Source organism: Vibrio sp. zbq_1 (assembly GCF_043102935.1).
Lineage (GTDB): Bacteria > Pseudomonadota > Gammaproteobacteria > Enterobacterales > Vibrionaceae > Vibrio > Vibrio parahaemolyticus.
Window position 1 is genome coordinate 288,358 of record NZ_JBICJH010000015.1, and the last position, 230,686, is coordinate 519,043.

The 230,686-nt window shown below is 46.8% G+C and carries 204 protein-coding genes and 2 pseudogenes (2 of these 206 running past the window's edge); 111 read left to right on the forward strand and 95 right to left on the reverse strand.

Going from position 1 to position 230,686, the window contains the following annotated elements:
• The 9 genes from malT to ACF8CV_RS09295 form a co-directional block, all read left to right on the forward strand.
• Positions 1 to 443, forward strand: the end of a protein-coding gene (gene malT, locus ACF8CV_RS09255) for an HTH-type transcriptional regulator MalT (protein WP_153646067.1). It extends 2,266 nt beyond the left edge of the window; 443 of the gene's 2,709 nt are visible here — the last part of the coding sequence; the start codon falls outside the window, past its left edge; the stop codon is at positions 441 to 443.
• A 591-nt stretch (positions 444 to 1,034) separates the two neighbouring features.
• A complete protein-coding gene (locus tag ACF8CV_RS09260) occupies positions 1,035 to 1,952 on the forward strand; it encodes a DUF368 domain-containing protein (protein ID WP_005458367.1) in 918 nt (305 codons plus the stop codon).
• 245 nt (positions 1,953 to 2,197) lie between these two features.
• Positions 2,198 to 2,623 (forward strand): hypothetical protein, encoded by a 426-nt coding sequence (locus ACF8CV_RS09265; RefSeq protein WP_017447187.1) that lies wholly within the window; start codon positions 2,198 to 2,200, stop codon positions 2,621 to 2,623.
• 9 nt (positions 2,624 to 2,632) lie between these two features.
• On the forward strand, positions 2,633 to 3,247 hold the full coding sequence (locus ACF8CV_RS09270) for an SCO family protein (RefSeq protein ID WP_005458304.1): 615 nt from the start codon (positions 2,633 to 2,635) through the stop codon (positions 3,245 to 3,247).
• The gene (locus tag ACF8CV_RS09275; protein WP_005458360.1) at positions 3,237 to 3,698 is read left to right on the forward strand and encodes a copper chaperone PCu(A)C; all 462 of its coding nucleotides are present in this window, start codon (positions 3,237 to 3,239) and stop codon (positions 3,696 to 3,698) included. Before ACF8CV_RS09270 ends, ACF8CV_RS09275 begins: the two co-directional genes overlap by 11 nt.
• 176 nt (positions 3,699 to 3,874) lie before the next feature.
• Entirely contained in the window at positions 3,875 to 4,171 is a 297-nt protein-coding gene (locus tag ACF8CV_RS09280; RefSeq protein ID WP_025510665.1) for a glucose PTS transporter subunit EIIB, read from the forward strand.
• Between the two features lie 313 nt (positions 4,172 to 4,484).
• Positions 4,485 to 5,561 carry a ribosome small subunit-dependent GTPase A gene (rsgA, locus tag ACF8CV_RS09285; RefSeq protein WP_065779244.1) on the forward strand — a complete coding sequence of 359 codons (1,077 nt, stop codon included), beginning with the start codon at positions 4,485 to 4,487 and terminating at the stop codon, positions 5,559 to 5,561.
• Between the two features lie 355 nt (positions 5,562 to 5,916).
• Positions 5,917 to 7,134 (forward strand): serine/threonine transporter SstT, encoded by a 1,218-nt coding sequence (sstT, locus tag ACF8CV_RS09290; protein ID WP_005458382.1) that lies wholly within the window; start codon positions 5,917 to 5,919, stop codon positions 7,132 to 7,134.
• 229 nt (positions 7,135 to 7,363) lie between these two features.
• Complete coding sequence (locus tag ACF8CV_RS09295; RefSeq protein WP_005499979.1) at positions 7,364 to 7,858, forward strand: type IV pilin; 495 nt, start codon at positions 7,364 to 7,366, stop codon at positions 7,856 to 7,858.
• A 49-nt stretch (positions 7,859 to 7,907) separates the two neighbouring features.
• Here the strand turns inward: ACF8CV_RS09295 and pdxY are convergent, their stop codons facing one another.
• From pdxY to ACF8CV_RS09325, 6 genes are all read right to left on the reverse strand, one after another.
• Positions 7,908 to 8,777, reverse strand: a complete 870-nt coding sequence (gene pdxY, locus ACF8CV_RS09300) for a pyridoxal kinase PdxY (protein ID WP_005499985.1) — start codon at positions 8,775 to 8,777, stop codon at positions 7,908 to 7,910.
• Between the two features lie 101 nt (positions 8,778 to 8,878).
• Positions 8,879 to 9,067: an AbrB/MazE/SpoVT family DNA-binding domain-containing protein gene (locus ACF8CV_RS09305; protein WP_005458312.1), complete on the reverse strand. Its 189-nt coding sequence runs from the start codon at positions 9,065 to 9,067 to the stop codon at positions 8,879 to 8,881.
• A gap of 147 nt (positions 9,068 to 9,214) precedes the next feature.
• Entirely contained in the window at positions 9,215 to 10,525 is a 1,311-nt protein-coding gene (gene potE, locus ACF8CV_RS09310; RefSeq protein ID WP_005374814.1) for a putrescine-ornithine antiporter, read from the reverse strand.
• Between the two features lie 61 nt (positions 10,526 to 10,586).
• Positions 10,587 to 12,767 (reverse strand): ornithine decarboxylase SpeF, encoded by a 2,181-nt coding sequence (speF, locus tag ACF8CV_RS09315; RefSeq protein WP_011106546.1) that lies wholly within the window; start codon positions 12,765 to 12,767, stop codon positions 10,587 to 10,589.
• A 410-nt stretch (positions 12,768 to 13,177) separates the two neighbouring features.
• Complete coding sequence (locus ACF8CV_RS09320; RefSeq protein ID WP_005458369.1) at positions 13,178 to 13,624, reverse strand: helix-turn-helix transcriptional regulator; 447 nt, start codon at positions 13,622 to 13,624, stop codon at positions 13,178 to 13,180.
• A 697-nt stretch (positions 13,625 to 14,321) separates the two neighbouring features.
• The gene (locus ACF8CV_RS09325) at positions 14,322 to 15,518 is read right to left on the reverse strand and encodes a tetratricopeptide repeat protein (protein ID WP_392416716.1); all 1,197 of its coding nucleotides are present in this window, start codon (positions 15,516 to 15,518) and stop codon (positions 14,322 to 14,324) included.
• Between the two features lie 543 nt (positions 15,519 to 16,061).
• Here ACF8CV_RS09325 and pulA point away from each other — a divergent pair.
• Entirely contained in the window at positions 16,062 to 20,051 is a 3,990-nt protein-coding gene (pulA, locus tag ACF8CV_RS09330; RefSeq protein WP_138938108.1) for a pullulanase-type alpha-1,6-glucosidase, read from the forward strand.
• A gap of 113 nt (positions 20,052 to 20,164) precedes the next feature.
• Here the strand turns inward: pulA and ACF8CV_RS09335 are convergent, their stop codons facing one another.
• The 5 genes from ACF8CV_RS09335 to lamB form a co-directional block, all read right to left on the reverse strand.
• A complete protein-coding gene (locus ACF8CV_RS09335; protein ID WP_138938109.1) occupies positions 20,165 to 21,781 on the reverse strand; it encodes an endonuclease in 1,617 nt (538 codons plus the stop codon).
• A gap of 331 nt (positions 21,782 to 22,112) precedes the next feature.
• Positions 22,113 to 23,726: an alpha-amylase family glycosyl hydrolase gene (locus ACF8CV_RS09340; RefSeq protein ID WP_029832063.1), complete on the reverse strand. Its 1,614-nt coding sequence runs from the start codon at positions 23,724 to 23,726 to the stop codon at positions 22,113 to 22,115.
• A 120-nt stretch (positions 23,727 to 23,846) separates the two neighbouring features.
• Positions 23,847 to 24,365 (reverse strand): glycosidase, encoded by a 519-nt coding sequence (locus ACF8CV_RS09345; RefSeq protein ID WP_228070022.1) that lies wholly within the window; start codon positions 24,363 to 24,365, stop codon positions 23,847 to 23,849.
• Positions 24,366 to 24,528: 163 nt separating this feature from the next.
• Entirely contained in the window at positions 24,529 to 25,359 is an 831-nt protein-coding gene (locus ACF8CV_RS09350; protein ID WP_097371050.1) for a MalM family protein, read from the reverse strand.
• Between the two features lie 156 nt (positions 25,360 to 25,515).
• Positions 25,516 to 26,697, reverse strand: a complete 1,182-nt coding sequence (gene lamB / locus ACF8CV_RS09355; RefSeq protein WP_029831441.1) for a maltoporin LamB — start codon at positions 26,695 to 26,697, stop codon at positions 25,516 to 25,518.
• 444 nt (positions 26,698 to 27,141) lie between these two features.
• Between lamB and glgX the strand changes: the two genes are divergently transcribed.
• The 3 genes from glgX to ACF8CV_RS09370 all read left to right on the forward strand — a co-directional run bounded on the left by glgX (position 27,142) and on the right by ACF8CV_RS09370 (position 31,226).
• Positions 27,142 to 29,133: a glycogen debranching protein GlgX gene (gene glgX / locus ACF8CV_RS09360; protein WP_025506352.1), complete on the forward strand. Its 1,992-nt coding sequence runs from the start codon at positions 27,142 to 27,144 to the stop codon at positions 29,131 to 29,133.
• A gap of 243 nt (positions 29,134 to 29,376) precedes the next feature.
• A complete protein-coding gene (locus ACF8CV_RS09365) occupies positions 29,377 to 30,021 on the forward strand; it encodes a recombinase family protein (protein WP_005458375.1) in 645 nt (214 codons plus the stop codon).
• Complete coding sequence (locus ACF8CV_RS09370) at positions 30,018 to 31,226, forward strand: multidrug effflux MFS transporter (RefSeq protein WP_005458342.1); 1,209 nt, start codon at positions 30,018 to 30,020, stop codon at positions 31,224 to 31,226. The genes ACF8CV_RS09365 and ACF8CV_RS09370 overlap by 4 nt, the downstream gene beginning before the upstream one ends.
• Positions 31,227 to 31,306: 80 nt before the next feature.
• On the opposite strand, the gene ACF8CV_RS09375 is transcribed toward ACF8CV_RS09370, so the two are convergent.
• Positions 31,307 to 33,034 (reverse strand): hypothetical protein, encoded by a 1,728-nt coding sequence (locus tag ACF8CV_RS09375; RefSeq protein ID WP_138938110.1) that lies wholly within the window; start codon positions 33,032 to 33,034, stop codon positions 31,307 to 31,309.
• Between the two features lie 473 nt (positions 33,035 to 33,507).
• Here ACF8CV_RS09375 and ACF8CV_RS09380 point away from each other — a divergent pair, with 473 nt between their 5' ends.
• Positions 33,508 to 34,461: a M23 family metallopeptidase gene (locus ACF8CV_RS09380; RefSeq protein ID WP_005455166.1), complete on the forward strand. Its 954-nt coding sequence runs from the start codon at positions 33,508 to 33,510 to the stop codon at positions 34,459 to 34,461.
• Positions 34,365 to 34,817: a polymer-forming cytoskeletal protein gene (locus tag ACF8CV_RS09385; RefSeq protein WP_020838276.1), complete on the forward strand. Its 453-nt coding sequence runs from the start codon at positions 34,365 to 34,367 to the stop codon at positions 34,815 to 34,817. Before ACF8CV_RS09380 ends, ACF8CV_RS09385 begins: the two co-directional genes overlap by 97 nt.
• A gap of 57 nt (positions 34,818 to 34,874) precedes the next feature.
• Here the strand turns inward: ACF8CV_RS09385 and ACF8CV_RS09390 are convergent, their stop codons facing one another.
• Positions 34,875 to 37,622, reverse strand: coding sequence for a pitrilysin family protein (locus ACF8CV_RS09390; RefSeq protein WP_138938111.1), 2,748 nt, complete (start codon positions 37,620 to 37,622; stop codon positions 34,875 to 34,877).
• A gap of 416 nt (positions 37,623 to 38,038) precedes the next feature.
• On the opposite strand from ACF8CV_RS09390, the gene ACF8CV_RS09395 reads away from it, so the two are divergent.
• Positions 38,039 to 39,925, forward strand: a complete 1,887-nt coding sequence (locus tag ACF8CV_RS09395; protein WP_138938112.1) for a methyl-accepting chemotaxis protein — start codon at positions 38,039 to 38,041, stop codon at positions 39,923 to 39,925.
• Positions 39,926 to 40,041: 116 nt separating this feature from the next.
• Here ACF8CV_RS09395 and fecE read toward each other — a convergent pair whose 3' ends face one another.
• From fecE to ACF8CV_RS09425, 6 genes are all read right to left on the reverse strand, one after another.
• Positions 40,042 to 40,806, reverse strand: a complete 765-nt coding sequence (fecE, locus tag ACF8CV_RS09400; RefSeq protein WP_138938113.1) for a Fe(3+) dicitrate ABC transporter ATP-binding protein FecE — start codon at positions 40,804 to 40,806, stop codon at positions 40,042 to 40,044.
• Positions 40,807 to 40,808: 2 nt separating this feature from the next.
• The gene (locus tag ACF8CV_RS09405; protein ID WP_131169595.1) at positions 40,809 to 41,780 is read right to left on the reverse strand and encodes an iron ABC transporter permease; all 972 of its coding nucleotides are present in this window, start codon (positions 41,778 to 41,780) and stop codon (positions 40,809 to 40,811) included.
• Complete coding sequence (locus ACF8CV_RS09410) at positions 41,777 to 42,736, reverse strand: FecCD family ABC transporter permease (protein ID WP_392416821.1); 960 nt, start codon at positions 42,734 to 42,736, stop codon at positions 41,777 to 41,779. Before ACF8CV_RS09410 ends, ACF8CV_RS09405 begins: the two co-directional genes overlap by 4 nt.
• Before the next feature lie 80 nt (positions 42,737 to 42,816).
• Positions 42,817 to 43,740: a Fe(3+) dicitrate ABC transporter substrate-binding protein FecB gene (locus ACF8CV_RS09415; protein ID WP_138938115.1), complete on the reverse strand. Its 924-nt coding sequence runs from the start codon at positions 43,738 to 43,740 to the stop codon at positions 42,817 to 42,819.
• Between the two features lie 101 nt (positions 43,741 to 43,841).
• Positions 43,842 to 45,980 carry a TonB-dependent siderophore vibrioferrin receptor PvuA gene (gene pvuA, locus ACF8CV_RS09420; protein WP_015313673.1) on the reverse strand — a complete coding sequence of 713 codons (2,139 nt, stop codon included), beginning with the start codon at positions 45,978 to 45,980 and terminating at the stop codon, positions 43,842 to 43,844.
• Positions 45,981 to 46,102: 122 nt separating this feature from the next.
• On the reverse strand, positions 46,103 to 48,139 hold the full coding sequence (locus tag ACF8CV_RS09425; RefSeq protein WP_005477483.1) for a TonB-dependent siderophore receptor: 2,037 nt from the start codon (positions 48,137 to 48,139) through the stop codon (positions 46,103 to 46,105).
• A gap of 247 nt (positions 48,140 to 48,386) precedes the next feature.
• Between ACF8CV_RS09425 and ACF8CV_RS09430 the strand changes: the two genes are divergently transcribed.
• Genes ACF8CV_RS09430 through ACF8CV_RS09450 form a run of 5 tightly spaced genes read left to right on the forward strand, consistent with a single transcriptional unit; the run spans position 48,387 to position 55,635 of the window.
• A complete protein-coding gene (locus tag ACF8CV_RS09430; protein ID WP_208871064.1) occupies positions 48,387 to 49,598 on the forward strand; it encodes an acetyl-CoA carboxylase biotin carboxylase subunit family protein in 1,212 nt (403 codons plus the stop codon).
• On the forward strand, positions 49,595 to 51,427 hold the full coding sequence (locus tag ACF8CV_RS09435) for an IucA/IucC family protein (RefSeq protein WP_208871063.1): 1,833 nt from the start codon (positions 49,595 to 49,597) through the stop codon (positions 51,425 to 51,427). The genes ACF8CV_RS09430 and ACF8CV_RS09435 overlap by 4 nt, the downstream gene beginning before the upstream one ends.
• Positions 51,428 to 51,433: 6 nt before the next feature.
• A complete protein-coding gene (locus tag ACF8CV_RS09440; protein ID WP_208871062.1) occupies positions 51,434 to 52,639 on the forward strand; it encodes an MFS transporter in 1,206 nt (401 codons plus the stop codon).
• Complete coding sequence (locus tag ACF8CV_RS09445) at positions 52,611 to 54,440, forward strand: IucA/IucC family siderophore biosynthesis protein (protein WP_208871061.1); 1,830 nt, start codon at positions 52,611 to 52,613, stop codon at positions 54,438 to 54,440. Before ACF8CV_RS09440 ends, ACF8CV_RS09445 begins: the two co-directional genes overlap by 29 nt.
• On the forward strand, positions 54,433 to 55,635 hold the full coding sequence (locus tag ACF8CV_RS09450) for a type III PLP-dependent enzyme (RefSeq protein WP_138938121.1): 1,203 nt from the start codon (positions 54,433 to 54,435) through the stop codon (positions 55,633 to 55,635). The genes ACF8CV_RS09445 and ACF8CV_RS09450 overlap by 8 nt, the downstream gene beginning before the upstream one ends.
• Before the next feature lie 73 nt (positions 55,636 to 55,708).
• Here the strand turns inward: ACF8CV_RS09450 and ACF8CV_RS09455 are convergent, their stop codons facing one another.
• The 3 genes from ACF8CV_RS09455 to ACF8CV_RS09465 are packed head-to-tail and all read right to left on the reverse strand — an operon-like array spanning position 55,709 to position 59,083.
• Positions 55,709 to 56,953, reverse strand: a complete 1,245-nt coding sequence (locus tag ACF8CV_RS09455) for an ABC transporter substrate-binding protein (RefSeq protein ID WP_025790533.1) — start codon at positions 56,951 to 56,953, stop codon at positions 55,709 to 55,711.
• Positions 56,950 to 58,386 (reverse strand): ATP-binding protein, encoded by a 1,437-nt coding sequence (locus ACF8CV_RS09460; RefSeq protein ID WP_138938122.1) that lies wholly within the window; start codon positions 58,384 to 58,386, stop codon positions 56,950 to 56,952. The genes ACF8CV_RS09455 and ACF8CV_RS09460 overlap by 4 nt, the downstream gene beginning before the upstream one ends.
• Positions 58,376 to 59,083: a response regulator gene (locus ACF8CV_RS09465; RefSeq protein WP_025524572.1), complete on the reverse strand. Its 708-nt coding sequence runs from the start codon at positions 59,081 to 59,083 to the stop codon at positions 58,376 to 58,378. The genes ACF8CV_RS09460 and ACF8CV_RS09465 overlap by 11 nt, the downstream gene beginning before the upstream one ends.
• A 265-nt stretch (positions 59,084 to 59,348) precedes the next feature.
• Here ACF8CV_RS09465 and ptsG point away from each other — a divergent pair, with 265 nt between their 5' ends.
• The gene (gene ptsG, locus ACF8CV_RS09470; protein ID WP_017447155.1) at positions 59,349 to 60,791 is read left to right on the forward strand and encodes a glucose-specific PTS transporter subunit IIBC; all 1,443 of its coding nucleotides are present in this window, start codon (positions 59,349 to 59,351) and stop codon (positions 60,789 to 60,791) included.
• A gap of 94 nt (positions 60,792 to 60,885) precedes the next feature.
• Here ptsG and ACF8CV_RS09475 read toward each other — a convergent pair whose 3' ends face one another.
• A complete protein-coding gene (locus ACF8CV_RS09475) occupies positions 60,886 to 61,332 on the reverse strand; it encodes a DUF302 domain-containing protein (RefSeq protein WP_005383492.1) in 447 nt (148 codons plus the stop codon).
• A 227-nt stretch (positions 61,333 to 61,559) separates the two neighbouring features.
• On the opposite strand from ACF8CV_RS09475, the gene ACF8CV_RS09480 reads away from it, so the two are divergent.
• A complete protein-coding gene (locus ACF8CV_RS09480) occupies positions 61,560 to 63,551 on the forward strand; it encodes a U32 family peptidase (protein WP_208871060.1) in 1,992 nt (663 codons plus the stop codon).
• Between the two features lie 93 nt (positions 63,552 to 63,644).
• Here ACF8CV_RS09480 and araH read toward each other — a convergent pair whose 3' ends face one another.
• The 3 genes from araH to ACF8CV_RS09495 are packed head-to-tail and all read right to left on the reverse strand — an operon-like array spanning position 63,645 to position 67,221.
• Positions 63,645 to 64,634 carry an L-arabinose ABC transporter permease AraH gene (araH, locus tag ACF8CV_RS09485; protein ID WP_005477508.1) on the reverse strand — a complete coding sequence of 330 codons (990 nt, stop codon included), beginning with the start codon at positions 64,632 to 64,634 and terminating at the stop codon, positions 63,645 to 63,647.
• A gap of 14 nt (positions 64,635 to 64,648) precedes the next feature.
• Positions 64,649 to 66,163, reverse strand: a complete 1,515-nt coding sequence (araG, locus tag ACF8CV_RS09490) for an L-arabinose ABC transporter ATP-binding protein AraG (RefSeq protein WP_005460653.1) — start codon at positions 66,161 to 66,163, stop codon at positions 64,649 to 64,651.
• 56 nt (positions 66,164 to 66,219) lie between these two features.
• A complete protein-coding gene (locus ACF8CV_RS09495; RefSeq protein ID WP_021822101.1) occupies positions 66,220 to 67,221 on the reverse strand; it encodes an arabinose ABC transporter substrate-binding protein in 1,002 nt (333 codons plus the stop codon).
• A 371-nt stretch (positions 67,222 to 67,592) separates the two neighbouring features.
• On the opposite strand from ACF8CV_RS09495, the gene ACF8CV_RS09500 reads away from it, so the two are divergent.
• From ACF8CV_RS09500 to ACF8CV_RS09530, 7 genes are all read left to right on the forward strand, one after another.
• Positions 67,593 to 69,296 (forward strand): ribulokinase, encoded by a 1,704-nt coding sequence (locus ACF8CV_RS09500; RefSeq protein WP_005460432.1) that lies wholly within the window; start codon positions 67,593 to 67,595, stop codon positions 69,294 to 69,296.
• A complete protein-coding gene (locus tag ACF8CV_RS09505) occupies positions 69,289 to 70,029 on the forward strand; it encodes an L-ribulose-5-phosphate 4-epimerase (RefSeq protein WP_015313687.1) in 741 nt (246 codons plus the stop codon). Before ACF8CV_RS09500 ends, ACF8CV_RS09505 begins: the two co-directional genes overlap by 8 nt.
• A gap of 9 nt (positions 70,030 to 70,038) precedes the next feature.
• Positions 70,039 to 71,532, forward strand: coding sequence for an L-arabinose isomerase (gene araA / locus ACF8CV_RS09510; protein WP_024700877.1), 1,494 nt, complete (start codon positions 70,039 to 70,041; stop codon positions 71,530 to 71,532).
• 46 nt (positions 71,533 to 71,578) lie between these two features.
• The gene (locus tag ACF8CV_RS09515; protein ID WP_005500066.1) at positions 71,579 to 72,097 is read left to right on the forward strand and encodes a hypothetical protein; all 519 of its coding nucleotides are present in this window, start codon (positions 71,579 to 71,581) and stop codon (positions 72,095 to 72,097) included.
• A gap of 56 nt (positions 72,098 to 72,153) precedes the next feature.
• Positions 72,154 to 72,993 carry an arabinose operon transcriptional regulator AraC gene (gene araC / locus ACF8CV_RS09520; protein ID WP_015313689.1) on the forward strand — a complete coding sequence of 280 codons (840 nt, stop codon included), beginning with the start codon at positions 72,154 to 72,156 and terminating at the stop codon, positions 72,991 to 72,993.
• A 70-nt stretch (positions 72,994 to 73,063) separates the two neighbouring features.
• Complete coding sequence (locus ACF8CV_RS09525; RefSeq protein ID WP_005460424.1) at positions 73,064 to 73,309, forward strand: DUF3297 family protein; 246 nt, start codon at positions 73,064 to 73,066, stop codon at positions 73,307 to 73,309.
• Between the two features lie 276 nt (positions 73,310 to 73,585).
• Entirely contained in the window at positions 73,586 to 74,683 is a 1,098-nt protein-coding gene (locus ACF8CV_RS09530) for a YdcF family protein (RefSeq protein WP_208871059.1), read from the forward strand.
• A 77-nt stretch (positions 74,684 to 74,760) separates the two neighbouring features.
• Here ACF8CV_RS09530 and ACF8CV_RS09535 read toward each other — a convergent pair whose 3' ends face one another.
• The gene (locus tag ACF8CV_RS09535) at positions 74,761 to 75,183 is read right to left on the reverse strand and encodes an organic hydroperoxide resistance protein (RefSeq protein WP_015313691.1); all 423 of its coding nucleotides are present in this window, start codon (positions 75,181 to 75,183) and stop codon (positions 74,761 to 74,763) included.
• A gap of 125 nt (positions 75,184 to 75,308) precedes the next feature.
• Here ACF8CV_RS09535 and ACF8CV_RS09540 point away from each other — a divergent pair, with 125 nt between their 5' ends.
• From ACF8CV_RS09540 to ACF8CV_RS09555, 4 genes are all read left to right on the forward strand, one after another.
• Positions 75,309 to 75,767, forward strand: a complete 459-nt coding sequence (locus tag ACF8CV_RS09540; protein WP_193273804.1) for a MarR family winged helix-turn-helix transcriptional regulator — start codon at positions 75,309 to 75,311, stop codon at positions 75,765 to 75,767.
• Between the two features lie 273 nt (positions 75,768 to 76,040).
• Positions 76,041 to 76,598: an alkyl hydroperoxide reductase subunit C gene (ahpC, locus tag ACF8CV_RS09545; RefSeq protein WP_005395542.1), complete on the forward strand. Its 558-nt coding sequence runs from the start codon at positions 76,041 to 76,043 to the stop codon at positions 76,596 to 76,598.
• A gap of 157 nt (positions 76,599 to 76,755) precedes the next feature.
• Positions 76,756 to 78,324, forward strand: a complete 1,569-nt coding sequence (gene ahpF / locus ACF8CV_RS09550; protein WP_208871058.1) for an alkyl hydroperoxide reductase subunit F — start codon at positions 76,756 to 76,758, stop codon at positions 78,322 to 78,324.
• Positions 78,325 to 78,656: 332 nt separating this feature from the next.
• Positions 78,657 to 79,076, forward strand: a complete 420-nt coding sequence (locus tag ACF8CV_RS09555) for a VOC family protein (RefSeq protein WP_005484664.1) — start codon at positions 78,657 to 78,659, stop codon at positions 79,074 to 79,076.
• A 76-nt stretch (positions 79,077 to 79,152) separates the two neighbouring features.
• Here ACF8CV_RS09555 and ACF8CV_RS09560 read toward each other — a convergent pair whose 3' ends face one another.
• Complete coding sequence (locus ACF8CV_RS09560; protein ID WP_005484808.1) at positions 79,153 to 79,692, reverse strand: CAP domain-containing protein; 540 nt, start codon at positions 79,690 to 79,692, stop codon at positions 79,153 to 79,155.
• A gap of 127 nt (positions 79,693 to 79,819) precedes the next feature.
• Positions 79,820 to 80,776, reverse strand: coding sequence for a LysR family transcriptional regulator (locus tag ACF8CV_RS09565; RefSeq protein ID WP_138938130.1), 957 nt, complete (start codon positions 80,774 to 80,776; stop codon positions 79,820 to 79,822).
• Between the two features lie 126 nt (positions 80,777 to 80,902).
• Here ACF8CV_RS09565 and ACF8CV_RS09570 point away from each other — a divergent pair, with 126 nt between their 5' ends.
• From ACF8CV_RS09570 to ACF8CV_RS09585, 4 genes are all read left to right on the forward strand, one after another.
• Positions 80,903 to 81,589 (forward strand): DJ-1/PfpI family protein, encoded by a 687-nt coding sequence (locus ACF8CV_RS09570; protein ID WP_069502869.1) that lies wholly within the window; start codon positions 80,903 to 80,905, stop codon positions 81,587 to 81,589.
• An 84-nt stretch (positions 81,590 to 81,673) separates the two neighbouring features.
• On the forward strand, positions 81,674 to 82,159 hold the full coding sequence (locus ACF8CV_RS09575) for a sigma-70 family RNA polymerase sigma factor (RefSeq protein WP_029809358.1): 486 nt from the start codon (positions 81,674 to 81,676) through the stop codon (positions 82,157 to 82,159).
• A gap of 200 nt (positions 82,160 to 82,359) precedes the next feature.
• Positions 82,360 to 83,055, forward strand: a complete 696-nt coding sequence (locus ACF8CV_RS09580) for a VC0807 family protein (RefSeq protein WP_005477491.1) — start codon at positions 82,360 to 82,362, stop codon at positions 83,053 to 83,055.
• 269 nt (positions 83,056 to 83,324) lie between these two features.
• On the forward strand, positions 83,325 to 84,410 hold the full coding sequence (locus ACF8CV_RS09585; protein ID WP_069493251.1) for a methyl-accepting chemotaxis protein: 1,086 nt from the start codon (positions 83,325 to 83,327) through the stop codon (positions 84,408 to 84,410).
• Positions 84,411 to 84,431: 21 nt separating this feature from the next.
• Here the strand turns inward: ACF8CV_RS09585 and ACF8CV_RS09590 are convergent, their stop codons facing one another.
• Positions 84,432 to 85,364, reverse strand: coding sequence for a LysR substrate-binding domain-containing protein (locus tag ACF8CV_RS09590; RefSeq protein WP_005460398.1), 933 nt, complete (start codon positions 85,362 to 85,364; stop codon positions 84,432 to 84,434).
• Between the two features lie 115 nt (positions 85,365 to 85,479).
• On the opposite strand from ACF8CV_RS09590, the gene ACF8CV_RS09595 reads away from it, so the two are divergent.
• Complete coding sequence (locus ACF8CV_RS09595) at positions 85,480 to 86,793, forward strand: 6-phospho-beta-glucosidase (RefSeq protein ID WP_138938132.1); 1,314 nt, start codon at positions 85,480 to 85,482, stop codon at positions 86,791 to 86,793.
• A gap of 48 nt (positions 86,794 to 86,841) precedes the next feature.
• Here ACF8CV_RS09595 and ACF8CV_RS09600 read toward each other — a convergent pair whose 3' ends face one another.
• Positions 86,842 to 87,834 (reverse strand): zinc-dependent alcohol dehydrogenase family protein, encoded by a 993-nt coding sequence (locus ACF8CV_RS09600; RefSeq protein ID WP_138938133.1) that lies wholly within the window; start codon positions 87,832 to 87,834, stop codon positions 86,842 to 86,844.
• A gap of 88 nt (positions 87,835 to 87,922) precedes the next feature.
• On the reverse strand, positions 87,923 to 88,738 hold the full coding sequence (locus tag ACF8CV_RS09605; RefSeq protein ID WP_025507538.1) for a helix-turn-helix transcriptional regulator: 816 nt from the start codon (positions 88,736 to 88,738) through the stop codon (positions 87,923 to 87,925).
• 111 nt (positions 88,739 to 88,849) lie between these two features.
• Between ACF8CV_RS09605 and ACF8CV_RS09610 the strand changes: the two genes are divergently transcribed.
• Positions 88,850 to 89,542 carry an MOSC domain-containing protein gene (locus tag ACF8CV_RS09610; RefSeq protein WP_138938134.1) on the forward strand — a complete coding sequence of 231 codons (693 nt, stop codon included), beginning with the start codon at positions 88,850 to 88,852 and terminating at the stop codon, positions 89,540 to 89,542.
• Positions 89,543 to 89,608: 66 nt separating this feature from the next.
• Here the strand turns inward: ACF8CV_RS09610 and ACF8CV_RS09615 are convergent, their stop codons facing one another.
• The 4 genes from ACF8CV_RS09615 to ACF8CV_RS09630 form a co-directional block, all read right to left on the reverse strand.
• Positions 89,609 to 90,847, reverse strand: coding sequence for a DEAD/DEAH box helicase (locus ACF8CV_RS09615; protein WP_138938135.1), 1,239 nt, complete (start codon positions 90,845 to 90,847; stop codon positions 89,609 to 89,611).
• 207 nt (positions 90,848 to 91,054) lie between these two features.
• Positions 91,055 to 92,242, reverse strand: coding sequence for a mannonate dehydratase (uxuA, locus tag ACF8CV_RS09620; protein WP_138938136.1), 1,188 nt, complete (start codon positions 92,240 to 92,242; stop codon positions 91,055 to 91,057).
• A 129-nt stretch (positions 92,243 to 92,371) separates the two neighbouring features.
• Positions 92,372 to 93,163, reverse strand: a complete 792-nt coding sequence (locus tag ACF8CV_RS09625; RefSeq protein ID WP_005461367.1) for an FCD domain-containing protein — start codon at positions 93,161 to 93,163, stop codon at positions 92,372 to 92,374.
• Positions 93,164 to 93,270: 107 nt separating this feature from the next.
• Positions 93,271 to 94,254, reverse strand: a complete 984-nt coding sequence (locus ACF8CV_RS09630; protein ID WP_005449968.1) for a TRAP transporter substrate-binding protein — start codon at positions 94,252 to 94,254, stop codon at positions 93,271 to 93,273.
• A gap of 321 nt (positions 94,255 to 94,575) precedes the next feature.
• Between ACF8CV_RS09630 and ACF8CV_RS09635 the strand changes: the two genes are divergently transcribed.
• The 7 genes from ACF8CV_RS09635 to ACF8CV_RS09665 all read left to right on the forward strand — a co-directional run bounded on the left by ACF8CV_RS09635 (position 94,576) and on the right by ACF8CV_RS09665 (position 101,610).
• Complete coding sequence (locus ACF8CV_RS09635) at positions 94,576 to 95,091, forward strand: TRAP transporter small permease (RefSeq protein WP_005461368.1); 516 nt, start codon at positions 94,576 to 94,578, stop codon at positions 95,089 to 95,091.
• Positions 95,092 to 95,102: 11 nt separating this feature from the next.
• On the forward strand, positions 95,103 to 96,404 hold the full coding sequence (locus tag ACF8CV_RS09640) for a TRAP transporter large permease (protein ID WP_005461370.1): 1,302 nt from the start codon (positions 95,103 to 95,105) through the stop codon (positions 96,402 to 96,404).
• Between the two features lie 51 nt (positions 96,405 to 96,455).
• A complete protein-coding gene (locus ACF8CV_RS09645; RefSeq protein WP_138938137.1) occupies positions 96,456 to 97,919 on the forward strand; it encodes a fructuronate reductase in 1,464 nt (487 codons plus the stop codon).
• A gap of 12 nt (positions 97,920 to 97,931) precedes the next feature.
• Positions 97,932 to 99,344: a glucuronate isomerase gene (uxaC, locus tag ACF8CV_RS09650; RefSeq protein WP_069522787.1), complete on the forward strand. Its 1,413-nt coding sequence runs from the start codon at positions 97,932 to 97,934 to the stop codon at positions 99,342 to 99,344.
• A 3-nt stretch (positions 99,345 to 99,347) separates the two neighbouring features.
• Entirely contained in the window at positions 99,348 to 100,325 is a 978-nt protein-coding gene (locus ACF8CV_RS09655; RefSeq protein ID WP_047725322.1) for a sugar kinase, read from the forward strand.
• A 9-nt stretch (positions 100,326 to 100,334) separates the two neighbouring features.
• A complete protein-coding gene (locus tag ACF8CV_RS09660) occupies positions 100,335 to 100,964 on the forward strand; it encodes a bifunctional 4-hydroxy-2-oxoglutarate aldolase/2-dehydro-3-deoxy-phosphogluconate aldolase (RefSeq protein WP_047725321.1) in 630 nt (209 codons plus the stop codon).
• A gap of 94 nt (positions 100,965 to 101,058) precedes the next feature.
• Positions 101,059 to 101,610 carry a YgjV family protein gene (locus tag ACF8CV_RS09665; protein WP_025817936.1) on the forward strand — a complete coding sequence of 184 codons (552 nt, stop codon included), beginning with the start codon at positions 101,059 to 101,061 and terminating at the stop codon, positions 101,608 to 101,610.
• Here the strand turns inward: ACF8CV_RS09665 and ACF8CV_RS09670 are convergent.
• The 3 genes from ACF8CV_RS09670 to ACF8CV_RS09680 are packed head-to-tail and all read right to left on the reverse strand — an operon-like array spanning position 101,571 to position 102,898.
• A complete protein-coding gene (locus ACF8CV_RS09670; protein ID WP_171055956.1) occupies positions 101,571 to 102,221 on the reverse strand; it encodes a carboxymuconolactone decarboxylase family protein in 651 nt (216 codons plus the stop codon). The two genes, ACF8CV_RS09665 and ACF8CV_RS09670, sit on opposite strands and share 40 nt — an antisense overlap.
• 58 nt (positions 102,222 to 102,279) lie before the next feature.
• Complete coding sequence (locus tag ACF8CV_RS09675) at positions 102,280 to 102,414, reverse strand: hypothetical protein (RefSeq protein WP_256857499.1); 135 nt, start codon at positions 102,412 to 102,414, stop codon at positions 102,280 to 102,282.
• 34 nt (positions 102,415 to 102,448) lie between these two features.
• A complete protein-coding gene (locus tag ACF8CV_RS09680; RefSeq protein ID WP_020838317.1) occupies positions 102,449 to 102,898 on the reverse strand; it encodes a cupin domain-containing protein in 450 nt (149 codons plus the stop codon).
• Between the two features lie 365 nt (positions 102,899 to 103,263).
• On the opposite strand from ACF8CV_RS09680, the gene ACF8CV_RS09685 reads away from it, so the two are divergent.
• Positions 103,264 to 104,187, forward strand: a complete 924-nt coding sequence (locus tag ACF8CV_RS09685) for an AraC family transcriptional regulator (protein WP_025577865.1) — start codon at positions 103,264 to 103,266, stop codon at positions 104,185 to 104,187.
• A 112-nt stretch (positions 104,188 to 104,299) separates the two neighbouring features.
• Here ACF8CV_RS09685 and ACF8CV_RS09690 read toward each other — a convergent pair whose 3' ends face one another.
• The gene (locus tag ACF8CV_RS09690) at positions 104,300 to 105,301 is read right to left on the reverse strand and encodes an arginine deiminase-related protein (protein ID WP_020838319.1); all 1,002 of its coding nucleotides are present in this window, start codon (positions 105,299 to 105,301) and stop codon (positions 104,300 to 104,302) included.
• A 403-nt stretch (positions 105,302 to 105,704) separates the two neighbouring features.
• Here ACF8CV_RS09690 and ACF8CV_RS09695 point away from each other — a divergent pair, with 403 nt between their 5' ends.
• Positions 105,705 to 107,555 (forward strand): ABC transporter ATP-binding protein, encoded by a 1,851-nt coding sequence (locus ACF8CV_RS09695; protein WP_005477482.1) that lies wholly within the window; start codon positions 105,705 to 105,707, stop codon positions 107,553 to 107,555.
• Positions 107,556 to 108,150: 595 nt separating this feature from the next.
• Complete coding sequence (locus tag ACF8CV_RS09700; RefSeq protein WP_005477484.1) at positions 108,151 to 108,858, forward strand: DUF445 domain-containing protein; 708 nt, start codon at positions 108,151 to 108,153, stop codon at positions 108,856 to 108,858.
• Positions 108,859 to 108,938: 80 nt separating this feature from the next.
• Here ACF8CV_RS09700 and ACF8CV_RS09705 read toward each other — a convergent pair whose 3' ends face one another.
• The gene (locus tag ACF8CV_RS09705; protein WP_005465952.1) at positions 108,939 to 109,415 is read right to left on the reverse strand and encodes an Lrp/AsnC family transcriptional regulator; all 477 of its coding nucleotides are present in this window, start codon (positions 109,413 to 109,415) and stop codon (positions 108,939 to 108,941) included.
• Between the two features lie 322 nt (positions 109,416 to 109,737).
• Between ACF8CV_RS09705 and ACF8CV_RS09710 the strand changes: the two genes are divergently transcribed.
• Positions 109,738 to 109,905: a hypothetical protein gene (locus ACF8CV_RS09710; RefSeq protein WP_005466428.1), complete on the forward strand. Its 168-nt coding sequence runs from the start codon at positions 109,738 to 109,740 to the stop codon at positions 109,903 to 109,905.
• A gap of 7 nt (positions 109,906 to 109,912) precedes the next feature.
• Here ACF8CV_RS09710 and ACF8CV_RS09715 read toward each other — a convergent pair whose 3' ends face one another.
• Positions 109,913 to 110,161, reverse strand: coding sequence for a hypothetical protein (locus tag ACF8CV_RS09715; RefSeq protein WP_011106558.1), 249 nt, complete (start codon positions 110,159 to 110,161; stop codon positions 109,913 to 109,915).
• A gap of 360 nt (positions 110,162 to 110,521) precedes the next feature.
• Between ACF8CV_RS09715 and ACF8CV_RS09720 the strand changes: the two genes are divergently transcribed.
• Complete coding sequence (locus ACF8CV_RS09720) at positions 110,522 to 111,055, forward strand: GNAT family N-acetyltransferase (RefSeq protein ID WP_020841587.1); 534 nt, start codon at positions 110,522 to 110,524, stop codon at positions 111,053 to 111,055.
• An 18-nt stretch (positions 111,056 to 111,073) separates the two neighbouring features.
• Positions 111,074 to 111,508: a hypothetical protein gene (locus ACF8CV_RS09725; RefSeq protein WP_025637551.1), complete on the forward strand. Its 435-nt coding sequence runs from the start codon at positions 111,074 to 111,076 to the stop codon at positions 111,506 to 111,508.
• Between the two features lie 89 nt (positions 111,509 to 111,597).
• Here ACF8CV_RS09725 and ACF8CV_RS09730 read toward each other — a convergent pair whose 3' ends face one another.
• On the reverse strand, positions 111,598 to 111,837 hold the full coding sequence (locus tag ACF8CV_RS09730; RefSeq protein WP_005466432.1) for an RNA-binding protein: 240 nt from the start codon (positions 111,835 to 111,837) through the stop codon (positions 111,598 to 111,600).
• 148 nt (positions 111,838 to 111,985) lie between these two features.
• Between ACF8CV_RS09730 and ACF8CV_RS09735 the strand changes: the two genes are divergently transcribed.
• Complete coding sequence (locus tag ACF8CV_RS09735) at positions 111,986 to 112,516, forward strand: GNAT family N-acetyltransferase (RefSeq protein WP_005477406.1); 531 nt, start codon at positions 111,986 to 111,988, stop codon at positions 112,514 to 112,516.
• 75 nt (positions 112,517 to 112,591) lie between these two features.
• Here the strand turns inward: ACF8CV_RS09735 and putP are convergent, their stop codons facing one another.
• The 4 genes from putP to ACF8CV_RS09755 form a co-directional block, all read right to left on the reverse strand.
• Positions 112,592 to 114,085, reverse strand: coding sequence for a sodium/proline symporter PutP (gene putP, locus ACF8CV_RS09740; RefSeq protein WP_005484781.1), 1,494 nt, complete (start codon positions 114,083 to 114,085; stop codon positions 112,592 to 112,594).
• Between the two features lie 136 nt (positions 114,086 to 114,221).
• A complete protein-coding gene (locus ACF8CV_RS09745) occupies positions 114,222 to 114,929 on the reverse strand; it encodes a 1-pyrroline-5-carboxylate dehydrogenase (protein WP_005467523.1) in 708 nt (235 codons plus the stop codon).
• An 11-nt stretch (positions 114,930 to 114,940) separates the two neighbouring features.
• Positions 114,941 to 118,072 (reverse strand): bifunctional proline dehydrogenase/L-glutamate gamma-semialdehyde dehydrogenase PutA, encoded by a 3,132-nt coding sequence (putA, locus tag ACF8CV_RS09750; RefSeq protein WP_138938138.1) that lies wholly within the window; start codon positions 118,070 to 118,072, stop codon positions 114,941 to 114,943.
• 387 nt (positions 118,073 to 118,459) lie between these two features.
• Positions 118,460 to 119,272, reverse strand: a complete 813-nt coding sequence (locus ACF8CV_RS09755) for an AraC family transcriptional regulator (RefSeq protein WP_138938139.1) — start codon at positions 119,270 to 119,272, stop codon at positions 118,460 to 118,462.
• An 802-nt stretch (positions 119,273 to 120,074) separates the two neighbouring features.
• Here ACF8CV_RS09755 and ACF8CV_RS09760 point away from each other — a divergent pair.
• Complete coding sequence (locus ACF8CV_RS09760) at positions 120,075 to 120,830, forward strand: PAS domain-containing protein (RefSeq protein WP_005500148.1); 756 nt, start codon at positions 120,075 to 120,077, stop codon at positions 120,828 to 120,830.
• Positions 120,831 to 120,906: 76 nt separating this feature from the next.
• On the opposite strand, the gene pdxH is transcribed toward ACF8CV_RS09760, so the two are convergent.
• Positions 120,907 to 121,542, reverse strand: coding sequence for a pyridoxamine 5'-phosphate oxidase (gene pdxH, locus ACF8CV_RS09765; RefSeq protein WP_138938140.1), 636 nt, complete (start codon positions 121,540 to 121,542; stop codon positions 120,907 to 120,909).
• A 460-nt stretch (positions 121,543 to 122,002) separates the two neighbouring features.
• On the opposite strand from pdxH, the gene ACF8CV_RS09770 reads away from it, so the two are divergent.
• The 7 genes from ACF8CV_RS09770 to ACF8CV_RS09800 all read left to right on the forward strand — a co-directional run bounded on the left by ACF8CV_RS09770 (position 122,003) and on the right by ACF8CV_RS09800 (position 132,579).
• Entirely contained in the window at positions 122,003 to 123,853 is a 1,851-nt protein-coding gene (locus ACF8CV_RS09770; RefSeq protein WP_138938141.1) for an ATP-binding protein, read from the forward strand.
• Positions 123,846 to 125,072 carry a sigma-54 dependent transcriptional regulator gene (locus ACF8CV_RS09775; protein WP_025500831.1) on the forward strand — a complete coding sequence of 409 codons (1,227 nt, stop codon included), beginning with the start codon at positions 123,846 to 123,848 and terminating at the stop codon, positions 125,070 to 125,072. The genes ACF8CV_RS09770 and ACF8CV_RS09775 overlap by 8 nt, the downstream gene beginning before the upstream one ends.
• A 169-nt stretch (positions 125,073 to 125,241) precedes the next feature.
• A complete protein-coding gene (locus tag ACF8CV_RS09780) occupies positions 125,242 to 126,633 on the forward strand; it encodes an HlyD family type I secretion periplasmic adaptor subunit (protein ID WP_005464847.1) in 1,392 nt (463 codons plus the stop codon).
• A gap of 114 nt (positions 126,634 to 126,747) precedes the next feature.
• Positions 126,748 to 127,431, forward strand: a complete 684-nt coding sequence (locus tag ACF8CV_RS09785; RefSeq protein WP_005464869.1) for a transglutaminase-like cysteine peptidase — start codon at positions 126,748 to 126,750, stop codon at positions 127,429 to 127,431.
• Between the two features lie 5 nt (positions 127,432 to 127,436).
• Entirely contained in the window at positions 127,437 to 129,350 is a 1,914-nt protein-coding gene (locus ACF8CV_RS09790; protein WP_005500162.1) for an EAL domain-containing protein, read from the forward strand.
• 15 nt (positions 129,351 to 129,365) lie between these two features.
• Entirely contained in the window at positions 129,366 to 131,480 is a 2,115-nt protein-coding gene (locus ACF8CV_RS09795) for a type I secretion system permease/ATPase (RefSeq protein WP_005464845.1), read from the forward strand.
• 505 nt (positions 131,481 to 131,985) lie between these two features.
• A complete protein-coding gene (locus ACF8CV_RS09800) occupies positions 131,986 to 132,579 on the forward strand; it encodes a mechanosensitive ion channel family protein (protein ID WP_021484226.1) in 594 nt (197 codons plus the stop codon).
• A gap of 56 nt (positions 132,580 to 132,635) precedes the next feature.
• On the opposite strand, the gene ACF8CV_RS09805 is transcribed toward ACF8CV_RS09800, so the two are convergent.
• The 3 genes from ACF8CV_RS09805 to ACF8CV_RS09815 form a co-directional block, all read right to left on the reverse strand.
• Complete coding sequence (locus tag ACF8CV_RS09805) at positions 132,636 to 133,139, reverse strand: hypothetical protein (protein ID WP_138938142.1); 504 nt, start codon at positions 133,137 to 133,139, stop codon at positions 132,636 to 132,638.
• Positions 133,140 to 133,641: 502 nt separating this feature from the next.
• On the reverse strand, positions 133,642 to 133,947 hold the full coding sequence (locus tag ACF8CV_RS09810; protein WP_138938143.1) for a hypothetical protein: 306 nt from the start codon (positions 133,945 to 133,947) through the stop codon (positions 133,642 to 133,644).
• A 120-nt stretch (positions 133,948 to 134,067) separates the two neighbouring features.
• Complete coding sequence (locus ACF8CV_RS09815; RefSeq protein ID WP_025521462.1) at positions 134,068 to 134,496, reverse strand: hypothetical protein; 429 nt, start codon at positions 134,494 to 134,496, stop codon at positions 134,068 to 134,070.
• 58 nt (positions 134,497 to 134,554) lie between these two features.
• Between ACF8CV_RS09815 and ACF8CV_RS09820 the strand changes: the two are divergent.
• Positions 134,555 to 134,668: pseudogene (locus ACF8CV_RS09820) on the forward strand (mechanosensitive ion channel family protein); the annotation flags it as partial.
• A 300-nt stretch (positions 134,669 to 134,968) separates the two neighbouring features.
• Here the strand turns inward: ACF8CV_RS09820 and ACF8CV_RS09825 are convergent.
• Positions 134,969 to 135,307, reverse strand: coding sequence for a hypothetical protein (locus tag ACF8CV_RS09825; RefSeq protein WP_025500824.1), 339 nt, complete (start codon positions 135,305 to 135,307; stop codon positions 134,969 to 134,971).
• A 231-nt stretch (positions 135,308 to 135,538) separates the two neighbouring features.
• Between ACF8CV_RS09825 and ACF8CV_RS09830 the strand changes: the two genes are divergently transcribed.
• Positions 135,539 to 136,129 (forward strand): flavodoxin family protein, encoded by a 591-nt coding sequence (locus ACF8CV_RS09830; RefSeq protein WP_138938145.1) that lies wholly within the window; start codon positions 135,539 to 135,541, stop codon positions 136,127 to 136,129.
• Positions 136,130 to 136,198: 69 nt separating this feature from the next.
• Here the strand turns inward: ACF8CV_RS09830 and ACF8CV_RS09835 are convergent, their stop codons facing one another.
• Positions 136,199 to 137,824 carry an ABC transporter substrate-binding protein gene (locus ACF8CV_RS09835; protein WP_138938146.1) on the reverse strand — a complete coding sequence of 542 codons (1,626 nt, stop codon included), beginning with the start codon at positions 137,822 to 137,824 and terminating at the stop codon, positions 136,199 to 136,201.
• A 141-nt stretch (positions 137,825 to 137,965) separates the two neighbouring features.
• Here ACF8CV_RS09835 and mpaA point away from each other — a divergent pair, with 141 nt between their 5' ends.
• Complete coding sequence (mpaA, locus tag ACF8CV_RS09840; protein ID WP_025510645.1) at positions 137,966 to 138,676, forward strand: murein tripeptide amidase MpaA; 711 nt, start codon at positions 137,966 to 137,968, stop codon at positions 138,674 to 138,676.
• Positions 138,677 to 138,695: 19 nt separating this feature from the next.
• Here the strand turns inward: mpaA and ACF8CV_RS09845 are convergent, their stop codons facing one another.
• On the reverse strand, positions 138,696 to 139,547 hold the full coding sequence (locus ACF8CV_RS09845) for an SIS domain-containing protein (RefSeq protein ID WP_025574524.1): 852 nt from the start codon (positions 139,545 to 139,547) through the stop codon (positions 138,696 to 138,698).
• 242 nt (positions 139,548 to 139,789) lie between these two features.
• On the opposite strand from ACF8CV_RS09845, the gene murQ reads away from it, so the two are divergent.
• The 3 genes from murQ to ACF8CV_RS09860 all read left to right on the forward strand — a co-directional run bounded on the left by murQ (position 139,790) and on the right by ACF8CV_RS09860 (position 143,377).
• On the forward strand, positions 139,790 to 140,692 hold the full coding sequence (gene murQ / locus ACF8CV_RS09850) for an N-acetylmuramic acid 6-phosphate etherase (RefSeq protein ID WP_138938147.1): 903 nt from the start codon (positions 139,790 to 139,792) through the stop codon (positions 140,690 to 140,692).
• Positions 140,693 to 140,720: 28 nt separating this feature from the next.
• Positions 140,721 to 142,175, forward strand: a complete 1,455-nt coding sequence (murP, locus tag ACF8CV_RS09855) for a PTS N-acetylmuramic acid transporter subunit IIBC (protein WP_025500819.1) — start codon at positions 140,721 to 140,723, stop codon at positions 142,173 to 142,175.
• Positions 142,176 to 142,321: 146 nt separating this feature from the next.
• A complete protein-coding gene (locus ACF8CV_RS09860; RefSeq protein WP_138938148.1) occupies positions 142,322 to 143,377 on the forward strand; it encodes a porin in 1,056 nt (351 codons plus the stop codon).
• Between the two features lie 89 nt (positions 143,378 to 143,466).
• Here the strand turns inward: ACF8CV_RS09860 and ACF8CV_RS09865 are convergent, their stop codons facing one another.
• Together ACF8CV_RS09865 and ACF8CV_RS09870 are read right to left on the reverse strand one after the other, a co-directional pair.
• Positions 143,467 to 144,132 carry a peptidase E gene (locus ACF8CV_RS09865; protein ID WP_138938149.1) on the reverse strand — a complete coding sequence of 222 codons (666 nt, stop codon included), beginning with the start codon at positions 144,130 to 144,132 and terminating at the stop codon, positions 143,467 to 143,469.
• A 37-nt stretch (positions 144,133 to 144,169) separates the two neighbouring features.
• Positions 144,170 to 145,081, reverse strand: a complete 912-nt coding sequence (locus ACF8CV_RS09870) for a LysR family transcriptional regulator (protein ID WP_053301022.1) — start codon at positions 145,079 to 145,081, stop codon at positions 144,170 to 144,172.
• A gap of 88 nt (positions 145,082 to 145,169) precedes the next feature.
• Between ACF8CV_RS09870 and catC the strand changes: the two genes are divergently transcribed.
• Positions 145,170 to 145,829: a type C chloramphenicol O-acetyltransferase gene (catC, locus tag ACF8CV_RS09875; protein WP_138938150.1), complete on the forward strand. Its 660-nt coding sequence runs from the start codon at positions 145,170 to 145,172 to the stop codon at positions 145,827 to 145,829.
• A gap of 56 nt (positions 145,830 to 145,885) precedes the next feature.
• On the opposite strand, the gene ACF8CV_RS09880 is transcribed toward catC, so the two are convergent.
• From ACF8CV_RS09880 to ACF8CV_RS09895, 4 genes are all read right to left on the reverse strand, one after another.
• Positions 145,886 to 147,565, reverse strand: coding sequence for a DUF342 domain-containing protein (locus tag ACF8CV_RS09880; RefSeq protein WP_138938151.1), 1,680 nt, complete (start codon positions 147,563 to 147,565; stop codon positions 145,886 to 145,888).
• 425 nt (positions 147,566 to 147,990) lie between these two features.
• The gene (locus ACF8CV_RS09885; RefSeq protein WP_171055949.1) at positions 147,991 to 150,012 is read right to left on the reverse strand and encodes a tRNA(Met) cytidine acetyltransferase TmcA; all 2,022 of its coding nucleotides are present in this window, start codon (positions 150,010 to 150,012) and stop codon (positions 147,991 to 147,993) included.
• Positions 150,013 to 150,136: 124 nt separating this feature from the next.
• Positions 150,137 to 151,111, reverse strand: coding sequence for a ParB/RepB/Spo0J family partition protein (locus ACF8CV_RS09890; RefSeq protein ID WP_015313732.1), 975 nt, complete (start codon positions 151,109 to 151,111; stop codon positions 150,137 to 150,139).
• A gap of 7 nt (positions 151,112 to 151,118) precedes the next feature.
• Positions 151,119 to 152,336, reverse strand: a complete 1,218-nt coding sequence (locus tag ACF8CV_RS09895; protein WP_005500197.1) for an AAA family ATPase — start codon at positions 152,334 to 152,336, stop codon at positions 151,119 to 151,121.
• 1,252 nt (positions 152,337 to 153,588) lie between these two features.
• On the opposite strand from ACF8CV_RS09895, the gene ACF8CV_RS09900 reads away from it, so the two are divergent.
• On the forward strand, positions 153,589 to 155,559 hold the full coding sequence (locus tag ACF8CV_RS09900) for a replication initiator protein RctB domain-containing protein (RefSeq protein WP_005477480.1): 1,971 nt from the start codon (positions 153,589 to 153,591) through the stop codon (positions 155,557 to 155,559).
• A gap of 289 nt (positions 155,560 to 155,848) precedes the next feature.
• On the opposite strand, the gene ACF8CV_RS09905 is transcribed toward ACF8CV_RS09900, so the two are convergent.
• From ACF8CV_RS09905 to ACF8CV_RS09915, 3 genes are read right to left on the reverse strand one after another with little or no spacing between them, the layout of a single operon-like run.
• Complete coding sequence (locus tag ACF8CV_RS09905) at positions 155,849 to 156,316, reverse strand: transcriptional regulator (RefSeq protein WP_171055957.1); 468 nt, start codon at positions 156,314 to 156,316, stop codon at positions 155,849 to 155,851.
• Entirely contained in the window at positions 156,316 to 157,248 is a 933-nt protein-coding gene (locus ACF8CV_RS09910) for an ATP-binding cassette domain-containing protein (RefSeq protein ID WP_138938154.1), read from the reverse strand. Before ACF8CV_RS09910 ends, ACF8CV_RS09905 begins: the two co-directional genes overlap by 1 nt.
• Complete coding sequence (locus ACF8CV_RS09915) at positions 157,245 to 158,099, reverse strand: ABC transporter ATP-binding protein (RefSeq protein WP_005497621.1); 855 nt, start codon at positions 158,097 to 158,099, stop codon at positions 157,245 to 157,247. The genes ACF8CV_RS09910 and ACF8CV_RS09915 overlap by 4 nt, the downstream gene beginning before the upstream one ends.
• Positions 158,100 to 158,461: 362 nt before the next feature.
• Here ACF8CV_RS09915 and ACF8CV_RS09920 point away from each other — a divergent pair, with 362 nt between their 5' ends.
• Positions 158,462 to 158,662: a PA3496 family putative envelope integrity protein gene (locus ACF8CV_RS09920; protein ID WP_005477395.1), complete on the forward strand. Its 201-nt coding sequence runs from the start codon at positions 158,462 to 158,464 to the stop codon at positions 158,660 to 158,662.
• A 244-nt stretch (positions 158,663 to 158,906) separates the two neighbouring features.
• A complete protein-coding gene (gene ribA, locus ACF8CV_RS09925; protein ID WP_005477438.1) occupies positions 158,907 to 159,968 on the forward strand; it encodes a GTP cyclohydrolase II in 1,062 nt (353 codons plus the stop codon).
• Positions 159,969 to 160,073: 105 nt separating this feature from the next.
• On the opposite strand, the gene ACF8CV_RS09930 is transcribed toward ribA, so the two are convergent.
• Positions 160,074 to 160,829: an ABC transporter substrate-binding protein gene (locus ACF8CV_RS09930; RefSeq protein WP_005484702.1), complete on the reverse strand. Its 756-nt coding sequence runs from the start codon at positions 160,827 to 160,829 to the stop codon at positions 160,074 to 160,076.
• Between the two features lie 68 nt (positions 160,830 to 160,897).
• On the opposite strand from ACF8CV_RS09930, the gene ACF8CV_RS09935 reads away from it, so the two are divergent.
• The 3 genes from ACF8CV_RS09935 to ACF8CV_RS09945 all read left to right on the forward strand — a co-directional run bounded on the left by ACF8CV_RS09935 (position 160,898) and on the right by ACF8CV_RS09945 (position 163,957).
• The gene (locus ACF8CV_RS09935; RefSeq protein ID WP_005484783.1) at positions 160,898 to 162,796 is read left to right on the forward strand and encodes an ATP-binding protein; all 1,899 of its coding nucleotides are present in this window, start codon (positions 160,898 to 160,900) and stop codon (positions 162,794 to 162,796) included.
• A gap of 100 nt (positions 162,797 to 162,896) precedes the next feature.
• Positions 162,897 to 163,106: a DUF3283 family protein gene (locus ACF8CV_RS09940; RefSeq protein ID WP_005464888.1), complete on the forward strand. Its 210-nt coding sequence runs from the start codon at positions 162,897 to 162,899 to the stop codon at positions 163,104 to 163,106.
• A 134-nt stretch (positions 163,107 to 163,240) separates the two neighbouring features.
• Entirely contained in the window at positions 163,241 to 163,957 is a 717-nt protein-coding gene (locus ACF8CV_RS09945) for a YebC/PmpR family DNA-binding transcriptional regulator (protein ID WP_025500765.1), read from the forward strand.
• A gap of 76 nt (positions 163,958 to 164,033) precedes the next feature.
• On the opposite strand, the gene rodA is transcribed toward ACF8CV_RS09945, so the two are convergent.
• On the reverse strand, positions 164,034 to 165,116 hold the full coding sequence (gene rodA, locus ACF8CV_RS09950) for a rod shape-determining protein RodA (RefSeq protein WP_005464909.1): 1,083 nt from the start codon (positions 165,114 to 165,116) through the stop codon (positions 164,034 to 164,036).
• Positions 165,117 to 165,573: 457 nt separating this feature from the next.
• Between rodA and ACF8CV_RS09955 the strand changes: the two genes are divergently transcribed.
• The 8 genes from ACF8CV_RS09955 (at position 165,574) to ACF8CV_RS09990 (ending at position 172,883) form a co-directional block, all read left to right on the forward strand.
• Entirely contained in the window at positions 165,574 to 166,242 is a 669-nt protein-coding gene (locus ACF8CV_RS09955) for a hypothetical protein (protein ID WP_208871057.1), read from the forward strand.
• Between the two features lie 9 nt (positions 166,243 to 166,251).
• Positions 166,252 to 166,950 (forward strand): ABC transporter ATP-binding protein, encoded by a 699-nt coding sequence (locus ACF8CV_RS09960; RefSeq protein WP_005481731.1) that lies wholly within the window; start codon positions 166,252 to 166,254, stop codon positions 166,948 to 166,950.
• A complete protein-coding gene (locus ACF8CV_RS09965; protein ID WP_138938155.1) occupies positions 166,938 to 168,206 on the forward strand; it encodes an ABC transporter permease in 1,269 nt (422 codons plus the stop codon). Before ACF8CV_RS09960 ends, ACF8CV_RS09965 begins: the two co-directional genes overlap by 13 nt.
• On the forward strand, positions 168,199 to 168,972 hold the full coding sequence (locus tag ACF8CV_RS09970) for an outer membrane lipoprotein-sorting protein (protein ID WP_025503807.1): 774 nt from the start codon (positions 168,199 to 168,201) through the stop codon (positions 168,970 to 168,972). Before ACF8CV_RS09965 ends, ACF8CV_RS09970 begins: the two co-directional genes overlap by 8 nt.
• 32 nt (positions 168,973 to 169,004) lie before the next feature.
• The gene (locus ACF8CV_RS09975; protein ID WP_138938156.1) at positions 169,005 to 170,345 is read left to right on the forward strand and encodes a hypothetical protein; all 1,341 of its coding nucleotides are present in this window, start codon (positions 169,005 to 169,007) and stop codon (positions 170,343 to 170,345) included.
• Positions 170,346 to 171,377, forward strand: a complete 1,032-nt coding sequence (locus ACF8CV_RS09980) for a sensor histidine kinase (RefSeq protein ID WP_025788661.1) — start codon at positions 170,346 to 170,348, stop codon at positions 171,375 to 171,377. It begins immediately after the preceding gene.
• A 1-nt stretch (position 171,378) separates the two neighbouring features.
• On the forward strand, positions 171,379 to 172,170 hold the full coding sequence (locus tag ACF8CV_RS09985) for a LytTR family DNA-binding domain-containing protein (protein WP_138938157.1): 792 nt from the start codon (positions 171,379 to 171,381) through the stop codon (positions 172,168 to 172,170).
• Positions 172,171 to 172,247: 77 nt separating this feature from the next.
• Complete coding sequence (locus ACF8CV_RS09990) at positions 172,248 to 172,883, forward strand: DUF2268 domain-containing protein (RefSeq protein WP_029841221.1); 636 nt, start codon at positions 172,248 to 172,250, stop codon at positions 172,881 to 172,883.
• 102 nt (positions 172,884 to 172,985) lie between these two features.
• Here the strand turns inward: ACF8CV_RS09990 and ACF8CV_RS09995 are convergent, their stop codons facing one another.
• The 4 genes from ACF8CV_RS09995 to ACF8CV_RS10010 all read right to left on the reverse strand — a co-directional run bounded on the left by ACF8CV_RS09995 (position 172,986) and on the right by ACF8CV_RS10010 (position 176,655).
• Positions 172,986 to 173,480, reverse strand: coding sequence for a peptidylprolyl isomerase (locus ACF8CV_RS09995; protein ID WP_005481711.1), 495 nt, complete (start codon positions 173,478 to 173,480; stop codon positions 172,986 to 172,988).
• Between the two features lie 118 nt (positions 173,481 to 173,598).
• Positions 173,599 to 175,260 carry a methyl-accepting chemotaxis protein gene (locus ACF8CV_RS10000; RefSeq protein WP_015312741.1) on the reverse strand — a complete coding sequence of 554 codons (1,662 nt, stop codon included), beginning with the start codon at positions 175,258 to 175,260 and terminating at the stop codon, positions 173,599 to 173,601.
• A gap of 179 nt (positions 175,261 to 175,439) precedes the next feature.
• Positions 175,440 to 175,826, reverse strand: coding sequence for a thiol-disulfide oxidoreductase DCC family protein (locus ACF8CV_RS10005; RefSeq protein ID WP_025442403.1), 387 nt, complete (start codon positions 175,824 to 175,826; stop codon positions 175,440 to 175,442).
• A gap of 1 nt (position 175,827) precedes the next feature.
• The gene (locus ACF8CV_RS10010) at positions 175,828 to 176,655 is read right to left on the reverse strand and encodes a DUF4344 domain-containing metallopeptidase (protein WP_138938158.1); all 828 of its coding nucleotides are present in this window, start codon (positions 176,653 to 176,655) and stop codon (positions 175,828 to 175,830) included.
• A gap of 249 nt (positions 176,656 to 176,904) precedes the next feature.
• Between ACF8CV_RS10010 and ACF8CV_RS10015 the strand changes: the two genes are divergently transcribed.
• Positions 176,905 to 177,543, forward strand: coding sequence for a CatB-related O-acetyltransferase (locus tag ACF8CV_RS10015; protein ID WP_021484476.1), 639 nt, complete (start codon positions 176,905 to 176,907; stop codon positions 177,541 to 177,543).
• Positions 177,544 to 178,087: 544 nt separating this feature from the next.
• On the forward strand, positions 178,088 to 179,323 hold the full coding sequence (gene gltS / locus ACF8CV_RS10020; protein ID WP_005464899.1) for a sodium/glutamate symporter: 1,236 nt from the start codon (positions 178,088 to 178,090) through the stop codon (positions 179,321 to 179,323).
• Positions 179,324 to 179,421: 98 nt separating this feature from the next.
• Here the strand turns inward: gltS (ACF8CV_RS10020) and ACF8CV_RS10025 are convergent, their stop codons facing one another.
• Genes ACF8CV_RS10025 through ACF8CV_RS10035 form a run of 3 tightly spaced genes read right to left on the reverse strand, consistent with a single transcriptional unit; the run spans position 179,422 to position 181,477 of the window.
• Positions 179,422 to 180,252, reverse strand: coding sequence for a hypothetical protein (locus tag ACF8CV_RS10025; protein WP_005497655.1), 831 nt, complete (start codon positions 180,250 to 180,252; stop codon positions 179,422 to 179,424).
• Entirely contained in the window at positions 180,252 to 181,109 is an 858-nt protein-coding gene (locus tag ACF8CV_RS10030) for an ABC transporter ATP-binding protein (RefSeq protein WP_025557603.1), read from the reverse strand. The genes ACF8CV_RS10025 and ACF8CV_RS10030 overlap by 1 nt, the downstream gene beginning before the upstream one ends.
• Positions 181,106 to 181,477: a GntR family transcriptional regulator gene (locus tag ACF8CV_RS10035; RefSeq protein WP_005464887.1), complete on the reverse strand. Its 372-nt coding sequence runs from the start codon at positions 181,475 to 181,477 to the stop codon at positions 181,106 to 181,108. The genes ACF8CV_RS10030 and ACF8CV_RS10035 overlap by 4 nt, the downstream gene beginning before the upstream one ends.
• A gap of 434 nt (positions 181,478 to 181,911) precedes the next feature.
• Here ACF8CV_RS10035 and gltS (ACF8CV_RS10040) point away from each other — a divergent pair, with 434 nt between their 5' ends.
• Both gltS (ACF8CV_RS10040) and ACF8CV_RS10045 read left to right on the forward strand, forming a co-directional pair.
• Entirely contained in the window at positions 181,912 to 183,138 is a 1,227-nt protein-coding gene (gltS, locus tag ACF8CV_RS10040; protein ID WP_097371094.1) for a sodium/glutamate symporter, read from the forward strand.
• 177 nt (positions 183,139 to 183,315) lie between these two features.
• Positions 183,316 to 184,182, forward strand: coding sequence for a glycerol kinase (locus tag ACF8CV_RS10045; protein WP_129147270.1), 867 nt, complete (start codon positions 183,316 to 183,318; stop codon positions 184,180 to 184,182).
• Positions 184,183 to 184,309: 127 nt separating this feature from the next.
• Here ACF8CV_RS10045 and nagB read toward each other — a convergent pair whose 3' ends face one another.
• Positions 184,310 to 185,110: a glucosamine-6-phosphate deaminase gene (gene nagB, locus ACF8CV_RS10050; RefSeq protein WP_005464933.1), complete on the reverse strand. Its 801-nt coding sequence runs from the start codon at positions 185,108 to 185,110 to the stop codon at positions 184,310 to 184,312.
• A 385-nt stretch (positions 185,111 to 185,495) separates the two neighbouring features.
• Here nagB and ACF8CV_RS10055 point away from each other — a divergent pair, with 385 nt between their 5' ends.
• A complete protein-coding gene (locus ACF8CV_RS10055) occupies positions 185,496 to 185,747 on the forward strand; it encodes a DUF3081 domain-containing protein (RefSeq protein WP_005464900.1) in 252 nt (83 codons plus the stop codon).
• Between the two features lie 151 nt (positions 185,748 to 185,898).
• Here ACF8CV_RS10055 and ACF8CV_RS10060 read toward each other — a convergent pair whose 3' ends face one another.
• The gene (locus ACF8CV_RS10060) at positions 185,899 to 186,252 is read right to left on the reverse strand and encodes a DUF413 domain-containing protein (protein WP_005464927.1); all 354 of its coding nucleotides are present in this window, start codon (positions 186,250 to 186,252) and stop codon (positions 185,899 to 185,901) included.
• Between the two features lie 148 nt (positions 186,253 to 186,400).
• Here ACF8CV_RS10060 and ACF8CV_RS10065 point away from each other — a divergent pair, with 148 nt between their 5' ends.
• Positions 186,401 to 187,300 (forward strand): LysR family transcriptional regulator, encoded by a 900-nt coding sequence (locus ACF8CV_RS10065; RefSeq protein ID WP_005464903.1) that lies wholly within the window; start codon positions 186,401 to 186,403, stop codon positions 187,298 to 187,300.
• Between the two features lie 119 nt (positions 187,301 to 187,419).
• Here ACF8CV_RS10065 and ACF8CV_RS10070 read toward each other — a convergent pair whose 3' ends face one another.
• From ACF8CV_RS10070 to ACF8CV_RS10080, 3 genes are all read right to left on the reverse strand, one after another.
• Positions 187,420 to 188,115: a pirin family protein gene (locus ACF8CV_RS10070; protein ID WP_024702275.1), complete on the reverse strand. Its 696-nt coding sequence runs from the start codon at positions 188,113 to 188,115 to the stop codon at positions 187,420 to 187,422.
• Between the two features lie 21 nt (positions 188,116 to 188,136).
• On the reverse strand, positions 188,137 to 188,580 hold the full coding sequence (locus ACF8CV_RS10075) for a DoxX family protein (protein ID WP_138938159.1): 444 nt from the start codon (positions 188,578 to 188,580) through the stop codon (positions 188,137 to 188,139).
• A gap of 349 nt (positions 188,581 to 188,929) precedes the next feature.
• Complete coding sequence (locus tag ACF8CV_RS10080) at positions 188,930 to 189,133, reverse strand: hypothetical protein (RefSeq protein WP_005464930.1); 204 nt, start codon at positions 189,131 to 189,133, stop codon at positions 188,930 to 188,932.
• Between the two features lie 180 nt (positions 189,134 to 189,313).
• Between ACF8CV_RS10080 and ACF8CV_RS10085 the strand changes: the two genes are divergently transcribed.
• The 3 genes from ACF8CV_RS10085 (at position 189,314) to ACF8CV_RS10095 (ending at position 192,078) form a co-directional block, all read left to right on the forward strand.
• Positions 189,314 to 190,681, forward strand: coding sequence for a DNA-3-methyladenine glycosylase 2 family protein (locus tag ACF8CV_RS10085; RefSeq protein WP_138938160.1), 1,368 nt, complete (start codon positions 189,314 to 189,316; stop codon positions 190,679 to 190,681).
• The gene (locus ACF8CV_RS10090; protein WP_005464913.1) at positions 190,678 to 191,160 is read left to right on the forward strand and encodes a methylated-DNA--[protein]-cysteine S-methyltransferase; all 483 of its coding nucleotides are present in this window, start codon (positions 190,678 to 190,680) and stop codon (positions 191,158 to 191,160) included. Before ACF8CV_RS10085 ends, ACF8CV_RS10090 begins: the two co-directional genes overlap by 4 nt.
• A gap of 99 nt (positions 191,161 to 191,259) precedes the next feature.
• A complete protein-coding gene (locus ACF8CV_RS10095; RefSeq protein WP_138938161.1) occupies positions 191,260 to 192,078 on the forward strand; it encodes a hypothetical protein in 819 nt (272 codons plus the stop codon).
• Between the two features lie 83 nt (positions 192,079 to 192,161).
• On the opposite strand, the gene ACF8CV_RS10100 is transcribed toward ACF8CV_RS10095, so the two are convergent.
• Positions 192,162 to 192,770, reverse strand: coding sequence for a YitT family protein (locus ACF8CV_RS10100; protein WP_021452814.1), 609 nt, complete (start codon positions 192,768 to 192,770; stop codon positions 192,162 to 192,164).
• Between the two features lie 201 nt (positions 192,771 to 192,971).
• On the opposite strand from ACF8CV_RS10100, the gene ACF8CV_RS10105 reads away from it, so the two are divergent.
• Positions 192,972 to 193,367, forward strand: a complete 396-nt coding sequence (locus ACF8CV_RS10105) for a GFA family protein (RefSeq protein ID WP_138938162.1) — start codon at positions 192,972 to 192,974, stop codon at positions 193,365 to 193,367.
• A gap of 27 nt (positions 193,368 to 193,394) precedes the next feature.
• On the opposite strand, the gene nhaD is transcribed toward ACF8CV_RS10105, so the two are convergent.
• Positions 193,395 to 194,825 carry a sodium:proton antiporter NhaD gene (nhaD, locus tag ACF8CV_RS10110; protein ID WP_005482814.1) on the reverse strand — a complete coding sequence of 477 codons (1,431 nt, stop codon included), beginning with the start codon at positions 194,823 to 194,825 and terminating at the stop codon, positions 193,395 to 193,397.
• Positions 194,826 to 195,235: 410 nt separating this feature from the next.
• Positions 195,236 to 196,262, reverse strand: a pseudogene (locus tag ACF8CV_RS10115) (acyltransferase).
• Positions 196,263 to 196,515: 253 nt separating this feature from the next.
• Here ACF8CV_RS10115 and ACF8CV_RS10120 point away from each other — a divergent pair.
• Both ACF8CV_RS10120 and ACF8CV_RS10125 read left to right on the forward strand, forming a co-directional pair.
• A complete protein-coding gene (locus ACF8CV_RS10120; protein WP_025502172.1) occupies positions 196,516 to 197,106 on the forward strand; it encodes a TetR/AcrR family transcriptional regulator in 591 nt (196 codons plus the stop codon).
• A gap of 120 nt (positions 197,107 to 197,226) precedes the next feature.
• A complete protein-coding gene (locus ACF8CV_RS10125; RefSeq protein WP_021821208.1) occupies positions 197,227 to 198,084 on the forward strand; it encodes an alpha/beta fold hydrolase in 858 nt (285 codons plus the stop codon).
• Positions 198,085 to 198,195: 111 nt separating this feature from the next.
• On the opposite strand, the gene ACF8CV_RS10130 is transcribed toward ACF8CV_RS10125, so the two are convergent.
• Together ACF8CV_RS10130 and ACF8CV_RS10135 are read right to left on the reverse strand one after the other, a co-directional pair.
• Positions 198,196 to 200,742, reverse strand: coding sequence for a glycosyl hydrolase family 18 protein (locus ACF8CV_RS10130; protein ID WP_005497676.1), 2,547 nt, complete (start codon positions 200,740 to 200,742; stop codon positions 198,196 to 198,198).
• Between the two features lie 369 nt (positions 200,743 to 201,111).
• A complete protein-coding gene (locus ACF8CV_RS10135) occupies positions 201,112 to 201,615 on the reverse strand; it encodes a DUF2850 domain-containing protein (RefSeq protein ID WP_020841634.1) in 504 nt (167 codons plus the stop codon).
• A 324-nt stretch (positions 201,616 to 201,939) separates the two neighbouring features.
• Here ACF8CV_RS10135 and ACF8CV_RS10140 point away from each other — a divergent pair, with 324 nt between their 5' ends.
• Both ACF8CV_RS10140 and ACF8CV_RS10145 read left to right on the forward strand, forming a co-directional pair.
• Positions 201,940 to 202,224, forward strand: a complete 285-nt coding sequence (locus ACF8CV_RS10140; protein WP_005464991.1) for a pyrimidine/purine nucleoside phosphorylase — start codon at positions 201,940 to 201,942, stop codon at positions 202,222 to 202,224.
• Positions 202,225 to 202,394: 170 nt separating this feature from the next.
• Positions 202,395 to 202,676, forward strand: coding sequence for a hypothetical protein (locus ACF8CV_RS10145; protein ID WP_005464981.1), 282 nt, complete (start codon positions 202,395 to 202,397; stop codon positions 202,674 to 202,676).
• Positions 202,677 to 202,695: 19 nt separating this feature from the next.
• Here ACF8CV_RS10145 and ACF8CV_RS10150 read toward each other — a convergent pair whose 3' ends face one another.
• Positions 202,696 to 203,853, reverse strand: coding sequence for a GGDEF domain-containing protein (locus tag ACF8CV_RS10150; protein ID WP_005464995.1), 1,158 nt, complete (start codon positions 203,851 to 203,853; stop codon positions 202,696 to 202,698).
• Positions 203,854 to 204,428: 575 nt separating this feature from the next.
• On the opposite strand from ACF8CV_RS10150, the gene ACF8CV_RS10155 reads away from it, so the two are divergent.
• Complete coding sequence (locus tag ACF8CV_RS10155; protein WP_015312755.1) at positions 204,429 to 205,769, forward strand: MATE family efflux transporter; 1,341 nt, start codon at positions 204,429 to 204,431, stop codon at positions 205,767 to 205,769.
• Between the two features lie 97 nt (positions 205,770 to 205,866).
• On the opposite strand, the gene ACF8CV_RS10160 is transcribed toward ACF8CV_RS10155, so the two are convergent.
• The 3 genes from ACF8CV_RS10160 to ACF8CV_RS10170 form a co-directional block, all read right to left on the reverse strand.
• Complete coding sequence (locus tag ACF8CV_RS10160) at positions 205,867 to 207,546, reverse strand: RluA family pseudouridine synthase (protein WP_138938165.1); 1,680 nt, start codon at positions 207,544 to 207,546, stop codon at positions 205,867 to 205,869.
• 117 nt (positions 207,547 to 207,663) lie between these two features.
• Positions 207,664 to 208,284 carry a DsbA family protein gene (locus tag ACF8CV_RS10165; RefSeq protein WP_138938166.1) on the reverse strand — a complete coding sequence of 207 codons (621 nt, stop codon included), beginning with the start codon at positions 208,282 to 208,284 and terminating at the stop codon, positions 207,664 to 207,666.
• Positions 208,278 to 209,144 (reverse strand): MBL fold metallo-hydrolase, encoded by an 867-nt coding sequence (locus tag ACF8CV_RS10170; protein ID WP_138938167.1) that lies wholly within the window; start codon positions 209,142 to 209,144, stop codon positions 208,278 to 208,280. Before ACF8CV_RS10170 ends, ACF8CV_RS10165 begins: the two co-directional genes overlap by 7 nt.
• Positions 209,145 to 209,270: 126 nt before the next feature.
• Here ACF8CV_RS10170 and ACF8CV_RS10175 point away from each other — a divergent pair, with 126 nt between their 5' ends.
• Together ACF8CV_RS10175 and ACF8CV_RS10180 are read left to right on the forward strand one after the other, a co-directional pair.
• Positions 209,271 to 210,158, forward strand: a complete 888-nt coding sequence (locus ACF8CV_RS10175) for a LysR family transcriptional regulator (RefSeq protein ID WP_138938168.1) — start codon at positions 209,271 to 209,273, stop codon at positions 210,156 to 210,158.
• Positions 210,159 to 210,253: 95 nt separating this feature from the next.
• The gene (locus ACF8CV_RS10180; protein WP_005497695.1) at positions 210,254 to 211,057 is read left to right on the forward strand and encodes a Cof-type HAD-IIB family hydrolase; all 804 of its coding nucleotides are present in this window, start codon (positions 210,254 to 210,256) and stop codon (positions 211,055 to 211,057) included.
• 108 nt (positions 211,058 to 211,165) lie between these two features.
• On the opposite strand, the gene ACF8CV_RS10185 is transcribed toward ACF8CV_RS10180, so the two are convergent.
• The 5 genes from ACF8CV_RS10185 to ACF8CV_RS10205 all read right to left on the reverse strand — a co-directional run bounded on the left by ACF8CV_RS10185 (position 211,166) and on the right by ACF8CV_RS10205 (position 215,627).
• Positions 211,166 to 211,555 carry a hypothetical protein gene (locus ACF8CV_RS10185; protein WP_005497697.1) on the reverse strand — a complete coding sequence of 130 codons (390 nt, stop codon included), beginning with the start codon at positions 211,553 to 211,555 and terminating at the stop codon, positions 211,166 to 211,168.
• Positions 211,556 to 211,579: 24 nt separating this feature from the next.
• Positions 211,580 to 212,671, reverse strand: coding sequence for a diguanylate cyclase (locus ACF8CV_RS10190; protein ID WP_138938169.1), 1,092 nt, complete (start codon positions 212,669 to 212,671; stop codon positions 211,580 to 211,582).
• The gene (locus ACF8CV_RS10195; protein WP_005482833.1) at positions 212,671 to 213,132 is read right to left on the reverse strand and encodes an oxidoreductase; all 462 of its coding nucleotides are present in this window, start codon (positions 213,130 to 213,132) and stop codon (positions 212,671 to 212,673) included. Before ACF8CV_RS10195 ends, ACF8CV_RS10190 begins: the two co-directional genes overlap by 1 nt.
• A 445-nt stretch (positions 213,133 to 213,577) precedes the next feature.
• A complete protein-coding gene (gene fghA, locus ACF8CV_RS10200; RefSeq protein ID WP_138938170.1) occupies positions 213,578 to 214,417 on the reverse strand; it encodes an S-formylglutathione hydrolase in 840 nt (279 codons plus the stop codon).
• A gap of 61 nt (positions 214,418 to 214,478) precedes the next feature.
• Positions 214,479 to 215,627, reverse strand: coding sequence for an S-(hydroxymethyl)glutathione dehydrogenase/class III alcohol dehydrogenase (locus tag ACF8CV_RS10205; RefSeq protein ID WP_005464962.1), 1,149 nt, complete (start codon positions 215,625 to 215,627; stop codon positions 214,479 to 214,481).
• Positions 215,628 to 215,920: 293 nt separating this feature from the next.
• Between ACF8CV_RS10205 and ACF8CV_RS10210 the strand changes: the two genes are divergently transcribed.
• Positions 215,921 to 216,727 carry an arylamine N-acetyltransferase gene (locus ACF8CV_RS10210; RefSeq protein WP_005464979.1) on the forward strand — a complete coding sequence of 269 codons (807 nt, stop codon included), beginning with the start codon at positions 215,921 to 215,923 and terminating at the stop codon, positions 216,725 to 216,727.
• A gap of 80 nt (positions 216,728 to 216,807) precedes the next feature.
• On the forward strand, positions 216,808 to 217,677 hold the full coding sequence (locus ACF8CV_RS10215; RefSeq protein WP_005464972.1) for a LysR family transcriptional regulator: 870 nt from the start codon (positions 216,808 to 216,810) through the stop codon (positions 217,675 to 217,677).
• Here ACF8CV_RS10215 and ACF8CV_RS10220 read toward each other — a convergent pair whose 3' ends face one another.
• The 3 genes from ACF8CV_RS10220 to kdgR all read right to left on the reverse strand — a co-directional run bounded on the left by ACF8CV_RS10220 (position 217,678) and on the right by kdgR (position 221,125).
• Positions 217,678 to 218,388 carry an exonuclease domain-containing protein gene (locus ACF8CV_RS10220; protein ID WP_006740951.1) on the reverse strand — a complete coding sequence of 237 codons (711 nt, stop codon included), beginning with the start codon at positions 218,386 to 218,388 and terminating at the stop codon, positions 217,678 to 217,680. It lies immediately after the preceding gene.
• A gap of 2 nt (positions 218,389 to 218,390) precedes the next feature.
• The gene (locus tag ACF8CV_RS10225) at positions 218,391 to 220,259 is read right to left on the reverse strand and encodes a DUF294 nucleotidyltransferase-like domain-containing protein (RefSeq protein WP_005482867.1); all 1,869 of its coding nucleotides are present in this window, start codon (positions 220,257 to 220,259) and stop codon (positions 218,391 to 218,393) included.
• 83 nt (positions 220,260 to 220,342) lie between these two features.
• Positions 220,343 to 221,125, reverse strand: coding sequence for a DNA-binding transcriptional regulator KdgR (gene kdgR / locus ACF8CV_RS10230; RefSeq protein ID WP_005460804.1), 783 nt, complete (start codon positions 221,123 to 221,125; stop codon positions 220,343 to 220,345).
• Positions 221,126 to 221,380: 255 nt separating this feature from the next.
• Between kdgR and kduD the strand changes: the two genes are divergently transcribed.
• From kduD to ACF8CV_RS10265, 7 genes are all read left to right on the forward strand, one after another.
• Complete coding sequence (gene kduD, locus ACF8CV_RS10235; RefSeq protein WP_005482916.1) at positions 221,381 to 222,142, forward strand: 2-dehydro-3-deoxy-D-gluconate 5-dehydrogenase KduD; 762 nt, start codon at positions 221,381 to 221,383, stop codon at positions 222,140 to 222,142.
• 18 nt (positions 222,143 to 222,160) lie between these two features.
• Positions 222,161 to 222,685 (forward strand): YgjV family protein, encoded by a 525-nt coding sequence (locus tag ACF8CV_RS10240; RefSeq protein WP_005497706.1) that lies wholly within the window; start codon positions 222,161 to 222,163, stop codon positions 222,683 to 222,685.
• Positions 222,686 to 222,692: 7 nt separating this feature from the next.
• Positions 222,693 to 223,013 carry a cupin domain-containing protein gene (locus ACF8CV_RS10245; RefSeq protein ID WP_005467181.1) on the forward strand — a complete coding sequence of 107 codons (321 nt, stop codon included), beginning with the start codon at positions 222,693 to 222,695 and terminating at the stop codon, positions 223,011 to 223,013.
• A 40-nt stretch (positions 223,014 to 223,053) separates the two neighbouring features.
• Positions 223,054 to 223,689, forward strand: coding sequence for an RpiB/LacA/LacB family sugar-phosphate isomerase (locus ACF8CV_RS10250; RefSeq protein WP_005460779.1), 636 nt, complete (start codon positions 223,054 to 223,056; stop codon positions 223,687 to 223,689).
• Positions 223,690 to 223,766: 77 nt separating this feature from the next.
• Entirely contained in the window at positions 223,767 to 224,678 is a 912-nt protein-coding gene (locus tag ACF8CV_RS10255; RefSeq protein WP_138938171.1) for an alpha/beta hydrolase, read from the forward strand.
• Between the two features lie 98 nt (positions 224,679 to 224,776).
• Positions 224,777 to 225,706 (forward strand): sugar kinase, encoded by a 930-nt coding sequence (locus tag ACF8CV_RS10260; RefSeq protein WP_005482884.1) that lies wholly within the window; start codon positions 224,777 to 224,779, stop codon positions 225,704 to 225,706.
• Between the two features lie 11 nt (positions 225,707 to 225,717).
• The gene (locus ACF8CV_RS10265) at positions 225,718 to 226,341 is read left to right on the forward strand and encodes a bifunctional 4-hydroxy-2-oxoglutarate aldolase/2-dehydro-3-deoxy-phosphogluconate aldolase (RefSeq protein ID WP_005460834.1); all 624 of its coding nucleotides are present in this window, start codon (positions 225,718 to 225,720) and stop codon (positions 226,339 to 226,341) included.
• A 184-nt stretch (positions 226,342 to 226,525) separates the two neighbouring features.
• On the opposite strand, the gene ACF8CV_RS10270 is transcribed toward ACF8CV_RS10265, so the two are convergent.
• Positions 226,526 to 228,265, reverse strand: a complete 1,740-nt coding sequence (locus tag ACF8CV_RS10270; RefSeq protein ID WP_138938172.1) for a transporter — start codon at positions 228,263 to 228,265, stop codon at positions 226,526 to 226,528.
• Positions 228,266 to 228,394: 129 nt separating this feature from the next.
• Between ACF8CV_RS10270 and ACF8CV_RS10275 the strand changes: the two genes are divergently transcribed.
• Positions 228,395 to 229,072 (forward strand): oligogalacturonate-specific porin KdgM family protein, encoded by a 678-nt coding sequence (locus ACF8CV_RS10275; protein WP_005482845.1) that lies wholly within the window; start codon positions 228,395 to 228,397, stop codon positions 229,070 to 229,072.
• Between the two features lie 15 nt (positions 229,073 to 229,087).
• A protein-coding gene (locus ACF8CV_RS10280) for an exopolygalacturonate lyase (RefSeq protein WP_138938173.1) crosses the window boundary here: on the forward strand, positions 229,088 to 230,686 show its 5' portion. It continues 630 nt past the right edge of the window; the window shows 1,599 of its 2,229 coding nt (coding positions 1–1,599); the start codon lies at positions 229,088 to 229,090; its stop codon lies beyond the right edge, outside the window.

Here is a 230,686-nt window from a genome sequence, read left to right on the forward strand (position 1 = left end):
AAGCGCTAGTAATGACGAACCAAACCGGTATGGTCGGAAACTTCCTAATTGATGGCGCTACGATTGGTGGCCTGCTAGAGAAACTCAGCCTGCGTCATGAGCTGGGCGATCTAGAACGTCACCGCGCTCAACAACTAATGAAAGACATTTCATCGAATCAGCGCAGCCGCTCGATCCACTTTGATGAAGACTTTATTGAAAAGTTGGTAAATCATCCGAATGTGCCGGAGCTTGTACGCACGAGCCCGTTAACACAGCGCGAATGGCAGGTTCTAGGTTTGATTTATTCTGGCTTTAGTAACGAGCAAATCGCACAAGAATTGGATGTGGCAGGTACGACAATCAAAACCCACATTCGCAACTTGTATCAAAAGCTCAACATCGCGAATCGTAAAGAAGCCATTGTAACTGCGGAGAATTTACTGCAATTGATGGGTTACTAAATCAAATAACCTTAGTAAAGAAATGGGCTTTTAATTGAAAACAAAAATGGGTTGGCGTTATGCGTCAGCCCTTTTTTTATAAGCCGCCAGTGAGGGAAGTGCAATTTGCAAAGCACGTAAGTAACGTTGTTCATATACGACAGGCAAAAAAATAGCCAACCGCAATAATCGCGATTGGCTCATATTTATTGTGAACAATCTATATTCACTAACAACGTCAGTTGGCTAGGTGACCCTCGGCTTAAGAAGGGTCGAGGAGTATTATGCATTAATCATACCAATTTTCAAAGCTTTATTTTTGGGCACAAGATCTCATATAAACTGATATTGCCTATATAAATTTTTGCAAAAAACAAAACTTAATTGCATTCTGCAATTTCAAAATGCAATTCAGGTAATTTATTAACAATTGAGTTAGTCAAAATGTAAATGAAAATAAAATGTTAACGAGTTGAAAGTTCGCTGTTCTCGCCTTTTTCTGGGATTGATTCATAAGCAACCACTCAAATACTAACTACGACACTATTTCATACTTTTTTCGCAACAATCTTTGTATACTCTGTGCCAACTACATGACTTAGCACTAAAGAAATGAACTATCTAATTACTTTCTTCAAAGGAATAGCCATGGGTGCAGCCGACGTTGTCCCTGGCGTGTCGGGCGGTACTATCGCATTCATAACTGGCATTTACGATACACTGCTTGAAAGCATTCGTCGTATTAACCCGTCTCTTTTCTCTATCTGGCGAAAAGACGGTTTTAAAGCCGCATTCAATCATATTAATGGCTTTTTCCTTATTGCTCTGTTTGCTGGCATCTTGTCGAGCATTGCAACCTTAGCGAAGTTGATCACATGGCTGCTAGACACTCATCCGATCCCTATTTGGTCGTTCTTCTTCGGCCTCATTTTGGTCTCTGTGTATCACATCCTCCGTCAGGTAGAGAAACGCGATGCGATTCGTTTCGTGACTCTTCTACTGGGCGTCGGCTTTGCGTATAGCATTACGGTGCTGAAACCACTGCATCTTGAACCTACCGCTATTAATACGCTGATTGCAGGTGCGATCGCAATTTGTGCGATGATCCTCCCTGGTATCTCAGGCAGCTTCATCCTGCTACTGATCGGTATGTATACTCCGGTACTTGCGGCCGTAAAAGGCTTCCAAGTGGATACGTTGGCGCTATTTTTATCAGGCTGCGTGATTGGCCTACTTTCTTTCTCTCATCTGCTCTCGTGGTTACTACGCAAGTTCCGCGACTTCACGCTGATGTTCTTAACTGGTTTGATGATCGGTACACTACCTAAAATCTGGCCTTGGAAAGAAACCCTAACATGGCGTACGAACTCGAAAGGCGAACAAGTACCGTTACTACAACACAACTTGTCTCCATTTGAATTTGAACACATTACCTCTCAACCATCGCAGCTAGTGATTGCGGTCGTAATGATGCTGGCTGCTATTGCGTTGGTTTTAGGTCTCGAAAAGTTCGCAGACTCTGACAAATAAACCGCGAAGCACATTCATAGAAAACGGAGCCATTGGCTCCGTTTTTGTTTTTAGGGCGTAGAAAAAGCCGACAATTCGGTGGTTCGGCACACGCTCTCAACCCAAGTCCGACTCACAATGAGTCGTTAACTCATTCATCTCAAAATCATTTAGGTATAACGCACAAATTGTCGAGGCGACGCCTTGGCGAGTTACACATATGTGCTACGATGCGGTTAATGTTAAGTGATAAATGCTGAACCTTAATGAAAGTGTTAAAAATTGCCGCCATTGCGGTCGCACTCGTTGCGGGATTCTACGCCCCGACGCTGCTCAAGAGTTTCTCTTTTTCCTCGACGATCAAACCACTTGATGAGTACTGCCTGCTCTCGACAACGGCATGTGTCCAACAAGGTGTCACCATGACACTCAATGTCGATAATGCTCAGCCCCTTATTCCTGCTAAATTCGATGTCGAGTGGAACAAAAGTGACGCAGAGCAATTGGTTCTGAGCCTTTCAGGAAGAGAAATGGAAATGGGCAAGCCGAAGTTTCTCCTCAAGAAAATAGCACCTGGAAAATACTCTGGCGAAGTCGTGTTGCCCGTTTGCACTCAAGAATCGATGACGTGGGTCGGAGAACTGACCGACGGACAATCCACCATCTATCCCGCCATCAAAATGCAAAGATAAGGAATCATTATGAGCCGCAATTGGTCTCTCTTTCTCGTAGTCGCATTCGTACTGGGTTTCGGTACTAAAACCTATTTAGATAGCCTAGATAAACCCGCAGACGTTTCAGAAACAACCTCGTCAGAACAAAGCGTGTTGTTTGGCGAAAACAATCAACCAGTCAACGTCTTTGATGTGAACGACCCTCGTATTCGTATCGTGTATTTCGGTTTTACTCGTTGCCCTGATGTCTGCCCAACATCGCTCGCGATGCTGGCAGGAGCACTAAATCAAATCAGCGATGAGCAAAAAGCGCAGCTGCGCCCGATGTTTATCTCTCTCGATCCAGAACGTGATGAAGCGGACGCGTCCGCAAAATATGCGCACTACTTCCACCCGATGATTGAAGGCCTATCTGCGCCGTTGGACATCACGACGCCACTTGCTCACCGCTACGGCGTTATTTTCCGTAAAACCGAATTAGAAGGTTCGGAACTGAAGTACACCCTTGACCACAGCTCTTACTTCTACTTCCTCAAACCGGACGGCACGTTGATCACCAAAGTGCCACACACGCTAACGCCTGCGCCGATTGTTGAAGCAATTTCAAAACTCACCACTAAGGAAGGCTCGAATGAAGGCTAATCAACTGTTCAAAACATTGGCTTTGGGGGCATTACTGCTCAGCCCTTTAGCTCAGGCTAAGCTCGATGTCATGGCGCACGAACCGTATGCGCGTGCTATGGCTCCGGGTGCAACCACCAGCGCCGTCTTCGTAACCTTTGCCAACCGCAGCCAAGACGACATCAATATCGTTGCCGCAGAAACGCCAGCAGCGGGCAAAGTCGAATTGCACGATGTCATTAAAGACGGCGATGTGATGAAAATGCGCCAAATCGACCGCATCACGCTAGGTGCAAAAGAGACCACCGAGCTAAAACCGGGCAGCCTACACATCATGCTGTTTGATTTGAAAACGCCGCTCAATGAAGGGGATGAAATCGAAGTAACCGTGACTTACGATAACGGCCAAAAGCAGAGCTTTAACGCGCCAGTGAAAAAAGTGATGGCAGGGATGAAACATACAGCCCACTAAAATCGAATTAGGCTCCTCATTAGGAGCCTTTGTTTTATTCGCTCTCTCGCAGCGCAATGGCGATTTTATTTAAAAATGTAAATCTGTGCTTTATGCCCCATACAACACACCTCCCTCTTCGCTATAACTCTATTTCCTTGTTTCCACATCTAACCCTGTTCCCGAGATAACTCTTTATGTTTCAAGCTCTCAAACGCGTTTTCAGTTTTTTGACTCAAACCAATCCAAATGTCGAGCAAGACGTGGACACCATTATTGCCGCAATTGGTGGCCTCGATAACGTGGTGGAAACCGGGGCGTGTGCAACGCGGCTAAGACTCACGCTGCGCTCTACTGCTGTCGTAGATAAAGAGGCTTTAAAGAAACATGGCGCTCATGGCGTTGTTGTGTTGGATGAACGTCATATCCAAATCATATACGGTTTGAAAGCCAACACGTATTCGCAGATCATGGAAGAACGAATAACAAGCTAGGCGCTCGTAGCAACTCTCCTAGCAAACTAAGCGGTGATTTTGCTACCCACAAATAAAAAGGGCAGCTATACTCTCTTCGTTTCATTAACCAAAGAATGAACTCACCAACGTATCAACTAACAAAGAGGACACATGATGATTGTATTGAATAGCACTAACTGGGCATCGCAAGGGTAAACCTAACCGCACCAACTCTGTGGCATAGCCACAACTCCCCTTCTCTGCCCGGTCTTCACCGGGGTCAACTCTATCCGAATTAGACCCTAATGCGATTTGTATTAAGGCGCTTTGTTGCGTCTGGGATAATTCAACAATGAATCAAACACATACTTTTTGTGACACATTAATTTCTACTTCAAACCCATTAAAGCAATTGGGTTGGAAACCATTTTTTCAGCAACAACTGACACTAGACGACTACGACAATACGATCTTTGCACGCGTGATCGCGCATCACCGAAGTGGTTATTTATTGGCAACAGAAGCAGGGCAAGTTCACCTTAATGTCCACCACTCTCTGCCCAATATGACCGTCGGAGACTGGGTGATCTTAAATGAAGATCAGCAATTTGTTCGCTTACTGGATCGCTTGAGCCTCTTTAGCCGCAAAGCGGCGGGCAGCAAAGTGGCAGAGCAACTCATCGCGGCCAATGTCGATACGGTGTTTATCGTCTGCTCACTCAATCACGATTTCAACTTAAGCCGTATTGAACGTTACTTAGCCTTAGTTCACGAAGCTGACGTCGAGCCCGTTATCGTGCTTTCCAAAGCCGATTTGTGCGACGACGTCGATGAACTCAAAAGCCAAGTTCAGAAGCTAGACCCTCTGCTAGTCATTGAGACGGTCAACGGCTTAGATGCAGAAAGTACTTCTAAGCTCATGAGCTGGTGTAATGAAGGGCAAACCGTTGCTTTTATCGGTTCATCAGGGGTGGGTAAGTCAACGCTGGTCAACGCGTTACTTGGTCAACAAGAACAATCGACAGGGCATATCCGTGAAGACGACAGCAAAGGACGCCATACGACGACCTCGCGCTCGATTCACCTATTACCTGCGGGCGGGATTTTGATCGATACTCCAGGAATGCGAGAAATCCAACTCGTCGATTGCGAAGCTGGTGTCAGCGAAGCCTTTGCTGACGTTGAAGCGCTTGCCGAGCATTGTCGATTTGGTGATTGTAAACACCAAACCGAGCCAGGTTGCGCCGTTCAAGCGGCCATTGAAAATGGCTCTCTTGAAGTTCGCCGTTTCAACAATTATCAAAAGCTGCTGCGAGAACAAGCCTTTAATGGCGCGACCTTAGCAGAGCAACGAGCTCAGAGCCGACAATTTGGCAAACTTACTCGCAATGTGATGAGTGATAAACGCAAACGTCAGCAAAGTTACTGAGTTGTTAGATTTGAGTTGTCAATAAATTCAAAGGAGACTTTCGTCTCCTTTTTAATAACTTTATTAAAAACCATTACTCATAACCAATGAGATTTTTCAACATAAAAATCTCGTTTAGATAACATCGAGCAAACATTTAATCCAAAAACAAACTAAAACTAGACACAAAATATTACCAAGCTAAGATATGTGATATTCAGCAAGAAAATGGCTGAATTTATAAAAACAGGATAATTGATAATCATGTTCTTAGCGCACAGAAGCAATGCTCATTCCTTGTTCATCAAGGGCATTATCGCCGTGTAATGTTTGGCTATTGCCCTGCCGCTCTGACATAAAATTGCAGGAATGACGTATGCAACACAACAGCCTCGTTGCCCGATATGCTCGCGGTAACCTCGTTCTCCAGATCCTTGTCGGTATTGTCTTTGGTATTTTGCTCGCAACAGTTTCACCAAGCCATGCTGAAAGCGTTGGACTGATTGGTAGCCTTTTTGTAGGCGCTCTTAAAGCCATCGCGCCGATCCTAGTGTTTATTTTGGTTGCCGCTTCAATTGCGAACCAAAAGAAAAACCAACACACTTACATGCGCCCAATCGTTGTTTTGTACCTAATGGGTACGTTCTTCGCAGCGCTTGCAGCCGTGGTTCTAAGCTTCCTTTTCCCGACCCATCTAACGCTTGTAACCGGCGCTGAAGGTGCAACGCCTCCTCAAGGTATTGCAGAAATCCTACGAACATTGCTGTTTAAACTGGTTGATAACCCAGTAAACGCACTAGTAGAAGCGAACTACATCGGTATTCTTGCTTGGGGTGTGGGTCTTGGCCTTGCACTTCACCACGCATCAGCAACAACGAAAGCGGTATTTGAAGACCTAAGCCACAGTGTTTCTCACATTGTTCGCTTCATCATCCGTCTTGCACCATTTGGTATCTTTGGTCTGGTTGCTTCAACTTTCGCGACAACTGGTTTCAGCGCGCTAGCAAGCTACGCTCACCTTCTTGCGGTTCTACTTGGTGCAATGATGATTATCGCGCTAGTAGTAAACCCAGCGATCGTATTCTTCAAAACCAAACAAAACCCGTACCCATTGGTATTCCAATGTCTACGTGAAAGTGGCGTAACAGCGTTCTTCACTCGCTCAAGTGCAGCGAACATCCCAGTAAACATGGCGCTATGTGAGAAGTTAGACCTAGATGAAGACACTTACTCAGTATCTATCCCTCTGGGTGCAACCATCAACATGGCTGGTGCAGCAATCACTATCACAACGCTAACGCTGGCTGCAGTGCACACAATGGGTATTGAAGTTGACCTAATGACAGCGCTACTTCTAAGTGTTGTCGCGGCGGTTTCTGCATGTGGCGCTTCTGGTGTTGCGGGCGGTTCTCTACTGCTTATCCCTCTAGCGTGTGGTTTGTTTGGCATCTCAAACGACGTAGCAATGCAGGTGGTAGCGGTTGGTTTCATCATCGGTGTGATTCAAGACTCTGCTGAAACAGCGCTAAACAGTTCAACAGACGTTATCTTTACCGCTGCTGTTTGCCGTTCAGAACAGCAAAAAAGCCAGTAAGATAAACATTGAATAATAGAAAGGGGAGCCTGTTGGCTCCCCTTTTTCGTTGTCGATAATTTATTGTCGATAGAATATGCATTCGGTATCACTCATTGATCACCAATAAACTTTCTGTCAGTTTTTTCTGAAACACGGGATTTACCCTTAAGTTTTCAAGATTCGATGCGTAGAATGCCGCCCCGCCGCCCCATTGAATGAATGGTCGATTTAATTTGAGGGTAAACGAATGAGATGGTTGTCTAGTTTCTCATTGAAAGAGTGGTTGTTCGCTGCTGTTTTACTAGGCGGAATCTCTGCTTATGCACTCCACCATTCGAACCAGCGCACGTCCGACGCCCGCTCTGCTGCCATTCAAGTTTTGTTTGCCGACATGCAGTACTACGTCTCCATTCTCAACGCCAATGCGAAAGCGTTCAACCAAGAGAATGGCGCAAACCAATGTGTCCTGACTGCTGTGGGCTATCAAGAGTTTTACAACGGCTACCCAGAAACGCAAAGCGAATGTGGCGAACACCTTGGCTTTTTCGACAACATGACGATCTCAGACGAAATGAAGCAAGCAAACTTGGTGTTCATTGAAAACAACACTTATTCGATAGTCGGCTACGGCCCTAGTGACTCGCCAGAAGCTTTGATGCAAGGCAAATGCTACGCCTATTACCGATTGGAAGGCGCAGGAAAAGACGGACACAGTTTTAAAGTCGATGCGTCCCAATGTTAGCGATCAAAAAAGGAGCCGCCGGGCTCCTTTTTTGTGTTCGAAAATAGCGTTACGCCATTTCTAGTTCTACTTCTTCAATTGGGAAGTGTTTGCTTGGTTCAACAAACTCTTGCTGCGCTGCGATGGTTTGCAGTTCCCATTCGCCTGCATGGTAAGTGGCGCTTAACACCCCGTAACACGCGTCGTGACAATGTTGGAAAGCTTGTTTAGGAGACCAACCTTTCAGCAATCCTGAAGTGAAGATCGCCGAGATAAGGTCGCCCACGCCAACAGGTTGTTTAGCAAACTCAAATTGAGGACGCTTCGCAAGGTAAATGCCTTCTTGCGTAGCCAGTAGCATGTTAAAGCTGCCATTTTCTAGGCAGTAAAGGTGCTTAACTAGCACAACTTTTGGACCTTTCGCTAGCGCACGTTGGCATGCGGTGATCGCATCGTCTAGTGAGTGGATTTCCATCTCAGCAAATTGACTTAGCTCGAATTGGTTCGGAACGATCACGTCCGCCATTGGCATCAAACGAGTCAGAAGATTTTCAGCAATGCCCGGTGCCACAATGCAGCCTTTGTCTGGCGCGCCCATCACAGGGTCGCAAACATAAAGTGCGTTCGGATTCGCTTGCTTCACTTTCGTCACGGTATCTTCAACAGCAAGGCATTGCTCTGCGCTGCCTTGGTAGCCCGTCAACACCGCTTGGCATTTTTCCAATGCACCGATGTTTCCAAGACCACGAACTAACTCGCTGATGTCTTCAGCCGCAAACGCTCGCCCAGTCCAACCTTCTTGATACTGAGTGTGGTTAGAAAATTGAACGGTATGAATCGGCCATACTTCGAAACCCATGCGTTGCATTGGGAAAACGGCACTGCTGTTACCAGCATGACCAAAAGAAACATGAGATTGTATAGAGAGGATACCTTGCATAGTACCTTACCTCTTATTGTTGTTATCGATAGTTCAAAGACAGCGGCAAGCGCCAGTTTTGCGAAACCAGTAGTGTATCCGACAAACCAAGATTCTCTAACTCAATTCTCCTCAATATCTTCAGAGTAAGTTGGAGTGCTGGTTTTCAACACCATCTTCTTAATTTCCATTTTGTCTTTATTCAGTGCGATTTCTAGGGTATCTCCTTCCCTTATCCCGAGCTGAGCCAGGATTGCGCTTGGAATGACTACGGCGGTATCGTCACCGATTTTAACAGGTTGACTTATCATCTTTCGTCCTCCAAATGTCGAAAATGAGTTTTCACGTCATTGGATGTCTAGCCTCAAATACTTTGAGCTGACTTGGATTTGGCGTAAATGCCTAAAAACAAAGAGCCTTCCACACCGCGTTTGGGAAGGCTCTTTCAGTATTATTTTTTAATTTGCTAAAGGCTCATGCTTCGCAGCAATCAGACCGTAAGCACTCCAGCCTAGGAAGGTTACGATAGAGCCCCACATCATCGCTTCGTAGCCGGAGCCGTAAAGCGCGTAGAAGCTGTACAGAGAGCCAATCAGAGCGATAACGTTGGTGGTTTTCATCTCGCGCTCCGGCACGTGCGCCACTTGCTGCATGATGAAGATTGCGCCCATACATAGAATGTAAGGAATAACGTTTGTTACTACCGCTAGGTTAACCAGCGCTTCGAACTGCTCGTTCAGCGTTGGAGAGATCGTCATTAGAGACAATACAGATTGGATAATAGTAATCGCGATCATACCTTTGATTGGCGTACCACGTTTGTCCACTTGAGAGAACAATTTAGGGAAGAAGCCAGCATCAGAAGACGATTTGAACACTGACGCGATAGTGAATTGCCAACCCAATAGAGAGCCCGCACAAGCCAATACCGCCATACCCGCAACCACTTTACCAGCGGCTGAACCTAGCATCACTGTCCATACGGTTGAGAATGGTGCTGTAGATGCAGCAAGCTCAGAGTTTGCAACGATACCAGAACAGATGTTTGTTGATACAATGTAAACCACAGCCGCGATTAGTGTACCGCCCAGTACTGCGATTGGTACGTTCTTCTCTGGGTTTTCTACCGCTTCAGAGTTCGCACAAGCTGATTCAAGACCAAGGAATGCCCATAGCGTCATCGCAATAGAAGCGCTCACTGCCTCACCAAATGGCAAGCTGTGTGGGTTCCAAGCTTCAATGTACATGGTTGGGTTAAACCAGAACCAACCAACAATACCCAATGAACACACTGGTAGGATTACGCCCCACACGGTGAATGTACCAATTTGACCTGTGATTTTCGCACCACCGAAGTTAGCGAAAGTACAAATCCAAAGAATGGCGATGGTGTACAAACAGGTTTCGACCGGAGATAGGGTCACTTCAAAGAATGCGGAGCCGTAACCCACACAAGTAATCGCGATCGCAATGTTCGCAATAAGGAGCGACAAACCGTAAGTCCAGCCCGCCATAAATGCACCCGATTTACCGAATGCATAAGACGCGTAACCGTTCATACCGCCGTCACGTTTACTAAAACGACCACATTTTGCGAACACGTAAGCCAACGCCAAAGAGCCCGCTGCCGTGATCAGCCAAGACAACACAGAAATGGTGCCCACTTGCGCCAGTTTACTTGGCAGCATGATGATACCGGAGCCGGCCATGTTGATGAATGTCAGAATGGTTAACTGCACCACCGACATTTTTTTAGTTTCAGTACTCATAAATTATTCTCCACGAATAAGCGGTTCGCACCGACGCCGGAGCGTGGTGCGAACGGGTAGATTAATCTTTTAGGACATAACAATGTGCGGTAGTGCGACCGTTAACATCTTCAAGGTACACACCTTGAATTTCTGGCGCGAAGCCTGGGAAGCGGTTAATACCTTCTTCTAGAGATAGGAAGTAATCCACCACGTGTGGGGTCCAGATTTCACCAGTGATCACACAGATGATGCCTGGAGGGTAAGGAAGTGCACCCTCAGCGGCTACGCGACCAACGGCCTCTTTAAGTGGTAGGTAATCGCATTCACCACGGAAGTATTTGCGTGTCGCCACGTCTGGTTTGTGAACCATTTGTGGGAAGTACTCGCTGCGGAACATCGCTTTTTGTAGCTGTTTCACGTTCAGCTCTTTGTACATGTCATGCATTTCCTGACATAGCTGACGGATGGTGTAGCCACGGTAGCGTTCTTTATTCGCTTCGTAGACGCTTGGAAGTACGATACTTAGAGGCGCATCATCACGGATGAATTTTTCGAATCGGTTAATTTGAGCCACAAGGTGACGGATCTTACCCATATCTTCCGCAGGAGTGAGTAGGAACAAGATAGAGTTCAAGTCACACTTCTCAGGGATGATGCCGTTTTCACGAAGGAAGTTCGCCAATAGCGTTGCAGGAATACCGAAATCTGCGTAGCTGCCGTCTTCTGCAATACCCGCAGTAGTTAGCAACAATTTACATGGGTCAACGAAGTATTGACCTTCACCGTAACCTTCAAATTTGTGCCAGCTTGCGTTTGGCTCAAACATGAAGAATTTCTTATTCGTTGCGATCACATCAGTGTCGTAGCTGCCCCAAGGTTGACCTTCGACTTCGTCTGGAATGAACGGACGAATCAATTCACAACTCTTAAGGATTTCTTTACGCGCTTCGATACCAGTCTTAACCGCATCGCGCCATAAACGCAGACCTGCTTCGCCATCGTGGATCTTCGCGTTCACATCAAGCGCAGAGAACAGTGCGTAGAATGGTGAAGTCGATGCGTGCATCATAAACGCGTTGTTAAAGCGTTTGTGGTTACAGTAACGAGCTTGACCTTTGATATGGCGGTCTTTTTTGTGGATTTGCGATGTTTGAGAGAAGCCAGCTTGTTGTTTGTGAACAGACTGAGTCACGATCACACCTGCGTCTTCTGGTTTCAAATCCAGCAGCAGTGGTGAACAGTCTTTCATCATAGGGATGAACTGTTCATAACCAACCCACGCAGAGTCAAACAGGATGTAGTCACAAAGATGACCGATCTTATCCATTACGTAGCGAGCGTTGTAGATAGTACCGTCGTAAGTACCAAGCTGGATAATAGCAAGACGGAAAGGACGTTCATCGCGTGCACGTTCTGGATCCACTTTCGCGATTTGAGCACGAATGTATTCTTCATCGAAACAGTGCTCATCCATACCACCGATGAAGCCCCAAGGGTTACGCGCCGTTTCTAAGTAAACTGGCATACCACCCGCTTGGATTAACGCACCGTGGTGGTTCGATTTATGGTTGTTACGGTCGAACAGTACCAAATCACCTTCAGTTACTAGCGCGTTACACACCACTTTGTTTGAAGCAGAAGTACCGTTGAGCACGAAGTAAGTTTTGTCCGCGTTAAATACTTTTGCAGCGTGCGCTTGCGCTTGGTGTGCAGAACCTTCGTGGATCAGCAAGTCACCTAAATCTACGTCCGCGTTACACAAGTCACTACGGAACAGGTTTTCGCCGAAGAAATCGTAGAATTGTTTACCAGCTGGGTGTTTTTTGAAGAACTGACCACCTTGGTGTCCCGGACAGTCAAACGCTGAGTTACCCATCTCAACATAGTGCGTTAATTGCTTGAAGAAAGGAGGAAGAAGACGACATTCGTACTTGGTTACTGCTTCATTGATTTGACGACAGTAGTACTCAATAGATTGTCTTTCTAAATCGATAACGCCAGTTAGCCAAACGTAATCTTCTGCCGAAACTGGGTTTTCATCCGTTACTAAGAAAACTGGAATACCGTAACCCGTTTCAGAAATCATTTTATGCAGACCTGCTTTAATGTCTGCTGAAGTAATAATAGCCGCACCAACGTCGGTTAATTCAACTTGCTCTAAAGGTTGTAAATGACGATTAAATTGTTCATCTAAAGATTCAGCTAATAAACTGAAGTCTTCTGGCATGTAATTACTAACACCTATAATTAAACGTTTCATTTGGAATATCTCTTTTTTGTTCTTTAAAATTGACAGGTACAGATATTACAAACGAAAACGATATTTAAAATTCAAAAAACAAATTTCGTGATTAAATTTTCATATTTAAAAGTCTTATTTTCTCGAATTAAAATTTCGCGATCTTCATCACTTTCCAATTGATGGCCCAATGATATTGAAACCAGGCTTAAAAGGAAAAATAATTAAAAATTGTGTGACCACAGCCATTGTTGTTAGAAATAAAATATCAAGAAAATAAATTTTTGAGATTTCTATCACTATATAATTAGTAGGACTATATTATTAGGGATAATAAATATTTTAATTTTAACTAAATTTAAACACATAATAAAAAAGCCATCAACACATGTATTGATGGCTTTTTACTTTAGGTGCAAAGGAAACACAATTCAATTAAATAAATGACTATCTAGCTTTACGCCATTGTTGGACCACTGTTGATAGCGTTTTACCGCGATACCAGACGAGTACATGGTATGCTTACAATCCATGCACTCGACAAAGTACAGCCCACTCATTCCTGCCATAACGTGCAGTCTACGGCTATCGCAACGCTTACAGGACAAGCGTTGCACCTTAGAGTTCACATCTATGCGTCGGGCAAAGTTAAGAGTCTCATGAGAGCAAAGGGCTTCCACTGCGCTTTCCTTGAACGGATGCTCACTGAGTAAATGATTGATGGCGTAATCGTACACCGGGGGAATCGAAGATTTGCCACTTTCAATATTGGTTATCTTAGCTACGGAAACTCCCAACAAAGACGCAAACTCCGCTTTGCTGTATTCCAAGATGAACCTTGAAGAGATGAACTTATCTGCACTAATGATTCTCAACATACACAAATCTCTAATAGAAATAAAACAGAGCAAATGGAATATGCTCCATTTTCTGTTGAAACATGTAATGAAAAAGTTACTTCCGAATGTTTTTATACGCATAGTATGCGCTATTTTTATTTGCTTATTATCTTGCGCCTAATTAAGAATAAAATCAACAAATCAAATCTTAAACCAAAAATAGAAATTTAGATTTAGAGGTACAAATTTTAATTAATATTATTAGATAAAGTAATGAGTGTATTTTTTAGCCTTTTATTTATAGCCACGAAATTAATTTCCAATTCCAGTTAATTAGATATTGGAAATGTTTGATTTGAGCTTAATAACCATCTCTGAAACAGGGGGGATTCCCCTCCATTTTTAGGTTTCACTAGAAAGTCTGAACTAAACGTACAAAATCTGTTGAGAAATCGAATAAATAATATGCAAATGAATAAATTAAGATCTTCGCAACACTCAACCATGACAGCTTGGCCATGTTTGCAACGTTGGTACATATAGAAGCGAACATCGGGATTCAGGACTCGATGCGAAGAGAAAACACGCAAACGTCTTAAAAACGGTGTACTCGTCTCTATATAGAGATTCTTGTAAAAACAAGGATGGGAAGAGAGAGGGTGGCATCGCCTAGAGGAGCTTGCCAGTAGCTGTTATCAGGCAATAAAAAAGCCTCATTACTGAGGCTCTTCGAAGATTAAGGTTGTAAAAAATTCTGCGTAAAATCGAGCACATCTTTGGAAGGCGTTTTCTGCTCAGGTGGTTTCGCTGATTGATCTTCTGTTGTGACCGTTGTCATATCCGGTTCGAAGTTTAGCTCCGTCGTCTCCTCCCACGTATTCGCCCCAGATTTGTGCTCGTCACTTAACACTTCGTTAAGCTCTTCTTCACCAGGGAAATATACGTCACGTTTGTACACCTTGTTCAGCGCACGAATGATCGAGTGCTTTTTCACCATGCCAGATGCGAGCTTTCTTTGCAGAGGCTTCGCAATGGATTGAAGTCCAACCACCACATCCACACCGATGTTCGCCGCGACTTCATCACGAAGGACGCGAGCTGGTTGATAACCCATATTGGCAGAAAGAAACAACCAAACATACGCAATCGCATTGCCTGTTTTTCCTCTGTCTTTCCATGCTTCGCCTGCATGGTACATCGCTTCTGCGCTGCCGCCCTCAGCAGCACGTTCCAGCCAATAGCAACCTTTCACCATGCTCTTGTCTGCGCCAATGCCGTTTAGATAACACAAGCCGACTTGAATTTTGCCTTCTGCACTGTCTTTTTCTGCCGCTTTCATAAACCAGTAAAGCGCATCGGCTTTATGGCCTGAAGTATTTTCAGGCGAGAGCTGCCACTCTCCCATGTAAAGCATCGCAGCAACGCAACCTTCTTCGGCCGCCGTCTCGATGAGTTGATGGCCTTTCGGGATGTTCTTCTCTACCCCTCGACCAAACACCAGTGCTTTACCTGTCGTGAACTTCGCTTCAATATCACCTTCCATGCCCGCGATGGCAGTTCGCCAGAAGTTCGCCTGCTCTTTTAAGATCACATCTTCTCGCATTCGCTCACTAAGGCGCACAATGCCGTACATGCCTGTCACGTTATCCAACTTCGCCGTTTTGTCGTACCAATACAGCGCTTGTCGAACGTTGTCCCGCTCAGCTTCTTTCGCTAAAAACAAAATCGTCGGGATGTGGCCAGTTTCTGCTTTAAACTCACGCTCTTTGCGTTCTTGCTCGCGCGCCTTTTGCATCGCTTTACGATACGCAGCTTCACGCGCTTTCCTCTCGGTCTCCAGCCGTTGCCTTCGCATCGACAATGAGATCATCCAAACAAATATCAGGACGAGTGAAAGGCCAGTTGCCGCAATGGCAATGCCCATACTACTCATAGATAGCCTCTTTTTTAGTCAGGGCCCAAATGAACTCCCTACCGGGGAGTCTTGAAAATCACATGCCGACCAATATCGGCAGCCTTTATTATATAACGACCATTACCGCAAAATCTGAAGCTTCTAAGTGTCTGTTGGCGTTATTTTATTCAATATCAGCGTAACTTATTTTTAAAGGCGAAATATCACCCTGTTTTTTATAGAAGTTAATCACAGTTTTGGGGCTGAGATATTCTCCTCCCCTATCATCCCCCCTTACTCCTCCTATAAAAATTTACATTTTGATGGTGTGCGGAATATCTCACTATGCGACCGTTTTATTATTTATTTTGTGAACAAAATCGACTGTGACAGAAAATTTTTACTTGTAAAAAACTTAACAGCCTGCTCTCACATTTTGCTGATGATTCAGTGTATTAGCATCTAGTTGAACATTTCCTTTTCGGCATCTTGCCCCAAATAGGGCGTGTAGCGCTTCGAGCTTTAGAGCCACGAAATACCGCACGTCCGTTATATCAATTCAATAACAATGGATTTGTAAACGTGGACAATAAAACATTCAAATTATCAACGATTGCCAAAACCGTACTGCCTTTGATTTCCATCGCGGTCATCAGCGGTTGTGGCAGCGATAGCACAAGCGACGACACCACGAACCCAGGCTCTGGCCTATACCCTGCGGGAGAGAACGAGGTTGTCATTTACTACAAGCGTGATATTGCATCCGCATCAACGGCAAGCGACTACGAAGGTTGGGGCCTGCACTTGTGGAACGGCGAAGGCTGTACCAGCACCGACTTAGAAGCCATGGGCATTGCTGGCACAGGTACGGACTGGTCTGCACCACGTCCATTCGACGGCATCAACGACACCTACGGCGCTTACTACGTACTGAAAGTGAACCCAGATGCGTCTGATCCGCACGAATGTATGAACTTCATTCTGCACAAAGGCGATGAGAAAGCCTTCGGTAGCTCGAACTCAAAAGTGGAGCTGACCAAAATTGGCGAATCTAAGGGTCTATTTGGCTTCCACGGCAGCAGCGAGCTTTACTACGAGCCAATCGAAGAACGTCCAGTCGATATTGATGGTCAAAAAGCGCATTGGTTAGATGCCAACACTATCGCATGGGAAGCGGCAGCCAATGCTGATTCAATGAAGCTGTTCTACAGCTTGACCAACGACATCAAAATGGATGAAGACAAGCAAATCTCTGGCGGTACAGCTGTTGAGCTGACCAAAGCGGGCGATTTGTCTGACGGTCTTAAATCTCGTTTCCGCCACCTTGCAAGCCTTCAAGCCGCTGGCATTGATGTGGACGATGCAACCCTACGTACGATTCTGAAATCACAAATCGTCATGGTGGCTTACAACACAAATGGCGACGTTATTTCTGCAACTGAAGTGCAAAAGCCGGGCGTTTTGGATGCGGTGTTTGCCGATTCCAAGGCAGGTAACGCAATTAGCCAAGAACTCGGTGCGATTGTGGAAGGCGGCGCAGCAACCTTCAAACTTTGGGCGCCAACAGCGCAAGACGTTGCTCTGATCATCTATGACGAGAATCTGAAAGAAGAAACAACCGTTGCGATGAAAGAAGATTCAGCAACTGGTATCTGGATTTCTGAAGCGCAAAGCAACGTCGTCAACAAATACTACCGTTACCAAGTTAAAGTTTACCACCCAACAACGGGCGTAATCGAAACTCGCTTGGTCACAGATCCATACTCTCTGAGCTTGTCGAAAAATTCGATGTACTCTCAAGTGATCGATTTGGATGATCCAAGCTTGATGCCACAAGGCTGGAGCGACTACGAACGCCCAACCGTTAAAAAAGATGAAGACCACGTACTTTACGAATCACACCTTCGTGACTTCAGCTTTAACGATACAAAAGGCACCAAAGAATACAACGGTAAGTACTTAGCACTCACAGAAGCAGACCGCGAATCGGTTTCTCACTTGCAAGCACTAAAAGACGCAGGTTTAACAACGCTTCACATCCTGCCAGCGTTCGATATTGCTACGGTTGATGAAGAAGCGACGAACCGCGTCGATATTACTGACACCGTAGGTAAATTGTGTGGCATCAAACCAGAAGCGTCTGTCTGTGACGAAGTTGATGGCGCGAAAGTGATTGAAGATGTGCTGAACAGCTACGATCCAGCCACCGGTTCTGCGCAAGCACTGATGAACGATTTGCGCATGCTAGACAGCTTCAACTGGGGTTACGACCCATTCCATTACACGGTGCCAGAAGGCAGCTACGCGACCGATCCAAACGGCTCAAAACGTATTCTTGAGTTCCGTGAAATGGTGCAAGCAACACACAAAATGAAGCTGAAGCTGATCATGGACGTGGTGTACAACCACACCAATGCCTCTGGCATTAACGACAAATCCGTTCTAGATAAAATCGTCCCAGGATACTACCACCGTCTTAACGTCAACACTGGCGGCGTAGAAAACTCAACCTGTTGTGACAACACTGCAACAGAAAACTTGATGATGGGTAAACTGATGGTTGACTCATTGAAAGTGTGGGCGGACGACTACAAAGTTGACGGTTTCCGTTTCGACTTAATGGGCCACCAGCCAAAAGATGTGATGGTCTACGCACTTGAGCAAATCCGCAAGATTGACGAAAACACCTTGTTCTACGGTGAAGGTTGGGACTTCGGTGAAGTGTCTAACAACGCTCGTTTTGATCAAGCCACTCAGCTAAACATGGCTGGCACTGAAATCGGTACGTTCTCGGATCGTCTGCGTGACGCTGTTCGTGGCGGTAGCCCATTTGATGGCGGTGTCGATTCAGAAGGTAAGCACCCACTTCGCTTCAACCAAGGTTTTGGTAACGCGGCTTACGCGAATGAAGAAACCAAAGTGGACGCAGAATCGGTGAATGGTCGTCTACACAACCAAGATTTGGTTCGTCTAGGCATGGCGGGTAACTTGGCTGACTTCGTTCTTCTAGATTACAAAGGCGACACTAAACTAGGTAAGAACGTTGATTACAATGGTGCGCCAGCAGGCTACACAAAAGTGCCATCAGAAAACATCTCGTACGTGTCTAAGCACGATAACCAAACTCTGTGGGATAACAACGCGTACAAGATTGCGACTGCGACTCCTTCTGCAGATCGTGCACGCATGCAATCAGTCTCGCTATCAACAGTAATGCTTGGCCAAGGTATCCCATTCATCCACATGGGTTCTGAGCTGCTGCGTTCTAAATCGATGCAGCGTGACTCTTACGATTCTGGTGACTGGTTCAACCGCGTCTTCTTCGACGGCAGTGACAACAACTGGAACGTAGGTCTGCCTCGTGAAGACAAAGACGGCGCAAACTGGGAGCTAATCAAGAAGATCGTTTCTGATACGACAGCGAAGCCAGATGCAACCGACATTGAGCTAACCAAACAACAATTCCTAGAACTACTAAAAATCCGTAGTTCAAGTGAACTGTTCCGCTTAGATACCGCTCAAGAAGTCATGAACCGTGTTGACTTCCGCAACGTTGGTAAAGACCAAGTGGAAGGCTTGATCGTTATGTCTATCGACGATGGTAAATCAGCAGGTGCCGATTTGGATTCGAAATACGATGCGATCGTTGCTGTGGTGAACTCAACATCAACAGAGAAATCATTTGTCGTGAAAGGCGCGACAGGTTTCGAGCTGCATGAAGTTCAACAAAACTCTGCAGATGACATCGTGAAAGGTGCAAGCTTCGCAAATGAAACCTTCACTGTGCCAGCACTGACTACTGCGGTATTCGTACAGCCACAAGACGGCGCGCAAGGTGCGGGTCTGCCAGTCAATACGGACAACAAAGACGTATCGAGCATTCCTCCTTTCGGTGAAACCGTGGTTTACGTGAAAGGCACAATGAACAATTGGTCAGACAACAGCGACTGGGCAATGACTTTCATTGGCAACGGCATGTACTCAGTAACAGGCGTACTTGAAGCAGGCAGCCACGAGTTCAAATTTGCAGACACAGGTTGGGCAAATCCGAACATCGGTTGTTCTGTGGCAACAGTGGGCAGCGGCTCTCTGGAGCTAGGCGCAGACGAAAACTGTAAACTCACCGTCGCAGAAACAGGCAAGTACAACTTCACACTGAACGCGCTATACGTTCAAGATGAGAAAGTGGAAAAACCTGTGGTTTCCGTAACCAAATCTGCGGATGCACCAACGTTTGGTGAAACAGCACTGTACCTACGTGGCACCATCACAAGTTGGGACACTCCAGCGCAAGATTCAGCAGCGAAGTTCAGCTACGTCGCCAATGATGTTTACTCGCTAGACATTGACCTAGCTGCGGGTAGCTACGAGATGAAGATTGCAAGTGCAGACTGGGCAGCAGACACCAACTTCGGCGGCGAAGGCAGTGTTGAGCTTGGTAAAGCACTGACGATGGAAGTCGGTGGCGGTAGTGCAAACCTAAAAATTGCGATTGCAGAAGCAGGAAATTACAACTTCCACTTCAATGCGGCTGACAAGTCAGCGCCAATCGTAACCGTCACGAAGAACTGAGTTCTCCAGTTTTCACAACATCCGTAAATACAAGGGGATGCATTATGCATCCCCTTTCTTATCTTCAATGGTTCGCCGTGAGATTGACTCGCAATGTTGAAACCAATTGCGCGTTAATTTCCCCAAATTTGCTCAACAAATTCAGGATGATCGATAAACGGGTTGCGGTTTCCTTGGAACTCAAACACCAAGTCATTGCGACGGATTTCTTTCGCGCTAACAGGATCATTTTTGTGCCAACGTTTCAGCATGTTTAGCATCCAAGGTTCAAATACGTTCGTACTGGTACCATCCAACACCGCGTCAGAGTTGCTCGTGTTGTTCTCCCAATTGCCAATCACGTTCTCGTAACGGGTTGCCATGTAAAAATACGCGCGCGCAAAATCGCCTTTAAACTCATCAATCGGCTCAAACACGGTGCCTGAATAACCCAGTGCTGTGCTCGCTTGACCTAGCTTAGAACCATTGCTGGAAACATAAGTCGAGGTGCCCACTTCGCCAAATGGCCAGTTGCTACGTTTGGCGTTTACATAACCATCGGTGGCAAACAAATGGTGACCGTCTGAGTTCATTGGTTCAACTTTGCCACCAAACCAGCTTTTCGGGAACGAGTGTTCACGGTTGTAGCAATCCCCTTCTTGACTGTATTGACCGCATTGGTCGGTTACTTTCGTGAAACTCACTGCGTCGTTGCCCGCAGGCTTCTCTGAATACATATCGAGAATGGAGCCGTCTTTCTCGTAGTAGTTATCCAAATCTGCGTCTTTAACCAAAGTCCAAATCGCTGAATAGCCACGGCTGGAGTGATTATTGATGATGTTAAACAACGCCGTTTTGAGTGCGTAGCCTGTCTTGCCAGACGCGGCTTGATAATACCCATCAACCACTGGTGGAGTCGTAGTGGTGTCACCTAACGTAAAATCAGTGGTTTCGCTTTTGGCGAACTCAGCGCCAGAAGCAAGGGTCTTGGCTCCTTCCATCAACGTGTACGAACCCGCGCCACTTCCACAACAAATGCCGTCACCATACTCATCTTGAATGGTGAACTGGTAATCACCGTCGGCTAAACACATGCTTTTTTCAACGGTGGTTGCCGACTCATAATCCTGACCAGAGAACAGCACTGCGGATTGGCTGTTTTTCAGCGTCCAACTCGTTTCAGAGCCGTAGTTGTCGGTCGTGAGAGTCAAGACCACTTGGTGATCACTACAGCTCTCTACGGGAGGCTGAGTGCTTGTCTCGGTCGGTTGGAAGTTATCGACATAAACCACTTCTGAGCCGTCAAAGCCCGCTTCATCATAAAAACGCAATCCCACATCGATGGTTTTCGTGGTCGTCGCGGTGTAATTGAGTGTGAGTTCTTGCCACTGATTCGTTTGCTGCGGATTGGAGTAGCCGTGATAACCGTCTGCCACCAATCGAGCTTTTACATGCCCTTCAGTGTGATACACCGAGACTGAGAACGGATAGGTTTTCCCTTGCTCCACATTAATGGTTTGCAAAAGGTCAGTGTTGCTTTGGGTACCTGTATTCACGACGACTTGAGCAGCCAGGCCGCCCGATTTGATTTGCTCGCTGCTTGGCGACACCGCGATGCCAGCGTCAATCACTGACCACTGCGTAGGCGCACTGCCATTCCACTGTTCAAAGTCACCATTGAGAATTTGGCTATATGCAAGCGGAGAGCTAATAACAGCAAGAAGACAGAGGGGTTTCGTTATGGATTTCATTATACTTTTCCATTAGTTATGTAAATCCCAAACACGATAAACATATTAGTGGGGCATAAGTAATCCTTCAGTCACATTTTTACGTTGCACAAGTGTTAATTTACTTTTTAATGTGCAGCTTATCTCACAAATATCTACCTGCCGAAAACAAACGCCAATGCAAAAAGCGAAGCAACCTGTTGGCTACATCGTTGGAAAACCATTAAGGGAAAAGTAAAACGGACGGAAAAAAGCCAAGTGTGCGCCTATGGGGGTCAGCAACAACACTTGGCTTGTTTATAAGAAAGCTTGTGGTCAGCTCAACTGGTGAGCATCAATTCTGGATAATTCCTTAAGGTTTTACCGCAAAGAATCGTCCTTGTAGTGGCGACATCAGAATCTGATATTGACCATTGCTTGGCGTAATTTTTTCATTCGTGAGCAAATCCACCAACTCACCAGTACCAACACTCTCCTGAGTAAGAGTGACGCTTCTATCGCTCTCTAAGGTATTTAGCGCAAACAAGACTTTGTCCGAACCAGATTGTTTCAAGTCCACATAACTGCCGTTACTCGCAACTAAATTCGTGCGTGACCCTTGATAAAGTGCAGGATGCGCATCGCGCATTGTCATCAGCGATGTCACATAAGATTTGAGATCGGCTTGGTTTGCATCAAGCGTCGCCGTCACGCCTTCAATTTTCGCACTACTGCGCGCAACGTGATCATCGCAAAAACCTTGAATGGCGCAGGTGCTGTTGTCTTCTTTGGCGGCAAAACCATCCACTTGATCCCCGATTTCATCACCGTAGTACAACGTGATTGGCCCGGTGTACGCCGCTTGGAAAGCAAACGCGGCTTTATGGCGTAACCAATATTCTGCATCATTCACATCCGCCAAGTTTCCGCGCTGTAACAAGTCACCAAAGCGCACTAAATCATGGTTGCCGATCATCAAATTCGGCTGCGAATGTGTTGGATATTGGTTGTGTGTGCTGTAGCCGTTGTCTAACCAATCCGCACCGCGACCACCCACGCCGCTCTCATTCACGGCCAAAGTTTCAACGATGCGATATCGCATAGGGAAGTCAAACGCAGAGCACAATGCTGGATCGCTGTTCGATCCATACGCCTCATTCGCGATTTCAGACTCCCCTTTCCAAATCTCTGCCACCATATAGCCCAACGGATTCACTTGTTCGCCTTTGCTATTGGTGTACGTCACACTTTGTGAGGCTTCATCGACGGCTTTACGAAGTTGTGTCCAAGCGTCTGTCGGAACTTGATAGGCTTGATCTAAACGCCAGCCGTCAATCTTCAGTTCTTTGATCCAATACGTTGCCACTTCTTTGTAGAAATCGAGACTGGCCGGGTAATCAACGGGATTGCTCGATCCCGATGGCAACAAACCGGAAGGAGATGGTTTGATCAAGCCATCTTTGTGATGACCAAATACACCATCAAAAAACACGTATAAGCCGCGTTTGTGTGCTTCCTCGACCAAGGTTCTCGCCGTTTCTAAATCACCAAAACGTGGATCAATGGTGAAGTAATCCGTTGCAAAGTAGCCCGTGGCATCCAGACGATCGGCCCAGTGATCTTGGCCCGCTATCGCTTCCGATTCAAAAACTGGCGTCAACCAAATCGCGTTCATCCCTAAATCTTGGATGTAATCGAGTGAATCAATCACTCCTTGCAAATCGCCTTTATGATGGCTGGTGCCATAGCCCGTACCGTGACCAATGCTTGCATCACCATCCACAAAACTCTCGACCATGATTTGATAAGTACGAAGTTGGTTACTTTGCGCCATGACATTGGCTTGGCAAGCATAACTGGTATCCGGTAGCGGAGTGCTGCTATTAGTATCGCCACCACCAGAAGAATTACACGCAGATAAAGCACCAATCACACTTAACGCAAGCAGCGATCGATACAGGCGATGGTTACGTCGGACGTTACGCATTTTACTCTCCCTAACTTACTCAAATTAAGTAAAAACATTTGAGTAATAAAATTAACCCCAACATGCTTCCCATGTAGGGGTTTATAAATAAAAACAGATTTTAAATAACTGAATGGAATATTATTGACACTTATTTACCATAATTGAATAAGGTGAGCCATCATCTTTAAATTCTAAACTCCAAAGATATTTACCAGGCTCTTTAATTTCTAGTTTTGTATCTGTACCGTAACCACCGTAAGTCAGTTCATTTAATTGTCCTACCGATAGTTTTTTACCTTTGGCAGTGAACTGCGGTTTCCATTGTTCAGCGGCATACTGCATTTTGTAATTACCTGAAACCTCATCGGCAATCACTTGATATACATTATTCCCCTTATAGGTCAGCTTGCGCTCGGCAGTGTGCTTCCAATCTGCATTTGGGAAACTACCTACAACAAAAATGTCTTTAGACAATGGGCCAGATTCGGCTGAATCCGGCAAACTACAATTTGTCATCATATCAATCTGCGTGCTCGTAAACGCAACCGCATTATGTACTTCATCTTGGGTTGTATTTTCTGATGATGTGGACGAGCAAGCAGACAAGATAGACACAGCAGCTAACGTACACGCTGTATTTATAATTAATTTTTTCACGTTATATCCTTATTTTTATTATACCAAGTACTAATTAAATTAGAACATATATATTATGACTCTAAGTAAAATAAACTTTAAATAGAAATAATATAATGTGTGAAAAAGATAACTAAATGCGCAATAAAAAAGCCGACTATCTTAGCCGGCTTTTTGAAATTACCTATTTGCTATTCACTGCTTTTACAAATACTTCTTGCGCACCTTCAATTCCTAACGCTTTTGCTTCATCAAGTAAGCTCAGAGCTTTAGGGATATCATCTGCTTTTACCGCCGCTTTAATTGCGTTGTGGTAGTAAGTTTGTGTTTCAGGCTGTACTGATTCAACCGCCTTGACCGCAACTGGAGCCGCTGTTGGTCCACTACTTGATGTTCCGATTGAGAAGAAACTCACACGGTCAATCGAGACTTCAATCTTACCTGTATCACTGTTTGGAATTGGAATATCTTTTACTTCTGGCAAGTAATTGCCTCGTCCCTCTGCATCCAATCGCGCAGGGTGAATCACATCCGTAAATCCACCTAGATCCGATTGATCATTGTAAACAATTAGGTAAACAGAATCTAAACCCACTGGTGGGAAGAAGTCTTTTTCAGCGACTAGACGGTTTCCAAGATGAAGACGAGGTTTTGTGTACTCAAACTCCGCTTTGCCGTAGTTTTCAATTTCTTTACCGTTTTTATCTACGATAATCGCTCTTGGTACGAAAGCAGTGTCTTCGATAAAACTAGTGATTTTAATGGCAAACTCGCCACGGTCAGCAGGCAACTCAAACACCGCAACACGGCTGTCGATATCTTTGTATTTCAGCACTTGGCTCTGAGTAGTGATATCTACAATTGCAGAACTAGGAAGCTTCATTTTTACAGCTTGAAGCTCAGAGATAACATCAACTTGCTGTGCTTGAGCAACTTGAACTTGTTCGATAACTTCAGTGGACTGACAGCCAGCAAGCGCGACACATCCACTTAACATAAGGGCACGAAAGTACATTCTTTTTCCTTCTAGTTATTTTTCTAAAGGTTTTTGCATTAAAGCATCTTAGAGTGACTTTGATTAAAGGTCTAACTTTTCGAAAACCCTTAGAAAAATAGCCGACAAATGTCGGCTATTTGACTAGGACAACTAAATAACTAAGAGATTACTTGATTACCACCAAGCTTCTGCTTGAATACCAACAACGTATTCAGTATCTTCACCTTTACCAAACGCATCGTCGTTTTCTAGATCCATGAAGTAGCTACCGTAAACACGAATTTCAGGACGAGCCCACCAGCTATCTCCCATTGCCCATGCTTGAGCTAGAGTTAGCTTAGCACCACCAAAATCCTCATTGTCTACTTCACCAGCGTTGTAACCACCTTCGAAGATAGTACGCATGGTGTCGTTCCACTTGTACATTGGACGAACTACGATAGAGTATTGACTTGAATCGATCTTATTCGCCCCCAAATCTGAACCAGATAGGTAAGCAAGCTGGTGACCCATTTCAATGTTATCAGCAAGATTCATAACACCCCAGTTCAAGATGCGGAAACCTGAACCGTCGTTTTCATTACCAGTGCGATCGTAGTATGAGCCAGCACCCCAGAAGTTAGCAGCTTGAACACCGTAACCCGCTGTACCGTATTGAAGAACAGTTTGGTTAAAACCGTTGCTCAAACCTTGGCTGATGATCGCTGTAGCTAAAACACCGTTGTCACCGTCAATTGTCTTGTCATCTTTTTCAGTAGAGAAGTTGTATAGAGCAGCTAGCTCAAGCGTCGCTTGATCCCAAAGACCGATATTTGCCAAACGAACGTCAAATTTGTAGCCGCTACCGTTATCATCTTCGCCATCTTGAATCAGAGCTACAGAAAGTTTTTGGTCACCAATAGAAATGTTTTCAATACCACCACCGGTGCCAGAGGTATCAAGGAAATAGAAATCTGAGATGTGGATGTCTTTACGTTGGTAGTAAGTTTTACCCGCCCACAGAGTTGCATCATTATCAAAGCCCAGTACGCCCTTCGCTTTAACTGCAAATTGTGCTACGTTGAAATCACCGTCTTCCCAACCGTTTGCACCCTCGTTGCCTTGTGCAATCATTGATTCAACACGCCAAGTTTGTTCACCCGTTTTTAGCTCTTCCGCAAAACCAAACTCGTAGTAGTTATCATTTTCGTTACCTAGACGACCAACTCCTCGTTTGTCAAAATAACTAACATCAGCTTCACCATTGCCACTGATACCTGTACCAGCACGGAAGTAACCATTAAAGTCCACTGCGAAAGCAGAACCAGCAGCTAAAGTTGCAGCAACAGCAGCAGCAATTACACTTACTTTTTTCATTCTTAACTCCATTAAGGGTATTTATAATTCTGTCTTCCCTGCTCGCCCTCAGGTGAATATAGGCAGTAAAAACGCACCTAAAGAAAGAGAGGTAAGATGGGAACGAATCCCCGTTTGTTTCAACAGTTATAAGACTACCCGAGGGGTACAAGGATGACTTCCTCCGCCCCAAACTAATTTAGGGGGGATGAGAAGGGAGTAGAGAAATTACCGCATGGTGTTTTTTCGAGTCAGATCACCAATCTAGGGAGGAATTAGTAAGTTTCTTCGGTTTTGAGCCGCTACAAAGTGATAGCTAATTCATATTTTTGACCCGAAGTCGTCATCTAAAGTAATTAAATTACACGAATATTTTTCTATTTAAGGTGGTTGACCTTAGTAAGACAAAGTTTTTAACTTATAGTTTCCTAAAGGTAGCAATAAATAATAAATAAAGTATCTCCGATGACACGACTTTTCTCTCGCCCCTACCCCCTAGGCGCAACGTTAAATAAAGAAGGCTGTAACTTCTCTATTCATGCTCCGGGTGTAAAAGATATCCAGCTGGCATTGTTTGCAAGCGATGGCAGCTATAGTTTGCATGACTTACCCAATGAATATGCGGGTATACGTCATACCTTTATTCCCGATATCAAACCGGGGCAAAAATATGGTTACGTTGTCACACATAGAGATGAACCATTACTCATCTCCGATCCTTACGCCAAATCTTTAGACAAAGCCCTTCACTACCATCCTCCTTATACTCCAGCCAAAAGTTTTGATATGCCGAAATGCGTCGTGATTGAAGACACTTTCGACTGGCAGGAGACGGATCATCCTCGTATCCCGAGAGAGGACATGGTGCTGTTTGAAACGCACGTCAAAGGGCTTACCCAATTACATCCAGAAGTCAGTGCAACAACCAAAGGGCGGTATCTTGGTCTTGCTTCACCTCAAATGCTGGCGTTTTACAAACAGCAAAACATCAACACGTTGCAATTGCTACCTATCGCAGCGTGCATGCATGAGCCACATTTATTGGAGATGGGTAAAGTCAACTATTGGGGTTACAACCCTTATTTGTTTATGGTGCCCGATCCTCGTTACGCAGAAAAAGACGCGGTAACCGAGCTCAAAACCACCATTCGTGAGCTGCACAAGCATGGGATCGAAGTGATTCTGGATGTGGTTTATAACCACACAGCAGAAGGAGGCGAAGGCGCGACGGTGTTTAATCTCAAAGCGCTCGATTCTCGCTTTTACATTAAGCACGGCAATCACTTTGCCAACTATACTGGTTGTGGCAACACGGTCGATCTCACCTATCAACCAGCATTAAATCTGGTTATGGACACGCTGCGTTACTGGGTTAGCGAATTCAAAATCGACGGTTTCCGCTTTGATTTGGCCGCCACTTTGGGACGCCAAGGGGATGATTACAACCCGGAAGCGGCATTTTTCAAAGCCGTCGCTCAAGACCCGATTTTGCGTGAAACCAAATTGATTGCCGAGCCGTGGGATATTGGCCCTAATGGCTATCAAGTTGGTAACTTCCCATTTGGTTGGAACGAATGTAACGACAAGCTGCGCGATATTTCCCGCAGTTTTTGGCGTGGTGATCAAGGCTATTTGAAAGAATTCGCCACTCGCCTTATGGGCTCTCGCGATATCTACAGCGCCGCCAACTGGCCATACAAACTCACGGTAAATTACATCACTTACCACGATGGCTTCACGTTGCAAGATTTAGTCTCTTACAAGCACAAACATAACGAAGCCAATGGCGAAGAGAACCGCGATGGCCACGGTGACAACCGCTCAGAAAACTACGGCGTAGAAGGCGAGACGGAAAACATCATGATCATCGCCACGCGTGAGAAGCAAAAACGCAACCTGATTGCGAGCTTGCTCTTTGCGTTTGGTATTCCGCACATTTTGACCGCCGATGTATTGTCACACTCGCAAGGTGGCAACAATAACGCCTACTGCCAAGACAATAAAACCAGTTGGATCAACTGGAGCGAGACGGAGCGCAAAGCGCACTTCAAAACTTGGATGGCGCAAATGGTCGCAAACCGTCACCAATACATGGTGCCTTTCATCCGTGCTTTCAGCGGCGAAAATCGCAACAACAACCGCATTTTCTGGCGTCGAACCGATGGCCGATTAATGGAACACGACGACTGGAACCGATTAAGCTCCGTAGCACTTCACTTAGGCATTGGTAAAGACGGGCAAGAGTTGGTTTACCTCATCAACCAAACGAACGCTACAGCACGATTTAAGCTGCCAAACGAGCGTAATCAAGAATGGGTAACGATTTGTGACACCAATGTGCGCAACCTCAATCCTGGGCACGCAGAAGGCGAAGTCTTGCTGTCACCGACCTCGATGGTGATTTTGCATTACCAGCCAAAGCCAAACTCGCCACAAGGTGAGCCATTGCAAAGCTAGCCAATACAACACCTAAAATAAAAAGCCGATACAAACATCTGTATCGGCTTTTTTCATTGCTTGCAGACAGATACCCCAACATACATCTTTGAACACCAGTCAGCCATAAAACTCATCACCTAGATAATTGGGATATGCTCTAAGAAAACTTAAATAGCTCATTTAGTGTTGTAAGCATTAATGAACCCTTGTATATTTATGGACCATTACAGTATATGAACCAGCCCTATGAGGAATGCGGTCATGACGACTTATATCTACACGCGCTACTCTCCGAAAAACAAAGCCCACAGTGAGCACCTTGCTGCGTTGCGCGAGGCCGCTCCTGATGCACTGCATTTTGAAGATAAAATTCGTGGCTGCGTTCCCCCTTCAGAAAGAGAAGCGTTTCAAAAACTTAGCAATACTATTCAATCTGGCGACACCATCGTGATGTGGTGGCTGACAGCATTTGGTCGCGATTTTAGTCAGGCTCTCAACGCCATTCGAGCCTTGCTTGAAAAAGGCGTCACACTAAAAACCGTATGTGAACCATTGACGTTTGAACCTGACTCAGAACAGACGAAAACGTTACTCGCTTTGCTATCAGGTTATGGAAAGGTACAAATTCAGCATCGGTTGTTCGCGGCAGAGCAAGGCCGCCAAGCCATTAAAGATCAACCAGATTTGTGGAAACAGAAGTTCCGTGGCCGCCCTGCTGACCGGGAAAAACATCGGCTCATCGCGGCGTTACTATTAGAAGGTAACACGCTGTTGAGCGTGGCAGAGCAATGCGATGTCAGCTTGTCAACGGTTAAACGAGTCAAAGCAAAATTGAGCGAGTTTGATGAAGATGGCGCTCTAAGAACGCGAAAAAATGCCGGATTCGCCGATGGTGAATCATCATGAACCGTCCCATAAATTTCCGCACGATTCTATTGGCATGTTTGATCATCAGTGTTGGCCAACTGAGCATGGGTTTAGTGATGCCTTCCCTACCTTGGATCGCCAAAGACTTCTCAGTTTCACTCGATCAAGCGCAGCTCCTCGTGAGTATTTATCTACTTGGATTTGGCCCTTCCCAGTTCATCTATGGCCCTATGTCCGACGCATTAGGGCGCAAGAAAGTGCTACTCGCTGGTTTGCTGATCGCAATGTCCGGCTTGCTGATGATCATTTTCTGGAGCCATACGTTTACTGGCATGGTCTTAGGCCGCTTTTTGCAAGGCTTGGGGACAGGTTGCTGCGCGGTGTTGGCTCGAGCTTCTACTCGCGACCAATTTAGTGGGAATGAGCTTCCCGTCGCGATGTCTTACATTGCTATGGCAGCGTCCATCACGCCGTTGATTGCTCCTGTGATTGGTGGGTTCATTAACTTCCACTTTGGCTGGAGTATGGTGTTCATTTCATTGTTGGGTTACGTGTCGCTCGCTTGGATCATCATTGCGTTTCGATTCAAAGAGACCATCACACGACGCTCTGCAATCCCCTCTCCAGCCAAAATGTTGGTGCAGTATCGTGATTTGCTCTCGTCTCGATATTTTATGAGCTTTGCGAGCATCAGTTGGCTCAACTTCAGCTTGATGATCACGACCGTCTCCGTGATGCCTTTTATCATGCAAGACCAAATCGGGATGACATCGGACGAATACGCCATGTGGGCACTGATCCCCGCGTTAGGCATGCTCGGCGGCACAACCATTTGTAACCGCATCCGCCCCGTCATCGGAAATAAGAAAATGTTGCTTTGCACACCTGTTTTGCATATCAGTGCGGCACTGTGGTTGTTTTTCTGCCCGGTAGAACCCTTGTATTTGATGATTGGACAATTGTTGATGATTCTTGGCAATGGCATTGCGTTGCCTTGTGCACAAGCACTTGTGATGCAACCATACAAAGAACAAGCGGGCGCGGCGGCAGCCATGTCTGGCGGCGGTCAAATGGTGGTGTCTTCCTTGGTGAGTATGACGCTGGTGCAACTTGGATTGAGTGAAGCGTGGCATTTGTCGTTGGTTGTAGTGCTGTTTACCGCCATCACCTTGACCAATATTCTACGTGGGTTCAACACTGAAGAAGCGCAACAACACCGAGAGGTGGCAGAGAAAGCCAGCTAATGTCACCGACTTAATTGAAGAAAGAAAAACGCCCACAGCATTCCGTGGGCGTTTTCGTAGGGTTTCAAGTATTGTTGCGTTTACTGCTGGGCAACGCTCACCTTTTTGGTCGAGCTGCGGTAATCAAACTCAAAACCGATGCCTTTGTCAGTAACGTCCATCTTCATGCCGCCCGTTAGCTCGTTTTGGAAGCTCACTAGCACGTCTTCAGGAAGAGGCTGGCCTGTCGCCATTGATGCTTTTTCTAACACTTCCAGAATACGCTCTGAGTCCATGCTAAAGCTCAACAAACCGTTTGGCTTCAACTCTTGAGCCATCACGTCCTTGCTTGCTTCTGCCGCGTACTCGCCGCTGTATAGCGTTAGGTGGCTGCCATTTAAGCGTGCAAACACGTCCATCTTCATGCCAGTGTGCATCTCTAACAAGTCACTTACGTTCACAGGTTGGTTGTCTGGTTGCAGTTGAAGCTGCGCCAATTCAGGAACTAGCATTTGCGCAGTTTGAATCAACATGTTTGGATCTTTCGCAGACAGAGTAAACATGCCATCCATTTGGCTAAACACTTCGCCAAACTGTGCATCAGGATTGATGTTCAGATCGAACAGTTGCATGCTCAACCCTTTCAACCCATTCAGCATGCCAGAGCCCATGCTCACCGCTGCCGCCGGGTTTTGTCCGCCCATGTCTTTTTGCATTTGGCTCAGCAGCGCACATTGGTATTGTGGCTGAGTTATCTCTGTCCAAATTTGACCAATCGATGGCGCAAGCGTGTTGATGTCGATGCCTAGCGCCAAGCTAAAGAAGCTCTTATCGCTGTTAGACTCGGTTAACACACCACGAATCGATTTAAGCGCATCGACGATCACTTTATTCTTCGACTCAACAACAAAGCCGCCTTTGATTGACGCTTGCTCACCGTTTAGCTTGTACTCCGCAAACGCCACCGATTGAGGCCAGTTTTCTGCAATTTGCGTAAACTCGTTATGACAAACTGGTGTGCGCATTTCCGTAATGTTTGGATCGACGTTAAGACGAGTTAATTGACGAGCAAACATGTTGCCATCAACAGTGGTTAAACCTTTGATGATTTCACGATGGTCGATGTAGCCAAAAGAGTTGTTGTTTTTACCATACTGAGTTTGGATGGCTTCAGCACGACCGCTATCCGCTAATGATTGGGTTGGAGACTCAAGACCCAGCGCCATTTTCAACGGGTTAAGATCACCCAACTCCGCGATATCCACCGTCACGGTTAGCACGTTGTCGATAACCGCTACAACTAAGCCAATGCCATCCTGCGGATCTACTGCATCCGTCATTTCATAACGACGGTACTCCACCGTACCCAGCTTCACTTTTTCGCGTGTCACGCCGCTCATTTGCTCTTCGTGATCCAACGTTTTCCAAAGCGCCTCTGGATTCTCGATTGGCAGTTTGTAAACTGGCACCATACCGAGCGTGTAAAGCACTGGGTTGATCTCATCGCCTGTACCTAAATACGCTTTCAAAGTTTCTGGCGACGCAGCACTTTTTAAGTATCCGTCAAACAGATCGATCGCAAACTGCTCTTTTGGTGACAGCTGCTCACCAACAAACATATCAGACATGGTCATTTGATTGGCAGAGCCAAACGCGTTCACATATTCGTAGTGTTTGAAAGGTTCTGTTTGGAAAGTAACTACAAGCGAATCGGCTGGGATTTGCGCCAATAGTGAGCTTGAACCGCTCTGAGGAAGGTTATTTTGGTACAGGTACCCAGCGGCCCCCGCTGCTGCGACCACTGCTGTAGCCAATAATAGTTTTTTCACGACCAACTCCGTTGTTAGTTATATCGGTTCGTAAATGCGTTATGCATTCGAGTTTTAAGCCTTAATAAATCGAGTTCTGTAGAGACGAATTACAGTTCTCCTACACCGCCAAACACTGGCTAATGAGTGCTCTATCGGCATATCAACCGTCATCATAAAGATCCGTCGCCAATTATCAATTTAATGAATATTAATTTCTTAAAATATCCGCAATTTATAGGATAAACCGTGAAGTATGTTGAATTGCACATTCATACTATTGGTAATTTCGTCACTCTAAAGTGCCAAACATGCAACACCGACCAAAATTAACCCAACATTAAATCCACACTGAGTCTTTTATCAAATATCGGAAAACGGCTCACGACCTGACACTTCTTTCCAATTTGCCTCTGGCAGTCCCCTGTGGTTTTCCTTACAGTCGAGCTCACTCAGTGACGAGGCTTATACCAGAATACGATCATTACGACATGATGAAAGACCAACTGACGATCTCGATATCAACCATCAATGGCTCCAAGCATTGGTATTTCAGTAAACGGATGCAACGCAACCTAAAAACCTTTTTAGGGCTATTTGTACTGACTTTGGCAGCTACCGCCATTCTCATAAACCATCTCTACGCGCGGGTCGATAGCGCAGCGATGAAACAAGCGCAGCTCACCGAGCACTCACGCAGCATGGGCGAAGAGCTCAGTACATTAAAGGCGTTGAAGTCTGAACTAGAAAACGACCTTTCAGAGCGAGAGGAGCGGGTTCAGTTGGTTTCCGAACGCTTAGGCGAGCTAGAAAAAGTGCTTGGCGTGGACAATCACGCCACCAATGAAGATTTGGATACTCGACTGGATTCAGCAGCGATCACTTCGAATGTGCGAACGCTGATGCTCAATCAAATTCCAAACGGTTCACCTGTGGGTAAAGTTCGACTTTCATCCGGTTTTGGCAAACGTATTCATCCTGTCACCAAGGTAGCGAAAATGCACCGCGGATTAGATTTCGCGGTGAACATCGGAACAAAAATTTATGCCCCTGCCGATGGCGTGGTGGAAGTCACTCGTCGCAGCAATACCGGCTCTGGCAACTTTCTGAGGCTACAGCACTCTTTCGGTTTTACCAGTTCTTACTCGCACTTAAAGAAATTCAAAGTGCAAAGCGGCCAATTCGTAAGAAAAGGCGATTTGATTGGGATTTCTGGCAACAGTGGGCTCTCTTCTGGCCCGCATCTGCACTACGAAGTGCGCTTTGTCGGACGAGCATTGAACCCAAAACCGTTTGTTGATTGGAGCCTTAATAATTTTGAAGATATCTTTACTAAGGAGCGAAAAATACGATGGGAATCTTTGATAAAAACCGTGGAACAACGAGTAGCTCAGCAGCTTCAACTCTCATCGCCAAAGGCTGTACTGTTAGCGGAGAACTCAAAGTAGAAAACGACGTCCAGATTGACGGCATCGTCGATGGTCAACTGAATGTCGAAGGCACGTTAGTCGTTGCAGAAAGCGGTAGAGTCACTGGCGATGTGTATGCCAAGCAGCTGATCATCAATGGTATTCTGGACGGAAACTGTCACGCAGAGCACATTCAAGTACTCACTAAAGGCCGTGTCAGTGGCAAAATCTGGAGCAACAATCTGAGCATTGAACCGGGCGGTAAGTTCTTCGGTGAAGCAGCAGAATTGCCAGAAAAAGAAGTGGTCAGCCTGAAAGGCAAAGCGCAAGAAAGCGCAACGGCGAAAGACAACAGCGCCAACACTGAAAAGCGACTCGCGCGCAAAAGCGCATAAAAAAGACGGCGATTAAGCCGTCTTTTTCGTTTTACTGTTTGCATCCAATGTCTGGTTTTACATCGGGTTGAGAATCAGCGCAGAACGCTTGGCATTCGGACCAAACGCCGATGCCGCACGTGCTTTCACTTCTTCTAGTGTTACGCTCTTAGCGGCTTTCTCCACATCCAGCACAACATCCAATCCGTAGTCGTGCGCGAGGTAGCGGCTGTAAACCCAAGCGCGAGAACCAGGGTTGTCACCCAATCCTTGCATCGCGACAGCAAGCTGCTTGGCCGCGGTGTCGACTTCTTTCTGGGTAATGTTGATCGCGAGATCGTCGAAAACCTTATCCAACAGTTTATCCATCAAACCCACATCTTTTGGATCCACCTGCGATTCAAACAACCAGTCCGAAATCGGTTCACCATCTTGCGTCATCGTATAAATGCTAGGGCTGTAATCTAAGCTTGATTCTTCACGGAACGTCTCCAGTACTCGTGCGGCACTGATGCGCTCCAGAATGTCTTCTATCACCGTGTCTTTTGCCGTACGGTTGTACTTGTCGGTGTTGGTAAAACGCAGCAGGTAAAACGATGAAGGCTCGTGACCATCAGTGAAGACCAAGCGCGCTGGCAGCTCATCATTAAATGACACACGATAATCTACAGCTTTACCCGGCTTCATCTTAATTGATGCCACGTATTTGCGTAGAAGCGGCGTAATTTGCTCAGGCTCAACGTCTGCAACAATCACCATTTTGTAACCATGATCGGTTTTAAATAGTTGATCATGCACTGCAAGAATCTGCTCTGGCGTGACGGTATCGGCACCATCACTGCTCAGTAAACGATGACGACTATCCGGCGTGTAAGCGCTGGTGTTCGCTACTTGGATAAGCGTACCCATAGGCGATTCCAAGAAAGCGCTGCGCTCTTGCTTAAACTCTTGTTTCACCGCGGCAAGCTGACGCTCATCAACCTTGATTTCGGTCGAAAGGTTGTACAAGCCATTCAAAGCTTCAACTAGACGATTTTTTTGCGTCGTAACCTGAACGCCATGCACTGTTGGCTCGAGTATTGGACCAAAAGCGATGTTGTTCGTACGTAAGTAGGCATCCAGCTCTGAGCCAGAAAACTCTCCTAATCCACTGCGAACGGCGGTCATGGCAGCCAGTTCGTAGGCTGGATAAAGCGATTTATCTAGAGCGGCTTTACCCCCTTGGCTAGTGAAGTAGATGTAAGCGCGGCCACCGGCTTTTGCGTCTTTTTGGAACCAAACATCCACACCGTTTGATAAGGTGTAAACCTGAAAACCACCCGGAGCTTGACGCATACTAACGATGCTGCCTTCCTCTGCTGGTTGCAGGAAGCCTTCTGCTTTGGCGTTCATGCCCGAAGGCTTTTCACCAGCTTGTAGGTAGGCGCTGTTAAGCGCAGTGAATACATCAGCAAATTGCGCTTGCGTTTCACTTTTGCCCATGCCAATCACAAAGCTTGGTTGATTAGACAACAGCTCTTTTAACTGCGCGTTTACGCTCTCTAGCTTCGTTTTATCCAAAAAAGCTGCCAAGCTTTGCGCATAGCTCTCTTTCGATTGGCTTACGCTGTCTTGCTCCAATTGGAAAATACGCGCTTCCGCGTAACTATTTGGCTTGCGTTTGCTCCAATCAGAATCAAGATTTGCCAGTTCGCCATACCAGTTAGATGTGATGCTCTCTAGCTCAGCTTGTGTCACACCGTAATCGCGAAGTGACGTCAACGCACTGATGAAAATTTGGTGCATTTGTTCACGGCGGTCAGGCGAAAATGAGATACCCGCCGACATCAGGCGTTGGTAGTTCGAGTAGTAAGGCTGCGCATAAACGTATTGGTAAGGTTCGGCGGCATCATTGAGAAGGCTGATCAAACGCTGTTGAATCAGTTGAATGGCCACTTCGTCCCGCCATTCTGCGTGTTGCTGCTCGACCGTTTCGCGACGAAGATCGCCGCGTTCAATCACCAAATGCAAGCTTGGTGACTCCATCGAGTTGCTTGGCAGAATTTCGTCTTGAGTATTGAGTCGAATGTCACGACGCTTTTCGATGGCGATATCTGAGGTACTTTCCCAGTTCGAGAACTTGTTCTTGATGATGTTAGCAAGCGACTTAGCGTCCACATTGCCCGTGACGATCAGCTCGGCATACTGCGGCTGATACCATTTCTCGTAGAAGTTTTTCAGCCCATTTGACGTCGCGCTCTCAATTGCATCACGAGTACCGATTGGATCATGTTCGGCGTAAGGCGTTCCTTCAATCGAAGCCTCATACGCGTGCATTGAAAACGACTTATCATCTGGATTGGCGCGTCGCCATTCACCCAAGACAACACCTTTCTCTTTTTCAACTTGAGCTGGAGCGAACTCTAAACCGTCGCCAATGTCTCGCATCCAAGTCAGGGCATCTTCAAGCTTATCGTTATTGGCCAAGTCAAGCTTATAGGAGGTTTGCTGATAGGTGGTAAACGCGTTGATATCTGCGCCAAAACTGCCGCCAGATTGCTCAAAAAGCTTAACAACATCGTTGCCGGTAAAGTGTGTGCTGCCATTAAATGCCATGTGCTCAACGAAGTGAGCGTAGCCTTTTTGATTGGCTTCTTCTTGGAACGAACCAATGTGCATCACCAAACGAACCGAAACTTCTAGGTCTTGAGTTGGATAGATGTGGTATTTCATTCCATTGGATAGCTGATTAACGTGCCAGTTGGCATCAGGCTGAATCGGCGTGGATTGTTGTGTCAGAGCACACCCTGACAACAATAACGCGGGGACTAACAATATACTGCGCATAACTATTGCCCATAACTATGATTAAGCCGATCAATATAATCCTCGTTCCATGACCTTCACATTTTTAATGGATTATTTACTGCTCAAACGTGATCTATATCACCATTTGATGAAATCAATTATCATTTACAAAACACGACAAATCCTTACTTTACAAATACATAAAACAAGCCGCTCTCGTATTAGGTTCTTATTTCTTATAAAGCTCAAATTCGCGACATAGCGCCAGTATTTATTTTGAGCAGTAAAATATAATCAATCGATGATTTCGGCGTCAAAAACGCTTTTCAGCGACGACGCCGAATCATATACGAATGAAAATAACCAATAACAAACTACCCCGCGCTTTTAGGTAAATGGGTATTAAGCCCGACACTTAACGCCGCTTGGGTACAAAAAATCTATTAATCGCTGCTATGTTCAAAAATTTATCACTGAAGAATAAACTGGCTATCTCGGCCAGTGCTGCCATCATCCTTGGGGGCGTGTTAGTCGAAGGCTTGTCTTTTCGAGATTCGTTACAACGGTTGGATGCGGAAGTTGCCCAGCGTCTGGAAAGCACCAGCGCGTCATACAACCAGTACGTAAGTGACTGGCTACTCTCTAAAGAGCGAGCACTCACCTCCCTTTCTGCTGAGTCAGAAAAACGAGCCATCGTGACGCACTTGAAGCAGGTGCGAGATTCCGGCGCGTTCGATAACGTCTTCCTCGCTTACCCAGACGGCTCACAAGACAACGCCAATGGGGTGATTTTACCGCCAGGCAATAATGATCCTCGCAAGTGGGGCTGGTACACCAACGCCATTGCCAATCCATCGAAAGTCTTTATGGATAACCCGACCGTTGCTGCTGCAACTGGTGCGAATGTAGTGTCGCTCGGTAAGGCGTTACAACTGCACGGCCAAACAACTGTACTGGGTGCAGATGTCGAAATTGGAGATATTTTAAACAGCCTCAACCAAGTGATCCTACCGGGTGAAGGCTACATGTTTATTGCCAACGATCAGGGCAATATTTTCACCCATAACGACAGCAAGCTCCTAAACCAACCAGTTAGCAAACTGGGCTTAAACAACAACGACATCACCAACGCTGCACGCTCAGGCACTGAACGTCGCGTGTCGATCAGCGGTACCGATTATGTGATTTATGCGCGTCCAATTGAGGGCACCAAGCTCACGACGGTAACGGTGTTGGATCACAACTCGTTGGTTGCACCACTTTACGATGCCGTTTGGGATCAAATTATCGCGACGGCTGTCGTGGTGATCATCTGTGTGGCGCTGTTTAACCTGCTATGTAACATCTTGTTCCGCCCACTCTACAACGTTTCGAATGCGCTTTCGCAAATCGCCAACGGTAGCGGCGACTTGACTCAACGCATCAAAGTAGAAAACCGTGACGAAGTTGGTGAGCTGGCTGGAAACTTCAACCAGTTTGTTGAAAGTTTACAGCAGCTTATTGGTCACATTCGTCACCAAGCGGAAGAACTCAGCCAGCAATCAGAGCTGAGCACGACTCGCGCGAATCAGTCTGTTTCTGATCTGAACCATCAGCAACAAGAAATCACTATGGTGGCGACCGCTGTGACTGAAATGGCATCGGCAACACAAGAGATTGCAGCGCATGCAGAGCAGACGGCTAAAGCCGCTCAAGACTCTTCAGCGAGCACACAAAATGGTCATGAATTGGTGATCAACTCCAAATCGTCCATCAACAATTTGTCTTCTGAAGTCAACCAAGCGAGCGTTGTCATCGGCGAGCTCAACCAGCACGCGCAAGACATCTCAACCGTGCTATCAACGATTCGAGACATCGCAGAGCAAACCAACTTATTGGCTCTGAATGCGGCGATTGAAGCGGCGCGTGCAGGTGAACAAGGTCGCGGTTTTGCCGTAGTTGCAGACGAGGTTCGCGTGCTATCACAACGCACACACACCTCAACCGAAGAGATTCGCTCGACGATCGAGACTTTGCAGCAAACCACACAACGCGCTGTGACTATCATGGATAAAAGCTCTCAGCTCGCGCAAGGTTCGGTGGAAGATGCTGATCGCGCAGCACTGGCTCTGGATGAAATCAACGCGGCCGTTGCGCTGATCAGCGATATGGCAACGCAAATCGCGACCGCAGCCGAAGAGCAAACGCACGTAACCAATGAAATCACGCAAAACGTCACGTCCATTAAAGATGTGACCGACCATTTGGTGGTTGGTGCCGAAGAATCGATGAATCAATCTGCTGAGCTGAAATCGCAAGCAGAGGATCTCAACTCGAAAGTAGCGACGTTTAAACTGGCTTAAACGCCACGTTAGGAACGCTCTTAAAAACAACAAACCCCGCTAACAACTTTGTTACTAGCGGGGTTTGTTTTATGGCTCGACGTTTTATTGCCGATAGCTTTCGAAAGACGTAAGACCTACACCGCCACACACATCGGCGTGCCTGAGATTGGATCGTTAAATACTCTCGCTTGTAAATCAAACACCGATGCCAACATGCCTTCTGTCAGTACCTCTTGCGGCGTTCCCTGCGTGACTAACTGACCTTTTTCCAACACCACCAAATGATCGCAGTAACGGCAGGCTTGGTTTAGATCGTGTAGCACTACGACCACTGTTTTGCCTCTGTCGTTCATATGCCTCATGAGTTTCATCAGCTCAACTTGGTGAGAGAGATCCAAGTAAGTGGTTGGCTCATCAAGCATCACTACGTCGGTATCTTGCGCCATTACCATCGCAATCCACGCCCTTTGCCTTTGACCGCCAGACAACGATTCAACTGGCTTGTCAGCAAACTCAATCACGCCAGTATCTTGCATTGCTTGCTCGACCAACGCTTTATCTTGCTGACTTAACCGCCCCCAGTGAGAGAGATAAGGCGATCGGCCATATTCGACCAGTTTTCTGACTGTAATACCTTCAGGACTGACAAGAATCTGCGGCAGTAAAGACAACGAACGCGCCAAGCGTTTATCGCCGTAGTTGCTTAGCGGTTTATCGTCATACAACACTTCGCCAGAAGCTGGTTTATTGATGCGTACCAAGGTTTTTAATAGTGTCGATTTACCGCAACCATTTGGGCCAACAAGCGCGGTAATTTTACCTTGAGGAATCGACAAAGAGAGATCTGGAATGATGGTCTGTTTGCCGTACGCGACGGATAAGTTCTGCGTTCGTAACATGCTTACCAACCTCGATAACGATACAAAAGAAAAATGAAATATGGTGCGCCAATAACAGAAGTCAGCACACCCGCTGGCAGCTCAATTGGTGGCTGTAAGCCTCTCGCTAGACCATCGGCGCAAATCACCAACAGCGCGCCAAGGGTTGCAGAAGCAGGAATCAACAACTTGTGGTTGTGACCAAACAGCAAACGCGCAAGATGCGGCGCAAGCAGGCCAACAAAGCTGATCGTGCCTGCCACAGACACACTGATGCTCGCCAATAGCACGGCAGCAATCAACGCAAGAATTTGGATCTGTCTTGGTTTCGTGCCAAGTGTAGTGGCACTTTCTTCTCCCAGTCCCATCACATCTAACCGCCAAGCCAGCCAAAACGCCAATGGCAGTAGCAGCATTAGAGCGCTCCAAATAAATGGCACTTGTTGCCAGTTTCGTCCCCACAAACTGCCCGTTAGCCATACCATCGCTGTGTTGATTTCGATAGGGTGCACAATCAGAAGAAAGTCGATACCGCTGGCTAAAAACGCGCTGACAGCAACGCCAATCAGCGCCAAACGCGCAGGTGTTGGCTTCGACCAATAAGCCAGCACGGCAATAAAGCCTGCAGCAAGCAAACCTCCCGCCATAGCGACCATCGGCAACATTGCCACTGGCGCATTCGGATACAACACCAAGCAAGCAGTAGCCGCTAGCCCAGCCCCTGCACTTATCCCCATCAAATCTGGGGAGGCAAGTGGATTACGAATGACACCTTGCACTAAGACGCCTGAAAGCCCTAATCCAGCGCCCACGCCAATAGCGAGCAACATTCTCGGCAGTCGATATTGGTGAATCACAAAGTCCGAATCAGAGAAAGAAAACAACAATGCAAAAACCTGTTGAGCCGACAGATTCGCCGCGCCAACAAACAGCGTGAGAGACGACGCAATCAGCAAAAGCCCAAGCAGTGCCATCAGTTTGGTTTGATTCATCATAATGATTTCCTCATTGCAATCACGATAAAGCAAGGTGTGCCCAACAGTGCGGTAATCACGCCCACCGGCGTTTCGGCCGGAAAGGCAATCGCGCGTGATAAAGCATCTGACCACGTCACCAATGCCGCGCCACACAAAGCGGAAACCGGAATGAGAATGTGATAGTTGTGACCAACAATCGGGCGTACCAAGTGCGGCACTAACAACCCGACAAAGCCAATTGGCCCAGCAATCGCCACGCTAGTACCCGCCAACAGCACAACCGCTAAACCACTGATTAATCGCGTAAGACGAATGTTACCACCCAACCCGACAGCCACTTCGTCCCCCAACGCGAGTAAATTTAAGTTTCGCGCTAATCCCATGGCGAGCACCAAACCTAAAGTCGCAAAAGGCCACAGTTGCTGCCACTGCTGAGAATCTACCGCAGAGAGTGAACCCGTTAACCAATGCAACACGCTGTAAGCCATGTCATCCGCCAAAATTACCGACGCACGAGTTAACCCTATCAGCAGCGCACTGATGGCAATGCCTGCCAGCACCAAACGCAATGGGTGAGAACGCGCGGAAAAAAAACCACCCAACAACATGACCGCACCACCACTTAGTAGCGCACCGAATACTGCGTTGATGATGGGGTTCAATTGACTAAAGAATGGTACGCCGATGGAAGCCAAGGCCATAAAACACGCCGCACCAGCATTAATGCCGAGAATGGATGGCGACGCCAAAGGGTTGCGAGTTAACCCTTGCATCAGCACACCGGATACCGCAAGCGAAGCACCAATCAATAACCCCGCATAGGCGCGAGGAGCGCGCAACGTCGCGAGGATTTGATGCAGCATATTGCCCTCATCAAACGCAAACCAATAGCTTGTCAGGTCATTAACACTCAAGGAAAAGTTAGACCAGCCAATCATTGAGGCGGTATAGCCTGACAGCGTACACAACGCCATAGCACAGACAAATAAGCTCGCTTTCCAATGCGGTTTGCTAACCGAAGACGGGCTTTCTGAGATTATCGACGCACTCATGATCATGAGCGCCCCAATAACGCTTCAAGGTTGCGGGCAATTTCTTCCGCCGCCAACATACCGCGATTTAATGACCACAGTTCCGGAGAGACTTCGACCAGTTGCTGCTTTTTCGCCGCAGTTAGCAACTTAAATAATGGATTTCTACGCCATTCATCCACGATATTTGGTTGAGAGTAAAGTCCAACTAGTAACCAATCAGGGTTGGTTTTTAGTAAAAGTTCAAAGCTGGTTGGGATATAAGCATTTTGCTCAGATGGAGCCAGAGGGCTTTGGATGCCTAGTGTACTCAAAACGCCACCAGCGTAAGAAACCGGACTATGCAGCCACATCCCTTTGTCAGAAACCACACCAAACTGAATGGTTTCTTGTGTCGCAAAATGCTGCTTGAACTCTGCCATGGTCTGTTTGTGCAGCTCGATTCGTTGCGTCATTTGCGCTTGCTTGCCAATTGCCACCCCGATTTTTTGCGCGGATTCGAGGTTTTCTTGATATGTCTCACCACGGCTTTTTAACAGCAAAGTTGGCGCAATTCGCTGCAAATCCTGATAAATAGCGCGATGGCGTTCAGCATCGGCAATGATCAAATCAGGCTTGAGCACCGCAATCGCCTCTAAACTCGGTTGTGAGCGCATGCCGACCGATTGCCAAGGCTCAATCTTGTCACGAACAGCAGGGATGACTCGTGTGGCATCGTTGTCATCGGCAACGCCTACCGGTGAGACATCGACGGCCGCCAGAGCGTCCACAAACGAAAACTCCAAAACCACAATACGTTGAGGTATCGCTTCTAGCTCAAAAGTGCCTTGCTCATCTTGCACGCTGCGCACCTGAGAAAATGCGCTAAATGACATCAAAGCTGAGCTCAACAGCATCAGCAAAACGGTTGAAAAGTGTTTGATCGTAAATTGTTTTTTATTTTTCATCTTGCTTTTTTCCAGTGCTAAGAGTTTTCCAGTACCTAAGATCGGCAAAGTCGCCAAGGTAAATTGGCGACTTTTCTTTTCAAACTCGGTGAACGAAACGCTTAAAACTGATAGTTCAGATCCAGTGTGTAAGAGCGTCCTGGAGCTGGGTACCGACCAACTGGGCTGGTATCAATCCCACGGAAGTAATACTCCTCGTCAAACAAGTTGTTCACCGCAACATTCATGCGTAACTTGCCTTTGTCGTCTTTGTATAAATCCGTCCCCAAGTTGAAGTTCCACACCATGTAAGACGGCACTTTGCCCGTTGCACCTGTTGCGTCTTCGGCACTGGTGTTGGCGTTATCGGTATACGAATCACTGAAGTAGAAGCCCGATAGCGTGGTGTCCATGCCGTAAAACGCGTAGGTCGCATCCCAACCAAGTTGATGTTTAGAGGTGTAAGGCAGCTGGTTACCTTTATTCGCACCTTCTTCTTCAAGCGTGGCATCGAGGTAGTTGTAACTTGCGCCCAAGCTCAGGGCAGGTAGAACTTCCGGCACGTAACGAGCAGAAAGTTCTAAACCTTGGTGAAGTGTTTTTCCGATGTTATCGAAGGTCTGCGTTGAGCTTTGCCATTGCAGTTGGTCTTCAAAATCGATGCGATAAAGTGCAGCGTTAAAACTGGTCGCATCTTGGGTGTAACGCGCGCCGACTTCGTAGTTCCAAGCCAGTTCGCTCCCTTCTTCACCCAAGCCTCGGATGTAGGCAATTTGTGGCGCACGAAGCGATTTTTGCGCGTTCGCATACGTTACCCACTGATCGGTCACGTTGTATGCCACCGTCAAACCCGGCAGCCATTCGGTCACCTTGTTGTCTGCCGTTTGCTTTTTACCGCGATCGGTAAACGTCATGCGAACCGATTCAACACGCAGCCCAGGCGTTACCTTCAACGTATCATTGAACAAGCCAATCTCGTTACTGACGTAACCAGCAAACGCATCCGTATCTAAATGCCAATCACGCGGCACTTTGGTTGCGCCACCAGCGATTGGAGTCTGAGTGAGTTTGTAGTCAATGTCTTCGTTAACATAACGAGTACCCACGATCCAGTTTTGGGTAACGGATTTGCCTTCACCAAAATACATCGCCATTTTCGGCTCTATGCCGTACACGGTAAATTCACGTGGAGAGGTACGAACGTCCGTCGCAGGCAGAGCCGGATCCGCCCAATGGCCACCCGCACTGTTAAAGCCCCACTTGAAAAGACGCTCTGATTTGTGACCAAACGTTAGCACTTCTAGCTCGGCACTGTCGGCAAATGGCAAATCGTGGATGTACTTAACACTCCAGCGCGTCGACTTACCTTCATAATCATCGTACGGGCGTTTCGATTGATGACGATCTTGCTCGTAATCTTGCGGCGAAAGTGCGCCCGGCATTTGCGTTTCAGCATCGTAACGTTGCAGGAATGCTTGAATCTCTTGAGTATCACTCAGTAGCCATTGTGCTTTAGCTTGAAAGTTCTTCACGTCCGTATCGGAATGTTCACGGAAGCTTTCACCTTTTAGAAAGTTACCTTCCAACTGCAGCGCGAATGTGTCGCTTAACCAGCCACCCGTGCGTAGGTAAAAATCATTCAGCGGCGCATCACCACCGTCAAACACGGTAAGGCGGTTGCTGATTTCAGTTTGCCAAGTGTGTGGAATCGGTTTGGTCACTAGGTTGATCACACCACCGACGTTGTTTGGACCGTACTGCACTGCGGCACCACCGCGTACAATGTCAATACGATCAAGCATCGACAGCGTTGCTGGGAAGATAGACTGACCAGTATGACCGTAAGGCGCGAGCGTTAGCGGCACACCATCCATCAAGAACTGAGCATGACCACTGCGGCTTGCTTTCAAACCACGTACGGAAATGTTAGGCAATACGCCCGTTCCGCTTTCATCCTGAACTTTAATACCCGGAACGCGCTGTAACGCATTATCAATCGAACCCGCTGCGGTTTTCTCAATTTGATCACGGGTAATGACGGTACGAGCACCAGGGTACTCTTTGACGTCTTCAATGTCAGAGTTGCCAATCACGCTGCCAGTGACAACCACCGTTTCCATCACGGTGGTTTCGTTTTTTGCGGCAGGAGCGGCAACTGCGCTCATGGAGGTGGCAGAAGCGATAGCAATCGCGAGCACACTGTAAGTGGTAGACAAACCAGCACGTACACGCACTTTACCATCCAAATTCTGGTAAGACATTAAGGTCTCCTTTGCGAGAAATTGAGCCTCGGGCAGAACATTTCCCGTAGGCTCTCGGGGCTAAAACATCCTCAATAAGAGGCAAAAAATCGGCTAACGTGCGCCAACTACGCACAACAAGCCTAGAACTGGTATCCGTAGCTAAGCATGAACTCGGCTGGTGCGCCGTAGCCAATCTGGTTTAGGCCAGACGTGCCGTTTGTTGCGCCAAGAATGTATTTCTCATCCAAAATGTTGTAAGCGTTCGCTTGGATCTTGTGACGACCAGTGGTGTACGCCGCCATCAAATCCACCGTGGTGTAATCGCCAAGTGCGACGGCTTCGTCGTTACCTGCATAACGGTCGCCCACGTATTTCACGCCGCCACCCAAACGCCAGTTGTCATCCAATTGGTAAGTGCTCCAAAGGGAGAACAAGTGGTCTGACACATCATTCGGCTTTTTACCTGTGGCTTTGTCTTCTGCGTCCAAGTAGCTGTAACCAACAGAGATATCCCACTGTTTGGTGATTTGGCCACGAGCTTCTAGCTCAATGCCTTGGTGACGTACTTCAATTTTGTCGATGACATCGCCGTCCACGTTGGTTTGTGGCTGCTCTTGGTCGATCTGGAACAGTGCCGCATTCAACATTAATGCGTTATCCAGCAGGTACGCTTTCGCCCCCACTTCTTTTAAGTCGGTATGGAAGAATTCCGCCAACTTTGGATTGATGTAGATGCCTGCGTACGGCAACTGCCAAGAGCGCGCTAAACTGGCGTAAACGGAGGTGTCGTAATTGATGCGGTATACCAAACCAGCGCGGTAGCTGACTTTGTCATCGTCCAATTTTTCCTTACCTGAACCCGCTTTTTGTTGTTCGAGTTCCATCGAGTCGTAACGCACATTACCGATCACAGAAAGGTCGCCCCACGTGTACACATCTTGTACGTACACACCCGTGGTTGTGGTGGTATTGTCACGGAATGGTTTGAAGCCCGGATCGGGTGTTGGGCCCACAACTGGGTTGTAGATATTTTGCGGAGGAAGCGTTTTGTCACTTGCCAACGTCAGGTCGATATCAATTTGGTTGAAATCCGCGCCCAACATCAATTGGTTGTCGTTGGTTTCCCAAATCAGCTCAGATTGCAAAGTGGTCGTAGTACGAGGGTCGTAGCCAAAGTTATTCACGGTTTGAGACACTTCATTGCCCGTCACTTTGCCCTGACGCGTGCCTTTTTGCTCAAGTTCGATATGGTTGAACGCCGCTCGGTTGTTCCATACCCATTGATCGTTCAAACGCCATTCGTAGTCCACTGCAACGCGAAGACTGTCCGACTCCTGATAATCGTTCGTGCCACCAAAGTAAGTACTCACTGGCAAATCAACTGGCTTGCCATTTTTTGATGGCACACCACGATATGGCACTAATTCTTGATGGGCGTATTCAACGTCAATATCAATGGTGTGACCGTCCGCTGGCAACACGCGAATGGTCGGCGCGATGAAGAAATCGTTCGAATCAACATGATCGACGTAAGAATCGGCCTGACGGTATTCCAAATTAATACGTCCGTTGACCTTGTCGGAAAACGCCATTGAGCTGTCGACTTGACCAACATACTGGCTGTTGCTGCCCACACTGCCTTTTACGTGGGTGAAGTTATCGCCGTTTGCGCGCTTCGTCACCAAGTTGATGATGCCACCTGCCGAGCCACGGCCATACAGCGCGCCTGCCGGGCCTTTCACAATTTCAACGCGCTCAACGTTCGCCAAGCTGCGGTAAGACTGCAACGTACCGTCGTCTCGCATACCGTCACGGTACATATCATTGAGTGAATCAAAACCACGGATCATGAACTGATCGCGGCTGCCTTCGCCCAAGGTGTTATTGACCCCAGCCACCCCATCTAACGCATCCACTAAGCGCACCGCGCCGCGATCTTGCATTTCCGTTTTGGTCACCACCGAGACCGCTTGCGGCACATCAAGCCACTCGACGTCCGTTTTGGTGCCCGATTGAGGCATATGTTCAGCGTAACCTTCGTACTGGTGTCCGTAGACTTGAATGGTTTCGGTTGCCGATGGGGTTGAGTTTGTCTCTTCTGAAGCCACTGCGCTTGGTACCACTAGTGAAGAACCAATCGCGACCGCCAAAGGGGTCAGGGTCAATAATTTATTCATTCCATAATTCCGTTTAGTTGTTATAAAGCCAACGGATAGAAATAAGAACAAATATTATTTACATTTGCAATATTAATTTTATGCTCTATATTTATTTACCCTAAAAACACAAGCAACAACAAAAAATCAAACACAATAACAATAAAGACCAAACCTTCTGCCCCGTAGCCTTGCGATAGGCACATTGGAAGCCGACTGTGAGCAGACAGTATCAACGTTAGGAAATGTTAGAAAATTAGGAAAGCTCATGAAATCTACGATGATTATCGTAAGTCATGTCGTTAATGATGCAGTCACTCACGGCTTCGTGCCTGCAGCTAAAGCGATGGACCTCCACGTCGTTCTTATCACCGATCACAAGCTCAGCCATTTAGAGCTGGCAAGTCGTGATAGTCACTTTAATCCGGATACCATTCTAGAGTGCGATGTCTTCAATCCCTTGGAGATCATCGAAACCATCACTGAGAATGAGTTAAAACCCGACGCTATTTTCAGCAATAGTGATCACTTACAAACTTCCACCGCCATCTGCGCACAATTTTTTGGTCTACCGGCCAAAGATTGGTCTGTCACGTTAAAGGCCAAAAACAAACACTTAACTCGACAAGTGTTGAATGAAAAAGCCCTACCCAACACACAAAGCTGTTTATTGCACCGCCATTCGAATGTGGCATTAGGCATGGCCTTCCCTGTCGTAGCAAAACCCAAAGAAGGCGTGGCGAGTTTGGATGTGCAGCGCTGTGACACCCAAAGCGAACTCGATGCTTACTGCGATGCGTTTTGGCAAAAACACCCAAGCGCCGCCATTCTGGTGGAGCAATTCCTTCAAGGGCCGTTGGTTACGCTCGAAACTTTAGGAGATGGTGAGCGCCTTATCGCCGTGGGCGGTTTTGATGTGTCGCTCTCTGAACCGCCTTACTTTATCGAAACAGCCGCAGACTGGAACGGACCAAACGGCATTGCTCACCGAGAAGCTTGCTTGGCTCAACTGAAAGCGTTCGGCGTTGGTTTTGGAGTTTGCCACAGCGAATTTATCATCACGGAAAACGGCCCAGTTCTGGTGGAAATCAACTATCGCAGCATTGGAGATGGTCGCGAATTCTTGCTCAACAATCTCGCTCACTTCGGTTGGTTTAGCACAATTTTGGGTCTGCATTTGGGCCGAAGATTGGATGGCGATTACCAAATTCATGGCTCAGCACACGTGCACTATGTGGTTGCGGAGCACAGTGGTGTGATTGATGGAGATTCGACCTCCTTCATCCAACACGATAGCGATATCATCACCCAGCAACAGGTACTAAAAACCGCGGGAGAACTCTTCCAACAGAGTTATTCCAACAAGGATTATCTCGCCCGAATTTCGATTGTCTCGCCTTCAGGGCGAAACCTCGACCAAGCGCTGCAGAACGCGCTTAGCAATTTCAATCTAGCTCCGACTCGCGAGGTGGCAGCATGAATCACAACGCTTTATACCTAACCCAACGATTGATCGATACTTGCTTGCGCGAAGACATGTTTGGCATTTTATCGAATGCCAAGTTCAGTAGCGCCGCACCCAAAGGGGTTATTGTTCCTCAACTCGAGCAAGTCTGGCTAACCTTTGATAATCCGGATTTCACGCTCTATTTACCTGTTGTGCCAACGTATTACATGCAGCATTGGTGTTACGGCCAAACCAATGGCGAAGCGCCGCTAGGTTGGTGGGTGGAGAGAAATGGCCAGGTCGAGCATCAGCAGCATTATCAAGAGTGGATTGCGCTACTAACGACACTGGCGCATGAGAGCTCTCACGAATTATTAGCGGGATATCTTCAAGAACTGGAATGCGCAGAGAAACACAAAGCACTGTGTGACCAAGCGTTTCGTCACCACGCCGACCACATTTCTCAACCAATATCCGAGCTTGGTTCTTGGCATAAAAAGCTACTGCTTGCCGACCAGATCGCTTCTTACCTTGACCACCCTTACTATCCAACTGCGCGGGCGAAGTTTGGTCTGAGCGATGAAGACCTTGCTAAGTACGCGCCCGAGTTCGCACAACGCTTTGCTCTGCATTGGATTGCGATTGAAAAATCACTGGTGACATTAACCAGCGAACAACCTGATTGCTGGCCGACGATGGAGCAAGTGGGGCTTCCTGCTGATTTTGCACTGAGCCACGTACTGTTCCCTGCGCATCCGCTCACCCTTCGCTCTTTAGAAGCCTTACCCGAAGGCATGATAGAAGCGCCGTTTACGTACCTAGACGTGACGCCAACGCTTTCCGTTCGTACTGTGGTAGTCAACGACGCGCCGCATATTCACATCAAAGTTCCGCTGATCATGCGATCGCTAGGCACGAAAAACATTCGCTTAATCAAGCCTTCAACACTGTATGACGGCCACTGGTTTGAACGCCTACTCAGCCACCTTGAGCAAACGGACGCCGACTTAAACACTCGCTTGTTCCATTGCAACGAAAAACACGGTGGACACGTCGGTGAGGATAAAACCTTCGCGTACATCGTACGTGAGTACCCACTTACTCATTGCGAAGACAAAGCGTTAGTTCCGGTTGCAGCACTGGCAAGCCCAATGCCTGACGACCGCTTGTTCTTAGAACATTTGGCGGAGCAGTACTATCAACAAGATACGCTGGCGTGGTTCCAAGATTACGTCGACCTTCTTTGCCAAGTGCACCTCACCTTGTGGCTTCGTTATGGCATCGCATTGGAGTCCAACCAGCAAAACGCCATCGTTGCATTTGATCAACAGGGCAAAATGACGCTCGCGATGAAAGACAACGACGCGGCGCGAATTTGGCCTGAGAGCTTCCACTTTGCTACAGAGCATGCTGCCCAAAAACAGGGCGCAGGAACAACTCCCGTGGATTGCGATGAACTGCTCGACCAACGCATCAAAGTCGACAATGAATTGGCGCTCGGTCAGATGTTTACCACCATCACATTACAATTGGATATCGCAGCGATTGTAGAAGCCATGGCAGCGAAGGGCATTGCCTCTTCAGCATCGCTTTACGCCATCGTGGCCAAAAGCATTGCAGAGCAACTCAACCGATTAGAAGGCGAAGGGTTAGAGACAAAACTGGCACGCGAGTTACTGCAAGAAGCACCTGATTTGTACGCCAAGTACTTGTTGAGCTCTGGCAGTTTGCTCTCGAAAGAAGCCTCCGGCGCGAGCGACATCAATAAGTTCTATGGTTTGTCGGCTCCGAACTTCTTGCTGCTTTCTAGCGAAGAAGCGCAACGCGCCTACTTAGAAGCCATCAAAAAAAGCGTACGTTAAACGATTATGACCAAACTCATCTACAGTGTGTTGTTGTGCCACTTTATCGCTGCGTTTGCCGCGTTAGGTATGCCGCTATTTCTACCCGTCGTGTTGCCAACGTTAGGCGCAAGCATTGATGCGGACTGGGCAGGGGTATTGTTTATCCTACCCACGTTTTGTACTGCGTTGGCGGCACGATTTTGGGGCAGCTTTGCCGATCGCTATGGTCGCCGCCGCTCACTCTTGCGTGCGCAACTTGGCCTTGCAGCAGGGTTTGCGCTGTGCGGCTTGGCAGACAACCTCGCCATGTTTGTGTTTGGTCTTATTGTTCAAGGAACCTTTGGCGGCACAATGGCCGCCTCGAACAGCTACTTATCTAGTCAAATTAAAGAAGCCAAAACACTCGGCAAGTCACTCAATAAAACCCAACTATCTGCTCGCTTGGCGCTGATCGTTGCGCCCATTGGGCTCGGCTGGAGCTTGTCAGAGACCAACCCGCTCAACGCGTACCTTTGGTTATGCGTTTTGCCTTTAATTGCTATGGGCTTCACGCTAACACTGCCAGTGGATAAACCCGCCGACCAAAACCTCGAAAAGCCAAACTCAGAATCTCAGCAAGAACAACCTGTTGTACAGAAAAACGCAATGCATGCCATTCGCTGGATCTTCTTTGCTCAGTTCGGGTTTGCGTTTTCTATGGTGGTGACCTTTCCTTATTTCTCGCCGTTTGTGCAGCAATATGGCATCACTAACCACGCATGGATCGGTTTTCTGTACGCACTGCCGCATGGCGTCTATCTGTTGCTGGCAGGCAAAATCCACGTGTGGTCAGATGGGCTGAATCGCCATCAACCGCTGCGCACGTTGTGGCTCGGGTTTGCATTGCTTGCCGTGAGCTCTGCTTTGCATTTGATTGCGTCCGAAACCGCACTCATTGCTGCGAGAATTATCTTCGGCATCGCGATGGTGTGTTGCTATCACGGATTGCATCAGCATCTTGCGAGCAATCTGGATCGCAAACTCAGTGGCAAAGTATTTTCTCGCTTTGATGCCATGTCCAAATGGGGTGGCGTGGCGGCGGGATTTTGCGCTTCTTTCATTTCTAGCTTGGGGCTACTTGAGGTTCCTTTCCTACTTTCTGCGATAGTCAGCGTAATCACCTTGATCGCGCTGGTTCTCCACTCAAAATTTGGAAATCAACATGTTACAAACTCAATCCTCTCAGACTAGCGAGTTGCGCGCGCATGATGTGCAGCTCAATCGTGAGAAAGCCCAACTCAACACGATAATGGGTGTTCTTAATTGTTACTTACGGGAATTTGCACTGCCGAATCAACAAGTGGAATGGCACTACCAATCGACATCGCTACCCCAAACGTTAAAACGCAACTATTCCGCCAAGCAACGGGTAGCCGTTCATCTTTCTCAACAAAATGGCCTGCTGGTTTTGCCGATTCACTATGCAAGTAAACTGGGAAAAATCAAATTGGCAGAACTACCGTGGGCGAAAATGCCGGGATCTGGTTGGGCGAAATTGGATGCCACGCAAACTCTTACGCTTTTGCTTAACTATCTCAAGCAGGTGTTGGCGATCCCATTTAACCATGAGCTGATCGAACAACTGGAAAATAGCGTGCTGGTTACCGAGCAGTTTCTCAACGTCGCGCCCAAATCGCATCACAACGAGTTTATCGCTTCGGAACAGTCTCTGATTTGGGGGCATACTTTCCATCCGACCCCGAAAAGTCGTTCGGGCGTCACCATGGATGATCTCTTGGCGTTTTCTCCAGAAGTCGGCGCGCAAGTCCCGTTGTACTGGTTTGAAGTGGATACGTCCTTACTTGATGTGCTGAGTTCCGACGGAGACGCTAACCCTGCTCAGCGCATGCTACAACAGCTCACGCCACAACACACCACCAGCAATGGGAAGACCCTCTACCCTTGCCATCCTTGGGAAAGCTACACCATTTTGAGCAACCCAAGCGTGAAGCGTGCCATTGAACAAGGCAAGATCACACCACTGGGTTTAGGTGGTGAAAAGATGCAGCCGACCTCTTCAGTTCGTACCCTCTACCACCCAGATATGGATTGGTTTGCGAAATTCTCCATCAACGTACGATTAACCAATTGCGTGCGTAAAAACGCGTGGTACGAACTCGACAGCGCCGTGCAGCTCACGTCGATTCTCAAACCAATTCGAGAAAACGAACAGCTACACAACCCCGTATTTAAAGTGATGACAGAGCCTTACGCCACCACATTGAATCTAGAAAGTGTCGCTGAGCGTAATTGGGATGACAACACCAAAGCGCGCGAATCGTTTGGGATTTTGTATCGCGAAAATTTCTCGCTGAGCGAAGTCGATATCTTAAAACCAACCCTCGCTGGCGCTCTGTTTGCTTACGACAAAAACGGCAACAGTTGCATTGCTCAACGCCTTAAAAACAAAGCGCGTACTACGCAAAATCGCTATTCCGACATCGCGACATTGTGGTTTGAACGCTATTTGCATTGCCTAATTCCGGGTGTGTTTAACTACTACTTCAAACACGGGGTGGCGTTTGAGCCGCATTTACAAAACACCTTGATTGGCTTTGAGCAAGAGATGCCGTGTTGTGTTTGGATTCGTGATTTGGAAGGCACTAAATTACTGCCAGAGTTCTGGCCAGCAGAAACATTAACTGATTTGTCTGAACGCGCGCGACAATCGGTTTACTATAGTCGCGAACAAGGCTGGAATCGCATCGGATACTGCACCTTTATCAACAACATCAGCGAAGCGATTTTCTTCATCGCAGAAGGTGATGAGCCACTAGAACAAACGCTATGGAATGCGGTGCAAAGTGCCATTGTGCGTTGGCAATCAGTGAATGGAAAACAGCCGGAACTAGAAGCGTTGCTGAATGGCGGTCACTTCCCAAGCAAAAATAATTTCACCACACGTTTGATGCAAAAAGCCGATAAAGAGTCGGGCTATACCCAAGTCACCACGCCTTGGCAGCAACACGAAAAAGGAGCGCAACATGTCTAATTCACTCTCCCTACCGACACGCGTTAGCCAGCAAGTTCACACGCTCGCACAGCAGCAAAATCAACCCTTGTGCGCGTACGTGTATAACCTAAAAGCCTTAGAAGAACACATCAAACAACTGCGTCACGTTTTGCCGAAAAATGTCGAGCTATTTTACGCAGCCAAAGCCAATCCATCAGGCCCTATTCTCAAAACGCTCGCGCCGTATGTCGATGGGTTTGAAGCGGCATCTGGCGGGGAGTTGACACACCTCCACCAGCAACAACTCGATAAGCCATTGATCTTCGGTGGCCCAGGAAAAATGCCAAGTGAATTGCAACAAGCGATTGAGCTGGATGTCGATGCAATTCATGTCGAAAGCCTCACCGAGCTGCAACGCATTGGAGCAATAACCGAGCGCCTCAACCGCCCTGCTTCGATCTTTTTGCGTATGAACATTGATATTGGCGACATCACGCTCAGCAAGTTGGCGATGGGCGGCAAGCCGACTCCTTTTGGTTTGGACGAGTCCGAACTGAGTAATGCTTTAATGTTGCTGCGCGATTTCCCACAAGTGTCACTGAAAGGTTTCCATTTTCACTTGATGTCGCATCAGCTTGATGTTGAACGTCACTTAGCGTTAATGCAGCGCTATTTCCAAGTCGTGAAAACGTGGCAACAAGAGTTTGAACTCGGTGAGCTGATGATCAACTTGGGCGGCGGCATGGGCATCAACTACCAAAACCCTGAGCAACACTTTCCGTGGATGGAGTTTTGCGACAAGTTGGAATTCCTCATCGCTAAAGAGCAAGTGCAAGATTGGACACTGCGTTTTGAATGCGGACGTTTCATCACGGCGGCATGTGGTTATTACGTGATGGAAGTACTGGATATTAAGCAAAATCTTGGCGAAAACTTTGTCATCGCGCGCGGAGGAACCCACCATTTCCGCACGCCAGCAGCGCAGAGCCATGATCATCCATTCGTCATCCTGAAAAGCGAGCAACACCATGAGATTTCTCACCCAATTCAGCATGCACAAGCAACTTTTGTCGGCCAGCTTTGTACGCCCAAAGATGTGCTGGCACGCAATCAACACGTCGCCCACGTCGATATTGGTGATTATGTTGTGTTTACCTTAGCGGGCGCCTATGCGTGGAACATCTCCCATCAAAACTTCTTGATGCATGAACCGCCGATCTTCCACTATTTTTAAACGGCATACTTCGCTTCATTCAAGCCCCAATCATTGGGGCTTTTTTATTCCACTCGGCACAAATTCATTGCCATTAACCGCTTTGCGAAATAGCAATAATGCGTTTTATCAGCTCGTCGGGTTCCATCTTGGGATTGCGGTAAAAACGGAAGATTTCCGAGTTTATCGCTTGCTGGGCAACCGGATTGACCGCCATCGAATCAATCATACTCGGCACAGCGAGGTTGTGTTTAACGCCGTAGTGAAAGTCTTGATATGACTGGACCTGACACGGATTAAAATCGCTGATGTCGATATCGGTACGTACCGGAATCGAGCCTTTTACCTTATTGAACTTAGCTTGAAACTCGACATCTGCCAGCGCGCTTGCGGTTTGCTGAGCCGCCTCGGCAGAAAACGACTTGCTCGACATAAACACCAAGCTGTCCATGTTGTAGAGGAATACACCATCGCTGTCAGGCGTTGGGTAACAGCCGACCTCTTGCGGGACTGAGACTTGATTGGCGAGCAGCTCACCTAAAATCCAATCTCCACCGATTTGAAACAGCGCTTGACCGTCGGCTAGCGCTTGGGTCGCCGTATCCCACTTACTGTCGGGTAATTGGTTGTCGATCAACAAACTCAGGCGGCGAAATTGCGTCAACGCTTGGCGCAGGGTATCACTGTCGATGCTGTCTCGCTCAAGTTTAACCATTGCATTGGTGTAGAACTCAACGCCGCCAGTGGAGATCACTAAGTTCTCGAAAAGTTGGGCGACTTGCCACGGCTGCTCACCGACTGCGATCGGCACGATGCCATTTTGCTTAGCGAGCTCCATGGCGGCGAACATCTCTTGCCAGTTTTTCGGCGCGGAAAGATTCAGTTGTTTAAGCAGCTTGTGGTTGACCCACAGCCAGTTCAAACGGTGCAGCGTAAGTGGCAGGGCGATATAGCCGCTTTGTGTTTTATTGATTTCGATAGACAGCGGGTAGAGCACCTCGTCCCAGCGCTGCTCATCGGCAACCGCGTTGACGTTGTGCAAAATACCGATGGCATCCCACGCTTTAATACTTGGCCCTTCGATTTGCGCGAAGCTCGGTGGATTGCCCGCCAGCGCGCGAGCTTGCAGTACCGTCATCGCGCTGTCGCCACCACCGCCTAACACCGGGCTTTGCAGCAGCTCGATATCATGCTGTTTTAGCTGAGCTTTGAGTGTTTGCAGCGCTTGCTGTTCGCCGTCAGAAGTCCACCAATGTAAAAACTCTACCCCTTGTGGCGACTCAGCGTGAGCGACGCAAGGGGCGAGCAACAGTGGGAACAAGAATGCCAGTTTGTTCATAGCCAGTCTCTCGGGAAAGTCAGTGTGGCGCAGAGGCCGCCAAACTGAGAATGGCTCAGCGACAAACTGCCGCCGTGAGCCTTTGCAATGCTCTGTGAAATGGTTAACCCCAGCCCACTGCCTTCTTTATCGTTGCTAGCGCGGAAGTATGGCTGGCAGAGCTTTTCAAGTAATAAATCGTCAACACCGTCACCGTGATCTTCAATTTCAATCTGGATCGACTCTGGGCTTTCAGTCAGCGTAATGTCCGCTTGATGGCCGTATTTGAGTGCGTTATCGACTAGATTCTGAATGCAGCGCTTAATCGCTAACGGTTTACCAGCAAAGTGGGTGCGGATTTCGCCGTGGATGCGAATCGTGTCCGGCGCATCGGCGATATTGGAGGAAATGTGCTGAATCAGTTGGGTGAAATTGATCGGCTCGATTTCCTCGTGGATATCGGTCTCTTTAATGCATTGCAATGCGCCTTTGACCATCAAATCTAGGTCGTTACTCAGGCGGATAAAGCGTTCTCGGTCGGCGTCGTCATCCAGCATTTCCGCTCGTAGTTTTAGGCAGGCAATTGGCGTTTTCAGATCGTGGGAGATGGCGCTGAACAGCATCTCGCGGTCTTTAATGTGGCTGTCGATGCGTCGATTCATCTTGTTAAACGCACGGACCGCCGCTTTTAGTTCGTTACTGCCTCGTTCAGAAACTTCGGGCACGTCTAATCGGCTCGACATCAGGGTTGCGGCTTTTGCCAGCTCTCGAATCGGTTGAATTTCTTTGCGAACGATAAACCAGGTACACAGCAACAGCATTAGCGCGGACAGCAATAGCGTCAGCCATTGGCGCAGCTCAAAATAGTTAGTCTCTAGGTTGATGTAAGGCGCGGGCAGCACCGCCGCGAGATAAAACCATTCGTTCTGTGCGACTTCGACCTGCATCACCAGAATAGGCGGATTGAGGTCACCAAACGAAAGCGAATAATGCGCCCACAATAACGGCAGTTCGTCGATAGGTAGCTCGTTGTTGAATACTTTGAGTTTGTCACGCTGGGTGAACTCCACCTCAATATTAGGAATGCCGCTCAGCTCGCTTTCTAATACCTCGCGAACTTGGTTGATGACCAACGTTTTGCGCTCGCTCTCTGGCAGTGGGTCGACGTCAATCTGGTGATTGTTGAGTGAGACGAAAAAGCGCGTGCCGCCCATGTTGCGTAGTTGATTGAGCACCAAGTGGCGGTATTCCGAAGGGAGGGTTTGAAAGAAGGCGATGGTGGAAGAAGCGCTCAGTGCTAAGCTTTTGACTGTGGTGGTCAGGCCTTCTTTATCGCGTTCGCTGGCGTGTTGATACCAGATAATCCCGGATAATACCTGAGCCAGAATGATCACCAGCAACAAGAACACACTGGTACGAACGACCAGTGAGCCCGTCCAGCGTTTAATTCTCATAATGCACGTCCGTGGTCAGCATGTAGCCTTTATTGCGCACCGTTAAGATCAGCGAGCGGTCTTTATCTTCAAGGTGATGACGCAAGCGGCTGATCTGCACGTCAATACCGCGTTCAAACGGGTCGGCATCGCGTCCCCAGATCTCGCGCGCAATGTCATCGCGCGACAATATTGACTGAGCGTGGTTGACGAACAAACCGAGCAGCGACAAATCCGCGCCACTCAGTTGCTTGACCTCGCGGCTAGCAACGTGGGTCAGTTGCCGGGTTACGGTATCTAATAACCAATCGTCAAAACGCACTTTACGCGTCAGTTTGCTATTGGCGGTCGATTGGCTGCGTCTCAAAATCGTTTTGATGCGCGCGAGCAGTTCTCGCGGGCTGAATGATTTGGTGATGTAGTCATCAGCGCCCATTTCTAGCCCTGCGACTCGGTCGGCTTCTTCAGTGACGGCGGTCAGCATGATGATCGGAACATCGGAGTTTTTGCGCAGTTTTTGGCACAGGGTAAAGCCGTCTTCACCGGGCATCATAATATCGAGGATGATCAAATCAGGGTGGTGATCGTTGAGCAGTTGCCACATCACGCCGCCGTTTTCTGCGCAAAGCACTTCAAACCCTGCGCGACCAAGGTAATCTGACAACGCTTCGCGAAGGTCGAGGTTGTCATCGACGACCAGTATCTGCTTGTTTTCCATCCTACTTTCCCTGTGTCCGTCCCTGTGCCTGCCCCTGAGTTTGGCGCTGGCCAATATGATGCATTCTTAAACGCACATTCACAATCGAGCCGATTACAATTCTCACTTCTCGGTGTAAGAGATTTGTAAGCGGCCACTTACAAACTGATTGCCTTTTGTAACCTTAGGCGCCGCCTTGCTCGCTATGATCATCCTGACCTTACGTGAAACAACATGACCTGAAGGAATCAGGTCCTATAACACTGGCATTCGTCAGGAGGAAACCATGTTTGCAAGTATATTTGGACAACTACAAAAAATAGGGCGGTCGTTGATGCTGCCTGTGGCGGTGTTACCGGTGGCTGGCTTGATGCTGGGTATTGGTAACGCGGGTTTTGCGTTTATTCCAGACGCGGTCAACAAAGTGATGCTCGCCGCCGGTGAAGGCGTGTTCGGCAACATGCAGTTGATGTTTGCGGTCGGTGTGGCGCTCGGGTTATCAAAAGGCAATGACGGTGCCGCTGCGCTCGCAGGCTTAGTTGGCCTAATTATTATGAACGCATCGCTCGGTATCGTGACTGGCCTGCGCGGCCTAGAAACTGACGCCACCATCATGGGCGTTGAGACGCTGCAAACCGGGGTGTTTGGCGGCATCTTTATCGGTGCTGTCGCGGCAATCATGTACAACCGCTTCTACAACATCAAACTGCCGGAATATTTGGGCTTCTTCGCGGGTAAGCGATTTGTGCCCATTGTCACCGGTCTATCGGCGATCGTCGTTGGTGCGATTCTCGCGTTTGCATGGCCACCTGTCGGACAACTTCTTGATGCATTCTCTCATTGGGCAGCGTACCAAAACCCTGTACTCGCGTGGGCAGTTTACGGCGCAGGCGAACGTTCTTTACTCCCGGTTGGTTTGCACCACATCTGGAATGCGCCGTTCTTCTTTGAAGTTGGCAGCTATGTAGACCCAGAAACCGGCAAAGAGTTTACCGGTGAGCTCACTCGCTTCTTCGCGGGCGATAAAACCGCAGGTTATCTGTCTGGTGGCTTTATGTACTCCATGTGGGCGCTACCAGCAGCGGCACTGGCGATTTACCACTGCGCGTCTCCAGAGCGTAAGAAAATCGTCGGCGGTTTGATGATGTCTGCGGCGTTGACCTCTTGGTTAACTGGTATCACAGAGCCAATCGAATTTACCTTCCTATTCGTCGCGCCAGTGCTGTACGTAATCCATATTTTCCTAACTGGTATTGCGTTTGCGATCACCGCATTTTTGGAAATCAAACACAGTACTGACTTTGCGCACGGCGCGATCCAGTTCTTCCTTTACTACCCAATGTCGAGCAACGCGTGGATGTTCATCATCATCGGTCCAATCTGGGCGACGCTGTACTATGGCTTGTTCCGCTTCCTAATTGTGAAGTTGGATCTGAAAACGCCGGGTCGTGAAACCGACATTGCAGAAGTGAAGATTGCCGGACAGCCTGATGAAATTGCGGTGGATGTAGTCGCTGCATTGGGCGGCAAAGCCAATATCAAGTCAGTCGATGCGTGTATCACTCGTCTGCGCGTATCGGTGAAAGACATTGCTAACGTTGATGTTGCTAAGCTAAAAGCACTTGGCGCGCGAGATGTATTAGTGATTGGCGACAGTTTACAAGCGATTTTCGGCACACAGTCTGACTCAATTAAGTCAGAAGTGCACAGCGTACTCGCCACCTCCTGATCTTACCTCCCCCAATCTAGGTAAGATTTGCCAACCTCCCAGCGAGGTTGGCTTTTTCGTTTTCGGAGTAAAAAAGCGAAGCCAATAACCAGCCCTACTTCGCCGCCGCGTTGGTTAAATTGCCCAGCACGCCGCTGATTTTATTCAATACCTCATCACAGCCTTCAATATGATGGCGCTGCTTCAAATACATAGGATCGTTATAAGCTAACCACGTTTTGCCTTCAGCATCTTCATACACCAACACTTTTTGGGGTAAATCGAGCGCCACTTCCTGCGCACAGATCATCAGTGGCGTGCCCACTTTAGGGTTCCCAAACACGATAACTTCAGTTGGTCGCAACGTCATATCGACTTTCGTGGCATTCTCTTGATGGTTAATGCGCGCAAAGACGTTCAACCCTTTTTCTTGCGCGATAGCGACAAATTTATCCGCCGTATCTTTTGCTGAATGCGTGCTCGCAACGGTTACCACCCCCTCCCCAGCCAACGCACTCAATGACGTCAACGCCACGACCAACCCGATGATTACTTTTTTCATTTGTCGTCCCTTCCTCTCTCTGAGTCGAAAACTAGATATAGAAAAACCAAGTGTAGGAAAACTATAGAAGTCAGATTCCGCTATCGCGAATTGCACTCTACCCACTCAAGAGTCGACCGTGTAACACGGATTAATTGATTCAGATTAATAAAGCATTAACTAGCCGAGCATCAAAAGCGTGAAATACGTAACATTTGCAGCCTATTTTAGTAAGAAAGAGAAAAGTAGTGACACGCGATCAATTTGAGTTATTAGCACCCGGTGGTGATTTAGATTCCATCAAAGCCGCCATTGCCGCTGGCGCCGATGCAATTTACTGTGGGCTCGACCGCTTCAATGCTCGTAACCGAGCGACCAACCTCACCTTAGATAACTTAAATGGCGTGTTAACGTTGGCCCATCAGCACAGCTGTAAGATTTTCCTAACGTTGAATGTGCTGATTTTAGAAAGTGAAATTCCAGCGATTGTTCGCTTACTCAGCCAACTGAACACCACCAAAATCGATGGCGTGATCGTGCAAGATCTCGGTCTGGCCTACATTCTCAAACATCACTTTCCCGATTTGGATGTGCACGCTTCAACGCAACTAAACACGCATAACGAAGGCCAGATCCTCTTTCTCAACCAGCTCACCGTAAGCCGAGTAAACTTATCTCGCGAACTTAACATCGATGAAATAAAACATCTGGCGCAATTTGGTCGCGAGCACAACGTAATGATGGAAGTGTTTGTCCACGGCTCATACTGCATTGGATTCTCCGGAATTTGCTACATCAGTTCCGCTCGCAATGGCGCATCAGGTAACCGTGGACGCTGCAGCCAACCTTGTCGCGAACAGTACGAAACGACCAAAACGGGCAACAACTACCCACTCAATATGAAAGACAATTCCGCCTTTGGGGACTTGGAAGCGCTTGCCGATGCTGGCGTGTATTCATTAAAAGTGGAAGGACGAATCAAGAAATCGCACTACGTCTATACCGTGGTCGACAATTGGCGTCAGCAAATCGATCGCTTGTGCGAAGGTTTGGAACTCTCTGAAGACACCACCGAGTTATACACGGTGTTCAACCGCGATTTCTCCAACGCATTTTTGCAAGGTGATTTCGGCAAGGCGATGTACATCGACAACCCGTGCGACCACGCTGTAAAGCATTTTTCGAAGGTTTATCAATGCCAGTCTGCTGATGATGTGCAAGCGGTGAAAAAGAAACTCTACGACGACAAAACCGCGATCATTGAGAAAGTGGCAGAGCAAACCAAGTCGTTCGATGTCACTTCGACACAAGTATCCGGCAGCAGCTTGAAAGGGTCGATTGATGTGCCAACTCTGCCAGCGTTACCTCAACCAGAACCTCGCCAAGGAGCGCCAAAACTATCGGTTCTGATCTCGTCAGCACAAGAAGCCATGCTGTGCGAATACCACGACATTGATGTTTACTATCAATTGCCAATGGGACTGTCTGGTGAACTGAGCGCGATGATTGAATTGTTCCAAGCCAACCCAATGCTCAAACCTTGGTTCCCTGCCATTTTGATTGGCGAAGACTACCACGCCGCTCGTGTATTTTTGGACACAATCCAACCTGAATTGTTGATCACCAACAACTCAGGCGTCGGCATGATCGCAAAAGAGCTCGGCTTAGGCTGGGTGGCAGGCCCACAAATGAACACGGTGAACTCATACGCGTTTAAATGCCTTCAATACGAGTTCGCGGCAAGTGGCGCGTTTGTTTCTAACGAGCTGAATATGAAGCAGATGCGCCATATCAAGCGTCCGCAAAACATGCGCAGCTTCTACAGCATTTATCATCCAAATACCCTACTCACGAGCCGCCAATGTTTGTTCCAACAAACCGAAGGATGCCGTAAGGTGAAGGTCAACAAAGGTTGTTTGAAACGCTGTGATAAACGCACGTCTATCATCAACTTAAAAGACAATCCTTACGTGGTGCAAAAACAGAAAGGCAGCCACAATTCAATCTACAGCGAGCACAACGTCTTAAACCTGCAAGTGCTGCACGATCTGCCGCAATTGTTTACCGATGTGTTGATCGATCTGCGTGATATCCAGACCGAAACGAAAGTCTCAGCAAGCAAACCTGAGTTGATTGACGCGTTCTTAGCTCTACTTGAAGATCACAGTGAACAAGCCATCCAAACGCTGAATGCCATGATTCAACCAACAGCAAACGCGCAGTATTTGAAGGGGTTGTAGGGTCTTATTCGAGAGTTAAACCCAAAACAGCCATGAAATCATGGCTGTTTTGGGCTTGTGTTCACTTTGAAGTGATACCAAGTAGAAAGAGCATTATGCGCGGCTGGTTTGTTTGTAGCGGTCAAAAATAACAGCAGCAAGTAATATTGCACCGCGCACGACGTATTGCGCGAATGGTGACATGTTAAGAAGGTTCATTGCATTTTCGACTGTACCCAAAATCAGCACGCCAGCAATCACGTAAGAGACTTTACCGATGCCACCTTTTAGCGACACACCACCAAGGACACAGGCAGAGATAACCACCAATTCAAAGCCCACTGACGTCATAGGCTGACCACTGGTCATACGCGCCGCCAAAATAACCCCCGCCAATGCCGAGATAAAACCAGACACGGTGAAGATAATCATCTTAGTTTTCACTACATTCACACCCGCTAAGCGAGCCGCTTCTTCGTTGCCCCCAATCGCGAGCGTGTTACGACCATAAACAGTGCGATTCAGCAAGAAAGCAAAAACTCCAAAGGTAATGATCGTCAACCAAATAGGCGTTGGGATACCAATAAATGATGAGTTACCCAGTGCAAAGAAGCTCTCTTCTGTGATGCCCACCGCTTTACCATCTGAGATGATGTAGCCCAAGCCTCGTGCTATCTGCATGGTCGCCAAAGTGGTGATCAGTGCGTTGATTTGCAACTTAGCAATGACAAAACCGTTTAACAGGCCAAAGGCAACGCCAGAAAGCAGACCTGCGCCCACACCAAGTACCACGCTGCTAGTTGCGTTGATCGCGACGGCGGTAACCACACCTGAGCAAGCAATGATGGACGCGACCGACAAATCCAGATCACCACACGCCAAGCAAAACAGCATGGCACACGCCACCATGCCACTCATAGAGATCGCCAAACCCAGACCTTTCATATTGATGAACGTCGCGAAGTAAGGCACAAAGAAAGCACACAATAAAAACAGACCAGCGAACACCATCAGCATGCCGAATCGGTCCCAAATCCCAGCAAAATTCCATGAACGCTTCGCGTCCTGTTGTTCTAGTATTTTCGTAGAGCTTGTTACAGACATAGGATATTCCTTTATTATGCAGCAGCTTGGTTGTTGCCTAGCATGGCTAAACTCAAAGCAGTTTGTTCTTTAAACTCATGGCGCTGTAGTTCACCTGTTACCGCACCTTCTTTCATCACCATTACGCGATCGGATATACCAAGAACTTCTGGCAAATCACTCGACACCACCAGCACAGTGACACCGCGCTCAGCAAGATTGAAAATCAGTTCGTAGATCTCTGATTTCGCACCAACGTCAATGCCTCGTGTTGGCTCGTCCAACAAAATCACACTCATATCGGTGGAGAGCCAGCGACCTAGAATCACTTTTTGTTGGTTACCACCAGACAACTGCCCTATAGCCTGTTGTAATGAGGCGGTTTTAACGTTCAAAGCCTTACGTTGCTGCTCTGCGTTGTCTCTTTCCCATTTGAAATCGATCAAACCGCCCAATTTCAAATTCCATGGACGAGCACTGATGTTGGTGTTCTCTTCCACCGAGAGAATAGGAACGATAGCGTCCGCTTTACGGTCTTCTGGGCATAACGTAATGCCTGCGCGAATCGCATCTTGTGGACTTCTGACACTGATGGGCTGCCCATGAATGTAAATTTGTCCGGCTTGCGCTTTTTCCGCGCCGAAAATGAGACGGGTTAGTTCTGTTCTCCCTGCCCCAACTAAACCAAACAGACCCAGAATTTCACCTTGACGAATATCGAGTGAGACTGGTTGGGTTAACCCTTTGCCTTCAAGGTTTTCAATGCGTAGGCCACTTTCGCCTAGAGAACGCGAACGGTAGTTGTAGATATCGTTGATTTCACGACCGACCATCAGCTCAACCAATTTTTCATGGGTTAAGTCGGTCATGTCGTCAAATGTTTGTACATGTGTCCCATCTTTGAAGATGGTAATGGCATCGCACAAATCGAAGATCTCTTCCATACGATGGGAAACGTACAAAATGATTTTTCCGTCATCGCGCAATTCGCGAATAACTTTGAATAAGTTTTGAATCTCGCGTTGAGACAAACTGCTGGTTGGTTCATCAAACGCGATAATCTGAGCATTGCGGCTTAGTGCTTTGGCAATTTCCACCATTTGCCACTGGCCGATAGAAAACTCTTTAAGTGGGCGAGAAGGATCAAAATCCTCCCCCAAACGTTTTAGCTGTTCTCGCGCTCGAGCGTTCAATGTTTCCACATCTACACTGCCACCTTTTGTTGGCAACTGACCTAGGTAGATGTTTTCTGCCACACTAAGCTCAGGTACCAAGTTCAGCTCTTGGTAAATAATGGCGATACCTTGCTCAAGCGCATCAGTCGCTGAGTTGAACACCAAAGCTTTACCATCGACGACCAACTCGCCTTCAGTAGGTTGGTGTAAGCCACTGAGAGTTTTAAGCAACGTTGATTTACCTGCACCGTTTTCACCCATTAGCGCATGAATACTGCCTTTGTTGGCGCGAAAACTAATGTTGCTCAATGCCTTAACTCCTGGGAAATGCTTCGATATGTTGCAAAACTCAAGGTAAGAAGGGGAATTTATCATGATCATTCTCTCCGTTTCCCGAAAGAGCGGCGGTCATTGCACCGCCGCAAATAGGCTTAAAGACCTTTTTTCTGTAGCTCTTCACGGAAGTTGTCGCGAGTGATCAGCACAACATCGGTGACTTCCACAAACTTCTCTGGCTGCACATCTTCTTTCACCCATTTGTAAAGTGATTCGATGCTCTTAAAGCCGTGCACGTCAGGGCTTGGCAATAGTGAGCCAAAGAAACCCGTAGCGTTTGACTTCGCCAACTCATTCACGGCATCGACACCATTAATACCAATACCAATCACGTTTTCAGCGGCAAAACCTTGGCCTTCAGTCGCGCGTACACCACCTAAAACCGTGTTGTCGTTCATACCAACAATCAGCCATTGCTTAACCTTTGGATATTGAACCAACAGTGAGTTAGCGGCATCTAACGCACCTGGGATGTCATTCGTTTTGGTCGGAACACGGTAGATTTGAGATTTAGGAAAGCCAGCATCTTCAAGTGCTTTTACAGAACCATCCACACGGCGACGAGCGGTATCTAGTTCGTCAGCAGTAATGGCCATAACACCTGTTGTAGCGGCATTCCATCCACGATTCGTCATCTCTTTAAACAGCTCTGAGCCCTGACGGTAACCAATTTCACTCGCCGCCATCATCACTAAAGGCACCTCTTTCATCGGTTCGCCTTTCGCGTTTAGAAACTGATCATCAACGGTAATAACTTTCAAATCGTAGCTTTTCGCTTTGGCCATAATCGCAGGGCCAAGCTTTGGATCTGGCGTACAAATGACAAAACCTTTCGCCCCGCTGGCAGCAAGCGTATCAATGGCATTCAGCGTTTTTTCACCATCAGGCACGGCCATCTTGACCAATTCAAAATCGTATTGCTTCGCTGCTTTTTCCGCAAAAGACCACTCGGTTTGAAACCAAGGCTCTTCCGGCTGCTTCACGAGGTAACCAAGTCTGACGTTATCGTCATTGGAGCCAAAAAAAGCGTTAGCAGAGGCACTGAGCATTGTCATGCCAGATAGGGCAGCGATTGTGAGTAGTTTTTTTAATTTCATTGTTATCCATCCACTGGTAGAGGTGAGTGTTCGCTGTACATATTTGTGCATCCTTGACCATTTGTTAGTGATAAAAATCACAGCGGAAAAATGTAGCAATTTTGTCCATTCATTTAGCTACAGAGGCTATGAAGCAGCTCTCAATTGTGCGACTAGCAACTTTCAAATATCGCTCAAACCCCAACGCAAACGTTAATCATGGTCGAAAACACTTAATTTTTGAGCAATATATAAAGGTGTTAAAAAGGACACAAAAAACACCCAGTGACGTTTTTGTCCATAAACTTAGCAACCCTATTTATGGGATAACCCATCTGCTCTGGCTATAACAACAAGTAGATTTAGTTTGCTGACCAAAAGTTGGAGTTGTCATGGACACAATAAATACACATCAGCAGCATGTAATTGGTTTGGACTTCGGATCGGACTCCGTACGTGCGCTTATTGTTAATGCCGAAACAGGACAGGAAGTTTCCTCGTCTGTGGTGTACTACTCACGATGGATGAAGGGGCTCTATTGCCAACCTGCGCAATCGCAATTCAGACATCACCCGCAAGATTATTTGGATGCAATGACCAGCGCTATCCAAGAGGTACTGGCAACAGTGCCACAGACTCTGGCCGATTCTGTTGTCGGCATAGGCGTCGACACAACAGGCTCAACCCCAGCTCCAATAGATGAAAACGGCACTGTTTTGGCGCTGCTTCCTGAGTTTGAGCACAACCCAAATGCAATGTTCGTCCTCTGGAAAGATCACACATCCGTAGCCAAAGCAGATCGAATTAATGAACTCGCCCATTCGGGAAAATTCACCGATTACACGCGTTACGTCGGCGGTGTGTACTCTTCAGAGTGGTTTTGGGCAAAAGCAGCTTGGGTCAGCGAACAAGATGAACAAGTTGCAAAACGTGCTTTCAGCTGGGTCGAGCTGTGTGATTGGATCCCAGCAATTTTGGCTGATACTCAACATCCACAAAAACTGCGTCGTGGCATCTGCGCTGCGGGACACAAAGCGATGTGGCATGAAAGCTGGGGCGGACTACCTGAACAAGCGTTTTTAAGCGCAATTTCACCGACGTTAGACGGTATTCGTGACCGTATGTTCACAGAAGTCTTTACCTCCGATCAGGCGGCCGGGTACCTATCAAAAGCATGGGCAATAAAATTAGGCTTACCAGAAGGCATCGCGATTGCAATCGGCGAGTTTGATTGCCACATGGGTGCCGTTGGTGCCGGTGCTGGTGCCAACGATTTAGTTAAAGTCATTGGCACTTCTACCTGTGACATTTTGATGGTTGAATCACAAAACGTTGGTGACCGCACTATTCATGGTATTTGTGGTCAAGTCGAAGGCAGTGCTATGCCCGAGTTGCTAGCACTTGAAGCCGGACAGTCCGCTTTTGGCGACATGTATGCCTGGTTCAAAAACGTCTTAATGTGGCCACTACAGGCTTATGCCGAACACAATCCAGACTTTGCCTTAACTGCCGAAGAAATTGCTTCAGAACTTTTGCCGATGCTATCGCAAGCTGCCGAGCAGCAAGGTATCGACCAATATACTCCGGTTGCAATGGATTGGCTCAATGGCCGCCGAACCCCTTACGCAAACCAGCGTCTTAAAGGTGCCATTTGTGACTTAAACCTTGGTAGCTCATCGCCTGCAATTTTCTCCGCACTCGTAGAATCCACTGCGCATGGCGCAAAAGCGATCGTCGATTGCTTTATAGAACAAGATGTCACTGTCGAACGCGTCATCGCCATTGGTGGCATTGCGCAAAAATCCCCTTACGTGATGCAAATGTGCGCCGATGTGATTGGTCGCGACATCATCGTGGTCGAATCAGATCAATGTTGCGCATTGGGGGCAGCGATTTTTGCAGCCGTCGCAGCTGGCGTTTACCCGACGACCAAATCAGCACAAGCCGTGATGGCAAGTCCTGTTCGTCAAACCTACTCACCAACACCAAAAGTGCAAACATTGCGAGCACAGCGTTACGCGACGTATCGCGAGCTTGGGCAACACATGGAGCAGATTGCGGAGTTTCACCAATCGCAGGAGCGTGAAGATGTCTGAACAAACCGTCTGGAATGATGCCGACTCATTAGTCGAACGAATCAAAACGCTGCGTCACCAAGTCTGGCAAGCCAATATGGATTTACAACGCCATAACCTTGTGACGTTCACATGGGGCAATGTGTCAGGCATCGATAGAGAATCTGGGTTGGTTGTTATCAAACCTAGCGGCGTTGAGTACTGCGAACTGAATGCTGAAAACATGGTGGTGGTCGATCTGCACGGCCAAGTGGTTGAAGGGAAACTCAACCCATCTTCCGACACAGCCACGCATCTAGAGCTTTATCGCCATTTCCCGGAGATTGGCGGCATCGTTCACACCCACTCTCCTCAGGCAACGGCATGGGCACAAGCAGGCAGAGCCATTCCCGCGTTGGGCACAACTCATGCGGATTATTTCTACGGACAAATTGCGTGCACTCGCGCCTTGAGCGACGAAGAGATCGCACACAACTACGAGCTCAACACTGGCAAAGTCATCGTCGAAACCATCGGTGATTCAAACGTTATGGCGTCTCCCGGAATTTTGGTCAAAGAACACGCACCTTTTACTTGGGGTAAAAGCCCTGCTCAAGCGGTTCACAACGCCGTAGTGGTTGAAGTTGTCGCTGGCATGGCTTTGCAAACACTGCAAATCAATGCCGAGGTAGACACTCTTAACCCTTCGCTTCTCGACAAACATTATTTACGTAAGCACGGCGCGAACGCCTACTACGGTCAAAGCAAAAAATAAGGAAACATGATGAAGATTTTCAACGACAAACAAGTATGGTTTGTAACAGGCTCTCAGCATCTTTACGGCCCACAAGTATTGGAAAGCGTTGCGCAAAACAGCGAAGAAATCATTGCAGGATTAAATTCGTCTGATGACATTTCAGTTTCTATTGCTAACAAAGGCACGGTAAAAACACCGGATGAAATTCTCGCAGTATGCCGCGCAGCCAATAACGATCCTGACTGTATCGGCTTGATGCTGTGGATGCACACTTTCTCTCCAGCCAAGATGTGGATTGCCGGCCTAACCCAGCTAAATAAGCCATTTTTACACCTTCACACCCAGTTCAACGCGGCGCTACCATGGGATGAAATCGACATGGATTTCATGAACCTCAACCAAAGTGCGCACGGTTGCCGAGAGTTTGGCTTCATTGGCACCCGTCTGAATATTGAACGTAAAGTCGTAGTCGGACACTGGCAAGAACCGCAAGTGCATAGAGATATCGACGATTGGTGTCGCGCCGCTATTGGTGTGAATGCAGGTCAGCACCTGAAAGTCGCCCGCTTTGGCGACAACATGCGCCAAGTCGCGGTCACGGAAGGCAACAAAGTCTCTGCGCAAATCCAGTTTGGATATGAAGTGAATGCGTACGGTCTTGGTGAGCTCAGTGACGTAGTCAACTCGATATCAGATGCGGATGTAAATCACCAGCTGGATGAATACGCATGCATGTATGAGATGTCTCCAGACTTGTTCAACGACTCTGATTTGAAAAAGCTGATGGCGCAAGAGGCACGTTTAGAGCTTGGGATGGAATCTTTCCTCAAATCTGTTGGAGCAGGCGCGTTCACCAACACGTTTGAAAACCTAACTGGCTTAACAAATTTACCAGGACTAGCAACACAGCGCTTAATGGCTAAAGGTTTTGGTTACGGCGGAGAGGGTGATTGGAAAACCGCAGCGATGACGCACATCATGAAAGTCATGGGGCAAGGCAAACCGGGCGGTACATCTTTTATGGAAGACTATACCTACAACTTCGGCGAAAAAGGGCAAGTGTTAGGCGCTCACATGCTAGAAGTTTGTCCAACTATCGCGGCGGCAAAACCAAGATTGGAAGTTCATCGTCATACCATTGGCTGCCGTTGCGATATTCCACGCTTAATTTTCAGCGGCCAATCTGGCGAAGCGTTAAACGTGTCGATTATTGATCTTGGCGATCGCTTTAGAATGATCGTCAACGTGATTGATACCGTCACACCACCACAGTCACTGCCACATTTGCCTGTAGCTCACGCGCTTTGGGAACCTCAGCCCAACTTAAATATCGCAGCAGCTGCGTGGATTCACGCTGGCGGCGCACATCACGCAGTGTACAGCCAAGCTGTCACATTGCCGATGCTTGCCGACTACGCTGAAATCCTTGGCATCGAAATGGTTGTGATTGACAACAGCACCAACTTACGCCAGTTCAAACAAGAATTGCGTAACAACGGAGTGTATTACCGTCTCGGTTAAACCACACAAATGTGCTCCCGCTTAGGGAGCACTTTGGAGTCAATTAGTGAATGATACAGACGTAGAAACCGTGCCCACTTTTCAACTGGAAAAAACTCGCTGGACGCTCAACCTTTCCACTGAGCAACCAGCGAGTTTCGAGCTACAGCGGGATGGTAAAACGCACTTTATCGGCACCATGGAAGTATTAAACAACGGACAACTCATTGCCGTTCACGATGCTGATTGGCGCTTTAGGCACAAGCCAGAAAAGCTCGAACAATGGTGTCAACTGCACCATTCAGAAACCTTATCCATCAATATGAACTACTACTTTGCTGATGATGCTCTCGTGATCGAGTATTTGGCGAGAAACACGGTTCCAACTCGCCTTGATATCCGTCATACCATCAAACAAGTTGTCGATTCACCTGTCGAAGACAACGAGCAAGCGCGAAGTGCGAAGTGGCAGCACCAAAGAGATGGATTACCAAGTGACTTCTTATCGAAAACCGCTAAGACGGACTTTTTCCGAGAAGCCTTTTCTGCCAAACAATGGATCGTTCTAGAAAACTGTGAGGAATAACGACGACAGTTTTTCCGCTCCAGAATAGACTGATGAAAAAGTAAATTAGTTGAAATATGCAAAACAACGACCCTTTAAAACCCGGCTACAACTTTGACGCACACCTTGTGGCTGGGCTTACCCCCATTATCGAAGGCGACGAGCTCGATTTTGTGATTGATCGTCCGAACGGGATGAAAGGGTTCATCATCAACATCACGAGCCAAGGTGAAGGAACGATATTTCATGGTGATGATGCTTTTGATGTCAAAACCGGGGATTTATTGCTATTTCCACCAAGCGCAACGCACTTCTACCATCGTAAAAAAGACAACGCATCATGGTTTCACCGCTGGGTCTATTTTCGTCCTCGTGCTTTTTGGAATGACTGGTTGTGTTGGCATGAACAACGAAATGGTGTGTATCTGACTCAAGGATTGGATAACAGCACGATTTCTCAGATTGAACGCCTATTCATCGACATTGAGTACATTTCCAAATCAGACATGCCTTATCGAGATGATCTCGCGATTAACTTACTGGAACAACTACTGATTCGTTGTAAAACCATTCAACCTGATGTGGTGAGCAAGCCGTTAGATCCTCGTGTTATTGAAGCGATGAACTACATGACGCAGAACCTGAATCAAAATTTCACACTAGAAGACATCGCTGATTTCACCTGCCTGTCCGCCTCACGCTTAGGGCATCTATTTCGAGATGAAGTTGGCATGACCATTACTCAATGGCGTGACGACCAACGTATTAGCCGAGCGAAACAATTGTTGGTCACAACCAACTATTCGGTCAATCACATTGGTCGTATCGTTGGTTATACCGACCCACTCTACTTTTCTCGCGTATTCAAACGTAAAGCCGGCGCAAGCCCCAAGTTGTATCGAGAGCAGATTAGTTGAAGGTTATCTTGAACACTCACTGTGCACTGACTACAATAGCGCACTTTTTTACGGAATTTAGGTCACAAACATGACAGATACAGCAAAACCAGCTCTACCAGATCGCCTAGCAGGTAACCCACGCAGCCCATTCTTCATCAAAGAATGTTTTGAGCACCAAATCGGTATCCGTTTCAACGGTAAAGAGCGCACTGACGTAGAAGAATACTGCGTGAGTGAAGGTTGGGTAAAAATTGCGTCTCCTAAAGCAAAAGACCGTTTCGGTAACCCAATGCTGATCAAACTGAAAGGCGAAGTTGAAGCGTACTACGTGTAAGCAACTCTCGTTCAGTCGAATCTAAAAAGCTCGAGTCTTACTCGGGCTTTTTTAATGCCTACGTTTTGTTGCATTCGCACTGTTTATCTTTTAAACCAAACAGTTACATGACAAATAATTAGTAAACCATTTTCGTGATCCTACTTCGTGTTTTGGCGATAAAGGTCGCTTGGCTCGGCAGCTTTGAGATTCGTTTCACAGTTTATTCATGAGCCAAACCTAGACTGAAAAAATCCACCTTTCTAATTCGAAAAATAACAAAACTAGGATTCACCCATGAAGAAGAACCTCCTGGCTATCGCCCTTGGCAGCGTAATTGCGCTGACAGCAGCCCCTTATTCACTGGCCGCCAACGATTCTACAATCCAATCTTCCGCAGACTACTCGCAACTGGTGACCAAACGTCAAGTTGTCGACCAACTTTTGAATGACGCCGTGGAAGCCTTTAAATCGCCGGCGCGTATCTCTCACGCTGGTTTTACCGCGAAAATGCCGAGCAATATGGAGATAGTTACCGACCGATTGCTAGAAGCTTACCAACTTGAGCCATACCGCACCGACCTACTCATTTCTGCGGCAAATGCGCAGATTTACAACAAGAACGTCGATCGAGCAATTGAACTGTTCGAACAAGCCTTGTCGGTGGCGCCGGACGATGCAGATTTACACGCTTATCTTGCGGTGTGGCAGCGCTTTAAAGGCAATCAAACCGAATCAGACCAACACATGGCAACGCTGGCCAAACTGAATGCCGGCAAAGCAGCAGACATCAACCGCATTTTCGACACAGTAGATCGCGTTTTGGCAACGCCGCTGAAAGAGAAAGCCGATAAAGGCAAACTGGACAACAAAGGGGCGATTGTTACCTTGGGTTATGCGCTCAATCCCGATGGTTCGATGCATCAAATCTTAGTCGAACGTCTACAAACCACGTTAGCAATGGCGAAAGCGAACCCAGATGCGATAATTATTTTGACGGGCGGCGTACCAAAGAACCACAAAACCGAAGGTAAATTGATGGCGGACTGGTTGATTGAAAAAGGAGTCAGTAAAGACCGCATCATCGAAGAAAACTACGCCACCAGCACGGTAGGCAATGCCCTGTTCAGCAGCTACGCCTTGGCGCGCCACAACATCAAACACGCGACCATTATCAGCTCGGCAAGTCACGTGCGTCGTGGTCAAACCTTGTTTGAAATCGCTAGTTGGCAAACTGGCCCGCAGGGCATCACTTTCGACACCGTAAGTTACCCAGACAAACCCCTCAAAGACTTAGCGAAAGCCAGCGAGAGCGAACTACTTGGCATTTACCGCGATGCGCTGCGTACTTACGGTATGTGGAGTTATCGCTCTTACCCGTTGGAGTCACGTTAACCCTTATCGCCCCATTCAAATCGAAAAAAGCCTGCACGTTCGCAGGCTTTCTTGCATTAAAACAGTGTCTAAAGCGATCAGATCGCTTCACCATTTACTGTAACTGCGACGTCAATGTTGCCACGAACGGCATTTGAGTATGGGCAGACTTGGTGGGCAATGCGCGTCAGCTCTAGTGCTTGTTCTTGTGGTAGGTCTAACTCTGCCGCGAGGCTAACGGTCAACGCAAAGCCACCGTTTTCATTCGGGCCAATGCCTACTTCAGCTGTCACAGGTGCGCTCTTTAGCGCTACTTTTGCTTCACGCGCAACGTGCAAAATCGCGTTAGAGAAACAAGCCGAGTAACCCGCTGCAAACAGTTGTTCTGGGTTAGTTGCTGCGCCTGTACCACCCATCTCTTTTGGATAAGCAAGTTCAAGATCCAGCAGACCATCGTTGGTTTTTACTTGACCATTGCGGCCAGCCAGAGCAGTAGCTTGAGTTTTGTATAATGTTGTCATGCGAATATCCTCTTTAATTTAAGTTGCGCACAATTCAATTGCTTACAACCTTACATCGAAACGACGATAGTTTGCAATTATATTGTGCACAATTTATTTTTATCGCCTTTATCGAGATTAAGCCCATGAGCCAGTGTTACTCCCCAAGTACATTGAATGCAGACGAAAAGTTGTTACTAGAGAATCAAGTCTGCTTTCCGCTATACAGCGCTGCGAACGCTGTGATTCGCGCGTACCGACCGTTGTTGGACGCACTTGATCTCACCTACTCGCAGTACTTGGTAATGATGGTATTGTGGGAAAAAGATGGCACGAGCGTAAAACAGCTGGGATCACAGCTTCACCTCGATTCAGGAACGCTCACCCCGTTGCTAAAACGCTTAGAAGCAAAAGGCTTTGTGAGCAGAGGAAGAAGTGAAACCGACGAGCGCGTACGCGTATTGAACCTTACCGAAGCAGGCAGAGCACTTAAAGCTCAGGCGAAATCCGTCCCTGATGCCATTGCCTGTAAGTTCACGTTGGATCTAGAAGAATTGATGACGCTAAAAACGCTCTGCGAGAAAGTGCTCGATAAGCTAAGTTAACCACCAAGCCCTTTATAAACTCTTCTCAATAGCTAAAAGCCTGCCATTGCAGGCTTTATTGATCTCATTGCTTTCAGACACTCTTTCTATTGCCATTCTTCAATAAAACCTATCAAATTCTCGCGTCTATAATCGGATTTCCCTATTAGCGAAAATAGGATTTGTCTATCAATAGGATAGTTATAAGCAATTTTCCTTAAACACAATCCGATGCGAATATACTTTCCGAAAGCAAGAACTGCTCACCCTAAAACATTCTGAGGAAAGTAAAAAATGATTAATACAAAGATCAAACCATTTGCAGCTACAGCATACAAAAACGGCGAATTCGTTGAAGTAACAGAACAAGATGTTCTAGGCAAATGGGCTGTATTCTTCTTCTACCCAGCAGACTTCACATTCGTATGTCCGACAGAACTAGGTGACCTAGCAGACCACTACGAAGAGCTACAAAAACGCGGCGTTGAAGTGTACTCAGTATCAACAGACACACACTTCACTCACAAAGCTTGGCACGATAGCTCAGAAACAATCGGCAAGATCCAGTACTACATGCTTGGCGACCAAACAGGCAACATCACAAACAACTTCGGTGTGATGCGTGAAGGTCAAGGCCTTGCAGACCGTGCAACGTTCCTAATCGACCCAGAAGGTACTATCCAGGCAATGGAAATCACTGCTGAAGGTATCGGTCGTGACGCAGAAGACCTACTACGCAAAGTGAAAGCAGCTCAGTACGTAGCAGCGCACCCAGGCGAAGTTTGCCCAGCAAAATGGAAAGAAGGCGAAGAAACGCTAGCTCCTTCTCTAGACCTAGTAGGCAAAATCTAAGCCACTGAATTTAAGCTCAATTTGACATGCTAATTGACGCTTAACTTAGAGAGCATTCCAGATTAGATACCTTGACGACCTTCTGCCTGGTTTGCTCTCTCCCTACTGATTTTATCCAGAGTAACCACTCTTTTGTTTATTTAAGGTAACAACAACTATGTTAGACCAAGCGATCCAACAACAACTCAAACAATATCTGGCTAATGTAAAAGAAGACGTTCGTCTAGTGGTTAGTCTAGATGAAAGCAAAGCATCGAATGACATTCTGTCTCTGGCGAACCAAATCGCAGAGATGAGCGACTTTATCAACGTTGAACGTGACGACAACGCAAGCGCACGTAAACCAGTGATGACGGTGACCAATCCTGTAAAAGGCACAGCACTTCGCTTTGCTGGTCTACCAATGGGTCACGAATTTACCTCTCTGGTATTGGCATTGCTGCACTCTGGTGGTCACCCAATCAAACTAGAGCCGGAAGTGATTGAACAAATCGCAGCACTAGATAAAGAATTGGATGTTGAAGTGTTCATTTCACTGTCGTGCCAAAACTGTCCAGACGTTGTACAAGCGTTCAACATGATGGCGGCGATCAACCCGAAAGTGAAAGCAACCATGATCGACGGTGCACTATTCCAAGATGAAGTGAAACAACGCGACATCATGGCAGTACCAAGCGTATTCGTAAACGGAGAGCTATTCGGTCAAGGCCGTATGTCTCTAACTGAAATCCTAAACAAAGTGGATGACGGTGCGAGCGAGAAAGCAGCCAAAGCACTGAGCGAAAAAGACCCATACGACGTGCTAGTTGTCGGCGGCGGCCCTGGTGGTAGTGCAGCAGCACTATACGCAGCGCGTAAAGGTATTCGCACTGGCGTTGTCGCTAAACGCTTCGGTGGTCAGGTGATGGACACTATGGCAATCGAGAACTTTATCTCGGTAAAGCGTACTGAAGGTCCAAAACTGGCGACTGACCTAGCAGAGCACCTAAAAGAATATGACGTAGACGTCGTGACTGAGCAACAAGCGCAAAAACTGATGGGCGCAGCACACACAGATGATGGCTTGATTCATATCCAACTTGAAAGCGGCGCAACGCTGAAAAGTAAGAGTGTCATCCTAAGCCCTGGTGCACGCTGGCGTGAAATGAACGTTCCGGGTGAGCAAGAGTACCGTAACAAAGGCGTCGCGTACTGCCCACACTGTGACGGCCCGTTGTTCAAAGGCAAGAAAACCGCGGTTATCGGTGGCGGTAACTCAGGTATCGAAGCGGCTATCGACCTAGCAGGTATTGTTGAGCACGTAACCGTTCTTGAATTTGCAGACGTACTTCGCGCAGACCAAGTGCTTATCGACAAAGCGAACTCTCTACCAAACATCGACATCATCACGATGGCGCAAACCACAGAAGTAGTGGGTGACGGTACTCGCGTAACAAGCTTGAAGTACAAAGACCGTAACACAGATGAAATCAAAGAAATTGAACTGTCAGGTATCTTTGTCCAAATCGGTCTAGTACCAAACACAGAATGGCTAAAAGATTCAGAAGTAGCGCTTTCTGAGCGCGGCGAAATTGAAGTTGGTAGCCGTGGTGAAACCAGCCTAGAAGGTGTCTTCGCAGCGGGTGACGCAACGACGGTTCCTTACAAACAGATCATCATTGCGATGGGTGAAGGTGCAAAAGCAAGCTTAGGCGCGTTTGACTACCTAATCCGTAAGCAAGGTTAATCTCCAATTTCTTGAGCACAAAGCGCACGGTGCTGTGTTTTCTTCCCCTGAAAACCAATCGGGGCAACGTGTAGAACGGAGTGGCAAGAAAGAAAAGCAAAAATCCTAGAAGCCCAAAGACTTTGCCAGCAGGTACTAACTGCTGGCTTTTTTGGCTTTGGGGAGGGTTGCATGCACACAACCCAACTCTCAGATTCAAAGCACCAAACCTCCCTTTGTATCAAGCTTCGAGGAGCGCGCATAAAAAATTCCCAAATAGCCCTTTACCTCGACTTAACTTGAGGTTTTAGCATGTTCATCGTTGGCTAGGAAATGACAAAAAGGAGCACATCATGATCCAACTAGAACATATTAATTTAGTCGTGAAAAACATCCCTGAAATGCTGAAGTTTTATCAAACTGCATTTCCACATTGGTACGTGCGTGACGAGGGGGAAGGTACATGGAGCGGCAAGCATAGAAACTGGCTGCACTTTGGCGATGAGTACCAATACATTGCGATGAGTGACCACGGTGAAGGGGAGAACCGCGAGTTGGGCGGCCATCAAGTTGGACTAGCGCATTTTGCTTATGTGACCAACAACGTCGATGCCATCATCAAAAGGCTGACCGATGCCGGTTATCCGATTGCCCAACCTGGGGCAGATGAGCCATACCGCAAGAATGTGTATTTTGTTGACCCTGCAGGTTTTGAGATCGAATTTGTTGAATACCTGACGGATGATCCAAAACTTCGTAACCTGACAAGCTAAAAAGACTTAAATAACAAAACGTCAGCAGCTGGTGACTGCTGGCGTTTTAGTTTATCTATCAGGTTTATTTATCGCATTAGCGCTGTTTGGCAAAAACCTGAGTCCAGTAATACCCGTAGCTTGCAGAGTGATTTTCGACAAGCGACGCGCCCATCTGATCGAAATCCGCACTCATGATATTGAGGCAGTGACCTTCGCTCGATAGCCAAGCATTGACGACGGCGTTAATGGAGCTTTGCCCTACGGCGACATTCTCACCAATAGCGCTCCAAGCATAGCCCGTTGCGTTGACTCGATCTGACAGCGTGCTGCCGTCAGAGCCTGTGTGGCTCATGAAATCGCTGTTCGCCATATCGCTCGAATGTCGATAAGCAGCGCTTTCCAAATCGTAGCTCCAAGTTAGTGCCCCAACAGGTGGCATGGTGGTTGCGCCACACTGTTGTTTGGTAGAGCGAGCACTGTTGACCGCTGCGAGCATCTGCTCGGCAAATGTGCCTTGTGACGATGTGGAACCTGTGTTTTGAGAGCCGTTTTCTACAGGTGCTGACGACTCCCCGTCGCCGCCACATGCGCTGAGAAGTAGGGCCAAAGCAGGCACTAAGATCTTAGTTGGCATTGTCTTTCCTTTATGAGTGACGAAGAGCAAACTGCGCTTTTCGATAACAACGCCCAATAACCTAACAAAAACCAATAAAAGCACCATATGGCTTGGGGTGTTTTAACCAAAGACTCACATGAAGTTTTCAATCACCTTGGTTCGGTTGGTAAATCGGCAACGTTTCAGCCCACGTATGGAATGGCGTTTCATCCATATCCTGTATTGCTTGAGTGATAAAATCGATGAACACCCTCACTCGGGCAGGCACATATTCCCGGTTAGCATAGAGAAGATACACGCCATTTCCGGCTTGACGCATGCTCGGAAATATCGGCACTAAACGCCCTGCTTTGAGCCAATCTCTCGCGATAAAGTGAGGAATCTGAGTTAACCCTAAGCCTTCTGCGCAAAGCTCTGCCATCGATTCGCCGTCGTTTACAATAAAATTTCTCTCGGGGTTATACTCACTTGCACCGTCTGGTTCTGGCATCCGAATCGGCAACAGTTTCCCCGTTTGTTTAAAGCGAAAGCGAACCCAAGAATGGTCATTGAATGCGTCCGGGCCGCTCGGAACACCATGCCGTGTTAAGTAATCCTGACTACCACAAATAATAAAATCGATAGGACTCAGCTGGCGCACAATCAACTGGCTGTCCTGAACGACACCAGAACGAATCGACACATCAATCCCTTGTTCAATAATATCAACGTAGGCGTCATCGTAATGAATATCGATAGTGATGCTGGGGTAGCGGCGGTAAAACTCTTTTAATAAAGGGCGAATGTAAAGGCGACCGTAGGAGACCGGCACATTAATCTTAAGCAGTCCTGAAAGCGCATCATTGTGGCTTTTTAAGGAATCCTCACACGCCGTCAGTTCGTCCAGTACAAACCTAGCGGTATTTGCGTATCGACGACCAGCCTCTGTCAGACGGATCTGTCGCGTAGAACGCTGGAACAGCTGTATTCCCAAGTCGCTTTCAAGACGATGGATTGCTTTACTCACTGTAGAAGGGTCTGTGCCATACGCTTTGGCGGCTGCAGCAAAACTGCCACCTTCTAAAGTAGCAATAAAAAATCGTAGGGACCGTATCTTATCCATAAAACTCGCATATTCCATTCGTGAACTTTATTCACTTTAGTAAAGACAAAGTGGCTCTTCAATCACCAATCAGCCCAAATATAATGAATCTCAATAACTTGATGCTCTGTTAGCGAGGAAAAAGCAATGGGTAAAAATGGATTAAAGAATGCACTACATCTACTAATAGCGACCTTAGTCCTATTCTTTGGGATGCTGCAAGCGGCACATGCGGCGGATAAACGCATTGGCATTCTGGTTTACGACGGCGTACTGACCTCTGATGTTACTGCGCCTTTAGAGGTCTTTGGCGTCGCAAGTCGTCTGACTTGGTTTAGTGATTATGAAGTGCTCACCATTTCCGTCTCTGATCAGAAAACCATCACCACTGAAGAGGGATTAAAAATTGGTGTGGATGCTTGGATTGGCGATCAGCCAGAACTCGACGTGCTGGTTTTAACATCCAGCTACGACATGGATGCGCTAATCGAAAACAAGGATCTCATTCACTTTATTCAAACCACATCAAAGGCGGCAGATTGGATGGCAAGTAATTGCTCTGGTGCGTATCTATTGGCCGAGGCTGGCCTGTTAAACGGTAAGAAAGCGACGACGTGGGCAGGAGGTGAAAACGGATTACAAAAAGACTATCCAGCAGTTGATGTACAGTTCGACCAGAATTTTGTGGTTGATGATGGAGTCATCACCTCAAACGGCAGCCTAGTCAGCTATCAGGCCGCCCTTAAATTACTGCATCTCATGACTTCGGAATCTAAAGCTCAAGAAGTCGCAGACGCCCTTCAATACTCACGTTTTTCTACCCAGCCATTTTAAGCGGGCAAGGACGAAACCGCAGGTAACCTTCGATGTTTCAGAGGTTACCTTGCAGCCCACTTCTACACTTCAGGTCTTAATGTTATGAAAAAACAAAAACGTTACGAAACACTGACGAAAGAGCGATACCAAGATATCTATCGTCTCGCATATTGGCTGTGCAAAGATCAACACATTGCTGAAGATTTGGCGCAAGAGACCTTCCTGAAAGCGTGGCGATTCTTTGATAACTTAAATGATCCCAACGCCGAGAAGTCTTGGCTCATCACTATTTTGCGTCGTGAGAATGCTCGGCGCTTTGATAGAAAACAGTTCGATTTTGTCGACATTGATGAGTGTGCAATACAGACAAAAACCTACCCCGGCAGTGACCACGACATGGCCCAAGATTGGCTTCAAAAACAAATGATGATTCTCAAACCCAAATACCGAGAGCCATTGCTCTTGAACCTAGTGGCTGGGCTGAATCATGATGAGATTGCCCAAGCCTTGAGGCTCAATCACAATACGGTGGCGACTCGATTATTCAGAGCGCGCAACCAGCTCATCGCGCAGCAAGGAAACCATTAAGACAGAAGTTCCTACTGGTATGGAGCTCACCTAGCCACCAAGAAAACTTGGTCAATCAAGCCAACTAACTGGCTATGCTCGGGTCTATTTCATAAGTCGTTACATAACTTGGTGCGTTAACGCTTTACATCTGGCGTTACTGGATGAACACTTCCACCCAAAGTACAATGGCAGCGACATAATAGAGTCAGTAGGAAATTATGAGTAACACGACGGCGAAAAAGTCGAATCCCCTATTCGAGATCCTTTTTAACGTATTCATCCCTTCGTTCATCTTGATGAAATACAGTGGTGAAGAGCACCTAGGAACCGCAATGGCACTGGTTGTCGCTTTGCTCTTTCCTGTGGTTTACGGCGGTATGGATCTCATCCGCAACAAGAAGTTTAACTTTATCTCAGCACTTGGTTTTATCAGCGTATTATTAACTGGCGGCATTGGCTTGTTGGAGCTTGATACTCGCTGGTTAGCCTTGAAAGAAGCCTTGATTCCCGGCCTGATCGGCATCGCGGTATTAGGCTCCACTTTTACCCGCTACCCATTGATGCAAAAAATGGTATTGAACGACACGGTTTTGAACCTCGCGTTGATTAACGAGCGTTTGAGAGAAAATGGTAAAACCGATGCGTTCGAACGTTGCCTAATGTCTTCGAACTACTTGTTCGCAAGCACCTTTGCATTCTCATCTGCAATGAACTACTTCCTTGCTACGTGGATCGTCACCAGTCCATCAGGCACCGCGGCCTTCAATGAAGAGCTCGGTAAGTTGACACTTTACAGCTACCCGATGATCGCCATTCCTAGCATGTTGATGATGTTTGGTATTTTTTACTACATTTGGCGTCAAATTCGCGCGATGACGTCTCTTGAAACTGAACAAATTTTCCACATAAAGTAAAACCTCAGCACTCGAAATACTAAGGGGAAGAGCCCTCTTCCCCTATCTTCCACCCGCCCTTTTCTATTCCATAGCTTTCCATTTAGATTCACTCATCCGTCACTCAGTGTTGACCACGTTCACATTGATAGGGGCGACTTTCGCTCTTTTTATGAAAACCCACATAAAAAATGTGACAAAAATGAACAAGTATATGAAAGTCATGGTGCATTGCTTATCCAACTGATTTAACATGAATTTTTTAAAACCTTGCTGCATTTATAAAAAATATGTTCGGATCAAAAAAATTAAAAATGGAAAATGAGGCGCTTAAGCAGGAATTAGCGAGCCTTAAAGACAAGTACCAAACCGACGTTGAGACGTTGGAACGTCAGTTAAAAGAAGCCAAACAACTACTGAACACCGCGCAACAGCGTTACGAAAGTAGCGACGAGTTGATGTCGAGCAGCTTGAAAGGCGGAGATATGCTCCAAACCATTCGCACAGCGATGGTCGAAAGCGCTCAATCTATGGCGCATGAAAACGAGGAGCTAAAGCTGCTTGATGATATGTTCAAGCAAACACATCAAGCACTCGCACGTCTGGATGACCGAGCCGTAAAAATCAGCTCACAAGCCACTCAAAGCATTGAATCTGTGCAGATATTAGATAACACCGCGACTTCTATTTCCCACCTTGTATCTACTATCCAAGAGATTTCTGACCAAACGAACTTATTGGCTCTCAACGCAGCGATTGAGGCTGCACGCGCTGGTGAAGCAGGCCGCGGATTTGCAGTGGTGGCGGACGAGGTAAGAAATTTGGCAGGCAAAGCCAGTGAAGCGAGCGAACAAATTGATTCGCTGGTTAATCAGGTGCTAACCCAAGTCAGCTCAATCAAAAGCGCGATTGATGAAAACCAAATCTGCGCAGAAGAAGTCTCCGCCTCTTCGGCGCAAATTTGCTCAATCGTCAACGAGGTGGTTGTCAAATCAGAGCACATGAAACGGGTGATCCACTTTGCGTCTACCCGCACTTTCCTCGATACGGTCAAGCTTGATCATGCCATTTGGAAAAACAACATCTATCGCTTACTGCAAAGTGGCTCTTTTGGTGAAACCGTCAATAGCCATTCAGAATGTCGATTGGGCCAGTGGTACTACCGAGGTGACGGCAAAGCATATAGCCAACTAAGAAGCTATGCGCAGCTCGAAGCGCCACACAAAGGTGTGCACGATAGCGGCCGTGATGCAATGAACCACGCGAAGTCAGGAAATATGGCCGGCATGGTGACCTCCATCAACTCGATGGAAGACGCGAGTGAGCAAGTGGTGATTCACATTGACCGCTTGATGGATGAAATCATCGCAAACTAAGACTTGTGCCTCCCTTTGTTTTTATTGCGATGCAAGGGGAGGTAGCTGCGTTTCTAGCCATTCGATAAACGCCGCATTTTTCGGTCTGTGCTGCTGGCCGTTTAAACAAATCAAATCGTACCCTCTCCCTGCGTTGACGCGTTCAAAAGGCGCGACCAGTTCTCCCTTTTCCAAACTGGTTTGCACCAAAGATGCCCGTGCCATTGCGATGCCCATGCTATTTTTGGCGGCAATCATCGCCATATCGGCATGGTTAAAAAGGTAGGTTTTCTCCATCACATTAAGCGATTTCAGCTCAGGGTTGCTTTGGCTTGCTAACCAGCTCTGCCATTCATGATTTGGCTCGTTTGCTTCTAACGATTCTGTGCAATGGATAAAGGTCACGGCCTCAAATTGGCTGGCACTACTCACACCATCGGAGAAATGTATTTGGCTGTATTCAGGGCTACAAACCGGCATCAACTCTTCATCAAATAGCCTTTGATGATGGAACCCCGGATGCTCGCTGTCACTGTAGTAAATCGCAATATCAACGGGCTCATGTAAGAAATCTAATCGGCTTGCCTTTACTCGAAGCTTGATATTGAGAGAAGGATACAAACGCTGAAATTCCACCATACGCGGCAGTAGCCAACTCTGTGCGAACGTTGGTGCGACGCCGATGTAAAGCTCGCCACGCAGCTCGTTGAATTTGATGTCTTCAAGCTCAGAGAAAATCACCTCAAACGATTGGTTAAGCGCGTGCAGTAATCGCTCTCCTTCCTTAGTCAGCTCTAATCGCCGCGTCATGCGCACAAATAAGCTGAAACCCAGTTGTTCTTCCAGTGACTTAATGCGTTGGCTCACTGCCCCTTGGGTTATAAACAACTCTTCAGCGGCTTTGGTAAAACTGAGGCACTTACCAGCAACGGCGAAAGTGTACATGTTAGAGAGCATCTGCTGTTTTCTGTCCATCTTGGCACTCAACATAAATTAGAAAGGCTAATGCATAGCAAGTTTAAATTGGTTTGTATAGCGAATCACGATGCTTTTAAATCAAACTGTCTTATCCATAACGAGAAACAGCACGATGAAAAAGAATCTAAAAATTACCATTATTGGCGCAGGCTCCAGTTACACGCCTGAGCTTATCGAAGGTCTCATCAAGCGCAATCATGAACTGCCTATCGACGAGCTGTGGTTGGTAGATATTGAGGATGGTAAAGAAAAAGTCAGCATCATTGGCGATTTAACGCGCCGTATGTTGGCGAAAAACAACATGTCTCATATTGATGTTCACGTCACGCTGGATCGCAAACCCGCATTAAAAGACGCCGATTTTGTCTGTTCTCAATTTCGTGCAGGTTGTTTGGAAGGTCGCATCCGCGATGAACGCATCTCGCTTAAATACGGCATGATCGGTCAGGAGACCAATGGTTTAGGCGGTTTTGCTAATGCCTGTCGCACCATTCCTATCGCGCTAGAAATCTGTAAAGAGATGGAAGAATTATGTCCTGACGCTTGGTTGCTGAACTTTACTAATCCATCGGGCATGGTGACCGAAGCGATTCTCAAGCACACCAACGTAAAAGCGGTCGGTTTGTGCAACGTGCCAGTGATCATGCAAAAAGGCATCGCGCAAATGCTGGGGGCTGACGAGCAAGACTTTGTATTGCAAGTCGCGGGTTTGAACCACTTTATCTGGGCGCGTCAGATCCTGCATGAAGGTCGCGATAAGCTGCAAGAGGTAGTCGAAGAGATCTTATCGGGCAACGATCCTCTCGTTCCACAAAACATTCCTCCATTCGAATGGCCAACAGAACTGCTGCGCAATATGGGGATGATTCCATGCGCATACCTTCGCTACTATTACACCAGCGAAGACATCATGAAGCAGGAAATTGAAGAAGCGAACGGCGAAGGCACTCGCGGCGAAGTGGTCAAAGCGATGGAGAAACGTCTGTTCGATATCTACCGCAACCCAGAGCTTAACGAGAAACCAACAGAACTCGAAAAGCGCGGTGGCCAATATTACTCAGAAGCGGCCTGTGAGCTGATGAGCTCTATCTACAATGACAAACGCACCATCATGCACGTGAACACTCGCAACAACGGCGCGATTGCGGGCTTGCCGGACGACTGCACTGTGGAAGTCAGCTGTATGATCACCAAATCAGGGCCATTAGCTTTGAATGTTGCGCCGTTCCCAACAGATACGCTGCGCCTGATTCAATTGATGAAGGATTTTGAATCGCTCACTGTCGAAGCAGCGGTCACAGGCAACCGCAACGCGGCGCACCGAGCGTTGATTCTGAACCCACTGGTCACAACAGGAACGATTCTAGAGCAGGCATTGGAAGAAACAATTCAAGCGAACCTCGATTACATGCCGCAGTTTCGCTAAGCCCAATTAAAACGCAAAAGGGATGGTGAGTGCCATCCCTTGTTGTGTTCACATGGTTAGAATAATCTTGCCACTCCGCGCTAGTGATTTTTCTTCAATTTGTTCAATCGCAGTTTGAAATGCTTCTAACGGTAAGTAGTGTGCAACTACGAGCTTTATATCATTAGCAATAAAGTGTTTTAACATTTCAGCGAATACCGTCTTTCTCCCGCCTTTGCCTACCGATTCTTCCCAATACCGCAAAAAGAAGGTGCTAAAGTCGATGTTGTTGGCCTTCACGGACTCAAAAAACACTGGCGTATAAGGCGCTAACGACAATGTTCCGTAGTTGATGTATTGGCCATTTTCTTTCAAGGTACGAATGAGATCCGTGCCAGCCTCACCGCCTATCGCATCCAAAGCGACCGTTGGTTGTGGCAGTTTGCGCGTTTGCAGTTGCGCGTGTAAGTCTTGTTTTGCGTCCAACACTGGAATCGTATCGTACGGATACTTTTCTGGCTTTGAAGTCACAGCAATCAGTGTAAAACCCAGTGAATGGGCGAGCTGGGCAAATATCTTACCGATCGCTGACCCTGCCGCATTGATGATCACCACATCATCTTTGTTCAACTTAGCCACTTTAGTGGTGATAACCCACGCGGTTAGCGCGTTGATGTACAACTGGCAGGCATAGCCGTTATCCAAACTTTCAGGCAGCGGAAAAAGATTCTCGGGCGAAGCATCGATGTAGTATTGCCAAGTACCACTCATCGCCACCAACACTTTTTGCCCAACTTGAAAGCCAGTGTGACCGACAGCACTGACTTCCACCACACGCCCAACCGCTTCAAATCCCGGCACACGAGGTGGTACGTGAACGCGGCGGTATTGCCCAACCCCATGAATGGAAAGCAAGTCACTTGGGTTAATATTGGTGGCTTCCAGTCGCACCCGAACCTTACCCAGAGCAAGCGGTTTGAGGGGCTCTTTTTCCAACGACAGCGACGTTTTGGGTTGACCAAAACAGAATTGATTCACTCGTGTATTTATCGTTGGTGCCATTATTATTCATACCATGTAATTGAAATTCAAAAAGGAAGTTTCGTAACTTCTACTCAAAAACATTAAGTGAAGTCGAAGCTCTGTATTTCTACCTGCGCGATGCGCCGTTCACTCTAAACTGTTGTGGCGTCATATCAAAATAGGCTTTAAATGCTTTGATGTAGGATGAGTCGTTTTGATAACCCACTAGGTCTGCAATGGCTTGGATTGACAACGATTCATCTAACAAAGAAAGCGAGTAAATTAGCCGAATTTGTTGCCGCCAAAGCAGAAATGAAGTGTTGAATTCCTTGGCGAACAACCGTGATAAAGTGCGCTCAGACGCGCCAATTTTCTCTCCCCACTCTTTTAGCGAACAGCTCAACGCGGGCTCGTCGGTCAACTGCTCGAAAATCAGTTTTAGTCTTCTGTCTTGTGGCAGCAATAACTGAAATGTCTGCACGTTACTTTTCAAAATTTGATCATGCAACACCGCCAGCAAATGCAGCACTTCTTCGTGGCTTGTCTCACCTTCACACTGTCTGCGGATCTCTTGTAAAAGCTCATTTAAAAACGGCGTTAAAGCAATGGTTCTCACTTGTGGCTCGTACGTTGCGCCAAACTCAGGGTTGAGGTAAATGCCAACAAATATCGTGTTGCTTAGAGCAATCGACTCATGTTGAACGCCCGCAGGAACAAATAACGCAGAAGTGTGCGGAACCAAATGCTGATAATGCTCCGTTTGCGTTTGCAATAACCCTTTGATAGGAAAGATGATTTGATGCCAAGTGTGTTGATGCAGCGCATCAATGTAACCTTTTGGCATGTCGATGGTTTTCACCAAAACAGGAGAATGGGGATTCGCGGCCATCATCTCATTGGAGGTGATGACGCCTGACTTCGAATCAATTTGGCGAGTTAGCATTGTTGATTGTCTTTTCATCCCTATTCCGACACAAGTTCTCTAGGCTATCATGCTCCGCATCGTGAATGAAGGTAAACACTTTATCTCTCATTCAAATAATAAGGAGGTTACATGAAGAAAATCGGCGTCGTAAAAGCTGTGCTAGCAGGGAAAACCGTCCCTTATGCTCATGGAGCGCAAAGCGCAATCAACAAACAAGTGCTGCCTGAGCGCCAGCAAGCAACAGAGCTTGGTTTTACCAGTGATGAGCAAGGCGATCCGCGCTTTCATGGTGGCATTCAAAAAGCGCTTCATATTTACCCAAGCGAGCACTACCCAATCTGGCAACAAGAATTAGGCGAAAGAACCATTTTCCAATCCGCCGGCGGCTTTGGCGAAAACATCAGCTCCGAAGGCGTAACCGAATCCACGATTTGCTTGAAAGATAAAATTCGCATCGGCTCAACACTACTGGAAGTGTCGCAAGGTCGCATGCCTTGTTGGAAACTTAACGTACGCTTTGACCAACACGACATGGCGAGAAGACTGCAAGATACGCTTCGAACAGGCTGGTATTTCCGAGTGCTGGAAGAAGGCGATATCGGTGCAGGTGACGAGATTATTCTGTGTGAAAGACTTTATCCAGAATGGCCACTGGCTCGCATCATGGGCGCGGTTTTCACTGGCTGCCTGGATAAAACAGAGCTAAGCCAACTGACAGAACTGCCATTGGTTGAATCTTGGGGCAAGTTGGTCGAGCGCCGCCTAGAAACTGGCGAAGTTGAAGATTGGGAAATGCGCTTGGTTGGCCCAACGGCGGGTTAACACCCCAAAGTAAAATTTTAAGCCACGCTCTGAATCGACTATGCCGTCAAGAGCGTGTTTTTTGGTTTACTTCGCACTCGGGGCTGGGCGTTTCGACTTACCTTGGAACTGCTTAATGCTCTTCTTAGCATTAGTTCGGCGGTTGGCTTTTTTATCGCGTGGCGCGCGTTTGCTCTCGCCAGTTGATGGCTTATCCGTTACTGGAAAACCAACCAGATCTTGCACTGGCAATGCACGTTGAGTCAGGTGACGAATCGCGTTTAGTGCGTCCATTTCACCATGACATACCAATGATATAGCCACACCTTGTTCGCCTGCGCGAGCGGTACGTCCTACTCGGTGAACATAAGTTTCTGCATGCATTGGCAGTTCAAAGTTGATCACTACAGGTAATCGCTCAATGTGAATGCCGCGCGCTAGTAGATCGGTGGCAATCAACACCTGAATTTGCCCAGATTTAAACTGCGCCAGTGCTTCTTCTCGCTCATCTTGACTCTTATTGCCATGCAGCGCATTGGTTGAGATGCCCGCTTTATTCAGCTTCTTAGCTAAGCCATCGGCGTTCTCTTTCGCACCAATAAAGACCAACACCTGCGTCCAAGAATTCTGTTTGATAAGTTCAATCAACGCCTTGGTTTTGCTGCCTTTATTGACCAAGTACAACGTTTCAACGATGTCTTGATTAGTGCTGTTTTCTTGATGCGCTGCGACTTGCTTTGGTGCCTGCATAAGCAGCTTCGCTTTACCCTTCAACTCATCTGAAAACGTTGCCGAGAACATTGCCGTTTGACGCTGGTTTGAAGTCAGCCCCGCAATATTTTGTACGTCAGGCCAAAAGCCCATGTCCAACAAACGGTCGGCTTCATCCAATACTAGATAATGAACCTTGCTCAAATCCAAGCCATTGTTTGCTAGGTCAACCAAACGACCAGTCGTCGCGACAAGGATATGAGGATTTGTCGCTAGCGCCTGCTGTTGTTGCTCTTTATCAACGCCGCCACACAAACACACTGTGTTGAGGTCAAGAGCTTGACCAACTTGGTTAATTGCTTCACTCACTTGCATTGCCAGCTCACGAGTTGGCACAAGAATCAGCGCTTTTTGCTCTGGATTGACACTCAGCTTTTCCAACAAAGGCAAACCATAAGCAAGGGTTTTGCCGCTGCCTGTATTTGCCAAAGCCAATAGTTCTTGACCAGCCAACAGCTCAGGAATGGCCAACGCTTGAATATCGGTCGGTTTCTTGAAGTCTTTTGGCAGGGCGTGAATCAGCTCAGAACTCAATGAGAGAGTAGAAAATGGCATTAGCGAAACCTTGTACTTTTGGTTGAAGAAGCAATAAAAACAATGAAGATGCGGTAAAACGCAGGCGCGGACTTTATCACAATCTGTTAGGTGAACCATCCTATTTTAGGCGCTTAAACCAAACGTCGCCTATGCAAATCGTCAGAAAACAAAAAAGCGCCGAGCCGAAACCCTGCGCTTTTAAAAACGGTTTTACATTGTAAATCGTTACTTAGTGTAGAAAGCGCGTTTTAGTGCCATCTCTAGACCACGCACTTCTGCAAGACCTTTCAAACGACCAATAGCGGAGTAGCCTGGGTTGGTTTTCTTCTTCAGGTCATCCAGCATTTGGTGGCCGTGATCCGGTCGCATTGGGATCAAATGATGGTCGCCCACTTCTGCGCGGCGCTGTTCTTCATCCAGAATCGCCATCACCACATTGTACATGTCCACATCGCCATCAAGGTGAGCCGCCTCGTGGAATGTCATCGGGTTACTTTCTTCGCGTTTGGTGGAACGCAAGTGGGTGAAGTAAATGCGCTCGCCGTGCTTTTTGATCATCTTCACTAAGTCGTTGTCACCACGCACACCGTAAGAGCCGGTACACATGGTCAAACCGTTCATTTTGCTTGGCACTTTTTCGGTTAACCAATCAATGTCTTCGATGGTTGAAACGATACGCGGCAAGCCAAGAATTGGGCGCGGTGGATCGTCTGGGTGCACCGCGAGTTTCAAGCCGTGCGCCTCACACACAGGCATCAGTTGCGACAAGAAATACGCCATATGCTCACGCAGTTTGTCTTTGCTAATGCCTGCGTAGCGGTCGAGTTGCGCTTGGAACTCTTCCAAAGTGTAGCCTTCTTCTGCGCCCGGCAAGCCTGCAATAATGTTGCTGGTGAGCTGCTGGATTTGCGCTTCAGACATGTTGTTGAAGTATTCCAATGCCTGCGCTTGTTCCGCTTCGGTGTAATCCGCTTCCGCGCCCGGACGCTTGAGAATGTGCAGCTCAAATGCCGCAAAGGCGATTTGGTCAAAACGCAGCGCTTTAGAGCCATCTGGCATTTCAAATTCTAAGTCGGTGCGCGTCCAGTCAAGCACCGGCATAAAGTTGTAGCAAACGGTGTCGATACCGCACTCTGCAAGGTTACGCAGGGTTTGCTTGTAGTTGTCGATCCATTGTTGGAAGTTGCCCGTCTGAGTTTTGATTTCTTCGTGAACTGGCACACTTTCAACCACCGACCACGTTAAGCCTTTCTCTTCGATGATGGCTTTACGTTTTAAAATCTCTTCTTTAGACCACACTTCACCATTTGGAATGTGATGCAAGGCATTCACAATGCCTGTTGCGCCTGCTTGACGAATATCGTCTAGCGACACAGGGTCATTCGGACCGTACCAACGCCAAGTTTGTTCCATGACACTCACCTTTTTTAAGACGCACTCAGCCCGCTCGAATTTATCAAGCTAAGTGCGCAACGACTTCTTAATATGCAGCCACGATAATGCAGCTGCGCTGACTAGAGCCGACCGAAGCCGGCAATGTGGTTAACCGTTTTCAGCACCCTGCAGAACAACAGGGTTGGAACTGAATAAGTAACCATCAAAATTCGGGTCATCGATGTCAGACAGCTCCAACAGGCGCTGTTTAACGTTTTCAAGGTGTTGCCACATGGCATTTTTTGCAGCGATTGGATCTTTACGCTGCAATGCGGCAAGGATTTTGGCGTGATCGTCTAACCACTCTTCACGGTAGTCTTGACCAGCAATGTGAGAATGAAGTTTCTTCCACATTGGGCTGCTCTCGCGTCGCTCCCAAGATTGCTTCAACATGTCCACCAGCACAGAGTTTTGAGTTGCCTCTGCAATGCACATGTGAAACTTCTCATCACCGTTGCAATCTGCGGTGCCACTGGCAAGTTCTTCTCGTTCTAACTCAAGGGCTGCACGCATTTTCACGATGTCGCCAGGCGTTACTTGCATCGCTGCAAATTCCGCAATGTTACTTTCAAGCAACTGGCGAGCTTGGAGCATTTCAAACGGACCGGCATCATCGCTGATCACGTTCTCACGGGAGTTCGGTTGAGATGGAATATTGATGACATACACTCCAGAACCTTTCTTCACTTCGACAAGGTTTTCCAGCTCCAGCATGATGATCGCTTCACGCACTACTGTGCGGCTAACGTCGAGACGTTCTGCGATATCGCGCTCAGGCGGCAGCCTATCTCCGACCACGTAACGGCCATTGATAAGTTCTTGTCTAAGGACTAAACCGATCTCTTGATACGGTCTTTTCGGTTCAAAAGGCATCATGATGATATTATCACTATATTCCATCTAACTTCTCACGCCATCATAACGACCAATAACAATTGGTCAACCTCTATGTACCAGAATGTGGTAACACCTTGTTTTCGATTGTTTATTACTAATTACTTTGTGAATTACTTAACTGCTTTGATCTTCTCAACCAGTTCATTTAATTCGGGATTTGTCTTTTCTAAGTCCGCGTACATTGGTTGAACCGCTTCAACGAATGCCGCTTTATTTGGTTCAACAAAAGTTACGCCCATCTTTTCAGCTTTTGTACGCTCTTTTGCTTCTGACTCAGCCCACAACTTCTTCATGTATTCAGAAGAGTCTGCTGCTGCTTTCATCAGTGCTTTTTGTTGCTCAGGTGTTAGCTTGTCGTACGTTTTAGTCGAAATAACCAATACGTCTGGCACCATGGTGTGCTCGTCTAGGCTGAAGTATTTCGATACCTCACTGTGACGGCTCAAGCTAAATGATGGGATGTTGTTTTCCGCAGCATCCACCACGCCTTGTTGTAATGCTGTGTATAGCTCACCGTATGCCAATGGTGTCGGGTTACCACCTAACGCTTTTACCATCGCAATAGCAGATGGGCTCGGCTGTACACGTACTTTCAGACCTTTTAGATCTTCCGGCGTATTGATTGGTTTGTTGGTGTAAAAGCTACGTGCGCCCGCATCGTAGTAAGTCACACCAATAAAGCCGCTGTCCGCTGAAGAATTCAGGATTTCACGACCCACTTCCCCGTCTGTCACTTTGTAGTAGTGGTCTTTATCGCGGAACAAGTAAGGCATGTTGAATGCTGCGTAAGCAGGGGAGAAAGCTTCCAATTCTGCCGCGTTGCTCTTCACCATATCCAGAGCACCGTTTTGCATCAGCTCCATCGATTCACGCTGAGTGCCTAACTGCGCATCAGGGTAGATACGGATACGAACTTCCCCGTCTGTCATTTCACGAACTTCTTTTGCCATAAAGTCCATTGCTTTATGTACTGCATGGTCACGAGGGTGGTTGTGACTTAGCTTCAAAGTGGTCGCAGCATAAGCAGAAGCAGTGGCGCCGAAGGTCATTGCAGCACCTACTACAGCGCTTAAAAGAGTCTTACGCGTCATCATTGTTCTATTCTCCTTGGATTGGTTATCCAATATGTAGGGTAGTTTTAATTTTTCACGGTATTTCTTGTTTCGAGGTCATTATTGGCGATCGAAAAACCTATCGTCAAAACAAAAAAGCAAATTGATTGACCAAAATCACACTAATTACCCTTAAATTGGTCAACCAATTCATTTGTGAAGCTGCTCACGTGACAACCAAATCGCCTAACTTATAATCCACTCAGAACAACATGCCTATTTTGAGACCCTACACAAATACGCTCGCCCACATTGGTAAACCAATTGTTATGCAGTCCGCGTGTTTACTTTAAGGAAATGAAAATGAATAAACTGGTCACGTATATCAACAGGGGGTTGGCAGCATTTACTGTCTCTCTTTCGACCTTTCTTGTCTTCTGCGTGGTTTGGCAGGTGCTTTCACGCTACGTACTCGGTAAACCAAGCACCGTCACGGATGAACTGGCTCGCTATCTCTTTATGTGGGTGGCGCTTATTGGTGCCGCTTACACCACAGGTCTCAAACGTCACCTCGCCATTGACCTTTTGACGATGAAACTCAAAGGCAAGAAAAAACTGGTGAATGAAATCGTCATCCAAGTGGCCATTGCGCTCTTCTCTTATGTGGTGTTGGTCCACGGCGGAACACAATTAGCACTCAAAACATTGGCCACTGGCCAGCTAACCCCAGCATTGGGCTTAGAGATGGGCTACATCTATTTCTGCCTGCCTATCAGTGGCGCACTGATGATCTTTTATTCCGTGATTTTCGCTTATGAGCGCGTCAAACAATTAATGTCTGGTGAAACCCTAGTCACCGACTCACAACTTGATTCTTAGAGGGTTCCACAATGGAATGGCAATTAATTCTTACCTTATTTGGCAGCTTCGCTGTATTACTGGCAATTGGTGTACCGGTTTCCTTCGCCATTGGTCTTTCTTCACTGGCGACCATTTTAATGGGCCTACCATTAGAGCCTGCGATTGCGGTTGTAGCTCAGCGCATGGCAGCAGGTCTTGATAACTTTGCTCTACTGGCGATCCCGTTCTTTATCTTGGCGGGCAACATCATGAACCAAGGTGGTATCGCACTGCGCCTGATTAACTTTGCCAAAGTGTTAGGTGGCCGTCTTCCTGGCTCCTTAGCACACGTGAACGTGATGGCGAACATGATGTTTGGCTCAATTTCTGGCTCAGCCGTCGCATCTGCCGCAGCGGTTGGCGGAACTATGTCACCACTGCAAAAGAAAGATGGCTACGATGAAAACTTTTCTGCCGCGGTAAACATCACTTCTTGTCCATCGGGTTTGTTGATCCCGCCAAGTAACACCTTGATCGTGTTCTCGTTAGTCTCTGGCGGTACCTCTATCGCGGCGCTGTTCCTCGCTGGTTACATTCCGGGCATTTTGATGGGTCTGAGCATCATGGTGGTGGCTGGGATCATCGCCAAACGTCGTGGTTACCCAATTGCTGCTCGCCCAACGCTAGCGATGGTTTGGGATACATTTCTAAAAGCGGCGCCTTCACTGGCTCTGATTGTGGTCATCATGGGTGGCATCATCGGCGGTATCTTTACAGCTACCGAAGCCTCTGCCATCGCCGTGGTCTACACCTTTGTTTTGGCGGTGTTGGTGTATCGCGAAGTGAAATGGCGAGATCTTCCTAAGATCATTTTGGAATCTGCCGTCACCACATCGATTGTTTTGCTGTTGGTTGGCGCTTCCATGGGCATGTCTTGGGCGATGGCAAATGCCGACATTCCATACATGATTGCTGATGCGCTACTGGCGATCTCTGACAACCCAATGATGATTCTGCTCATCATCAACATCATCTTGCTGATTGTCGGTATCTTCATGGACATGACACCAGCGGTACTGATCTTTACGCCTATCTTCCTGCCAATCGCACTGGATATGGGTATTGACCCTGTGCACTTCGGCATCATGATGACCTTCAACTTGGCGATCGGCATCTGTACTCCACCGGTAGGTAGTGCGTTGTTTATCGGTTGTTCTGTGGCGAATGTTGCGATCGACAAAGTGATCAAGCCGCTTCTGCCATTCTACGTTGCACTGATTGCAGCACTAATGGCCGTGACCTTTATTCCTGAACTCAGCCTGTTCTTACCAAAACTGGTCCTAGGCTACTAACTCTTTCAATGAATCATCCCGCAGAGCACTCTGCGGGAGAAGGGAAATAAAATGAAAACCATTGCAAACTCTACCCTAAATGCTGCTGTTTCGCTGCCAGATTACGACCGTTCAACGCTCAAAAGCCGTATTATTCACCTTGGTTTCGGTGCTTTCCACCGCGCGCACCAAGCACTGTTCACCCATGAAATGCTGAGCAAAACGAGCTCGGATTGGGGCATTTGCGAAATCAACTTATTTGGTGGTGAAGAGTTAATTCAATCGCTGCGCGCGCAAGATCACCTCTATACGGTGGCAGAAAAAGGCGCACAATCGACCGAAGTCAAAGTGATTGGCTCGGTGACGGAATCACTGCACCCACATTTGGACAGCATCGAAACTGTTCTCGAAAAAATGGCCGAGCCACAAGTGGCGATCGTTTCAATGACGATAACCGAAAAAGGCTACTGCGCCGACCCTGCAACGGGCACGCTCGATAAAAACAACCCGCTAGTCATTGCTGACCTTGCCAACCCAACGGAGCCAAAATCGGCACTAGGTTACATCGTGCAAGCACTGAAGATACGTCGTGAACGCGGCCTAACGCCATTTACCGTGATGTCTTGCGATAACGTGCAAGAGAACGGTCACGTAGCAAAAGCAGCGGTACTGGAATTTGCTCAACTGCTTGACCCAGAATTGCGCGACTGGATTGAAACCAACGTTACCTTCCCTTGCACCATGGTTGACCGCATTGTGCCAGCAGCAACCGAAGAGACACTGACCGAAATCGCTGAGCTACTAGGTTGTGAAGATCCATGTGGTATCGCTTGTGAACCTTTCCGCCAATGGGTTATCGAGGATAACTTCGTGGCAGGTCGCCCGGATTGGAGCGTGGCTGGCGCAGAATTTGTTGCCGACGTTGTGCCTTACGAAGAAATGAAACTGCGCATGCTAAATGGTAGCCACTCGTTCCTAGCCTACCTAGGCTACCTTGGCGGTTATGCGCACATCTCTGACACCATGACAGATGAAGGCTACCGCAAAGCGGCATTCGATATGATGATGCAAGCACAAGCTCCTTCTCTGACCATGCCAGAAGGCACCGATTTAGAAGGCTACGCCAAGCTGCTTATCGAGCGCTTCACTAACCCAAGCTTGAAACACAAAACATGGCAAATCGCGATGGATGGCAGCCAGAAGATCCCACAACGCATGGGCGGCAGCTTACGATTCCATCTTGCTCAAGGCTCTAACTTCTCATGGTTGGCAACAGCGATTGCAGGTTGGATGCGCTACGTATCCGGCGTGGACGAGCAAGGCAACGACATTGATGTTCGCGATCCAATGGCAGAGACACTACGTCAGATCTGCGACCAACACGGCTTGAACGTTTCTGTTGTGCCTGCGTTGCTCGCGGTTGAAGCCATCTTCCCAGCAGAGCTTGGTCAAAACCCACAAGTGATTGATGCGGTGAGCAGTGCTTACCAATCGCTGATTGATAACGGTGCTCGTGCCACTGTCGCTGCGCTGTAATAGGAGTTAACGATGAAGAATTTCTTGTGTGAAGACTTTTTACTCTCAAATGAAACTGCGCGTCGCTTGTACCATGAGCATGCGTTCCACCAGCCAATTTATGATTACCACTGCCACCTAAACCCAGCGGAAGTGGCGCAAAATCGTCAGTTCGATAATTTGGGTCAGATCTGGCTTGAAGGCGATCACTACAAATGGCGTGGTATGCGCTCGGCAGGCATTGAAGAGCGTTTGATTACGGGTGATGCGAGCGATTACGACAAATACATGGCGTGGGCGAAGACGGTTCCTCAAACGTTGGGCAACCCGCTTTACCACTGGACGCACCTAGAACTGCGTCGCCCATTCGGCATTGCCAATACGCTGTTTAGCCCAGACACCGCTGACCAAATTTGGCATCAATGTAATGAGCTACTGGTGACACCCGAGTTCACCGCTCGCGGCATCATGCAGCAAATGAATGTGGTAATGGCAGGCACGACCGATGATCCTATCGATTCATTGGAGCACCACAAAACGATTGCTGAAGACGTAACGTTCAACGTCAAAGTCCTGCCGAGCTGGCGTCCGGATAAAGCGTTTAAGATTGAATTGGACCTGTTTGCTGATTACATGCATAAACTGGGCGAAGTGGCTGACATTGAGATCCGCCGCTTTGATGACTTATTGACTGCACTGGATAAACGTTTGGCACACTTCGATGCGCATGGTTGTCGTGCGGCAGACCACGGTATTGAGGTTGTTCGTTACGCGCCGATCCCAAGCGAAGCTGATTTAGATGCGTTGCTAGCTCGTCGTTTAAATGGCGACGTATTATCTGAGCTTGAGTGCGCGCAGTTCTCTACCGCGGTTCAAGTTTGGCTAGGCAAACGCTACGCGCAGTTAGGCTGGGTCATGCAGCTTCATATTGGCGCGCAGCGCAACAACAGCACACGCATGTTCCAACTGCTAGGTGCCGATGCAGGTTTTGATTCGATTGGCGATCGCCCATTTGCTTTTGAACTGGCACATCTGTTGGATGAAATGGACCAAACCAATGAACTGCCTCGCACCATTCTTTACTGTTTGAACCCTCGTGATAACGAAATGATGGCAACCATGATTGGTAACTTCCAAGGTGGCGGCATCGCGGGCAAAGTGCAGTTTGGCTCAGGCTGGTGGTTCAACGACCAGAAAGACGGCATGCAACGCCAAATGGAACAGCTTTCTCAACTTGGGTTGCTCAGTCAATTCGTCGGCATGCTAACGGACTCGCGCAGTTTCTTGTCTTACACCCGCCACGAATACTTCCGCCGTATCCTGTGTGACATGGTAGGTCGTTGGGCTGAAAACGGCGAAGTTCCAAATGACTTATCGTTGCTTGGCCCTATGGTCAAAGAGATCTGTTTTGGTAACGCAAAACGCTACTTTGAAGAGAGGGCGTAACCAATGAAGCACATCGCCATTATTGGTGAATGTATGATTGAGCTGAATGGCAAACCGTTCGGCTCAATGCATCAAACATTTGGTGGGGATACGCTCAACGCTGCGGTTTATTTGAGCCGCGGCTGCGAAGCCAATAGCAAACCTGATGAAGTTAAAGTCTCTTACGTTACGGCACTTGGCAATGACCCGATCAGTACAGGCATGCTGACTCGCTGGGAAGACGAAGGCGTCTCAACAGGTTTAGTGCTGCGCGATGAGACTCGCACGCCGGGTTTGTATTTGATTCAACTTGATGACCAAGGCGAGCGTACGTTTCTATATTGGCGCAATCAATCAGCCGCGCGTTACCTACTTCAACATCCAAATTTCGGAATGGTTAAGCAAGCATTAACTCAAGTGGATGCGGTGTTTCTCAGCGGTATCTCTTTAGCTATCTTGCCAGATGAAGACCGAATTTCACTGCTCAATTTGTTGGTCGAACTGAAAGCCCAAGGCGTTGAAATCGCGTTTGATAGTAACTTCCGCCCAGCGCTATGGCCTAATGACGATAATCAAACCGTCAAAAACGTGTACCAAGCCATGTATCAACTGACCGACATTGCCTTGGTGACTTTTGATGATGAGCAATTGATCTGGGGTGACGAAACACCAGAGCAAACCATTGAACGCCTTACCTCTCTTGGCGTAGGCAAATGCATCGTCAAGCTCGGTGCGGATGGCTGCTTGGTTCAAGACTCAACCAATCAGGGTTCGAGTGCGGCTCTGGCTCCACAAGCCGTGCCGACCCAACCTGTCGCCCAAGTGGTGGACACCACATCGGCGGGCGACTCATTCAATGGTGGCTTTTTATCGGCATACCTCGCTGGCGCCGATCTCGCGACCTCATGCCAAAGAGGCAACGCACTGGCAGGTGCTGTGATTCAACATCGCGGTGCCATCATTCCCAAAGCATTCACACAACCGGCGCTTGGCGTCGTTTAAGGAACACTCATGTCTAGCATTAAAGAACAATTGAAAGCTCTGAAAGTCATCCCTGTTATCGCTATTGATAAAGCAGAAGACATTATCCCACTGGGTAAAGTATTGGCAGAAAACGGACTACCAGCGGCTGAAATCACCTTCCGTTCAGCAGCGGCTGCAGAAGCGATTCGCCTACTGCGTGAAGCCCAGCCAGACATGCTGATTGGCGCCGGTACGGTGCTAAACCGCGAGCAAGCAATTGCAGCAAAAGAAGCAGGCGCAACCTTTATTGTCTCGCCTGGCTTTAACCCAAATACCGTTAAAGCGTGCCAAGAAATCGGCATTGATATCGTACCGGGTGTGAACAACCCAAGCACAGTTGAAGCCGCGTTGGAAATGGGATTAACTACCTTGAAGTTCTTCCCTGCCGAAGCTTCTGGCGGCATCAACATGGTGAAATCACTGCTTGCGCCCTACACCGACATCGAACTAATGCCTACTGGTGGCATTAATCCTGCGAACATCAAAGATTACTTAGCGATTCCACGCGTTTTGGCCTGTGGCGGAACCTGGATGGTAGACAAGAAACTGATCGAAGCGGGCAACTGGGAAGAGCTTGCACGCCTAACTCGCGAAGCGGTTGCGCTTGTAAATGAGTAATCGCTTTTAGCGATTGAATAAAGTGCCCAGCCCTCCCTCGGTGGAGGGCTGATTCGTTTGCATTCACATTCACTCACATGGTTAAGGAACCTAGATGGAAAACGGGCTAGCACAAGGCATTGGCGGCATCGCATTTTTGGTTGGGGTGATGGCTTTCTGGCAGAAAGATGACCTGCGTTTTCGCTATCAGATGATGGCGTTTTGTTTCATCATGGGCGTTCATTTCGCCTTACTGGGCGCAACCGTCGCGGCCATTGGCGTGGTCATTAATGGCATTCGCAGTTTCGCCTCCATCAAAACCCAATCACGCAAAGTGATGTGGTTCTTCATTGCACTGATGTGGCTGATGACCCTGCCAAACATGAGCCACTTTTTTGAATTCATCACCGTGTTTGGTTCCTCCGTTGCCACTTGGGCACTGTTTTCCAAACAAGGCATCGCCCTGCGCAGCTTAATTTTATTCAACTCATTTTGTTGGGTGAGCCACAACCTATGGCTTGGCTCGATTGGTGGCTCATTGGTTGAGAGCACCTTTATCGTCACCAACCTGTTGACCATTTATCGTTTGTTTCATGCCCAAGAACACATCTCCCAAACCCAAAACAATCAGTTTTTGGCGTCTAACACCGAATCCAGTACAGATTGAGCATTACTCGCAATACTTTCATCACAGCACTGCTTTAAAACCAGAATGAAATCATTCAGTTCTTCGGCAGACACGCCATTATTCATGCTGATGTTGTAGTGAGCCGCAAGCTGGCTGTTCACTCCTTTGATATTTGCCAGCGCTGCAATCGTGGCAATTTCTCGTTGTTTCCACGTCAGGAGGTCACGCGCGAAAATGTCACCAAACAAATGGGCTTTTAAGTACTGATCTATTTGAGGTGAAAAGTCGAACAGCGGGCCTTTGACTTGCATACCGACCAGCGTTGTTTGGTTCTGACTGCCTAGCTCTAAGCTGCTTTTATCTGCCGTCAACGGCGTCGATTCACGCCCTAATGTGTCGGTAATACCACGATTTTTGCGCACTTCAACTACTTCCATAAAAGCAGCCAATCCATTCAAACTGCGGGGAAAACCTGCGTAAGCGTATAGTTGAGCGAGAACTTCTTTAATCTCATTGATCGTTAAGCCGCTTTCTAAACCATCATTCAGGCTAATCTTGAGTTTTTCTACGTCACCGCTTGCGGTGAAAGCCGCGATTGGAACGATGGCTCGTTCTTTATTACTCAATTTATCTGTTGCAAAAGCAGGCATAACAGCGGATATCGTTGTCATAGTCAGTACCCAAATTAATATGGACTTGATTGAAGTTTTAATTGCGATCATCGTCAGAACCTTCCGTTGGTTGACCACACGCCGAAGCGACTTGAGGAGCCATAAAAGCAATACCAATGAGCGCAATCTTTACGCTCATGTAAGTTTGATATTTACTTGGCTTGCCTGTCATTGTCAGATCTCCGACGTCCTAAGTTAGCGTTCAATTAGCCAAGCTCTGCGTACTCTTCGTCCGTCACGGGTTCACACCACTCATTGCTTGCTCCTTCAGCGGGTATTTCTATTGCTACATGTGAAAACCAGCTGTCTTTAGCTGCGCCATGCCAATGCTTAGTGCCAGGCGCAATATGCACGACGTCGCCCACATTGAGCGCTTGCGCTGGCTGACCAAATTCTTGATACCACCCACGGCCTCCCGTCGCGAGCAAGATTTGTCCGCCTTCGTGATGAATGTGCCAAAAATTACGGCAGCCCGGTTCAAACGTCACATTTGCTACGATCAGCCCCGGTTGGTTGAGCAACGCCAAGTAGCTTGTCCCCGTGAAGTAATCGGCATACGCTTCGTTCTTTGCCCCGAAATCAAAAATGCCACGGCCGTTAAATACTCCTGCTTTTAGTGATTGTGGAATCTGTGTGTTTGCTGTGTGATTAACCATTGCTCTACGTCTCTTTATGGAATGCAGGATGCGTATCGAGCATTCGCCAAACTGTGTAGATAACGTTAACGCCGCAGGCCATTTATCGTTAGCCTATTCATGGCTAATACTTGCCTAATTTTCCAAACAATTGGACTTACATTTTGGTACTAGAGACGACCAACCGTCTCTTCTTCTGCCAAGAACAATAAATAAACCATTAATTTAAAAGCAAAATAAGTAAGAATAGAGATTGAAAACGTTTAAATTGGAACGGTTCAAAATCGCACAAAAGGAAAACAGCGCCTTGCCTGATAATCTTTACTTCGCAAAATGTCGTGATATACATTGAATAACAACCTCAATAATCCGAGAGCCTTTTCGCGATGTCAGATTTATCACCTACCAGCTTACCAAGTAGAGCATTCGCCACTCAGAAATTAGCCAAACTGATTGATCGATGGACGGGAAACGCAAACCAATACGACACGCCAATTTCGGGGTTGAGGTTCAGTCGTTGGACAACGCCGACGCCGCCTACGAGCTATACCCACAATCCAAGTATTTGTCTTATCGCGCAAGGCAGGAAGCGAGTCTTATTGGGAGAGGAAAGCTTTATTTACGATGCCAACCACTTCCTGATTTCTTCTGTCGATCTCCCTATCATTGCCAACATTATCGAAGCCAGTGAGGAGCAACCTTATTTAGGGCTGATCATGGAGCTGGATTTGACCGAGATTTCCCAACTGATTGTCGATAGCGAACTTGCCTTTACTCAATCCAAAGAAGCGCAAAAAGGCATTGCTGTCGGTGAGTTGTCGGAATCTCTATTGGATGCGTTTGTACGTTTAGCAGAATTATTAGACGAAGGCCAAAACATCAAAATTTTAGCGCCCATCATTAAACGGGAGATTTTTTATCGCCTTTTGATGAGTGAACAGGGCACGCGTCTCCATCAAATCGTGACTGCGGGCAGCCATAGCCATCAAATAGCCAAAGCCATCGACTGGCTCAAAAACAACTTTGTCAAACCATTAAGTGTTGGAGATTTGGCTTCGTACACAGGTATGAGTAAATCGTCGTTTTACACGCACTTTCGCTCCATGACGTCCATGACACCATTACAGTTTCAAAAGAAGTTACGCTTAAGTGAAGCACGCCGATTGATGCTGACAGAAAACTTAGACGCCATGGCTGCGACATTCAAAGTCGGCTATGAAAGTCCGTCTCAATTCAGTCGGGAATACAGCCGCTTGTTTGGCGCACCGCCGTCTAAAGACATCAAATCGCTAAGAGAAAATTTGGGCTAAATTGGCACAAAAAAGCCGTTAGTCTGTACTGCCACAGAGCTAACGGCTAAAAACCCATGAAGAGATCGCTTCGTCAGCACTTCACTGCGGCTGACAAAAAATGTGTAGTTTATTAAAGCACAGCCTTGCGACTCGGTAAGAACACTTCACCCAACATGCAACGTACAGAACCACCACCAATAGATTCTATGGTGGAAACGTCGAATGGCAGCAATTTACCGTGTGTCGCCAATTGGTTTCTTTGTGCTGGTGAGAATGCTTCGTACGCCGATTGAGACATCGCAATCACCTTGTCGCCGTTGATGGTTTCCAGTTGCAGAATGTTGCCACAGAACTGGTTCATCTGATCAAGCGAAATTGAGATAACTTGTTTATCTTTTGCCAGAGACTTCAAAACAAAACGACGCTCAAATTCTGGGATCACTTCATCACAGATCACACAAAACTGCTCACCCACAGCCATCATCACGTTGGTATGGTAAATCGGTGAACCCGATGGCAAACGGGTTTGGAATGAAATCACGCGCTCATAACCAATGCGATTCGCGTAATCTTCCAACACTAGGCGATCACAACGCTGTGACAACGCGGCATAAACGGTTTTGTTTAGATGGTCAAAAACCATCACCCCAGTGCTTTCTAGGTACGCGTGATCGCCTAGGTAATCCGTTAGACTGCTTTGCTGGTGAACTTCACGTCCTGCAGCGGCTAGCGCGGCAATTAACGCTTCCGGGCGAACCTCATGCTGACGGTTTTCACACGCCATTGGGAAGGTATAAAGCGTGCCGTCTGGTGTTGTGCTAAACCAGTTGTTTGGAAATACCGCATCTGGCGTCGCAACATCAGAAACTGGATAGTCAAATTCCACCACCTGCACTCCTTCTTGGCGCAACGTGGCAACCATTGCCGAAAATTCAGCCATGGTTTTTTGTGATACTTCTTTCTGGCTCAATGACACCTGATGCTGAAACTCATTGTCTTGCGCCGTTTCTTCATTAAAACGAAATTCTTTAGGTGGCACCATCACTACGCAGTTTGCGGTTTGGCGCAGAGCACTTTGTGTGCTTTCTTCTTTCCCATCAGCAAATTGGGGTACTGATTCGTGTAATAGCATCCAATATATTCCTTATCTCTAGAATGGAGAGATTGTAAATTTATTGTTAACTTCAGTTTTGCTGTTTTCGCGATTATTTCTATTCTCTAAAAGTAATTTTTCCTGCAATTAGACAGAGAAACACGATTTTTTATTGTCACTTTGCTGGTTTACGCTTTTGTGGCTCGGACATGACAAATCCAATAAATGGGATATTTCAATTCAGTTCATAACCAACTAGTTACATTTAAAAGGCGATCGGTTAGACTATTTTTTCGCCCCTCTCACAAACTCGTCTGCTTTTCTGACTAGCGGACAACGATATTTCTTACCACCTATCTCGGTGCGCACTGCCATGTCCAAGCAGTGTAAATCGATGGATTCAGTAGACCGAGATGGCATTGTTTTAACTTTAGGATGAGTTATGTTTAAACGATTTGAAGGCTTCACAGAGCCGTTTCCCAAATCTACGCCCGATCAGCCCCCTTCAGGGATTTTTGCCTTTCTACGCCATTACACCCGAGGGTATGAAAAGCCACTGATCATCATGTCACTGATGTCGACGATTGTTGCCATCGTTGAAGTCATGCTGTTTGGTGCAATGGGCCAACTGGTGGACTGGCTTTCCACCAGCAATCCAGAAACCTTTTTGCAAGATAACCGAGCGGATCTAATTTTTTACGGCGTCTTACTTCTGGTTGTAATGCCACTTTTGGTTGTTATCTACTCTTTGCTGGTGCATCAAACCTTGTTGGGTAACTACCCAATGTCCATTCGCTGGCTTGCTCACCGTTATCTGCTCAATCAGAGTCTGAACTTCTATCAAGATGATTTTGCAGGGCGCGTTGCAACCAAAGTGATGCAAACCTCTCTCGCAGTACGTGAAACGGTCATGAAGAGCATGGACGTGTTTGTCTACGTGACGGTTTACTTCACCAGTATGGTCGTGATGTTAGCAGCTGCAGATTGGCGTTTAATGATTCCAATGATTGTCTGGCTTTTGGTTTACATCGCGATTCAGATTTACTTTGTACCGAAACTGAAAGATGTGGCCTCTGAGCAAGCCGATGCGCGCTCAACCATGACAGGCCGTATTGTCGACAGCTACACCAACATCCAAACCGTGAAGCTGTTTTCACATAGCCAACGAGAAACCCAATATGCCGAACAAGGCATGAAAGGATTTCTCAACACGGTTTATCGCCAAATGCGCTTGGTAACAGGCTTTGACGTGGCGGTTGAAATTTCCAACTACATCTTGGTGTTTTCCGTCGCGGCTTTGTCGATTTATCTGTGGTTAGACAGCGCGATTAGCGTCGGTGCCATTGCTATTGCGGTCAGCCTAGCACTGCGCGTTAACGGCATGTCGATGTGGATCATGTGGGAAGTAGGAGCCCTGTTTGAAAACATGGGTACTGTCGTGGATGGCATGAAAACACTGTCCAAACCTATCGATATCCAAGACAAACCGAATGCGAAAGACTTGGTCGTATCTCAAGGTGGCATCCAGTTCGATAACGTCAGCTTTCATTACGGTGAAAACAAAGGCGTCATCAACCATCTGAATCTCGACATCAAACCTGGCGAAAAAGTCGGCTTGGTTGGGCGCTCTGGCGCAGGCAAATCCACGTTGGTGAACTTGCTATTACGCTTCCATGATGTGGAAGAAGGCAGCATTAAGATTGACGGTCAAAACATTGCTGACGTCACGCAAGATTCGTTGCGCTCGAAAATTGGTATGGTGACACAGGATACGTCTCTTTTGCACCGTTCAATAAGAGATAACATCTTGTACGGCAACCCAACCGCCTCAGAAGAGGAGCTGCTTAAAGCGACGAAACAAGCGCACGCTCACGAGTTCATCGAAACACTGACAGACCCATTTGGCAATGTCGGCTACGATGCGCAAGTTGGCGAACGAGGCGTGAAGTTGTCTGGTGGTCAGCGTCAGCGTATCGCTATTTCTCGTGTGTTATTGAAAGACGCGCCGCTGTTGGTACTGGATGAAGCAACTTCAGCTCTGGACTCAGAAGTCGAAGCGGCTATCCAAGAAAGCTTGAACGAGCTCATGCAAGGCAAAACCGTGATTGCAATAGCACACCGATTGTCGACCATCGCCCAGATGGATCGCTTAATCGTTCTCGACAAAGGTAACGTCGTAGAGCAAGGCTCGCACCAAGAGCTGATCGCTCATAACGGCATCTACGCACAGCTTTGGGCACACCAAACTGGCGGTTTTCTTGGTGAAGAACTAGACAATCAACAAGCTTCTTAACACCGCTTCATCCCTTTAAAAACGGCGCTTAAAGCGCCGTTTTTTATTCTCGAATTACATGAGCACTGAACTGACGAACTCACTCATTCTCATTTATGAAACACCAACAATGATGAAGATCACACTTTTTCTGCTAATATAGCGCCTCGTTGCGTATCTATTGCAATGGACACAATGCAGAGTACCTAGCTGAATTCATTTATCGTTTCACTTTTTGATAAGCAGCTATACTCAATAGATGGCTTAGTTATTAAATTAACAATAAGGTAATTAGCTTATGTGTAAATGTGGTTCAATGCAGATCGTACAAGTAAAACCTAGTTGGGCTGACAAGCTATTCGGCTATTCAGAAAGATGGAAATGCCAACTTTGTTGTAAGATCTACCGCATCTAAAAATTAAAAAAATAGAATCTTAGTTTTTCTAAGAAAAAGCAGTGGCCCGACAATGATTGTCGGGTTTTGTTTTTCTAAAGCCTCAATTATCTCCTACGCTTCCACGCAAACCAATCTGCTCAACACCTAGCATCTCAATGTGACTTAGGTATAGAATCTGGCCCACTTATTTCTTCCTCTATTCATACATAACTGGTCACTATGAACAAAAGTTTGCTAACGAATCTGCTCGCCATCGCTTTGATGGGCGCAGGCCATCAATTTCAGAACGACTATCTTTGGTATGCAGGTCTCTTTGCCTTCTCTGGCGCCATCACTAACTGGCTTGCCATCCACATGCTGTTTGAAAAAGTGCCGGGTTTGTACGGTTCTGGTGTGATTCCCGCACGGTTTGAAGAATTCAAACTGGCGATCAAAAATTTGATGATGGAACAGTTTTTTACCGAAGCGAACATCGACCGATTCTTGAATAAAGAAATGGCGGGCGGTGTGAACATCGATCTTCAACCTGTGATTGAGAAAGTGGATCTAAACCCAGCCTTTGACTCACTAGTAGAAGTCATTGAGGGCTCCCAGTTTGGCGGCATGCTAGCGATGTTTGGTGGTGCGGAAGCTCTACAGCCGATGCGACAACCTTTCGTCGAAAAGATGCAAGCGTCCATCATCGAACTGAGCAAGAGCGACAGTATTAAAGAAGCTTTGAAAGAGCAGTTTGAATCACCAGCCATGATGGATGAGATTAAGCAGAACATCGAAGGCATCATCGACCAACGCCTTAGCGAGTTAACGCCGGCATTGGTTAAAGAAATGGTGCAAAAAATGATTAAAGAACACCTAGGCTGGCTAGTAGTTTGGGGTGGCGTATTCGGTGGTTTGATTGGTGTTATTAGCACCTTTATCGGCGCATAATCCTTCACTAAACATCGAGAGACCTATCGAAAAAGGAGCCTTTTGGCTCCTTTTTTATGTCCTGTACCACGACAAATGCGTTAGCCTAATAGCTCCGGATTCACACCAAATCCCGTTTTGTGCTCTTCTATCACCACTTCACTTCGCGTCTGAATAACACCCGGTAGCGTGCCTAGCTTACTCGACATGAACTCTTGATACGCTTTCATGTTCTTCACTCGGACTTTAATCATGGTGTCGAAGTCACCAGAGAGTGAATAACACTCTTCGATTTCTGGCATCAATTCCACCGCTTTGGCAAACTTTTCAAAAATCGAGAAGCTGGTTTGATCCAAACGAATATGAATGAACACCTGAACATCCAATCCTAATTTTTCAGCATTCAACTCGGCATGATAACCATTGATATAGCCTTCTTTCTCAAGCCTTTTGACGCGATCTGAGCACGGCGACGTGGTTAAGTTAATCTGCTTCGCCAGTTCGACGACTGGAATTCGTCCGCGTGAATGAAGCACTCTCAAAATATGCAGATCAATCCTGTCTAATTGGTAGCTCATCAACACATCCTTGTAACAACTCAGGGAGCTTTACATTAATCGTTACCGTTATGTTTGCAAACTAACAAATGAACAACGTGTGAATTCCGCTTAGTTTTAACGTTTGCTTAGCACAAAAAGTCATCATCAACCTAAAAACACATCCTAGTTGTTAACATAAGTTTATAAATAACAAAGGCACTCACATGGCTTTTATAAGAGAAAAATCGGTGTGAATGAAAAAGTGAAACGATGAACTTTGCAGAGAATAAAGTGAGCTATAAACAGAAGAAATGAGCCAAATAGTAAGGCAATAATAGGAAAAATTATTGAGGAAAAAGCAATGTTAACCTTACAACTGGCGTATAAACCGTTTGGTGTTGGCGAATGGACATACACCACGGTTTCTCACGAAGTCGCGAAGTTTTTAGCACGTGAATACGCATCTTATGGCTGGCCAGTGATGATCGACGGATCGCCCTACTCCAACGAAGAACCTTTAGCAGCGTAACGTTAAACTACAGAGCGGCCGATACGTGTCTTGCCGGGTGAGGTACCACTTCACCGATCGCTCGGTGGTTGCAGCAACGACAGAAATACTGTGGTTCCATCTCGTAATAGTGCTCACCTGAGACAAACTTCGCCATCAGTTGCGTGAAACTCACCACCTTACCGGTTAACGTGTCAACGGATTGAGGCTCACAACGCTTCATGATCACCTTATGTTGCGTTGATTTTCTACACGCTGAGCAATATATATCCGGCATCTCTCTTCTCCCTGAATTTTTGTGTGCTACTGACAATTGACATATTTTGTTCAAAATAATTCCACAATAAAAAAGCCCCTTTACTTTTTTGTGCCCTATCTTCAAAAAATCCTACTAAAGTATGAAAAAACTGAGACCTTGGTCAGACCTCAACTTTTATACCACTTATATGAAAAACAGCACCTATGTGTGTAATAATACGACACATCACACATAAGCTATTGTTAGGGCTTATTATTTAGTAAGGCGCGTGACAACTTTACAGTTGGCTAGGTCGAGCTTTCGTAACGCTTTGTTATCTCGATTTACCCCGTAAACCAGTTGCTAGCAACAACAGCCGTCTCATCAAGGAAGAAATGCATGACGATACAACCGACTCTCACTACCGAAAGACTCGTCCTCCGGCCATTCCATATAGGTGACTGCCAACAAGTGGCTTTACTCGCTGGAGATAAGCGAATTGCCGACATGACAGCAAACATCCCACATCCTTATGAGCTACCGATGGCGCAAGCATGGATAGATAGGCACTATCCGATGTATCAGCAGCATCAAGGCGTGGCGTACGCTATTACCTTGAGAAACACTGGGGAGTTACTTGGTGCGGTGAGTTTACCGCGTATCGAAGAGGGGTACGGAACATTAGGCTACTGGGTTGGCGTGCCACATTGGGGGAAAGGCTATGCATTCGAGGCCTCCAAAGCCTTACTCGAATTTGCTCGAATGCACTTTGAGTTAAACGGAATAACCGTGATGCATTTGGTGGACAATCTGCGTTCTAAATCGGTGATCCAAAAACTAAAGATCCCTTACGTCGGTGACAAAACATTGCGCATGCAAGGCAAAGAACGAAAGGTTTGTGTCTACCAACTCACGTTCGTCGCTTCTGAATAAAGTCGAGGGATATGTCGGATGATCATCCATGAAACTTCACAAAATCTGCCCAAGAACAACCCGTTATTGCTGGGAACGGTATCGTTGTCGCTGTTCTATTTTTCCTACCTAGCAGACAAGCTCGTCGAGTTTGGACTCTTAGCACTCACGATAGTAGGATTTAAACTGATCTCAACGTACTTCACGCGCCGCGCGTTCAATCCTAAAACGCTATATATCGATGCAAGCACTAACGCCTTGAAGTACAGCCAGGGCTCAACGGTTTACTTCCGTTTACCTCTTGATGACATTGTCAGAGTCCAAATACAGAAAGAGTCCTTCTCCAGCCAAAGTTTGATGATCTACACAGTCAACGACTCTTACCAAGTGCCGAATTCTGACAATTTCGATTCTCTGCAGTTAAAGGATTTAATGAAAAAACTTGAAAAGAGGCTTGATGATCAACGTCGTTAAAGCAAAAAGAGAAGACATTCCAGAAGTTTCCAATTTGGTCACTAAATAGAAAGACAAAAAAGCCAGCAATAACGCTGGCTTTCTCTGTGTTAGTCTTGTGCGACTTTCACGCGAATTTTGCTTTTTTCTACGTTCGTCAAATTCAGAGCTTCAAGAGCAGAAATTGCTTCTGCTTCGTCCGGCATGATGACAAAACCGAAGCCTTTCGACAAACCCGTTTCTTGATCAAGCACTAGCGAACACAGTTCTACTTTGCCGTACGCTGAGAATAATTTGCGGATATCTTGCTCGGTCATGTGACGAGCCAAGTTTCTTACTAAAAGTTTCATAATGAACCTAGTTGGTTTGATAACGGTTCGATTCTCTCAGTTTCTCTCTGGCAAACCAAGTGAATAATATGACGGCGTTGACTAGATCATTCTAAGTACATCTGTTTAAATAATTTTCCGTTCATTTTTCACCCATAGGATAGCCAGCATGGAAACGAAACGTCTCAAACTCATCCCCGCTTGTTTAGAACGAGCCGAAGAGGCGCATCAAGCTGTCGTTCGCAGCCAAAAGACTCTCGAAGTCTATCTGCCGTGGGTGCCTCATGTGCTGACATTAGAAGCGATGATAGAAGGGACAGAGAAAGCCATCGCAAACTTTGAAAACTTCGAAGAAGAGCTGCGTTACTACATCATTGAAAAGGAAAGCGATCGCTTACTGGGTGCGGTCGGTTTGATGATTCGAGATCCCGACGTACCATCCTTTGAGATAGGTTATTGGTTAGATGATGCAGCCGTTGGCAATGGTTATGTTGCCGAGGCTGTGCTCGAAGTTGAGCGCTATGCGTTTGATGATTTGGGTGCCAAGAGAATCGCAATTCATGCTGATAGCACCAACCAAAAGAGCCGTGCTGTAGCCGAGCGCTGTGGTTATGAGTTCGAAGGCGAACTCAGAAACGAACGTCTTACCACATCGGGAGAGCTGAGTAACACCGTGATTTACTCAAAAATCCGCGAGTAAGCCGCTTAGCTAAACCGATTTGAACACAATAAAAAAGCCCGCGATATTCGCGGGCTTTAGTCATCTTTGCAGTGGTTAGTCTAAATCAACCAACTTCTGCTTGTACTCTTGGTGTTGGTCTAGAACTTCTTGACCTGCACCGCCAGTCATCTTGCTAACCAACACGATAGCCAGTGTTGAGAAGATGATGCCCGGTACGATTTCGTAAACGTCGAACCAACCGCCAGTTAGCTGTTTCCAAACTACGATGGTCACGCCACCCACTAGGATGCCCGCTAGTGCGCCGTTACGGTTCATACCGCTCCAGTACAGGCTAAGTACTACTGCAGGGCCAAATGCCGCGCCAAAGCCTGCCCAAGCGTAAGATACAAGACCTAGCACAGAGCTGTCTGGTGTCATTGCTAGGAACAATGCAATCAAAGAAATCACGATAACGCCCACACGGCCAATCATCACCACTTCTTCTGAAGAAGCATCAGGTTTGATCACTTGCTTGTAGAAGTCTTCTGCTAGTGCAGATGAAGATACTAGAAGCTGTGAATCCGCTGTACTCATTACTGCCGCTAGGATTGCTGCTAGTAGGATACCTGCAACCACTGGGTGGAATACGGTGTTCACAAGCAACATAAAGATTTTCTCACCATCTTCTAGTTGCGTACCTGGGTGGCCAGTCACCCATACCAGACCAACTAGACCCACTAGCATTGCACCTGCCATTGAAAGCGCAGTCCAACCCACAGCGATACGACGCGCTGTAGTTAGGTCCTTGTTTGAACGTGATGCTTTGAAACGCGCTAGGATGTGTGGCTGACCAAAGTAGCCAAGACCCCATGCCGCTAGCGAGATAATCGCGATAGCTGACAGCGGTTCACCTTTCACATCATTCCACAACGTCAGTAGTTCTGGGTTGATGTTGTGCATGTCTGAAGACAGTTGGCCAAAACCACCGTCCATCACAGCAATCGGAACGATCATCAGTGCTGCTGCCATCAAAAGGCCTTGCACTAAGTCAGTCCAAGATACCGCTAAGAAACCACCGAACAGCGTGTAAGAAACCACACAAACTGTACCAATAACTACTGCAATGCTGTAATCAAGGCCGAATACGGTTTCAAACAGTTTGCCACCTGCAACCAAACCTGAGCTGGTGTAGAAAAGGAAGAATAGAAGAATGAAAAACGCAGAGATGGTCTGAATCAGTTTTGATTTGTCGTTGAAACGACGTGACAGGAACTCTGGCAGCGTTAACGCGTCAGTTTGGATGCTGTAAGTACGCAGACGTTTTGCACTGATGAACCAGTTAGCCCATGTACCAGCAAGTAGACCACCTGCTAGCCAAAATGCCTCGATACCTGCTGCATACGCGTAACCTGGCAAACCTAGTAGCAGCCAGCCACTCATGTCTGATGCACCTGCAGATAATGCAGCAGGCCACGGACCTAGGCTACGGCCACCTAGGAAGTAGTCAGATGAATTGGAAGTCCTCTTATACGCGTAAACGCCAATGGCAACCATAATTATTAAATACGCCACAAAAGTGGACGTGATAGCAAAGCTATTTTCTATCATTTGATAGTCCTCGTTATAATTATTTCCTTCCTTGTCTTCTCTGACATTTTGCCATCGCAGCAATACGTCAAAGCAAGAGACACCAATCTGAACAAGCTCTCAGGCTGGTTATTTCAAATTGGTGTCACAAGTCAGGTTAGTGAGTTTCGTTCCCCAACTCGAGTAGAGTCGCGTTACCACCCACCGCTGTAATATTTATCGTTCGAGTACGCTCAGTAATAAAGCGCAACGAGAGATGCGGATCGTGAGCCAGTTTTGGTGACTCCAAATCCGTTTCAGAAACTAAGCCAACGATAGCACCATCGCGCTTAGCCAATTGAAGATTGAGCGCATGCTCAACCTGAGAATGCCCAACATAACCCACACTACGTACATCGCTTTCTAGCAACGGGGCAGACGCATCGTACGCAACTACTTGGACTAAGTTAGATGGGAAGTTTGTTGACGATACCGCTTGCTCAACCAGTCGGTTTAGCTCGGCATTGTCGCTGCAAATCACAACACTGTTACCTGCGATGAGGGCACAAGTGATCATTGCAAAAGTGCTGTACAGCGCGTTTTCAGTGTTTTCGATGTTGTTTTCACAAATCACCAAAGCCACACCACGACCAGCCGCGTACAGCTCGTTAGTTTCCCCCGTAGGGCCCACTAACTGATGAGGTTCTGCAAGCAGTGCAGACGCTTGTTGCAAGTGGTAAGACACTACTTTTGCCACAACAGCATTCTGCCCTTCTAGTGCAGATTTTAATGCCAACACATGTTCGCATTTGTAATCAAAATCGGTCAGATTCCACTGCTCCCAAGCAGAGAATGCATCTTTAAAATATGTGATCTGATGAACCATAATGCGACTCCTTATGCGTTCTCTGCTTGAGCAAGAAGATGTTGAGTAAAGCGGTACAAGTAGTGAGGACCACCAGCTTTTGGACCTGTACCAGACAAGCCTTGACCACCAAATGGCTGAACGCCAACAACCGCACCAACTTGATCTCGGTTGATGTAGCAGTTACCTACACGTGCGTGTTTTTCAATCCAGCGGTAAGTGGTTTCATTACGGCTGTGGATACCCATAGTCAGACCAAAACCAGTTTGGTTGATCTGCTCAACAACGTTTGGCAGTTCAGACGCTTTAAAGCGAACGATGTGAAGAATCGGACCAAATTGCTCTTCTTTCAGAACATCAATACCAGAGATTTCGAACGCACTTGGTGCAACAAAATCGCCATACTGACACGCTTCTTCCAGTTGCAGCTGCGCAACTTTCTTCTGTGTGCTGCTCATCTGCTCTAGGTGAGCAAGGAGTTTTTGCTTCGCATTGCGGTCAATAACCGGACCCACATCGGTTTTGTGCAAGTAAGGCAAGCCAACGTGTAGCTCTTTCATCGCGCCTTGGATAAGGGTGATGATGCGGTCCGCAACGTCTTCTTGAACAAACAGCACACGAAGCGCAGAACAGCGTTGACCCGCCGATGCAAACGCAGAGCGAATCACATCACGAACCACCTGCTCTGGCAGTGCAGAACTGTCGACGATCATGGCGTTTTGGCCGCCAGTTTCCGCGATAAACGGTACTGGCTTCGCGGTACGCTCTGCCAACGTTACGTTGATGCGCTGTGCCGTTGCCGTAGAGCCCGTAAATGCGACACCTGCTATGGCGTCGTGAGAGGTTAGTGCATGACCAATCTCACCACCGCGACCAGGAAGTAATTGAATTACGCCAGCTGGGAAGCCAGCTTCCAGCATCAAATCAATCGCGCGAGCAGCAATCAAGCTGGTTTGTTCAGCCGGTTTAGCAACCACTGTGTTACCCGCAACAAGCGCCGCGGTTACTTGACCAAGGAAAATCGCCAGAGGGAAGTTCCAAGGGCTAATACAAACGAACACACCGAGACCTTCACGGCTAGAAATGCGTTTCACACCATCGAAACCTTCCAGTTCAAATGGTTGTAGGTTTTGCGCTTGTTTTGCGTAGTAACGACAGAAATCTACCGCTTCACGAACTTCATCAATGCTGTCGTGAATGGTTTTACCCGCTTCTTGATGACAAATCGCCACCAACTCCGCCAAGTTTGCTTCCATCAGGTCAGCAAGTGTTTCTAAACACTTCGCTTTTTGCTCAATCGCAGTGCCTTTCCATTCTGGGAATGCCGCTTGCGCCGCTTCAATCGCAGCGGAAACATGATCAAGAGTTGCAAAAGCGACTTGACCCACTTCAACACGACGATCGTAAGGCGCGGTAATGATCTCAGCGAGGTTTTCCTTGATCATGCTTTCGGCAAAACGTTCACCGTTGATCACAGGGCCCGCAACCCACTTATTGTTTAGGAAGCTTTCAACTTGCGCTTCAAATGGTTTTGCTTCGCTTTCGATATCGATGTTGACGCCGTAAGAGTTTTTACGCTCAGGGAAAATACCTGAAGGCATTGGGATCTTATCGTTATTCAGCGTCGCAAAACTGGTTAGCGCATCCACAGGGTGATGTGTCAGTTCAGAAATTGGGCAACGCGCGTCAACCAAACGGTGTACAAACGAGCTGTTTGCGCCATTTTCTAGCAAACGACGAACAAGGTAAGGCAGTAGATCCGCGTGGCTACCAACTGGAGCGTAAATACGAACAGGTTGACCGTATTTCTCCATCACGTGGTTGTAGAGTGAATCTCCCATGCCGTGTAGGCGTTGGAATTCAAAATCCTTATGCTGCGCCATCACTGCAATCGCAGTAACTGTGTGCGCATTGTGGCTGGCAAATTGCGGGAAGATATTGCCACGTACGCCTTCGCTTAATAGGAAACGCGCACATGCAAGGTAAGCAACATCGGTCGCTTCTTTGCGTGTGTACACAGGGTAGTTTTCGTAGCCCGCTTGTTGTGACCATTTGATTTCGCTATCCCAGTACGCGCCTTTTACCAAGCGAAGTGGGATCAAGTCACCTTGTTCTTTCGCAAGGGCATTGAGCCAAACCAATACTGGTAGAGCACGCTTCGAGTACGCTTGCACAACAAGACCAAACTTGCCCCAACCTTTGACGAGGTCACTGCGGTAAATCTTCTCGAACAGCTTTAGAGACAGCTCAAGGCGATCAGCTTCTTCTGCATCAATCGTGATCGCAACGTCGACTTCAATCGCGCGTTTTAGTAGTTGCATGAGCGTTTCGTACAGCTCAGTCATAACACGCTCTTCGTTCGCCACTTCGTAGCGAGGGTGCAATGCTGAAAGCTTGATAGAAACCGAAGGCGCAGGGCTAGTGTCGTTACCGTAAGTCTCGCGACCCACCGCTTCGATCGCCATTAGGTAATCTTTGAAGTATTTATTTGCATCCGCTGTTGTTAGCGCCGCTTCACCCAACATATCAAATGAGTAAGTGAAACCTTTGTCGCGCATCGGGCGACCATTTTTCTGTGCTTCTTCAATCGTGCGGCCGCGAACAAACTGGTGACCCATGATCTTCATTGCCTGATACATGGCTTTACGAATCACAGGTTCAGAGAATTTGTTAACCAGACGGTTTACAGCCTGACTTGGGCTCTGGGTGCCTTGCTCACCAAGACCGACTACTTTACCTGTCAGCATTAGACCCCATGTTGACGCGTTAACGAAAACAGAATCTGAGTTTTTCAGGTGAGATTTCCAGTCCGCAACGCTTAACTTGTCTTTAATCAGCGCGTCTGCGGTTGCCGCATCCGGGATGCGCATTAATGCTTCTGCGAGACACATCAGCAAGATACCTTCTTGAGTATCGAGACTGTATTCCAGCAAAAGTGCATCAATCATCTGGATTGACTTCTTATCGGCACGAATGGCTTCAATAAGTTTGGTCGTTTGGTTAGTGATCGCCGATTTTTCTTCCGTTGTCGGCGTCGCTAGTGGCAATAATTGCTCTAGCCATTGAGACTCGTCCACCATATACAATGGCGAGATCAGTGACCACAACTTATCAAGCGGCTGCCCGATAAATTCCGGTGTCAACACGTTCGTAGCTGTAAACATGTGTGTTCCTCAATCTCACTCCTCGAAAACCGCTTCGAGGATCATCAATGGCTGGCAGTGTATTTTGAGGCCGATAATAATACTTGTCAAAAACTACGATATTTTTGCCAAAAACTCGCTTTTATAACAAAACATCCACATAGTCACATTCAAATAGATAATATTTTGTGTTGTAAATTTTAATTTTTGCATTTTAATCACAACAAAATATTAGGAATATCAATAAGATTATTCTTATAGCAACACCTTCTTTTGAGCATTGGAGGCCACAACGTTCAATAAACCGTCAATTTGGCCTCAAATCTATAAAATTGAGAAATAGATCACAGGTAAAAAAGTACAAAAAAACCATGCATAGAGCATGGTTTTGTCTTTTTCTGGGTAAATTTACCCAACCTGTTTCTTATACTGAGAGGGAGAAAGTCCCTGCAATCGAGTGAAGGTATGAGTAAAAGTGCTTTGACTTGAGAAGCCGGTAAACTCGGCGATTTGCCCTAAAGAGAGGTGACCTTGCTCGATTAGCTCACGAGCCATATCAATGCGCTTACCTAATACGTATTGATGCGGAGTAATCCCCATCTGATCTTTAAACAAGCTGTGGAATTGGCTTTCACCCAAGAAAACGCGCCCCGCAAGCTGAGCAACGCTGATCTTATGGCTGAGATGTTGTTCGATGTAGCGGTCTATTGCTTCTAGATCAAAGCGCGAATCTTTGCGGCTGGTTTCAAATGCAGAGATATGGCGCTGCATCAATGCAATCACGGTGTCATTACACGCGCGACTAAGCAGCAGATCGTCAGGATGGTTACGCATTTCCTGTACCAGCATCTGAATCAGCTTCTGAATTTGACCATCGAGTTGAAAATAAAGGTGGGAACGTTCTAGGTTATTGATCTTCTGAAGCATCTCAGGGTCATCATTGGTCGGCTTCGGCATATTCAGCACTAAAATATCCGACTGATGAATCACGCCGCCGAAAGCATGATCAGAGCATGCTGTTACCACACAACCTTGCCCAGGACCGACTAAATTACCCTGCCCACGGACTTCGAATTCCGCTTGACCTTTCAACCCAATCACGATCTGCGTGTAAGCATGATCATGGCAATCCATATAAGATGGCAATGTGATCAGTTCTGCTGGTTTTGGCAGCATACTTTCTTTATATGGTGGGGATTTCGGGTTATCTGAGTCACTCATTTCACACGGTCATCTTAAGCGTTCGGCTTACATCGAGGCATGATATACCTTCTCGGTTGCCTTGCAAATCTCCACGGAGCCAATCGCGCAAGATCAAACCAACAAGATCAACTCCAACCACATGATCATAGTTCCGGAACGATGATCATGCGAGATTAACTTACGGTCAATGTACAACCAACTTTCTTAACAAAAACGGGCAGATAGAAAAGGCGGGCATTGGCAACAAGCTAAGTTCCTAAAGATCTTCACTACAAAAGTCTCGTATTTTTCTATGTATTCCTGCCGCGAATGGCTAAAAACGCATTAATCGATTGAATATAAACCACATAGAGGGATTTCCCCCCTTACTAATATGCCCCTGATTCAATACATTAGACCTCGAGCTCTAGGATGCATACGACCCTGAGCTCTCGGTATCTGATTGATACCTCTAACTTACTTAGCAGACCCTCGCTATGTAATTTAGAACCTCTTCTACACGTCGACAAGATTATATCTTGTGTTGCCAGCCCGTCTTCAGGCTGGCTTTTTTTTGTATCTCAAAAATGAAAACAATGGCATAAGCTGATATTATATCGGCCATCTCACCGTATCCTTACGTCAATCATCACGCTGAGTACTCTTGATCCATTTTTCTCCGCTCCCAGTGCCATCTGGTGCTATTTACCGAAAGCATGATCAAGGAATAGCACTGCGTAGATGACGAAAGAATCCATGAAGTGAGCATACTGACCTGCATAAAGCAGGCAATGTATCCAAGTCATGTCTGAATGCTGGTGTAAACACAGCTGATGGAGAGATGGCTTGGGGCCAAATAGCAGTAGTGAGTCCTCTTGTGAATATTCCAGTCAATACCATAGAACAGTCGCTCCTCCGACAGCTACCGGGTTGTTGGGGATGCAAAGATAAAGATTCGGTATTCCGTTATGTGAATCAGGAATACGCCGAATTATTGGGCCATGCCTCACCAGAAGAGTGCATTGGTAAAACTGACTTCGAGATGTCGAGCCCAACCACTGAATGCGCACAAGAATTTCAACGCCAAGATAAACATGTGATCGAAACGGGCGAATCGTTGAAGATCCTTGATATTCATCCTTACCCTGATGGGCGTTGGCGCGCACATATTTTCACGAAAACCCCTTGGCGAGATGAACAAGGCAACATCCTCGGCACCATTTTTTATGGCCGAGAGTTAACCGACACCGCCGTGATTGAAGTGGGCTACTGGGTGTGTCGAGCCATCGGTACAGACATAAACCATCAATCCATTTTCCGTTTTTCGAATCTGAATCCGAAACCAGAAAAGCTCACATGCCGCGAGCAAGAAACGCTATTTTTACTGCTTTACGGCAAAAAACCTCAGTTTATTTCTCAAGTGATGGGCATCTCCACAAAAACGGTAGAAGGGCACGTCGCACGTCTAAGAAACAAGTTTGAAGCGAATAGTAAGAACGAGCTGATCGATAAAGCAATGGAGGCAGGCTATGGCTCTGTTGTACCCAAAACGCTGCTTAAACATCAGCTTTCTGTTGTTTTGAATGGAGAGCGCTAACGCCACGCCGCTTTATCTTTATAAACACAAACACCGCCTAAATGGCGGTGTTTTGTTAGGCGTTAAATAAGATGCCCTATGGCGCGAGACGGTCTATATCCCATTCGCCATCGTGTTGAAAGAATAGGAAACGGTCATGCAGACGATGCTCACCGCCTTGCCAAAACTCAATGCTTTGCGGTTTAACTCTAAAGCCGCCCCAAAAAGTTGGCATTGGAATTTCACCTTTGGCAAATTTCTGTTTGAGCTCAAGGAACTTACCTTCCAGCACTCCACGAGCAGAAATACGGCTACTTTGCTTACTCGCAATGGCCGCCAACTGGCTATCTTTAGGGCGAGAAGTAAAATACTTCATGTTTTCCATCGCAGTCAGCTTTTCAGCCACACCAGTAATGTGAACTTGGCGCTCTAGTGGATGCCAAGGGAAATGCAGGCTGATGTTGCTGTTATGCTCAAGATGCTGCGCTTTGCGACTACCTAAGTTGGTGTAAAACACGAAGCCATCTTTATCGACGTTTTTCAATAAAACGATTCGTTGAAATGGCATGCCGTTTTCATCCACGGTCGCCACTGTCATCGCAGTAGGATCCGTCAACCCCGCCTTAATCGCTTGCTCCAACCAAAGGTTGAATTGATCAATTGGATCAGCTTTCAAATCTTTACGACGTAGGCCACCTTTCGTGTACTCACGACGAATATCAGCAAGTTCCATCTTTACTCCTTCACTCGTTTTTGTCGATTGTGCTCCCGAAGCTACTGAAATACAAGGACAGCAAACATAGATGTTGAAAAACCGATGGTAACCTCTAGGTTCAGGCAAAAAGCGAGGCCCGGCAACACTTCTAACGAGACCAAAGACCAACGGCAGGGCAAGTTTTTCCACCCAAAGAATGAGAATGAAGCGACGAGAAGTAACGTGAAGTCATCCCAAAATAACTTCGCTTCGTTTGCTCTCTAACGGGACAAGATTGACTATTTAACCTCAAGTGAGCACAAACTGACCGCTATGTTACGCAACAAACCAATCGCTTACTTGGCAAACAACCGTTACGTATTTATTAGTACGGAATACTACTTCTAAAATGCAGTTCGATTCCTAGTTAACGTTACCGCTCACAGCATCGTTTAATACCTTTTGATAACATGGCATTAAAAACTCCGGTGAGCTAATTGTGAACTTACTCAATCCCAAAGCCCTGCGTCATTTTCTATTGCTGTTGTTTGCTATCGGCATTTTAGGGCTTGCTCTTACGCATCACTACGCAACTCGCTATCAACACGATCAATGGCAACAAAAACTCAAAAGCCAAGCGGCTCAAGTCTCACAAGAAGTCGACTACGAACTGGCGAAGTTTGAACAAATTCCCAATTTGCTTAGCCATGATCCACGCTTGCTTGAAGCCGTTGAGAAAGGTGCACCGTCGACAGAACTGAACTTACTGTTGGCGCAATGGCTGAAGCAAAGTTTGGCCGATACCATTTATGTCCATGATAAAACAGGCTTGGTTATCGCTTCGAGTAACTATCAACAGGCGGATACGTTTGTCGGTTCGAGTTTTAGTTATCGCCCTTACTTTAAAAATGCCCGTCGTGGTGAGCCAGCCCAATACGTGGGGTTAGGAGTACGCTCTAACAAACGGGGTTACTTCTTTTCCTCTCCACTATGGTTGAACGGCGATGTCATCGGCGTCATCACGGTAAAAGTGAATTTGGAGCAATTGGAACAGCGCCTTGCACAAAGTGGCGCAGACGTTTTGGTGACCGACAAACACAACGTAGTGTTTATGAGCAACCTACCCGACTGGCGCTATCGCGCACTGTTTCCACTCTCACCAACGGCCATCAATGAACTGACTGAAACTCGCCAATACGGTGACACGTTGCCCGAATATTACGGCGAGCTTACCGCGCAAAGTGACGAAAGTGAGTTTGCGGATAACCAATTATTACTGTCACCAAACTACCTCGCGTACGCAACACATTTGTTGGATAAAGGCTTTCGCGTTGTAGCGTTAATCAATCACCACACCGTACTGACGGCAGTATTGCAGGCCGATGTAGTCTATTTGATTTTATACGCGCTGATTGCACTGATCGCATTGGCATGGTTTCAGATGTTGGTGAACAAGGCACGTCTTGCCAATCTCAATGTGAGCTTGGAAGAAAAAGTCATGCAACGCACGGTTGTACTAAGTGGAGCAAACCACAAATTGCAGCAAACGGTTCGTCAGTATGAACAAAGCCAGCAAGAGCTAAGACAAACTCAGCAAGAGCTGACTCAAGCCGCCAAACTTGCTTTGCTGGGAGAGTTGTCTGCCAGTATCAACCACGAGATAAACCAACCACTTGCCGCGCTGAGAACTTACACCGAAAACTCCCAGCGCTTGTTGTCGATGGAACGCTACCCGATGGTCGCAGACAACTTAAACAAGATGCTCTCGCTAAACGAGACTATTGCCGAGGTCATTGCTAGGCTAAAAGTCTTCACCCGTAAAACTTCTCATGAACCTCATAATGAAGTGTCGATACTCCACGATGCGGTGCACAATGCCACCAGCATATTGAGCAATAAGTTGATCAAGCAAGGCGTCACGCTCAAAGTACCGACGATCGACCACGAGGTGAGGCTCGCCATTCACAGCGTTGAACTAGAACAAGTGCTCATCAATCTGTTCCACAACGCTGCGCAAGCGATGGATGGCTATTGTATTGATCCACAAATTTCCATCGCGATTCAATGCCACGATTCGAGCTGCGATATTCTGGTGTCAGATAACGGCCCGGGGATGTCTGACGAGGCAATGGCGAAAATCTTTGACCCGTTTTTTACCACCAAACCAGAAGGGCTCGGACTGGGTTTGACCATTTCAAAACGTATTTTAGAAAGCTATCACGGAGCGCTCAGCGCCTATAACCACCAAGGGGCGCAATCGGGTGAGTCAGGCGGCATGACCTTTGTGGTCACCGTTCCGATGGCAAACACCAGAACCACCAAACCAGCAACGGAAAACGACCATGCATAACGCAGTTATCTTTGTTGATGACGAACCACACATTCGTGATGCCGTTTCACAAGCACTACTTATCGAGGGCATTGAAGTCACTTGCTTTCCCAATGCCGTTGAAGCACTCAGAGTTATCGATGCCAATTCTCCAGCCATCATCATTACGGATATTCACATGCCGGTCATGGATGGCTTAGAGTTTATGCGTACGCTGCTGAGCAAAAATCACCACTTTCAATTCATCGTTCTAACTGGGCATGGCGACGTTAAAACGGCGGTCGAAGCAATGAAAAGCGGCGCGTACGACTTTCTGGAAAAACCATTTTCAACCGATCAACTGATGAAATCACTGAACAACGCCAGCGATAAGCTGAACTTGTTGCAAGAAAACATCTGGCTAAAGAAAGAGCTCGACATGCAAACCCATGTCGGCCCGAAAATGATTGGTCACAGTAAAGTCATGGTGAGTATTCGCCGAGCCTTAATCAGCGCTCCGACGAACCAACCTCTGATTTTCGTGGGACAAGACGGCACTGGTCGCCGATTAGCTGCGCAATTTGCTCACGATATTCACGCCACACCAGACAGCGAGCTGATTGCAGCATCAGGTGAAGACCTTTACGAACTGTCGCTAGATGCACTCGACAAAGCCATTGAACACCTGACGGAAGACTCAAATCGGTGCAGTTTGTACCTGCACAGCGCAGAACATATCTCGCTCGCACAGTGGCAATGCCTGTTTAACCACCCGAAATTGGAGCGCGTATTTGGTGCGACGACCAAGGTTGATGCCGATGTTAAAGCGTTCGCAACGCTCATCCACTTACCAACGCTGGATGAACGCAAAGAAGATATTGGCCCACTTTACAAACACTTCGTACGTCATGCAGCAAGCCGTTATCAGCTGCAACCACCGCACATCAGTTTGGACGAAGTACGCCGAATTACAGAGCTTTCTTGGCCAGAAAACGTTAAACAACTGCGCCAATTTGCGGAGCTGCGCGCTCTCAAACCTGAGACTTTTCGCATGGAAGATTGGGACAGTGAAAAGAGCATCGAAATTCAGAGCATGACTCAACGCACAGAACACTTTGAATATTGTCTGTTATTTGATGCATTACAGCGACACAGAGGCAGACTTAAAGAGGTTCAACTAGAATTACAGGTGTCACGCAAGACCTTGTACGACAAACTAAAAAAACATCAGTTGGACAAATCGAAGTTTAAGGCTCAGTAGCAATACCTCAAAATCTCTTCAGCCTTTCAGCAAGAACGGGCTGAAGCCAGACGGGTAACCTGAGCGAATGTCCTCTGTTACTTATTTTTATTAGCCGGAATGCTGACATGATCGGGTAATAATAATAAGATCAAAAAGATAATCCGTATTTATATAAGCAGAGAATGTGATGAGCCGAGACAACTACAACAAACTCAGCAATGATGAGCTGGATTTTGTCGATGACAAAACCGCCGCACTGCTTCTCAACACCCCAAATAGTGCCCGACTAATGTTGTGGGTTATGGTGTTGTTTTTTGTTGCAGCCATTGGTTGGGCGTCGTGGGCACAGATCGACCAAGTCACCGTCGGTCAAGGTAAAGTAATTCCCTCTTCTCAAATCCAAGTAGTTCAAAACTTGGAAGGTGGTCTCGTCAAAGAAATTCTGGTGAAGGAAGGCCAACTGGTGAAAAAAGGTCAGCAACTTCTGTTGATCGACGATACTCGTTTTCGCTCGGACTACCGCGAACGTGAACAACAAGTTGCCAACCTGACCGCCTCGGTATTACAACTTTCTGCTTCTATCAACAGCGTTGCCGTCAATCGCGATTTTAATATTCAAGATTGGGAAAAAAGCGTCGTTCTCGATTACGGCAAACTGACTTTCCCACCGGTATTGGAAGAGACGCAGCCACAATTAACTCAGCGTCAAAAAGCAGAATACCGCGAAGATTTGGATAACCTACGCAACCAACTGTCGGTGATCGATCAACAAGTTGAGCAAAAGCAGCAAGACTTGGTCGAGATTGAAGCGAGAGTACGCAACTTACGCCAAAGCTACCAATACGCGAAGAAAGAACTGGATATCACCCAACCGTTGGCGGATGAAGGCGTTGTTCCGCGTATTGAGCTACTAAAATTGCAGCGCCAAGTGAACGACACTCGCCGTGAAATGACATCTAGCGAACTGAAAATCCCAGTGATCAAATCCGCCATCAAAGAATCCATGCTCAATCGCATCGATGTGGCGTTGAAGTTCCGTTCCGAACAACAAGAGAAACTCAATAATGCTCAAGACCAACTGTCTGCATTGGTTGAATCGGCAGTTGGCTTAGAAGACCGCGTAAACCGCACGGTGGTTGTCTCTCCGGTGACAGGCAAAATCAAAACGCTGAACGTCAACACCGTTGGCGGCGTTATCCAACCGGGTATGGACATCGTTGAAATCGTACCAACCGAAGACACCTTGTTAGTTGAGGCGAAAATCGCACCGAAAGACATCGCTTTTCTACGCCCGAACCTAAATGCCATCGTAAAATTCACCGCGTATGACTTTACAAAATACGGCGGCTTAGTGGGTGAACTGGAGCACATCAGTGCAGATACCACTCAAGACGAGGAAGGCAACAGTTTCTACATCGTGCGCGTGCGCACAGAAAAAACCAGCTTTGGTCAGGATGCCGATTTACCAATCATTCCAGGAATGACAGCATCGGTCGATATCATCACAGGGAAGCGAACCGTTTTGGAGTATCTGCTTAAGCCGATCTTAAGCGCCAAAACTAACGCCTTGAAGGAGTAACTGATACAAAGGCACTCACAATGTGCAGTTAAGCTCGATAAGTGGTTAAATAAAAAGCACTTATTTCTCACCAACGAGCCCATTGGAAGAGTACACTTGTGATGTGAGTCGAATATGCGATCCAATTTGAAGCGTAAAGTTACATTATTAATCAGTTTAAGTTGTTTTTCGTTCCAAATTGGTGCGTTAAGCACAAAAGAACAACGATGGGTCGATGCGGTCACAGCGGTGTATGGCGAACGCGCCGGATTGCGCGTAAATACATGGCGACAGAACATCGACCTTTTTAAACAATTGGAGACTCATGAACAGCTCGTGGGCGTTAACGATTTTTTCAACCAACTCTATTTCGTTGACGACATAAAACTGTGGGGAAAGACAGACTATTGGGCTACGCCACTCGAATTTTTAGGGAGCAACGGCGGCGATTGTGAGGATTTCACCATCGCTAAGTACTTCTCGTTACTCGAGCTAGGAATACCAGATTCAAAGATGCGTTTGATCTACGTAAAAGCCATCGAACTGAATCAGTTTCACATGGTATTAGCCTACTACCCGACCCCAAGTTCTGAGCCGCTCATCCTCGACAATATCAATCCAGAAATTGTCCGAGCCTCTAAACGTAGCGATTTGCTACCGATATACAGTTTTAATGGTACAAACCTGTGGTTAATGAAGTCCTCTGCTGGCACTGGAGAGCTAGCGGGGAAAGCATCACGTTTGAGCCTTTGGAATGACTTACGCTCGCGCGAACGTAAGTTGCAGTTAAATAAACCTAAAATTAACTATGACGAGTGAGAAACATGACCCTATATAAGAAGCTTGTAGTGGGAATGGTTACGGTCTTTATACTCTTGATGGCATCAGTATTCGTAATCGAATTCAATACTACTCGAACGAGCTTGGAACAACAGCAACGTTCAGAGGTCAACAACACCATCAACACCGTGGGTTTGGCGTTAGCACCTTACCTAAAAGATAAAGACAAGGTTGCCGTTGAATCGGTAATCAATGCATTATTTGACGGCAGTACCTACTCAGTGGTGCGTCTCACCGCGTTAGATTCTGATTACCAGATCGTACGCTCTTACCCAGTAAAACCAAGCACCGTTCCGCAATGGTTTATCGACATGAATCTGTTCAAAGCGATTCACGATAAACGCGTGGTCACCAGTGGTTGGATGCAACTGGCCGAAGTCGAAATCATCAGCCACCCAGGCGCGGCGTATGAACAACTATGGCAAGGTTTTATCCGTTTGCTATCTGCGTTTAGCGTCATCTTCCTAGCGGGATTGATTGCGATTTCTTACATTCTGCGTCGTTCTCTAAAACCACTGGCTGCTATCGTGAAGAAAATGCACGACATCGCAAACAACCAGTTTGGTGAGCCACTCACTCGCCCTAAAACCAAAGACCTGATCGCGGTCGTGGATGGCATCAACATGATGTCGGCACAGATTGAGTTGTCATTTAAAGAACAGGCCAAAGAAGCACAACGTCTACGTGCTCAAGCATACCTAGATCCTATCTCCAAACTAGGTAACCGCTCGTTCTACATCAACCAAGTTGACCAATGGTTGGCAGAACAAACGCAAGGGGGTATCGCGCTACTCCATGCAGAATATATTGGCGACATTTACGAGACAAAAGACTACCAACGCGCTGATGCCCACGTGAAAGAGTTGTCTCAACGTCTGAAAAACACCATTGATGTTCCGGGAGCCACCATTGCTCGTCTTTCTAGTGATGAATTCGGTCTGCTTTTCCCGCACATGGATGAGAGCGAACTGCGCATTCTCGCTGACAGCATCGTCAACTGTGTCAATGGCCTAAACACTGATCCAACTGGCTTAGCAAAACCAAAAGCCTCGCTTGGTGTGGCACACAGCAAAGATCAGAAAACGCGTTCTGAAGTCCTTTCTATGGTGGATAACGCACTATCGAAAGCCAAAGCACAGCCAGACAAACCATACGGCTTCATTGGTAGCGATACGCCATCTAACTTGATGGGTAAACAGCAATGGAAAGCGTTGGTTGAAGAAGCAATCCACAGCGATTGGGTGAAATTCCGCTTCCAAGCTGCGAAGAATACTTGGGGCAAAGTGTTCCATAACGAAGTGTTCTCAAGCATCGAAAAAGATGGCGAGACTTACCGTGCTAACCAATACTTATTTGCATTGGAACAGTTAGATGCGACCAACATCTTCGACCAATACGTGATTGAGTCGATGATTAAGATGCTAGAAAGCGGCGAGCTTAACGATCCAGTCGCGATTAACATCGCGCAAAGCAGCTTGTCTCAGCCATCGTTCATTCGCTGGACAACCAACATGTTGGAGAAACACTCGAAAGTGGCGTCTAAACTTCACTTTGAGATTCCTGAAGAGTGCTTCATCGATCATCCGCACCATACCGCACTGCTTTGTAACGCAATTCGTCAGTCTGGTGCTGAGTTTGGTGTCGATAACTATGGTCGTAACTTCCAATCGCTGGAATACATCCAAGAGTTCCGTCCGAACTATGTGAAGCTGGATTACTTGTTCACACACAACTTACACGACGAAAAACAGAAGTTCACACTCACGTCGATCTCTCGTACCGCTCACAACTTGGGCATTACTACGATTGCATCGCGTATTGAAACTCAGATCCAATTGGATTTCCTCACCGAGCACTTCGTAGAGGTATTCCAAGGATTCATCGTCGACAAGGAATAATAAGGTTCACCAACGATGAAAGACCCTTTACTGAATTCGCTCATCTACGTTAGCCGTTACTATGGGTTAGCCAACTCGCCGGAAGCTCTTGTGAATGGGCTTCCGCTGTCAGATGGTAAATTGACCCCGTTCCTGCTACCAAGAGCGGCGGAAAGGGCCGGATTGGTTGCCAAGGAAAACCGTGCAGAGCTGGAGAAAATCTCCAGCCTGATTCTGCCGGCAATCTTAGTTCTTAAAGGTGGTGACTCTTGCGTTCTCAATAGCATCAATATGGAGACACGCGAAGCAGAAGTCACAACCTTAGAAAGTGGAATGGTGCCAATCTCCATTCCATTAGAAGACCTACTTGAGCAGTACACTGGTCGCTACTTTTTAGTTAAAAAGCAATTCCGTTTCGATGAGCGCTCTCCCGAAGTGCTCAAAACCAAAGAAGGTCACTGGTTCTGGTCAACCTTGTGGCAATCTAAACGCATCTACCGCGATGTGCTTATCGCTTCTCTTTTGATCAACATCTTCGCCATTGCCGCACCAATGTTCACTCGTTTGGTGTACGACAAAGTGGTGCCAAACCTCGCGTTTGAAACCTTATGGGTGTTGGCAAGCGGTATCTTCGTCGTGTTCATTTTCGACTTTTCTCTCAAGTCACTTCGTAACTACTTCATCGATGTGGCGGGTAAAAAGTCGGATATTCTGATCTCCTCTAAACTGTTTAGCAAAGTAATGGGGATTCGAATGGAATCCAAACCGCCGTCAGTGGGTGCATTTGCACGTCACTTGCAGGAGTTTGAATCCATCCGCGAATTCTTCACTTCCGCTACCGTCAGCGCGTTGATCGACCTACCATTTGCGATTCTGTTTTTAATCATCATTTGGTTGATGGCGGGCAATTTGGTATTTGTGCCGATGGTAGGTGTTCTCATTCTGATTATCCACTCACTGCTCATCCAAGGCCCTCTACGCCGTTCTATCGAGGAAGGCTCACGTCTGGCTTCTCAAAAATACGCCAACCTGATTGAGAGCTTGGCAGGCTTAGAAACGGTGAAAATGTTGAGTGCTCAAAGCCAGTTCCAATACCGCTGGGAAGAAGCAGTGGCGCACATGGCAAACTGGAACATTAAGAGCCGCCGCATTACCGACAGCATCCAAAACGCTGCGGGTTTCGTGCAGCAAAGTAGTAACGTCGGGATGATCATCTTAGGCGTTTACTTGATTGCAGAAGGTGACTTAACCATGGGTGGTTTGATTGCCGCAACCATGCTAAGTGGTCGTGCGATTGGGCCTTTGGTTCAGCTATCGCTACTTTCAACGCGTTACAACCAAGCCAAATCGTCGATGACCATCATCAATCAAGTGATGGAAATGCCGGACGAGCAAGAAGAAGGCAAACGCTACATTCACCGCCCTATTGTACAAGGTAAGATTGAGCTAGAACGCGTTACCTTCCACTACCCAGACTCACCAGTGGCGTCAATTCGAGATTTGAGTTTGACGATTAATCCTGGCGAGAAAGTGGCGATTATCGGCCGTATCGGTTCGGGTAAAACCACGTTGGAGCGTCTCATCATGGGCTTATACCAACCGACAGAAGGTCATGTTCGCATTGATGACACCGACATCGCGCAGCTTCATCATGTCGATATTCGCCGCAATATCGGGTGTGTGGCGCAAGATTCCAATCTGTTCTTTGGCTCCATCCGCGACAACATCACGTTAGGCCGTCCATTAACCGATGACCGTGACGTGATGGATGCAGCCAATCGTGCGGGTGTGACCGCCTTTACGCAATCGGATCCAGCAGGTTTGGAGCGTCAGGTTGGTGAAGGGGGCGCAATGCTTTCTGGCGGTCAACGTCAGGCGGTGACGATTGCTCGCGCGTTCCTTGGACGTCCTCCGGTACTCTTGATGGATGAGCCAACCAGTGCAATGGACAACCGCTCAGAAATGCACATCAAGCATCAATTGGCGCAGTTAAAACCGAGCGAAACGCTGATTTTGATTACACACAAAACGTCGATGCTCGACATCGTAGATCGCGTGATTGTAATGGAAAAAGGCAGCGTAATTGCAGACGGTCCAAAATCTCAAGTGCTGAACGACTTGAAGCAAGGTAAGGTTAGAGCAGTTAGCTAATCTCTGAAATCAAGAAAGCCATTATTGAAATACAAAGCCCCGTTGAATCGAATGTTTCACGGGGCTTATTTGATCGGTAAACCAAGATAGTTCAGCTCTTCAAGCACAACCCAAATAAGCACGAACCCCACTATCACCACCAACATCATGATCGCCTTTTCATCTTCTTCCATACGCCCGCGCCTCTCCTACCAACTTCTTTCAACCACTACTAGGTTAGCAGGACGAAGGTCATATTCATCAAATTTATGACGCGCTTCACTTGGCGTAATTTCGGATATGGGATGAAGCTCAAACATTGAGCACATGAAAGAGACGTCGACTCTGGTTGAATATTAGGTATGGTAACGAAATACTACCCATCGCAGTCTTTCATTACGCTATTTCAGTAACATGTAAGGCGTTTTAATGCTGATACAGGGTAAACAGAGTAGAAAAATTGTGATTACTTACAGCAGAAAATCAGCTATAAAAGCCGCTTTCTAAATATCGTCGAGTTGAAGAAATGAATGATTGGATCCAATTAGAACAAGTGAGCCAGTATTTCACTACAGGCTCCCTCGGTTACAAAGTGTTGATGGGCGTCTTTGTCCTGATCGCTTATCGTATCCTAAAGAGAATCGTCAATCGAGCCATCTTAAACTTAGCAACCTCAAAGGGCGTAAAAAAGGCCCGCCTGAGTTTTATTCAGCGCTGTTTCAATGTCGCGCTGCTGTTTTTGACCGCCTCTGTTTTTGCCATTATCACCGGTATTGGCTATGGCGATGTGTCATTGTTCTTATCGTCCATTTTCGCCGTATTGGGTGTGGCGTTTATCGCGCAGTGGTCAATTCTGAGCAATATCACCGCCAGCTTTTTGATCTTTTTTGTCTTCCCATACCGAGTGGGCGATCGTATTAAAGTCGTAGACAAAGACGAAGACATCAGTGGCGAGATTCAAGAAATCAGTATGTTTCACGTGTTAATTAAGCACGATAACGGAAACTTGATCACTTACCCAAACAACCAGATTTTGCAAAAAGCAGTGCTAAAGCTGGCAAAAAACAAGCCAGAGCCAAGTAAAGCAAAATCTCGGATTTATACTCGCAGAAAGAAATAACCCACTAAAAAGCCGATGTATCTACATCGGCTTTTTGTTTAGATAAATTAGCCAGTTTAATCGGATACACATAGCCGGAATGGAAAGTAGTTACAGAGATCTCTATCACTTTCTATCTTCGTTTCCAGCTTGATTTTACGTTTACCGAGATAGAGGTAAAAAATAGGTCTTCTTTCGATTAGATGGTCTTCTAAGATTGAATCATCATCAAGTATTCTCGTCTCGACTTCAATTTGCTGGTATGCCTTGAGAGTTGTTTTTAGATCGTTGCATTTATCAACTGACATGCCAGCATTATATCGTTGAGCTCTGTCCTTTCTTGCATCGAGGATTTCGATATATGAGCCAGAGCGGGTGTTGTATTCACAAGTGACGCGACCAATTTCAAATGATTCTGTCAAATACTCAACGCGCTCAGGCGGCACATAGCCATACCACAATGTAAACAAAACAAAGATGACAAAAGATACGTGCCAACGATCAAATTTTATTATTTGTTTTCCCCAAATCTCTTTCCTTACCCCCTCTGCTGCAGAGCTGACCACAATCACATCCGTCATGTATTCCGCATACTGAAAACTTTATGTTCAAATCGGGTGAGCCAAACAAACCACTACCGAACTCACCAACATGAGTCACATCAAGATCTAAGCTATTGATGTGGATGAACATAAAAAATCATCTCCCGCATTTATACCTGCAGAAGGAAGTAATCCACTCAAAAGCCGATGTATCTACACCGGCTTTTTGTTATCACTTGGTGGTCACAAATAGCCCAAAGTTAATAGCGAAAAACAGTGAAGAGACAAAACGTATAAACTGAAGGTCATCACTGTATTCTTTCATGATAAAAACATGACACATCGCCGAAACCAAAAGCGCCACTTTAACCAAAGTAAGCTTCTTCTTTACGAACCTTAAATAAATACAAAAAATAGAGATGGTGCAAGCAAAGAAAAAATCGTCACTAGTTCCGCCTATTACTCATCACTAGTATCGGTACCTTTATCATCGTTTCCAAGAGAGTTTTCTACATAGGCTTTTTTATTCCACTTTCACCCTCTAATAAATAGTCAAAAATATTGGTATGGTAATTAATAAAAAGTAACCGATGGCCGCGCCCCTCATAACAGGAAACTGTAGCCAAATACCTGCGCACTGCACCACAGAGACCAGAAAAGCCATTACAATAATCGCTTTAAATTTGAGCAGAACCGAATTGGTAAGCAAAGGCAATGAATAGACCAATGCAAAAGGGATAAAAACATAAATAGTCGAATAATCGCCGCTAATAGAAAGCTCAGTGTGCAGCATAACTACCAACATCAATAGTAGAAACAGTGATACGCCCCTCGATAAAACGATCATCTACTCATCCTTTTTAAGTATACCTTTAACACTTTAATACACGACATGTCAGCGCTACATCATTGAGCTCTATCCTTTATGCAACAAGAGCTAGCACCAATACTTCCGTAATACGTTAATTTATATACATGTTAATAGAGGGATATACTTACAAAATCCTGCTTCGGTTATATACTGATCTTGATAGATCATTTCTTTTCCTAAATATATCTGTTGTAACTCAATATTTTTCCCCTGATCATAACTAGCATCATAGGCACCGGAAGCAGTTAGTGTTGTTGTACTTAAAAGTTGTGTTTGTAACCATCTGCACATCTGCGGTGACAGGCTATCTGCATAATATTGTAGATTGCTTTTTTTATCTTTAATTATCGCAACTTTTGTCCCATTTCCCCATCCCCTAGAATCAGCACAAAGCACCTCATCCAAGCTCAAGTTTACAGTCTTAAATGTACTAGTATCAGGTGTTGTACAAAATAGCCAAACTAAAAATAGGGAGAAAAACGTAAAGAGACTACCTATTTTCAAAAGTCTTACTATTCTATTCATTATATTCTCCTATTGTTTTTATTGTACCAACGCCATCAGTCAAATTAGAGATTGAATGCTGATCACTTACCCAAACAACCAGATTTTGCAAAAAGCAGTGCTAAAGCAGGCAAAAAACAAGCCAGAGCCAAGTAAAGCAAAATCTCGGATTTATACTCGCAGAAAGAAATAACCCACTAAAAAGCCGATGTATCTACATCGGCTTTTTAGTATCACTTGGTGGTCACAAATAACCCAAAGTTAATGGCGAAAAACAGTGAAGAGACAAAACGTATAAGCTGAAGGTCACCACTGTATTCTTTCATGATAAAAGCATGACACATCGCCGAAACCAAAAGCGCCACTTCAACCAAAGGAAGCTTCTTATTTACGAACCTTAAATAAATACAAAAAATAGAGATGGTGCAAGCAAAGAAAAAATCGTCACTAGTTCCATCTTCCTTAAAATACAAGGACATGGTTTTAGTTAAGCTTATATTTTTAGCTTCATTATGAGCCACCCACTAATATTTAGCGAGATAAGGGCATAAAAGAGGTAAAAAACAAGACTGACCGAAACAAAAAGTAGTGCATGCACTTTTTCTTCTAAGCTCTCTGGATGAACATTCATATCCACATCAAACACACCCGCTATAAAGTGTGCAAATACCGTGGAAGAGGCTGTAGAAAGGCCTCCTACCATAATGATAATAATCCCTCGCCTTAAGAAACGATGAAATGTACTTTTCCCGCCTTGGATCAGGTCTGAGTTTACATATTTTAATCTATTTTTCCGCCTATTACTCATCACTAGTATCGGTACCTTTATCATTGTTTCCAAGAGAGTTTTCTACATCTTTAAGATCTTCCTTTAACGCTTTTATACACGATATTCATCGTCGTTGCATTCACTGTAGTTATGCCGTCGACTTACCCTATAAGAAAGCTCTTTAGATACCAATTCGTACTTTATCTATCTCAAATCTCTTCTTGACCTCAACTTAGCTTGAGGTTTTAGCCTTAGTCGCACGATTAAAAATCAACAATGAAAAAAGGAACCATTGTGTCCAAAATTGCGATTATTTATTTCTCTAAAACCGACGTTACTGGTCAGCTTGCTCGCGCGATTGCCGCAGGCCTTGAACAACAAGGCATTAAGCAGCAAGATGAATGTGAAATCCTCTCTCACCGAATTGAAGGCAGTGAGATTATTGAGGGACGTTTTGTGAACCCTAAACTAATGGATGAACTTGCTGAGTGTGATGCGATTATCTTTGGCTCACCGACCTACATGGGTGGCGTGGCTGCGCAGTTTAAAGCATTTGCAGATTCAAGCAGTGAATCTTGGTACCACCAGAAGTGGGCAAACAAAGTGGCAGCAGGTTTTACTAGCGGAGGAGCGTTGAATGGCGATCAATCTTGCACACTGCAATACCTTCAAACCTTTGCTTACCAGCACGGCATGATGTGGGTCGGGTTGGATAAGATCAGCAATTCTGGGGAGCAAAATCTGAATCGCTACGGCGTGCAAGGTGGCATTGTTGCTCAAGGGGAAGACGGTAAGCTACACAGCTCAGATATCGCTACGGCAGAATACCTCGGCAAGCGCGTGGCTGCGCTGGTTAGCAAGCTATCAGCGACCTCTGCAACATAACGTAGAAACACGAAGCCCCACGAACTGACTCCGCAGGGCTTTGTGCTCACTTCAACGAACAGCTAAGCATTACTTTTTAATGTAAAGGTCTTTCGAGTAGATACGACCCTCTACGTTGTTTTTGGCAAAACCGCCAACCGTAGGGCGAACCAAACGCGCTTGCATGTAGTAATAGATTGGCGCAATGGGCATATCTGCCGCCAGCAACTGTTCTGCTTGGTCATAAAATCCTTGGCGCGCTTTCTCATCGGTTGCAGCCAATGCACTGTTCATCGCGTTGTCGTACGCTTGGCTACTGTAACGTGCAAAGTTACCCGAAGAACCTGAACGCAATAAACTCAAGAAAGTGGACGCTTCGTTGTAATCACCACACCAAGACGCACGCATCACATCGAAATTGCCTTGTTTACGCGCCACTAAGTACGACTTCCACTCTTGATTTTCTAACTCAACGTTTGCACCGAGATTCTTGTGTAGCATCGAGGCTATTGCAACGGCGATAGATTTGTTTGCCTCACTGGTGTTGTACAGCAATTTGAAATCCAAAGGTTTGCCATCACCGTATCCCGCTTCTTTCAGCAGTTCACGTGCTTTCTCATCACGTTGTTGTTGACTCCAGTTACTGTATTCTGGCGGCGTTGCATCAAACCCTGCGGTGTACTGATGCGCAAAAGTATAAGCAGGAAGGTTGCCGACTTGAGTGACACCATTCGTGATCACATCGCGCATGATGGAGTACGATACCGCTTGACGCACTCGCGCATCATCAAATGGTGGACGAGTGGTATTGAACGCGTAGTAATACGTGCACAGCAATGGCACCACCGTGTAAGCCTTCTTGTAATCTTGTTTAAGCTTCTGCGCCATATGAGTCGGCACATCTGACGTGATATCCACCTCACCTACCGCATAACGATTGATCGACGCGTTTTGGTTTTCAAACGGAATGTAAGTCACTTTGTTTAAATGCGTATCTGCGCTGTCCCAGTAATTTGGGTTCTTGACCAGTTCAATGCGCTCATTCACGACCCACTTATCCAATGTGAATGCACCGTTGCTAACAAATTGGTCTGGATCGCTCCACGGCTTGTCGCGGCTTTCCACTGTCGCTTGATGCACTGGCATCATGGACGTGTGCCCGGTCATAGCAACAAAGTACGGAACTTGACTGTCCAACTCAAAACGTAAGGTGTATTTATCCACCGCCGCGATACCGAGATCGTCCAAAGGCCTTTTGCCCTCTGCCACATCGGCGATGTTTTTGATCTTGGTGAGTTTGAGATACCAAACATTTGGAGAAGCGGTCTTCGGGTCCACCGCTCGGCGCAGTGAATAGACAAAATCATCCGCCGTCACAGGCTCGCCATTCGACCATTTCGCATCTTTGCGTAGGTGAAAAACAAAGGTTAGGTTGTCCTTGGTTTCCCACGATTCCGCCACACCGGGAATGATGTTTCCGTCACGATCTTGAATCACCAGCCCTTCAAATAAGTCACGAATCACGTGCATTTCTGGCAGACCTTCGGCTTTTGCCGGATCAAGCGTTGCCGCCTCTGCGTCATTCGCACGTACCAAATGTTGCTCTGCGGCGAGTTGAACGCCGTTAGGTAAGGTATCTGCAACGACAGATGCAGAAAGAAAAGGGGTGAATAAAGAGGAAATCAGCAACGCCGTTGAATGTTTTTTAAAATCCATATCGTTTTTCGTTCTCCTAACGCGTCTTGTGAAGCAAGCGCCACAATTAACATTTCAACCGTTGACGAGTTTAAACGGTTCGGTTTAGCTAGGTTTAATTAGCTTAGATATTGATATTACTTCATCAATCAGGAGATTACGGTGAGTCTAATTCCAAGAACGGAAAGAGCGGCATTTTTAATTCGGCCAACAACATACGGTCATTCCGTGCTTGGTGCGCCATTACTGTATTTTCCGGCGCAAGTCGAAAGTGCTTCGCGAGGTTTGATTTTAGCAGGCACTCACGGGGATGAGACAGCCTCGATTGCAGGTTTGTCCTGTGCGCTAAGAAGCTTGCCAGCTAAAAACTTACGACATGATGTGATTCTGTCAATGAATCCTGACGGCAACCAGCTAGGCACACGCGCAAATGCAAACCAAGTGGATCTCAATCGCGCGTTTCCAACCAAAAATTGGACTGAGCATGACACCGTGTATCGATGGAGCTCTCACACACCCGTTCGAGACGTAAAGGTGAAAACAGGCTCTAAAAACCAGCTAGAGCCAGAAGTTGGCGCATTAATTAACTTGATTGAACTGCGCAGGCCAAAGTTTGTAGTGTCGTTTCATGAACCGCTTGCGTTTGTAGATGATCCCAAACATTCCAACCTCGCCAAATGGCTCGGCGAGCAGTTTCAACTGCCAATCGTGGACGATGTCGACTACGAAACACCCGGCTCATTCGGCACTTGGTGTAGTGAACGTGATTTACCTTGCATCACGTTGGAGTTACCGGCAATTTCTGCCGATCTCACCATTGAAAAGCATCTCTCCGCTTTTATTGCTTTACTGATGCACGATCCGGATCTTTAGTCCGCTGTTGGTTAAGCGATCATGTGAGGATCTGTTTGATGTCGGTACTGATATCGCTGATCAACTGACGTGCACTTTCGTCTCTTTGCTGAACCAAGATGATAAACAGCAAATCGGTGATCACGTTTTGCGCGGTGCGCGAAGCAATGGATGAGCTGCGATGTTCCGTTTCATTGGCAATCGTATCAAACGTAATATCGGCAATACCGCGCAAGCGACTTCTCCCAGGAGCAGATAACGCAATCACCTTCGCGCCCTGCTCTTTTGCCGCTTCTGCCGCGACGAGAATTTCTTTGCGTTCGCCCGAATACGAAATCGCAATCTGCACATCTTCTGAAGAGAGGGTACGAGCAACAGCAATCTGCACGTGGCTGTCTTGTTCAGAAAGCGCCGTAATACCGAGTTTAAGCAGTTTAAAGCTTAAATCCTTCGCGGTCAGGGCTGAGCCCCCAATCCCGACCACTTGCACTCGACGCGCTTCACTCAACCATTTCACCGCTTGGTGACACGCTTCAAAAGACAGCGCATTGGTGGTTTGAAACATAGCGTCGGTTTTCGCTTTCACCAGTTTCTGTGAAATAACCGCGATGGGATCATCTGCCAAAATATCACTGTGCAACGGTGTCGACTGCATCGCATGCTTACGGCCAATCTCTTCATTCAGAGCTAACTTAAACTCGCTGTAGCCTTTAAAGCCAATACGCTGAGTAAATTTCACAATGCTCGATTGACTCACTTTTACTTGCGCCGCAAGTTCTTGGCTAGTGAGCAGCGCCGCCTTTTCTGCGTTTTCAACAATCCAATCGCCGACCAAACGACCACTTTGCGAAAGCTGAGTACGCCTCGCGACTATCTTATTGACAACTGACACAACAAAAACCTCAAAAAATTTAAATAAATTATTCCAAAACAAAAATAATTGGAGTTTGATTTAACCCCATGATTATTCTAACCAAGCCAGTTTATACCGGATGTAATGGACGTATATTTTCTCTCATTATTCCAAATTTCTCCTGCACAAAGAATAACCTCAAGTGTGATTTTTATCACCAAAACAGAATATTTTATTCCATAGAATCGCCCTCAGATTGAACATTACGAAGAGTGTAAAACATGAAAATTGATTTAAGCCGATTGGTGACAGAAAGCCGTAATCCAGCCAGTGCAGATATTGATACGCTTTCGACCATCGAGATGCTGCAAGTCATTAATGAAGAGGATCAAAAAGTCGCGCTCGCGGTCAAAGCAGTGCTACCACAAATTGCAAAGACGGTTGATGCAATTACTGCAGCGTTCGCCAATGGTGGCCGTTTGGTTTACATGGGAGCTGGCACATCAGGCCGCTTAGGAATTCTTGATGCGAGCGAGTGTCCTCCTACCTACGGCACGCATCCAGACATGGTGATTGGCTTAATTGCTGGTGGACACCAAGCGATTTTGAAAGCGGTAGAAAACGCCGAAGACGACGCGCAAATGGGTCAAGACGACTTAAAAGCGCTTCACCTCACCAAGCATGACGTGGTTGTAGGCATAGCTGCAAGTGGCCGCACGCCTTATGTGCTAGGTGGTTTGGAGTACGCTAAATCCATCGGAGCTACGACCGCATCTATCGCCTGTAATCCAGAATGTGCCATGGCAAAAGCGGCCGACATCGCGATTCTGCCGATTGTTGGCGCAGAGGTCGTTACTGGATCTTCTCGCATGAAAGCCGGCACCGCACAAAAACTGGTGTTAAACATGCTCACGACAGGCGCAATGATTCGTAGCGGTAAGGTATTTGGTAACTTAATGGTGGATGTAGAGGCCACCAACGCCAAGCTCATCCAACGCCAAACCAACATTGTTGTAGAAGCAACTGGCGCATCAAAAGAAGAAGCAGAGCGAGCATTAAATGCCTGCGCTCGCCACTGCAAAACTGCCATCTTAATGATTTTGGCCGATTTGGATGCCGAACAAGCCAAATCACGCCTCGCCGCGCACAACGGTTTTATTCGCGCAGCACTAAATAATAACTAAATAATCCGAGTTCTGAAGGATAGACCCTATGGCAAAAATAACTTCAAACACAGTATCGCAGTTGCTGTCCGCAGTGGGTGGCAGCAGCAACGTAAGCAAATGTGGTAACTGTATGACGCGTTTGCGTTTATCGCTCGCCAACAATGGCTTGGCTGACCAGTCTGTTATCAAGCAAATTCCCGGCGTAATGGGTGTGGTGGAAAGCGATGAGCAGTTTCAGATCATTCTCGGTCCCGGAAAAGCTCAACAAGCGGCTGAGATGATGAATCAATTGATCGACAGCTTAACCTCTGGTGACAGTGAAGAAGCAGATATGCCGCAACAAGATCTTTCTGCCGTCGCGGCCGAGCAGAAAAAACAGATGAAGAGCAAGCAAACCAGTGCGGTTCAGCGTTTTTTAAGCAAGTTTGCCACCATCTTTACGCCGTTGATCCCTGGCTTTATTGCCGCTGGTTTGTTGCTAGGTTTTGCGACGTTATTGGAACAGATGTTTGTTCTCGACCAGACACCAAGCCAGTTTATGTTGGATTTGATCGCCTACATGAAAGTCTTTGGTAAGGGTCTGTTTGCTTTCCTAAGTATTCTGATTGGTTACAACGCGCAGCAAGCGTTTGGCGGCTCTGGTGTTAATGGTGCCATTCTCGCCTCTTTGTTTGTGCTGGGTTACAACCCAGAGGCTACATCCGGCATTTACTCTGGCATGAACGAGTTTTTCGGCTTTGCGATTGATCCGCGCGGCAACATTATCGGCGTACTTTTGGCGGCGATCATCGGTGCGCAAGTCGAGCGTAAGGTTCGTCAATACATGCCAGATGATCTGGACATGATCTTAACGTCCGTTATCACTCTATTGATCATGGGTGCGGTAACCTTCTTGATCATCATGCCAATCGGCGGCGAGCTGTTTAAAGGGATGTCTTGGTTGTTCCTCAACTTGAACGATAACCCATTAGGCGCTGCAATCTTGGCAGGTTTGTTCTTAATTTCTGTGGTATTTGGCATCCACCAAGGTTTTGTTCCAGTGTACTTTGCATTGATGGAAGCACAGGGCTTTAACTCGCTATTCCCTATCCTGGCGATGGCTGGTGGCGGTCAGGTTGGCGCGTCAATGGCTCTGTATTTCAAAGCCAAAAAAGACGCTCTACTGCGCACTCAAGTTAAAGGCGCTATTATTCCGGGTCTTCTAGGCATTGGCGAACCATTGATTTACGGCGTGACATTACCACGCGTAAAACCATTTGTTACCGCTTGTATTGGTGGTGCTGCGGGCGGCTTCTTTATCGGTTTAGTTTCTTACCTTGGCTTACCAGTTGGTCTTAATACGGTGTTTGGCCCGTCCGGTATCGTGGCGATTCCTCTCATGACATCTGAAAATGGCATCTTCCCGGGCATGATGGTGTTTGTTGCTGGCCTGCTTATCTCTTACATCGTCGGCTTCCTCGCGACTTACTTCTTTGGCTGCAAAGACGTCGATTTAAGCTAAATCATTCTTCCCCTATAGGAATGGACTAGCTCGCGCCCTTGGCAAACAAGGGCGCATCCTCTCTACTTCACGACAATTTTTCTTATTCCGTTACTCGGAAGGGGCTTTGTCGTACCTAAAACAATAGAAATGAAAGGTCGTTAATCATGAAAAAGCACATTTTGACTCTACTTCTCCCAACATTGATGGCATCAAACGCAATGGCAGCGCAGCTGTATCAAGCGGAAGATGGGTCAGTTTTAAATATTTACTCTCGTCTTGGTTTCAATGTCACCAGTAAAAATGATGAGCATGGCGATGCAAATGGCGAGTTTGATGGCCGTATTGGTTTAAACGGTTCACAAACCATCAACGAGTACGCGTCGATCATCGGCCAAGCGCAATACCAAGTGGGTGCCGCTGAATACGCAAACCAAGTAAACGACAAACCGTCTCTGACCGCACGTTATGTATGGGCGGGTATTGATGCGAAAGATTATGGTCGCATTACTGGTGGTCGCGTGGCTTCTGGGTTGATTATGTTTACCGACATTGGTGATGTGTTCGCCTCTTCCGATGTTTCTATGGCGCGCCAAGCGAATAAAGTCGACAAAACCGCGACGCAAGTTTTCCGTCAAGATGGCACGCTGCAATACCAAAACAGCCTAGGTAATTTCGATTTTTCTGTCGCGTACATTTTAGGAAACAACACTTCTGAGCTCGACTACGGTTACAACGCTGCACTGCGTTATACGCTAGACATGGGGAATTTGGGTACCTTGGCACCAGTGGTGGCGATGCAGAAAAATAAAGGTGATGCACGTGAAAGCAACGACACCGATTACACATTCTGGGGCGCAGGTACACGTTACTACCTAGGAGATTTGATGTTGGGTGCGTTGTACTCGGAAGATGAACTAGAGGGCTATTACTCGCAAACCAGTACCGACAAAGTGATGGAATTGACGGCGGTTTACAGTGTAAATGACAAATGGGCACTGCGTGCTGGTTATCGTTCTTTAGAAAACAGTGAGGGTGACGAGCTAGAGCTGAAAGATACAACGCTAGAAGTGCAATACAAACTGACGCCTCGTTCTTCTATCTACACAAACTACGTTGATCGTAACGGTTCGCGTGGCTACAGCAATGGACAAGAAGTCTCGTTTGGCGGTGCGCACGCAGACGAAAACTACTACCACTTAGGTCTGCGTTACGAGCTGTAAGCACGATACTTAATGTGAGTTAGCTGAATCCATGAGCTTCTTCTGTGTCCGGTCAGTAGTTATTGCCTTTAATGCTGATTTGAAGAAGCTCACCCTCGCAATATGTTTTCTTCGTTACCTGTTTTGACCAACACGCCTGCATCAGGAAAACTGGTGACAGTAGCTAACAATTTTCCATCGACAAAGTGCAATGCCGCATAATCGTGAATACCATAACAAGTGATGCTCGGTTGAGAACGAGCAAAGGCTTGGAAAACCTCAAACTTCTCACCAACATGGGAAAAATGCGCCGCAGCCAAACCGTCAATTAATCCAAGACAACGCATAACTTGGTATGCTTCGGGATCACTGTCTGTCACCGCAAACTCAAACCAACAAATTGCACCAGCGCTCATGCCACAAATGATGATGCCTTGTTCATAACACTGCTTGAGTATTCTATCGATTCCCCATTCGCGCCAAATGGCCAACATCGAACGCGTATTACCGCCACCGACGTAAATGATGTCTTGTTCAAATAGCGTTTCTTTCCAACCAGCATCAAACTTAAACAACGGAAAATGGGTTACGTTTTCACTAAGCTTCGCATTGTAAAAACGTTCAATAACTTCATCAGCGTCTCCCGTGGCTGTCGGTAGAAAACAAATGTTTGGATTCTCCTTACCAGACAAAGACAAAATGTATTGATCGAGCGGACTCGAATTCTCTCCCATCATCCAGCCACCACCACCAATCGCAATACAGTGTTTTCGCATTCCTTTGCTTCCTCAATTGTTGCTAAGTTTGTTGTCGCTATTCGCCGACAGAATATATGTTCCTAAAGTGATCAATGAACGCTCGCGTTCTTCTTGGTAAGTGCTCACGTTTTGGGTAAAGCAGATAAAGCGGCAAAATCGCATCCGTTTGCCATTCTGGCAGCAAACTCACGAGTTGTTCTTTTTGTGCAGGTTCGAGTTTAGCCAGTGCAAATTCATCTAACATGGCTACACCACAGCCAGCCAAAGTAGCATCCAACATGGACTGGACAAGATTAAAACTCAGCGTACTTTCTAACTCAATGCTGCACTGCTGTTGAGTTTGCTTATGTGTAAACGTCCACTTATCTAACACCAAGTCACGACTTTTATAAAGGATGTGCTCTAAGTCACCAAGATCCTCTGGCGTACTTACATTTGGTTTATCAGCTAAATACGAGCGATGAGCGATCGGTTTACAGTGTAAAGTGCGTAGCTGATGGCCGACGTATCCCTCTGGGGGAGTATCGGTAAAGTAGAATGCGATATCAAACCCAGCCTCAATCAAGTCGAGAGGTGTCTCTGTGAAGATCACTTCGACGCTCACTTGTGGATGTTGCAATCGAAACTCGATCAATGTTTGGCTGAGTAACGCGGCTCCGAAAGAAGCAGACGCCGCTATTCTCAATTTTCCCGATACGATCTCGTTTGCCATGACTTGCTCATTGATCTGCTCAGCGCCTTCGAGCAGTTGCTTTACCTGCTGATAAAACCGCAAACCATCGTAGGTCAAATTAAACTGGCGCGTAGTTCGCTGAATAAGCTGCACCGACAATATGTCTTCAAGCTGTTTAAGTTGCCGACTTACATGCGCATTCGAACAATTCAGGCGCTTTGCTGCGCCAGCAATACTTCGCTCCTCGCACAAAGCGACGTAAAGTGGTACGTAGCTGAGCCATTTTATTTCCATACAGTAATTCTGAATCTCTAAAATCAAACTACTGGAAATAATAGAAAGCCTCTAAACTCTGTACAACCTAAATTTGAAAGGATGAGTTATGAGTGTTTTCGACACGTGGTTAAAAGGTCAAGTCATTCAAGATCACATCACTAATCCCAATATCATCGTTGGCGATTACAGCTATTACTCGGGCTTCTATCATCAAAAAAGCTTCGAAGAGCAAGCGGTACGCTACTTGTTGGGTGACCCCGTCACACTTCAAGAATGGCAAAGTAGAGAACCCGATAGCATCGACAAATTAATCATTGGCAAGTTTTGTTCCATCGCTTCTGGAGCCACCTTCATGATGGCAGGAAATCAAGGTCATCGCATTGACTGGATTTCGACCTTCCCCTTCTCTCCTGAAGAATTTGGAGAAGGCGTACAAGACGGCTTCGAGCGTGCCGGAGACACAGTGGTGGGGAACGATGTTTGGATTGGCAGTGAGGCGATGATCATGCCCGGAGTAAACATCGGCGATGGAGCCGTCATCGGAGCACGCGCCGTAGTGACGAAAGACGTCCAACCTTATTCGGTGGTGGTTGGAAACAACCAAGTCGTACGTCAACGATTCGGCGATAAAGAGATTGAAACTCTACTCAATATCCAATGGTGGAACTGGCCAATAGAACACATTAAACAAGCAATGAAAGTAATGTGTAGCAGCCAAGTCGGTGCGCTTGCGGACTACTATCAAGAGCACATTGTCGATTTGTAGATAAACAAAAGCCCACACATCTTGTTGCGACGTGTGGGCTCAGTGAGTAAGAAAGCTTAAACCGCAGCGACGTCCTCTTCTTCCAAGTTCGCCGAGACTTTAATTTCGTATTGATTGAAACGGAACGAACAACCGCCATGAGTGCGCTTTGTCGTTACTTGTTCGTCGCCAAACTGCACCGTCACGCGAGTGAAGACACGCTCTTTGGCTTCGACAATATTTTCTTCTAACGCGACTTCAAAGTCATGTTCCGTTTGTTCTAGCTTTTGCTTTATCGCTTCAAGCTGCTCGTTGTTTTGTGTTTTCATCACATCAATCTGAGCTTGTTCTTCGTCGGTACGTTCGGCTTTAGGACGTTTCTTAAATTCGAGCTCTTTGCGAATCACATCCATCGTGCCTTCTTGAGCGCGTTTGTATTGATCTTTGAGCTCTGCTAATCGCTCCTTAAATGCAGAATAGCGCGCGAACGCTTCTACCTTAGTGGCGGTGTCGCCTTCTACGCCCAATTGTAAGCACACCACTTTGTCACCGACTTTTGCATCTCCGCCGCTGAGCGTACCGTTCCTACCGTTCGCATCCAGCACCGTCAGATTGCGCCCACAAACAATATCGTTATTCATGCTGTGCACCGCCAACTCAATATCTTCGCCAGCTTGCAAATCACAATATTGGGCGTAGCTGGCTCGAATCGAGCCTTTGGTTTTGACGTGACAACTCTTTGGCTGGCCATCACTCACGGTGTGGCCAATGATCCCTTTACCAACTTGAATGTCGCCTTGCGCTTGTACGTCAGCCGATTCAATGAAGCCGCCTACAGTAATAGAACCCGTAGCTTTAACAATCATGCCGGATTCAATGTTGCCACCGATAATCACATTCCCTTTGAATTTCACGTGGCCTGTATTCACGCCAACGCTATTGAGACAGAGTGCGTTATCAACTTCGATGGTTTTGTCTTTAATCAGGGGCGTACCGGATACCGATGCAATCAATAGGTTTGGGTCGTGCTTGCTTATCTCGGTGCCCTTGCCTGGCTTCATTGGGCTGTCTTTCCCGGCTTGTGGAGGAATCACTCGCCCTTGAACAGTAAAACCAGGCGTACCTTTGGTCGCAGGCGTGCGGCGCATCACCTCATCGCCTACGTCAACCGCGATAGTTTCACCGAGGTTACGTAAATCAATTTTATCGCTAGCAGATTGGCCGTCTTTGGGTTTGAGGATGCGTTTGGTGATGTCTTTAACGAGAGGAGTAAAAAGAGCGTCTTTGCCTTTGATAGGTTGCTTACCAACCGCTACAGGTTGAGAAAAAGTTTCGCCGGGTTTGAGCTGAGTGCTGACAACCAACACTTTCTTCAAAGCCAGTTTGTTGATGCCTTTCGAAACTCGCGCTTGAGCAAGGGCTTGAACAATCTCGGGGCCACGTAAACCTCGGCCTCCGTACGCGCCGACAACGTTCATACTGGCGAGCATGTCATTATTCGATAATTCGACCTCAACTTGCGCGTTGCGTTTTTCCGCAATGACGATGCCTTCGTAAGCTTCGGCTTTACGTTCTTTGGCGCAGTTAATGAATCTCACGACTTCCCCCTCAACAACAAACATATTTTCAGCGTTCATTGCGACGAGCTGCTCGTTTAATTCATTTTGATTTAGCTCACCACCGAGGTCCACTTCTCCCGGAAGACGGGCTATCACCTTGGTCTTATCTTCAGATAACTCAAGACACAGCTTCCACATACCCTTACCACTTTGCTTCCCATCAACACTTTCAGTCTAACCAAAAACATTTTCTGAACAAACCTCGCACTTCGAAGAATAGGGCTCAGGTCACTAAAGGTCGAAGCCTTGGTATTATTGAGTAAATAAAGTATTAGGCATGGTGATTCATCCGCGTAAATCATTCCACTCTCGTTTCACTTCATGCTCCACTCTACAGCATGGAAAGTTGTACCTTGTAGTTATAGCGCTTCAATACAATAGAAGTGGCGACGCCACTTCTTCCCTTTTATTGGCGGTTTTGTTTACAGCTCAAAATTGAACTTTGTCGGTCATGAGTTTGCTTTTTATCATTCATCAAAAACAAAAAAGGAGTGAATTTACAGTGTAAAGTCACTCCTCTCAGCTCGTCTCTATTTACAGTGTAAGTCCATAAGGCGTAGCGTTTACACTGTAAATTGATTCAACAACTTTTCTAACTCACTTCTTAACTGTTGCTCAACTTGCTTTCTTCCCGATAATCCAAATTGTTTGGCACAAATGCCCCAATCATGGTTTAAGAACACTTTACTTATCATCAAATCAGAAACAGGCGCTAAACCATGTTGACGCAGCCACTGTTGTAACCACACAAAAATCGATTCATAGCTTGCACCACCCTGCGCATAGCTTTGAAGCAATACTCGCTTAGTCGGATGTAAGGTTTGATGTTGAATCGGTTGACGCAACAAGCTTCTAGCCAGACTCGGCTCTAACTTAGGATAAACAAGGGAAAGGCTCGCAGACAAAAACTCATGAAACAATGCTTGTGCGTCATCAATCCAAGTTTGTGATTTATTCGCAAGTTGGCGAACCATCAACAATGAATAACAACCGCTGGCGGCATCGCGCATAGTTCCTAAACGAATGGATTGATAACCAGCTTGTTGCCAAAACTGAATCAACTCATCCGTCGCACCAAAACTTGTCGATAGGTAATCCACATGGGCACCAACACTTTCCTCGAGTAGTGTTAGCATGCGCTTGCCAATGCCCGAACCTTGTAGATCAGGATGCACCGCAATTCGCATTACTCGTGAAGTAATAAGCTTACCTACTTCTACCAAACCAAGTTGATTGATGATGGTGATTGGCGTCAAATGCCCCTTAGGGCGACGTTGACCAAGTTGAACAGCTTCAATTAACTCGTCATCAAGACCGCCCTCCTCAACCGTGAGAATGACCCCGATGATATTTTGTTTATCCATCGCGAGATAAACGGAGCTGTTGTCATCTCGCAGTAAATGGAGCAAATCATTCGGTGAGGTTTGATAATGAGCGTTAACCAGTAAAGCAAAGCATTCGCGTAGTAAGTTGGGTTGGAGAACCAGTGCTTGCTTGTCCACTTTGTTCAACGATACGTTCGCCATGCCTTCAATGGATTGCGGCGATAATTCAGCGTTCAAGATAAAAGCGTCATACAACCACGTTTCTAACTTATCATCTACGCTCCAACGAATTGGCTGCTGCATGTGATACGTCTTCATGCCAGGTCGTTGTTGTTGCAACCATTCAATGAACTTCAACGTGAAGCCACGTCCGCAGCCTTCATAGCCATGAATCGTGCTAGAAAAGACCAAACGATGATAATGCTCGGTGATTTGTTTGAGCATCGGGACGGGAATCGCAGCCGCTTCATCGACTAGCAACAAATCACACTCAGGCAGCGAAGACAACAATTCGTCAGGCGCAATAAACTGAATATACCCATATCCGACTTCCAAACGGTCTTTCTTCATCTGTTTGGCATCAGTAAGTAAACGGTGCGCGTGCTGATAGACTGGCTCAACAGCGTTAATAGAAGGCGCGGTAAGTAATATACGCAGTGGCTTGTGCTGCAACAACTGAGCACAAGCAATGCCTAATGCGCTGCTTTTACCTCTACCGCGATCAGCCGTGAGCACTAAAGGACGCTTGCGATGCCCATTCACCACTTTCTCGATTAATGAAACAGCGTGAGTCTGCTCTATGTATTCTGTATTTCTCTGCGCAATAGCAAACTCAGAAACCTGGGGAATGACTTTCCCCTGCTCAAGCACTATCAGCTTTTGCCATTGGGTCTGCATCCATTGCTCAGCGAAGTGTTGTGGTTGAGCAGTATTTGTCACAACAAGTAACATTCCACCGCCAACGAGAGAGCCAATTGCCGCCGTAAAGCTATTAGCATCGAACTCTTTTCGCGCGTCAAACAGCAGCACATCACATTCTCTTCCGAGTAGTCGATTTCCCTGCTTCATTCCAACACAAAAGGCACTCTCGAATGACCAATCCCCAACACAGAACCAACGTTGTGTGGTTTGAGTTTGAAGAAATGCAGAGAGAATGGACTCTTGCCAATCGGCCTCTCCTTGCAAAACAATGCCTGAGCGTTGAAAAGCATGTTGAGATTGGCGTTGAAGTGAAGATAGAAATTCAGATTGTGCGTGCATGGGGTCTATCCGATGTTGAACTGCCGCCATGTTATCACATCTACTATACGGAGCATGCTTCCACACGCTCAAGATCGCAGACATAAAAAAACCGCCCGAAGGCGGTTATCGTTAAAGCTTAGTTTTATTGCATTTTGCTTTGAACAAAAGCAAGGATTTCTTCCATCAAGCTGTCATCGACTTTCTTCAGATTGAGAGCAAGATTGCTTCCTTTACGACTGTAGCTTGCTCGACCTTTGACAAGGTCAACTTTTTCAGCTTTTTTTGCAGGTTTAGCTGGTGCTAACTCTGAGATCCAACTTTCGATGCTTTCCGTCACTTCTTTGGTCAAACGAGCCACGCCTTGTGCCTTGCTACGTTGCCACAAGTAACCTTCAGATGTACGGCATTTATCCAACAAGTTTTGCTGCTGCTCAGCGGTCAATGTTGAGAACTGTTTGTGCAGTTTAACGATGGTTGGACGACCTAAATCGCCAACATTTGGATACGCTTGTAGCAATTCTAGCGGCAATGCCGCGGCTTTAAGCGCACCACTTACCAATGCCTCACTGCATTGGAACATTTTCGCTAGCGCTTTTTGGTCTTCGGCTTCACCGCTTTCCAGCTTAGCCTGCATCTCTTTGCCTTTTTCGTAAAGCGACAGCGGTTTGTGAGCATTCGCGACGTCAGATAGGAATTTCGCGTGTTCAGTGTTGATGCCATCACCAACGTAAACCAAGAAATCCTTACCCGCCAAGATACAAGACATACGACGGCGGCTACCGTCTAGCACTTCAATTTTGCCATCGTCAGTGCGACGACCAACAGCTGGGTACTGTTGACCACGCTCTTTCAGTGTCACCAAAACATCAGATAAAGCATGCTCATTCAAGAATGATTGTTCACGGGCATTGTCCGCGAACACACGCGTCTCGCTTGCCACTTTATCTGCGGGAATACGAACTAATTCAAACTGAACCGTGCCCTCACCCGCCACTGCCAACTCGATGGTTTGCGCTTTTTCTTTTGCTGCCGTTTGCGCTTCTTGTGGAGTCGCTACTCGACGTTTATTCGTTTTACCAAATAATTTCGCGTTTAATTCAGACGTTTTCAAAGCCATTTACTGTTTACCCCTGATTTAATGACGGCCAGTTAGAGTGCAATACGCGCTCCAATTCCAATGCGCTTTTGTGAACCGCATCTTGAGCAGTTGCAAGTGTCTTCTTGCCGCCTTCGAAATCACTTACGGTTAAATCAAACACAGTGCTGTAGGTGTCTGCACACGTTTCAAATGCACGGCTACGTGGAATGGTTGCCATCATCACTTGGTCACCAAGCAGATAGTTCATTTCCGTCAATACCGAGACTTGCTTCTTGTTGTCGTCTTCGAACATGGTTGGCATTAGACGAACAAACTCTAAGCCATTCCAATCTTCTGGGAACATCTCATAAACCGTAGGCAAATGCTGGAAGAAGTTAACCGTAGATGCCCAGTCTAGACGTTTTGCCGCACAAGGAATTAACAGTGCATTGGACGCGTACATCGCATTCCAAACCAGAGGGTCGACGTGCGGACCGGTATCAATCATGATGATATCGAAGTCATTCGCAATCTTGTCGATAAGCTGTTCTTTCAATAGACGAACGATATCAAGTGATGGGTCTTCAGACAGCGTTTGCCACGCTTCTGCGTTAAACATAGCATCTTCTGGGAATGCGGAGATTGACTTCAAGTTCGGATATTGCGTCGGCAACAGCACGTTCTTGTGTAAAAATTCGCGGTCGATCTCTACTCCATCAGGCACGTTGCCTAACATGATGTCCACCGCTGAATAAATGTTGTCGTGCTCAGCCACACTGATTTGCGGGTTTAAAAACAGACGTAATGAACCTTGAGGGTCCAAGTCAATCAAACAAATGCGGTAGCGTTTATCTAGGTTAAGCGCCAAACAAGCAGCCAAATGTACGGCCGTCATTGATTTACCCGTACCACCTTTTTGGTTTTGTACGTTGATAATCCATGGTTTATTGCCGTTATTCTTCTTACGCTCATAGAATTTTGGTACTTCAGCCGCATCCATCAGCATGTGTGCTTCTTCTAACGTAATGGAGTAATGGTTCGCGTTGTTTTTAGTAAATTGGTGGCCTGCGGCTTCCATCTTACCGATCGCTTCATCCAGTTTACGACGAGTTAAACCAGAGCGAGTCTCCATCATCGCCTTAGACATTGGTGGGAAGTAGTTGTCACTTCGCTCTTCCAAAACAATCTCAATACGGTCAGCTTGAACTTGTTGCGTCAGCTCAGCTAACTCTTGAAGATTTTCAATCGTTTTTTCTCTTTTCATGCCAAATTCCGTTGGAAGGATATCTGCATCCAATTGTACAGCAGTAGACTTCAAAAACAACAAAAAGGTGAACATTCATTTTGAACAACCATCACATAAAAAACCATCAAAATTGGCTGTTTTATGATTTAAGAAGAAAAATATATCAATTTTTAATCGATTTATTCCAAATAAAAGAGGTTAGTTCTTATCAAAATTAAAAGTGTTACATTGTCACTTATTTACAATGTAAATCTATTTTATCCGGAACGATTATATAAGTGGGCTAAATTACGGATTATGTGATTTCAATCGACTTAAATCATTTTACATACTGATTGTGGAGGAAAAGAGAGGAAATAGTGTCGCGTCACGACCTTGATCATGCATCCGAAGCAAAATCAGCGAAAAGACAACGAATAAGAACGGAACCATGATCAAGGAAGACTCTTGATCATGTTTTCGAAGATAACTGTAAATACGAAAGCATGATCATGGCAGATAATGGACGAATGAAGGTAAATCAAGGCTTGAGTACATGGATCCATTTCTCGGAAAAATGATCAAGCAAGTAGGTTTCTCGGAAGCATGCTTTTTAATGCGCTATTTACGGCTGAGTGCAGACGGAATGGGGGATTGACGCATAAATGCGCCTCTCAACCTTCAGAACGATGAAATACAGTATCGGCAAACAAGACATAGTGTCTTTCATGATCATGCTTCCGTTAATTCTGATAATCATGCAATCTTTGAGGCTAAGGACTCAAATTGACGTCATTTTAATCGTTTGGCTAATTTGGCAACAATTGAAGGTAAAGAGAGATGAAATAACCTTAGCTTGATCATTGATCCGCAACCTCGAAACACTCACAATAGCAGAGGATCGACAAATCAAGATCGAGGTAATCACGGATTTCTGTGGATAACCTGTACAGACATCATGATCATCGTTTCATGATTGTTTTGATCATCTTTTCAGGAACTTAATGATCATGCTTGCGGAATGAAGTGATCATGCTTTCAAGGTTTTGTTGATCATCGTTTCGGTAAAGCTATGATCATAGTTCCGAAGTGCATCAAGAAAATTCCCATTAATAACAGCTACTTAGGTTCGTAAAAATAACCAGATCAATAGATCATATAATCAATTAAGATCAGAATAATCAAAAAGATCAGTTATTTAAAAAACAAGATTTTTTCTTTATTTATGATCTGTTTTTCTTTATTCTTCGGAACCATAGCACAACTACGGCTAGTGTGATCTGGATCTAAAATGACGGCTGATGAAAAAATTCTGATTAAAGCACCAAGAAGCCATAAGGATGGCCATCTTTTTGAGGTACATGAATCCTCTGCTGATTGGGTAGAGCAGTACCAACATTTCAAAGGGGTGACCAAAAGCATCTTAGAGTTGCTTAATCTGATCTCATTGCGAGGTTTCAGCAGCAAAGATGGACTTGTTTCAACAACTGAGATTGTTGAAGCCACAGACGGTCAACTGACTCGTGCTGCACTTCAGCAACGTTTACGAGCGGCTGTCAATATCGGCTTGTTTACCCAGACTCCAGTACGTTTTGAGGAAGGCCTAGCAGGCAAAACCATGCTGCATAAGTTTGTAAACCCAAACCAGCTCATTTCGGTTTTGGGGGCAACAAGCTTAGTCACTGACAAAGTTCGTCAGAATGAAAAGCAAAAACGTTCTAAGGCACTCGCACAAACCCAAGTGAACAAGCGCTTGTTGAATGAGCACGGCTTAAATACGCCACCAATGATGAAGGATGAAGCGGATCAATTTGTCGTTTCACCAACAAATTGGGCGGGGATCATTGACCAAGCACTCGCACCACCTCGCACTCGTAAAAGCTATCAAAAATCCATGGTGTCGATCTCAGGCACCAAAGCGGTGATTGAAACGCGATCTTCCAAAAATATCATGACAGTCGATGATCTGATGACGCTGTTTGCGTTGTTTACTCTGACAGTGCAATACCATGATCATCATAAAGATCAATATCAAATGGATGCCGCGCACGTTCCGAATAAAACGCCGCTCTACATCACCGATATTTTGTCATTACGTGGCAAAAAAGACAGTGGCCCAGCGCGTGATTCCATCCGTGACAGTATCGATCGTATCGAGTTTACCGATTTCCAACTGCATGAACTCACTGGTCGATGGCTCAGTGAAAATATGCCCGAAGGCTTTAAGAGTGACCGCTTCCGCTTCTTAGCCCGTACCATCACGGCTTCAGAAGAAGCGCCCGTTGAAGGCAGTGATGGCGAAATTCGTATTAAACCCAACTTATACATCTTGGTGTGGGAACCGTCGTTCTACGAAGAACTACTAACACGCGATTATTTCTTCTTGTTCCCACCAGAAATCCTGAAACAGCATACGTTGGTGTTCCAGCTGTATTCGTTTTTCCGTAGTCGTATGGTGCGCCGACACACAGATTGCATGCTGTTGAGCGAGTTAAATCAGAAGCTTGCACGTAACATTGAATGGCGTCGATTCTCAATGGATCTGATCCGTGAGCTGAAACGCTTGTCAGACGGCAAAGGGACAGACGATCTTTTTGTGGTGAACTTATGGGGCTATCACTTAACGATCGAAACTATGATCGAGAATGATAAAGTGATGGATTACCAGATCGACATCAAATGTGACGTCGAAGAGGTGCTGCGTTACTCACGTGCTCGTACAACCAACGCAGGCAAGCGCAACATGGCGCCTACGCTGCCAAACCCGCTTCGTAATGAAATGGTAACCCGACAGCAGCTTGAAGCGCTCTCAGGCATCATTGACGGCGAATTTGAGCCTATTCAGCGCAAAACCCCGTCTCCGCGAGGAAATTTGGGCCGTCGAGTGAAGCAAAGAAAGCACCTTGTCGAGATCAACGCTGATGAGATCACCATTACTCTGTCGAAATACACCTCTCCAGAGGCGCTAGAACGCAGTATAACGGCGTTGTCTGCAATGACAGGGCACTCGTATGCCTCAATCAAAGAAGAGTGTTCTGAGTACATTGAGAAGCTAGATTGGCTGAGAGTAGGGGATGAACCGATTCCTTATGAGACTCTGAGCAAAACTGTAGAGCTGTTTAACACTCAAAACGAGGTTAAACATCTCACGATTGAACGTTTGATTGCTGGTTTAGCGGTGCGCCGTAAAGTTTGCCGACAAGTGTTTGATGGTCACATGGATGAGATGGTGTTCCGTGCTTTGGATGAAATGGCGATTTAATATGATCTCGCGCAAGCAGGGGTGAGTAATAGCCGTGACTGATTGATTTAAAATGTAACAATGTCTTTCGATGATAGAAAACAGACTCAACTCTAACAAACCACTGACATTAGATGTCTGAGCGAAGACTAAGATTTATCTCGAATAGACAACCTTTTGTCCTTTCTGATGATTAATAGATTGGCTCATATTGTTACATTCATTCTGAATAGACTTCGCGAGTTTCTCCTCAAGAAACTCGCTTTTTTTTTGCCTAATTTTCCTGAACACTCTTGATCATTCTTCCGTATTAATGTCGCAGTCCTTGATCATGTTTCCTTGTTTCATTCCAGTTAAGTGATCGCATTAAGGCGACATGTGATTCGATCAAGTTATTGGCTTGTTGTTGCCATTGGCTTTGATCTTGCTGTTGATTGCAAAATTCCAACGCCAATACGGTCAAATGCTGTAAGCGTTTTAAGCACCAATCTTTAAGCAGAATATCACTCATGGGGTGGCATGCCGCTTGTTCGAGCTTCGCGCTTGCATAGAGCAGAGTTTGGTAAGCTTTGTGATGGTCTTGATACCTGGCGTATTGAAATACTCTCAAACATCCATCTAGCCAGCAGGCGATGGCTTTGCTTTGTTGATCAGACAGCTTAGGACCAAACACGGTATCAGGAGCTTCGTACAAGATCGCTTCTAACACGTCTACTTGATCATGCTTCCTAGTTTCATACCAATCCGAGATTTGATCTTGCCAGGAGGTCAGTTCCATCATGCAGCCTCAACCCATTGTTTAACAAAGTGATTCGGACCAACTTGATCATATTCATCAACCACAACACTGCTGCGATGACGGATCTCATCGGCGTCTATTGAGTAGTTTGGTTCATTTTTCACCAAGTTTCCAAATGGCAGATCAGGATCGGGCACGGCTGAGATCAACAACTTAGTGTATGGGTGCTGTGGATTTTTCAAGATCGCGTGCGTGTCACCCCATTCAACGATTTGCCCTTTATACATCACCGCTGTTTCTTCAGCGATGTAGTGCGCGGTGGCGAGGTCGTGGGTAATGTACAAAAAGCCAATCCCAAGCTCTTGCTTCATACGCTGCATCAAGTTCAATACGCCCAAGCGAATTGACACATCCAGCATCGATGTTGGCTCATCGGCCAAAATTATTTGTGAACCGACGGCCAGTGCGCGTGCGAGATTTACTCGCTGACGCTGACCGCCGCTGAGTTCGTGCGGGTACTTGTTTAACGTATCTTCTGGCAATTCCACCAGCTTGAGAAGTTCCTCCAATCTCGCCGGGATCTCGCGGTCATGCTGCACCTGCTTGTGGATTTTCAACGGGCGAGTTAGATGATGACGAATTGTGTGGGTAGGGTTCAGCGATCCAAAAGGGTCTTGAAACACCATTTGTACCTTACTGCGATAATCTTGAATATCGTGTCGTGAGGTGATGTCATTGATGTTGGTGCCGTTAAATAGAATTTCCCCTTCGCTCGCCGGGTAAACCTTTGTGATTAGCCTTGCACACGTGCTTTTACCGCAGCCTGATTCGCCAACGAGAGCCAATGTTCGCCCAGCGTAAAGATCAAAACTGACGCCTTGCAACGCTCGAAAAGTCTCTTCTTTGGCAAAGCCACCGCCCACAGTGAACTCTTTGATCACGTTTTTCATTTGAATGATCGGTTGACTCATGCTGGTGCTCCTTGTTGCTCTGGCTGCTTGTGAACATCGTGAATATTGGGGAACGAGGCCCACAATTTTTGCGTGTAAGGGTGTTGTGGGTGATTGCGGATCTCGTAAGCGTGATTGACTTCTACGATCTCACCATGGCGCATGATGGCGATGCGGTCGCACAGTTGGCTCATCAAAGCTAAATCGTGGGTGATGAAAAGAACTGAGAAACCAAATTCTTCTCTCAGCTGATAAATTTGTTGCAGGATCTCTCGCTGCACCACCACATCAAGCGCTGTCGTTGGTTCATCCATAATGATGAGCTTAGGGTTTAAAGACAGCGCGATGGCAATAACCAGCCTTTGGCGCATTCCCCCAGAGAACTGGTGCGGATATTCACCCAGTCGATCTCGAGGGATGTTCACCAAATCGAGCAGTTTTTCGGCGCGATCTTTGGCTTGTTCGTTGCTGAGTCCTTGATGATGACGTAGGACGTCTGCAAACTGCTCTTGAATGGTCAGTACCGGATTAAGCGAGTTCATGGCACTTTGGAATACCATGGCGATTTCGCTCCAACGCAGCGCGCTTAGCTCCTTATCGGACAAACGTAAGATGTCCTTACCTTGGAACAGAATTTGTCCACCAGAGATAAACGCGGGCGGCTTGTGCAGACGATTGATCGAAAAAGCGATGGTACTCTTTCCGCATCCAGATTCCCCAGCAAGGCCGAATACTTCGCCTTTTCCAATATCAAAGCTGACCGATTTCACCGCATTAAAGTCACCATTGTCGGTGATGTAGTCCACGCACAAATCTCGGATCTGGATGACCGGATCGCTGTGAAAGGCGTGACTTAAATTAATCTCACTCATTAAAAATACCCAACCAATACAAAAGATAATTATTATCATTATCGTATGTGCAAATGAGAAGAAAGCGTAATCGACCGAATAGGTGAAGTGACTCGAAACTTGAATGAAAGAAAAAGTCGAATTTTGGTTACGAGAGTGTGATAAAAAAAGACAAAAGTGAGAGCTGGATCAGCACACTTTTCTTAGGGGGAATTTTTCAAATTTAATCGTAAATTTGGCCTTTGGCAAAAGGTAAGTGATGAATCTATTAACGAGTTGATGAAAGGTCGGGAGGGGTCACATTTCCCCACTGTTTTTCTTACCTCCGCACAGTGGGTTTGCTATAGATTAGCTGTCCAAAACATGGTGTGTTCGGAGGAAATATGTCCATTAATTCTATCGACCATGAAGAGATGACCAACATCGCTCACAAGTGGGAATTACCCGAAGAAGAAGAAACCGTTGTGAAGCCAGAGAAAACAATGAAATCAGCAGAAGCCAGACGTCGCATTGAGGCACTGCGTGAAATCCGCGAAAGCGGGTTAAGCATTGAAGAAGCAAGAGAACTTGGCTTGATTCACTGATTCTCTCAATTCGGTGTACCACTCTATAGGGTAGCCAACTGGCTGCCCTTTTTATTTGCTAACCCCATCATTTAACCGAAGTTTCTTGCTCGTTTTGTTTGTTCTCCAACCTTATTTTTATTCAGTCTGAAGTCACTTTGCTTGCTTACTATGGTTTGACAAATGGTAGAGGCGTTACTAAAAGATATATCAGTAGGATATGCCTTTTGTTGACTATCCATATCATCTAAGCAGGAGCGCGAATATGGTTGATCAGATCCTTTTCTACGAGCCCGATGAGCCGCACGGCTTCCTCTCCAACTTCTGTCATGCCCCCGTCGAAATATCTTCCCAATCTTGGCCCACCAGCGAACACTACTATCAAGCTCAGAAATTTGTTGATGCCCAACTGCAAACCAAAATTCAGAAAGCCCAATCGCCGGATGAAGCGTTCGCGTTAAGCCGTCAGTACGAGCATCTCGTTCGCAGTGATTGGGACAACATGAAGCTCTCAGTCATGGCGTTCATTGTGCGAGAAAAATTCCTCCAAAACCCGAAACTTGCTCAGAAACTGATGCGCACGGGCAATGCTTGCCTTACTGAGCATTCGCACAAGGACGCATTTTGGGGAGATGGGGGAGACGGTAAAGGTTTGAACCACCTAGGAGAAATTTTGATGAACGTACGCGCAGAGCTGCGACATGTCGAGCCTTACAATTTGGTTAAGTTCATCGACAAAGCTAAGCTGCCAACTCAGTGGGGCACATTCATGATGCACGGCTTCATCGAGACGGCTACAGGGAAGGAGCATCTCGCGCTGGTGTACGGCGACCCGACGTCTCAGCCTGCGCCATTGATTCGGCTCCATTCTGAATGTCTCACTGGGGACGCACTATTTAGCACCCGTTGCGATTGCGGTTTTCAGTTAAATCGTGCGTTGCAAAACATCGTCGAAGAGGGCTGCGGCGTGCTGCTCTATTTGCGTCAGGAGGGACGAGGGATTGGTTTAATCAACAAAATTCGCGCCTATCATTTGCAGGATGATGGTGCGGATACCGTCGAGGCGAATGAGCGTTTGGGGTTTGCTGCTGATATGCGAGACTATGCATTTTGCAAAGGGATGTTAGAGCATTTAGGGATTGACGAAGTGCGTCTGATGACCAACAACCCCCGTAAGCTTGCGGCTTTGAAAAACGCGCACATCAATGTCGTTGAGCGTGTGCCACTGCAAGAAGGTCGCAATCCAAGCAACCAACACTATCTAAAAACCAAAGCAAACAAATTAGGGCACATGTTTGATCCCCATTTTGTTGATCAAACGGAATGATCGTTACTGGCGGGTATCAAATCGAATAGACAAAAACGCCAGCTTGAGAAGGCTGGCGTTTTAGTGGGGATCTCAAAAGCTGCACCAGTAAAAGGGCTAGGCGCGTTAAAGATAGTGTTTGACGATGTTATCGATCTCTCCCGAGGCTTTTAGATCCGACAGGCGTTGATTAATAAAGTGTTGTACTTCAGGTTTCATCTCTGGAGAAAAGGCCAGATAGATCGAATAGTCGGGGATCACAGCGCTAAAAGATTGAATCTCAAATTGTTCGAGTGGCAGTTCCAGACGTTTTAAGTTGTACATCACCCGCGATTCCATCTCGACAAACGCCGTATCGCCTGGCGTTCTCTGAATTACGCGATATGCGGCGTCGTAATCTTTAACGCGCATCTCGTTGACGGTTTTATCTTCAAAAAACGGCATTAAGTTTGGGTAGTCGAAACCTAGCAGCAACACGATGGAACGACCTTTGATGTCTTGCATGGTATTGAATTTAAAAGGCGCATCACTGCTGGATACCAACACGTGTTTTACAGTGTAAATAGGCTCTTTAGATAGGTTTTCTGATTGAACTCGGCCCCAATCAGGACTGCCGTATGTCAGCCAGTTTTCTTCCCCACCCGCTTCTAACACTGAAATCATGCGCTTAAACGGATAGGTGTGAAAATTCACCTTATAATCTGAGTTGGCAAAAATCGCGTTCACAATATCCGTCACGATCCCGGCGTGTTGTTGTCCTTGTTGTTCGATTTGAAATGGCCTTGCTTGGTCGGCGATAACGTAATAATTCACCTCTTCAGCGGCGGTCGCTGCACTGACTGCCATACAACTAAAAGCCAATACACGTAGAAGTCCTTTCATCCTATCCTCGATTATTATTTGCTCACGACTATATTTAGAGTAGCGCAAGATTATCGGAGTGATTTCATATGGATGTAAAAGAGCGAACTCAACGCCGGTTTAGTATCGGTAACCAGCTTATGCTGGCGGTTTTAACGTTGAGTTTGATCTTTACGTTAGTCATTTCTGCCATCAGTTTATATCGTGATTTTCAAGAAGAGTTGTCCCATCTCGACACCGACTTAAAACAAGTGGAGTCGAGCTACCTCTCCAGCTTTTCAGCCAGTTTGTGGGTTGAAGACCGTGAGCTGTTACTCACCCAAGCGCTGGGGGCGATGCGTTTGCCTTCTGTGGATTACCTACGCATTGCTACCAAAGACGAAGTTATCATCGAGCTCGGAACAGAAATCACGCAAGATGTGGTTGAGAGGCGTTGGCCGATGCAGTTTAGTGTGGGTGAAAAAACGTTTGAGCTCGCAGAGCTGACTGTGCAGTCTGACCTTAGCGCCGTCTATCAAGATTTATGGCAACAGTTCTTTTTTCTACTCACGACAGAAGCGATAAAAATTTTGTTGTTGATGGTTGGGGTGTTGTGGGTTGCCTTCCGTTTATTGGTGAATCCTTTGCAGTTGCTTTCCGGTGCGGTGAGTGATTTTAGCGGCGGTAATGCGCCGAGTACGGTCACGCTGCCCAAACGTTGGTGTTTTGATGAAGTCAGCTTGTTGGCGCAAAAATACAATCGAAGCGTGCAAAAAGTGCGAGAGCATCAAGCCGAGTTAGAAGCCGAGCGAGATAAGGCGGAAGTCGCCAATCGCAAGAAAAGTGAGTTTCTCGCGACCATGAGCCACGAGATCCGCACCCCTATGAATGGCATTATTGGTGTGGCGTCGCTGCTTAGTGATACTAAGCTCGATCCGCAGCAAAAAGAATTTGTGGAGATCATCGATAACTCATCGCAATCGCTCATGACCATTATTGATGACATCCTCGATTTCTCCAAAGTCGAAGCGGGGAAGGTGGAACTCGCCAGCGAGACGTATCATTTTCGTCAGTTATTGGATGATGTGATCAGCTTACATACAGTAAAAGCCCAGCAAAAGAATTTGCAATTACTCAGCGATATCGACCCTAAGTTGCCCGCTGAAGTACAAGGAGATGAAGGGCGTCTGAAGCAGGTGCTCAATAACTTACTTAGCAACGCGGTCAAATTCACCGAGCGTGGTCATGTCAAATTACTTGTCTCATTGCACGAGCAAAACAACGATATCGCCCAAGTTCGCTTTCGCGTTGTGGACTCGGGGATAGGTATTGCCAAAGAGCACCAGCAAGCGGTGTTTGAACGCTTTCAACAGGCCGATGGCAGTACAACTCGCAAATATGGTGGTACAGGGTTAGGTTTGGCGATTTGTGCCCAACTCGTCCACATCATGGGTGGAGACATCAAGCTAACCAGTGAACTTGGCTTGGGAAGCTGTTTCGATTTCACCATTCCTTTAACGGTGGTGAGCGGTCTTCCAACATATACCGATCCGCTCAATGTGCTCGATTTTCCTCGAACAGAGGCGAATGAGGCAACGAACAAAAATCCAGATACGCCGTGGGTTTTGATTGTCGAAGATACAGAAGTGAATCAGAGGGTTGTTCGCATTATGCTGGAGCAGCTAGGGCTTAAAGTCAGTGTCGCGAGCCATGGTGAAGAAGCGCTGCAGTTATGCCGCGAGCACGCCTTTGATCTCATCTTTATGGATTGCCAAATGCCAGTGATGGATGGGTTTATCGCGACAGAACAGATCCGTGACATGAATGAGTGGGGCGCTCACGTGCCGATCATCGCATTAACTGCCAATGTAGTGAAAGAAGATCAGCAGCGTTGCTTTGAAGCGGGCATGAACGAGTTTGTTGCTAAGCCTGTGACGAAGGCGCGATTACAGCAAATCTTTGAACAATATTTGCCAAAAGCCCTCAAAAATATCGCCACACCCAAGTGAGTAACTTGAAATTGATCAAGTTAAGTGCGTTTCTATTCTGCAATTGTAACTCTGTATGCTATAGTGCGCGGCTAGTATTTAAAGTACCTTGAGGCTGTGAATGTCGTTTAATCTATCCCTGTTGCCGCCTGATGAAAAAAACAAGATCGAACTGGATAAACAAGCGTCGTTTTTGGTTTGGAAACTCAGAGAGGCCAAATCTGGCCCTGAAGCAATAGAAGAACAGCTGTCTAAGATTAACGATGCTGATGAAAAAGTCTTTTTTCAACAGGCAGTCGAAAAGTACAAACGAGTAATGGGTGTCGCATGATGCGAACCGTGGCTCGGTGTAAACCGTAGCGGCGAATGAGGTTTCCTCCCCATTCCTTTGCAGAGTGAAATGGACAATGTTTCACTCTTTGCTAAAATCCTTCGCATTAAATTTGAACTTAGAGAGACATCCCGATGGGAAGAAGTTTTGAAGTGCGCAAAGCCTCTATGGCGAAAACTGCAGGCGCAAAAATTAAAGTTTATTCCAAATACGGTAAAGAAATTTACATGTGTGCGAAAAACGGTGGTAGTGACCCAGACATGAACTTGTCTCTGAAACACCTAATCGCAAAAGCGAAAAAAGACCAGGTTCCTGCGCACGTTATTGAAAAAGCACTAGACAAAGCAAACGGCGGCGGTGGTGAAGACTACGTACCTGCACGTTACGAAGGCTTTGGTCCTGGTGGCACAAGCGTGATCGTCGACTGTCTAACAGACAACGGCAACCGTACTTTCCAAGATGTTCGCCAATGCTTTGTAAAAGTTGGCGCGAAGATTGGTGTGGAAGGTTCTGTGTCTCACATGTTCGATCACCAAGCGGTATTCCAATTCAAAGGCGAAGACGATGAAGTGATTCTTGAAACGCTAATGATGGAAGACGTAGACGTAACTGACGTTGAACTAGAAGATGGTGTGATCACAGTATTTGCTCCTCACACTGAGTTCTTCAAAACGAAAACAGCGCTAAACGCAGCATTCCCTGATCTGACAATTGATGTGGAAGAAATTACTTTCGTTCCTCAAACTCAAACGCCAGTAGTGGGTGAAGACGCAGAGAAATTCCAGAAGTTCCTAGACCTTCTAGATGACTGTGACGACGTTCAGCAGGTATACCACAACGCTGAGCTATAATTTTTAGCTTTCGTTGTTGTAAAAAAGGCTTCCCGAGGGAAGCCTTTTCTGATCGTGCTGAATGTTGCGAGTAGCGCTAAGTATTACGGTATTTGGAGTAACACAGAGACATGATTACGCCAAAGCAGATGCCCTGTGTCAGCATGGCAGTTCCGCCGTAACTAAAGAATGGAAGCGGGCTTCCCATTACTGGCAACAATCCACTCACCATTCCAGTATTAATAAAGGCGTAGAGGAAGAAGCTCATCGCCAATGTGCCACTGACTAAGCGACTAAAAAAGTGCTCAGATTGGCATGCTAGCAACATCACCCGTGCTGTAATAAATAGGTATAGCGTCAGCAATACCACACAGCCAATGAACCCCCATTCCTCCGCATAGGTTGAAAAGATAAAGTCGGTATGACTTTCTGGAATAAAGCCCAGTGTTCCTTGTGTGGCATTCATCCAACCTTTGCCTTTCATACCGCCAGAACCGATCGCAATCAGCGACTGAATGATTTGGTAACCAGAGCCAAGTGGGTCAGATTCTGGGTGTAAGAACTGAGTCACACGGCTTTTTTGGTAGGCTTCCATCACGAAAAACCACAGAATCGGGGCGAGCGTTAGAACGCTCACCACAAATCCGCCAATGATTTTCCAGCTCATACCCGCGAAAAATAACACGAATAGTGCGTAGATCACGGTAAAGATCGCACCATCCAGATCGGGTTGCAGAGCGATCAACCCTGCGGGAACCAAGGTAATCATCAAACAAAGCGCGATTTTACGAAAGTCAGGTCTGCCGCCTTCCAGATGCAGCATCCAAGCGATCATGATCGGAATCGACAGCTTAATTAATTCCGAAGGTTGAAAACGAAAAAAGCCGATATCTAGCCATCGTTGTGAACCGTTAGTGCTGTCACCAAACAGCGCGACGGCCAGCAGTAACGACACGGCGACAAAATACAAGTACGGTGCCGAGCGTTGATAACTGGCTGCTGGAATGGATGACATAACCAGAATACACACCAGTGTCAGTGCGCAGCGGGCTAAGTGTTTAAAGAGCATGGATTCATCGAAACCACTGGCGCTCCATAGCGTCAGCGAACTCAATAACATGATCGGAATTATCGCCATCAAAAGTGGCAAATCGATTCTTGGAAAGAAACGCTTGTTCATTTACTACAACCTAAAAACGCTCTCAAAAGAGCGAAAACAACCAGAACTCAAGAGAGTTCAAACTATTCCGATGCTAAGAATCCAATAGGTCGGGTATGTTGGCTTTCTTAGATTTGTTGAAAGTGAAAGCACAACAGGCCTGTTCACAGATGCGGCGCAAAGGAGTGCGAGAAAGGAGGTGCAGCATCATCTGTTGTGGTACGTCGACTGGGAATGTTGTGAAGAGGATAAATACACCAGCCTTGATATTTTCGCCACTCTTTTTATCGTACTTAGTGTTGAATCCAGCAATAATTGATAACTCGCTCGGATGTTATTGTGTTTTCACTCAAAACCATTTATCGCCGCTCACGCCCATTTACTCCCTAAAAATACCATTGGTCGCATCCTACAGCTGACTATGAAGCGATGGCGTAATCTGAAACCATCAAATCACGTTCAACTAAGGACAGTCACCATGATGGTCTTCAATCTTCATTTATCCAGAGCCACAACCTTGCTCGGCGCGGCATTGGCAGCGTTTACCTTGAGTAGCAGCTTGGCGTTGGCAAACCCTACTGAGCAGTTACTAACTCGCTTTAACCAAGCCGCACAGGGCGACACGGGTTTGGTGGATACTGTACATGACGAGCTTTCACAATTAGTTCAAAAGCAAGGCGCTACGCCTGTGACATTGGTTTACCTTGGCAGCAGTGAAACCTTGCAAGGGCGCGATGTGTTTATGCCATGGAACAAGATGAAGTTCACTGAGCGCGGGCTTGCCACCATTCAGAAAGGTTTGGATTTAATGGCAAATCAACCTATGCCGATTCAAGAGCAGCAGCGTTTACAAGGGCTACCAGAATATCAATTGGCTACTGCGATGGCGGCCACCACTTACACTTCGCTTCCGGATATGTTTAATCACTTTGAGCGTGGGTACGAGCTGTACCTGACTCTGCTTGATGAACCGAGCTTCAATCAACAACCGTTCGCGGCAACGGCTTGGGTTTACCTTTACGCCATTGAAGCAGCGCTGCGTGCTGAGGACATGGAGCAAGCGCAGAAATGGTTGGCGAAAATGGAAAGTTTCGATAGCACTCACTTAGAAACGCAAACTGCCAAAGCGTTACTGGCTAAACATTAAGGAGGCGTCATGATCGTTTTCAGTCAACTTAGTCGCGATTACACCCTCGGCAGCCAAACCGTACGCGCGTTGCAAGATGTCTCTGGTGAGGTGTTTGCCGGTGAAATGGTGGCGCTGTGTGGGCCTTCCGGCTCAGGAAAAAGTACCTTACTCAATGTGCTTGGCATGTTGGATTCTCAATATCAAGGTCAGGTAACGTTTGCTGGCCAACCTTACCCGAGCGGACAAATGCAGGCTGCGAAAATGCGCCGTGAAAAGCTGGGTTTTATATTCCAAAAATTCAACTTGGTGCCAGTGATGACGGCTTTGGAGAACGTCGCTTATCCGTTGCATCTCAACGGTTTTTCAAAAACTGAACAAACCGAACTTGCCTCACAAATGCTGGAACATGTGGGGCTGGGCGAATTTATCCATCACATGCCCGATAACTTGTCTGGTGGTCAGCAGCAACGGGTAGCGATTGCTCGCGCTTTGGTTCACAAACCTGCATTAGTAATTGCCGACGAGCCAACAGCAAGCCTCGATAGCCAAACCGCAAACAAAGTCATCGATATCATGAAAGGGCTCGGGCACGAGTTTGGTACCACCTTCATTGTCGCCACTCACGACCCTCGCATGGCATCACGCTGCGATCGCACCATCGAGCTGGTGGACGGCAAAATCATCCAAACGCACGCCAGTGTGGAGGAGGTCTCATGGGCAAGCTAATTCCCGTTTCGGTTCGCCTTGCTTGGCTGAATCTACAACGTAATCGCCGACGCAGTTTGTTGTCGATGCTGATCATCGCCATTGCCGTTTTTGCGCTGACCAGCGCAGGTGGTTTCGGCCTTTATACCTACGACAGCTTGAAAGAATCCACAGCGCGAGACACGGGGCATCTGACATTAACCACGCCGGGTTATTTCGCTAAAGAAGAAGAGATGCCATTGAGCAATGGTTTGAGCCATGCCGATGAGATCACCAAACAGTTGATTGGTTTGAGTGAGGTGCGAGGCGTACAGCCTCGAGTGGATTTCAGCGGTTTGATCTCTAACGGCAGCAAGTCCTCGATTTTTATTGGTATCGGCGTTAACGAACGCGAGTTCGATATCAAAGGGCCGTTTTTGGACGTGCGTGATGGGCAGACGCTTTCCAACATTCATGCCTCTCGCTACGACGCTTCTGAGCCAGAAGTGATGCTTGGGGTGGATCTCGCCAATAATCTGAGCGTCAACGTGGGTGATTGGATTACCTTACTTGCTACTACGACAGATGGCGCTTTGAACGCTTACGACTTTAAAGTTCGCGGTATCTACTCAACTGGCGTTCCTGAGCTGGATAAACGCCAACTTTACGTACACATCAACAGTGCTCAGTCTCTGCTGGGGTCGGACAAAGTCAGTGCGCTGTCAGTATTTCTGTTCGACACCAGCTTAACCAACAAGGTTGAACAGCAAGTCGCGATGATTCTAAACAAACAAAAACCGAGCTTTGGCGATCAAGAGGTTGAAATTACGCCTTGGCAAGAGCGTGCGTTCTTCTATCTCAAAGTGAAAGATTTGTACGACCGTATTTTCGGCATTATGGGCGCCGTAATGGCTCTGGTCGTGTTTGTCGCGTTGTTCAACACCATGACTATGTCTGTGACCGAGCGTACTCGTGAAATCGGCACCTTGTCCGCATTGGGCAGTTATCCCCGAGAAATCATCGCCGGATTTTTACGCGAAGCGGGTTTACTCGCGGTGATTGGCAGTTTAATCGGCGCCTTGTTTACCGCGCTGGTGACCATTTTTTTGATGGTGGTGGACGTACAAATGCCGCCACCGCCAGGACGCACAGAAGGCTATCCATTGACGATTTACTTTTCTTGGGAGCTGGTGGCTGCTGCAGGGTTATCAGTATTGCTGATTTGTTTGGTCGCGGCGTTTTTCTCGGCGCGTAAAGGCGTGAACAAGCCAATTACGGAGGCACTGATCTATGTTTAATTCCAAACCATTACTAACCATCACACTATTGACTGTCAGCAGCGTTGCGAGTGCTGCTGAACAAGCGCTGGATGCACAACAAGTCGCGCAGTTGATTGAGAAAGCCGACAGCTACCGCTTGCAAGATGATTCTTCTAAAGTGGTGTCTCTGGTGCGTTTGTATCAAGACCAAGAGTTGGACAAAACGCGTCTCTACCATGTGTACACGCGGCCAAACCGTGAATCGCTGGTGGTGTTCAAATCGGCGGTCGAAGCGGGGCAGAAGATGCTGATGATGGGCGATAACTACTGGCTGCAAATGCCAAAGAGCCGCCGCCCAATTCGTATTACGCCAATGCAAAAGCTGCTTGGTGAAGCCTCAATTGGTGATATTTCAACGTTGACGTGGAGCCAGGATTACCAAGGCGAGTGGAAAGCGACGGAAACCCTCACGATAAATGGACAGAGCATCGCGGTTTATCGCCTTGCCCTAACGGCCAAGACCAAGGGGGCGAGTTATCAGAAGATCGATTTGTGGTTGTCTGAGCAAGATGCGTTCCCGATCAAAGCGGATCTTTATTTGCGTTCGGGCAAGCTTGCCAAGCAAGCGCAATACGGACGAGCGACCAACCGCGGCGAAGATTACGTCAGTGAGATGACCCTGCTCGACAGCATTCAACCGAGCAAAAAGACGGTGATTGAGTATCAAGAAATCGTCCCGTGGCAGTTGGATAACAAATTCTACAACCCGAGTTATTTGCCGAAAGCCAATACATCGGAGCTGTAATTTAAGGTTATTAACGCCATCAAGGATGTTTTATGAAAGTGCGATTCTTTAACGCCACCATCAATGTAAACAGCGCTGCGATTAGCTTCATTGCCGCTTCATTATGGATGGTTGCACCTGTTGCGGCCAATGATGAGCTGAGTTTTGAATGGGATTGGGCGGTAAGTTACGAAACCGCCAAGCAGCGAGATAGCGCGTTTATGGAGGCGCAAGGAAGCGCGCGTGACTCGCTCAACGCTTTACTTGATGTGCAAGTGAACTATCAAAACATCAGTGGCTTATTCACCTTGTACAGCCAAGGTTTGTATCTCAATCAGCAAGGTGAGCATGAATGGTGGGGCGAGGCGGATAATCAACTTCTTATCCGAGAACTGGCGTGGCAGGGCGAATGGCAAGTTGGTGATACCACTTTGGATGTTAGCGCGGGCAAGTTGCGCGTTGATTGGGGCGTAGGTTATGGCTATCGACCTTTAGATTTGTTCAAACCATATCGACAAAATCCGGTCGGCTTGGTGGCAGAGGAGGGAGCGGGTGTATTTTCACTTTCGTATTACGACATGTCAGGTGTATGGACGGCGATTGCAACGGACTCGAGTTGGGGGCAACAGGAGCAAAGCGCGCTTGATCAAGCCGCGGAGCAGCGTGGGTTTGGGATTCGCCGTTATGCGTTGGTGGGTGATACGGAGTACCAACTCATAGGCTATTACGATGATGTGCGTCGGGGTTTGTTGGGTGCGAGTGCCATTGCCGTGTTGGATGAATCTATAGCCATGCACAGCTCGTTGCTGTGGCAAAAGCAGAGCGTTGGCTATCAGTTTAAAAATGAAGGGCAGCCGAGCGATCGTTATCAACCTGTGACGGTGGAAGAACAAGGCAGCGCTTTCCAAGCGTTGGTGGGATTGAACTGGGCGAACCAAGCCGGACACAATGTGATCGCCGAATATTGGTATGACAGCCGAGCATGGTCGAAAAGCCAATGGGAGCAAGCATTCGCACGTGGTGAATGGTTCTCCCAATCGTCGGATACGACTCTACTTGCTACTAGCTACGCCCAAGGGTTTCAACACGCCAATATTGTTCAGCACAATCTCATGTTGCATTGGCGCTGGGATCTCGAAGCGTGGACAGCGTGGCGCGGAAGAGCGGATTTGGAGTGGCTTAGCGATATCACTCCAACATTGGACGTCATGTACTCGCCGCAAGATGGCGGTGTGATTGTGACGCAATGGCTGAATTACCAATGGATTGACACTGGCGATCAAAGTGTAGAAGTGGAAGTTGCCGCACGCTTTTTAACCGGAGACGACCATTCTGCTTACGCACAAATCAACGATAAGCATATGATTGTATTTAACATCAAAGGGAAATTTTAAATGTGTTCAGCTAAGTCAATGGTAGCAAGTGGATGGCAGCGCAGTGTGGTTGTCACCACGTTGTTTTGTTTGTTTATCTCGGGAATGACGCTCTCAGTTTGGGGCGGTCCGTACTACGTGCATGTGCTGGTGAGCTTTGGTTTTGGCTACTCTGCACTGTTCTTCTCGTGGTTGATCGACAAGTTGTTTCCGACCATCCCACGCATGCTAGAAATTGCGCTATCACTGACCGCGTGTTTGTTGTTTGGTGTAATTAATGCGCAGTTTTGGCTCGGTGAATACTTCGGTATTTCGGGCATGTTGCCTGTCTTGCTGATGGGCCTGCTGTTTAGCGGTATGTGTTATTTTTATTTTCATTCACGCGAAAAAGAAGCCATTGCACAGCGTGAGCTAGAGAGCATCAAACGTGAAAATGCCGAACAAGAACGAGCCCTTTTACTCAGCCAGCTCAAGCAGATGCAAAGCCAAATTGAGCCACATTTTCTGTTTAATACGCTTGCCAATATCAGCGCGTTGATGTCGCAAGACGTCGATAAAGCCAAACAAATGTTGGATCAACTCACGGCGTTATTGCGTGCAACGCTAAAAAACTCGCGTGAGGATCACACCACGGTTGAGAATGAAATCGCCTTGATTGACGCTTATCTGGGTATTCAAAAAATTCGTTTAGGCGAGCGCTTAAGTTACACAATCGAGGTGCAAGAAGGGTTAGGAAATACAGAGTTGCCTCCGATGATGCTGCAACCTTTGGTAGAGAACGCCATTATTCACGGCATCGAGCCAAAACGTGAAGGTGGTGAAGTCCAATTGCTGATAAAGCAAGAGAAACAACTGTTGCAAATTGAAGTGAAAGACACTGGCGTGGGGTTGAGTCACGTCAGCAATCACTCTGGTTCGGGGATTGGATTGAGTAACCTTAAACAGCGTGTGGATGCCTTATTTGCTGGCAAAGGTCAGGTGTCGATCAGTGAATCTTCCGAAGGCGGTGTGAGTGTGCGTTTGAGTTGGCCAATGATAAGTAAGGAACAGTGAAATGAATACAGGGTTTACTGCCATTATCGCCGATGATGAGCCGTTATTGCGGCATCATCTCGATAAAAGCCTCGCGGAAGTGTGGCCGGAGTTGGACATCGTTGCCAAGGTAGCTGATGGCGAACAAGCCTTGCTCGCCATTGAGCAAAGTCAACCTGATATTGCCTTTCTCGATATTCGTATGCCCGTGTTAGATGGCATGAGTTTGGCGCAAAAACTCAATCGTTTGGCCAACCCGCCTTTGATCGTGTTTGTTACTGCTTATGATGACTATGCCATTAAAGCGTTTGAGCAAAACGCGGCAGATTACCTGCTCAAACCCATTTCCGATGCTCGTTTGCAAACGACCTGTGAACGAGTCAAAGCTCGACTCAACCAACGAGGAAGCGACAACAGCCATGTTCAGATGAATAGTTTGTTGGAACAACTGCAACAGTTGTCTGCGCCTCAAACACCGCAATACTTACAGTGGATTAAAGCCACGCAAGGTGACGATATTCATCTCATCGCGACGTCTGATGTGCTGTATTTCAAAGCGGAAGAAAAATACGTTTCGGTGTATGCGCAGCAAGGGCAGGGGGAAGTGCAAGAATATTTGATCCGCACATCGCTCAAAGAGTTGATTGGGCAGCTAAACCCAGAGCAGTTTTGGCAAGTGCATCGCTCAAGCGTGGTGCAAGTGTCTAAAATCAGTAAAGTAAACAAAGACTTTGCAGGAAGAATGTTTGTTTATGTTGGTGAAAATAAGCTGCCAGTGAGCCGCGCTTCTCAAAGTTTGTTTAAAGGCATGTAACTTTTCCCTAATCCGTTGCTGCTCACTCTTTACACTGTAAACTCGCCCCACATCATCTAAATTATCAAGGAAGATAAATGAGTTATCGTGTGACTTTATTGAATGCGACGGGAGCGTTGTCTCCTGTTGCTGATTATTTGTATGAACAGCTGAATAGCCTGAGTCTGCAACTCGCTGATCATTTTGAGCTGACCAATATTGATGTCACCATCAGTCCATTTGGTCACGGTGACGCGCCGCAAAGTGGCATTGGTGGTTACTGCTTAAGTCCCTATCGAGTCGAAGTCTTGCTAGACACTCAGCGCACGGATATTAAAACCGTCATTGAAAACGAACTGGCTGCAGTGCTCGCGCATGAATTGCATCATCTGTTTCGGATGCGATCGGGAGAAAATGGGCTCACTCTGGGAGAGGTGTTGATCATGGAAGGCTTGGCTTGCCATTTTGAACGTCAGGTCAACGGCGGCATCATTCCGAGTTTGTTTGAGTTGATAAAAGACCGCGACTGGCGGCCGTTTTACACAGAGATGAAAGATAAGTTAACGAGCTTGGATTACAACTTTGATGCTTACTTTTTGGGAAGCGATGAAAGCCGTTGGCCGAAGTACATGGGGTATTGGGTGGGGTATAACCTAGTCGCGGAATACCTAGCTAATTTTCATGGTTCTGAACTCGATTTGGTCGGTGCCAAAGCCGAGATTTTCTATCAATAATTCTATCTAATCCAAGAATTCCTACTAATCATCAACACAAAAAAAGCGCCTAATTCAGAAGAGGTTAGGCGCTTTTTCTTATCTTGGAGCGGACAGAGGCGACTATTCGCTGATCGTCACTTTTTCAATAATGATAGGTTCGCATGGCACATCATCGTGACCCTGCTTTGATGTCGTTTTCACTTTCGCGATGCGATTAACCACATCCATGCCCGCTGTCACTTTTCCAAATACCGCGTAGCCCCAACCCAAGTTGGTGGTGGCGGTGTGATCTAAGAAATCATTGTCTTCCAAGTTAATGAAGAACTGCGCAGTTGCTGAGTGCGGCGCGTCGGTACGTGCCATCGCAATTGTGCCGACGGTATTTTTTAGGCCACGGTTCGCTTCGTTTGCGATTGGTGCGCGGGTTGGTTTTTCTGTCATGTCCTCAGTGTGACCGCCACCTTGAATCATAAAACCGTCGATAACACGGTGGAAAATCGTGCCGTTGTAGAAGCCCTCTTCACAATATTTTTTGAAGTTTTTTGAGCTTACTGGCGCTCGTTCCAAGTTCAGTTCAATTTCGATGTCACCGAAATTGGTGGTCATAATAATCATGTCGATTTGCCCTTGTGGGTGCTAAGTTGGCGGCATTATAGCGAAGTCGTTTCTAGGCCGTAACAAAAACAGCGACGTCATGGCGTCGCTGTTTTTATTTGTCGGTTAGCCTGTTGGATTAAACCGTGAAACGACCAACCAAGTCGTAGAGCTCGTTGGCTTTGTGATTGAGGTTTTGGCTTCCCGAGCGGTTTTGGTTGGCAAGGCTTGCCGATTGACTACTTTGCTGCGAAATGACCTCAACACGTTGAGAGATTTCTTGTCCCACTTGGCTCTGTTCTTCGGTTGCTGTGGCGATCAGCGTATTCATGTCCATAATGTTGGCAATCGCTGCTTGAATGTCTTGCAACGCAACCGAGGCGGCGCGCGCCTCTTCTACCGTTGCTTCACCGCGCGCTTGGCTTGATTCCATCGCACGTACAGCGGCATCTGAGCCAGATTTTAGTTGCTCAATCATTTTATGGATATCGCCCGTACTGTCTTGAGTGCGGCTTGCAAGCTTGCGGACTTCATCTGCTACTACCGCGAATCCACGCCCTTGATCGCCAGCTCGCGCAGCTTCAATCGCGGCGTTTAGCGCAAGCAAATTAGTTTGCTCGGCAATATCTTGAATCACTTCTAAAGATGATGAGATGTTTTGAACGTCGCTCTCTAAACGGGCAATCACAGTGCTCGCCTCTGAAACTTCGCTTGCCAGCTCTTCGACAGAATTCGCAGCGGAATCGACGATGTGTTTCGCTTGTTGAGCGTTTTCATCGGCGTGTCGTGCTGATTCTGCTGCTTGGTTAGCGTTGTTCGAAATCTCATGCGCGGTGGCTGTCATTTCCGTCATCGCTGCGGCAACTTGCTCGGTTTCTTCACGTTGACCGCCAGCGAGTTCGTCGACTTGAGAGGCGCGTTGCGACATGTTGTTGGTTTCTGCGACGACTTCTTCACCAACTTGAGTCACGCTCTTAATGATGCCCTGCAGGCTTTCAACAAAGATATTGAAGTTGTGCGCTAACTGTTTGAACTCAGGTACGTTGGACTCGTGCATGCGTGCCGTAAGGTCGGCATCGCCTTGCGCGAAGGATTGGATCGAGGCATCAAACTGTTCGATTGGTCGCATGATGCTACGATTCACAAACACGGCGAAGATAGCAACTACGGCAGCGATAGAAACACAGAACAGCGCGATGGCCACTAGAGTTGTGTTGAGCGCGTCATGGGCTGAGGCTTCCATTTCTGCAATGACGGCATCAATATCATCGGTGTAAAAGCCGGTACCGATCATTAAATCCCACTCAGGAATGAACATTGAGTAGCTCAATTTCGGTAGCGCCTCTGTTTGTCCTAGTTTCGGGAAGTAATAGGTAGTGAATTCACCCGTTTTGGCGTTTTTCAGCAAATCTTGAATCAGGTAATTACCTTTCTTGTCTTGCAGGTTATAGAAGTTTTCACCGATGCCTTTGTCGTTCTTGCCGACCACAACACGGACGCCTTTGGAGTTGTAACCGAAGATGTAGCCCGTCTCACCAAATTCCAGCTCTCGTAAAACGGGAAGAGCTTCTTCTAATGTCGCATTTTTCTTGAGTAGCGGTTCAATCGCCGAGCGAGCCATCTGAACATAGTTTTTCAGCTCGGCTTTTTTCATCGCCATCATGGTGGTGTGGGTCTGATCAATTTGCTGTTGGTTATAAGCGTTAGTTTGCAGGTAGGTGAACCACATCATACCTAGTGCAATGGTGAGTACTGGAATGATGGAAAGAATATACAGTCGCTTTCTTATGGTTAGATTCATAGAGACTTCCTTACTTCTCGGCGCAGCGTTACGAAAAGGCAAAATTCAATCGATTTGCCGGATAAATATATAGCTATTTATTTTTGTAGTGATTGCAGATTAACCGACTTAGTAGGAGAGAAGTACTGGAAATGCACGATTTATCGCGAGCGTATTAACATTTTCAAGCGTGATCACAATTACCGAGAGCAGCGGCCAGAATTACAACGAGAAGTACCCGTTAACCAATATGAGATGCGATACCTATTTTGGGCGAAGCGCAGATAAAGCCAGTCCGCAACAGGTCTGATGAGTTGCCAGCGCAGTGGTGCATACAACCAACCTCGTCCAACAAGCTGCCAAGCTCGGTAGGTCACATCCAGCCCGAGGAGTAAATTCCCTTGGTTGTCCAAGGCATGCAGAATGGTGTTGGCACGATCAGGGTCGATTTGCGGGTAGGCCGAAAAAGCGTCGCTGTAAATATCAACGGTGTTTATCTCTTGCTTATGATCGTGTTGGCGTAATGCCTTCATCTCTTTGGCGCACAGTGGGCAAGTGCCGTCGTAGAAAATAGTCAGTTTAGTCATATCAATTCGTCATTTCATTGGGGCTGCTTGATGGTTTCTCGCTGTTTTTACGTGGCGATGCTTCTTTGGGTTCATTGTGCTGCAGGTAGTGCTGCCAGTTAGTGCGAATGTTTTCGTAATTGTATTGGCAGAAGTCTTTGCGATCTCGAAGGTAGTCTTTTTCAACTTCGTCGAGTAACGATTTGTACTGTTCAGGATCGCTGCCATACACCAAGCACAAAGTGGAGAAGTAACGCTGCAGGTCAAAACTGTGTTCGTCAATGTACTCGCCGAAATCGTAATAGTCGGGTCTGTCATCGGACTCAAACGCAAACATGTCGGCGGCACTGATGGCCATATCGGCGCCATCGTCTAAATAGTCGATCAGTAAAATAGTGGCGAAATTGTCAACGGCATCTTCTTCTTTCCCCAACACAGGGATGCTTTGATCCTCGATGTACGCATGCCCAGCTTCATGCAGCAAAGTGTGTAATAAGGTATCTAATGCACCAGTCTTTGGCGATTTTCCGTAGCGATCTTCATATTGGTTGTTGGAGAAGTAATTGAGCGACTCCAAGTAAAACGTATAAGGAATATGGATGGTGTGCGTGTCGGGATCGTACATAGGGCCATCTTCGCCGCCATAAATCAGGGTGAGCGGTTTACGAAAAGGGAAGTAGGCTTGAGAAAGTCGAACAAAAATCGGGTTCACATCGCTGCTTTGAATGGATTGCTCGGCAAGTTTGTCATGGGTTGTTTCTGCGGGCATGTACTCGATACGAATATTGTCCGCTGCGTTGGCAGAAGCGGCGCAGAGTAATAGCACAGGGAGAAGCGATTGAATTTTCATGTTGAGCTCTTGTTATTTGAATGGCTTGCATGAAAATTATACATGTTTTTGGCGAATGAATAATCGGGATTGGCGTTTGTCACTCTGCGCCAATTCGTTTTATAGTTCGCCTAAAGGAGATCACTATGCCTAATCCACTGTTGTTACAACCCCGAATCCAATAGGCGTTGTTGACTGATAACGCAGCAACAGCGCCACGAGAAATCGTTCCGTGGCAAAATTTTACTCTCTATTGAAGAGGCAAATGCCATGACTAAACATTGGTCTAAAGTTCAGTATCTGCACCAAGTGGTGCAAAACGCCAACATCCATATTAAAGGTACTCACAGTTATTACAGCGATTGCTGGGATAATGGTTTTGAGCAATCTGTCGTTCGTTATCTGCTGGGGGATGAAATCAGCAAGCAGTGGCAACCCAGTTGGGAAGTCGACCAACTCTATATTGGTGACTACGTTTGTATCGCCGCCGAAGCGGTGATTTTAATGGGTGGTAACCACAATCATCGAACCGATTGGTTCTGCTTGTATCCGTTTCTTGATGATGTCGAACGTTCCTATCAAAGCAGGGGCGACACGATTATCGGAGATGCTGTTTGGATTGGAATGCGCGCGATGATCATGCCAGGCGTTACGATTGGAGAGGGCGCGGTGATTGCCGCAAACAGTGTCGTGACGAAAAACGTGCCGCCGTACACCGTGGTAGCGGGCGCTCCTGCTAAGCCGATCAAAACTCGTTTTGACTCAGAGACGATAGATAAGTTATTGGCTCTTAAGATGTATTCTTGGGATGAGGCTAAGTTTAACGCGCTTCGCTCTTTTATCTGTGGAAATGATATTGAGCAGTTAATCATTGCGGAAAGTAACTATAAAGATGGCGAATGTCACTGAAATGAGGAAAATTATCAGCGATATGTTATAATCTCGCTCCGTTGTGACGAAAACTATTGTTGCAGCTTGTGCGTTTCCTTGGCATCGATTCGTTTAAATCACCATGAGTCAGAGTTGAAAAACTACGATAGGAACAAGCAAACTCAATTGTTTGAACGCGATCTCGGCGTTTTGACGGTTACAGCGGGAAGGAACTTTGTTCGATAGTAATCGACGCATTCTGTTTAAGTAAGGGAGCCCATTGCGCGGTTCAGAAAGTGTCACTAGAAATTACTCACAACATTATACCCGGCGCATTGACCACGCGTTTTTGGTTGAGGCAAAGGGCATTTGAAGGAGCTGTAAAGGCTCCTTTCACATTTAAGGGCGGCAAACAGCAAACCATTGGCACAATGCTTAACAAGCGCCCTTAAACTAGCCTAAGGCGCATGACACCATCTAATGAGTATTTTCGGAAATAAAGCGAGAAAATTTGCTATTGAATGAAGGTTAAACTAACACTCAATCATTACGGAGGATGAAGAGAACAATAATAAGAGGCGATATGAATCATTTAATATCTGTAGGTGCACTGGAATCCTTCTTGGTTGCGATCAGTGTGCTTTTCTTGGGGCATTTTATTAATGCTAAGTTACCGATTTTAAAGAAGTTCAATATACCTGAGCCGATTGTAGGTGGCCTTATCGTAGCCTGCATCATTACTGCTCTTCATTTTAACGGTGTCGACTTAGAGTTTGATTTACCGTTACAAAACACCTTTATGCTGATGTTCTTTGCCACGGTTGGTTTAGCGGCAAACTACACTCAGTTGATGAAAGGAGGCGCGAAGGTTTTTATCTTCTTAGCGGTCGCGTCTTTCTATATCATCATTCAAAACGGTGTCGGCGTGTCACTTGCGGCGGCATTGGGTTTAGACCCATTAATGGGGTTAATCGCGGGTTCGATTACTCTGTCTGGTGGTCACGGCACGGGGGCGGCGTGGTCACAAACTTTCCAAGACGTGTACGGATTAAATAACGTTCTGGAAATCGCGATGGCATCGGCCACTTTTGGTTTGATCATCGGCGGTATCATTGGTAGCCCAGTGGCTCAACGCCTAGTGGAAAAACATGGTATCGAATCTGAGTACGGTCGTGGTGGTAGAGATGCCAAAACCCACGAGAAGTTCCCAGAGCTGGTGACGTACAACGAGTACGAAGAAGACAAAGTAACGGCGAAAAAGGTCGTGGAAAAACTCTTCTTCTTACTGATTTGTGTGACGGGTGCGAAGTACGTTGAACAGTGGGTGAGTACCTACGAAATTTCTTGGTTGATGATTCCTGATTTCGTTTACGCGCTGTTCATTGGTGTGATTATTACGAACTTCTTAGAGGTGACTAAGATTCGTAAACTGGACGCTGAAACCGTCGATATGCTCGGTACGGTGTCGCTGTCTCTGTTCTTGGCGATGGCTCTCATGAGCTTGAAGCTGTGGAACATCTTTGATTTGGCGATCCCATTCTTAGTGATTCTGGCGATTCAGTCGGTGATTTTGGCCATCTTCACCTATTACGTGACCTTTAAGGTAATGGGCAGCAACTACGATGCGGCGGTTATCTCGGGTGGTCACTGTGGTTTTGGTTTGGGTGCGACGCCAACAGCGGTGATGAACATGGGTTCTATCGTTAACCGTTTTGGTCCTTCGCCTCAGGCATTTATGGTGGTACCAATTGTTGGCGCGTTCTTTATCGACATCGTCAACTTAATCATCTTGCAAGGTTACATTTCTTTCCTTGGCTAGACGATGGGATAGATGAGCCCCTAAGGGTTAAAATAAAAACGGTCACAACGCAGGTTGTGACCGTTTTTTTATGTCTCGATTTTTGTTCGAGTCGTTGTTTATTGAATGGTACGGCTGAACTTCAAACTTGCCGTCCACGCCAGTATCCCAATAAAGGCGTAGATGCCGACGTTGGCCCAACCCGCTTCAGGAATCGCACTGAATGGGTTAGAGGCGATGATCGCATGCAGAGGCAAATAGAGCACGGCCGAGAAGAACTGATCCAACCCGTAGTAACCAAACATCGCAATTGGCATCCAACGTAGCGCATAAATCGCGATGAAGAGAATCACCAACGGCGAGTTTACCTTTTGAGAAATTGCCATCGCGCAAAGTGCTAGTGGCAGCATCAACACGCCTGCGAGTGCCATTCTTGCTAAGAACTCCACCCAGTGCAGCAGCACGTAGCCAAGCGAAGTTTGACGATAGAGCAAAGCAAGTTGTTGGTCGGTCGAAATATTAAGTAACCACAGCATAAAATCAGCCGCCAAAACGAGGCCAGAACACACCAGCGGGATCACCAACAAACCAAACGTCAGTTTCACGAGGTGCGTTTTTAGATCGCTAACTGGCATACTGCGCCAAAACATAATGCTGCCTTCGGCACGCTCTTTACGCAGCGTTCTAGGGAAGTACTGAATGGCAAGCAACATAGACAGCAAACCAGCGCCACCTGTGATCAGCATGTTGACGTCATCCCCAAGTTCTTTGTGAATATCACTCACATCGCCACCGAGGCTCATTTCGAAAAACATGTTGTGTTGCAATGTGGTGTTACTCATCAAACTAATAAAAAGCAACGCTCCACACGCCAACATAAACAAAGGTAAGCGCAATACTAGTGGGTTTTCTAACCACTCTTTACGCAACATTGCGACGACAGAGCGCATTATGCTGCCTCCTTTTGTAACGCTAAAAATAGATCCGCCAGTTTCACACCATGCACATCGCCAAGCCCCGCCACTTGATCAGCGTATTGTGAAGACAATAGCCATTTCGTTGTGCCCAATCCTTTTTGTGAAGAGAGTGGGTGCATCGCTTCAATTTGCGCACGGTGTTCGTCATTGGCATCGAGAATAAAGTAGTCTTCACTGATGCTGTCCATTGAGGTTTGCAGCACCGGGCGACCGTGTTTAAGAATCAACACATCGGTTAACAGATGTTCGATCTCGGAAACTTCATGGCTGGTGATGATCAGAACGCGTTCACCATCGTGAAACCATTCCAGTAAATGACGGTAGAAGGTGTCGCGGTAAACCAAATCCAAACCAAGAGTTGGTTCATCCAAAATCAGGATTTGTGTATTGGTTGCGATAACAATGGCAAGGTGCAATTGCACTTTCATCCCTTTCGAAAGGGCTCTGATTTTCGCACGAGGTTTGATGTCGGTTTGACGGAGCAGCGCATCTGCTTTGCTGCGATTGAAACCCGGGTGAACCCCTTCGGTATAACTCAGAAGCTGAGAGACCGTCATCCAATCTGGCAAAACATTTACATCCGAGATGTACGACAAATTCTGCATGATCTTGTCGCGCTGCATCATGGGCTCGAAGCCATTGATGCGAATAGTCCCTTCGTAGTCGTGGGCGCCGAGTAGGGCGTTAATAAGCGTCGATTTACCCGCGCCATTGTGGCCGAGCAAACCAAGCACTTGACCAGCATGTAAGTCAAAACTCACATCATGAAGCGCCTCTCCTTGTTGACGGTACTGCTTGGAGACGTTTTTTACACTGACTAATGCGCTCATTGGTCACCTTTCATATGGGGGTTAAGTTGCTGGACAAGTTCATCAACTGACATGTCCAGACGTTGTAATGTATCGGCTATTTGAGGAATTTGCTGTTCAAGAAAGCGAGCCTTTTCCGCAGAGCGCAATTGTTGAATTGCCCCTTGTGCGACAAACATGCCTTGACCACGTTTTTTCTCCACCAGTCCTTCATCAACAAGTAACTGATAGCCTTTCATGACGGTAAGGTGGTTAATTTTCATATCGGCAGAGATGCTGCGGACGGAGGGTAAAGCCTCGCCTTCTTTCCAGACGCCCTGCAATATTTGTTGGGTGATTTGATCAGCCAACTGGCGAAAAATCGGTTGGCGATCATGCCAATGCGTCATGATAAACATCCTATGGCTGAATTGGTGTTATATATATGTATAACACTGAGTTTGAGAAATAGAAAGAATTAATCTTTTTGCTCTCACACAACAGCGTGTTTATGGCGTCCGTTTTCGACACGTTGCACCGAATATTTGCACGCAATCGGATGCGTTTTTTCTATTTCAAATTGATATAAAAACAACCACTTCTCATAAGTTGAGAATCCGCAATTAGAGGTACTTCAGAGCGTGAGAAACTTACGACAAAACTTGTGTTTATCACTGAGTGAGAATTTATTGAATATTAAAATTAAAACATTCTTATCTAGTGAGAATTGGAGTGGAATTCACCCTAGAAAAATAAGGACTCAATAGGCAACCTGATTGGATTCGTTACCTATCTCTCGTTGAAGCATTACTCAGCAGATGAGAAAAAGGAAAAAAGAGGTTTTATGAATTATGTTATTTCAATCGGCCCACAGGAGTCGTTTCTCGTCGCTATTTGTGTGTTGTTCCTAGGGCAATTTATCAACACCAAACTTCCAATTTTAAAAAAATTTAATATCCCAGAACCGATTGTTGGTGGGTTAGTCATCGCCTGTGTGATTACCGCAATGCACTTTAATGGCGTTGATTTATCCTTCGATTTACCACTGCAAAATACCTTTATGTTGATGTTTTTTGCCACCGTTGGATTAGCGGCAAACTACACCCAACTGATCAAAGGTGGTGCGAAGGTGTTTATCTTTCTCGCGGTGGCATCAGCGTACATTCTTATTCAAAACGCCGTTGGTGTGTCTTTGGCGACCGCATTGGGCTTAGATCCGCTAATGGGGTTAATTGCGGGTTCCATTACGCTTTCTGGTGGTCACGGAACAGGCGCAGCTTGGTCGCAGACTTTCCAAGATATGTACGGGCTACATAACGTACTTGAGGTTGCGATGGCATCTGCGACGTTTGGCTTGGTGATTGGCGGCATCATCGGCAGCCCAGTGGCACAGCGTTTGATAGACAAAAACAACCTAGAATCGGAATACGGCCGTACAAATCAAAGTCACCAACGTTTTCCTGAACTCGTGACTTATAACGAGCACGAAGAAGACCGAGTTACTGCAAAGAAAGTGGTCGAAAGCTTGTCGATTATTTTGTTGTGTGTGACAGGGGCGGGTTATCTAGAAAACTGGGTGAGCAGCTTTGGCATCAAATGGTTGATGATTCCAGACTTTGTCTACGCGTTGTTTATTGGTGTGGTGATCACCAACATCATGGAAGTGACGAAAGTTCGCAAAGTCGACTTAGAAACCGTGGATATTCTCGGTACGGTTTCATTGTCGCTGTTCCTAGCAATGGCGCTAATGAGCCTAAAACTGTGGAACATTTTTGATCTAGCCATTCCGTTCTTGATCATCCTTGCCGTGCAGTCGGTAATTCTCGCGGTGTTCGCTTACTACGTGACATTCCGCGTCATGGGTAGCAACTACGACGCGGCGGTAATTTCTAGTGGACACTGCGGTTTTGGTTTGGGGGCGACACCAACAGCCGTGATGAACATGGGGTCTATCGTGAACCGTTTCGGCCCGTCACCACAGGCGTTTATGGTGGTGCCGATTGTCGGTGCATTTTTCATCGACATCGTTAACTTAGTGATTTTGCAAGGCTGCATCGCCTTTATCAAATAATCGGCGAAAGGCGTAACCACGCCAATTTTAAGATCATTTAAAGCCAAAGCCAGTCGTAAAAGACTGGCTTTTTTGTTTCTTGGTATGAATCTTTCTCATTCTTGCTTCAAGCAATGAAATCAATGCGTTAATATCATTCACAGGATGTTATTTTCCCTGCAGCAGGAGGCTCCACACATGTCAGAAAAAATATCGACATCAGCATTAGCGAAAATGCGCAATATTGACGCCAAGCTGCTGTTTTCAGATCTCAAACGCGCCGGTTACATCACTCGCCAAGAGGACAAATGGATCCTGACGGAAGAGGGCGCTAAGTTCGGCGGTGAATATGTTGACCACCCCAAGTTTGGGCAGTTTATTGTCTGGCCTACGAACTTGCATATTGAGCTGAATCCTACCTCTGGGAAAACTCTGAGTGCCACACAACTTGGCGATAAACTTCGCCTTAATGCCAAGCGAATCAACCAATTGTTGAGTGAGCTAGGCTGGATAACTAAATCAGAAGACGGATGGCAAGTCACCGAAGCGGGCATTCGAGCAGGTGGTCAACAGCGTGCAGATAAAGAATCACAAAACACCTTTGTGGTTTGGCACGATGTCGTTTTGCGCAACAAGCGCTTGAAGCAATCTGTAGTGGAGTTTTTGGGGCAAGATGCGGAGTCGCACTCCACCGACAAATCCTACTCCAGTTTTCGTCAAAAATTCGAAGCCAAACATCGGACTTTGGATGGGCACTATGTTCGTTCAAAAGGGGAGTTATTAATTGATAACTGGTTGTATTTGGCTGGTATTGTCCATGCTTACGAGCGACAACTCCCGATAGAACAAGAAGTGATGAGCGATTTTTATCTCCCTGCTGGCAAGCTGTACCTTCAGTTTTGGGGAAGTGATAGCGGAGAGACGCCAGAAAAAGAGCGAGAAGTCATTCGCGCGGTGTATCAGCAACACAACTTCAATTTGATCGAAGTAGAGCCAAGTGAACTAGACAAGCTGGATGAAGTATTGCCAAAACGTCTGCGCCAATTTGGCATCCAAGCGTACTGAGGTTCTTCTCAAATGAATGAAGATGCTTGCGATGTGATGGTATTTGTCATGCCCAGAAACGAAAAAACCCGTGATGATTCACGGGTTTTGTGTTTTTAGCGGTTATCTTGGCTCATTGCCCGAAGGATTAGAAGCCTTTGATGTTTTCCGCTTCTAGCTCAGAGAAGTACTTAACTGTCTTCACTTTAAGCTCTTGTTGTGAAGGCTCGTCACATACGATCACTGCTTTAGGGTGCAGCTGAAGAGCAGAAACTGTCCATAGGTGGTTTACACAACCTTCAACAGCCGCTTCTAGTGCAAGTGCTTTGTTGTGACCAGTCACTAGGATCATCACTTCTTCTGCGTCTAGTAGTGTGCCTACACCGATAGTCAGTGCGTATTTAGGAACTTGGTTGATGTCGCCATCAAAGAAGCGAGAGTTCGCGATACGAGTATCTTCAGTTAGTGTCTTGATGCGAGTGCGAGAAGACAGAGAAGACGCTGGCTCGTTGAATGCGATGTGACCGTCGTTACCTACGCCGCCCATGAATAGGTTGATTTTGCCGTAAGACTTGATTTTGTCTTCGTAGCGTTTGCATTCTGCTTCGTGGTTGTCAGTGTTGCCGTTCAACAGGTTGATATTTTCTTCTTGAATATCAATGTGGTTGAAGAAGTTGTTGTACATGAATGAACGGTATGATTCTGGGTGATCCGCAGGGATACCGATGTATTCATCCATGTTGAAAGTGACAACGTGTTTGAAACTTACTTCACCAGCTTGGTAAAGCTCGATCAGTGCTTTGTAAGTTGCTAGAGGAGTGCCACCAGTTGGTAGACCCAGAACGAATGGACGCTCAGCAGTAGGTTTGAAATCGTTGATACGCTTAGCGATGTGCGCAGCTGCCCACTTACCTACTTGTGCTGCTCGAGTTAACGGGATAAGTCTCATTTTGTGCCCCTAGTTATTGGAATTTAAGATGTACTGAAACATTAATTCGCATTATAAAATAAGTAATGGCGAACTGCTATTGTTTTAGGTCAAAAATTTGCTTTTTCTTTAACCAATGTTGCCTTTTGCAACCAGTTTTACGTTTGCTTTACGCTAAATTGTTAACTTGTGAGCGTTTTTTGGTCACTTGAGTTCATTGATAGATGCGTAAAATTTATGGCTTGAATTAAGTTATAAAGTAAACATCAAGCGTCGATGTTCTGGATTTATTGGATGGTAAGTAGCGGAAAAAATTCAAATATTTTGATCTCACTCAACCTCGTACATGGCAGGTAAATCATTCCTTAACCATAATTACAGCGTGTGAACAGGTAGGGATATCATTATGAAAAACGAATTGGATCCAAGCAAAGTGCTACAAGCGTACGAAAACGTCATGAACAACGGTTCGCCTACGGAGTTCGGTAAGATCTATGAAGGTGTGGAGGCGTTCTCGGATTACGATGGTTACAACGTCTTTTTAAGAGGCAACGGTGTGGAGCTGAAAGTGGGTTTCCACAACACGTATCACCTAGAGTACGAGCAGGAGCACTTAAAAGAAACGTTTTTGAAAAAGATTGCGATGCTGGCGAAATAGGTCGACATTTCCCATGCACCAAAATCGCAGATATTAAAAAAGCCCTCGGGAGAACGCGCCCTTGGGCTTTAGGAGAAGAAATGGGTCAGAAGCGTTCACTCACACCGAATGATGAACGTTTGTTGAACATCTGACGTTTGGTTATTTCTTATTAATCGTCTTCAGCCAAACTCTCTTCTGCATAGTCGTCAGCCGCATCTGGTTTGTTGCGACCGTTTAGCGTATGGAAGCGCTTACGACCACGAGCCAGTTGGGTGTATTTTAACCAAGTGCGCTCGATTTTAGTTTTCGCTTTGCCTGGGTTTTCTAGCACCTTGACGAAGTGTTTCTCTTCGCTATTCTCAGGTGTTAACTCGCCTGACTCTAAGCCAAGCATAGTATCCCCATAAATTGTTAGGATTTCCTCTTCCGAAAGAGTAAAATCGCCAGACTTTGCAAAGCCGCGTGGGAATTTTACGTTGTCGTAAAAACGTTTTTTGCCATGACGGAATTCAGTGTCAGACATGTCAACAGCCTCTGTAACCGTTATTGATGAATGTAGTGAACTACGGCGAAAATTAGGCGCAAAGCTAACAAAAGAAAAACAAAACTTTTTTGTCGTCAAGATTTTAATTAATTGTTAATCTGGTTTGATATTAACCAGGAGTTGGTTTATGGATGTTAAGGTCTTTAGAACATTTTTAGAGCTGGCAAAGGTTCGTCACTTCGGACGCGCAGCTGAGAACCTGTATATTACGCAAGCAGCGGTCAGTGCCCGCATCAAACAATTGGAAAGTTACTTCGATACGCAATTGTTTATTCGTGATCGAAATAACATAAAGCTGACCTCAGCAGGGGAACGCTTAATCAGTTATGCCGAAGTTATGGTCACCACATTGCAGCAAGCAAAACTGGAATTATCACTTGAAGATGGAAAAGCATTACAGCTCACCATGGGCGGTACGCCGAACATTTGGGATGCGTATTTGCAAAACTGTTTGAGTATTGTGACGGATTCTTTCGGCGGTTACGGCTTTATGGCCGAGGTGATGGGCCGTGAAATGCTAAGCCGTAGCTTATTAGAGCGCACGTTAGATATGGCATTTGCGTTTGACCAAATCAAAGCTGATGAGCTTAATTGTAAAAAAGTCGCGGATGTTGTCCTTGTGCTGGTTTCTACCGAGCAAGATTCATTAGATACGGTGTTTGAGCACAAATATGTGTATGTGGATTGGGGAACACGCTTCGCTTCTGAGCACTCTGAACGTCACCCTAAAATTCCGGCTCCGTACCTGCGCACATCGACTGCGCGTATTGCTTTGGACTTCATTTTAGAGAAAGGCGGCGCGGCGTATCTGCCGGTGTCTCTCGTAGAGCCATTTATTGCGAATGGGCAGCTCTACAAGGTGTCTGGAGTGGAAGATTGGTACCGACCTATCTACTTAAGCTATCGCAAAGCCAGCACGTCTGTAGAAGCAATTAAACAGGTCGAAGAGATTGTGAAAGAAATCGATCCTCTCACGGCTTACAGCTTGCAACAGATTGGGTCTGCATCATCGGACGCAAACCATTAACGCTTGGCGTCAATGAAAACGGAAAAATGAAAAGCCCCCTTGGCGTTTGCCTTGGGGGCTTTCTTTTTAAGCGAGATTTATCACAGGATAGCGATAGTTCGATATCTATGAACCGATAGTTACGGCAAGTCAAAGATTAGCGCAGTAACTGATTGATTGGTCAGGTTACGAAATGTCACCTTGCTCTGTGCTTCGATTTTAGCGCCATCACCGCCCGTTAGCAGGGTGTTGTCGATATGCAGCTCTCCCGATACCTGATGAACGTAAACATTTCTTCCAGAGTGGATGTCGAAGGCGAGTTCGCGATTCGGCTCCAAAATCAATTGATACAAATACGCATCTTGTTTGATGTGCAGTGTGCCACTCTCTCCCGTTGGGGTTGCAATGGTGGTTAACCCTGCATTACGTCCAAAATCTTTTTGCTGGTAGCCCGGTTTATTCCCAAAGGTGTTAGGTTGAATCCAAATTTGCAAAAAGCGTAAAAGGTCTGTTTCTGATGCGTTATATTCGCTGTGGTAAATGCCTTTACCTGCCGACATCAGCTGAAACTCCCCCGCAGGTAACGTTTGTACATTGCCTTCACTGTCTTTGTGCGCAATGACACCTTCTAGCACATAACTGATGATCTCCATGTCGCGGTGACCATGAGTATCAAAGCCTGCGTTGGGTTGAACTAGGTCATCGTTGATGACTCGCAGTTCAGAAAAGCCCATGTGTTTTGGATCGTAGTAGCTACCAAAAGAAAACGTGTGTTTGCTGTCTAGCCAGCCAAAGTTTGCTCGACCTCGGTCTTCGGCGTGTCTTACGGTGATCATCAGTGCCTCCAGTGTTAGTGGTTAGGAGAATTTTTTGTTTAGGAAGTTATCTAACGCCGCTTTACCTGCGCCAGAAAAGGCCAGTGAAACACTTGCTGCTAGCAGAGCTAGGCCAAATTCGTAGCCGTTGTTTGCCATAAATAAGCCGTTTTCGAAGTGCACTGAGAAAATCGCCACAACCATAATGAATGAGAGTGCGACTGCCGCAGGGCGTGTCAGCAAACCAAGTAGAATAAACAAGCCGCCGAAAAATTCTGCGCTACCAGCAAGAAATGCCATCAATACGCCAGGGCCAAGTCCAATTGATGCCATCCATTGTCCTGTGCCTTCTAAGCCGTAGCCGCCAAACCAACCAAACAGTTTCTGAGCGCCGTGCGCCATAAAGATGATGCCGATAGGGATACGTAATGCCAGTGCGCTGTAACCTGATTGTGATGTCGTGATTTTGTGTAAAAGTGTTTTCATGATGCTGTCCTCGATATGTTTGTTTCAGTGGGAGTGTGTCTGCTCCTGAGCTGTTGAGAACAGTTTAGGCGTGGTTGATGAGGTTATTAATTGGCTTTATTTGACCTTCTCGTTCAATAAATTCGAATTAGTATATTTTAACTTTTTTGCTCAGATGCTTATCTGTAATTTATTGGGAGTAAGATTGGCTAGTTTAGCTATTTTAACGACAACTAAGTCGTAAATTTCGATGGATTTGGTATGTGAGAGAAAAGATATTGTTGATCAAAACGCAAAAAAAAAGAGCACAGGGGGCTGTGCTCATTGCTTTCACGATTACAAGGGAGAAAGGTGTGTCCAAAGTAGAAGATCAAAGGTTCATCAAACTTTCTAACGACTCCTCGACATTGTTGTAGTGATAGGTCCGAATATTCACGCCATCTGTGGCATTGATTTGAATTTCTGAAATTTCGTTACCTGAGTCACGTTCGATGATCCCAATGGAGTGATCAACGGATTTACTGGTAATAACCTTTTGGTTTCTTAGTACAATTACGCAAGTATGTAAGTCCATGCCAATTCCCTTTAGCCGACGTTGTTGTGATGTTCTGGATTTAACTTTAGTGTACAAATTCGCTAATGCCAATAAATCTCAATATTGAGTTCCGAAAATGGCTAATCTTCATTTGTTCTGCGTTCTACAATGAAGTTATATCGAGTTGTTTCCACAGAATGCACGAGCAAGGATCGCTTCATGTTTATCCATCCTCATACATCGTTGACCTTCGAGCAGTGCCAAAAGGCGCGAGTGTCGCGAGACAGCCGTTTTGATGGTCGATTTTACGTCGCGGTAAAAACCACAGGGATTTTCTGCCGACCGATTTGTCCGGCGAACCTACCCAAAGAAGAAAATGTAGAGTACTTCACCGATAAAGCCCAAGCACTTAAAGCGGGTTATCGTCCTTGTTTGCGTTGTCGCCCAGACAGCGCTCCGGGATCGTGGGCATGGAAAGGCGTAGAAACAACATTTCAACGCGCGATTTCATTGATTGATCGAGGAGAGCTGCATCACCACTCGGTGTCTGAACTGGCTGAACGCGTTGGGATTTCTGATCGTTACTTGCGTATGTTGTTCGAGCAGTATCTCGGCATGTCACCAAAACAGTACGCGCAATATCAGCAGTTAATGTTCGCCAAGCAGTTGCTGCATTCCAGTTCGATGTCGGTTACGGAAGTTGGCTTCGCCGCTGGTTTTAACAGCACGCGCCGTTTCAACGATGCATTCCAAAAGTTTCTGAAGCTCACGCCTTCTCAAGTTCGTCGAAGAGAATTTGATGGCGTGAGCACGAATCGAATTGCGTTATCTTATCGTGGCGAGTTGAATTGGCAACACATGCTGGATTTTTACCGACTAAGAGCCATTGAGGGCGTGGAGCGGGTGAGCGGCGAGAGTTACCAACGCAACGTTTGTCTGGATAACAGCAAAGCGTGGTTTAAGGCGAGCAAAGGTGAAGGAAACCTTGAGCTTGAATTCGAAATTGAAGAAGTTGCGAAGCTGCAAAATTTAGTGTCTGGAGTGCGTCGTATGTTCGATCTCGACACCGATATCTGTACTGTCGAGCAGCATTTGGATTATGTGGCACCGGGGCTTGTTTCGAACCGAGGCATTCGGATTCCTGGGGTGTGGAATGCTTGGGAAGCCGGGGTTAGAGCAGTTTTGGGTCAACAAGTGTCGGTCAAGGCCGCGATAGGCCAGCTTAACTTATTGGTAAAAACGCTCAGTGGTGATGCTGACAAGCGCTTTTTCCCGACGCCAGATGCGATTGCGAATGCCGACGTGACTTTTTTGCGGATGCCGCAAAGTCGTAAAGAGACGTTGGTGCGTTTCGCTCAGTTTATGCAAAACAACGCGGAGACGGATCCGCAACAATGGTTAGCGTTGAAAGGCATTGGACCTTGGACGGTCAGTTATGCTCAACTGCGTGGGCAATCCCAACCCGATTGCTTTTTAGATAAAGACTTAGTGGTGAAAAAAGCGATGCAGCGCTACCCATCACTCAATACGCACACCGCAGCCCCTTGGGGAAGCTACGCGACGTTTCACTTATGGAATCAATCATGAACACAGTTTATACCGAGATGCCGAGCCCACTAGGTGCGGTCACTATCCAATCTAACGCTGAGGGCTTACTTGGCATTTGGTTTGAGACTTGTACGACCAAGCCAAGTGAATTGGGGCGAAGAGATGATCAGCATCCGATTTTGCGCCAAGCCGTCACCCAGTTGGACGAATACTTTTCGGGTCTGCGCAACGAATTTGATTTGCCTTTGGCAGCGACTGGTACCGATTTTCAAAATCAAGTGTGGCATGCGTTAACGACCATTCCATACGGCGAGACGTGGAGCTATCAAGATCTCGCCAACGCGATTGGCAACCCGAAAGCCGTACGTGCGGTTGGGTTAGCAAATGGCAAGAACCCTATTTCCATTGTGGTGCCTTGTCATCGCGTTATTGGTAAAAGTGGCAAACTGACTGGGTATGCTGGTGGGGTAGAACGCAAACAACGTTTGCTCGCATTAGAGCAAGGTACACCACTTTAAGTGAGGCGATTCTCATATTGTTGTTTGGCGTGCAGCGCACGGTTGAGAATTGTGTAGAGTGGTTTATTTACGAACAAGATAACAAAGGATAACAAGGGCATGTATTTCAAAATGGATTTTGATGCATTCATGAGTGAGTGTTGGCAGCTGCACGAGGAAAAGCCAGAACAGGTCTATGCTCAGCTAGAAACGGCGCTGAATGAGGTGGAAGCGCTCAGCCAAGTTGAGCGAATATTTGCACTGATGTTGCACACCGCAATTGGTCACCTTGAGCATCCCGAACGATTTCTTGCCTGTTTAGACAGTTTAGATGATCGCGCCATTACCGAGAGTTTGGCGTTTAAACGTAGCATCGCCGTTGCACGCTTTTTTGTCGATGGCACTGAGGATGTAGCATTGCTGGAGGAGCAAGATCAGCGTCGCGTGTTCTCTCTTATTGCGAACGAACTTTCTGCTCTTACTCAGCTTGAAGCAGCGAGTCAATGGTTGGCGAAAGCCGCATTAGGAATGACACCACACGATGCAGAAGAGGTGCTAGCGCGTTCGATCGCAATCACCGCAAACAACTTGGCTTGTCAGTATGAAGAGCTCTCAGAGCGTACTGACGAGCAGAAAGCGAGGATGTTAGAGTCTGCAAGGCTAGCACTGGATTATTGGAAAATAGCGGGCGGTTGGATGCAGGAAGAGCGCGCAGAATATCGTTTGGCGATGAGCTTGCTGAAAGCCGATGCACCTAAAGAAGCCAAAGTGCATGCTGAACGATGTGAAGCCATTTGTCTGCAAAACGGCGGCGATGCGTTTGAGCTTTTTTATGCGCATGACTTATTGATGCAAGTGCATTTTCAACTTAGCCAGCAATGCAAAAAACAATTGGATGCGCAGGTGCAGCAATACTGCACAACCAGCGAACTGGCGTAGGTTTACCGCCACAGCAAAAAGCCCCGAGCTAATGGCTCGGGGCTTTTTGGCTGTCTAAACACTTTCGTATTTCTAGGTGTTGATTATGCCGTTTGCGGTTTTGGCTGGTATCGTCCAGGTTTGTGGTTCATCGCCAAAATCAAGTTGGTCGCAATGGCACCAAGAACGGAGAGAGCGATAAGGTACACATCCACAATAAACAGCGACATCACCACGATGGCACAATCGAGCGCCATCTGAATTTTGCCCGCTCGAATCCCAAAGCGTTCCTGAAGGTACAAGGCCAAAATGTTAAAGCCGCCCAAACTCATCTTGTGACGAAATATCACCAGCATACCAATACCGATCAATCCACCGCCCAACAGCGCTGCGTAAAAAGGTTCGATTCGGGAAATTTCGATCACGTGGTGCAGATGGTCGACCGCGAAGGAGACAATAGAAACGGCAATAAAGGTATTAACCGTAAACCTCCAGCCCATGCGCATCACAGACAGAATATAAAAAGGGAGGTTAAGGGCGAAAAATATTTGACCAAAACTGAAGTCACTGACTTTGGTCAGAAAGATGGCCAAGCCAGCGGTGCCGCCAGTCAGTAATCCTACTTTGCTGAAAAATATCACCCCAAGTGACACCAACGCACTCCCGAGCGTCAGAGCCAAGAGGTTTTCTCTGAGGCTATGATCTTTATCCATAAAACAATTTCCTTGGTTTAAAAACCGCGGCGGAGACAATCTGCCTATCGAACGCGGTAAACAGTCACCAAAATAGCGACTAATAAATCGACCGATAAAATGTCGCGAAAAGTGACCAATGTCGAGTTTTTGGACAAGATTATGATGATGTTAAGCTGTTTAACATAATGTACACATGAATAAAAACAACAAGGAAAAGCGATGATTAAGCAAGTTGGCAACACTCAAATTAACCCCCTGCATCGACTGACCTGTCACTGCGGAAAAGTCGAACTGGAACTGACGTTACTCAACGGAATTGAAAAGCCGAGACGCTGTGATTGCTCTATGTGTCGTCGTCGAGGTGCGATTGTGGCTTCAGTCCCTTTGAGTGGTATTCGTATCGTTCAAGGTGACGATGTTTTAAAGCCCTACCAATTTAATACGCATACCGCGAAGCATTTTTTCTGTAGTGAATGTGGCATTTACACACACCATCAACGCCGATCAGATCCAAGTGAGTACGGTTACAACGTGGGATGTTTAGAGGGCGTTAACCCGTACGAATTGGGTGATATTGAAGTGATGGATGGCGTGAACCATCCATCGGATCGTTAGACTAAGTAGCTAGGCGTGTCATTGGGATTAGGTAAACAAGCCGCCGTTCATCCACAAATGAGCGGCAATACTGGCGGCGTAGCCCAGAGCGATCACGGGCGTCCATTTTAAGTGGCCAAAAAAAGTGTATTGGCCACGCGCTGCGCCCATCAAAGCCACACCCGCGGCAGAACCTATCGACAACAAACTCCCCCCTACGCCCGCAGTGAGCGTAACAAGCAACCAGTTACCAGTGGACATACTTGGGTCCATCGTTAGTACCGCAAACATGACCGGAATGTTATCGACAATGGCAGAAAGCACACCGACCATCACGTTCGCCCAAACCGGATTCCATTGGGTGTACATGACGTTTGAAACCAATTCGAGATAACCGAGCAAGCTCAAGCCGCCTACACACATTACGACGCCATAGAAGAACAGCAAGGTATCCCATTCGGCGCGAGAAACACGATGGAATACGTCAAACGGTACGACAGAGCCTAAACGTTTCAGCGCATGATCGTCCCCATTCGCAATCGCCATGGCTGCTTTTTTCGCGAGCGAATGTTTGAGAGTTTTTCTTAAGAAGTACCCGAAGAACTGTAGGTACGCCAAGCCCATCATCATACCAACCACGGGTGGGAAGTGAAGAACTGCATGGAAGGAGACAGCCGTAGCGATCGTGAGGACAAACAGCAGCACAATGCGCCTTGCGCCACGTTTTAATTCGACATGCTCGTGGATGGTATTGGGTTTGGTGTTCGGTACAAAAAGGGACATTAAAAACGCTGGCACGACATAGTTTATTAGAGAAGGGACAAACAAAGGCATGAATTCAGAGAACCGCACGTGCCCGGCTTGCCAAACCATCAAGGTTGTAATGTCACCAAATGGGCTGAATGCCCCGCCCGCGTTGGCTGCGATAACGATGTTGATGCAAGCAAGATTGACGAACCTAGGATTGTCGCCAGACACTTTCATTACCACCGCGCACATCAAAAGGGCCGTGGTTAAGTTATCGGCGATTGGAGAGATAACAAACGCCAGAAAGCCTGTCAGCCAAAACAGTTTTTTGAACCCGAACCCTTTCCCGACCATCCACGCTTGTAGAGCATCAAAGAGTTTGCGCTCTTCCATCGCGTTTATGTAGGTCATTGCGACGAGCAAAAACAGCAGCAGCTCGGCGTACTCAAGTAGGTTATGTTCCAACGCCGCTTTTGCCACGTCTTGCTGGTGGTGCTGGGCGAAGGTGTAACCAATCAAAATCCAAATCAGACCTGCCGCGAGAAGTACAGGTTTGGATTTTCTCATCTTCAAATACTCTTCGAGCATGACCAGAATATAAGCGATCGAGAAAAGAATGAGAGCGATATAGCCTACGGCGGAGTTCACCAGATTAAGATCACCGGATGCCGCTGCAAAGCTGGAACTAGAGAACAACAAACAGCAGAAAGCCACAATAGGATAGATTGGCATAGACATTTCTCCCTTGTCTTGTTGGAGAAATATTAGCCATAAATTAAGGGGTTAGTTGTGAGAGAGCTCGAATTAACAGTAGGAGTTAAGATTTGGGTAGCTTGCGCCACTATTTTCTGAGTGACGCAATGCTCGCCGCGCCAAATAAGATCGCAACAGCGTATAAACCATAAGTTAGCCAATGGCTAATTTCTAGAAAAGGAATGAGTCCCTGACCTGCCCACATACAGCCTCCGTTTAATGAGCAATGTTGTAATAGTCGGGTCAATCTAAAGCAAATGAACAATGTTTTTTGTGAGTGACGGCAAATTCTGAAGGATTAGAAAGTCAAATTTTGGTGAGTGAGAGAGAACTCTCACTTTAAAAATCAATACGCTAACACTTTAGTGTTAGCGTATTGCTGAATCCATTTAGCGGAGTAGGGCTTTTTTCAGTGGGGATGCTTCAATTGCCCTTACCAACAACAAGGTCACGACGAGAGTGGCAGGAAACAAGAAGGCATCTTTTGCTAAGTCTTGTAATCCTAAAAAGCCCGCTATGTTCATCATGACAATAATGACCAACAGATGGCTCACGTAAACGCCTAAAACACTTGGGGCCCACTTGAATACCCATGGCATGTTGCCAAAATTAGGATGAACTAACAGCCACATGAACACGCCGAGCGACCAAATGACGGTGCCAAACAAGAAGTCGTTAGAGTTGAAGGCCACATCGTATTGCATCAACCAGTAGGCTTCACCAAAGTGCAGAGCCATACCGAGGAGAATCAGGCGAATGGTGTTGTTGCGTGACCAAAGCCACTGTTTTTCTCGAATCAAGTAGCCAAGTACCACAAGCAAGGTACTGAAAAATGGCCCATTACGAGTGAAAAACGGAGCAGATAAAATCGGTGAGAGGTGCATAGCTGCCTGCCAAAACACCATAGACGTAAAGCAGCACTGCTGTTGGAAGCAGTAACTGCGTCATGCCAATTCGAACTAAGCAGGCGATGATAGCGACCGCAATCACCAATGCTGGAATAAACCACAGGTGGACAAGCCCGCCTTCTAGTAATGAATTCAGTGGTGCAGACGCTAAGTATCCCCAGTAGCCTTGTCGTTCGGCAAGGTATCCCGCTTCTGCTACGACTTGCCATTGGAACGGCATGAGTAAGCTGAGCAAGCTCCAAACCAACCAAATTTTCATTAGAGGTTTCGCATAGTTGGCTAAAGTTTCGAGTGGATTGCTGCTCAGCTTAGGTTGGATAAGGTAACCAGAAATAAGGAAAAAAAGCGGAACCGCAAAACGAGCGAGCTGATTAAGAAGATAACCAACCCAAGGTACGCCATCCCACTGCCAATAAGTGAGGGCCATTTGGCAATGCAGCCCGACAATTGCCACCATGGCAATGATGCGTGCAAATTCTAAACTGGCTATTTTTCGGTTTGTCGCCATACGTTACTTACCTAAATGAATAAAAAACTTCAGCGAAAGTAACAGTTCGCGACGCACTTCATGCATGAAAAAATCAACACATTGCAGCTTGAACCTTAGCAATGTCTGAATTTAAGACTCACTTCAAACTTCTTGATTCCGCATCTATTAACCCACTCAATAGGTCGATCTTAGCGAGAAAATGACATGGATAGATGGTTAGACCAGTTAACTCTTCATTGCAAAAAAGAACGACCGTGCTAAAACTACAGTTATGAAAAAAGGAAAAGTAACGAAAGAGTTCATTCTGCAGCGCGCATTTGAAATTGCCAGTGAAGACGGCTTAGAAAGCCTCACCATTGGCGAACTAGCGAAGCAGTGTGGCATGTCCAAAAGTGGTCTGTTTGCTCACTTTAATTCCAAGTTGAATTTGCAGCTTTCCGTGCTCGAGTACGCAAACCAAGTGTTTGCTGAAAGAGTGATTGAACCTGCACGCGGGCTTGGTGATGGCAATATTGAGCGGAAAATCCGAGGGTTGTTGGATTCTTGGATGACGTGGAACCATTCATTTCAAGGCAGCTGTATGTTCCTTGATGCGTGGAATGATGCCGCAGACAAAAATTGTCCGTTACAAGCGGCATTACGTAAAGCGATTGATACTTGGTTAAGTTATCTAGAAATTCAAATTGCGAAAGGCAAAGAAAACCAAGAGTTTGTAAGCGACTTAGATACTCGTCAGGCGACGTTCGATTTATACGGGCAGTACCTGAGCGCGCATGTTTTCTATTCGATCAAAGGTGAGGAAGAGAGCTTACGCCTATTTTGGCAAGGCATCGACAACTTGCTTGCTCGATGGAGAGGTTAACACCGTCTACGGGTAACGAAGATTCATTTTAAAGAGCGACAGAGTTCGCTCTTTCTTATCAGCATAAAAAGCACGACCGTTCTATTTTTGCTAAGTGTGCTGATAACTAAGGAAAAGATCATGAGTGAGAAAATCTATTTTAATACCTCGCAGCGTTTTAGTGTGAAGCGCAGTCTCGTCAACATCAGTACCCGCTTGCACCACACATTGGCCCCATCGCATGCGAAGAAAACGGCGCGAAAACTGCTGCTTACTCCTGCGCGTACGCAACCAAAAAATGCGGAGCCACAAGGATTAGTTAAAGCAGAAATCCAAGGGCACACTGGGGCTATCAAAACGTATTCGTTGGGTCAGGGGCCTGTGTGGGTTCTGACTCATGGTTGGTCGGGCACGGCGAGCCAGTTTTATCCGTTGATGGAGCATATCGCGGCTTGTGGATTTACAGCGTTGGCTTACGATCATCCAGCACATGGTGAAAGTGATGGTCAATATGGCCATATTCCGGGCTTTGTGCGTGGTTTGGAAGAGGTTCTCGACTCGGTAGAAGAAGGCGTCGCCGGATTGGTTGGACATAGTATGGGAACGGCGTCTGCACTTGAGTGCCGTCATCATAAGTTGGAAAACAAGCCACTGCTATTGATTGCGCCAGTGTTGAATTACGTAGAGAACTTGTTTGGCAGCATTGCGCGTTCTGGCTATTCAATGAAACTGTTCAAAGCGGTGGTATCGGAAGTGGAAGATCAGTATGGCTACCCATTGCAATCGATCGACCCTCTGAAGCGACTCTCGGAGCGAGCGGCACCCACGATCATCGTGCATGATGAGAAAGATAAATTCACTAAACACAGTATTTCCGCTCAAGCCGCTGACGAGATTGAAAATGTTGAGTTGGTGACAACACAAGGTCAAGGCCATGGGCGAGTCATGAAGTGTGAGCAAGTATTTAGCAGCTTCGACCGCTTGATTGAGCGCGTGTAGTTATTGGCTTAGTGATGTTTTAATCACAATGAAAAAAGAAAGGACAGCCGGGGCTGTCCTTTTTCGTTTTTAGCTTCTGTGAGTGCAAGGTTTACACTCAGAATGTTAGGCTTAGTTACAGTTAGCTACGCCAACTTCTTTCCATACACCCCATTCGCCAGACTTGCTTGGATCGTCACCCTGAGTCCACCATTTCGCTTCCCACGTTTTACCTGCGTGAGTCACTTGGTTGCCACCTGTGTACACTGCGCTCGCATCCCATGCGTTGTCACAAGTACCTGGGTTTGGATCGGTTGTGTGCTGTGCAACAACCACTGTCGCGCTTGCCGATGAAGACGCTTTACCATCGCTCACACTTACAGTGAAACTTAGGCTTGTGTCTTGCGGGTATTCCGCAGCAGTGAACGTCACTTTAGAGCCGTTTACCGTTGCGTTCAGACCTTGAGGCAGAGTCCAGTTGAAAGTAAGAGTGTCGTTGTCTGCATCGCTAGACGCAGATGCATCTACAACCACAACGTCACCAGCGTTTGCTGTTGCTGGAGCAACAACTTGCGCTACTGGTGCGTTGTTCACTGGGTCAACCACACCTGCTGGCTTCACAGTTACTACAACCAGGTCAGATGCCGTTGCACCTTCGTTGTCAGTCACTGTCAGCTTGAAGGTTAATTGCTCTTCAACAGTAACTTCTGCTGCATCAAAGCTTGCTTTCGCTGTGTTTGCACCTGCTAATACCACTGCCGTGCCAGATACTTGTTCCCACGCGTAACTCGCGATAGTGCCGTCAGAGTCTTTCGATAGGCTACCATCTAGAACCACACTTGCAGGGCCAGTTACCGATTGATCTGCGCCAGCTGCGGCTGTTGGTTTACGGTTTGGTTGAGGAACCACACCGCCTGCCATACCTTCGTGCATTGCGTTGAGAATGTCGCCGTTATCCGCGTCGATTTCCCAAGAGAATAGACCCGCAAGACCCAGAGATTTCGCGTAGCTACCTTTTGCTAGCACTGAGCGATGGTCATCAAATGTGATCAACTCACCCGTTGTACGGTTCCATACCCATGGTGCTTCTGCTTGCGCATCGTAGCCGTACTCGAAGCCGTTAATGCCAGTGTTGTTTGCACCTAGCATGAATGACTTAATGCCTTTGTAGTCGATTACGCCATCTTCCCAAACACCTTGTGCAGTGCTGCCTTTCAGTTTACCTGTCGCAGTACCTGTCATTGGGTCATTTGGATCAGTGAGCGTATCTGGTGTTACGCCTTCCCAGCCACGGCCATACATTGCAGTACCAAGGACTAGCTTGTTCGCAGGAACGCCTTGAGCAAGAAGAAGTTGGATACCGTTATCTGCTGTGTACGCAGGGCCTTTGTAAGCTTCGCCGTTTTCATCTACGCCGCTGCCGTCACATTGACCAGGGCGCATGAACGAACCACAGTAAAGTGCTGTTTGGTGACCAGGAACGTTGTTCCAGCCGCCGTAGAAGTCGTAAGTCATCGCGAAGATGTAGTCCATGTATTGAACGGCATCTGCGTAGTTTACGTCTTCAATTTTGTCGTAGCCGACACCGATTGCTGAAGTTAGCTCGTAAGTACGGCCAGTTTCTGCTTCTAGCTCATCTAGCATTGCGCGCAGTTCACGCATCAATGCAACGTAAGCTGGACCATCGTTTACTGGGTCGCCTTTATCTGCTGCAGCACCGCCGCCACCAGGGAATTCCCAGTCAATATCTACACCATCGTAGAATTTCCAAGTTTTCAGGAATTTCTTAACCGATGCCACGAATGTGTCGCGGTTCGCTTTATTAACGAAATCGTAGAATGGGTCAGACAGTGTCCAGCCACCGATAGATGGGATGATTTTTAGATCAGGGTTACGTTGTTTCAATGCCATTAGCATTGCGTAGTTACCCTTGATAGGCGTGCTGTACTCGTGGCCAGCTTGCGGGAAGCTCTTCTGGTAAGCGGCCCATGGGTCATGGATTACCACTTCGTAATCAGGCACACCGCGACATGCAGTTTGAAGAGCGTTAAAGCTGTTACCACCAACAGACTTAACAGATTCGTTTGGACCACAGATTGGAATAAAGCCGTAAAGGATGTGAGTTAAGTTGTCGGCTGGCATGTTGTCTACGGTGTAGTTACGACCATAGATGCCCCATTCAACAAAGTACGTACCCATCACGACGCTAGGGTCGGTGTTGTATGTTTTGTTGTTTGGATCAACGTTCATCGTTAGTGGCTTCAAGTGAGAGCCATCTGTATCCGCGATGGTGATTTCTGCAGGAGCACTTTTCGAACAGCCTGTAGCATCACACGCTTCAATTTCCATTTGGTACAAGCCGCCTTGGCCGTAATCAAATGTTGCTGTGGTTTGGCCGCCAGTGATAGCGCCTGTTGCGACTTTTACGCCATCAAAATAGATGTTGTAAGTGTCGCCAGGTGTACCGCTCCACTGGTTGAATTTAACGGTGATTTTAGCTTGGTCATGGTATTTCACCATGTCGTAGTAGCCAGATGTGGTTTCCATAGCCAGTTCAATTTTAGAAAATTGAAGGTTATTAGAACCGTACATATCGACACTTGGTGCGGTCGGAGCTGCGACTGCAGCACCTGATAGCGCTAAAGCAACCCCAGCTGCACATAGGTTAAATCGAATCATAACTTCTCTCTCAATCCTTGGATTCATGTTCTTTCGTGAACATAAGCTGCTCTTGCACCAGATAAGATGATCAGATTTACACCACGTGCAAAAGCATCACACTCAGCATTTCAGAGAGTTTTTTTTCGTCAAAAAAAATTAAAACGGTTTTCGAGTCACATGAGAGAACTTAAATAAAACCCACACTCTGTTACACGGAAAATGTAAGACTGAGTCAATAATTTATAAATATTTGGCAGGAATTAAATTAATTGTTTACTCAATTTTGGTGGGTATAAATGCGACGAATATCTTATTTGATTGTTTATTAAGGTTTTATTTCATCGCGTAGAAGTGCCTTAGGACGGTAAAATAGTGGTAAAAAACGTGCTAGTCGCGACTGAAATGTTCACTCAGAGCGGCTCGTCGTTTTGATGCTGCGCCCACTTCTGAACCTTGAACAGTATGCTCAAATCCCTTTCGAATGAATCGCTGATCTGGGATTCGAGGTTCAATTCGGCGTATTTGTGGTGACAGATGAGAGCCAGAAAGTTGATACGCAGTTTCACCTAATCCGGTATTTAAGGTGATGACTTTGCCATCAAACGCAAATTCCGTCGTGATCAAACGATGATTTCGATACACCCCATCGGATGTAAAAATAAGGCGTTCGGTTTGATAAGGTGGAGCACCAATTTCGATCCACTCACCATAGACGTGTTCGGGGTTGATGTAATCTTGGTAGGAGACGTGGAGCTGATAAGCGAAAAAAGCCACCAAACTGCAGACAAAAATAACGAACGCACTTTTTACCATCTTAAGCTGGTGTCGAGCCCAAAATGAAAGTTGCGGTTCTTTATCTTGTTTCCTTTTCCTGCGAGCGGGTATGGCCATGAGTACTCTTATCGTCCTTTTTTAATATGGTGGAAACCTTCCGCACTAAAAACAAACAATCTCGCCGTTGCGACCCAGAAACTATGATCTAATGTCCACTTTTACAATCGGATACACTATTACTGATTGATTTGTCGTTAATGATTGACTCCTTAGTGATTAAGAATGGGCTGCAAATTTCGAATTATTCTTTCCTGTTGCGTTAGCCAAATTCTGCGCTGATTAACTGAGTTCTCAATTCGGTAGAATCTCTGTGCTTTAAAGGCTTGAGTCGCAGAAAAAAACAGGGTAAAAAAGAGCGGACTTTTGATAAGGAAACCAATAATGAGTATTAAGGAAAATAGCTATTTTGCAGGCGGTGTAAAGTCACTAGGTTTTAACCAGCACGGACAGGATGTTAGTGTCGGTGTGATGCTTCCGGGCGAGTACACATTTGGTACGCAAGCTCCTGAGCGCATGACAGTCGTTAAAGGTGCTCTCGTGGTGAAACGCGTAGGTGAAGCCGATTGGACAACCTACAGCAGCGGTGAGTCATTTGATGTTGAAGGTAACTCATCTTTTGAGCTGCAAGTGAAAGACGCAACGGCTTACTTGTGCGAATACCTATAATCGGTACAAATGCTGAATTGCTTTAAGCCACCTTCGGGTGGCTTTTTTAGTTGCGTAATTTCCTTGAACTGGCGCACGAGATATCGCTTAGAATTCGGTATCTTGGCGCTATTTATGCGCAACTGTGTATATACTTAGTATAAGTACACCCATCAACCAAGGAGGAAGTGATGGCAGTACAACGTAAGCATTCTGATCTCCCTCCTCGCTACGAAGCGAGCGATTTAACGAATGAACAGCGACACCGCTTTACTGAAGTAGCGAACGCGGCGCACAAAAGACGCAAGTTTTACAAACAGGCGATAGAAAAAAGCTTGGTCGGAAAAATGAAGGAGCGAGCTTTTAAGCCAGTGATTGCACCACAACAAGGAAAACCAAGCCGGGCGCGTCAAGCCTTCTGGTTGATCGTGTTTTTAGCGCTAGGGTTGTGGGCGATGCACTTTTTTGCATAATCGGGCGACTCACAGAGGCTTAGCACGCCTCTGTCATCTCAAGCATTGATTCTTGTTGTTTGCGCAGCTCACCAGCATGAGAACAATGTTCGTAAAACGCGTACTGATTTTTACCCGTGTGTTTCGCGGCATACATCGCTTTGTCTGCGCAGCGGGTAAGCTCTGATAAATCGTTGGCGTCTTGTTTATAGATTGCGGCTCCTACGCTCATCGTCAGCTCATTATAGGTATCGTAGTTTTGATATCCCTTTGGGAACAAATTAACGATGCGATCCAAAATGCCATCTAGGTCTTGTTTACTGCGCACATCGTAAAGCATTAACACGAACTCATCGCCTGCGAAGCGCGCAATGGAGTAGTCATGTTTATCGGTTTTTCGGTCGCTGTTACGAATGCTTTTCTTCAATCGAGTTGCAAATGCTTTCAACACTTGGTCGCCAACATCGTGGCCATAGGTGTCGTTGATGTACTTAAAATTGTCGATATCGAGAAAAACCAACGCGGTGACACTGCGTTCGTCTGAGTGGTCAATGTCGTGTAGTTTTGCTCTAGCCCACGTTTCAAAGCTCCAACGATTCGCTAAGCCCGTCAGTTGGTCTAGGTAGGCTAACTCCTCAATCCCTTCTCGGTAAAGGGTTTGAATGTAGCTGACGACTTTTGCGTAGTAGTAGGAGAAGGTATGGCAGACAAAACTGATGGCTATCAAGGTGAACATGAATCGGCGTTCGATCATATCGCCAGTGGCAGGTAAGCCGTCTAAAAATGTAATGCCAAAGAAAACCAAAATCATGTAGGTAGCGCTAAAGAGTAAACCGACTTTGAACTCGTTAATCAAAATGATGGTTGCGACGATGGGGTAGAGCCACAATAACTTTCCGGAGGGCGCATCATTAAAAAGAAGCAGTAATAACCCCTCAAACATGATGACGGCGCTGAGCAGTAAATCGGCATATTTGTGATGCCTTTGTACTTTTATGAGATAGCAGATCCCTAAGCAGGCGATGGCACTGAAGGCATGCAAAACGCTTAACCCCCAATGATTTTCGAGCGATTGGACGATAGCGCCGTACACCAATAGTGTGGCGGCAATGCTAGAACACAGAAAAACGATTTTCTTTTTTCTCGTCGAGCGGATATCCGCCATTTCTTCTAGGCGAGCCCCGGCCAATGTCGACATCTTCTATCCCTACTTAAATTGATATGTACGTCTATTCTAGGCGGTATTTTAGCGATAAATAGAATAACAAAATCGCCAAATGTGAACTTAGTCATGTTGCGAGGTGATTGAATCTTGTAAGGAATTTTCTGGGTGTGACGACGCCAAGGGTTTTGTTTATTACGATATCTATCGATATGTTGCCTGCAATATGGTGATGAGGGTTACAAAGTTACCTTGATGTGTGCACGTTGATAAATACAGATAATGCATAAAAACGGCTGTTGGTGAGTCGATTCTCAATTCGCTGAATGGCGTCATTTAACGGCGTTAAGCCACTTATCAACCGCGTACCTATTGAGCTCATTGTTCGTCAGTCGATGATTTCTAAGCTCCGTCAATGAGTCGCGTGGGCTTGAAAAATCATTAGAAATATTTTCCTCAAATGACAGGAATTATTGTTGTCGTTGTGACCAATCTCCGACTAAAATCCGCGCTGAATCTCAGTTTCATCTCAAACGAATCCCGAATTACTTTTTATAGACTGCCTCACAGTTCTCTGCGAGGCAGTTTTAGTTGTTGGAAAGGTTAAAAACATGCCTAAAAGCCAAAACATCAACCAACGAATGTCCATCGTGGCATTGGCTTGGCCGATTCTTGTCGAAATTTTGCTACGGACGGCTTTAGGAACCAGTGACGTGTTCATGCTGAGTGGCTACTCGGACAAAGCCGTATCCGCTGTTGGTGTGATCACGCAGATTACTTTTTTCTTAATCATCGTTTCGACGTTTGTCAGCAGCGGAACGGGGATTTTGATTGCCCAATACAATGGCGCAGGGCGCGAGCAAGAGTCTGTGAATGTCGGCGTAGCAAGTATTGCGCTGTCTGTGATCATCGGTGTGCTATTGAGTGTGATTGCCGTACTTGGCGCGATATTCCTGCTCCCGTATTACGGTTTGGAGGCACAAGTCGAGCAATACGCACGTGAATATTTGCTGATCAGCGGAGCGATGACGTTCAACGTCACCATAGGCATAGTCTTTACGACCATTCTGCGTAGCCATGGCTATTCGCGCTCTCCAATGGTGGTGAACTTGATCTCGGGTGTGTTCAACATCATTGGTAACTATATTGCGCTTTACCAGCCATTCGGTTTACCTGTGTATGGTGTGCAAGGTGTAGCAATAGCAACCGTCGTCAGCCAAGTCATCGGTACGTTAATGTTATGGTTTATTCTCGCTCGCAGCAGCATTGAACTACCAATGTCGACCATGAAACAAGTGCCCGCAGAAATTTACAAAAAGATCTTAAAAATCGGCGGTATGAACGCGGGTGAAGTGCTGTCTTACAACGTGGCGCAAATCTGCATTGTGTACTTTGTTGTGCAAATGGGGACGGCATCGTTGGCGGCTTTCACTTATGCACAAAACATTGCCCGTTTCTCGTTTGCTTTCGCGTTGGCAATTGGTCAGGCTGCGCAAATTCAGACTGGTTACTACATCGGCAAAGGTTGGGTGAGCAGCATTTTAAAACGCGTACAAATCTACTTCTTAGTGGGATTTGTGGCATCAACGGCGGCAACCACACTGATTTACCTGTTTAGAGAAGAGATTCTGCGCGTATTTACCGATCAACCAGAGATACTCGCATTGGCAGGTTCGTTAGTCATGGGCTCAATTTTGCTCGAAGCCGGACGTGTGTTTAACCTGATTTTTATCGCGGGGCTCAAAGGCGCGGGTGACATCAAGTTCCCAGTGCAAATGGGGATTTTGAGTATGTGGGGACTAGGCGTGCTTTTCTCTTACATCTTTGGCATCCACTTGGGTTATGGCGTTTTAGGGGCTTGGATGGCAATCGCACTCGATGAATGGGTACGTGGTATCATCATGGCAAGGCGTTGGCGCTCTCAGGTGTGGACCAAGTTTAAGGTGAGCTAACGGTTTTCGGTATCGCGCATCACGCTTATTCTGTTGTTAGAAACCAAAAAAGGCACTGTTAGTCAGTGCCTTTTTGTTATTTAAAATCTGGAAGACGTTAGAATTCGCACTCAGCTTTGAACACCATGCGCTCTTTGCTGTATGGATGATCCAGCTCTAGCATCTCAGCATGCAGGTGTAAGCGATTCGCTTTTTCGCCGTATAAACCATCACCAACCATTGGCATGTTTAATCCCATGTGATGAGCACTGTGTACACGTAGTTGGTGAGTTCGCCCGGTTTTCGGATACATGTATACCTTGCTGCGTCCATCTTTGACTTCAATCAGTTGCCAGGAGGTTTCCGCATGTTTCCCGTGTTCAAAACACACCAGTTGACGTGGGCGGTCGTCGGGGTCACCACGCATTGGCAGTGAAATTTCCCCTTCCGGCTCGTTTAATACGCCTTCGAGCAGTGCCATATAACGTTTTTGTACGCCGCGAGCCATAAACTGTTTTTGCAGACTTTTGTTCGCGCGCTTGGTTAAGGCAAACACCAAAATGCCAGAGGTCGCCATGTCGAGGCGATGAATCACAAACGGCCCTTCCACATCAGGGAACATCGCTTGTAGGCGAGTATAAGCAGAGTCTTTGATGGTTTTACCCGGCACTGAAAGTAAGCCCGAGGGCTTGTTGACGACGACCATAGCGTCGTCTTGGTAGATTATCTCTAGCTCTTTGTCTTCTGCCCAATTCTCCGCCAATGGGTTAGGTTCGACATCCAGCCCTTGCATCATATGGCCTAAAATCGGCTGACATTTGCTATTACACGATGGGTAGAACTTTTTGTGTTGGCGAACTTCAGACTTTGGCGAAACACCCCACCAAAATTCTGCCAACGCCAGCGGTTTGAATTCGTGTTTAAACGCGTATTGGAGCAGTTTTGGCGCAGCACATTCCCCTGCACCTGCTGGTGGTATTGGGTTTGTGGTGTCCGCAAAAATGTCCACCAAGTCGCGTGCTTCGCCATGGTTGTTTAGAAAGCGGTATTGTTTATGCAATTTGTGCTGCAAAGCGTTGGAGAGCGTTTTGCGCTGCTCTTTCAGATGAGCAAGTTGCTGCTCTAACTCGGCCAAGCGCGCTTCTTTGATTGCAAGCTTTTCATCCCACGCTTGCTTTAAGTATTTGAGAACGTTTTTCTCGGCGACACTTTGCTTACCCAACTCATCCAACAAGATTTTGAGATCATCGGCATTGAGCGTTTGCTCGCCCTGTTGGCGCTGTCGCTTGCGTGCTGCTCGGCCATCAATCATCACTTGGCGCTGTGTTTGCTCCTCTTGCTGATAAGCGGCTCGGTCGGCTTGGATTTGCGCTTTAAGATCCGCTAATTCCGGATTCGCGGCACAGGTTTTGTACTCCGCATTGGCGGCGTTGATGGCATCCGTTTCTGCGCGGAAGAAGCCTTCATCGGTCAGCATGTCGTACACAGGAGGGACAAATCCTGGAATCAAGTTTTGGTCAGCAATTTTGCCAGAAAACGCACTTAAAAAGCCGAGATCGCCTTGAGAGCTTTCTACTAGTAATACGCCAAACATTTTGCCTCGTCCCGTTTCTTCATTAACCAAACCAAAATCGTGTTCGAAGTCGGTTTGCGCTAATAAGTGCTGTTGCAATTGCTTTGCAGCCATAACGCAAAGAGGATGCGGCGTGTAGTAGAACGGAAACGTAAACTGCGTTGGTAATTCATAGTCAGAAGTATCAGCAGTAAAACGAGTAAAACAATGTTCAGGCGAGTGCATGGTGGGTATCCGCGCGAGTAAAAAATCGAGCGAGGATTGTACCTGTTTGAGTCAGGATTGCCATGTCGGTGTTGGCACTCGCTCTTGGATTAAGAACAAGAGCGAGTGGGGAAGAGCTTATTGCAGTTTTTGTAATGCAAGCTTCCACTGCGCCGGTTTGTCGTAGTAGGTCGAGTGCGGCAAGGTCAAGTACTCGCCATTTACTTCTGCAATCAGGGTTGGATAACCACCAACGTGTAACTGGCGCATCAACTGTCGGCTAGAGCGAACTCTCTCGTTTAGTTCGGCTTCGCTTAACGTCATGTTTTGCTCCCACGCATCGTTTGCTAAACCTAGCGATTCTGCAATGGCTTTGAGCGTCGATGCTTCATTCACTTTTAACCCGAGCTGATAATGCGCGGATTGGATGGCCTTCAGCATGTGCCATGGATTCAGCCCCATTTTCTCCGCACTCAAGATCGCTTGTGTTGGTAGATAAGAATCAAGAACAAACGCATCTTCGCTTTTCACGCGTTGCAGATATGCTTCACCAAACGTTGCTCCGGTTTCGGTTGCGATACGAGCGTCACTGTTGATGATGTGCTGACGAAATTCAGGCTCAATCGCGCGTTTCTCAATCATACCGCCGGGATGAAGCTCCACCTTAAATTGAGAGGTGTCCATCAAGGCTTCGATGAGTGGTGATGCCCCGTAGCACCAACCACACATGGGATCGAAGAAGTAATGCACGGTTACCATGACATTTCACCAGTATGCACTTTCGCACCGATTTCTAGCGCGATTGGCAATTGAGCTTCTGGGTATTTCGCTGACATGGTGTCAATGAGTTGAACGCTGTTATTGCTGTGTTTTTTCGCTTGCTGAAAATCCTGCAAGTATTGTTGCGAGTAGCGAATGGTGTCTGCGTTCAGCTTTGTACCTGCTTTCATGTGACCAGGAATGACCACTTGAGGTTTAAGCGCAAGCATCTCGCTAAGCTGCTGCTCCCAAGCATTGATGGCGGTTTGGTCAGCGGCATCGGCCATCCACAAATGTACGTTTGAGTACACGGCTACGTTACCTAGAATCGCTTTGTTATCTGGAATCCATAGGTAAGGGCGGTGTGCTGATGTGCCGTGGTTACCACGAATTTCAATCTTATGACCTTCTAGCTCCAATGATGTTTTGTCGTACGCGACAGGGATCAATGGTTTTACCGGTGCGTTTGCGCCAAGCTTTGGTCCCCAGTACGCCAGCTTTCCAGCCAATTTCTCTTGAATAATTTTTTGAACCGCAGGCGTTGCGATGATCTGCGCATCAGGGAACTGTTGGTGTAGGGCCTCTGCGCCAAAATAGTAGTCTGGGTCTGCTTGGCTGATAAAAATGGTTTTAAGCGTTTTGCCTGAGTCCAACACTTTAGCGGCAATGCGCATCGCATCAGCTTTGGTGAAGCCAGTGTCGATGACCATGGCGTCAGTCTCACCGTATACCAAGGTTGAGTTAACGTGGAAGCTGTTACCGTCGGCGTTGTAAACCTCAAGAGTAAGGGGAGAGTGGTTAGCCGCTAGGACAGGGCTTGCCATTAAAACGGATGCAGCAATCAAAGTGAATTTTTTCATAATAAGCTCCTAAAGAATTTGGGGCCAAGCGACGATGGCTTGGGAACGGGAGCTATATTAGGAAATTGATACGCTCGGAAAAATACACAATAATGTGCATCACTATTTCTTATTTCGAGCAAATGTATGGACAGAGTAACGGCAGCAAAAGTATTTGTGGATGTGGTGTATTCTGGCAGTTTTACCGCGACCGCCGAGCGGTTAGACATGTCTCGGCCAATGGTGACTCGTTATGTAGAGGCGATGGAGAACTGGCTGCAAACTCGTTTGTTGCACCGCACCACGCGCAAGGTGTCGCTCACCACCGCAGGGGAACGCAGCTTGCCTCAGATTGAGCGCTGGTTAAAACAGGCCGATACGTTGACGTCGAACATTGCCGTTGATGGTGAGCTGTCCGGAAAAATCCGTCTCGCGTCTAGCACTTCATTTGGATTCTCACAGTTGATCCCAGCAGTAAACAGTTTTATGCAAAAGCACCCCAAAGTGCATATCGACATAGATCTGCAAGATTCAGTGAGTGATCTAACCGAGCAACGTATCGATCTGGCAATCCGAATTGCGTCAGATCCCGATCCTTCTTTGATTGGTAAGCCGATTGCGGTGTGTGAATCGGTGTTGGTGGCATCGCCGCGATACTTGCAAACTCACCACGCGATCGCGCATCCGCGAGATTTATCTTCACACGACTGTTTGGGTTACAAAAACTTTGAGCGTCACGTGTGGCATTTGTCTCAGGGCGACCAGTTCGAATCGGTGGGAATTGAGTGTCGCCTAACCAGCAATGAGGCCACGGCGTTATTGCATGGCGCGTTACAAGGCATGGGTATTTCGATGCTGCCAACCTATTTGAGCAATATCTATCTGCAATCGGGTCAGCTTGAGTCGGTGTTGCCGAATTGGAAGCCAAATGATCTCAACATTTACGCGCTGTATTCATCACGTAAACACTTGTCTCCTGCGGTGAGAGCCTTCATCGATCACAGTGAAGATTACTTTAAACTGCACCCTTGGTAATCGCGAAAGGCGTCGTTGTCCCGACTTGAGATTCATACAAGATCCTGTACCTTACATGGATATATTTTTCGCAGCGTCATTTAGAGTTTTAGTTAATGTCACAAGTTCGCATCAAATTTATTGCTTCCGATATGGATGGCACTTTGCTTGACCAATACGGTCGTTTGGATCCAGAGTTTTTCGACCTGTTTTTGCAACTGGAAGAGCAAGGTATTTTGTTCTCCGCTGCGTCTGGTCGTCAGTATTACAGCCTGCGAGACACGTTCGCGCCAATCAAAGATAGAGTGTTGTATGTGGCCGAAAATGGCACCTTGGTGATGTACCAAGACAAAGAGCTCTACAGTTGTACCATTCCTAAAGCGGAAGTGGCGGAGATTGTGCAAGCGGCTCGTGAAATTGACGGAGCGAACATCGTATTGTGTGGCAAGCGCTCTGCGTACATCGAAACGCATGATCAGCAATCACTGGAAGAGTTTCAAAAGTACTACCATCGCTGTGAAACGGTGACGGATTTGCTTGAGGTCGAAGACGAGTTCATCAAGGTAGCGATTTGTCACTTTGACGGTTCGGAAGAGCTCCTGTTCCCGACCATGAACGCGAAGTTTGGCGCAACGCATAAAGTTGTAGTGAGCGCAAAAATTTGGCTGGATGTGATGAATGCCGAGGCGTCTAAAGGCGCGGCCATTAAGCATCTTCAAGAGACGATGAATTTTACTCCGGCCGAAACCATGACGTTTGGTGATTACCTCAACGACCTCGAAATGCTGCAAGTCAGTGAGCATTCGTACGCGGTTGCCAATGCGCATGAAGAGATTAAGAAAATCGCTCGTTATTCTGCGCCAAGCAACCAAGAGGCTGGAGTACTCAAAGTGATTAAAGAGAAAGTGTTAGCGAAGTAACGCCCTCCTTTCGATGTTACTTTCTTCTTAACGTAAAAAGCCCCGCAGTACATGCGGGGCTTTGTTTTTTTTGTGTGTGATGGGAGGGGGTAGTAATGTTCCCGTTTTTTAGCGCACGTAGTTGGCAGTTGCGCTGACTAAAAAGTGCTGCAACTTTCCATCCGATTTTGGTACCCACAAGTCGTTGTGGTATTGGTAGATACGACCATTGACGGTCACAGACAAGGTGTTATCACCCGTTTGTTCCATACGAATAAACTGATCCGAAGTGACCAAAAACGGCTCTTGCTCTTCAATGCCCTGACCTGTTGCCAATACGAAGTAACCGAATCGGTTACCAGCATCTGGATCGGTTGAGTAGATTCGATGGCCAACGAGGCTATAGTCGTCGTTGAGTGCCTGCTCAAGCGTTTTTTGCCCGATGGTTTCGTGCGATGGGATAAACACCCAAGCCAACACACCTGCCGCAATGACTGCCAGTAGAAGCAGTACTTGCATGAACTTTCTCATCATAAATACCGTTTAACGTTGAAATTTCATTTTGTACATGCGCTTATCCGCTATGCTGATAAGAAAGTCAACATTATCGCTGTCACTTGGGTAGTGCGCGACGCCAATACTGGTCGACAGTGACGATACGTTGTTTGCGTTCAGAACCGGAGTATCAAACACGGAATGGATGTGTTTTTTCGCCTCCTCTGCATCGACGTCTGAGGACTCAATCACGACAGCAAACTCGTCTCCACCCATCCGATAGGTACTGAAGCTATCAATATTCATGTCTTTCAATCGCTTGGCAATTTCGCACAATACCGTATCACCAGCTTGGTGGCCGTACGTGTCATTTACGTTTTTGAACCCGTTTAGATCCAACAGACACAAAGAAAAAGCCGTTCGGTTGCGGGTGTTATTTCTCAACGTGACAAACAGAGCATTTCGGTTGCCAAGACCAGTAAGGGGGTCACTCAACGCCAGCTTACGATGGAAGTGCGATTCTCTGTAGAAGAAGTAAGTCAGCGACAAAATCGACAAGACGAAAGTGGCAAACAGCATATATTGCGCTTTCATCAATCGTTGGCTTTCATCTTTTTGTGTCTCGTACACTTGGCTGGTTAAGCGAAAGTTCTGGTTCACAAACTCCACTAAGTTTAAATACAGCGTTTGAGTGGCGCGATAAAACTGAGCTGCCGCTTGGCTGTCTCCGGTTTTGGCTTCCACCAACAGAGGTTCTAACTCTTTAAACTCATTAAACAGTTGCAAAAAATATTGCTGAATTTGATTGCGAGAAAAAAAGGTGTAGACGTCTTTACTATTTATTAATAAATCAAAACGGCTCCAAGCAAGCTCATACTGAAGTTCTGCACCTTCTATTTTTAAAACATTTTCGTCCAGTCGACGTGCTTCACTGACGAGCTCAGAAAGTTCTTTCGATAACTGGAATAAAAACCATGTCGCTTGTTTTTGCTCATCAGTAAAACTTTGCGCTAATACCCGAGTTTGTTGGAGCAATATGACATTTGCGAGCAATAAAGAAGTGGCAAAAACCAAAAGGAGCATTTTGCTGGTCGTCGAATAATTTTTTTGTTTAATTGGGTAAGCTTCTGATAACTTCATTATTTTTGTTTTATTTTCATCTCATTAACTTGCCACACCATTTGGGCATGATATTCATTGTGATCCAATTCAGGATATTGACTGAGAGGGTATATCACCCAGTAAGGGCCTTTATTTCTCACTTTGATGTAATGATGATCTTGCTGGTACGCCAAAATTGGCTGATAACGAACAATATCTTTGCGAGATAAGGTGGAGTGATAGTTGTTTAAACTGCCGATATCGACTTGCTCTGGGATGCTTCCATAAACATGAGTCAGCAGCGTGCTGAGCTTTACACCAAGAAACTCTGAAGATTGTTGAATCCAAGGTAAATCAGTGGTGTAGCTGGTGGTTGGGAGAGATTGAAGCTCTTCCAGTTTAAGTGTGACGCTAGGTTGCTGAGGACTACTAAAAGTAATGGAATTGGCAGAAAGGAATGGTGCGAACAGCAGCAAACTGAGTGATACAATTTTTTTCATCATACGCCCTTTTGTTTTTTATTCTTTTTACCGAGCTAGAACAAAAAGTTGCTAGCGGTAAATTATTTATGATTTTAATGACAAAGCCAACCGTATGAGATTTTATAATATGTTATGTTTGAAAAGTAACTGTAGGTTTACTTCACGTCAAGGTTCTTTAGTGACTTCTTAATTAAAAGGTCATTAAAAAGAAATTATTATCGAGTTATATGACGATTTAACGTCATTTAGCCGAATTTCAATGAAAATCCATACCATTCTCACTTAATGAACTCTCGCTCAGAATTAACATTGAATTTAAGATTTAAATAATGAGCTCAACATGTTTGGTGTACGTTGGATTTTATTGGAATAATTGCACTTATTTATTAAATACGTCATACAATAAAGCCACCTAATTTGGTGGCTTTATTTTTATATATCATCAAGTTATTTTCATTGTCATTTACGCAAATAAATATTTTGCGTGAAAGTTTAAATGATTGTCTATAAAGCTCGATATAAAGTAATAACTGTGGTCGTAGCCAGATTGCATTCTCAGATTCAATTCTGAACCGTGTTGTTTTGCTGCGGCTAATAAGACTCCCGGTTTGAGTTGCTCACTCAAGAAACCGTCCGCATCGCCTTGATCAACCAAAATTGGTAAGGGTGATTTTTCTTTCTTCAAAAGCTCACTTGCATCGTATTGCTTCCAACTTTCGATATCAGTGCCCAAGTATGCGGTGAATGCTTTTTGTCCCCACGGACACTGCATTGGGTTGCTGATTGGGCTAAATGCTGAAATCGAGCGGTATAGTGTCGGATTCTTAAGGCCAATGGTGAGCGCACCGTGTCCGCCCATGCTGTGGCCAGAGATTGATTTCACATCCGATACTGGGAAGTTGGCTTCGATGATGGCTGGCAGCTCTTGCGTGACGTAGTCGTACATATGGTAATGCAGTGACCACGGTGCTTGAGTGGCGTTGAGGTAAAAGCCTGCGCCTTGGCCTAAGTCGTAACTTGCATCATCGGCAACGCCTTCACCACGCGGGCTGGTGTCCGGAGCAATGATGGCAATCCCAAGTTCTGCCGCCATACGAAATGCGCCGGCTTTCTGCATAAAGTTTTCATCGGTGCAGGTTAAGCCCGACAACCAGTATAAAGCGGGTACTGGGTTGGATTTGGTCGCATTCGGCGGCAAGAAAATCGCAAAACGCATGGTGCAGTTCAACGCTTTAGAATCGTGCGTATATTGTTTGTGCCAACCGCCAAACACTTTGGTTTGGCTTACATTTTCAATGGTCATGGATAAACTCTCTAACAACAGAATGAATTCAGGCTCCCCCTACGGAGAGCCTGAGTCAGCATTACTTATCCATATGGATAACGGTACGGATGCTCTTACCTTCGTGCATCAGATCAAATGCTTTGTTTACGTCTTCCAAGCCCATCGTGTGAGTAATGAACTCTTGTAAGCCAAACTCACCCGCCATGTAGCGGTTTACGATTTCTGGAAGCTCAGAGCGACCTTTCACGCCACCGAACGCACTGCCGCGCCATACACGACCCGTAACCAGCTGGAATGGACGAGTTGAGATCTCTTGACCTGCACCCGCAACACCGATGATCACCGACTCACCCCAACCTTTGTGACAGCACTCAAGCGCTTGACGCATTACGTTTACGTTACCGATACATTCGAATGAGTAATCCACACCGCCATCCGTCATTTCAACAATCACTTCTTGAATTGGTTTGTCGAATTTTTGTGGGTTGATGACGTCTGTAGCACCAAGTTGTTTCGCTAGGTCGAATTTGCTTTCGTTGATGTCGATACCGATGATGCGGCTTGCTCCTGCCATGCGCGCACCGATGATTGCTGAAAGACCGATGCCGCCCAGACCAAAGATCGCAACCGTGTCGCCTTTCTCAACTTTTGCAGTGTTCAGAACCGCGCCCATACCAGTCGTTACGCCACAACCTAGTAGACACACTTCTTCAAGAGGCGCTTGCTTGTTCACTTTGGCTAATGAAATTTCAGGCAGCACTGTGTACTCAGAGAAAGTAGAACAACCCATGTAGTGGAAGATGGTTTCACCGTTGATAGAAAAACGGCTTGTACCATCTGGCATCAGACCTTTACCTTGTGTTTCACGAACGGCCTGACAAAGGTTGGTTTTGCCCGATTTACAGAACTTACACTCGCCACATTCAGCGGTGTAAAGAGGAATCACGTGGTCGCCAACCTCAACGCTGGTAACACCTTCGCCAACCATTTCAACAATACCGCCACCTTCGTGACCAAGAATCGAAGGGAAGATGCCTTCTGGATCGTCGCCTGACAGAGTGAACGCATCAGTATGACAAACACCTGTCGCGACGATGCGCACTAGCACTTCACCCGCTTTAGGAAGCTGTACATCCACTTCTTCCATTTTCAGTGGCTCGCCAGCCGCCCACGCAACCATTGCCTTGGATTTGATGTGAGTTTGACCAGGTTTGATTTCAAGAGTCATTGGATTTTCCTTTATATTCTCAGTATATGGAGTGACGTAATAAGCGTAGTTAAGGTTTGCTTCCTGCGCTGCGTCGTTTTGTTGGTGTCCATTCTAGGTGTTTCAATAAAAATGATAATCCGTCCATTTTGAAAATGATTTTTACATATACGTAATAATGTTAAAGTGAGTGGACAACAAGAGTGTGATGCCTCCTCAAAACAGAAGGGAAAACGGAAAAGGCGATTGACCTGAGGTTAGGTAGAGGGACTAGAGTAGAAAACAATCAACCCATCAGATAAGTAAGAGTGATTATGAATAAGACGGATCTGAACGCCTATTTAACCAAGCTCGGTTTGCCGAGTGAGTTACCCGCCGATTTGGAGTCATTGCACAAGATTCACGTAGCGCAGCACCGTTGCCTGCCGTTTGAGAACTTTGATATTTCGTTGCAGCGTGGCATCTCTGTTGAGATTGAAGACATCATTCAAAAAACCGTGTATCACTCCCGTGGTGGCTACTGCTTTGAACTGAATGGCTTAATGCTCGATGTGCTCAAGACCCTCGGGTTTGAAGCGCGCAGCTTACTTGGGCGTGTTCACGTGATGGGGACGCCGACAGGTCGCAGCCATCAAATCACGTTGGTGACGCTGGATGAACAAGCATGGATTGTCGATGTAGGCTTTGGCTCCAATACGCCGCGCGCGCCATTGCCGTTTATCCTCAACCAAGTGATTCAGACGGATTTACAAACCTTCCGCTTTGTTGAAGATGCCCAGTTTGGTTACTTCCTTCAAGTTTTGTCAACGGACGGAACGGACACATGGAACAACCTTTATAGCTTCGATTTAGAGTTTGTGTTTGCAGGTGACATCGCGTGTGGCAACTTTTTTACCTCCACTTCTCCCAACTCGCGTTTTACCAGCGCAAGAGTCGCGGCGAAAGCAACAGAAAGTGGGTTGGTGACATTGCTTAACTACACACTCAAATACACCAGCCAAGGTGAGCAGACAGAATTGGAGTTAGAGCCGGGCCAAGCCTATCTGGATGCATTGAAAGAATACTTCGGCATTGAGCTTGATGCACAGTACGGCGATCTTCGTCCGTTGCCTGACGCGTAAAATTCTCCCGTTTTCAAAGCGTAGCGCGACGAGAACATTTTCATCACTATTTGTCTAAAAGAGGTCGACAGGAATACAGCATGGCGAATTGGGAAGGGGTCAGCGAATTTGTTGCTGTGGCGGAAACCAACAGTTTTACCGGAGCAGCAGCTAAGCTGAAAACATCGGTGGCACAAATCAGTCGTCGGGTATCGGCACTTGAAGAACGACTTGCGGTGAAATTGCTGCATCGCACGACGCGAAAAGTCTCCCTGTCTGAAGCCGGACAACTCTATTACCAGCAGTGTAAACATTTGGTGGAAGGGTTAGAACTGGCCGAGCTTGCTGTCACGCAAATGCAGACCGAACCGCGCGGTTTGCTGCGCGTGACGGCTCCTGTGACGTATGGGGAAATGAATCTCGCGCCGCTTTTGCATCAGTTTTTGGAAAAGTACCCGCGTGTGGATCTTGATTTAGTGCTGACCAACCAAAAGCTGGATTTGATTGAGCAAGGTGTGGACGTGGCGATTCGTCTTGGCCGCTTGCAAGATTCCAGCATGATCGCCAAGCGTCTTTCCTCACGTCAAACCTACGTGTGTGCCAGTCCGATGTATTTGGAGCGTTTTGGTGAGCCACATACGTTGTCGGAATTGGGACGGCATCAATGCTTGGTTGGCTCGGTCGACTACTGGCACTTTAAGGAAAATAAACGCGATAAATCTTTACGCGTGTCGGGACGGATTAAATGCAACAGCGGTTTTGCTTTGGTGGACGCAGCGAAACGCGGTCTTGGTTTAGTGCAGCTGCCGGATTACTACGTTCAAGAAGCATTAGACAGTGGTGAGTTAGTCGAGGTGCTGACCGATTACCGCGACGATCGCGAAGGCATTTGGGCGCTGTATCCGCAAAGTCGCAATTTGTCGCCAAAAGTGCGGTTATTGATCGACTTTTTGGCGCAAGAGTTGGCGTGATCAGCGCATCAACTGACGCAACGTGACATCCGGAAGCGCGGTCAGTTTTTTACTTTGCACCAAGAACAACTCCGCGCACGCCAAGGCATCACTGGCGGCTGAGTGCGATAAGTACCCCGGCAGGTGATAATAGCGGCGCAAATCGTCCAACTGATAACTGCTGTGCGCGCCGCTTTTCCCTGCATAGCTAAACTGCTTTTCGATTTGCAGAGTGTCGATAAAATACGCGGGGAAATCCTCTACTTGGTAGCGAGAGGAAAAATAAGCGTGAATGAAGGCTTTTTCAATGCAGCATCCGTGGGCGAGCACCACTTTTCCTGTGATGCGTTCCAACAACCGATTCATGCCTTCATCCAATGGCAGTCCTTTGGCGAGATCTTGCGGAGTTAAGCCATTAATTTTCGCTGTTTCTGGTTTGATGAATTGTCCGTGACAAATGTACCACTCTTTGGAGCTGGCGATATCAATGCCGTCCAACGTTAGGTCAACTACGCCAATCGATAAGATTTTATCGCCTTGCGCGTCCACGCCTGTGGTTTCAAAGTCCAACGCAACAAAACTCAAATCCTTCAAGGTCGTTGAGTCATCCACCAAAGGCTGTTGAAGATAGTCTTTCAGCACGATTGGCCAATCGTCAACAACGTGAATGGCTTGGCGTTTTTGCTCAGGAGAGAGCGGCGTTTCCCACCGTTTAAACCAACGTTTAATCATGGTTACGCCCCTTTCACAAACTTCAGTTTCGCGACATCTTGCAGCTCACTGATGATCTTAAATGCATCTTTTAAGTGCTTGCGTTCAAAGCTACTGAAATCATCGGGTGCGATGTGGTTGTCAGGTGTGGTGCCTGCCAGAATCGCATTGAGTTGATGACGGAAACGTACTTGAGTAATAAAGCGATAAGCGCCAATGATGTTTTCGACACTGTCTTTCGACAATGTGCCGTGCTGGGCTGCGTAGCGAAAACGCTCTTCTGTGCCAGTTAACGAGCCGCCAGCGGCAAGACTGAAAATACGCGCCAGATCGATGATCAGATTCAAGGCGTACTTTTTGATGTTTAACGTGTTGCTGTTTTCCCCGCCTTTTTCCAACACCAAATTGTTGAAAATGCCAAGTGGCGGCTGAGTGTCAATCGCGTCTCGCACCAAAGCCGGAATAAAGCTCGGGCTCTTTTGAATGCAGTCATGCAAGTGTTGTTGGATTTGGTCGACAAACTCGCGGTTGCCGTGAATGGCACGTACTTCAAGGAATACGCTAATGCTCAATAGTTTGTTGTATTCTGGGCTGGCCACCCACTTCTGATAGTACTCTTTCCAACGACGAATTGGCTGACACCACTTTGGTGATGCCGCCATGTACTTGCCGTCACAAAGCGGATAGCCGCATGCCGCCAAACCATTACACACCCGCATGGCGAGGTGAGTGAAGTACAGTTTATGTTCTTCGGTGGCGTCATCGGAAAGCACAATCGCACTGTCTTGGTCCGACAGCATGTGCACTTCGTTACGGGCGTGAGAGCCTGCAACCAACCACGCGTAATCACACGGCGGTGGTCCCAGCAGTTCTTCATTGAGCTGGATGATGCGGCGCGTGAAAGCGTCCATGATCATCGACATCACTCGACCCTGAATTTCCGCACTCACACCGCTTTCCACCAACGCTTGGAAAATGGTTTGACGTTCTTCTTTCAAAGCCGCCAGCGCGTTGAGTGAACTCGCGTATTTGATTTTCTCAATTAAGAACAAAGACTGCGTGCGGTGGTTATGCACTAAGTGTGTTGTCGTTAGAAGTCCTTTCACTTGCTTGCCATGCACCACGGGCAAACAGCGAATGTTGTACTGCAGCATCAAGGAAATGGCTTGAATCACCTTAGCATCGTCTTCGATCAACACGGGGTTTGGTGTCATCACGTCGGCAATGGGCTGATTGGTATCCATGTCTTGTGCGACGACCGATTTCGTCATATCTCGGTCGGTGACTAAGCCAATAATCTCGCCTTCTTTCATCACAACGGCACAGGAGCTGCGTTGTTTGCCGCACATGGTTTGCGCCACACTGCGGATAGAGTCGTTCACATCGACAATCGCAATGTTTTCACTGGCGATCTCGCCAACGGTACGAAAGAACAGCCCTTTTTCTTCTTTTCGACAAACGTACTTCACCGCAGAACTCAAGCGCACATTGGCTTGGGCGGCAAAATAGTCGGCAAATTCTGGGTGTTCTTCGCTGACCAGTTTTAGCTCAGAATGGGGGATCAAATAGAGCAATGAATCTTCAATCGCTTCCGCTTGGTAGCCATCTTCGGCATTTTCGAGTGGGTCGAGGAAAGTAAAACCAAATTGGTCATCTTGCCCAAGGCGTGCACGCAGTTCGCCATTAGGCGTGCGCTGTTCAATGGCGCCGGTTCGGATAATGTAGAGGTAACGTTGATCGCACAAGGCGCTAAAACCGATGGTTTCACCCCTCACGAGGTACTTGACCTTGACGGAGTTCGCGATGCTTTCAACCACAGGTTCTGGCAGTTTATCAAAGGGGTCAATTTTGATTAAAAAGTCGAAGATGTTTGGAGTGACGGATGTGCCCATGGTTTACCTCTAAAATGAACCGGTGTTTCAACATTGTTCTAAGTGGCAAAAAAAGCAGCCTCGCGGCTGCCTCTTGTTTCTGATTATGCCGGGTAATCGTGGTAACCCAATTGCTCAGAAATGTTTTTACCTGCTTGATGCAGTAAGCCGACGTAATATTCCATTCTCTCTTCATCGAAACGGATGGTTGGGAATGAGATAGACAAGCCAGCAATGATTTGACCAAAGCGGTCATAAATCGGCGCAGCGATACAACGAAGACCTGGTTCTTGCTCTTCGTTATCTTCTGCATAGTGGAAATCGCGCACTTTCGCCAATTCTTCTAGCACTTGATCGGTGTTTTCCAATGTTTTTTCTGTGTGCTTAATGAACTCGACATCGCTCAATACGTCACGAACGAAGCTTTCATCGCGCTCAGAAAGCAGCACTTTACCAATCGCAGTACTGTAGAGCGGATTGCGACGACCGATGCGCGATTGCATGCGTAGGTTGTAGCCAGAGTCGATTTTGTGGATGTAAATGATGGCATTTTCATCCAGCGCACCAAGGTGCAAGGCTTCGTTGGTTTGTTCTGAAATGTGGCGCATTTCTTTGTCGGCCAGTTCGATCAGATCGACGTACTCAAGCGATTTTGCGCCCAACTCGAACAGCTTAAGTGTTAGAGAGTACTTATCCGCTTCGCCTTCTTGAGACACGTAACCGAGCGATTTCATGGTTTGCAGAAAACGGTAAGTAGTCGCTTTCGACATCATTAGACGTTGTGAAAGCTCTGAAACGCCGATGGCTTTCTGTTCACCAAGTGCTTGAAGAATATGAAAAACCTTAAGTACTGACGAAACCGCTTCAGGCTGAGTCGACTTTTCCATTGTTGCCCCTTTCATTCTTAGTTTTCTGCATTATATCGCTGAAAAATTTAAGAACCAGTATTTTTAAAATGCCTTTTCAAAAATTTGAAACCGCGCAATTAAAGAATCCAGAAAAACTAGATCGCAATCAATATTTTTAAAACGCCTTTTCAAAAAAAATTGCAAACAGTTTCTTTTTGGGTCAGGATGAATGCATACAAAGTGACATGGCCAAGACGCCAAATCACGACATTACCTACTATTGAGGAAAACGACATGATTCTTGATTCATTTAACCTTGAGGGAAAAGTGGCCATTGTTACTGGTTGTGACACTGGTCTTGGTCAAGGTATGGCGCTTGGTCTAGCAAAAGCGGGCTGTGACATTGTTGGCGTAAACATCAGCGAACCAACAGAAACGATTGAGAAAGTAGAGGCTGAAGGCCGTAAGTTCGTCGATATCCGCGCTAACTTAATGAAACTAGACGACATCCCAACTATCGTTGACCGCGCAGTAACCGAACTTGGTCGCATTGATATCCTAGTGAACAACGCGGGCATCATTCGTCGTAACGACGCCATCGAGTTTTCTGAGCAAGATTGGGATGACGTAATGAACATCAACGTGAAGTCTGTGTTCTTTATGTCTCAAGCGGTTGCAAAACAGTTCATCGCGCAAGGTGAAGGCGGCAAGATCATCAACATCGCATCAATGCTTTCTTTCCAAGGCGGTATTCGCGTGCCTTCTTACACTGCGTCTAAAAGTGGCGTAATGGGTGTGACTCGCCTAATGGCAAACGAATGGGCAAGCCACGGCATCAACGTAAACGCGATTGCTCCGGGTTACATGGCAACCAACAACACGGCGGCATTGCGTGCCGATGAACAGCGCAACAAAGAAATCGTAGACCGTATTCCTGCTGCTCGTTGGGGTACGCCAGAAGATCTAGCTGGCCCTTGTGTATTCCTAGCATCTAAAGCTGCGGATTACATCAACGGCTACACCATCGCAGTAGATGGTGGCTGGCTAGCGCGCTAATCGAGTTGCGAGAAGGTGATGGTGGATACCACGATATTAGCGCAAGCTTTAGGGTTTATTAGTTTTGGTTTGGGATTCTCCGTCTTCTACCAGAAGAATGACAGGCACCTAAAAATCTTGATGCTGATTTTTAACCTCAATCATCTTCTCCACTTTTTATTGCTGGGTTCGATGGTCTCTGCGCTGAGCGCATTGCTGTCGGCGCTCAGAACGACCACGGCGATTTTTGTCTCGTCGAAACGAGTTGCTGCTGTCTTTATTGTGATCAGTTTAGTCAGTGGCTTTTGGGTAGCAGAGCAATGGCGTGATTTATGGCCGATTATCGGGACGGTGATTGGTACATACTCGGTGTTCTGCTTGTCAGGGATCAGGATGCGCATTGGCTTTTTGCTCGGCGCGTCTTGCTGGCTAACCAATAATATTCTGGTGGGTTCCATTGGTGGAACGCTGTTAGAAATGACCGTGATCGTGATGAATTTATTGACGATTTATCGCTTACATCGTCAGCAATCAGAATCCATGATTAATCAATCAAGTTATTAGGTGAACCATGTTCGTATTTAACCAAGACATTCCGATGGAAGATCTCGGCGAAGGGATTTCACGCAAAGTACTGGCACACAGCGACAACATGATGTCGGTAGAAGTGCACTTTGAAGAAGGTGCAATTGGTGCGATGCACTCACACCCGCACGAGCAGCTGACTTACGTGCTTTCTGGTGAGTTTGAATTCACCATCGGCGATGAAAAAAAAATCGTCAAAACGGGCGATACTATGTACAAAGAACCAAACATTGAGCATGGCTGCGTTTGTCTGAAAGCGGGTGTACTTATCGATACTTTCACCCCAATGCGCAAAGATTTTGTTTAAGAATTGAAATTTGAATGCGGAGTTTCCGCAGGAGTAACACATGAAAATTGCACTAATGATGGAAAACAGCCAAGCAGCGAAAAACGCAATGGTGGCTGGCGAGCTTAACTCTGTAGCAGGTGGCCTTGGTCACGATGTTTTCAATGTTGGTATGACGGATGAAAACGACCATCACCTAACTTACATTCACCTAGGTATCATGGCGAGCATTCTGCTGAACTCAAAAGCTGTGGACTTCGTGGTAACTGGTTGTGGTACTGGCCAAGGTGCATTGATGTCTTGCAACCTACACCCTGGCGTTGTTTGTGGTTACTGCCTAGAGCCATCAGACGCGTTCCTGTTCAATCAAATCAATAACGGCAACGCGATTTCTCTAGCATTTGCTAAAGGTTTTGGTTGGGCGGGTGAATTGAACGTTCGTTACATCTTCGAAAAAGCGTTCACAGGCAAACGCGGCGAAGGTTACCCAATTGAGCGAGCAGCACCTCAGCAAGCGAACGCGGCTATCCTAAACAACGTGAAATCAGCGGTAGCAAAAGACGTGGTTGAAGGTCTACGTGCTATCGACCAAGAGCTAGTGAAAACTGCAGTAGGCAGCACGCAATTCCAAGAGTGTTTCTTCGCGCACTGCCAAGTACCTGAAATTGCAGAATATGTGAAGTCGCTACTAGACTAAGCACTCATTTTATCGGGAAATAGGTTAAGGCCAGCCATTGTGCTGGCTTTTTTTGTTTTTAAGCCGGAGAGAATGCCATGCACGTTGCGCCGATTACTTCACTACAGACTTGGTTTCCTGAGAATCTCGTTTTGCCTTTGTGGTCTGAGCCTCAAATCCCCTCCCATCTGGTGCAAAGTTATCAAGAAAGAAATCCGAACGAGTTGTTACCAGATCGCGCTGTGTTTGACATCACGCATCCAGAAATTGTCGTGTTTGAACCAGAGCAATCCAACGGGATGGGTATTTTATTGATGCCCGGTGGCGGTTATCAGCGAGTTTCGGTGGATAAAGAAGGGGCGGACAGCGCACGCGTGTTGAACCAAGCAGGTTTTACCGTGTTTGTGATGACCTATCGCATGCCAAACGAAGGGCATGAATTTGGATCATGGACGCCACTGGCGGACGCGCAGCGAGCAATGCGTTTGGTGCGTCAGTTGCCTTTGGCGTCTCATTTATCATCTATTGGTGTGTTAGGTTTCTCGGCTGGCGGACACGTTGCAGCGAGCTTAGCGACGAGTCACGCATTGGATATTTATCCTCTTCAAGATGAGGTGGACCGTGTATCTGCCAAGCCCGATTTTTGCGCTTTGATGTACCCGGTGATCAGTATGAACACCGACATCGCGCACATGGGCTCGCGTGCCGAGTTACTGGCTAATTTGGAACGTGAATCTGACCTTCTCCGATTCTCGCTAGAAAAACAGGTGACGTCAGACATGCCGCCTTGTTTTCTTTTACATGCCAGTGACGATACCGCCGTGAGCGTGGAAAACAGCATCGTGTTTTGGCAAGCACTTCGCCAGCACGGAATCGCGACCGAAATGCACTTGTTTGAGCAAGGTAAACACGGTTTTGGTATTCGCGATGCGCAAGGTTTGCCTGTTGCGGCGTGGCCGCAATTGTTCTCTGCATGGCTACAAAATCTGACCGAGAAAGCACGCAGATAGATCAAGCTCACGAAATAAATGAACCGTTGTTTTATTTTTATTGTTAACTGGTTTTGTAATTGCAATAATGGCGACATCAAATACTGAGGAGACTTCCCATGAACCCAATCAGTCGTGTCGCCATCATCGGCGAATGTATGGTGGAGCTTAAAAAACATGACGGCGTGCTACAGCAAGGTTTTGGCGGTGATACGCTCAATACCGCGGTGTACCTTTCTCGTCTAACCAAACAACACGGGGTTGAAACTTCGTATGTGACGGGATTAGGGCATGATCCGTTTAGTCGTGAAATGCTAACGGCATGGCGTGAAGAGGGGATCAATACGGACATGGTCTACCTTTCTGAAGATAAATTGCCAGGCATCTACGCGATTGAAACCGCCGAAGATGGCGAGCGTAGCTTCTTTTACTGGCGTAATGATGCGGCAGCAAAATACTGGTTGCGTGAGCGAGCATTGCTGTCGTTGGTGAAAGATCTTTGCCAGCATCAAATGATCTACCTGAGTGGCATTAGCTTGGCGATCATCTCGGACGATTGTCGTCAGATGTTGATTGAGCTGCTAACAATGTGCCGTAAAGAAGGTGTAAAAATCGCATTCGATAACAACTTCCGCCCTAAGCTCTGGCCTAACATCGAGCAAGCTCGTGATTTTTACTCAAAGATCCTCAGCGTCACCGACATGGCATTTTTGACCTTCGATGACGAGGTCATGCTGTGGGGAGATAAGCACGAAGATGAGGCGATCAGCCGTACGAAAAACTTTGGCGTGAAAGAGATCATCGTGAAACGTGGCGCGGACGACTGCTTTGTTGTAACACAAGATCAACAACACACCGTTGCGGCCTTGAAGGTTGATGCTGTGGTGGATACCACGGCGGCAGGTGATTCTTTTAGTGCGGGTTATCTGGCAAAACGAATTTTAGGCGGAGACGTTGCTGAGTCTGCGCTTGCTGGCCACAAAGTGGCTGGCACGGTTATTCAACATCGCGGCGCGATCATTCCAAGCCAAGCGATGCCAACTATTTAAGGAACGATGAAATGAAAGATCTGAACCAACAACTTTCAGAAATTAAAGTAGTCCCTGTTATCGCGATCAAAGACGCAGGCAAGGCAGTGAAACTGGCACAAGTGCTGATTGAAAATGGCCTGCCATGTGCTGAAGTGACGTTCCGCACTGAAGATGCCGCTTTAGCGATCAAAAACATGCGCGAAGCGTACCCAGAGATGCTGATTGGCGCGGGAACTGTGCTGACAAGCGCGCAAGTGGATGAAGCGATTGATGCGGGCGTGGACTTTATTGTGAGCCCAGGTTTCAACCCAACTACAGTGAAATACTGCCAACAGCGCAACGTGACCATCGTCCCTGGTGTCAACAACCCAAGCTTGGTTGAACAAGCAATGGAAATGGGTCTGCGTACGCTGAAGTTTTTCCCAGCAGAACCGTCAGGCGGCGTCGCGATGCTAAAAGCATTATCTGCGGTTTATCCTGTAAAATTCATGCCAACCGGTGGCGTGAGCCCAAGCAATGTTAAAGATTACTTGTCTATTTCTTCAGTCTTAGCGTGTGGTGGTACTTGGATGGTACCCGGCGATTTGATTGACAACGAGCAATGGGATGAACTGGCGAAGCTGGTTCGTGAAGTTGCGGGAATTATCGAATAATTCCTCACCCCGGTTAGCGCCGAGAACTATCGTAGATAGTCGAACGATCTTTTGAGCAATTTGCCAACGCCTGCGGCTCCACCGTAGGCGTTTTTTATGTGCAGTTTTGGCGAGTTAAAAAGCCAGCTTTCCTCTAGGCGCGACACAAAACAACGCGCCCAATACGGTTTACTTACCCATTTACTTACTTAGTTTTTTGTTTCTGCCAAGCACGTTTAGAGTGCTGGGTAGGTTGTAGTAGGAACAAGCTAAACAGCAACACGATGCAGCCAATTGCGACAAAGATGGATTGAGAAGAGCCCGCTAACACGACGCCGGCAAGAATCAGTAACATGCCCGCCGACGCTGTGATGGAGCCGACATAAAGTCCTTGCTTATGATTGATAGGGGACAGCTCCTCGTCGCTGATCGGTGTGGCTAGTTGAATCGCAAGTGCAGTGCGACTTTGCTGGATTGATGGTGGCTCTTTGGCATAAAAGACCCGCGTAAACAGGAAGAAGCCTCCCGTCACCAGTAAATGAACGGCAAGCGTTGCGACCACGGACAGGTCTTTTCTTTCTCTTGGCGTTAATGGCGAGGAAGAGAGCCACTGTACATCAAAGATAAACATCATAAAGAGCGATACTGCGCATCCGACCATAACGGTGGCCCATCCCGACCAGTTTGGTGTTTTCAAACTGACGAGCGCAAGCAGAGATGGGATGTTGATTGGCATCTGAATGAACGCCGCGAACACAATCATCATGTCGAACAAGCTGTACGACTCAACAGACGCCAGCAGCAAAGCTGTGACCGTGGCTAATACGCCAGATACTATCGTCGCAATTTTTCCAACCATCAACTGCTGACGACTGGTAGCATTTGGGTTGAACCACACTTGGTAGAGGCTTTTGACCACAATGCCAGCGTTGCGGTTGTGTGCTGATGAAAGCGGCGCAATGGTCGCGGCCACCAATGCCACCATCACCAATCCGAGTAAACCTTGAGGCATGTAATGTTGGATGTAGTAAAGATAAGCGGCGTTGTTCGCACTCTGCTCTAGTGCAGGATAGATCGCCAGTAAATCGATGTTTTGCGCTGCCACGAACCACGCTGGCATAAACCACAGTACAGGGGCAAAAACAAACAGCACACCAGCAACGAATGCGGCCTTGGTGGCGTCTTTATCGTTGGCGGTGGTCAGAAAGCGATAGCAGCTCAAGGTGTGGTTATTACTCATGGTTTGTTGCAGCAGCATGGCGATTGCCCACATCACAAACAGAGACGGCATCCTGATCTGTTCACCATAAATTGGCGTGGTGTACGCAAACACTTCGCTTGGTGAGTCAAAGTGTTGCAGTGCGGTATAGCCGATCACTAGAGTAATGGCGATCAGCAAAACTAATTGAATCACATTCGTCACAGACACCGTCCACGCGCCTCCGCTCACGGCGATCAAAGTGACGATCACCCCCATAGCGAGAATGGTGGTCGACATCTCAATGGCAAAAACGGCAGAGAAAAAAGACGCCAATCCGTTCATCCAAATAGCACAGGCGATCAAAGTCAGCGGAAAGCTTAACCATGTGAATAGCTGTTCTGATGTGTGGCCAAACCGCACTCGAATCACTTCCATGGCGGTTTCTACGCGTAACCTTCGATAGCGACGCGCAAAAAACGCCGCCGCGACGAAAAATCCCAACGCATTTCCCCAAAAGATGAACATCACGCTGATGCCATCTTCATACGCTTTGGCTGCGGCACCCGTAAACGTCCACGCTGAAAATTGCGTCATGAATGCAGTCGCGCCAGCCATCCACCACATCATGGTCCCTCCACCTTGAAGGAAGTCGTTCGACGAGGTGGAAAAGCGGCGAAATAGCCACGCAGCGATCCCAATAAAGAGCAGATAGATCATTACGATCATCGAATCCAATAAAGTCATGTGTCATAGCTCACGAAAAAATTAAAACACCGTTTTAAAGATCACAAAAATACCGATAAGAACTTTATCAGTACGTAATAATGAATATATTAAAACAAGATTTATTATAAAATAAAATGGTGTTTCAAAATGAAAGTTAGATACCTTACTTCTGCACTCTTACTTGCAATGACTTCTGGTTTAGCGGCTGCCGCATCGGTGGATATTCGTCATGAATATGTGCCTGATCGTGATGGTGACGAACATCGAGATCGTATTTACGTTTCTCACCGTTTCGACAACCAAATCGGTTTTAGCGTGGAAGCAAAATGGAACTACAAAGATGGTCACATGGGCAATGCAGGCCATGAAACTGGCGTGAGCTACCGTTGGAAAGCGACCGACAATTTCTCTCTAACGCCGGGCATTAACATTGATGCCAGCCCATCGGGTGCGTCAGTGTTCAAGTACAACTTGACGGGCGCGTACAAAATCAATGACGAGTGGGATGTCGCTGCGCGTATTCGTCATGGGTACAAAAATACGGACGACTCGCGTTACAACCAGCTCAACCTTTACGCAAACCGTAAGTTTGAATGGGGCAAGCTTGGCGTAGAAGCGGAGTACAAAGATATTCATGGTGGTGAAGGTGGCTGGAAAGACAAAGGTCATGATCAGCTGATCGACTTTAAAGGCGAATACACCAAGTTAGAAAGTGGCGTGATTCCATTCTTCGCTATCGCGGCTATCACGCACAAGGGTGATGGCTCAGAGTTTAAAGATGAATATGTTCCTCGTTTCCGTGTCGGTTTGAAATACAACTTCTAACAAGGAAAAGTGACCATGAAAAAACACACTTTAGCCTTGTATCTGGCGGCCATATTGGCCCCAGCCGCACACGCTGCTGAGATTAAGGTCGAAGACCTGACTTGGAAAGCGATCACTTTTGGTCAATCGACCGACATGAACTTTGGCTCAACTATTTTGCCTGAAAAAGTCGGCGTGAACCAAGTGACGGTCAATGGTGATGCTGTCGCTGTTGGTAAGTTAGCGTCCACATTTACCATTGAAAGCCGCGGCGGCAAGTTAGCCAACTCGCATGAAGGACTCACCTTTTACTACACCGAGCTACCAACCGATGTGAACTTTACCCTCAGTGCCGATGTGGTGCTTGAACAGCTTGGCCCGGAAACAGGCGCGACACCCAACCGCCAAGAAGGCGCAGGTTTGATGGTGCGCGACATTCTAGGTGCCGAGCGTTTAGTGCCGCAACCTGAGGGCCATGAAGAGTTTCCGTCTGCATCGAACATGGTGATGAACCTAATGCGTTCTCACACCCGCACGAACGATGGCATGACCAACATCAACGCATCGTTTCGTGAAGGCGTTTATCGACCTTGGGGAACGCCGGGTAACCGTTTAAGCCGTGTCGATTATGTGGAAGGGGTGCCTTACGGCACGGCTGAAACCTACCGCATGACGCTGACACGCACCAATGATGGTTTCAAAGTCAGCTACCGTAATGGCGAAAAATTCGTTGAGCAAGCGGTAAAAGGCGCGAATGCCAATATCGTTGAAATGCAAAACTCAGACTCGCAATACGTCGGCTTCTTTGCGTCACGCAATGCAAAAATGACGGTGAGCAATGTCGATTTGCAGCTTGCTGCGGCGGATTCCGTGGACGCTCCAAAATACGCGGCCAAGCAGGGAGAATTGGTATTCCAAATCGCTTCTTCACCTCGATCTGCAACCAAGGAGTATCCGGTTCAAGCTCGTGCCAACTACTCGGGCGAATTTGAAGTTCTGCACAATGACAAAGTGGTTGCGAAGCAAACCGTGACGGCGGGCGAGTTGTTCAGCCAGTGGCTGACACTTGATAGCGGCGCGAATCAAATGGAAGTGAGATTCACCGCCATTGACGGCCCAAACAAAGAGACACAAGCGCACCGTTACAGCGTTGACGTTGTTTCTCTGCCAGACCCAATGACGCTGTATGTTGCACCAAACGGCAGCGACAAAGGCAACGGATCTCAAGCACAACCGCTTGATTTCGCTACCGCAGTAGAACTGCTTCCTGCTGGTGGCACCATCATTTTGAAAGATGGCGACTACCAAGGGATGGAAATTCCACTGACGGCTAGTGGCAGTGCCGACAAGCTCAAGCACCTACGTGCGGAAGGAGACAATGTTCGCTTTGTTTCGGAACTTCGTCACGAGGCAAATTACTGGCATTACCAAGGTATTGAAGTTGCGGGTGCGCAGTTCATTGTTCATGGTAGCCACAACACCTTCGAAAAAATGGTGACACACGGCGCGCCAGATACTGGTTTCGTGATCACCTCTCCTGAAAACATTGGCCGCGCACTGTGGGCAAGTTACAACCAAGTGATTGAAAGCGAAAGCTACAACAACATGGATCCTTCGCAGATCAACGCAGACGGT

What these genes read in the sequence shown, in the direction of transcription:
- ACF8CV_RS09260 (WP_005458367.1), top strand. Translation starts at nt 1,035, where the DNA reads ATGAACTATCTAATTACTTTCTTCAAAGGAATAGCCATGGGTGCAGCC.
- ACF8CV_RS09265 (WP_017447187.1), top strand. Translation starts at nt 2,198, where the DNA reads ATGAAAGTGTTAAAAATTGCCGCCATTGCGGTCGCACTCGTTGCGGGA.
- ACF8CV_RS09270 (WP_005458304.1), top strand. Translation starts at nt 2,633, where the DNA reads ATGAGCCGCAATTGGTCTCTCTTTCTCGTAGTCGCATTCGTACTGGGT.
- ACF8CV_RS09275 (WP_005458360.1), top strand. Translation starts at nt 3,237, where the DNA reads ATGAAGGCTAATCAACTGTTCAAAACATTGGCTTTGGGGGCATTACTG.
- ACF8CV_RS09280 (WP_025510665.1), top strand. Translation starts at nt 3,875, where the DNA reads ATGTTTCAAGCTCTCAAACGCGTTTTCAGTTTTTTGACTCAAACCAAT.
- rsgA (WP_065779244.1), top strand. Translation starts at nt 4,485, where the DNA reads ATGAATCAAACACATACTTTTTGTGACACATTAATTTCTACTTCAAAC.
- sstT (WP_005458382.1), top strand. Translation starts at nt 5,917, where the DNA reads ATGCAACACAACAGCCTCGTTGCCCGATATGCTCGCGGTAACCTCGTT.
- ACF8CV_RS09295 (WP_005499979.1), top strand. Translation starts at nt 7,364, where the DNA reads ATGAGATGGTTGTCTAGTTTCTCATTGAAAGAGTGGTTGTTCGCTGCT.
- pdxY (WP_005499985.1), bottom strand. Translation starts at nt 8,777, where the DNA reads ATGCAAGGTATCCTCTCTATACAATCTCATGTTTCTTTTGGTCATGCT.
- ACF8CV_RS09305 (WP_005458312.1), bottom strand. Translation starts at nt 9,067, where the DNA reads ATGATAAGTCAACCTGTTAAAATCGGTGACGATACCGCCGTAGTCATT.
- potE (WP_005374814.1), bottom strand. Translation starts at nt 10,525, where the DNA reads ATGAGTACTGAAACTAAAAAAATGTCGGTGGTGCAGTTAACCATTCTG.
- speF (WP_011106546.1), bottom strand. Translation starts at nt 12,767, where the DNA reads ATGAAACGTTTAATTATAGGTGTTAGTAATTACATGCCAGAAGACTTC.
- ACF8CV_RS09320 (WP_005458369.1), bottom strand. Translation starts at nt 13,624, where the DNA reads ATGTTGAGAATCATTAGTGCAGATAAGTTCATCTCTTCAAGGTTCATC.
- ACF8CV_RS09325 (WP_392416716.1), bottom strand. Translation starts at nt 15,518, where the DNA reads ATGAGTAGTATGGGCATTGCCATTGCGGCAACTGGCCTTTCACTCGTC.
- ACF8CV_RS09335 (WP_138938109.1), bottom strand. Translation starts at nt 21,781, where the DNA reads ATGAAATCCATAACGAAACCCCTCTGTCTTCTTGCTGTTATTAGCTCT.
- ACF8CV_RS09340 (WP_029832063.1), bottom strand. Translation starts at nt 23,726, where the DNA reads ATGCGTAACGTCCGACGTAACCATCGCCTGTATCGATCGCTGCTTGCG.
- ACF8CV_RS09350 (WP_097371050.1), bottom strand. Translation starts at nt 25,359, where the DNA reads ATGTACTTTCGTGCCCTTATGTTAAGTGGATGTGTCGCGCTTGCTGGC.
- lamB (WP_029831441.1), bottom strand. Translation starts at nt 26,697, where the DNA reads ATGAAAAAAGTAAGTGTAATTGCTGCTGCTGTTGCTGCAACTTTAGCT.
- glgX (WP_025506352.1), top strand. Translation starts at nt 27,142, where the DNA reads ATGACACGACTTTTCTCTCGCCCCTACCCCCTAGGCGCAACGTTAAAT.
- ACF8CV_RS09365 (WP_005458375.1), top strand. Translation starts at nt 29,377, where the DNA reads ATGACGACTTATATCTACACGCGCTACTCTCCGAAAAACAAAGCCCAC.
- ACF8CV_RS09370 (WP_005458342.1), top strand. Translation starts at nt 30,018, where the DNA reads ATGAACCGTCCCATAAATTTCCGCACGATTCTATTGGCATGTTTGATC.
- ACF8CV_RS09380 (WP_005455166.1), top strand. Translation starts at nt 33,508, where the DNA reads ATGAAAGACCAACTGACGATCTCGATATCAACCATCAATGGCTCCAAG.
- ACF8CV_RS09385 (WP_020838276.1), top strand. Translation starts at nt 34,365, where the DNA reads ATGGGAATCTTTGATAAAAACCGTGGAACAACGAGTAGCTCAGCAGCT.
- ACF8CV_RS09390 (WP_138938111.1), bottom strand. Translation starts at nt 37,622, where the DNA reads ATGCGCAGTATATTGTTAGTCCCCGCGTTATTGTTGTCAGGGTGTGCT.
- ACF8CV_RS09395 (WP_138938112.1), top strand. Translation starts at nt 38,039, where the DNA reads ATGTTCAAAAATTTATCACTGAAGAATAAACTGGCTATCTCGGCCAGT.
- fecE (WP_138938113.1), bottom strand. Translation starts at nt 40,806, where the DNA reads ATGTTACGAACGCAGAACTTATCCGTCGCGTACGGCAAACAGACCATC.
- ACF8CV_RS09405 (WP_131169595.1), bottom strand. Translation starts at nt 41,780, where the DNA reads ATGATGAATCAAACCAAACTGATGGCACTGCTTGGGCTTTTGCTGATT.
- ACF8CV_RS09410 (WP_392416821.1), bottom strand. Translation starts at nt 42,736, where the DNA reads ATGGCGTTGTGTACGCTGTCAGGCTATACCGCCTCAATGATTGGCTGG.
- ACF8CV_RS09415 (WP_138938115.1), bottom strand. Translation starts at nt 43,740, where the DNA reads ATGAAAAATAAAAAACAATTTACGATCAAACACTTTTCAACCGTTTTG.
- pvuA (WP_015313673.1), bottom strand. Translation starts at nt 45,980, where the DNA reads ATGTCTTACCAGAATTTGGATGGTAAAGTGCGTGTACGTGCTGGTTTG.
- ACF8CV_RS09425 (WP_005477483.1), bottom strand. Translation starts at nt 48,139, where the DNA reads ATGAATAAATTATTGACCCTGACCCCTTTGGCGGTCGCGATTGGTTCT.
- ACF8CV_RS09430 (WP_208871064.1), top strand. Translation starts at nt 48,387, where the DNA reads ATGAAATCTACGATGATTATCGTAAGTCATGTCGTTAATGATGCAGTC.
- ACF8CV_RS09435 (WP_208871063.1), top strand. Translation starts at nt 49,595, where the DNA reads ATGAATCACAACGCTTTATACCTAACCCAACGATTGATCGATACTTGC.
- ACF8CV_RS09440 (WP_208871062.1), top strand. Translation starts at nt 51,434, where the DNA reads ATGACCAAACTCATCTACAGTGTGTTGTTGTGCCACTTTATCGCTGCG.
- ACF8CV_RS09445 (WP_208871061.1), top strand. Translation starts at nt 52,611, where the DNA reads ATGTTACAAACTCAATCCTCTCAGACTAGCGAGTTGCGCGCGCATGAT.
- ACF8CV_RS09450 (WP_138938121.1), top strand. Translation starts at nt 54,433, where the DNA reads ATGTCTAATTCACTCTCCCTACCGACACGCGTTAGCCAGCAAGTTCAC.
- ACF8CV_RS09455 (WP_025790533.1), bottom strand. Translation starts at nt 56,953, where the DNA reads ATGAACAAACTGGCATTCTTGTTCCCACTGTTGCTCGCCCCTTGCGTC.
- ACF8CV_RS09460 (WP_138938122.1), bottom strand. Translation starts at nt 58,386, where the DNA reads ATGAGAATTAAACGCTGGACGGGCTCACTGGTCGTTCGTACCAGTGTG.
- ACF8CV_RS09465 (WP_025524572.1), bottom strand. Translation starts at nt 59,083, where the DNA reads ATGGAAAACAAGCAGATACTGGTCGTCGATGACAACCTCGACCTTCGC.
- ptsG (WP_017447155.1), top strand. Translation starts at nt 59,349, where the DNA reads ATGTTTGCAAGTATATTTGGACAACTACAAAAAATAGGGCGGTCGTTG.
- ACF8CV_RS09475 (WP_005383492.1), bottom strand. Translation starts at nt 61,332, where the DNA reads ATGAAAAAAGTAATCATCGGGTTGGTCGTGGCGTTGACGTCATTGAGT.
- araH (WP_005477508.1), bottom strand. Translation starts at nt 64,634, where the DNA reads ATGTCTGTAACAAGCTCTACGAAAATACTAGAACAACAGGACGCGAAG.
- araG (WP_005460653.1), bottom strand. Translation starts at nt 66,163, where the DNA reads ATGATAAATTCCCCTTCTTACCTTGAGTTTTGCAACATATCGAAGCAT.
- ACF8CV_RS09495 (WP_021822101.1), bottom strand. Translation starts at nt 67,221, where the DNA reads ATGAAATTAAAAAAACTACTCACAATCGCTGCCCTATCTGGCATGACA.
- ACF8CV_RS09500 (WP_005460432.1), top strand. Translation starts at nt 67,593, where the DNA reads ATGGACACAATAAATACACATCAGCAGCATGTAATTGGTTTGGACTTC.
- ACF8CV_RS09505 (WP_015313687.1), top strand. Translation starts at nt 69,289, where the DNA reads ATGTCTGAACAAACCGTCTGGAATGATGCCGACTCATTAGTCGAACGA.
- araA (WP_024700877.1), top strand. Translation starts at nt 70,039, where the DNA reads ATGAAGATTTTCAACGACAAACAAGTATGGTTTGTAACAGGCTCTCAG.
- araC (WP_015313689.1), top strand. Translation starts at nt 72,154, where the DNA reads ATGCAAAACAACGACCCTTTAAAACCCGGCTACAACTTTGACGCACAC.
- ACF8CV_RS09525 (WP_005460424.1), top strand. Translation starts at nt 73,064, where the DNA reads ATGACAGATACAGCAAAACCAGCTCTACCAGATCGCCTAGCAGGTAAC.
- ACF8CV_RS09530 (WP_208871059.1), top strand. Translation starts at nt 73,586, where the DNA reads ATGAAGAAGAACCTCCTGGCTATCGCCCTTGGCAGCGTAATTGCGCTG.
- ACF8CV_RS09535 (WP_015313691.1), bottom strand. Translation starts at nt 75,183, where the DNA reads ATGACAACATTATACAAAACTCAAGCTACTGCTCTGGCTGGCCGCAAT.
- ACF8CV_RS09540 (WP_193273804.1), top strand. Translation starts at nt 75,309, where the DNA reads ATGAGCCAGTGTTACTCCCCAAGTACATTGAATGCAGACGAAAAGTTG.
- ahpC (WP_005395542.1), top strand. Translation starts at nt 76,041, where the DNA reads ATGATTAATACAAAGATCAAACCATTTGCAGCTACAGCATACAAAAAC.
- ahpF (WP_208871058.1), top strand. Translation starts at nt 76,756, where the DNA reads ATGTTAGACCAAGCGATCCAACAACAACTCAAACAATATCTGGCTAAT.
- ACF8CV_RS09555 (WP_005484664.1), top strand. Translation starts at nt 78,657, where the DNA reads ATGATCCAACTAGAACATATTAATTTAGTCGTGAAAAACATCCCTGAA.
- ACF8CV_RS09560 (WP_005484808.1), bottom strand. Translation starts at nt 79,692, where the DNA reads ATGCCAACTAAGATCTTAGTGCCTGCTTTGGCCCTACTTCTCAGCGCA.
- ACF8CV_RS09565 (WP_138938130.1), bottom strand. Translation starts at nt 80,776, where the DNA reads ATGGATAAGATACGGTCCCTACGATTTTTTATTGCTACTTTAGAAGGT.
- ACF8CV_RS09570 (WP_069502869.1), top strand. Translation starts at nt 80,903, where the DNA reads ATGGGTAAAAATGGATTAAAGAATGCACTACATCTACTAATAGCGACC.
- ACF8CV_RS09575 (WP_029809358.1), top strand. Translation starts at nt 81,674, where the DNA reads ATGAAAAAACAAAAACGTTACGAAACACTGACGAAAGAGCGATACCAA.
- ACF8CV_RS09580 (WP_005477491.1), top strand. Translation starts at nt 82,360, where the DNA reads ATGAGTAACACGACGGCGAAAAAGTCGAATCCCCTATTCGAGATCCTT.
- ACF8CV_RS09585 (WP_069493251.1), top strand. Translation starts at nt 83,325, where the DNA reads ATGTTCGGATCAAAAAAATTAAAAATGGAAAATGAGGCGCTTAAGCAG.
- ACF8CV_RS09590 (WP_005460398.1), bottom strand. Translation starts at nt 85,364, where the DNA reads ATGGACAGAAAACAGCAGATGCTCTCTAACATGTACACTTTCGCCGTT.
- ACF8CV_RS09595 (WP_138938132.1), top strand. Translation starts at nt 85,480, where the DNA reads ATGAAAAAGAATCTAAAAATTACCATTATTGGCGCAGGCTCCAGTTAC.
- ACF8CV_RS09600 (WP_138938133.1), bottom strand. Translation starts at nt 87,834, where the DNA reads ATGGCACCAACGATAAATACACGAGTGAATCAATTCTGTTTTGGTCAA.
- ACF8CV_RS09605 (WP_025507538.1), bottom strand. Translation starts at nt 88,738, where the DNA reads ATGCTAACTCGCCAAATTGATTCGAAGTCAGGCGTCATCACCTCCAAT.
- ACF8CV_RS09610 (WP_138938134.1), top strand. Translation starts at nt 88,850, where the DNA reads ATGAAGAAAATCGGCGTCGTAAAAGCTGTGCTAGCAGGGAAAACCGTC.
- ACF8CV_RS09615 (WP_138938135.1), bottom strand. Translation starts at nt 90,847, where the DNA reads ATGCCATTTTCTACTCTCTCATTGAGTTCTGAGCTGATTCACGCCCTG.
- uxuA (WP_138938136.1), bottom strand. Translation starts at nt 92,242, where the DNA reads ATGGAACAAACTTGGCGTTGGTACGGTCCGAATGACCCTGTGTCGCTA.
- ACF8CV_RS09625 (WP_005461367.1), bottom strand. Translation starts at nt 93,163, where the DNA reads ATGGAATATAGTGATAATATCATCATGATGCCTTTTGAACCGAAAAGA.
- ACF8CV_RS09630 (WP_005449968.1), bottom strand. Translation starts at nt 94,254, where the DNA reads ATGATGACGCGTAAGACTCTTTTAAGCGCTGTAGTAGGTGCTGCAATG.
- ACF8CV_RS09635 (WP_005461368.1), top strand. Translation starts at nt 94,576, where the DNA reads ATGAATAAACTGGTCACGTATATCAACAGGGGGTTGGCAGCATTTACT.
- ACF8CV_RS09640 (WP_005461370.1), top strand. Translation starts at nt 95,103, where the DNA reads ATGGAATGGCAATTAATTCTTACCTTATTTGGCAGCTTCGCTGTATTA.
- ACF8CV_RS09645 (WP_138938137.1), top strand. Translation starts at nt 96,456, where the DNA reads ATGAAAACCATTGCAAACTCTACCCTAAATGCTGCTGTTTCGCTGCCA.
- uxaC (WP_069522787.1), top strand. Translation starts at nt 97,932, where the DNA reads ATGAAGAATTTCTTGTGTGAAGACTTTTTACTCTCAAATGAAACTGCG.
- ACF8CV_RS09655 (WP_047725322.1), top strand. Translation starts at nt 99,348, where the DNA reads ATGAAGCACATCGCCATTATTGGTGAATGTATGATTGAGCTGAATGGC.
- ACF8CV_RS09660 (WP_047725321.1), top strand. Translation starts at nt 100,335, where the DNA reads ATGTCTAGCATTAAAGAACAATTGAAAGCTCTGAAAGTCATCCCTGTT.
- ACF8CV_RS09665 (WP_025817936.1), top strand. Translation starts at nt 101,059, where the DNA reads ATGGAAAACGGGCTAGCACAAGGCATTGGCGGCATCGCATTTTTGGTT.
- ACF8CV_RS09670 (WP_171055956.1), bottom strand. Translation starts at nt 102,221, where the DNA reads ATGCCTGCTTTTGCAACAGATAAATTGAGTAATAAAGAACGAGCCATC.
- ACF8CV_RS09675 (WP_256857499.1), bottom strand. Translation starts at nt 102,414, where the DNA reads ATGACAGGCAAGCCAAGTAAATATCAAACTTACATGAGCGTAAAGATT.
- ACF8CV_RS09680 (WP_020838317.1), bottom strand. Translation starts at nt 102,898, where the DNA reads ATGGTTAATCACACAGCAAACACACAGATTCCACAATCACTAAAAGCA.
- ACF8CV_RS09685 (WP_025577865.1), top strand. Translation starts at nt 103,264, where the DNA reads ATGTCAGATTTATCACCTACCAGCTTACCAAGTAGAGCATTCGCCACT.
- ACF8CV_RS09690 (WP_020838319.1), bottom strand. Translation starts at nt 105,301, where the DNA reads ATGCTATTACACGAATCAGTACCCCAATTTGCTGATGGGAAAGAAGAA.
- ACF8CV_RS09695 (WP_005477482.1), top strand. Translation starts at nt 105,705, where the DNA reads ATGTTTAAACGATTTGAAGGCTTCACAGAGCCGTTTCCCAAATCTACG.
- ACF8CV_RS09700 (WP_005477484.1), top strand. Translation starts at nt 108,151, where the DNA reads ATGAACAAAAGTTTGCTAACGAATCTGCTCGCCATCGCTTTGATGGGC.
- ACF8CV_RS09705 (WP_005465952.1), bottom strand. Translation starts at nt 109,415, where the DNA reads ATGAGCTACCAATTAGACAGGATTGATCTGCATATTTTGAGAGTGCTT.
- ACF8CV_RS09710 (WP_005466428.1), top strand. Translation starts at nt 109,738, where the DNA reads ATGTTAACCTTACAACTGGCGTATAAACCGTTTGGTGTTGGCGAATGG.
- ACF8CV_RS09715 (WP_011106558.1), bottom strand. Translation starts at nt 110,161, where the DNA reads ATGCCGGATATATATTGCTCAGCGTGTAGAAAATCAACGCAACATAAG.
- ACF8CV_RS09720 (WP_020841587.1), top strand. Translation starts at nt 110,522, where the DNA reads ATGACGATACAACCGACTCTCACTACCGAAAGACTCGTCCTCCGGCCA.
- ACF8CV_RS09725 (WP_025637551.1), top strand. Translation starts at nt 111,074, where the DNA reads ATGATCATCCATGAAACTTCACAAAATCTGCCCAAGAACAACCCGTTA.
- ACF8CV_RS09730 (WP_005466432.1), bottom strand. Translation starts at nt 111,837, where the DNA reads ATGAAACTTTTAGTAAGAAACTTGGCTCGTCACATGACCGAGCAAGAT.
- ACF8CV_RS09735 (WP_005477406.1), top strand. Translation starts at nt 111,986, where the DNA reads ATGGAAACGAAACGTCTCAAACTCATCCCCGCTTGTTTAGAACGAGCC.
- putP (WP_005484781.1), bottom strand. Translation starts at nt 114,085, where the DNA reads ATGATAGAAAATAGCTTTGCTATCACGTCCACTTTTGTGGCGTATTTA.
- ACF8CV_RS09745 (WP_005467523.1), bottom strand. Translation starts at nt 114,929, where the DNA reads ATGGTTCATCAGATCACATATTTTAAAGATGCATTCTCTGCTTGGGAG.
- putA (WP_138938138.1), bottom strand. Translation starts at nt 118,072, where the DNA reads ATGTTTACAGCTACGAACGTGTTGACACCGGAATTTATCGGGCAGCCG.
- ACF8CV_RS09755 (WP_138938139.1), bottom strand. Translation starts at nt 119,272, where the DNA reads ATGAGTGACTCAGATAACCCGAAATCCCCACCATATAAAGAAAGTATG.
- ACF8CV_RS09760 (WP_005500148.1), top strand. Translation starts at nt 120,075, where the DNA reads ATGGCTTGGGGCCAAATAGCAGTAGTGAGTCCTCTTGTGAATATTCCA.
- pdxH (WP_138938140.1), bottom strand. Translation starts at nt 121,542, where the DNA reads ATGGAACTTGCTGATATTCGTCGTGAGTACACGAAAGGTGGCCTACGT.
- ACF8CV_RS09775 (WP_025500831.1), top strand. Translation starts at nt 123,846, where the DNA reads ATGCATAACGCAGTTATCTTTGTTGATGACGAACCACACATTCGTGAT.
- ACF8CV_RS09780 (WP_005464847.1), top strand. Translation starts at nt 125,242, where the DNA reads ATGAGCCGAGACAACTACAACAAACTCAGCAATGATGAGCTGGATTTT.
- ACF8CV_RS09785 (WP_005464869.1), top strand. Translation starts at nt 126,748, where the DNA reads ATGCGATCCAATTTGAAGCGTAAAGTTACATTATTAATCAGTTTAAGT.
- ACF8CV_RS09790 (WP_005500162.1), top strand. Translation starts at nt 127,437, where the DNA reads ATGACCCTATATAAGAAGCTTGTAGTGGGAATGGTTACGGTCTTTATA.
- ACF8CV_RS09795 (WP_005464845.1), top strand. Translation starts at nt 129,366, where the DNA reads ATGAAAGACCCTTTACTGAATTCGCTCATCTACGTTAGCCGTTACTAT.
- ACF8CV_RS09800 (WP_021484226.1), top strand. Translation starts at nt 131,986, where the DNA reads ATGAATGATTGGATCCAATTAGAACAAGTGAGCCAGTATTTCACTACA.
- ACF8CV_RS09805 (WP_138938142.1), bottom strand. Translation starts at nt 133,139, where the DNA reads ATGACGGATGTGATTGTGGTCAGCTCTGCAGCAGAGGGGGTAAGGAAA.
- ACF8CV_RS09810 (WP_138938143.1), bottom strand. Translation starts at nt 133,947, where the DNA reads ATGATCGTTTTATCGAGGGGCGTATCACTGTTTCTACTATTGATGTTG.
- ACF8CV_RS09815 (WP_025521462.1), bottom strand. Translation starts at nt 134,496, where the DNA reads ATGAATAGAATAGTAAGACTTTTGAAAATAGGTAGTCTCTTTACGTTT.
- ACF8CV_RS09825 (WP_025500824.1), bottom strand. Translation starts at nt 135,307, where the DNA reads ATGATAAAGGTACCGATACTAGTGATGAGTAATAGGCGGAAAAATAGA.
- ACF8CV_RS09835 (WP_138938146.1), bottom strand. Translation starts at nt 137,824, where the DNA reads ATGGATTTTAAAAAACATTCAACGGCGTTGCTGATTTCCTCTTTATTC.
- murQ (WP_138938147.1), top strand. Translation starts at nt 139,790, where the DNA reads ATGAAAATTGATTTAAGCCGATTGGTGACAGAAAGCCGTAATCCAGCC.
- murP (WP_025500819.1), top strand. Translation starts at nt 140,721, where the DNA reads ATGGCAAAAATAACTTCAAACACAGTATCGCAGTTGCTGTCCGCAGTG.
- ACF8CV_RS09860 (WP_138938148.1), top strand. Translation starts at nt 142,322, where the DNA reads ATGAAAAAGCACATTTTGACTCTACTTCTCCCAACATTGATGGCATCA.
- ACF8CV_RS09865 (WP_138938149.1), bottom strand. Translation starts at nt 144,132, where the DNA reads ATGCGAAAACACTGTATTGCGATTGGTGGTGGTGGCTGGATGATGGGA.
- ACF8CV_RS09870 (WP_053301022.1), bottom strand. Translation starts at nt 145,081, where the DNA reads ATGGAAATAAAATGGCTCAGCTACGTACCACTTTACGTCGCTTTGTGC.
- catC (WP_138938150.1), top strand. Translation starts at nt 145,170, where the DNA reads ATGAGTGTTTTCGACACGTGGTTAAAAGGTCAAGTCATTCAAGATCAC.
- ACF8CV_RS09880 (WP_138938151.1), bottom strand. Translation starts at nt 147,565, where the DNA reads ATGTGGAAGCTGTGTCTTGAGTTATCTGAAGATAAGACCAAGGTGATA.
- ACF8CV_RS09885 (WP_171055949.1), bottom strand. Translation starts at nt 150,012, where the DNA reads ATGCACGCACAATCTGAATTTCTATCTTCACTTCAACGCCAATCTCAA.
- ACF8CV_RS09890 (WP_015313732.1), bottom strand. Translation starts at nt 151,111, where the DNA reads ATGGCTTTGAAAACGTCTGAATTAAACGCGAAATTATTTGGTAAAACG.
- ACF8CV_RS09895 (WP_005500197.1), bottom strand. Translation starts at nt 152,336, where the DNA reads ATGAAAAGAGAAAAAACGATTGAAAATCTTCAAGAGTTAGCTGAGCTG.
- ACF8CV_RS09900 (WP_005477480.1), top strand. Translation starts at nt 153,589, where the DNA reads ATGACGGCTGATGAAAAAATTCTGATTAAAGCACCAAGAAGCCATAAG.
- ACF8CV_RS09905 (WP_171055957.1), bottom strand. Translation starts at nt 156,316, where the DNA reads ATGGAACTGACCTCCTGGCAAGATCAAATCTCGGATTGGTATGAAACT.
- ACF8CV_RS09910 (WP_138938154.1), bottom strand. Translation starts at nt 157,248, where the DNA reads ATGAGTCAACCGATCATTCAAATGAAAAACGTGATCAAAGAGTTCACT.
- ACF8CV_RS09915 (WP_005497621.1), bottom strand. Translation starts at nt 158,099, where the DNA reads ATGAGTGAGATTAATTTAAGTCACGCCTTTCACAGCGATCCGGTCATC.
- ACF8CV_RS09920 (WP_005477395.1), top strand. Translation starts at nt 158,462, where the DNA reads ATGTCCATTAATTCTATCGACCATGAAGAGATGACCAACATCGCTCAC.
- ribA (WP_005477438.1), top strand. Translation starts at nt 158,907, where the DNA reads ATGGTTGATCAGATCCTTTTCTACGAGCCCGATGAGCCGCACGGCTTC.
- ACF8CV_RS09930 (WP_005484702.1), bottom strand. Translation starts at nt 160,829, where the DNA reads ATGAAAGGACTTCTACGTGTATTGGCTTTTAGTTGTATGGCAGTCAGT.
- ACF8CV_RS09935 (WP_005484783.1), top strand. Translation starts at nt 160,898, where the DNA reads ATGGATGTAAAAGAGCGAACTCAACGCCGGTTTAGTATCGGTAACCAG.
- ACF8CV_RS09940 (WP_005464888.1), top strand. Translation starts at nt 162,897, where the DNA reads ATGTCGTTTAATCTATCCCTGTTGCCGCCTGATGAAAAAAACAAGATC.
- ACF8CV_RS09945 (WP_025500765.1), top strand. Translation starts at nt 163,241, where the DNA reads ATGGGAAGAAGTTTTGAAGTGCGCAAAGCCTCTATGGCGAAAACTGCA.
- rodA (WP_005464909.1), bottom strand. Translation starts at nt 165,116, where the DNA reads ATGAACAAGCGTTTCTTTCCAAGAATCGATTTGCCACTTTTGATGGCG.
- ACF8CV_RS09955 (WP_208871057.1), top strand. Translation starts at nt 165,574, where the DNA reads ATGATGGTCTTCAATCTTCATTTATCCAGAGCCACAACCTTGCTCGGC.
- ACF8CV_RS09960 (WP_005481731.1), top strand. Translation starts at nt 166,252, where the DNA reads ATGATCGTTTTCAGTCAACTTAGTCGCGATTACACCCTCGGCAGCCAA.
- ACF8CV_RS09965 (WP_138938155.1), top strand. Translation starts at nt 166,938, where the DNA reads ATGGGCAAGCTAATTCCCGTTTCGGTTCGCCTTGCTTGGCTGAATCTA.
- ACF8CV_RS09970 (WP_025503807.1), top strand. Translation starts at nt 168,199, where the DNA reads ATGTTTAATTCCAAACCATTACTAACCATCACACTATTGACTGTCAGC.
- ACF8CV_RS09975 (WP_138938156.1), top strand. Translation starts at nt 169,005, where the DNA reads ATGAAAGTGCGATTCTTTAACGCCACCATCAATGTAAACAGCGCTGCG.
- ACF8CV_RS09980 (WP_025788661.1), top strand. Translation starts at nt 170,346, where the DNA reads ATGTGTTCAGCTAAGTCAATGGTAGCAAGTGGATGGCAGCGCAGTGTG.
- ACF8CV_RS09985 (WP_138938157.1), top strand. Translation starts at nt 171,379, where the DNA reads ATGAATACAGGGTTTACTGCCATTATCGCCGATGATGAGCCGTTATTG.
- ACF8CV_RS09990 (WP_029841221.1), top strand. Translation starts at nt 172,248, where the DNA reads ATGAGTTATCGTGTGACTTTATTGAATGCGACGGGAGCGTTGTCTCCT.
- ACF8CV_RS09995 (WP_005481711.1), bottom strand. Translation starts at nt 173,480, where the DNA reads ATGATTATTATGACCACCAATTTCGGTGACATCGAAATTGAACTGAAC.
- ACF8CV_RS10000 (WP_015312741.1), bottom strand. Translation starts at nt 175,260, where the DNA reads ATGAATCTAACCATAAGAAAGCGACTGTATATTCTTTCCATCATTCCA.
- ACF8CV_RS10005 (WP_025442403.1), bottom strand. Translation starts at nt 175,826, where the DNA reads ATGACTAAACTGACTATTTTCTACGACGGCACTTGCCCACTGTGCGCC.
- ACF8CV_RS10010 (WP_138938158.1), bottom strand. Translation starts at nt 176,655, where the DNA reads ATGAAAATTCAATCGCTTCTCCCTGTGCTATTACTCTGCGCCGCTTCT.
- ACF8CV_RS10015 (WP_021484476.1), top strand. Translation starts at nt 176,905, where the DNA reads ATGACTAAACATTGGTCTAAAGTTCAGTATCTGCACCAAGTGGTGCAA.
- gltS (WP_005464899.1), top strand. Translation starts at nt 178,088, where the DNA reads ATGAATCATTTAATATCTGTAGGTGCACTGGAATCCTTCTTGGTTGCG.
- ACF8CV_RS10025 (WP_005497655.1), bottom strand. Translation starts at nt 180,252, where the DNA reads ATGCGCTCTGTCGTCGCAATGTTGCGTAAAGAGTGGTTAGAAAACCCA.
- ACF8CV_RS10030 (WP_025557603.1), bottom strand. Translation starts at nt 181,109, where the DNA reads ATGAGCGCATTAGTCAGTGTAAAAAACGTCTCCAAGCAGTACCGTCAA.
- ACF8CV_RS10035 (WP_005464887.1), bottom strand. Translation starts at nt 181,477, where the DNA reads ATGACGCATTGGCATGATCGCCAACCGATTTTTCGCCAGTTGGCTGAT.
- gltS (WP_097371094.1), top strand. Translation starts at nt 181,912, where the DNA reads ATGAATTATGTTATTTCAATCGGCCCACAGGAGTCGTTTCTCGTCGCT.
- ACF8CV_RS10045 (WP_129147270.1), top strand. Translation starts at nt 183,316, where the DNA reads ATGTCAGAAAAAATATCGACATCAGCATTAGCGAAAATGCGCAATATT.
- nagB (WP_005464933.1), bottom strand. Translation starts at nt 185,110, where the DNA reads ATGAGACTTATCCCGTTAACTCGAGCAGCACAAGTAGGTAAGTGGGCA.
- ACF8CV_RS10055 (WP_005464900.1), top strand. Translation starts at nt 185,496, where the DNA reads ATGAAAAACGAATTGGATCCAAGCAAAGTGCTACAAGCGTACGAAAAC.
- ACF8CV_RS10060 (WP_005464927.1), bottom strand. Translation starts at nt 186,252, where the DNA reads ATGTCTGACACTGAATTCCGTCATGGCAAAAAACGTTTTTACGACAAC.
- ACF8CV_RS10065 (WP_005464903.1), top strand. Translation starts at nt 186,401, where the DNA reads ATGGATGTTAAGGTCTTTAGAACATTTTTAGAGCTGGCAAAGGTTCGT.
- ACF8CV_RS10070 (WP_024702275.1), bottom strand. Translation starts at nt 188,115, where the DNA reads ATGATCACCGTAAGACACGCCGAAGACCGAGGTCGAGCAAACTTTGGC.
- ACF8CV_RS10075 (WP_138938159.1), bottom strand. Translation starts at nt 188,580, where the DNA reads ATGAAAACACTTTTACACAAAATCACGACATCACAATCAGGTTACAGC.
- ACF8CV_RS10080 (WP_005464930.1), bottom strand. Translation starts at nt 189,133, where the DNA reads ATGGACTTACATACTTGCGTAATTGTACTAAGAAACCAAAAGGTTATT.
- ACF8CV_RS10085 (WP_138938160.1), top strand. Translation starts at nt 189,314, where the DNA reads ATGTTTATCCATCCTCATACATCGTTGACCTTCGAGCAGTGCCAAAAG.
- ACF8CV_RS10090 (WP_005464913.1), top strand. Translation starts at nt 190,678, where the DNA reads ATGAACACAGTTTATACCGAGATGCCGAGCCCACTAGGTGCGGTCACT.
- ACF8CV_RS10095 (WP_138938161.1), top strand. Translation starts at nt 191,260, where the DNA reads ATGTATTTCAAAATGGATTTTGATGCATTCATGAGTGAGTGTTGGCAG.
- ACF8CV_RS10100 (WP_021452814.1), bottom strand. Translation starts at nt 192,770, where the DNA reads ATGGATAAAGATCATAGCCTCAGAGAAAACCTCTTGGCTCTGACGCTC.
- ACF8CV_RS10105 (WP_138938162.1), top strand. Translation starts at nt 192,972, where the DNA reads ATGATTAAGCAAGTTGGCAACACTCAAATTAACCCCCTGCATCGACTG.
- nhaD (WP_005482814.1), bottom strand. Translation starts at nt 194,825, where the DNA reads ATGCCAATCTATCCTATTGTGGCTTTCTGCTGTTTGTTGTTCTCTAGT.
- ACF8CV_RS10120 (WP_025502172.1), top strand. Translation starts at nt 196,516, where the DNA reads ATGAAAAAAGGAAAAGTAACGAAAGAGTTCATTCTGCAGCGCGCATTT.
- ACF8CV_RS10125 (WP_021821208.1), top strand. Translation starts at nt 197,227, where the DNA reads ATGAGTGAGAAAATCTATTTTAATACCTCGCAGCGTTTTAGTGTGAAG.
- ACF8CV_RS10130 (WP_005497676.1), bottom strand. Translation starts at nt 200,742, where the DNA reads ATGATTCGATTTAACCTATGTGCAGCTGGGGTTGCTTTAGCGCTATCA.
- ACF8CV_RS10135 (WP_020841634.1), bottom strand. Translation starts at nt 201,615, where the DNA reads ATGGCCATACCCGCTCGCAGGAAAAGGAAACAAGATAAAGAACCGCAA.
- ACF8CV_RS10140 (WP_005464991.1), top strand. Translation starts at nt 201,940, where the DNA reads ATGAGTATTAAGGAAAATAGCTATTTTGCAGGCGGTGTAAAGTCACTA.
- ACF8CV_RS10145 (WP_005464981.1), top strand. Translation starts at nt 202,395, where the DNA reads ATGGCAGTACAACGTAAGCATTCTGATCTCCCTCCTCGCTACGAAGCG.
- ACF8CV_RS10150 (WP_005464995.1), bottom strand. Translation starts at nt 203,853, where the DNA reads ATGTCGACATTGGCCGGGGCTCGCCTAGAAGAAATGGCGGATATCCGC.
- ACF8CV_RS10155 (WP_015312755.1), top strand. Translation starts at nt 204,429, where the DNA reads ATGCCTAAAAGCCAAAACATCAACCAACGAATGTCCATCGTGGCATTG.
- ACF8CV_RS10160 (WP_138938165.1), bottom strand. Translation starts at nt 207,546, where the DNA reads ATGCACTCGCCTGAACATTGTTTTACTCGTTTTACTGCTGATACTTCT.
- ACF8CV_RS10165 (WP_138938166.1), bottom strand. Translation starts at nt 208,284, where the DNA reads ATGGTAACCGTGCATTACTTCTTCGATCCCATGTGTGGTTGGTGCTAC.
- ACF8CV_RS10170 (WP_138938167.1), bottom strand. Translation starts at nt 209,144, where the DNA reads ATGAAAAAATTCACTTTGATTGCTGCATCCGTTTTAATGGCAAGCCCT.
- ACF8CV_RS10175 (WP_138938168.1), top strand. Translation starts at nt 209,271, where the DNA reads ATGGACAGAGTAACGGCAGCAAAAGTATTTGTGGATGTGGTGTATTCT.
- ACF8CV_RS10180 (WP_005497695.1), top strand. Translation starts at nt 210,254, where the DNA reads ATGTCACAAGTTCGCATCAAATTTATTGCTTCCGATATGGATGGCACT.
- ACF8CV_RS10185 (WP_005497697.1), bottom strand. Translation starts at nt 211,555, where the DNA reads ATGCAAGTACTGCTTCTACTGGCAGTCATTGCGGCAGGTGTGTTGGCT.
- ACF8CV_RS10190 (WP_138938169.1), bottom strand. Translation starts at nt 212,671, where the DNA reads ATGAAGTTATCAGAAGCTTACCCAATTAAACAAAAAAATTATTCGACG.
- ACF8CV_RS10195 (WP_005482833.1), bottom strand. Translation starts at nt 213,132, where the DNA reads ATGAAAAAAATTGTATCACTCAGTTTGCTGCTGTTCGCACCATTCCTT.
- fghA (WP_138938170.1), bottom strand. Translation starts at nt 214,417, where the DNA reads ATGACCATTGAAAATGTAAGCCAAACCAAAGTGTTTGGCGGTTGGCAC.
- ACF8CV_RS10205 (WP_005464962.1), bottom strand. Translation starts at nt 215,627, where the DNA reads ATGACTCTTGAAATCAAACCTGGTCAAACTCACATCAAATCCAAGGCA.
- ACF8CV_RS10210 (WP_005464979.1), top strand. Translation starts at nt 215,921, where the DNA reads ATGAATAAGACGGATCTGAACGCCTATTTAACCAAGCTCGGTTTGCCG.
- ACF8CV_RS10215 (WP_005464972.1), top strand. Translation starts at nt 216,808, where the DNA reads ATGGCGAATTGGGAAGGGGTCAGCGAATTTGTTGCTGTGGCGGAAACC.
- ACF8CV_RS10220 (WP_006740951.1), bottom strand. Translation starts at nt 218,388, where the DNA reads ATGATTAAACGTTGGTTTAAACGGTGGGAAACGCCGCTCTCTCCTGAG.
- ACF8CV_RS10225 (WP_005482867.1), bottom strand. Translation starts at nt 220,259, where the DNA reads ATGGGCACATCCGTCACTCCAAACATCTTCGACTTTTTAATCAAAATT.
- kdgR (WP_005460804.1), bottom strand. Translation starts at nt 221,125, where the DNA reads ATGGAAAAGTCGACTCAGCCTGAAGCGGTTTCGTCAGTACTTAAGGTT.
- kduD (WP_005482916.1), top strand. Translation starts at nt 221,381, where the DNA reads ATGATTCTTGATTCATTTAACCTTGAGGGAAAAGTGGCCATTGTTACT.
- ACF8CV_RS10240 (WP_005497706.1), top strand. Translation starts at nt 222,161, where the DNA reads ATGGTGGATACCACGATATTAGCGCAAGCTTTAGGGTTTATTAGTTTT.
- ACF8CV_RS10245 (WP_005467181.1), top strand. Translation starts at nt 222,693, where the DNA reads ATGTTCGTATTTAACCAAGACATTCCGATGGAAGATCTCGGCGAAGGG.
- ACF8CV_RS10250 (WP_005460779.1), top strand. Translation starts at nt 223,054, where the DNA reads ATGAAAATTGCACTAATGATGGAAAACAGCCAAGCAGCGAAAAACGCA.
- ACF8CV_RS10255 (WP_138938171.1), top strand. Translation starts at nt 223,767, where the DNA reads ATGCACGTTGCGCCGATTACTTCACTACAGACTTGGTTTCCTGAGAAT.
- ACF8CV_RS10260 (WP_005482884.1), top strand. Translation starts at nt 224,777, where the DNA reads ATGAACCCAATCAGTCGTGTCGCCATCATCGGCGAATGTATGGTGGAG.
- ACF8CV_RS10265 (WP_005460834.1), top strand. Translation starts at nt 225,718, where the DNA reads ATGAAAGATCTGAACCAACAACTTTCAGAAATTAAAGTAGTCCCTGTT.
- ACF8CV_RS10270 (WP_138938172.1), bottom strand. Translation starts at nt 228,265, where the DNA reads ATGACTTTATTGGATTCGATGATCGTAATGATCTATCTGCTCTTTATT.
- ACF8CV_RS10275 (WP_005482845.1), top strand. Translation starts at nt 228,395, where the DNA reads ATGAAAGTTAGATACCTTACTTCTGCACTCTTACTTGCAATGACTTCT.